We start from the raw sequence: 220,586 nt of genomic DNA, 5'->3' as shown, positions 1-220,586 counted from the left end.
CGGTGGGGTGAGTCCCGCCGGGCCAGTGCGATCTGCGCTCCGATACCGCGCCCGAGCTGGGCCGGCGGGATCCCGGCACGGGCCTGTGCCTGCCGCTGGGAAGCATCAAACGCAGCAGCCGCACGAGCCTGCACTGCGGCACAGGCAGATTTGAGTTCTTCCAAAGCACGGATGTGATCGATCAACGCGGTGTCAGAGTGCGGGAGCTCGGCATCCGCGAGCGCGGCGAGCCACTCGTACAGCCTGGCGGTACCTGCAGGATCGGCGGTGTCTTCTGCGCCGGCGGGTGAAGAAGCTTGCGGAGCGTCGAGGGTGCCGTGGGTGCCGTGGGAGCCTTGGGAACCTTGGGCGCCCTGGGCAACGTGGGCACCGTGGGAGCCGGCCGCACCGGCCGCTGATGCTGTGGTCCGCATCGGGGTACGCACAGCGGCCACCTGCGGATGCTTCGCAAGAGTCCATGCTGGGACCGTCTTATGTCCGCCCACACGGGCCATCGCCGTACCTCTACGAGGACCTTGTAGAGGCACGAGCCTGGGCTCTTGCCCAGTTAGGTCTCGCAAGAATGATTCGAACATGTGTTCGAGTATATTAGTCTCGGCGTGACCGTAACAGACGTCATTTACTGGCCTGCCTACTCGTTTTTCCCTCCCGACGGAACCCCTTTCATACAGCCTGGACCAGGTACCCGTGCCGTTCCACGCAGGACCCAAGTGTTCTCCACCCGATCAGGCCGAACCCCAGCGCCAAGACTTGTTACCAGGAGAGTGTCTGAACCAGGCATCCGTCCTACCGCCAGCACTCCACGAACCCCGGACCCGTTTCCGGCCACAGGCACGCTTCCCAGCCCGGCCCCTTCGAAGCCCTTACCGTTCTCCCCCGGACCCGTTTCCGGCCACAGGCACGCCTCCAGCTCCAGCCCAGGCCCCCTTTCAGACTCCCTTACCGTCCTTCCCCGGTCCCGGACCCGGACCCGCCCCGGTTCCAGTCACCGCCCCCGGCCCCGGAACCCGCCCCTGGCCCAGCCCCCGGACCAGCCACAGGCCCCGGCTCCTGAGCCATTCCTCCCGCTTCCAACCCCACAGCGTCCTGCCATCGCCCGGGGTTCACCTTGGAGGCCGCGATGAAGAGGGTGGCAGCCATCAGGGCCAGCACTCCGGGGCCGGACAAGTTAGAAAACAGGTCCGGCTCGTGGTCCCCCGGAACTGGAGACGACAGGAAGGACACGGCTATCCAAGCAACCAATGCCATAACCCCGGTCACCACTGTCAGGGTCTCCCGGGTACGCACGGACAGAGCCAGAAGAGACACCCCGTAAGTGGCAGCGAAGACACCGCCAAGCGGCAGAAACAGGGCAGCAAAGACCAAAACGGCGAGCGCGCCGCGCTGCTGGCGGATACCGAGCTTCGTCTCAACCCTGGCGGTCATAAGGTAGGCGCCAAGAATGAGTCCGGCCGGGACGAGCAACTGGAGGTAAGGCCCTGCCGGGATCCATGTCAGGTCCAGGGTTTCCCAGGGCGGACGGAATCCGGCATTGCCGCTCAGTTCGAGAAACAGGGAGTAAAGTGCGCCCGCTCCAGCCGCCCGCATCAGCCACATGCCTGCGGATCTATCCGCGTACCCGGCTTTCGTAATTTCCTGACCCAGCGTGTCTCCCGCTGTTCCTGTGCCCAGCATGCCCTGACCTCTCGCCGGCTGTTACCGCGTCCGGGACACTCCGCCCCAATCAGGGCAACCTAGCACAGTGTCAGAACGACGACGGCGCGCCCTCCGCCCGCAGTCGCTGGCAGTTCCCAAGGGGTAGCTGCGTCCGGTACTCCCCACCGGCCATCACCCATCAAATCCCGGCAATAACGAACACCAGGGCCAGCAGGGGCGGCACAGCCTGGATCAGGGCCGGGCGCAGCATTCGTGAGTCCTTGAGGAGGAGCACCAGACCTGCAAGCACCATGGAGGCGCCGGCAAACACAATCAGGGTTGCCCCGACAACCACGTTGTCCAGCGCCAGGAGGATGACCCCAACAACCGTACCGGTGGCGAGATACAGGTTGTAGAAGCCCTGGTTGTAGGCGAGTGGCCGGGTGTGGTTCGCCTGCTCGTCAGAAGAAATCCCGAACAGTTCCCTGGTCGAGGGCGCCATCCACCGGATCGATTCGAGCACAAAGATATAAACGTGGATGGCGGCTGCGATAAGTGCGAAAACCGAAGCTGCAACGAGCATGGGTCCTCCCTGCGTGCCATGGGCCTGGGTCCCACCGCGAGCGCCCGGAACGTTCCGGGGCCGTGGGGGCCTTCCTTGATGCTCCCACTTGCACAGGCAGACAGCTACCCCCTGTGCTCGGCGGGCCTCCGAGTCCTCCCCAGTGCGGTATCCAGCCAGCCGGCTACGGTGTCTTCCCAACGGTCGGGATCCACGTTGTACTCGCGGGTGTGCCCGCCCTGCGGGAACCGGACAAAGGTCACGAGCTCAGGATTTTTCTCGGCCAAATCCGCAGACGGACCAACGGGTACAAACTCGTCCCGTTCGCTGTGCACGATCAGCACGGGAGTCCGGATCTCCTCCGCCCGGGAAACCCAGTCCATACTCTTGAGGTCCAGCGGAGCCGCGAGCCCGGTGAGGGCACGTCCGGCCGCATTGGAAATCAGCCACTGCCCGAGCCTGCCAACCTGCGCCGGAATCCGGTTCAGCCGGGCATGATGTGCCAGCACCTCCACCCAGTTCACCACCGGACCGTCCAGCACCAGGGCACGGATATGCCGGCTCAGCGCGGACTTGTCCGCGGTCTGCAGCGCAATGGCCCCGCCCATGGACCAGCCAAAGAGCACGACGTCGCGCGCGCCATTGGCGAGCGCATAGCGGATGGCTGCCTCGACGTCGTGCCATTCCGTCAGGCCCAGGCCATACCTGCCGTCGGAGGCGTACGGGGCCTCGCCGTCGTTGCGGTAGGAGATGAGCAGGCTGGTCATCCCGGCGCGGCGGGCGGCTCCGAGGCCGCGGATCGTTTCAGTGCGCTGGGCTCCCCTGCCGTGCACCATGATTGCCCAGGTGTCCGATCCGTCCAAGGACCGCACCAGCCAGGCCGGGGCCGTTCCGTTTTCGACGTCGATCTCCACGTTTTCCTGCGGGAAGCCGGCGTCCGACGGCGTGGGATGGACCGTGCCGGACCACCAGCCGCGAACGGCCTTGGCCAGGTCCCCGGAGTAGACATGTTCGACGTCGCGCTGCACTGTTCCCTCCCGCGGCACGTAGGAACGGATCGCCCCGATCCGCGCATACCCGGCGCCGCCGTCGAAATAGAGGCCGTACGTGCCCTCAACAGTGGTGTCTTCATTTGCCGGCAGGATGACCTGCAATCCGTGCGGGGAATCGATCACGGCGAGGATTTCCAGGTTGGCGTCCCGCCCCTGGCGGGGAGTCACGATCTGCCGGGCGAAGTAGACCGCGAGTCCCGACGTCGCTGCCAGCACAGCCGTGGAAGCTGCAGCACCCACGCCCGCACCGAAGGCCGTCCATTTGACCCACGGAGCGGTCAGGGTTGCGGCGGTTTCTTCGGGCACCTCGGAAGAAGAGAGAAGCATGCCTACATTGTGACTGACGTTGGCTCCAAGCAGGGAAAATCCCATGTCACCGGCGGTTCTTTCCCCGTCCCTGAGCTGCCGTTAGGCTTGCCGCATGAACGCGACGATCGTGGTGCTGACCGAAGAAGTCCTGAACGAAGCCGACGCACGAAACCTCGGATACCTGGCGGAAAACAATCCGGTCCGTTTCCAGGTTCTGGTACCCGCCGACCCGGGCCGGAACATGCTGGTGGACGTCCTGGACAACCTGAGCCTGCTGGACTTTGCCGCCGCCTACCGGAACGTCGTAGGCCCGCATCCGTCCGCCAAGCAGGAGGTCAAAGCCGCGGAACAGGAACTCGCCGAATCCCTCGATCTGCTGCGCGGCCTGGGGTTCGACGCCGATGGCCGGGTGACCGGTGAAAATCCGGTCGAAGCGGTGGTCGAGGAGGCGCAGCGAGCTGACGCCCAGCAGGTGGTGGTCATCACCACGCCGCACGCCATCGAAGACACGTTCCGCACTGACTGGGCAAACGAGGCGCAGGACAGGCTCGGCGTGCCGGTGCTGCATCTGTACTCCGGGTCCGGTTTCATCGGCGACTCCTAGAACGGGCATTATTCACGGCCCCTGAGCGTTGGCGAAGATAAGTACTAGACGCAGATAGAGGATCAACATGGACGGCATGACCACGGGCGGAAACATCAAGGACGAGAATATTAAGGGCAGCACCGGGGCGCAGCTGCCGGTCCAGAAATCCGATGAAGAGTGGCGCACTGAACTGACGCCGATGGAATACCAGGTACTGCGCCAGGCCGGAACCGAACGGCCGTACACCGGCGAGTACTGGGATACCAAGACCGAAGGTGTCTACGAATGCCGGGCCTGCGGAGCGGAACTGTTCACCAGCAATGAGAAGTTCGATTCGCACTGCGGCTGGCCATCCTTCTTCGCTCCCCTGGCGGAGGGCACTGTCCGCTACCTGCACGACCGAAGCATGGGAATGGACCGCATTGAGGTGCGGTGTGCCAACTGCGATTCGCACATGGGGCACCTTTTCGAGGGCGAAGGCTTCAACACCCCCACGGACCAGCGGTTCTGCATCAACTCGGTGTCCATCCGGCTGGTGCCGAAGGATGACACACAGGACGACGACGGCCGCGCCCGGCAGTAAGCGGCGCCTCCCCCTGCAGGCCGGGCAGATACCCACCGGCCATTGTCTGCCCCCAAAGCCCGCCGTACGCTCGATTATCCGGTCCATTTACGTTTCCGGTTCAGCGTACGGCGGGCTTTGCCGTGCCGGCGCCGTCCCGGGCCCACCATGGGAGACCCAATGGGAACAGACCAGTATCACGAGCCGCCGTCGGAGCTCCCGCCGGAGATCCGGACCTTCGCCCGGATGTGCGCCAGCCTCAGTGAAGAAGCCGAAGCGATCGGCTGGTACGTCCAGCGCATTGCGGTGGAACCTGATGAGGAATCCCGGAGCATCATGAAGGATTCCCTGGGCGAGGAGTTCAAGCACTTTTCCATGGAACTGGAGTTCCTGCTCCGAAAAACCCCGCAGTGGCGTGCTATTGCCGGCGGCATCCTCTTCACGGAGGGGGACATCGTGGAACACGGCGAGGCCTCGGAAGCGGCAGCGGCCGGAGACGAATAACCCATCCGGGGAGCTGGGCCTCCAGCAGCGGCATCCGCTAACGGCGGCACCCAGCCCAGCGTCTAGGATCCTGGTATGCCTGACACTTCCGCTCGCCCTGCCCGCCATGCCTGGCCCGCTTCCCGCCGTGCCCTGGCGCTGGGAACCGCGGCTGCCGCCGTCGTAGCCTGCGGACTGGCTGTCCGCGGGCTGCCCGGAATGGCGGGCGACGCCGCCGGGGGCATCCTGTATGCCGTGCTGGTGTACCTGCTGTTTGCCCTTGCTTCCCTGGTGCTGTGGCCCCTCCGGGTCCGGCCGGTGCACTTGGCCGGTGCCGCCGTCGTGCTGTGCACGCTGGTGGAACTGTTCCAGCTCACCGGCTGGCCGGCCCGGCTGGGTGAAGCCTGGCCGCCGCTGCATCTGGTGCTGGGCAGCACCTTCAACGCCTGGGACCTCCCCGCGTACGCTGTGGGTGCCGCTGCCGTCTGCCTTTCGGATCGGCATTTGAGCCGGCTGGCCCGGCGGAAGGTCAGCGTCCACACCTAAGATTCCTTGCAGCAGCCTTCCTCAGTGCCATGAAAGGTTAGGTGTCAGGTGCACGAGAACCGTGAACTTGTTGAAGCCCGCATCACCCGGTTCCTGCGCGAACGGCTCGAGCCGGCGCAGTGGCGGGACCGGCGGCCGCTGGAAATCACTGCGTGGACGGCACCCGGCGAACCGGTGCCCTTCGAGGAGGCTGTGCGCGGGGAGTTCCTCCCGTTCACAGCGGGCCAGCAGTGGGGCGCACCGTGGGACACCACCTGGTTCCGGGTCAGCGGGACGGTTCCGGTGGACTGGGATGTGGGCGACGGAGTCCGGACAGAACTGGTGATCGATCTGGGTTTCGACGGCGAAGGCCCGGGGTTTCAGGCCGAGGGACTCGTGTACACGGCCGATGGGTTAATCGTGAAAGCGGTGGAACCGCGGAACCTGAGCGTTCCGCTCCCCCACCGTCCCGGCGAGGCCTTCACCTACTACATTGAGGCCGCTTCCAACCCGAACGTCATTGCAGGCTTCACTTTCGCGCCGACGCCGCTGGGCGACCGGACGACGGCGGGAGAAGCCCCCCTGTACGTCTTCCGCGCAGCGGATCTTGCCCTGCTGGATGTGCCGGCCTGGAACCTGGCCCGGGACTTCTGGACGCTGAATGGGCTGATGCACGAACTGCCGATGGACCTGCCCCGCCGGTACCAGATCCTGCGCGCCATGGAACGCGCGGTCAATGCCGTTGACCCCGTCAACATTCCCGGCACGGCCAGTGCCGGACGTGCCGCGCTCGCCGCCGTGCTGGAGAGCCCGGCGTACGCGAGCGCGCACCGGATCCACGCCGTCGGGCACGCCCATATCGACAGTGCCTGGCTGTGGCCGGTCCGGGAAACCGTACGGAAGGTGGCCCGGACCTTCGCCAACGTCCTTGAACTGATGGACAAGAACCCGGACTTTGTCTTCACAGCCTCCTCGGCCCAGCAGTACGCCTGGCTGAAGGAGCACTATCCGGAGCTGTTTTCCCGGGTCGCAGAAAAGGTGCGCAGCGGGCAGTTCGTGCCCACGGGCGGGATGTGGGTGGAATCGGACACCAATCTGCCCGGCGGAGAGGCCCTGGCCCGTCAGTTCGTGGCCGGAAAGCGCTTTTTCCAGGAAGAGTTCGACGTCGATCCGGAGGTGGTCTGGCTGCCGGACTCCTTCGGTTACTCGGCCGCGCTGCCGCAGATCGCCCGGGCCGCCGGCGCCCGCTGGTTCCTGACGCAGAAGATCTCCTGGAACGAAACCAACACCATGCCGCACTCCACGTTCCTGTGGGAGGGCATTGACGGCACCCGCCTGTTCACACACTTCCCGCCGGTGGACACGTACAACTCCGAGCTTTCCGGGCAGGAACTGGCCAGGGCACAGCGCCAGTACGCGGAGAAGGGCTTCGGGAACACCTCCCTGGTCCCGTTTGGCTGGGGCGACGGCGGCGGAGGCCCCACCCGGGAGATGCTCGCCGCGGCGGAACGCACAGCGGACCTGGAAGGTTCGCCCACGGTCCGGCTCTCCAGCCCGGAGCGCTTCTTCACCGCGGCCGAAGCGGAGCTGGCCGAGCCCCCGGTATGGTCCGGGGAACTCTACTTGGAGTTCCACCGCGGCACCTACACCAGCCAGGCCAACACCAAAAGAGGCAACCGGCGCTGCGAGCATCTGCTGCGGGAGGCGGAACTGTGGGCTGCGACGTCCGCGGTGCGGACCGGCACCCCGTACCCCTACGAGGCACTGGAGCAGGCGTGGCATACCGTCCTGCTCCAGCAGTTCCACGACATCCTGCCCGGCACCTCCATTGCCTGGGTGCATCAGGAAGCAGAGCGCAACTACGCCCGGGTGGCGGCGGAGCTGGAGGCACTGATCGACGACGCCGCCCGGGCCCTGTTGGGCAGCGGCAGCACCACGGTTGTGCTGAACGCCGGCCCGTATCCACAGCAGGGCGTGCCCGCAGGAGGTGCGGCCGCGGCGGCTGCAGCAGCCTTCTCCGCCAGCTGGAAACGCACCGAATCCGGCTGGCAGCTGACGGGCCCCAGCCTTCGGCTCACAGTGGACGAGTCCGGACTGTTTACCTCATTGCTTGCCGCCGGCCGCGAGGTGTTTCCGCCGGGCCGGCCCGGAAACCAGTTCCAGCTCTTCCGCGACACCCCAAACCAGTGGGACGCCTGGGACCTGGACGCGCATTACCGGTTCAACACCAGTGCCCTGATGCTGCCCGACTCGATGGCGCCGGAGGCCGGCGGCCGGACGCTGCGCATCGAGCGGTCCTTCGGCTCCTCGACACTGGTTCAGCGGATCTCGCTCAGCCCGGACGGCACGGCGGTGGATCTGACCGTGGACGTGGATTGGCACGAGCGGCAGAAGCTGCTGAAGCTCGCTTTTCCCCTGGACCTGCACGCCGACCGCGCGGCGTCGGAGATCCAATTCGGACACCTGTACCGTCCCACCCATGCCAACACTTCCTGGGACGCAGCGCGCTTTGAAACGGTGGCGCACCGCTGGATTCACGTCTGCGAGCCCGGATTCGGCGTCGCTCTGGCCAATGACCGTACCTACGGGCATGACACGGTCCGCAGCGAAGCGGACGGCCGGACCTGCACCACGGTCCGGCTCTCGCTGCTGCGCGCCCCGGTTTTCCCGGATCCAGGCACTGACCAGGGCGCCCACCGGTTCCGGTTCTCCCTGCGTCCGGACGCCGGGATCCCCGAGGCGGTGGCCGAGGGATACCGGCTGAACCTGCCGCTGCGCACTGTGTCCGGTGTCCAGACCGCCGAAGCCGCCCCGCTGCTGGCCGTGGACAATCCGGCGGTGGTGATCGAGGCAATCAAGCTGGCCGAGGACCGCAGCGGCGACGTCGTCGTCCGGCTCTATGAGGCCTTCGGCGGGCGGGCGGCTGCCCGGCTCACGCCCGGGTTCGGTTATGCCGCGGTAACCGCAACGGATCTGCTGGAACGCACGGTGGAGTCCGGCGCCCTGCGGGTTCCGGGAGACGAGGGCAGCAGCGACGGCACAGTTGAACTGCTCCTGCGCCCGTTGGAAATTCTTACCCTGCGGTTCCGGCGGAGTTGATAGAGCCCCAGCCCTCAGCCAAGCCGTTCGATGATGGTGACGTTGGCCTGGCCGCCGCCCTCGCACATGGTCTGCAGCCCGTAGCGCCCGCCGGTCCGCTCCAGTTCATGCAGCAGTGTGGTCATGAGCCGGGCACCGGTGGCGCCGATGGGATGGCCCAGCGCAATTCCGCCGCCGTTGACGTTGACCCGGGACAGATCGGCGTCGAGTTCGCGCTGCCAGGCCAGAACTACAGATGCAAAGGCCTCGTTGATTTCAATTCGGTCCATGTCCACCAGTGACATTCCGGTGCGTTTCAGCGCGTGCCGGGTGGCTTCGATCGGGGCACTGAGCATCATCACCGGATCGTCCCCGCGGGCGGTGATGGAGTGGATCCGCGCCCGGGGCCGCAGCCCGTACCGGCGCACCGCGTCCTCCGACGCGAGCAGCAGGACAGCGGCGGCGTCGGAAATCTGCGACGACGTCGCGGCCGTAAGTTTTCCGCCTTCCCGCAGCGGCGCCAGGGATTCGATCTTGGCCCGATCCGGGGTCCGGGGCCCTTCATCAGCACTGAGGCCGGCCACGGGAAGGATTTCCCGGTCGAAGCGGCCCTCGGCCTGGGCGGCGAGCGCCCGGGTGTGGGATTCGACGGCGAAGTCCTCCAGTTCGTTCCTGGAGAGGCCCCACCGGTCCACCATCATCTCCGCGCCAATGAACTGGGAGATTGGCTGCGTTCCGTACCGCGCTTCCCAGCCGGCAGACCCGGCGAACGGATTGGGGAACCCCAGCTCTGCGGCCGCCGTGTTGGCGTACCCGATGGGCACGGCGGACATGTTCTGCACCCCGCCAGCCACCACCAGGTCCGAGGTCCCGCTCATCACGGCCTGCGCCGCGTAGGAAATCGCCTGCTGGCCGGAGCCGCACTGGCGTTCCACGGTGGTTCCCGGCACCCGTTCGGACAGCCCGGCAGCCAGCCACGCGGTCCTGGCGATATCCATGGACTGCGGACCCACCTGGTCAATAGAGCCGAGAATGACCTCGTCGAACTCTGCCGAGTCAATGCCGGTGCGCCGAACGGTTTCGCCGATCACCGCAGCGGCCAGATCGGCCGGGTGCACTCCGGCCAGACCGCCGTTGCGCCGGCCCACCGGCGTGCGGACTGCGTCGATGATGAAGGCTTCAGCCATGCGGGAAAACCTTTCGTCTGGGGAAGACGGCCGGGTGCCGTACCTCACAGACTAGGCCAGCCCCGCCACCGGTGGTCCCGTCGCTGTCAGGTTACCGGTGGAGCCGATTCTTCACGGCGTCCGCAGGATCGAGCGGTTGAGTTCCCGGGGGTGCCAGGGAAAGGACCTGCAGGTCCACCCCTTGCGCCGCCATGAACTCGAGCCTGCCTGCGCCGAGATCTTCGAGACGGGCCTTGTTTTCGCCCATCTCGTCGAAGGCGATGCTGGGATCGGCCCGGTCCGCGGGCAACGCCTTCACGGAAAGGGCCAGATCCGGCAGGTTCCAGTGTTCTTCGATCGCAGTAAGTGCCACGGCAGGGAACTCCATCCCCGGGCAGGCTGGCTGCCCGGTCCGGTTCGTCGTTCCTCCTTTATACGCCGCGGGCCAGGCACGCACACCGGGCACGGGAGGGATTCACGGACCCCGTGGCCCGCCCGGCAATGGGATCCGCGACTGACGGTAGAATGAAAAGGCTGTGTTCAGCACAGCCGGCTGCAGGGCAACCAGCAGTCCCCCTAAGCAGTACCAACCTCAGAGTCTGAAAGCAGCGGAGTGTCCCAACAGGTTTCCACCACCGTCAGCGCCACCGCCACCAAGGAGATCGTCAAGGAAGCCGCCCGCCGGCGGACCTTCGCAGTGATCTCCCACCCTGACGCCGGCAAGTCCACGCTCACCGAGGCGCTGGCACTGCACGCCCGCGTTATCGGTACGGCCGGTGCCACCAACGGCAAGGAAAACCGCCGGGAAACGGTCTCCGACTGGATGCAGATGGAGAAGGACCGCGGCATCTCCATCAGCTCCACCGCACTGCAGTTCGCCTACCGGGACACCGTCATCAACCTGCTGGACACCCCCGGCCACGCCGACTTCTCCGAGGACACCTACCGCGTCCTGGCCGCCGTCGACTGCGCCGTGATGCTCGTTGACGCGGCCAAGGGCCTGGAAACCCAGACCATGAAGCTCTTTGAGGTCTGCCGTGCCCGGAACCTGCCGATCATCACCGTGATCAACAAATGGGACCGGCCCGGCCTTGATCCCCTGGCCCTGATGGACGAAATCACCGAACGCACGGGCCTGACCCCCATGCCGCTGACCTGGGCGGTGGGCATCGCCGGCGATTTCCGCGGCGTCTGGGACCGGACCAAGGACGAATACGTCCGCTTCACGCGGCAGAACTCCGGCGCTTCCCTGGCGCTGGAAGAGCACTTCAGCACCGAGGAGGCAGCGGCCGCCGAAGGCGATGCCTGGGACGAATCCCTCGGCGAAGCGGAGCTGGTCATCGACGGCCGCGAATTCGACCGCCAGGCCTACCTGGATGCCAAAGCCACCCCCATCCTCTTCTCCTCCGCAGCGCTGAACTTCGGCGTCAAGCAGATCCTGGACACCCTGGTGGACCTCGCTCCGCCCGCCGGCCCCCGCGTGGACGACGCCGGAAACCAGCGCCCCGTGGAGGCACCCTTCTCCGGCTTCGTCTTCAAGGTCCAGGCCGGCATGAACAAGGCCCACCGGGACCACGTGGCATTCATCCGGGTCTGCTCCGGCATCTTCGAACGCGGCATGGTGGTCACCCACTCGAACACCGGCAAAACGTTCGCCACCAAGTACGCCCAGCACCTGTTCGGCCGCGAACGTGAGGTGATTGACCAGGCGTACCCGGGCGACGTCGTCGGGCTGGTCAATGCCTCTGCCTTGCGCGTTGGTGACAGCCTCTACGTTGAGGAGCCGGTGCAGTACCCGCCGATCCCCTTCTTCAGCCCCGAGCATTTCCGGGTGGCCCGGTCCCAGGACCCCAGCCGGTACAAGCAGTTCCGCCGCGGGATCGACCAGCTCGAGCACGAGGGCATCATCCAGGTGCTGCGCTCGGACCGGCGCGGCGATCAGGCACCGGTGCTGGCCGCCGTCGGCCCGATGCAGTTCGAAGTGGTTGAGGACCGGATGACGCAGGACTTCAACGCCCCGATGCGCTACGAGCAGCTCTCCTACTCGCTGGCGCGGCTCACCGATGCCTCGGCGGCGGAAAAACTGAACAATGTGCACGGAGCTGAGGTGCTGGTCCGCACCGATGGCGCCTACGTGGCGGTGTTCAACGACATCTGGGCGCTGCGCCGGGTCGAAAAGAACCATCCGGAGGTCCCGCTGGCCGTGATCGGCACCGAGTCCCCTAACAGCCGGGGCTACTAGGCAGCCGGGGCTGCCTAGTAAGGCACCCGCCGCCGTGGATTCGACTCTGCTGAGCATTGGCCCCGCGGCGTGGCTGCTGCTGGCGGTCCTGCTCCTGACCGCGGGCCTGGTCTCGGCCCTGCTCCTGGCCCGGTCGCCGTGGGCCGTACTGGCTGCCGGCGCCCGGGCGGTGCTGCAGCTTGCGGTAGTCGCCCTGCTCATCAGCCAGCTGGCCGGGCACCCGGCAGCCGCCGCGGCATTTGTGCTGCTGATGTTTTCCGTCGCGTCCTTCACGGCCGGACGCCGCGTCACCACTGGACGCCGCGGACTGCTGATGGCCGTGCCGATTGCTGCCGGCGTACTGCCGGTCCTTGGCCTGATGCTCGCCAGCGGGGTCCTGCCGCTATCCGCCCTGGCACTGATTGCCGTGGCCGGCCAGCTGATCGGCGGCGCCATGACAGCGTCCACTCTGGCGGGCCGCCGTCTGCTGGGGGAACTCCAGCAGCGCTCCGGGGAAGTTGAGGCCGCCCTGGCACTGGGCTTTCCGGACCCGGAGGCACGCATGCTGATCCTCCGCCCGGTGGCCGGCGAGGCCCTGATTCCGGCCCTGGATCAGACCCGGACCGTGGGCCTGGTGACGCTCCCGGGCGCTTTTGTGGGCCTGATCCTCGGCGGCGCCTCCCCGGTCGACGCCGCTTTGGTGCAGCTCCTGGTCCTGGTGGCCCTCCTTGCTGTCGAAGCCCTGGCCATCGCCGTCGTGCTCTTCGGCTGCACGCACGGCTGGTGGCGGCCCCAAGCTCCTGCCGCCCGTGGATCCGGCGCGGCGGAGCGGAAGACGCACTGGTTGAAAAGACCCGCCCGGGCCAGCCGAGCATAACGGTTCCTAATCTCAAACGACTTTGAGCCTAAGTTCCGGTGACACGTGGCTACGCTGGTGAGATCAGCTTCCCGCTGGGGGATCCTGCTACCGGAAGGTCTCTGCCATGTCCTCAACAACGCTGCATTCTCCCGCCAGCCAGCTTGCACCGGCTCCGGAGGATTCCGCGGCTTGGCAGCGGCTGAAGAGCGCGGCGACAGCGTTCGCGCAGCTGCAGGAGCAGGACGGATCCGTCCCCGCAGAACACCGCGGCGCTGCCGAACCACTGCTGGAAACTGTCCGGGATGCCGTGCTGGAACTCGCTCCCGCTTTCGCGCACGACGCCGAATACCTCAACCTTGCGGTACGTGATCTGGACCGCTGGCTCGAATCAGGGCTGGGCGTTCCGGACTTCCTGGATTCCCTGCTGGCGTTCGCGCCGCAGCTGGACCGCACCGATGGGCTGCTGCACCTGGTCGTTTTCCCGATGTACACGCAGAACGGGTCCCGTTCCCGCCTGCTCGAAGCCGTGATCGTGGAGGTCATCTGGCCCGAGTTCATCGCCGGCCTGGAAGCCGGGGACTACTCCAACAAACTCTTTGTACCGATCCGCTTCCGCGCCTTCACGCCCGGCTATGACACCAACTCCGCCGTCCTGTTCCCGGAAACCGTGGCCGTCCGGGAGACGCCCGCCTTCACCTGGGGCGCCATCTTCGCCGACCGGGAAGCCGCCCGCTTCCGCCGGGTGCTGCGTGCCGCTGCGGAGATCACGTCGCTGGAGCTCCCCGACGGCGCCGCCGAGTTTTTGGACAACCAGGCCCTGACCGAGGAGACCTTCGTGATGTGGGACCTCATCCATGACCGCACCCACATGCGCGGAGACCTGCCCTTCGACCCCTTTATGATCAAGCAGCGCATGCCGTACTTCCTCTACTCCCTCGAGGAGCTGCGCTGCGACCTGACTGCGTTCCGCGAGTCGGTCAGGATCCAGCACGACGACGACGCCGACCCCCGGGCGCGCCGCACCGCGCAGCTGGTGCAGTACGCGGTGATCTTCGACCGGATCTTCCGGTTCGCCATCACCGGTTCGCGGGTGCGCAACTACGACGGCCTGGGCGGGCAGCTGCTCTTCGCCTGGATGCACCAGCACCGGGTACTGCACTGGACCGACGGAAAGCTGAGCATCGACTGGGAGGAGGCTCCCGCCGTCGTCGTCCGCCTGGGCGAGGAAATCGAGGAACTGTACTGGCGTTCCATCGACCGGCCCAAGACAGCGCACTGGCTGGCCGCCTACGATCTAGTCTCAGGAACGCTGACTCCCAACCCGGCTTCGCGCTGGGCCAAGGGGCCGGATGCCCTGCCGCTGGACGGCCCGCCGCGCGCCCTCACGGATCAAGTGCTCGACGACGAATTCCCGCTGTCCATGTTCTACGAAGCGCTGTCGAAAAAGATGGCGCCGGTGATCGAATCCACCGCCGGAATCACAGGGAGCAGCACGCTATGACCGCAGCCGGGGCAGAGGAAACAACCGCTCTCCAGGGCCTTACCGTCCTCGTCGCCGGGGCATCCTCGGCCTCCGGCACCGCCGTGAGCGAAGCGCTGGCGGCCGGCGGGGCCAAAGTGGTGGCCGTCGGCTCGAATGCCGCCAGGCTGGAGGCGGCCCTGGCCTCCGTTCCGCAGGCCGAGCTGCGCACCTGCGACCTCAGCCGGCCCGGTGACGTGGCGAACCTTGCCTCGGACCTGCAGGAAACGCACGGCGGCGTCGACGGCCTGATTCACCTGGTCGGCGGCTGGCGCGGCGGCGCATCCCTGCTGGATCAGAGAGATGCGGACTGGGACTTCCTGCAGACCAACATCCTCACCACCCTGCGCAACGTCAGCCGCAGCTTCTACGAACAGCTGGCAGCCTCCCCGCGCGGACGGCTGGCGATTGTTTCCTCCACCTCCCTCGACTCGCCCACACCCGGCAACGCCGGATATGCCGCCGCCAAAGCCGCGGCCGAAACGTGGGTCCAGTCCATCGCGGCCGGGTTCAGCGGAACCGACGCCGCCGCCGTCGTGTTCGTGGTCAAGGCCCTGGTGGACGATGCCATGCGTGCCGCCCAGCCGGAACGGAAGTTTCCGGACTTCACCGACGTTTCCGAGCTGGGCCAGGCAGCCGTCCGGCTCTTCAGCACCCCCGCTGCCCCGCTCAACGGCAGGCGGATCAGCCTGCTGCCCTCTGACTACGTCTAAGGGCCATTTCCGGCCCCGCACCTTCGTGAGGAATACTGACACCCGTGACTGAAACCACTTCCCTGCATGACCCTGCCCTCCGCGCCTTCGCTTCAGATAACTACTCCGGCGTCCATCCCGAGATCCTCGACGCCATGACCGCGGCCAACCTCGGCCACCAGGTGGCCTACGGAGAGGACGCCTACACGGAGAAACTGCGGGACGTCCTCACCGGACACTTCGGCAACCGCATGCGGGCTTTCCCGGTCTTCAACGGCACCGGCGCGAACGTCATCAGCCTGCAGTCCCTGCTGCCCCGCTGGGGTGCCGTCATCTGCGCCTCCACCGCCCACATCAACGTCGACGAAAACGGTGCTCCCGAGCGCGTCGGCGGAATGAAGCTGCTGAACGTCCCCACCCCGGACGGCAAACTCACCCCCGAACTGATCGACCGCGAAGCCTGGGGCTGGGGCGACGAGCACCGCGCCCAGCCGCTGGCTGTTTCCATCACCCAGTCCACTGAGCTGGGAACGCTCTACACGGTGGAGGAAATCCAGGCGATCTCCGAGCACATCCACGCCCGCGGCATGAAACTGCACATGGACGGCGCCCGCCTGGGCAACGCCGCGGCGGCCCTGGGCGTCCCCCTGCGTGCCATCACCGCCGACGCCGGCGTCGACATCCTCTCCCTGGGCGGAACCAAGAACGGCATGATGTACGGCGAATGCATCGTCGCCCTGAATCCGGACGCAGCGCCGGGACTGGACTACCTGCGCAAGATGAACATGCAGCTGGCCTCCAAAATGCGGTTCGTCTCCGCCCAGTTCATCGCCCTGTACGGCACCGACCTCTGGCTGCGCTCGGCCTCCACGGCCAACGCCATGGCAGCCCGGCTGCGTGCCGCAGTGGAGAAGATCGACGGCGTCACCCTGACCCAGGCCACCGAATCCAACGCCGTGTTCGCCACACTGCCGGCCGGAGTGGCGGATAAGCTCCGGGACAGCTTCCGCTTCTATGACTGGGATCTAGCCACTGGCGAGGTGCGCTGGATGTGCACGTTCGACACCACTGAGGCAGACGTGGATGCGTTCGCCGCGGCGATCGCTTCAGAGGTTTCTGCCGCCCGCTGAGCCCCTGCACTGTCGGCCGGGCAGCAGCGGTACGTAAGCTGTTTCCCGTAACGAATGGGACGCTTCGGCGAGCCTGCGCTGAAGGGTGCGGGGCCCGCCGTAACCTTCGAGGGTGAGTGCAATTGGTGACCTGTCACAGGTGCCCCCGGAATTCCTGACAGCCCTAGGGGCGCTGCGCCGAGCTAAGGGCCGGCCGGAGGTGCGGCTGGAGGAAATTCCAGCCCCGACCCGGCTGGCACCTTTCGCCGTGTCACTGGCCGCCGACGTCGTGTGTTCCGGTCCGCAGCCGGTTGACGGAACGTTCCACGGACCGGTCGGTCCGGTACTGCCCGAGAGCCAGGAGCTGGCCACCGGCCGGTTCATCCTGCTTTACGATCCCGAGGCCAGTCCGGTCTGGAACGGCAACTTCCGGATCGTCACCTACATCCGTGCAGAGCTCGAACCCGACATGGGGAACGACCAGATGCTCGGCTCGGTTGCCTGGACCTGGCTGGTGGACGCCCTGCAGGAACACGGCGCCCGGTACTCCTCCGCCGGCGGCACGGCGACCCGGATCCTTTCCGAGAGCTACGGCACCCTGGCCGGGCGCAGCGACGCCATCGACATCGAGCTGCGCGCTTCCTGGACCCCGGACGGCGCCGATGTGCAGTCACACCTGGAAGCCTGGTCCGATATGGTGTGCACTTTTGCAGGGCTTCCACCGCTTCCCGACGGCGTTTCCCCGCTTCCGCGCCGCCGCCTTAACTAGCTCCAGCGGCCCCGGAGACGGGACCACCCCGCTGCACTCGATAGACTGGAAGCCTTATGACCGCGCAAACTTCCGGCAACGCCCTTTCCGAATCGCCCGCAGACGAGCCTGAGGCAGCTGCCCCCCTTACCGTGCTCGAGACTCCGCGGGACGGTGTGCCGCTGGTCATCGACACCCCGGCAGGGCTCGAACGGGCGGCCCGGGCCCTGGCAGCGGGAACCGGTCCGGCAGGCGTAGACGCTGAACGGGCCTCCGGTTTCCGCTACGGCCAGCGTGCCTTCCTGGTGCAGATCCGCCGCGAAGGGGCCGGCACCTGGCTGATTGACCCTGAACCGCTGCGCGACCTCAGCATCATCAATGAGGCCCTGCACGGCGTGGAATGGATCCTGCACGCCGCCACCCAGGACCTGCCCTGCCTGTCAGAGCTGGGAATGTGGCCGGACAAGCTTTTCGACACCGAACTTGCCGCCCGGATCGCCGGGCTGCCGCGGGTTGGGCTCGCCGCCGTCATCGAACAGCTGCTGGGCTTCAGCCTCGCCAAGGAACACTCCGCAGCGGACTGGTCCACGCGTCCCCTGCCGGAGCCCTGGCTGCGGTACGCCGCCCTCGACGTCGAAGTCCTGGCCGAACTGCGCGAAGAGCTCGTCAAACTGCTCGAAGCCGACGGCAAGCTGGCCTTCGCCGAGGAGGAGTTTGAAGCGATCCGCACCGCGGAGCCGGCTCCGCCGCGGACCGACCCGTGGCGCCGGACCTCCGGCATGCATCAGCTGCGTGACCGCCGGCAGCTGGCGGCCGTGCGTGAGCTGTGGCTGGAACGTGAGCAGCTGGCCGAGCGCCGCGACACCGCCCCCGGCCGCCTCATCCCGGATTCCGCGATTGTCGCTGCCGCCCGGGCCATGCCCAACACGGTCCCCCAGCTGCTGGGCACCCCCGGCTTCCACGGCCGCGCCGCTCAGCGCGAAGCCCCGCGCTGGCTGCGCTGCATCGCCGCTGCCCGGGAGACCAAGGACCTGCCGGCGCTGCATGTACCCACCCATGCCCCGCCGCCCCCTCGCGTCTGGGCCCGGAACGATCCCGCCGCTGCTGCGCGCCTGCAGACGGCCAAGCCGCGGCTGGCCGCGCTGGCCGAACGGTTGAACCTGCCGGTGGAAAATCTGCTGACCCCCGACCACCTGCGCCGGGTGGCGTGGCGGCCGCCGGCCGAGATCAATCTGGACACCATCAGCGCAGCGCTGCGGGACCTGGGTGCCCGGGAATGGCAGATCGAGCAAACCGCTGCCGTGCTGACGGTTGCGTTCCTGGATCCGGACCCGCTGGTGGAGAAGGAAAAGGACTAACTGACCCGGGCGCTACTGCAGGCGCAGGAGCTTGTCCGGATTCCGCATGGCATACACACCGGAAATCCTCCCGTCCTCCGTGCTGGCCTGGAAAACGGTGGTCACGGCGCCATCCTCGCGGAAGGCGACTGCCGGCAATCCGTTGAGCTCAATGATCTCCGGAACGGCACCGGCACTGTATTTGCTGGCCAGTCCCAGCAGCAGTGCTGCCACCCGCTCCGGTCCGCGGACCGGCTTCCGGGCGGCAGTGACTTTGCCGCCGCCGTCGGACACCAGCACAACGTCCGGAGCCAGCACATCGAGCAGCGCCTGCACCTGTCCGGTCATGGCCGCTTCGAGGAAACGTGCGACGGCGGCGCGGTGCTCGTTTTTATCCGGCACCGTCCTCGGCGTGCCCGCACGGACCCGTTCCCGGGCCCGGTGCACCAGCTGGCGGGCCGCGGCCTCACTGGATTCCAGCGCAGCTGCGACCTCGGAGTAGTCGAAGCCGAACACCTCGCGCAGCAGGAAGGCCGCCCGCTCGGGACCGGACAGCTTCTGCATCAGGACCAGCATGGCGGTGGAGACCTCCGCCGCCGTGAGCGCAGCGATCTGCGGATCAAATCTCTCCCCGCTGCCTGGACCCGTGCGGAGGGGTTCCGGCAGCCAGTCGCCAACGTAGTCCTCCCGGCGCCGGGCGGCCTTCCGGACCGCGTTAAGCGCCTGGCGGGCCGCCGTCCGGGCGAGATAGGCGCGCGGGTTGTCCACCGGGCCGGGTACTGCTGCGTACCGCAGGTAGGTCTCCTGCACCACATCCTCCGCATCGGTGACGGTGCCGGTGATGTCGTACGCGACGGCGAACACCAGTCCGCGGTGCGCCAGGAAATCGCTCTCCCGGTTCAGCTCCACACTCCCTGGGCTCTCGGCTGCGGCGTCATCGTGGGACCGGCCGGCCATGTGTACGCTCCGCTCTTTTCGGCTTCCCCGCGGATCCACCGCAGTGTCATGCGGCAGATTACCTCTTTTAGCACCGCAGCGGACCGGCCGTGGAGATGGAAACTCCGCGCCGTGTAGCCCGCCGTCAGGAACTGGACCGCTCCGTCCCGCCGGCCCAGGCTGACGCACTGGCCCAGGAAACCGCTGTTGTGACGGGCCAGCGGCGTCCCGGCGGCGGACCGCAGGATGTTCCCGGCCGCCTCGGCTCCCATGGGCATCGCGGACGCACAGGTCATGGGCAGGTAGCCATACCCGGGGTCCGTGATCACCGCGGCGTCTCCGGCGCCGTAGATCCGGTCCTGTCTGTGCACACGCAGGGTGGCGTCGATCGCAAGGCGTCCAGCGGCGTCGACAGGCAGTCCGCTCCGGGCGGCCAGCTGCGGCACACCGAAACCTGCACACCAGAGAACGACGGCGGCTTCCGGGAGCCGCTCCGGATCCACCGCCCCGGTGCGGACGCTGACCCCGGCACGGCGCAGGCTCCGCAGCAGGCCCGCCCGTGCGCCGGTGGAAAAGTGCGGCACCGGTTCGCCGGCGGTGTACAGGGTGAGGGGATTCTCCGGGAAGGCCGCGGCCGTCTCGGCGGCCACCTCAACGGCAGTCAGGCCGCCGCCAACAACGGCGATCCGCTCTCCGGGACCCAGCTGGCGCAGCCGCTCCCTTGCCTCCTCTGCGCCGGAGAGCCGGTCGGGGGCCAGGGCGCCGCGCGGAACCTGGCTTTCTCCGCTGCCCACGGCATACACGAGGTACCCGTAGTCCAGCAGAACACCTGAGGCCAGACGCACGGTGCGGGCTACCGGACTGATGGCCTCCGCCCGGTCGGTGAACACCTGGACGTCCGGATTCAGCAGGGTTGCGTAATCCACCGTCGGGTCAGCGCGGGTTCCTGCGGCGTATTCGTGCAGCCGGATCCGCTGGGTGAACCTTTCGTCCGGGGTTACCAGGCGGACCGGGTGCCCCTGCCCGGCCAGCCGGTTGGCGGCCATCACGCCCGCGTATCCGCCGCCCAGGATTACTGCCGTGGTGTCCATGAGGTGTCTCCCTTGCCGCTGAGTTCCGCCGGCATTTCCGGCCTGCCCATAAGACACCGCTGCGGCAATTTTTGTGACAGGTTTGCAACAATTTCCTGCGAAGGCGTCTCCCACCTGCGCTTTTCAGGAATCTCCAAGCTGGCCCCGTTATGCTTTTTCCTACTATGGACGACCCTTCTCATAAACCCATGCCCTCCTGTGCTCCAGTTGTCTTGGATCGGGGAGGGCAGCCCCATGAATGACTCCTATGAATGGATCATGGTCGGCATCGGCCTGCTCCTGACCGTTGGCACCGGATTGTTCGTTGCTTCGGAATTCGCCCTTGTCAACCTTGACCGCAACGACCTTGAGTCGCGTCAGGCGGCCGGTGAAAAGCGGCTGGGCCCCACCATCAAGGCCCTGAAGATCACCTCGACTCATCTGTCAGGTGCACAGCTGGGCATTACTCTGACCACGCTGCTCACCGGTTATACCTTCGAACCGGCCATCAGCTCCCTGCTGCGCAGCCCAATGCTCGCTGCAGGTGTTCCCGAAGCCGCTGTCGGCGGTGTGGGCACAGTGATCGGCGTCCTGCTGGCCACCCTGTTCTCGATGATCATCGGCGAACTGGTGCCTAAGAACTTCGCGCTGGCACTCCCCCTGGCCACGGCCAAGCTGGTTGTCCCCTTCCAGGCCCTTTTCACCACCGTCTTCAAACCCATCATCCTCCTCTGCAACAACACCGCCAACGCGGTCATCCGTTCCTTCGGCATCGAGCCGAAGGAAGAGCTCTCCGGCGCGCGCAGTGCCGAGGAACTCAGCTTCCTGGTCCGCCGCTCGGCGCTGGAAGGCGTACTTGACCAGGACCACGCCGAGCTGCTGCACCGCACACTTCGGTTCTCGGACCACACCGCTGAGGACGTGATGACCCCGCGCGTGCGGATGGTCGGCATCCCCGGAACCGATTCGGCGGAAGAGGTTATCGCCACTGCCGTCTCCACCGGCTATTCACGCTTCCCGGTCATTGGCCGGGATTCGGATGACATCCTCGGTGTGCTGCACGTCAAGCAGGCGTTCGCCCTGCCGCTCTCCGAGCGGGCCACGACGACGGCCGCCGACCTCATGGTGGCGCCGCTGCGTGTCCCCGAATCAATGGGTGTGGACAGCCTGCTGGGTGTCCTGCGCGGCCAGGGACTGCAGATCGCGATCGTGACCGACGAACACGGCGGCACCGCCGGCGTCGTCACCCTCGAAGACCTTGTGGAGGAAATCGTGGGCGAACTCGAGGACGAACACGACCGCGCGAGGGTCGGCGTGGTCCGCACCGGACGCTCCGTCACCTTTGACGCGTCCCTGCGCCCGGATGAGCTCCTGGACCGCGCCGGCATTACCGTGCCGGAGGGTGAGGACTATGAGACGCTGGCCGGCTTCGTTACGCACAGCCTGGACCGTATGCCGGAGCTCGGCGACGAGGTGGAAGTCGACGACGGCGTGCTCCGTGTTGAGCGCGTCCTCGGCACGCATGTCGAGCGGCTGCGCTTCACCCCGAATCCCGGCTCCGAATCACCGCGCAGTGCGCACGACCGCCTGGTCGATACCCTGACGAAGGACATCATCCATGAGTGAGTACCTCCCCGGCATTATCTGGCTGGTGGTGCTGCTGGCCGTCAACGCGTTTTTTGTCGGCGCCGAGTTCGCTGTCATCTCTGCCCGCCGTTCCCAGATTGAGCCCAAGGCGGCACAGGGCAGCAAGGCCGCCAAGACCACGCTCTGGGCGATGGAGCATGCCACCCTGATGCTGGCCACCAGCCAGCTGGGCATCACCGTGTGCTCGCTGCTGATCCTGAACGTCTCCGAACCGGCGATCCACCACCTGCTGGAGATCCCACTCGCGAACACACCGCTAACTCCGGAGGCCATCAGCTTCACGGCGTTTATCGTGGCGCTGCTGCTGGTCACCTTCCTGCATGTGGTGGTCGGCGAGATGATCCCGAAGAACATCTCCTTCTCCGTTCCCACCCGGGCAGCACTGCTGCTCGCTCCGCCGCTGGTCATCGTGGCCCGCATCTTCAAGCCCGTGATCTGGGGCCTGAACGCCGTCGCCAACGGAGTCCTGCGCCTGTTCAAGGTGGAACCGAAGGATGAAGCCACCAGCACCTACACCCTGGACGAAGTTGCCACCATCGTGGAGCAGTCGACCAGGGAAGGCGTGCTGGAGGATTCCAGCGGAACGCTCACCGCGGCCTTCGAATTCACCTCCAAGACCGTGGCCGACGTTGAGGTGCCGATCGCGGACATGGTCCTGGTCCCGGCCGGAGCCACCCCCGCCGACATCCAGCAGGCGGTGGGCAGCCACGGCTACTCCCGCTACATCCTGGCCGACGACGACGGCGATCTCACCGGCTACCTGCACCTCAAGGACGTGATGGACCTGGTGGAACCGGAACGCTTCCACGCTCCGGTTCCGGCCAAGCGCATCCGCCGGCTGGCCAGCGCCTACCGCGGCAGCGAACTTGAGGATGCCCTCGAGACCATGCGCCGCACCGGTGCCCATGTGGCCCGTGTACTGGATGCCGACGGCAAGATCACCGGCGTCCTGTTCCTGGAGGACATCATCGAGGAACTCGTCGGCGAAGTTCAGGACGCCACCACCGTCTAGTTCGTTTGTGCTGAAGCCGGGGAGCCGGGGCTGCTGATGAGCGGTCCCGGCTTTCCCGTGTGCGGGCCGTTCCGTCCGCACCCGCCTGTTAGACTGGCGCTCATTATGAGGGCAGGTATTCGGGCCGCAGCCGGCCATGCGTTGACCATTCGGTCGACGCCGCAGCTGCTCACCACCACCCTCGGCCTCCTGGCGATCCTGGCCGGAATCCTCGGCATGCATATGCTCGCCGACCCCCATGCTGCCGCCGGTCACGCCGCGGGCAACCCGGCAGCCGCTCATTCAGCCGTCAGCCCGTCCGGTACCTCGGCGGACTCCGACGGGACAGCGCTGCGCCACAGTGCCGATCCGGCAGCCGCAGCTGCTCCGGCCTCCGACGGCGGGCACAGTTCCGAAGCGTGCCCCGAATGCGGACCGGCTGGCTGTGCAGCAGGCCTCTGCATGATGTTCCTGGTGCTGCTCAGCATTTCAGCGCTAATCGGTGCGCTGGTATCCCGCCGGCAACGGACCCCGGACCGTCCGGACCCGCCCCGGGCCGTTCCCGCCAGGCTGGCTCCCCCGGCTGCTCCTTCGCTCGTTCAACTCTGCATCAGCCGCACGTAAATTCCCGGCTCCGCCACCCTCCGGAGCCCCCTTTGCGTGCCTGCCCACCGTGGCAGCGCTGATTAGTCAACGAACGTACTGACCGAAGGAAAACACCTTGAAGAAGAAGCTTGCCCCAGTCTCTGCAACCGCCCTCGCCGCCGCCATCGCCCTGGCGGGATGCGGGGCCACCAGCAGCGCCCCGGAATCAAGCCCCGCGTCGGAGAGCACCATGCCCGGCATGGACCACCACGGCAGCGGGGAACCCTCCGATACCCTTGCTGCGGACCACAACAGCGCGGATACCATGTTCGCCCAGATGATGATCCCGCATCATGAACAGGCCGTCACCATGAGCGCGATGATGCTCGCCAAAGAGGGACTTGACCCGAAAGTCGTGGAACTCGCCGAAAACATCACGGCCGCGCAGGGACCGGAAATCGAGAAGATGGATTCCTGGCTGACAGCCTGGGACGAGCCCCGGGAAATGCTCGGACACTCCATGGAGATGGACGGCATGCTCGCCGACGAGGACCTGGCCGCGTTGGAAAGCGCCCAGGGAACCGAGGCCGCCAAACTGTTCCTGACCCAGATGATCGAGCACCACGAAGGCGCGGTGAAGATGGCCGAAGAGGAAGCTGCGTCCGGCTCCAACCCCACTGCTGTGAAGCTCGCCGAGGACATCATCGCCAGCCAGAACACGGAAATTTTCGAGATGCAGACCCTGCTGCAGGGCTTGGCATGAGGCTGGAACACGGCGTGCGCGCCGCCGCGGCTTCCGCCGTCGTCATCCTGGCGCTGACCGCCTGCTCCTCTCCCGTTGGCGGGCGGGCCCAGGAGGCAGCACCGCCCTTCCCCAGTCATGTCCATGCCCTTGCCCTCAAACCCGGCACCACGGATGTACTTGTCGCCTCGCACGAGGGCGTCTTCGAGGTTTCCGGGAACAGCTTGGTTCCCACTGGTGCCAACATCGACCTCATGGGCTTTGCCGTGGCCGGGGACGGCAGCTACCTGGCGTCCGGGCATCCCGGCCCCGGCGTTGACCTGCCCGAGCCCGCCGGACTGATCCGTTCCGCGGACGGGGAATCGTGGAGCGTGCAGTCCCTGGGCGGCGAATCCGATTTCCACGCCCTCGCGGCCACCAGCGAAGGCATCATTGGTTTCGACGGAACGCTGCAGGTGAGCCAGGATGGCAGGGAGTGGACCGATTCGCAGGTTCAGCTCACGCCCTACAACCTGGCCGGATCGCCGTCCAGCGGGCTCGCTGTGGCCACTACGGAAACGGGCCCGCACCGATCCGGCGACGCCGGCCTCAACTGGGCGCCGCTTCCGGGGGCGCCGGTGATCATGCTGGCCGCCGTCACGGAAGAGTCCCGGATCGTGGGCGTCCTGCCGGACGGCGGCATCGTGACGAGCGAGGATCAGGGGGAGATTTGGAACCCCGCCGGGAGAGTCTCCGGCTATCCGGTGGCCGTTACGGCTGCCGAGACGGCTGACGCGCTGCAGATCTGGGTCATGACTGATGCCGGCCTGGAGCATTCCACCGATGGCGGGCAGAGCTTCACCGTGATCGTCGAGCAGCCTGCCCAAACACGATGATATTCGCGTAACGCCGCTGTAGTCTCCGTGGCGGGGGCGGCGGCGGACCCACCGCTCCCGCCACGGGTCTTGCAGCCTAAGTTACTGACGAGTAACATCGAGAGCGAGCTTGTCCACATCTCAAAGAGGAGCAGTACGTGAGCCCACAAAGCCGAGCACGGCAGATCAGGGACGTTGTTTTCGTAGACGGCGTCCGCACCCCCTTTGGACGCGCCGGCGAGAAGGGCATGTACGCCGATACCCGCGCCGATGACCTGGTGGTCAAGTGCATCCGCGAGCTCCTGCGCCGCAACCCGTCGCTGCCGCCCGAGCGGGTCGATGAGGTGGCCATCGCCGCCACCACCCAGACCGGGGACCAGGGCCTGACCATCGGCCGCACCGCAGCACTGCTGGCCGGACTCCCCCGCACCGTTCCCGGTTTTGCCATTGACCGGATGTGCGCCGGCGCCATGACCGCCGTGACCACTACCGCGTCCGGCATCGGCTTCGGCGCCTACGACGTCGTCATCGCCGGCGGCGTTGAGCACATGGGCCACCACCCGATGGGCGTGGGCGCGGATCCGAACCCGCGCTTCGTCACCGAACGCCTGGTGGACCCGGCCGCCCTGAACATGGGCAACACGGCGGAGAACCTGCACGACCGCTTCCCGGACATCACCAAGGAACGCACCGACGCCTACGCCGCCGCCAGCCAGGAAAAGCTGGCCAAGGCCTACGCCGGCAACCAGATCCAGCCGGACCTGGTTCCGGTGGCCACCAAGAAGCCCGGCGCCGGCTGGACCCTCAGCAGCGTCGACGAAGGCCCCCGTCCCGGCACCACCCTTGAAGATCTGGCAGCGCTGCGCACCCCGTTCCGCCCGCACGGCCGGGTCACCGCCGGCAACGCCTCGGGACTGAACGACGGCGCCACCACCGCACTGCTGGCCTCCGCCGATGCTGCGGAGGAACTCGGCCTGCCCGTGAAGATGCGCCTGGTCGGCTACGCCTTCGCCGGCGTCGAGCCCGAGGTTATGGGCATCGGCCCGGTCCCGGCCACCGAGAAGGTGCTGAAGCAGACCGGACTGTCCATTGAGGACATCGGCCTCTTCGAAATCAACGAAGCCTTCGCCGTCCAGGTGCTCTCCTTCCTGGACCACTTCGGCATTGCCGACGACGATCCCCGCGTCAACCGCTACGGTGGGGCAATCGCCGTCGGACATCCGCTGGCCTCTTCAGGCGTCCGCCTGATGACCCAGCTGGCCCGCCAGTTCGAGGAAGACCCCTCGGTGCGCTACGGCATGACCACCATGTGCATCGGCCTGGGCATGGGCGCCACCGTCATCTGGGAAAACCCCAACCACGCTGACTACAACACCGAGTCCATGGAGGCTTCGAAGTAATGACTGCACCCGATTACCAGCGTCTCGCCGGGCTCTTCCCGAACGAGGTCATCACCCACTCCTACGTCAGTGACGTGGAACTGCCCGGCGGTGCCGGCACGTTCGCGCTCATCACGCTGGACAACGACGTCGACCACTCCCGCCCCACCACACTGGGCCCGAACACCCTGCTGGAACTGGGCAGCGTGCTGGACTCGCTCAAGGAGCGGGCCGACCGCGGCGAGATCGTGGGCGTCGGCGTCACCGGCAAGCCGCACTACCTCGTGGCCGGGGCGGACCTGTCGGCAGTGAAGACTCTGGCCGAGTACGACGACGGCGTCGCCATGGCGGCCCTGGGCCACGAGGTCTACGGCAAACTCGGCACCCTGGGCGTTCCCAGCTTCGCGTTCATCAACGGTGTGGCCCTGGGGGGCGGGCTGGAAATTGCCCTGCAGTCCGACTACCGCACGGTATCCACCGGGGCCGGTGCGCTGGCGCTGCCTGAAGCGTTCATCGGCCTGGTTCCGGGCTGGGGCGGTGTCTACCTGCTGCCACGCCTGATCGGTCCGGAGAACGCCGTGAAAGTGATGATCGAGAACCCGCTGAGTAACAACCGCACCCTCTCCGGACCGGCCGCCTACAAGCTCGGCATAGCCGATGCCCTGTTCGAACCCGCCGATTTCCTGGAGCAGTCCCTCGCCTGGGCGTCCCGCGTGATCACCGGCGCCGAGACCGTGAACCGGCCCAACGCCGTCGAGCCTTCCGAAGTCAGCGACCGCTGGGACGCCGCCGTTGCGGCCGGCCGGGCCTTCGTGGAGGCCCGCACTTCCAACGCTGCCCCGGCGCCGGCCAAGGTGCTGGACATCTTCGAAGCCGGAAAAAACTGGACGCGTGAGCAGTCCCGCGAGGCCGAGTGTGAAGCCCTGGCCGAACTGATGCAGACCCCGCAGTTCCAGGCCACGGTCTACGCGTTCCTGGACCTGGTGCAGAAGCGCGGCAAGCGTCCCGCCGGCGCGCCGGACAAGAAGCTCGCCCGCCCGGTGACCAAGGTCGGCGTCGTCGGCGCAGGCCTGATGGCCAGCCAGCTCGCGCTGCTGTTCGCGAAGAACCTGAAGGTGCCCGTGGTGATGACGGACATCGACCAGGAGCGCGTGGACAAGGGCGTGGGCTACGTTCACGCCGAGGTGGACAAGCTGCTGGGCAAGGGCCGCATCTCCTCCGATGCCGCGAACCGCACCAAGGCACTGGTTACCGGTTCGGTGTCCAAGGAAGCGTTTGCCGACGCGGACTTCGTGATTGAGGCCGTGTTCGAGGAAATGTCGGTCAAGAAGCAGGTCTTTGCCGAGGTGGAAGCCGTGGTCTCCCCCGAGTGCATCCTGGCGACCAACACGTCCTCACTGTCCGTCACCGAAATGGCCGCGGACCTGGAGCACCCTGAGCGTGTGGTGGGCTTCCACTTCTTCAACCCGGTGGCTGTGATGCCGCTGCTGGAGATTGTGCGTGCACCGAAGACCGACGACGCAGTGCTCGCCACCGCGTTTGTCCTGGCCAAGCAGCTGAAAAAGACCGCTGTGCTGGTCAAGGATGCGGCCGCGTTTGTGGTCAACCGGATCCTGGGCCGGATGTTCGGCGAGATCACCAAGGTGTTCGACGAGGGCACCGACGCCGCCACCGCGGACAATGCGCTGCGGTCGATGGGCCTGCCGATGACGCCCTTCAACCTGCTGGCCCTGGTTGGCCTGCCGGTCGGCCAGCACGTGCAGGAATCCCTGCACGCTGCCTTCGGCGACCGGTTCCACGTTTCGGAGAACTCGCAGAAGCTGATCGACGCCGGCATCAAGTCGCTCTGGCAGCAGGATTCCGACGGCAAGCCGTACGTCCCGGAGGAAACCCTGGCCCTGCTGACCTTCGGCGACTCGCCCTCGACCTCCGAGGAAGTCCTGCGCCGTACGCAGGACGCCCTGGCCGAGGAAATCGGGCTGATGCTGGATGAAGGTGTGGTGGCCGGGCCGGAGGACATCGATCTCTGCGTCATCCTCGGCGCCGGCTGGCCGATGCACCTGGGCGGCATCACGCCGTATCTGGACCGGGTGGGTGCGTCCGACCGGGTGAACGGGCGACTGTTCAATGCCGGTGCTGTGCCGGTGGCTGCTGCTTAGCTCTTCTCAGTTTCATTCGCTTGGCACGCTTGGCACGCGCCGGGCGGACCGGAACGGCGGCATTCCTGCCGCCTAACCCGGTCCGTCCGGCGCTTTCCTACGCTCGGCCGAGTTCGCGCCCAAGCTGTGTCCGCCGGCGCCCGGGTCAACGATTTGCGGAACGTCGAAGCAGGAAAAGCGAGGCCGATTGCCGGCGGCAACCAGTATGGCGGACGTGAACTGGGTCGGGATGGCGGTTTACAGCGACTTACCCGGTAATGGACCAGAAGTGGGCAGCTGCGGTGCGAGATGAATCACAAGGGTGGGTGCCGCGCTGGTGGAGATCGCTCTCATAGGGTGTAAAGGCGGCAATTTCCTGTTTGCTGCCGCAGCGAAAGGCTCCTAACCCGTGACGCAAGACCTCCGTGGCTTCTTGGCCGTCCCAGCTGGCCGGGGGCATCGGTTCCCCGCTGTGCGGGTGGCGGCAGGGATGCTCATCCCGCTGCTGGTGCTGATTCTGCTGGACCGCACCAACCTGACCATGTGCGCCATCTTCGGCTCGTTAACGGGTGTATTTGGTCGCTCGGAACCCCACTGGCGAAGGCTGCAGCATCAGACCCAGTCCGGCTTGCTGATGTGCATGACTGTGATGGCCGGAGTATCCATGTCCATCGCCGGGCGCAGTGACTGGGAATTGGTGGTCAGCGCCACCGTTGTCGCCTTGGTGATATCGCTGGTGGCAGACGTCCTGCGGATCCGGCCCGCGGGGCCCTTCACCTACATCTTCGCGTTTACCGCCACTGCTGCGGCACCGTTTTCAGGATCCATGGGAGAAGCAGCCCTAGCCGTGTCCGGAAGCGCCGCAACCGCCGTTCTGCTGGGAATTGCCGGCCGGGTCCATGCCCGCCGCCATACTCCGGTAATACTGCGCCCGCATGCTCCGCCGCCGAAAGCAGCCCGCATCTTGGCCCATTCCGGAAGGTACGCTGCCGCCGTCGCAGCCGCCGGCTCACTGGCCCTGCTCTTGGGGCCGGGCCACAGCTACTGGGCGATGCTCGCGGCCTGTGCCCCCATTTCCGCCACGGACGCCGCTCATGCTCCGGCCCGGGCCGGACATTTTATTCTGGGAACTTATGGCGGCGTGCTGCTCTCCGCACTGCTGCTGCAGCCCGATTGGAGTCCGGTGCAGCTGGCAATCCTGCTTGCAGCTCTCCAGTTTGGCGGAGAGGTATACGTCATGAGGCACTACGCTCTCGCCATGGTCTTCCTGACACCCGTGGCTCTGCTGATGACCGGATTCGTCTCGGCACAGCCGGTGTGGGAGTTGACCCTGGACCGGGCGGTAGAAACCACCATCGGCGCACTGGTCGCCGTCGTCGTGATTTTTCTGACGACGGGTCGCGGCGCGGTTGGGGCACAGAAACTCAGACTGCACAGCGAAGAATAAACCGAGAGCAATCGCGATGGCGCCCGCCCATTCGGCCCAGTTCGGTCATTCCGTGGCCCGCGGAATAAAGTTGCGATTTAGCACCTGCAGCCTCTACCGGTTTGACCTGGCTGATTAGCTCCAGGTCTCTGAGTTCGCGGGTACTCCCTATCGCGTTAACGGCGGTAAAGGGGCCGCAGCTGAATACACCGTCGCATGGGTAGTGCCCGTGGCAGCGGGCCTTCTATCGTTGTAGAGCGCCTCGACAGTGGCGTGTAGCTGCCAGAACTTTGCCGTGACCAATGGAGTGCCACTGATCACGGCTTCCAGATACGTCAGATGCGTGATCCAGCCAGGACCGTAAGAGCCGACAAGGCTGCCCAGATCTTGGTGCGTGAGCTCCAACCTGGTGCCCGGGTCCGAGGGGTGCAGTTCGAAGCGGAGCCGGGATTCGGGTTCATCGGGAAAGTTCCACGTCATGGCAAGCCTGTGCGGCGGATCTGCCTCCATGATTTCGCTGTGGGATGCGTAGCCCTCCCCATGCTCGACGACGAGCCTCCCACCCGCCCTCATGTCGCATTCGATGGGCTGGCCCAACCACTGGGACAGCAGCGTCCGGTCAGTCAGCCCGTCCCACAGATCACGCGTGGGGCTCGGGAAGGACCAGCGGATGAGAAGGCTGTCCTCGCGGGTCGAGATGGATTCCAGCGGCATGGGCACGATTGTGGCACACCGGCGCGGCCGCAGAGTCTTGGCCGGGCGCGGTCCTGGCGCCTCTGGACCGGAGTCAGACGTGCAAGGATGAGCGGATGAAAACCCTGCCTGAACTGCTCCTTGACGGTCCCCGTGGCAGGCGCCTGTGCCTTGAGCTCGCGGAGGAACTCAACCCCGACGTCAGGAACGCCGTCTTCCGGCTGGGGTACGAACTCGATCCCGGCAAAGGAACATCCACTGTCCTGTTCGCGCTGTCCAGCGACGGCCCCGGCGATTCCACAGGCCCGGGTGAATCCCCCTCGCTGGAAGACCTGGCGGCGGCACTGCGTTCCATCGATGCTTCCGGTCTCACGGCGGCGCAGCTCGCGGCGGCACTTGAGTGCTCGGTCAGGAACGCCCGCTACTGGCAGGAACCCGATGGAGATGACGTACTCGCAGCTCTCCCAGCCATCGTCGAAGCTTTCCGCCCGCTCGCCGAGCGGGTACTGGCAACCCCCACGTGGCGAGGCTGGTCCCAGCCCCGCCGGCCGGAACAATGGGCTATTGACTGGCGGTCAGCGGAGGACCCGGCACCGCTGCCACGGGATCCGCAGCAAGCGTTGAGTAGATGGGCGGAAGAGATACGGGCCGAGGAAGCACAGGCCGCACGCGACCGCCCTGAGAGCGTCTACGCCAACTACTCCGGAAGCTGGTGGTCATCCCCCCTCCGCCTTCTCCGGACAGTGGGTGCCATCCCGGCGGCCCTCACCCTGGTGGAAGATTTCCCCGGTTGGGAGGAGGCAACTGTGATTCCGGTCTACGGGACTGGCCGGACCTTCGAGATCCAAACGGCGGAGGACTGGATCTTCCTCTGCCGCGCCTATCCGCTGGACGTCACTGCCTCCCGCAGACACGATTGGTTCCACACCACCGGACGCGATGGCTCCTGGGTCATCCCCGACTGGCAACGGGTCGCCGGGGAATGGGATGCCGTGCACCTCACGATCGCCGGCTACCTGAATACTTCAGGCCGGGCGCTCAAGGTGGGTCGAGGCACGGCATCGGTCCTCGCCGGGTGGGACCCCGACAGTACGCTGTGGCTCGCGGATGCTGCCCGCGAGGCAGATGCCCCGCGGCAGCACTGGCACCGGGACCTCAGCGAGGACGTCTGGAGCCGGGTACGCCGTCCTTGGCAGTAAGGCCTATGGACGCGCCGGGCGGCGAGAAGGCGGTCGCCGCCTGTCCAGGAGCGTGATGAACACCAGCACAATCATGGCGACGGCGCTCACGAGGTAGAGCAGCTTACCCCAGGGCGTGTGGTCACCGCCGGTCGTGGCGAAGGTGTCCGCAATTCCCATACCGGCGGGGAAGGAGGCGAACCAGTGTGACGGTGCCGCTAGGACCAAAAGGAGTAAATTTATCCGGACAACCGTGCTCACCCGGAGTCCGGGATCCCGCTGTGCGGCCATGAGAACCAGCCCGGCGAGCAGCACCCCAATGACGGCCCACGCGAGAACCAGGGGAACGGCGAGAGACTCGTTGGCGCTCGCCATAGCTGTCCGGATTTCGTCGAGCGATGCCCCGGGCACAGCCGCCTGCGGATTCCAGACCAGCACTTGGAAGGCCCCGGCTGTCGCATAACAGGCAATCAGGATCAGCCCGGTACCAGCCGCCCGCCCGGTCCTCCACCTAGTTGTTGAATCCACCATGGCGGCAGCGTAGCAGTCAGGACCTGATGCGCCGCTCCAGCACTGTCCGGTGGGCCCCCGGGCATTCTTGGATCGCTGGGTGCAGCACATCGACGGAACCGGGATCCGGCCGCCGCCGTGGAGATCCTGAGGGACAGTCCTGTAGACTTCCACAGCTTTGATTGACGCGTCTCCGACTACGGAAACCGCGATGGCGGCGGGGGAATATTGATCCTGGATTGAAGCCGAATACACCGGAAAGAGGCAGGAAACGCGTGACGGAATTCTGGCATAGCCGGCAGGTGCCGCATCTGGAATCGCGCCGGTCGTGCCGGGAGAACACCTGCTACCGTCCGCACACCCATGACCGGTTCTCGATAGGTCTGGTCGACTCAGGCACCACCGTATTCAGCGGCGCGGCGGGAGACCCGATCCGGTTGGCGGCCGGCGACGTCATTCTTATTCCGGCAGGTCACGTCCACGCATGCAATCCGGATGAAGGCCATTGGGAGTACCAAATGATCCAGGCGGATCAGGACTGGATCGCGGCCCTGCTGCCCCCGCCGGCGGCACATCTCCTGGCCGGAATCAAGGTGTACCGGCAGCCGCAGATTTACCGCTGGTTCACTGCCATCAACAACACGCTGTTCACCGATGCGGCGCCAAGCGGGATCGAATCCGGGTTTCGCACTGGCCTGCATGAATGTGCTTCTGTTGAACCGGCACACCAGTTGGTTACCTGCAGTGATCAGGAGCTTCTTGCCCGTCTGGATCCGGTACTCAGGCGGCTGCGGCAGGATGAATCGAACCCGCCTCTCGCGGAGCTTGCTGAACTGGCGGGGATGGGAAGATACCAGCTCATCCGGGCCATGAAGCGCTTGACCGGGTTCGCGCCGCTGGCTTGGCGGCAGAACGAACGCGTCACTGCATCCCGGAGGATGCTCCGCGAAGGACGGGCCCTGGCAGAGACCGCCCATGCCCTGGGGTTTGTTGACCAGAGCCACTTCCACAGGGTCTTTCGCGCCCATGTAGCCACGTCCCCTGGAACCTATCGCGGCTGACCGCAATTTCGTACAAGACCGTCCCCCTGCTCAACCCGCATTCTTGACGAGGTACGTCGTCGAGATAGCTGGGGATAGATGGAGCAGTTTTTTGCTGTGGCAGCAGCACATTTTTTGGCATTGCTGATCCCCGGGGTGGATTTTTTCCTGATCGCCCGCAGCGCTGTAAGCAGCGGATGGCGGGCCGCCAGCGGAGCGTGCCTCGGGATCGCGCTGGCCAACGGCATCTTTATCGCTGCCGCGTTCTCCGGGCTGTCCCTGGTCTCGCATCCGACTCTGCTCGGAATTATCCAAACGGCCGGCGGGCTGTTTCTGACGTACATTGGCATCGCGTTCCTCCGTTCGAGTATCCGCATCAGTGTCGTCAGCGGACCTGCACCGCCTGGCAGCACCTGGGGACGGAGCCTGGGACTCGGATTCGCATCCGGCCTGCTCAACCCGAAGAACGCACTCTTCTACGTCGCCCTCGCCGCCGGGCTTTCAAACGCTGCTGCCGGGGAGCTATTGCTCTACGGTGCCTGGATGTTCGCCGTCGTCCTGGTCTGGGATCTGTTCGTCGCCGTTGCCCTGGGAACCGACCGTGCGCTCGCGGCACTCTCCCGCTTCCTGCCCTGGGTCACGAAGGCAGCCGGGGGTTTTCTCGTGCTGTTAGGTACCGGGATGATCATCACCCTCATCGTTGACCTCTTACGGTAGGGACGTCCGGTCTCCAGGCCACGGCCTGCCTTCCATGCCACCGAGGAGTGATGGCACTACGTTGGGGGCATGACAAATTCAGCCGAGGCACCGGCCAGCGGAGACACCTTGAAGATCGGGGTGGTGGGGGCCGGAGGAGTCGGTGCATATTTCGCCGCTGTGCTGGCCCGCGCCGGCCACGAAGTGCACTTAGTGGCGACCCCGCGGCATATCGAGCCCATCCGGTCCAACGGAATCCGCGTCACCAGAGGAGACGGGTCGGAGGGGTTCACCGCAAGGCCGGCCAGCATCAGCACGGATGCGGCGGAGATTGGTGCCTGTGACGCGGTAATTGTCGCCAGCAAGGCCGGCCAGGTCCGCGAAGCACTGCTGGAGGCCAAGGCCCTGGTGGGGACCGACACGGCTGTCCTCCCGCTGCAAAACGGGGTGAGCGCCACACAGCAGATTACCGACGCCGTCGGTCCCGGGCATGCACTGGGCGGAGTCTGCCTCATCATCTCCTACCTGACCGAACCGGGGATTGTGCATCACGTGGGCAGCCAACCGGGAATCACTCTGGGAGAACTGAACGGGAACGTCACCAGCCGGGTAGAGAAACTGGCAGCGGCGCTCGCGGACGCCCAGGTGCAGACCACCATCTCCCTGCACATCACTGCTGACATGTGGCGGAAGTTCATGCTCATCACCTCCTACGGCGGAGTAGGAGCCCTGTCCCGGGAACCGGTGGGCCGGACGCGTGCCAACCCGCTCAGCCGAAGCCTCGTCCGGGACGCCATGAGCGAAGTGGCCCACCTCGCCACGGCTGCCGGCACTCCCCTGGACGAAACCGACGTCGAGGCGATGATGCGGCAGTACGACACCTTCGATCCCAGCAGCACGTCCTCGATGCAGCGGGATCTGGCTGCCGGCCGGCCCTCGGAAATCGACGAGCAGACGGGGGCAGTCGTGCGCATCGCGGGGCGCTACGGAGTTCCGGTGCCGATCCATGACACGATCTACCGTGCCCTGAAGCTGCGTGACGGATAACCTTCCCTCGCGTGAAGCAACGGTGCGCGGCTCCAGCGGGGCACCGGCTCCCGCTGCTACTCCTGGCCGATAGTGATCCCTGTGATGGGTGTGCCCGCAAGTTCATAGACAAGAGAGACCGCTCCCCTGGGGAAGCCCCTGGGCGGCTAGGCGAGGGCGAAGGCCGCAGGCACCCCCATCCCGTCAGGAAACAGCCGTTTGCCGGTGCCGAAGGTCAGTGGATACAGGAAGAGGTTCAGCCGGTCTATCAGGCCGTCCTTGAGCAGCGACCGGGCCAGGTCTCCGCTGCCAATGATGTGGATATCGCTGAACCGATCCTTGAGCCGGGCAACATCCGCTGGTCCTGCCAGCACCTCGGTGCCTTCCCACGAGGGGTCGGCCAGGGACCGGGACACTACGAATTTAGGCATGGCGTTGAACTTGGCGGCGATGGGGTCATCGGCGCTTTGAACGGGCCAGAACGCAGCAAAGATGTCATAGGTTTTGCGGCCGAGGAGTAGGGCGTCCATGCTGTCGATGTTCGTCATGATGGACTGGCCTGCTTCGTCGTCGGAATAGGCAGCCTGCCAGCCGCCGTATTCGAAGCCTCCCTCCGGATCCTCTTCGGGCCCTCCGGGCGCCTGGTAAACGCCGTCGAGCGTGATGAACGAGTCCAGGGATAGAGTTCCCACGGTGTGCTCCTTCGCCTGCGCGGCTGCCTTTCGCACAGACCGGTGGATCCGGCCAGGGATCGCCGCACTTTTGGTGCCACAGTAACGGCGAAGGCCGTGGCAGGTCGAGGTTTCTACCCTGTGCAGCAGGGTCATGCGGAGGTATCGTCTGCTGGCGTGAACCGTCTTTCAAAGCCGCAGCGCTTGGTTCGGGCCGTGGGTGAGAGCCCCGCCGCCGAACGGGTGGCTGACGCCCAGGCCGCCTTTTACAAACCGGTCATTGACTGGGCCCGCCGGGGACCGCTGCACACGAGCGTGCTTGGCTACTCGATCCATCCGGTACTCACGCACCTGACGCTCGGGTGCTGGGTCAGTGCCTCCATCCTGGATGTGGCCGGAGGTGCGCAGGCACAGCGCAGTGCAGGGCTGCTCACCGGCGCCGGGGTCGTGGGAGGCCTGGTGGCGGGGTTTGCGGGCGCGGCCGACTGGGCTGATCTGACGGGAGCCGAGCGCCGCATCGGCGCAGTCCACTCGCTGGGCACCGACGTGTCCATGTTCCTGATGATCGGCTCCCTGCTCGCCCGGGGACGCGGCCGTCACGGAATAGGCATGGGCCTTGGCCTGGCCGGCAACGCCGCTGCTGCCGGAGCAGGGTTCCTGGGCGGCCATCTGGCATTCCGCCAGGGTGTGGCCCTCCGCGAAGCTACGGTGAGCTAGTTTCGGCCGGACCCGGACAGCGGGCCTTAGTTCTCCTGCCGGCGCACGATTTCCGTGATCCAGATGGGTGCGTACGGTGAGGTGCAGTTTGCCGGCGTCGGGTAGTCCTTGAGCACTTCCAGCCGTTCGCCAATGCTGATGGCCCGGGCCCGAAGCTCAGGATGGGCGATGCCGATCTGGGCCAGGCAGTTATTCATTGCCCATTGCAGGCGGTCCGGAGCATCCTTCATCTCGGCTTCAATCGTGTCCAGCAGACCGGACAGATCCAGCCCGTCAGGGCTCTTGGACACCCGCTCACTGGTCAACGCCCAGCCGGCACTGGCCACCACCGGGTCCGGGTCCGCGAACCAGAGAATCCGCAGCTCCTGTGCATGCGGACTCTTCCTCACGACATAGTTGACGAACCAGTCGTGGACCTTGGGGACGCGGGCTTCGCGCAGCATGGTGTCCAGTTCGCTGCGTTCGAACTCTTTCGGCCGGCAGATCAGCAATGCCACCAGCCGTGCCGGGGTATCACCCGTCTTCCACAGCTCCCGGGCCAACTCCTGCTGCGTCTTCAACTGCTTCGCGACAGCGCGGAGCTTGCTCAGGTTCACGCCGTGATCATCACCATGCTTTTCGTTGACGGCCCTAGCCTTCGGATCCTCCAGCGCGGCCAGCTGGGCCAGCACCTCATCCACCGTGGTGGCGGTCGTCCCTGTCGCAGCCATTCGTGTGCTCTCCGATCGGTGAAATTCCAGCCTACCTTCGGTCAGCGTGCCGGGCGCCTTCGTTGTACAAAGCCTCCACACTGCGCCGGCCCACGCCGACCTGCAGCGCCGGTGCCAGGGTGACGTGACCGTAAAGCTCGATCGAGTTTTCGCCAGGGTTCCAAAACGCCGAAAGGCTGCCGTTCGCGTCAGTGCCTTCGTCCTCAGGTGGACCGCATACGGCCCTGAGATGTTCCCGGACAGCTTCGAATCCAGCTTCAGCTATTGTCTCCGAGTCCCGCCTGCCGGAGTAGAGGAAGAAGTTTAGGGAAAACAACTGCCCGTTGAACGCCGCCCACGACCCGGTCTCCAAGGAAATACCGTCGCATGTGAAAGGGCCGCCGATGCTCCCCGGCACCGGATCGGCGTATTCCAGCGGCTCCCCCGCAGTACACCCGAGCCGGTCAAAATGGGCTGTGAAGGCGCCGGATTCCTGCGGCCAGGGCGCATCAATCACCCTGGCAAGGAACTGAACAACCGCTTCGGGGGTGGGATCGGTCAACTGCGCTAATGCGTCGCTCATGGGAGCACCCTACGCCCCTGCTTGCGCTCACAAGCACTTCGCGGCGCCTCGGGGACAAGCCGCGGGATGAGCCGCACCAAAAGCACCATTCCGGCGAGTTCAACCAAGGTTTGGGTGACGACGGCGAGCGGCACCAACGCCAGGTGCGCCGGGAGGGCGAGTGCCAGTGGAAGGACCACCAGGGAATTCCGGGTTGCTCCGCTGAAGATGACGGCCCGGGTACCAGGAACATCCAGTTTCAGAGCGCGGGCCATTCCCATCCCGATGGGAACCATGAGTATCAGGAAAGCCGCGTACAGAGGCACGACGGCGAGCAGAGCCGGGAGTTCCCCGCCGACAGCACTGATCTGGGAGCCAACCACAACGGCCAGGGTGAGCATCATAAGCGGCACCATCAGATCCTGCACGAACCTCGCGGACCTCCGCGCCGCGTCTGATCTCCGGCTGGCCGCCTGCGTCATCGCAGCCAGAGCCAGAGGAACGAGGATCAGCCACACAAGAGCGGCGATAAACGGCCCGGGGTCCAGGAGCGCGCCAATGTCCGGGCCCACAAAGACCAGCAGGTAAAGGGGCAGCAGAAGCATCTGGAGCACCATCAGGACGGGTGCGGCGGCCAGAAGCCGGTCACTGGCGCCGCCAGCCAACCCGGAGAACACGATTACGTAGTCGATGCACGGGGTCAGGAGGACCATCGACGCCCCGATCAGCAGCGCCTGCTCCCCCGCGATAAAGCGGGTCAGGATAAAAACAACAACCGGTACCAGCAGGAAGTTCAGGACCAGGACGGCGGCCATAAACCCGCGCTCACGCACCGCCTCGATCAGCCTGCCGAAGGGAATGCCCAGAAACGTCGCGTACAACAGCGCGCCGAGCGCCGGGTTAACGGTGGACTCGAACACCGGCGCGGCCACCGGAGCGAACCACCCCGTCAGCGCACCTGCGAGGAGCGCGCCGAGATAGAGCGCAATTTGGTGTCGCTCCATGCGCTCAACGACTCCGGGAAAGTTCACTCCCCCATCTTGGCACTTTCGTACTGTAGCCTCTCCCTCCACCGAACGGTGAAGCTGGCTGCACCCGCCTAGCTGAACCGAACCACTCAAGCCAGCCACGGCACCGGACGGCCGCAGGGTCCGGGTTAGACGGCTTTAATACTCCCGGCGAGCTCTGCGAGCTGGGAGTTTCGTTGCCGCCGTTCCGGGCCCTCCGACCGCACAGCAGATCAGACGAGCCGCCTCAGCGCAGCACTCAGATACGGCGCAGTCCGGCTCGCTTCGCACGCCGCCACCTCGTCCGCGGTCCCGGCACAGATGATGCGGCCGCCGTCGTCGCCTCCGGCCGGACCCATGTCGATCACCCAGTCCGCAGAGGCCACTACGTTCATCGAGTGCTCCACCACCACCACGGTGTTTCCAGCTTCCACAAGCCGGTTCAGCTGGGCCAGCAGCAGCTGCACGTCCTGCGGGTGCAGTCCTGTGGTCGGCTCGTCCAGCAGGTACAGGGTGTGGCCGCGGCGGGCGCGCTGCAGCTCGGTGGCCAGTTTGATCCGCTGGGCCTCGCCGCCGGAGAGTTCCGTGGCGGGCTGACCGAGCCGCAGGTAGCCCAGGCCGACGTCGAGCAGGGTCCGCAGGCTGCGGGCCGCGGCCGGAATATCAGCCAGGAACTCGGCAGCCGTTTCCACCCGCATGGCCAGCACGTCGGCAATGGACTTGCCGCGGTAGGTGACCTGCAGGGTTTCCTCGTTATAGCGCGCGCCGTGGCAGGCCGGGCAGGGCCCGTAGGTGCCGGGCAGGAACAAGAGTTCGACGGCGAGGAACCCCTCGCCCTGGCAGGCTTCACACCGCCCGCCGGTCACGTTGAAGGAGAAGCGTCCGGCGGTGTATCCGCGGGCGCGGGCTTCATCCGTGCCCGCGTAAAGCTTGCGGACGGCGTCGAACAGTCCCGTGTAGGTGGCCAGGTTGGAACGCGGGGTACGGCCGATGGGACGCTGATCGACCCGGACCAGCCGGTCCAGGTGTTCCAGCCCGGCGATGCTGCGCACCTGGACAGCCGGGTCCTCGTCCGGGACCCCGGTGTCGCCGGATTCATCTGCCTCCGCCGGCTCAGGCGGAGCGCCGTTGACCTGCGCGCCAATGGCCTCGGCCAGTACCTGGCTGACCAGCGTTGATTTGCCGGAACCGGACACACCGGTAACGGCCGTGAGCACGCCCAGCGGGATCTCGGCGTCGAGCTCCCGCAGGTTGTGCCGGGTGATGCCCTTCAGCGAGAGCCAGCGCTCGGCCCGGCGGCGGGCAGGAGCGGTGTCCTCGGCCTCACCGAAAAGGAAGGGCCGCGTGGCGCTCTCGGCTACAGCGGCGAGTCCGGCTACCGGCCCGCTGTAGAGCACTGTCCCACCGCCGTCGCCGGCCTGCGGGCCGACGTCGACAATCCACTCGGCGCTGCGCACCACGTCCATGTTGTGCTCGACGACGAACACCGAGTTCCCGGCGTCTTTGAGCTCCTGCAGCACGGCCAGCAGCGGCTCGGCATCTGCCGGGTGCAGACCGGCGGAGGGCTCATCCAGGACATACACAACGCCGAACAGTCCGGAGCGCAGCTGCGTGGCAATCCGCAGCCGCTGCATCTCCCCCGGCGACAGGGTGGGTGTGGCCCGGGAGAGGCTGAGATAGCCCAGGCCCAGGGATATCAGCACTTCAAGCCGGGACAGCAGGTCACGGGTAATGGTGACGGCGACTTCGGTGTCTTCGTTCGACGCCGCGGACCGGGACGCGGTGCCCGCGGCTTTCAGCTCCGCCGTCGGCCGGATAATCTCCGCCAGTTCGCCCAGCGTCGCCCCGTTCAGTTCGGCGATGTTCCGGCCCGCGAAGGTGACGGCCAACGCCTCGGGCCGCAGGCCTGCTCCCCCGCACACCGGGCACGGCCCGGAGACCATGTACTCGAGCACGCGTTCACGCATCTTGGCGCTGCCGGAATCGGCGAGGGTGTGCAGCACGTAGCTTTTAGCGCTCCAGAACCTGCCCTTGTAGGGTTTGGCAACCCGGTCCCGCTGCGGGGTAATGGTCACCACCGGCTGCTCGTCGGTGAAGAGGATCCAGTCGCGGTCCTTTTTCGGCAGCTTCCGCCAGGGCACATCGACGTCGTAGCCGAGGTGAATCAGGATGTCCCGGAGGTTCTTGCCCTGCCAGGCACCGGGCCAGGCAGCAATGGCGCCATCCCGGATACTCAGCGACGGATCCGGGACCAGGGACTGCTCGGTGACGGTATGCGCGATGCCCAGGCCGGAGCATTCACGGCACGCACCTGCAGCGGTGTTGGGCGAGAAGGCGTCCGAGTCCAGGCTGCCGGGCGCTGCATCGGCCGGGTAGGTGCCGCCGCGGGAAAACAGCATGCGCATGGAGTTGGAGAGGGTGGTCAGCGTTCCCACCGTGGAGCGCGAGCTGGCGGTCCCGCGGCGCTGCTGGAGCGCGACGGCGGGTGGCAGCCCGGTGATGGCCTCCACCTTGGGGTTGTGGCCCTGGGAGATCAACCGGCGGGCATAGGGAGCAACGGACTCGAAGTACCGCTTCTGCGCTTCGGCGTAGATCGTGCCGAAGGCGAGCGAGGACTTGCCGGATCCGGAGACCCCGGTAAAGGCGACGATCGCGTCGCGGGGGATTTCGACGTCGACACTGCGGAGGTTGTTTTCCTCCGCGCCCCGGACGCGGACCATGCCGTTGCCGGCGGTGCTGTTGGTGTTGGGAGCGGACTGGACGGCGGGTACAGGTTTGGTGCTCACCCTTCGACGCTAACAGGGGCCCCGGCTGCGTACCCGGCTTCTGTGCGGGAGTTCACCCACGGTGTTACTCCCTGGTGCCGTTCCAACCCCGTGCCGGTCCTGTCCTCGGCGCGCCACGCCGAAACGCCTTTGCCATCCATGCAGCAGAACAGCAGGATGGGGCGCGCCGGCGAACCTAGAAGAGAGCTACCTTTGGCGCCTGCGGGAAGATCCGGTCCAGTTCTTCCAGGTCCTTCTCCCCCGGCACCCAGGAAGCCGCTTCCGCGTTCTCGCGAATCTGTTCCGGCCTGGTGGCTCCGGCAATCACCGAGGACACCGACGGACGCGACGCGAGCCAGGAGAACGCCACCTGGATTTCGCTCAGTCCACGTTCTGCGGCGAACTCCCCGAATTCACGCAGCTGCTGGAAGTCGGCATCCTGCAGCAGGTTCGTCCGGGAGTGGGTCAGGCGGCTTCCCTCGGGAGCCTTCCCGGCGCTGTACTTGCCGGTGAGCAGGCCGTTGGCCAGTGGGAAGTACGGCAGCACACCCAGCCCGTAGGCTTCCGCGGCCGGAGTGACCTCAAGTTCAGCGCGGCGGTCCAGCAGGTTGTAGTGGTTCTGCGCGGAGATGAAGCGGGTGGTCCCGGCAGCCCGGGCGGTGAACTCCGCTTCGGCGATCTGCCAGCCGGCCCGGTTGGAGTGCCCGATGTAGCGGACCTTGCCGCTGGTGACGAGGTCATTCAGGGCCGCAAGTGTTTCATCAATCGGTGTCAGCGGATCGGGGGTGTGGAACTGGTACAGGTCGATCCAGTCCGTGCCGAGCCGGCGCAGGGATGCCTCCACGGCCGTCATGATGTAGCGCCGGGAGCCGCGGGCGCCGAAATCCGGGCCGTTGGCGCCGTTCATGTCCATCCCGAACTTGGTCGCCAGGACAACGTCGCCGCGCCGGGAGCCCAGGGCCTTACCGAGGCGCTCCTCGCTCAGACCAGGCACGGCCCCGTATATGTCGGCGGTATCAAAGAGCGTGATTCCCGCGTCGATCGCCGCATGCACGACGGCGTCAGTGCCCTCCTGCGATTCGGTGGCGGTGCCGGGGCGGCCCAGGTTGTTGCAGCCAAGTCCGACGGTGGAAACGGTGAGGCCGGAGTTGCCGAGCCTGTTGTAGGTGGTCATCTCCCCACGCTATCAACTCCGGATGCGGACCTGCGGCCTGGCCCTGCCCCGGAACCCGGGCGAATGAAATGATGCTGTAACGCAGACGATGGAGACCCTATGGGCAACCAGCTTTTTGACCGGAGCACCGTCGAGTTTGGGCGGGGCATATCTTTCTTCGACGCGATCTACGGCTTTGCCATCACCCTGCTCATCACCAACATCGACCTGCCGCCGGCCGCTGCCTGGGCCAGTGTGGAGGATCTGCTGAATACCGGGCTGCTGAGCCAGCTGTTCGGTTTCCTGCTGAGCTTCGCCGGCATCGGAACGGGGTTCCGGCCCCTGCTGGGGCACCTGGCCGTGCCGGTTGTTTTCCTGGCGTCGATTCCGGTCACCCTCCTGGCCGGTCCCGTCCCGGGACGGCTGGTCTGGGCTTCGCTCCTGGTTATCAGCCCGCTCGCCGGACGTCTGTCCGGCGGAAACCGGATGAAGGCGGCCTAGGTTCCGAAGGTGTTGAGCGGGCCGTTCAGGCTGGGAGGTTTATCGGTCTCCAGGATGTACTGAATGGGAATCGGCCCGGTGGGCAGGATACCGGGGTAAACGCGCTCATGGTTCCGCCGCCGCGGCTGACTGCCGGACGCCTGGACCTGCCGGGAGAACAGACCCGCCGAAACAGGCTCCTGATCCGCCTGCTCGCACCAGATCATGTACATCCCATAGAGATCCGCAGCGGGCGTAGCCTCGGTCTCATCCAGTCCGGTGATGGTGCATTCCCGCAAAAAGTCCGCGACGGGGCCAACTAGTACCTGATCCATACTTCGACCCTAGCCACGGGTTCCGTGGTTGGGAAGGGTCCTGCAGGTGAACACTAGCCTCTGCTGCGCAGATGGTCTTCAAAGCTCAGGGGGGCCGTGCCCGTCAGCCGAGCCACATCGTCGCTGACCTGGGCGAGTTCACCGGTGGCTATGGCCGCGTAGCTGGTTGCCCAGGCGACTGCCTGCCACTCGGACGCGCCGGCGGCAATGCGGGATTCGACCGCCTCGTCAAGCGATTCAGCATGGTAGGTGACCTGCTGCCCGGTGACCCGCGTAAGTATTTCCGCTACGTCATTCATGGTGATCGACTGCGGTCCCGTCAAGGTGTAAATGGCCCCGGCATGGGACTGCGGGTCCCTGAGGATCCGGACAGCGGAAGCGGCGACGTCGCTGCGGGCGACCGGCGCGAACCTGCCGTCAGCGGCGGGCCCGCGGATCACGCCGTCGCGCCCCACAAAGGAGGGCAGGATGTCCTGGTAGAAACAGTCCCGGAGGAACGTGTACTTCAGGCCGCGGGCCTTGATGTGCTGCTCGGTGTCCCAGTGGTCCCGTCCGAGCGTAAAAACATCGTCCGGGCCCGCCCCCATAAACGAGGTGTACACAATGTGCTGCACACCCGCATCCACCGCCGCGTCAACGAAGGTCCGCTGGTCCTGCGCCCGGTACGGGTTCTCCGCGGCCGAGACCATAAAGAGGGTCTGCACGCCCTCCAGCGCCCGTACGGCGTGGTCCCGGTCCGCGTAGGACAGCGCGAAAACCGGTGTTTCCGGCGGCGGGGAAACTTTGGCCGCGTGCCGCGCCAGCAGACGGTGCGGAACACCGGCATCGGCGAGCTGGCGGGCCACGGCGCCCCCAAGCGCTCCGGTGGCTCCGGTGACGGCGAGGGTGGGAAGGTTATCTGCCATGGTGGCCACTTCTTTCCTGCCCCGCCGGGCCGCGGAGCCTAGTTGATCTTCGGAATCTGTCCCGTAGGTGCCGGCTGGCCCGGCAGCGGACGGGCAAACGGCACCTTCGTGCCGAGGACCTGGGCGACGACGTCGTGGGCTACCTGGCGGGCGGTCAGTCCCACCCGTTCAAGCACCTCCGCACGTGTCCCATGGTCCAGGAATTCGGCCGGCAGCCCAACCTCATTCAGCGCAGTGTCCACGCCGGCGGCACGCATCTCCTGCCGGATCCGGGATCCAACGCCGCCGGCGCGGACGCCGTCTTCAATCACAATGACAATCCGGTGGGCGGCAGCCATGCTGATGATGGACCGCGGCACGGGAAGGACCCATCGCGGGTCAACCACGGTGGAACTGATCCCCTGGGCGCCCAGCCTGTCGGCGACGTCCAGCGCCATCTCCGCCATGGCACCCACACTGACAATCAGGACATCGTTCCGGGTATCGCCCGAAGGCCGCCGGGCCAGGACGTCCACGCCGTCTTCGGTGCGCTCTTCGGCATCGAGGTCGGGGCCCACGGTGCCCTTGGAGAAGCGCACCACGCTGGGGGCATCGGAGATCGCCACGGCCTCGCGCAGTTCCTCCTTCAGCCGGGTGGCATCGCGCGGTGCGGCCAGGTGCAGGCCCGGAACGATCTGCAGCATGGACATGTCCCACATGCCGTGGTGGCTGGGGCCGTCGGGGCCGGTCACACCGGCGCGGTCCAGGACTATGGTGACGCCGGCCTTGTGCAGCGCCACATCCATCAGCAGCTGGTCGAAGGCACGGTTCAGGAAGGTCGCATACAGGGCTACCACCGGGTGCAGTCCCCCGTAGGCCATGCCTGCGGCGGACGTCAGCGCATGCTGCTCGGCAATGCCGACGTCGAACACCCGGTCCGGATGCTTGGCCGCGAAGCGGTGCAGCCCGACGGGGATCAGCATGGCACCGGTGATACCGACGATGTCCTTGCGCTCGTCCGCGATCTCCGCGATCTCAGTGGCGAACACGGACGTCCAGGACTGCTTACCGCCCGCTGCGACGGGCGCACCGGTTTCCGGGTCGATGATGCCGACCGCGTGGAACTGGTCTTCGTCGTTCGCCCGGGCCGGAGCGTAGCCATGCCCCTTCTCGGTGATGGCGTGCACAATCACCGGACCGCCGTAGTTCTTGGCGGTAAGCAGCGCCTGCTCCACCGCTGCCAGGTCGTGGCCGTCCACCGGGCCCACGTACTTCATGCCGATGTCTTCGAACAGTCCCTGGGGTGCCCACCAGTCCTTGATGCCCTTCTTGGCGGCATGCAGGCTGTGGTAGGCGAACCGGCCCACCGGCCCGCCGCTCTGCAGGCGGCCCTTCCACCAATCCATGGTGTTCTCATACATGTGGTGCGTGCGCACGGTGTCCAGGGTCGGGCGCAGGGACGCCAGGTAGTCCGCCACACCGCCGATGGTCGGCGCGTAGGAGCGGCCGTTGTCATTGACGACGATGACCACGCGGCGCCGCTGGTCCGCAGCAATGTTGTTCAGCGCTTCCCAGGCCATGCCGCCGGTCAGCGCTCCGTCGCCCACCATGACCACGGTGTAGCGGTCGCTTTCCCCGGTCAGCTGGCGGGCCCGGGAGATGCCGTCCGCCCAGGAGAGGGAGGAGGAGGCGTGGGAGCTTTCAACGATGTCATGCACGGATTCCGCCCGGGCAGGGTACCCCGAGAGTCCACCCTGCTGCCGGAGCGTTTCAAAGTTCTGCCGGCCGGTGAGCATCTTGTGGACGTAGGACTGGTGTCCGGTGTCGAACACAATGCTGTCACGCGGGGAATCGAAGACCCGGTGGATACCCATGGTCAGTTCAACGACGCCAAGGTTCGGTCCGAGGTGTCCTCCGGTCTGGGCCACATTCGTGATGAGGAAGGACCGGATCTCTCCGGCCAGGGCCGACAGCTGGGAAGCGCTCAGTTTGCTGAGGTCCCGCGGATCACGGATGGTTTCCAGAAGTCCCAAAAGGGCGCCTCCCTTGCGTCTTAGGCAACGGGCAAACGCACCGTCACAACCACTAATTCTACCGCCTGCGTCCGGCCAGGCATTTCCCCCGGCACGCAAAACGCCCCGTTTCAGGGCTTCGATTACTCGATAGCCTAGCGAAACGGGGCGTGATGCTGGAGTTGATTAGCCTACTTTGCCGAAATCTGACGCAGAACGTACTGCAGGATTCCGCCGTTGCGGTAGTAATCGGCTTCACCGGGAGTGTCGATCCGCAGGACGGCGTCGAAGGTGATCGCTTCGCCGTTCTCCGGGACCGCGGTGACCTTGACGGTCTTGGGGGTGTTGCCGTTGTTCAGTTCGGTAACTCCCTCGACCGAGAAGGTCTCGGTGCCGGTCAGGCCCAGGGAATCGGCGTTGACGCCGGCCGGGTACTGCAGCGGCAGGACGCCCATGCCGATGAGGTTGGAGCGGTGGATACGCTCATAGCTCTCGGCGATGACGGCCTTGACGCCCAGCAGCGCGGTGCCCTTGGCTGCCCAGTCACGCGAGGAACCGGAACCGTATTCCTTGCCTGCCAGGACAACCAGCGGGATGCCGGCGGCCTGGTAGTTCACCGAGGCGTCGTACACGGCGGCCTGCGGCGCGTCTGCCTGGCTGAAGTCACGGGTGAACCCGCCCTCGACGCCGTCGAGCAGCTGGTTCTTGATCCGGATGTTGGCGAACGTACCGCGGATCATGACTTCGTGGTTGCCGCGGCGGGAGCCGTAGGAGTTGAAGTCCTTGCGGGCCACACCGTGCTCCAGCAGGTAGCGGCCTGCCGGGGTGTCGGACTTGAAGGAACCTGCCGGGGAGATGTGGTCGGTGGTGACCGAATCGCCCAGCTTCAGGAGCACGCGGGCGCCTTCGATGTCCTGGACCGGCTCCGGCTGTGCCTTCATGCCCTCGAAGTACGGGGGCTTCCGCACGTACGTGGACTCCGAATCCCATTCGAAGGTTGCGCCTTCGGGGGTCGGCAGGGACTTCCAGCGGTCGTCACCTTCGAAGATGGTGGCGTAGCTGTCGGTGAACATCTGCTGGTCGATGGAGGCATCGATGATCTGCTGGACCTCGGCCGGGTTCGGCCAGATGTCCTTCAGGAAGATGTCGTTGCCGGCTTCGTCCTGGCCCAGGGCATCGTTTTCGAAATCGAAGTCCATGGTGCCGGCCAGGGCGTAGGCGACTACCAGCGGCGGGGAGGCCAGGTAGTTCATCTTCACGTCCGGGTTGATGCGGCCTTCGAAGTTACGGTTACCCGAGAGCACAGCGGTAACGGCCAGGTCGGCGTCGTTGATCGCGGTGGAGATTTCGTCCTCGAGCGGGCCCGAGTTGCCGATGCAGGTGGCGCAGCCGTAGCCGACCACGAAGAAGCCGAGCTTCTCCAGGTAAGGAATCAGTCCGGACTTTTCGTAGTAGTCGGTGACTACCTTGGAACCCGGTGCAATGGAGGTCTTGACCCACGGCTGGGCGGTGAGGCCCTTTTCGACGGCGTTCCGGGCCAGGACGGCAGCAGCCATCATGACGGACGGGTTGGACGTGTTGGTGCAGGAGGTGATCGAGGCGATCGTCACCGCGCCGTGGTCCAGCTCGAAGCTGCGGCCGTCGGGCATCGTGACGGGCACGCTGTTCTCGACGCGGGCTGCGCTGCGGTCGGTGACGGAGACCAGGTCGTGCGGTGAATCCGCCACGTGGGTTCCGGCGTCCGTGTAGGTCGGGGAATCCGAAGCCGGGAAGGACTCTTCCAGTGCTTCGTCCACCGTTGCACCGACTGCTTCAACCTCGTGGTCGACGTAGTTGCGCAGGTCCTTGCGGAACTGGGCCTTGGCACTGGTGAGCTCCACGCGGTCCTGGGGACGCTTCGGGCCGGCAATGGAGGGAACCACGGTGGAGAGGTCCAGCTCGAGGTACTCGGAGTACTTGACCTCGTTGGCGGGATCATGCCAGAGGCCCTGTTCCTTGGCGTAGGACTCCACCAGGGCAACGCTGTCCTCGGAACGGCCGGTGAGGCGCAGGTAGTCCAGGGTGACGTCGTCGATCGGGAAGATCGCGGCCGTGGAGCCGAACTCGGGGCTCATGTTGCCGATCGTGGCGCGGTTGGCCAGCGGCACGGAGGCAACGCCTTCGCCGTAGAACTCCACGAACTTGCCGACGACGCCGTGCTTGCGCAGCATTTCGGTGATCGTCAGGACGACGTCGGTGGCGGTGGCGCCGGCCGGGATCTCGCCGGTGAGCTTGAAGCCGACGACGCGCGGGATCAGCATGGAGACGGGCTGGCCAAGCATGGCAGCCTCAGCTTCGATGCCGCCAACGCCCCAGCCGAGCACGCCCAGGCCGTTGACCATGGTGGTGTGGGAGTCGGTGCCGACGCAGGTGTCGGGGTAGGCCCGCAGGACGCCGTCAACTTCACGGGTCATGACGGTGCGTGCCAGGTACTCAATATTGACCTGGTGGACAATGCCCATTCCCGGGGGAACAACCTTGAAGTCATCGAACGCGGTCTGGCCCCAGCGCAGGAACTGGTAACGCTCGCCGTTGCGCTGGTATTCGATCTCCATGTTGCGCTCGAGGGCGCCGGCATTGCCGAAAGCATCAATCTGCACGGAGTGGTCGATGACCATTTCCGCCGGTGCCAGCGGGTTCACGCGCTTCGGGTCGCCGCCGAGGTCGGCAACGGCTTCACGCATGGTCGCCAGGTCCACGATGCAGGGGACACCGGTGAAGTCCTGCATGATCACCCGCGCAGGGGTGAACTGGATTTCGGTGCTGGGCTCTGCCTCGGCATCCCAGCTGGCCAGGGCGCGCACGTGGTCGGCTGTGATGTTGGCACCGTCTTCGGTGCGCAGCAGGTTCTCCAGCAGGACCTTGAGGCTGAACGGAAGGCTCTGGGCGCCTTCGACGGAATTCAGCCGGAAAATTTCATACTCGTTCCCGCCGACGTTCAAGACGCCTTTGGAACCGAAGCTGTCCACATTACTCATAACAGGACTCCTCTCGCCACCGCTTTATCTTTGTCCAGTGATCCGCCGCACGCTAGTTAGGATTTCCTAACCGACATAGCTGAAGGGCCGACCGGGGAATGGTGGGTGATTCCCCGGCTGGGTCGGTTTCCTTGCCGTGCAAACGCCCCAGTGGGAATCCTTCGGCACGGAGCGGGACAACTACTTCCCATCCTAGCCGGACGCGCGTTCCACGGCCCGGAACACCGCGCCGGGACGCAGCTATAACGCTCGCCACACGCGGCCTGCTACGGACGGCGGAGAACCGCGAAGGACTCCATATGGTGTGTGTGGGGGTAGAGGTCGAAGACGCGCAGGGCATCGAGCTCCCAGCCGGCTTCCCGGAACCAGCCCAGGTCGCGGGCGAAGGAAGCCGGATCGCACGAGATGTAGCCGATGACCCGCGGGGCGGCAGTGCTGATCTGTTCCACGACGGTGCGGCCCGCTCCGGTGCGCGGCGGATCCAGCAGGACGACGTCGAGGGCACCTTCGTGGCTGCGCAGCACCTTGTCCACCCGCCCCTGGACGACCTCGACCTGGGGGAAGCCGAACAGGTTCTTCCGGGCGTCGCGGCTGGCCCCGGGGGAACCTTCAACCGAGAGGACGTGCCCGGTTTCCCCGGCAGCCGCGGCCAGCGGAGCAGTGAACAGGCCCGCTCCCGCGAAGAGGTCCGCCACACGTTCACCGGGCTGCACGGCCAGCCCGTCGCGGACGGCGGATGCCAGCACCTCGGGGGCACTGCGGTGGATCTGCCAGAAGCCGGCGCCGGTCACGCGGAAATCATGTCCGAGGGCGGTCTCCCGGACCCAGGTGCGTCCGCGCAGCCGGGTCAGGACGTGCTCTTCGGGATCCCAGGCCGCAACCGACACGGTTTCCCCGGCACCGGCATCGGCAGCCGTTCCGACTTCAGCCGCGATTCGGGCCAGTGTGCGCGGATGCGTACCCGGCGACGGAATGACCAGGACCAGCGGCGCGCCGCCGGCGGCGGGCGCAGCCACCTCCACCCGGTCGGCACCGGTAAAGTCCACCTCCCACAGCTTCAGGGCGTTGATGGCACCCGAGGCCAGGGGCATCTCCTGGACAGGAAGCAGCTCCTCGGAACGGTGCGGGTGCATGGCAAGCTTTCCGCCCGGAGCCACGGAGAAGCTGGCGCGGGTGCGCCAGCCCAGCCCGTCTGCGCTTTCCTGCGGAGCAGCTTCGACGGCGACGTCCTGCTGAACCCCGCCAAGGCGCTGCAGCTGTTCAGCGAAGATTGCACCTTTGATCCGGCGCTGCTCCTCCAGGTCAATGTGTCCGAACTCGGCACCACCCACGGGCAGCCGGTCCCGGCCGGCAGCACGCAGCGCGTCCGCCGGAGCCCAGAAATGGTCAACCCGGTGCGGCGAGGCTTCAAGGACCTCCACGGTGTCCGCCCGCCAGAATTTGGCCTTCTCCCCCGCGTCGGTCAGCCGTGCCCGGACGCGTTCGCCGGGCAGTGCATGCCGGACAAAGACAACCCGCCCCTCGTGCCGGGCCACGAAGTGGCCGCCGTGCGCTGCTGCGCCAATGGTCAGTTCAAGATCGATGGGCATTTTTTCCTGGGGCATGACTGTGGGACTTCCGTGTTGGTGCCAAAACACCATCACACCACGATTTCCGCCCGTGGCCGGACTAAGCTGTCCCTTGGCCCAAAACGGGCGGCAGCAGCAGGCGGTGCATCCGCTAAGAAACCGAGGTGGAGCAAGGTGGCGCATTACGTGATCATGGGATGCGGCAGGGTCGGTGCCATGCTGGCGCATACCCTCGACAACGCCGGCCATTCCGTGGCGGTCATCGACCAGGAGCCCCGCGCCTTCCGCAGGCTGCGTCCCACTTTCGGCGGGACCCAGGTTACTGGTGTGGGTTTCGACCGGACCACGCTGACGCAGGCCGGGATCGAAGAAGCCTTCGCCTTTGCTGCGGTTTCCAGCGGTGATAACTCCAATATCCTGGCCACCCGCGTGGCCCGGGAGACGTTCCATGTGCCGCACGTCGTCGCCCGCATCTACGACCCGGGGCGGGCGGAAATCTATCAGCGCCTGGGCATTCCCACGGTCGCGGCCGTCCGCTGGAGCGCAGATCAGGTGCTGCGCCGGATCCTGCCGGAGCAAAGCATCAACGGTGACTTCCGCGAGTCCTCCGGGCGGCTGATCCTGGGCGAGCTTTCCCTGGATCCGTCCTGGCTTGGCCACCCGCTGCATACAGTTGAAGCAGCGGCGGGCGTCCGGATCGCCTACGTCACCCGCTTCGGCGAGGGCATGCTTCCACGCCCTGATACCAGTTACCAGCAGGGCGACGTGCTGCACGCAATGATGAACGTTGACCGCACGGCGGAGATCAGCCGTATCCTGTCCCATTCCCCCGCGAAGGAGAACCAGTGAAAGTCGTGATTGCCGGGGCAGGCAGCGTGGGGTCCACCATCGCCAAGGAACTGCTCTCCCACGGGCACGAGGTGCTGCTCATCGATCCAAAGCCTGAGACTGAGGGCCGAAGCGGCCTCGACGCCGCCCGCTGGCTGATCGGTGACGCCTGTGAGCTCACGACGCTCAAGGACGCGAAACTGGACGAGGCCGACGTCGTGGTCTCGGCGACCGGGGATGACAAGGTCAATCTGGTGGTTTCGCTGCTGGCCAAGACCGAGTTCGGCGTGGCACGGACGGTCGGGCGGGTGAACAACCCGAAGAACGACTGGATGTTCGACGATTCCTGGGGGGTGGACGTTGCCGTGAATACCCCGCGGCTGATGACGGCCCTGGTCGAAGAGGCTGTGGAGGTTGGCGACCTGGTGCGGCTGCTGACGCTGCAGACCGGTGTGGCGTCCATGGTCGAGTTCACGGTTCCCGCAGCCTCGCCCATGGCGGGCTCCCGTGTGGGTTCCGTGCCGTGGCCTCAGGACGCCACGCTGGTGGCGATCCTGCGCGACGACGCCCCGATCACACCCAGCAGTGACGACGTGATCGAAGGCGGGGATGAACTGTTCTTCGTGACGACGATCTCTGCGGAGGACGATCTGCGGGCCCTGCTCTCGCCCTCCGGCGGGGCCGGGTCCTAGGCGGTTTTCCCGGTTTTTTCCGGCTGCGGGCGGGAAACGACCCAGGCGAGCCACAGGCCCAGCGCATAGAGCGGAACGCCCATCGCCAGCCGCATGGTGCCCAGCGCAGCGACGTTGTCCGCAAGGAAGAGCGGCAGCTGCACGGCCAGGCGCAGGACAAAGACGGCAATAATAATCCAGGTGGCCAGCGCGTAGGCCCGCAGGCGCCTGGGTTCGGCGCGCCAGGCCACGTTCTCACCGCGGATGAAGCCGAACAGCAGCCCTGCCACCGGCCACTTCACGGCGATGGACACAGCGAAGGCCACAATGTAGGCACCGTTGGTGTAGAAGCCGGGGACGAAGAAGGTGGTTCCGCTGCCGCTGCGGAGAGCGAAGAAGGCACAGATGGCGACGCCGATGACCCCGGTCAGCGACTGCACCAGGGGGCGCTTCTGGACCAGGTTCGCGACGGCGAAGGCACCTGCGGCCACCACGGCTGCGCCGAGGGAAAGGTAGAGTCCGCCGGTTACCGTGAAGAGAAGTGTGAAGAGCAGTCCGGGAAGGATTGCTTCGGCCAGCCCGCGGACGCCGCCGATGGACTTCAGCACGTCGATCTGGCCGTCCTCGCCGCGTTCGACTCCGGAGCGGGCAGCGTACTGGCCTGCCAGCTCACTCATCGAAGGCTGGGTGCTGTCCCGGTCCTTGCCTTCGTGTTCTGGGCTGGTGTTCACTGTTCGCCTTCCGGACGTCCGATGATTTCATAGCGGGGGTTAAAGACGGTTGCGGTTCCCTGGACCGTGCTCACCATGCCCTCGAAGGCTACCTGTGTACCTGCAACTAGCCCTGGTATACGGCGCTGGCCAATCCAGACAAGCCGCACCCGGCGGCGGGCCCGGGCAGCACCGGGATCGCTGTAGACACCCTGGAGTTCGTCCAGGACGGCGCAGAAGCGCGGAGCGGCGTCCGCGGGAGCCAGGGTGACCGATTCCACGTACCCGCTGCTGTGGACCCGCCCACGGGCCGGGAGGTCCGCGATCCTGAGCAGGGACGAAGCTCCGGCGGCAGGCGGCATCCGCCTAGCCAATGGTCGTGATTTCCGGGCCGCGCTGCGGCGGCTCCGGCTTCGACGCATCTCCCGCTGAGTCCTCATTCCGTTTCGGCAGCGGTGAGGCATCGCGTGGCAGGGTCAGCTGCAGCAGATCGCGGGGCGGCAGGGGTGCGTCACCACGCACCACGACGACGTTGCGGAACACGTCTTCGAGTGGTGCGGCGGCATCCGGGTTCATGGCGGCCGGACCGCCGAAGACGCCGCGGAGGAACCACCGCGGACCATCGACGCCCACAAAGCGGGCTACCCGGTAACCCTTGGAGCCGTCCTGCGCCTGGGCGGGAACCCTGGCCAGCAGCTCGGTGCCGAGGCGGCCCTCAAGTTCATCTGCGGTGCCGCCCTGTGAGGAAACGGACTTTACGATCTGTGCGCGGATCTCATCCCAGAGGGTTTCCGAACGCGGTGCGGCGAATGCCTGCAGCTGGAGGCTGGAGCCGTCCAGGTCCAGTGTCACGGCGACGACGCGCTTTGTTTTCTCCTCGACTTCGAGCCGGAGGGCCAGTCCCTGGGTTGCCGCGATGCGCAGCGCGCCGAGGTCGACGTAGCCTTCTTCCGACGGACGGTCCGCAGCGTCGAAGGGTCCGTGCTCAGGCCCGCTGTCAGCGCTTCCGGCGGCACCGTTCTCCGTGCCGGGTGCTGCCGACGCTGTCTCTTCAGCGGATCCGGCTGACCCTACTGGTTCAGCTGTGGTCTTCTTGCGGCGCCCAAATGCCATCGCCTGGTCCTCTTTCCTCATCTGGAGCCGGACCGTTGCGGCCCGGGATGTGCCGGCCTAAGCCGGGGATGTGCCGAAACCGCCGGTGGAACCGAAGCCGCCCGCTCCGCGAACCGATTCGGAGAGCTCGGCCACCGGTTCGAAGACCGCGTGCTCCACACGCTGGATCACCATCTGGGCGATCCGGTCCCCGCGCTTCAGGCTGATCGGCTGTGACACATCTGTATTTAACAGTGTGACGGAGATTTCACCCCGGTAACCGGCGTCAACCGTTCCGGGTGCATTGACTATCGTCAGGCCGTGCTTGGTTGCCAGCCCGGAGCGTGGGTGGATCAGTGCCACGAAGCCGAAGGGCAGTGCGATCGAAACACCGGTGGGCACCAAGCGCCGCTCACCCGGCGCCAATTCGACGTCGATGCGGGACCTCAGGTCCGCTCCGGCGTCGCCGGGGTGGGCGTAGGACGGCGCTTCGAGGCCGTCGTCGAGCATCTTCAGCCCGACTTTCACGCTGGGTCCTGCTTCCTGCACAGTTGTCTCCGGGATTCTTTGAAGGGTTGATTCATGGCACAAAACAGCGCCGTACCGGCGCCACCCCCACTTTAGCGCCTGGGCCCGCCCGTGCGTCCCCGGCGCGCGGGGAGGCCGGCGGGGTAGGGCCAAGATGAAAACGGCGGGCAAAGGTGAAAAGCTAGGAGTATGTCGACCCCTGCTGACCAAAGCCCTTCCCAGACCGTGCTGTACTCCGAGCGGCTGCTGCCCGCCGTGTGGATCTGGCTGGTCATCGCCGGTATCGCAGGAACCTTCGTCCTGGCCTTCATTCCGATCAGCATCGAAGTGGGGATCGTGGTGGCCGTCGTGGCCGCTCTCATCCTCACCGTCCTGCTGCTGATGTCCACGCCGACCATCCGGGTGACTGCGGACACACTGCAGGTGGGGCGCGCACAGATCGAACGCCGCTGGATCGGCGACGTCGAGGCTTTCCACGGGGAGGCGGCCACCCAGCAGCGCGGACCGGCACTGAACGCGACGGCGTTCCTGTGCATCCGCGGCTGGATCAGCCCCGTCGTGAAAATCGAAATCACGGATCCGGCGGACCGGACACCGTACTGGCTCACCTCCACACGGCACCCGGAGAAGCTGGTCGACGCACTGCGCTCCTAGCGTTTCAGGGAAAGCCCCGGGATCAGCCTTCGCACTCAACGCAGTAGTAGAGGCCGTCTTTTTCCTTCGCTATCTGGGACCTGTGGCGGACCAGGAAACAGGACGCACAGGTAAATTCATCGGACTGCGCCGGGAGGACCCGGATCATCAGTTCTTCCCCGGACAGGTCAGCGCCCGGGAGCTCGAAGCTGTCAGCGGCCTCCGCTTCATCTTCATCCACCACGGCGGATTGGGTATTGGTCCGGCGGGTCTTCAGCTCTTCAATCGACTCTTCGCTGGCGTCCTCGTCGGGCTTGCGCGGCGCGTCATAGTCTGTCGCCATAATCTTTATCTCTCACCATCGGTGTCGGTACTGAACGGGTTATGCCGGCCGGTCCGCGGCTCCGGGACCCATCGTCCACGTGTCGCTAGAGCGGCTAGGAACTATCAACGCCGCGGACGCGCTGTTTGTGCCCGCCGAAGACAGATTTTTGCTGATGGAGAACGAAATAGCCAAGCCCGCCCATCCACAGCGCTGTCCGGATGCCTAAACCGTGGCCCTGCGAGGGTCCGGATCCGCGCCACACCGGCCCAAACGATAGGATTTTGGGTGCCCGGGTGGCATTGTTTCAAGAAGGAGTTGCTATCGATAGCGAGGATTGTTTCATGCAGGATCTACGGCTTGTGGGGATCCACGAGGGCGGCGAACATCTACTGCTGAGCGGACGGGGCGGCGAGACCTTCCGGCTGCGCATTGATGAAGCCCTGCGTGTTGCCGTGTCCCGCCCGGGACGGCGGGCAGGTACCCCTGCAGAGCCCGAAGCCGGTCCCAGCATGACCCCGCGGGACATCCAGGCACGGATCCGCGCCGGCGCCAGTGCCGAAGAGGTCGCCGAACTCTCCGGACACGACATCGCCCACATCCACCGCTACGAAGGCCCTGTACTCGCCGAACGGGAGTACATTGCCCGTCAGGCCCAGGCCGTGGAGGTCGCAGCGCCGATGTCCGCAGCCCAGGACAGCCACCGTTCGGCCTTCGGAGACTCGCCCGTCAACCTCGGCGACATGGTCAGCCACCGGCTCCGCGCGTTCGGCGTCGATCCCGAGACCGTGGAATGGGATTCCTGGCGGCGCCCGGAAGGATCCTGGGACGTCGTTGCACGCTTCAGCCTTGGGGAGCAGTCCCGGGTCTCTGTTGGCGAAGAACCCCCGGCCCGCTGGACCTACAATCCACTGCGGCGCCAGGTCACCAATGCCAACCGATGGGCGCAGCTGCTCAGCGAACTGGCGCCCGTCGACTCGCCTGTGCCGTCCCGCCGGCTTTCCGCCGTGGCAGACCGGGTGTTCGATTTCGAAGCGGAGAGCCCGGCGGAGGAACCCGCCGATGTCACCGGGGAAGAGACCGATGAGCTGCTCAACGTCCTCCGCTCCCGCCGCGGGCAGCGCCTGGGCACCGATGAAGACGGCGACGATGCCCTGGCCGCACTCCTGGCCAAGGGCAGCATTCCTGCCGCCCACCCGCGGGAAGGGCAGGCCGAGCTCGAAGACGAGTCCCCGCTCCGCCCGCGGACCGGCAGGCTGAGCCTTGCTCCGGCTGCCCTCCCTGCCATCGAGGAACCTGCTGCGGACGAAGGCAGCGAAGAGGCCGACCCGCTGCGGCTCGATGAAGGTGTCAGCACATCCACCCGCGAAATCAGCGTCCTGGCCCGTCCGCTGCGCGGCTCCCGGCCGGAAACTGCGGAACCCGGCGAGAACCGCGGGGGTACCGGGGAGGAACGTACGGGGGCAGAACGTACGGAGGCAGAAGGGGCACCCAAGGAGCCAACCGAGCGGCGCCCGATCAAGCCCAAGCGCTCCTCCGTCCCCAGCTGGGACGAGATTGTCTTTGGCCGCAAGGGCGACTAACCGGCTGCACGCTGGGCCCGCAGTTCGGGCTCAGCCAGCCCCGCCGACCCGGGCAAGGCCCCTGCGGATCCGCCGGACAGCGGTCTAGCCCCGCGGGGAAGCTACGGCGCAGATGCCGGGATCGCCGTCGAGTTCCTTGAACCTGGCAGCCTGCTGGGCACCCATCCGCCGCATATAGTGGCGCCGGCAAAGTGTTTCGTAACCAACAACAGGTGCCGCCCCGGCTTCCTCGGGCGCGAAAAGGGCTTCCGGATCCGGCTCGGAGGAACGTTTCTTCACGTCCCCCACCACTACTTGGTCCCCGGTCACCACCATGACGCCGTTCACGGTCCTTGCGTTGTGAGTGGCTCTCCGTCCGCACCAGCACAGCGCTCTGACCTGCAGCACCTCAATCCGGTCGGCGAGCTCGATGAGCCGCTGCGACCCGGGGAAGAGCTTTGTGCGGAAGTCCGTGGCGATGCCGAAGGCAAAGACATCGATCTCCAGCTCGTCTACGATCCGGGCCAGCTGTTCCACCTGCTCTTCGCTGTAGAACTGCGCTTCATCGCAGATCAGGTAGTCCACGCGGTCACCGACGCTGCGGCGGCGAACTGCTTCGTCCCAGAAGTCGGTGCTGTCCCGGACTTCCACGGCGCGCGTCCTCAGGCCCAAGCGGCTGGAGATCACCGAATCCCCGGCGCGGTCGTTCCGGCTGAAGAGGATGCCGCCCCTGCCGCGGGCGCTGTGGTTGTAGTCCATTTGCAGGGCCAGCGTGGATTTGCCGCAGTCCATGGTGCCGGAGAAGAAAACCAGTTCGGCCATAGCCTATTTCCGCCCGCCCTTGGCCGGCTGAGCCAGCGTCAGCAGTGGAACTTCGCGTTCCGCCCGTGTCAGGGACCCGTGCTGGCCCACCATCTGCAGGGCAGACGGATTGGTCCGGCGCATATCATACAGGGCAATGGGTTCCCGGGCAGCAATCAGCAGGTCCCCGATGCGCGGCAGCACCTCCGCACGGACGGGCCCAAAGAGCCCCGCTTCGATGGCCTCGGCCCGGGTCAGGATCCAGGCCTTCGCACCATAGGCGCTGCGCCACGCCGCTCTCAGTCGTTCCAGGGCACCTGCGGGGGCATCCGGTTCAAGATAAAGGTGGACCATACGCGGCTCTCCGCCGGTATGGCGCACCCCGTCCACCAGCTCCGGATCCGTGGAGAAGTCAATCCTGTCCTGCTCGGCGATGTCCACCATGCCGTGGTCTCCGGTGAGGAGTACCAGGGTGTCTGCAGGCAGCCTGCTGCTGAACCGTTTGAGCGCGGAGTCGATTTCCTCCAGCGTCCCGCCCCATTCGGAGGACTGCGCACCGTGCCGGTGCCCGGCCCGGTCCAGTTCGTTGAAGTAGAAGTACATCAGCATGCGTTTCTCGGAGGCGAGTGTCTCCGCCGCCGCCTGGACACGCGCGTGGATACCGGTCCCGGCAACGAAGGATCCGCCGCGCAGCGCTGCACGGGTCATCGCTGAGTCAGCGAACCGGGGCAGGCTGACCGATGCGACCGGAAGGTGTTCCGCAGCCTGCTCAAGCACGGTGGGGAACGGCTGCCAGAGTTTAGGGTCGACGCCGGCGTCCCAGTTGCCGAGCATGTTGACGACTTTGTCCTGGCCGGGGTCAAGGACGTCATACCCGACCATGCCGTGCTGCCCGGGCGGGAGGCCGGTGCCCAGCGAGGCCAGGGAAGCCGCCGTCGTCGTCGGGAATGCGGCACTGAGCGTGCGTCCGGTATTCATCAGGGACCGAAGATAAGGGGCGTGCCCGGCCCGCTGTTTAAGCAGGCTCCGGCCCAGGCCGTCCACCATGACCACGCAGACGCGGCGTGCGGCGGGAAGTCCCAGGGTGTTGGCATAGCCGGGAACCTGGAGGGCAGCGGCCGCGCTGGTCAGGACCTCAGCGACGGAGCTTTGGCCGTACCCTGGCGCCTTGGGCAGCGGTTCCGCGGGAGCGGATGCTGAGTCCATGCCCCTTACCGCTGGTGGTGGCCGCGGTTGAAGCGGCTGCCGATGCCGGGCATACGCTGCCTGTCGGCGGCGGAATCGAAGGTGCGCATGTTTACGGTGTCGGTGTTGACCTTGCGCAGGGCGCGGGCGAAGGCCTTGGCGTTCTGGACGGCTTGGATGCCGTCGGCCTCGGCACTGACCCGCAGGACTATGTCCTCCTGGGCGATGGTGCCGGTGTAGCCGTGGTCAGCCTCGCACTGGGGATCGGCACATCCTGCCGGCCCCATGTCCAGCCGCTGTCCGCCGGACCAGGCAATGGCAAGGGTCAGCTCGCGTGCCTGGTCGGAGGGCTTGTAGTTTTGTGGCTGGGAGTACATGTAGCCGAGCACCACCGAGCGGATCTGGGATACCGGAACCGATTCGGTGGAGACCTGGGCCATCATCTGCTCCCCCTCCTCGTCCAGCTGCTGATCATCCACGTGCGTGATCACCAGCATGTCATCGGTGAGGACAAGCACGGTGATGTGCCGGTGCACCTCGGTGCGCTCGAAGTGGGTTTCCAGATGGATGATGTGGGACAGGGGCTCACGGCCGTCGAGGGCATCGTGGACCACATCGGCCAGCAACGTGGGATAGAAGCCGGCGCGTTCCATGGAGGCGTCAAGGCTGCGGCGTTCAGCGGAAAGTAACGGCGACATATCTCCAGTTTCCCCCAGACCGGGCCTGTGCACCTAAAAAGGCGCGCGCAACCTTGCGGCCGGTTCTCCGGGTCCCCCTGGCGGGCCGCCTAATCCCGCATCGCGCGGCGGGCGCTGTCGGTGCGCTGCTGGGGGTTTCCCAGCCGGATGTCGGCACTGAGCACTGTGACGCCCTGGACGGACACCAGGACGGGGTTGATCTCGACGAGGGCGATCTCCGGGTGTTCGTCCTTCAGCAGTGCGAGCCGGGCAATGACGTCCTCCAGGGCGGCAACGTCCACCTTGGGCAGCCCCTGGTAGCCGAACAGGCGGCGCGATGCCCGGGGCGCCCGGACGAGGTCGGCAATATCGACGTCGGTCAGCGGCGGGATGCCGTGCGCCCAGTCATCGAGCAGGTTCACGGCGTCACCGGCAATGCCGAAGGAGAGGACCGGCCCCAGCAGCGGGTCTTCGATGGCGCGCAGGACGCAGCCCTGGCCGGACGGTGCCATGGACTGCACCTCAAGTTCAAACCGGCCATAGGGTTCCAGCGCCGCACGCATTTCGGAGATGTTGCTGCGCAGCGACTGCGGCGAGGAAATATTGAGCCGCACTCCACCCAGGTCCAATCTGTGGCGCAGGTGCTCGTCCATGGTCTTAACGACCACTGGCCAGCCCAGCCGGTCTGCGGCGGCCACGGCTTCGTCTTCGGTGGAGAAGGGCAGTGAGGGCAGCAGCCGCACACCGTAGTAGCCCAGCAGTTCGGTGGTTTCCTCCGGTCCCAGGCGGAGCAGCTCGGTGTTGGCCACGCGGGCCATCTGGGCATCGATGAAGGCGTGCGCACCGTCCGTGTCCACGCCCGCAGGTTCCGTGAAGTGACCGTGTTCCCGCCCTGCCCACTCGGTGTAGCGGACAATCGCGGACAGCGCGTTGACTGCGGCGCCCGGGCTGGAGAAACCCGGGAGCCCGGCAGGGAGCCGCACTGTGCGCCCTCCCCCGCCTTCATCTGCACCGTTCCCACCTGCACCGTCTCCCGCGGCGCTGCCTGCCGCAGCACCGGAACCTTCGATAGTCCGGGCGGTGCCTGCCGAAGGTTCGCGGGCTGCCAGGATGCCTTCGGCGGAGTGGCTGGGGTCCATGATGCCGGTGAAGACGGCAATGACCGGCTTGTCCGCCTCGGCTGCACATTCGAGCAGGCATTCGGCGATGCGGTCAGTGGTCAGCCCGGGTGAAGGCAGCAGGGTGACGACGGCGGAGTGAACCGCTTCATCTGCCAGCGCCTTCGCCACCGCGTCACGGAGCAGGGGCAGGGCCACGCTCATCCCCCGGTCCAGCTCCAGGTCCGTGCGCAGGTGCACCGTTTCCAGGTCCAGTGCGCCGGAGGCATCGGCCAGCACCCGGCCAAGGGCCACGGAGTTGCTCAGGACGGCCAGTCCCTTCCCGCGCGGCAGCGGCTGGCTGCAGGCAATCTGGGCCACGTCCATCAGCTCTTCATTGGTGTCGACCCGGATGACACCGGATTGGCGCAGCATCGCATCCAGGGCGCCCTTAGGAGCCTGGGTCAGGCGGACGGCGTGCCCCGGAGGCAGCTGCAGCCCGGTGACGTCGGACTTCGCCACAATGACAGGTTTGCTGGTCGCCAGGCGGCGGGCGATGCGGGAGAACTTACGCGGGTTGCCCACGGATTCCAGGTACAACCCCACCACCTGGGTGTCGGCGTCGTCTTCCCAGTACTGCATGGCGTCGTTACCGGAGACGTCGGCGCGGTTGCCGGCCGATATTTTGGAGGAAAGTCCCAACTGCCGCCGCTGGGCCGCCGCGTAGAGCAGCACCCCGATCGCCGCGGACTGGCTGAAGAGGCCAAGCCCGCCCCGCCGCGGCAGGGCCGGAGCCATCGAGGCGTTCAGCGAGACATCGGGGCGGGTATTGATCAGCCCCAGGGAGGCTGGACCGACCACGCGCATGCCGTTGGCTCTGGCCTGCCGTACCAGGGTGCGCTGGCGGGCCAGGCCCGCTTCGCCGTCGTCGAACCCGGCACTGACCACCAGCAGGTGCTTCACTCCCGCAGCGGCACATTCCTCCGCAACTCCGAGGACCTGTTCGTAAGGCACGGCGATGACGGCCAGCTGGACGGGTTCGGGGATCTCAGAGATTTTCGCGTAGGAGACCATGCCCGCCAGTTCGAAGGCCTCCGGGTTCACCGCGTAGACGGACCCCGTGAATCCGCCCTCCACGATGTGTTCCATGAGCTGGTACCCCACGGTGCCCCACTCCCGGCTGGCCCCGATCACGGCAATGGACGACGGCGCCAGGAGGTCCGCAACGCTGCGCGCCTCGGCACGGTGCTCCCGGGATTCCATCACGGCACGGGACTTGTCCGTGGGATCAATGTCGAAGTCCAGGGCGATCACCCCGTCGTCAAAGGCGCGCCGCACCTCGTAGCCGGCATCGGCGAAGACACCGAGCATCTTCCGGTTCTCCGGGAGGACCTCGGCACTGAAGCGGCTGATGCCGTTCTCGCGGGCAGCCGCGGCCAGGTGTTCCAGGAGGATGGACCCGATGCCGCGGCCCTGATGTTCATCCGAAATGTTGAAGGCAACCTCAGCCTCAGAGGGGTCATCAAGCCGGTCATAGCGGCCGATTCCGACGATTTCGGACCCAATTGTGATGACAAACGCAACGCGGTTCCGGTAGTCCACGTGAGTAAAACGCTTCAGCTCCCGGCCGCTCAGTTTAGCCTTATAGGTGAAGAACCTCAGATAGATGGAGCTCTGCGACTGCCTCATGTGGAACGCCTGCAACGCCTCGGCGTCGGCCGGTGAGACGGGCCTGAGATGGCCCGTGCCGCCGTCCCGCAACACGACATCAGCTTCCCAATATTCGGGGTATTGTCCCTGCTCCGCCATAGACTCAGCGTAGTGGGCATTTTTCAGAACCCACCACCGAACCGCCAGCGACCGGCACCCGGCTTCCCCTTGGGACCCGCACCGGATCGGATCCGCAGGCAATACACTCCAACCGACAACCGCAAGGACGCAACAACTCCATGGCCCGGCGCTCCGCCTCCGCACCCCCTCCCGGCGAACCCATCGCCGAGAACATCATCGACATCGATGTTTCCACCGAGATGGAGGAATCTTTCCTCGAGTACGCATACTCGGTGATCTATTCCCGCGCCCTTCCCGATGCGCGCGACGGCCTCAAACCGGTGCAGCGCCGCATTTTGTACATGATGGCGGAGATGGGCCTGCGTCCGGACCGCGGCCATGTTAAAAGCGCACGCGTTGTCGGTGAGGTCATGGGCAAGCTGCACCCCCATGGCGACTCCGCTATCTACGATGCGATGGTCCGCATGGCGCAGGACTGGGCACTGCGCCTGCCGCTGATTGACGGGCACGGCAACTTCGGCTCCCTGGACGATGGTCCGGCTGCTTCCCGTTACACCGAAGCCCGGCTGGCCGCGGCGGCACTGACCCTCACCGACCACCTTGATGAAGACGTGGTGGACTTTGTCCCCAACTATGACAACCAGCTGCTGCAGCCGGAAGTCCTGCCCGCCGCGTTCCCAAACCTGCTGGTCAACGGCACCACGGGCATCGCCGTCGGCATGGCCACGAACATGGCGCCGCATAACCTCGGCGAAGTCATCGCCGCCACCCAGCACCTGATCAAGCACCCGGGCGCCTCGCTCGAGGACCTGATGCGGTTTGTCCCCGGACCGGACCTTCCCACCGGCGGCCGCATCGTGGGCCTGGACGGCATCCGCGATGCGTACGCCACCGGCCGCGGTTCGTTCAAGACCCGGGCCAAGGTCGAAGTGGAGCAGCTCAGTGCGCGCCGGACCGGCCTGGTCGTCACCGAACTGCCCTACATGGTGGGGCCGGAAAAGGTCGTCGAGAAGATCAAGGACGCCGTCACGTCCAAGAAGCTGCAGGGCATTTCCGATGTGGTGGACCTGACGGACCGCATGAACGGCCTGCGCCTGGTGATCGAGCTGAAGAACGGCTTCAATCCCAAGGCCGTCCTGGCCCAGCTCTACCGCTACACCCCGATGGAAGATTCCTTCGGCATCAACAACGTGACCCTGGTGGATGGCCAGCCGCGGACACTGGGCCTGGTGGAACTGCTCCAGGTCTACGTGGCACACCGCCTGGGGGTGGTCCGCCGCCGCACCGCCTACCGGCTGGGACGCAAGAAGGACCGGCTGCACCTGGTCGAGGGCCTGCTGATCGCGATCGTCGACATTGACGAGGTCATCCAGGTCATCCGCAGCTCGGATGAGACCGCCGAAGCGCGGACCCGCCTGATGTCCATCTACGACCTCACCGAAATCCAGGCGAACCACATCCTGGAGCTGCGCCTGCGCCAGCTCACCAAGTACTCGCGGCTTGAGCTGGAAAGGGAGCAGGAAGAGCTGCAGGCAGCGATCGGGGAACTCCAGGCCATCATGGACTCGGAGGAACGGCTCCGCGGACTGGTTTCCGATGAACTCGGCGAGGTGGCTGCCAAGTACGCAACCCCGCGCCGGACGGTGCTGCTCGAATCCGAGGCGGTCGCGCCCCTGGCCTCTGAAGCTGCCGCGGTCAAGGCGGGCAAGGGGGCCAAGGCGGTCCTCCCGCTTCAAATTCCCGATGATCCCTGCTGGGTGGTCCTTTCCGCTTCCGGCCAGCTGGCGCGCACCGCCAACCAGGAGCCGCTGGCTGAGGGTGGCCAGCGCACCCGGCACGATGTGTTCCGCTCCGTGGTGGCGACGACGGCGCGCGGTGAAATCGGCGCGGTGACCTCCTCCGGCCGGATGATCCGGGTCCAGGTCATGGACATGCCTGCGCTTCCGCCGACGAACGGCCTGCCGAACCTGGCCGGCGGTGTTCCGGCAAAGGACTTCATGACCCTCGCCAAGGGCGAGAAGCTGATCGGCCTGGTGCCGCTGAACACTGTCCTGGCGCTGGGAACCCGCAACGGCGTGGTGAAGCGGCTCAATCCCGATTACCCGCTGAACCGGGATGACTGGGAAGCCATCACGCTCAAGGCCGGAGACGAAGTGGTTGGGGCTGCCGTTGCCGCTAACGACGACGACCAGCTGGTCTTTGCCACAAAGGAAGCCCAGCTGCTGCGCTTCGCTGCGTCACTGGTCCGCCCGCAGGGCAGGACCGCCGGCGGTGTTGCCGGAATGAAGCTGAGCGACGGCGACGAAGTCATCTTCTTTGGCGTCGTGGCCGACTCCGATCCGGCCGCCGTCGTGGTGACGGTCGCGTCGGGCACTGAAACGCTGCCCGGTACCCCCGGAGGGTCGGTCAAGGTCACCGACTTCGCGGAGTACCCGGCCAAGGGCCGCGCCACCGCCGGCGTGCGGGCACACCGCTTCCTCAAGGGCGAAGACTCCCTGGTGGTCGCATGGGCCGGTCACGGGCCGGCCAAGGCCGCAGCGGCGAACGGTGTAGCCCGGGCCCTGCCGACTGAACACGGGCGGCGGGACGGTTCCGGTGTTCCCCTGGCCAGCCCTGTGGACCACATCGGCCCCAGCCTCAGCCAGCCGGAATAGCCGGAGCAGACAGAAGCCACAGACCGCCTGCGCAGCTGAGTAACCCGTCGAAGCTGCGCAGGCGGTTTTTTCGTCTCATAGGCGCGGCTTTTGCGCCTCGTTCCCGGGCTTCATGCCACCTCTTTTCGGCTTTTTTTGCCCCTTCCGCCTCACCGGACCCATTTCCGCCTGCCTCCATTCCGCTCTTCCAGGCGTACCCCATAGGGGTATTTCAGGTCACGATGCCATAACTCCAGTGCTTCCCAGTCTGGGCGCGGAATGCGAGCACACCCACGAACCGTCCCGCCGCAGGAACCACCCCAAATTACGCCGGTAGCGAACTGATCATTGTTAGGGTTGCCAACGGCCTCTCCGGGTCCCTGCCACGCCGAATCCGGCCAGTGCAGGTTGCTGAGCACAGAACCAGAAACCCATGCGGGCTGGCATTTACGGTGCCGGCATGCATGGAAAGGGAACGATATTGAGTGAGAACGACACCATCCGGGACACCGTCCTGAAGGTGGAGAACGTCTACAAGGTCTTCGGCAAACGCCCCGCTGAAGCCGTCCGCAGGCTCAGGGACGGAGCCACCCGGTCCGAGGTTGCGGGCTTGGGGACGGCAGCGGTTATCAATGCCTCCTTTGAGGTCAAGGCGGGCGAAATTTTCGTGGTGATGGGGCTCTCCGGGTCTGGAAAGTCCACCCTCCTGCGCACCCTCAACGGGCTTCAGCCCGCAACGGCGGGTTCAGTCACCATCCAGGGCACGGACCTGTCAAAAATCTCCGACAGGGAGCTGCGCGCGGTACGCCAGCAGCAGGTCTCGATGGTCTTCCAGCACTTCGCGCTGTTTCCGCACCGCACCGTCCTGGAGAACGCTGCCTACGGGCTGGAAGTCCAGGGCATGGCAAAGCCCGAACGGCTCCAGGCCGCAGCCAAGGTGCTGGAACTGGTGGGCCTGGACAGCTGGGGCAGCCGCTACCCGTCGGAACTCTCCGGCGGCATGCAGCAGCGCGTCGGCCTGGCCCGGGCCCTGGCCTCCGAGACCGGGATCCTGCTGATGGATGAGGCGTTCTCCGCCCTGGATCCCCTGATCCGCCGGGAAATGCAGGAACAGCTGGTTTCCCTGCAGCAGGACCTCGGGAAGACCATCATCTTCATCACCCATGACCTGAATGAGGCCATGTTCCTCGGTGACCGGATCGCCGTGATGAAGGACGGCGAAATTGTCCAGATCGGCACCCCCGATGACATCCTGAGCCACCCGGCCAACGACTACGTGGCCCAGTTTGTGCAGGACGTTGACCGCACCCGGGTCCTGACCGCTGCCAGCGTCATGGAACCCGCCCGTTCCGTTGTGACCCTCACCGGCGGACCGCGGGGCGCGCTGCGCACCATGCGTGACCTGCAGACGTCAGCCGCGTTCGTCGTCGACCGCCGGCGCACCTTCCTCGGAACGGTCACCGACCGGGACGTGATGGCACTGGTTGAACAGCGCAGTCCGGACCTCGCTCCGGCGATCCGTCCCGGCAACCCGGTGGACGGCGAGACCGCATTGGCCCAGCTGTTCGGTATGGCCGTGGAGAGCCCGGTTCCGCTTGCCGTCATCGATGCCACGGGCAGGCTTGTTGGTGCTGTACCGCGCGTCACCCTGCTGGCCGCCCTGGGCAATGTCCCCTCCACCACCACGGACATTCCGGTGGTGGACGCCCCGCCGCCTCCGCTGCCCGAAAACCTCGTGACCGCAACCCTTGATTCCTCCGCCCGGGCAGGAGACCCCGCATGAATGGCTTCCGCATCCCCCTCGGCGAATGGATTGAGGTGGCCCTGGACTGGGTGACCGAGGTCTTCGGGCCGGTCTTTGACACCATCCGGACCGTCTTCCGCGGTGCCTACGACGGCCTCGAGTGGATTCTGCTGGCTCCTCCGTTCTGGGCGGTCCTGATCATCCTGGCCGGACTGGCCTGGCTGGCCCGCGGCTGGAAGCTGGGCATCGGAATGGCTGCCGGATTCGTGCTGATCTACGGTGTGGACCAGTGGGAAAACGCCATGGAAACGCTGGCCCTGGTGCTCGTCGCGAGTGTGGTTGCGGTGCTCATCGGCATTCCGCTGGGCATCCTGGCCGCCCGCTCCCGTGCGGCTTCCGCAGCGATCCGCCCGGTGCTCGACTTTATGCAGACCATGCCCGCAATGGTCTATCTGATTCCGGCACTGATTATCTTCCGGGTCGGCGTGGTGCCGGGCATCGTGGCGACCATCATCTTTGCCATGGCACCGGGAGTGCGCCTCACCGAACTCGGCATCCGCGGCGTCGACGCCGAAGTGGTGGAGGCCGGCGCGGCCTTCGGTTCCACACCCGGCCGGATCCTGCGCCAGATCCAGCTGCCCCTGGCCCTGCCCACCATCATGGCAGGCGTCAACCAGGTCATCATGCTCTCCCTGTCCATGGTGGTTATCGCCGGCATGGTCGGTGCCGGCGGGCTGGGACAGGACGTGGTGGCCAGCCTGACCCGGCTGGATCCGGCACTCGGCTTCGAAGCCGGCATCGCCGTCGTTCTCCTGGCCGTCTACCTGGACCGTCTGACCTCCAGCTTTGGCAGCCGCGTCGGAAAGCCCGTTCCGGCGGCCACCAGCGTCTCCTGACCTCAAACAGCCTGTGCATCCCTGCACAGCCGCGAAAGGAAAGAACCAAATGAAGAACCTCACTAAACTCGCCGCCGTCATGTCCGTGGCCGCCCTGGCCCTGGCCGGCTGCGGAGCCGACGCCGACGCCAGCTCCGGACTGGAAAACGGAGATAAGAAGGACCTCACGATCGGCGTCTTCAACGGCTGGGACGAGGGCATTGCCGCCTCGGAGCTGTGGAAGGCCGTGCTGGAGGACAAGGGCTACGACGTCGAACTCGAGTATGCCGATCCGGGGACGGTCTACGCCGGCCTGGCCAACGGTGACTATGACCTCTCCCTTGATACCTGGCTGCCGATTACCCACGCCACGTACCTGGAGCAGTACGGGGCAGACATGGTGGACCTGGGCACCTGGAACGAGGACGCCAAGCTGACGATTGCCGTCAACGAGGACGCCCCCATCGACTCGCTCGAGGAACTCGCTGCCAATGCGGATTTGTTCGGCAACCGGCTGGTGGGCATCGAGCCTGCCGCGGGCCTGACGGAAGCCACCACGAACGAAGTGATCCCCGGTTACGGCCTGGAGTCGATGGAGTACCTGACCTCCTCGACGCCGGCGATGCTGTCCGAGCTGAAGAGCGCTACGGCCAACGGTGAGAACATCGCCGTCACCCTGTGGCGTCCGCACTGGGCCTACGACGCCTTCCCGATCAAGGATCTTGAGGATCCCAAGGGCACCCTCGGCGACGCTGAGGGCATCCATTCCTTCGCGAGCAAGGACTTCGAGGCTGACTTCCCGGCCCTGGCCGGGTGGATCAGGGACTTCAGCATGGATTCCGAAACCCTGTTCTCTCTCGAGAACGCCATGTTCAACAGTGAAGACGGCGGCAAGGACTACTCAGCCGTGGTCAAGGCCTGGATGGAAGAGAACCAGGAGTTCGTGGACTCCCTCACCCAGGACTAACTGCCTCATCCACCGGCGGCGCCCGCTCCCCTTGCAATCCATGGGGGCGGGCGCCGCTGGCGTAAGGTGGGACGCGTGGGAAAGAAAGCACTGAGCACAGCCGGCGAGGATTACCTCAAAGTCATCTGGACCGCACAGGAATGGACGGATGAACCCGTCACCGTGTCCGCGCTCTCCGCCCACCTCGGTTTTTCCGCGTCCTCCGTTTCGGAAGCCGTCAAGAAGCTGGCCGCGCAGGGGTTCCTGGCCCACGCCCGCTACGGCTCAATCGCGCTGACCGCCGAGGGTGAACTGGCTGCGGTGAACATGGTCCGCAGGCACCGGCTGATCGAGACGTTTCTCGTGGAGTACCTGGGCTACGGCTGGGACGAGGTGCACGACGAAGCGGAGAACCTTGAACACGCGGTCTCCGACAAAATGGTGGAGGCCCTGGCCGTCCGGCTGGGCAACCCGGTGCGGGATCCGCACGGGGACCCGATTCCGGCCCGCGACGGAAGCCTGCCGCCCCTGGACGCAGCCCGGCTGAGTCAGAGCGAGACGGGCCGGCAGCTGCGGATTGCCCGGGTTTCGGACGACAGCCCTGAACTGCTGCGTTATCTGGGCGGTATGGGACTGGGACTCGATGCAGAGCTGAGCATCATCGAGCGCCAGGCTTACGCAGGTACCCTCACCCTGGAACGCAGCGGCGGCCGGGTGGAACTCGGCCTGCCGGCCGCTGAGGCCATCTGGGTGGTTCCCGCCTAGTCCCGGCTGCTTTTCAGCGTCACCGGCGTCACCGGCAGGTCAGGTAAGCGGCAGGTCAGGTAAGCGGCAGGTCGAAAGTGATCTGGCGGCTCACCGGCGTGTAGCCCAGCTGTTCATAGATCCGCAGTGCCCCGGAGGGGTTCTCCGTATCCACGCCAAGTCCGGCGTGTTCCATCCCGGACTCCCGGAACCGGCGCATCGCCTCGGAAAGCATGGCCGGTGCAAGCCTCATCCCGCGCCAGTCCCGCAGCACCCCCAGCAGCTCGGTATAGCCCTCGGTATAGCCGAAGATTTCCTTCGTCTCCGGGTCGAAGCTGGCCAGCTGGTACGCGGCTACGCCGCCCGAGGACTTTTCCACCACCGCAAAGCTCCAGTCAGCACGGAACTGCGGGTGGGTGACCGTGAACTTCCACGTCTGTGCGTCCCGGGGCTCACTGCCCCAGTGGTCCAGGAAAGCCTCGTTGTGCGCGAGCCGGAACCGTTCGGACAGTTCCTCCCGAAAGGTCACGAACTCCATTCCTTCCGGCAGCGGGACGGTGGGCAGATCCCCGGCCAGAGACCGGGTCATCTCCGTGAAGTACCGCACCACTTTGGCTCCAACGGAGGAAAGCAGTGCCACATGTGATGCGTTGTTCTCCTCGGCGAAACTGCGCAGCACTGCGCCCTTTTCCTTGCCGGTGATCCTATTCCGGGCGCGGGCCGCCTGCCAGCGGTAGACCGCTGTACCTATCCCGCGCCGGCGCCACTGCGGGTCAACCCCGCCAAAACCGAGGACCCGTCCGGAACCCGGATTGGCGGTCACGGAACCGAAGGCCCGGATTGTTCCTTTGCTGTCATGGCCGAGGAGCGTATCCAGTGCCGGGTCATCACTGGGACGGGCGAGGATGTGCTCCAGGTCCGCCCGGTCCTCCACCCAGCCTGGTTTGTCCGCTTCAGCCATCCGGCGGATCAGCGCGTACCAGCCGTCCAGGTCCTCCGGGGTGATGGGACGCCAGATCAAACCGGTCTGCGGCCCAGGGCGCTGCACGTTTTCCGGGACAGTCATGCGCTTTAGCGTACGGCAAGACTCCGCTGTGCTGAACCCAGTTCGAGCCGCCGGCTGCACCATGCCGCGTCAGCCGGGTTGTGCGTCACCACCACCACCGACTTGCCGCTCAGTCCGCTCCGCAGGTCTGCCATCAGCTGCTTTCCGGCAGCCGGGTCCAGGTGCGCGGTGGGTTCGTCCAGGAGCACGACGTCGGCTTCCGTCAGCAGTGCCCGCGCGACGGCAAGGCGCTGGCGCTGGCCGCCGGAGAGGAAGTGGCCTCCGTTGCCGATTCGAGTGTCCAGGCCGTCCTCCAGGCCGGCAATCAGCTGCCCGAGGCCAACGGCGTCGAGGACTTCCAGCATCTCGGCCGTGGACGGGGCCTTGCTGCGGTCCCGCGCCAGCAGGAGGTTCCCCCGCAGGGTCGAATCGAACAGGTGCGCCTCCTGCGGGCACCAGGCCATGCCGCGGCCCTCCCGCGGGAAGTCCGAGGCAGGTTCTCCGTCGATGAGGAAGGTGCCCCGCTGAGGCTCCAGGAAGCCAAGCAGCACCCCGAGCAGCGTGGATTTTCCGCTGCCGGATTCGCCGGTGACAGCCAGCCAGTCGCCGGGCTTCAGGACCAGGTCCACACCATCGAGCACATCGGCGGCGGCACCGGGATAGCGGTAGTGGATACCGTGCAGTTCAAGGCTTCCAGCCCGCCGGGGGGCTGTCCGACCGGAGTCCAACGCCGCCGCTTCTGCGGCTGATTGTCCGGCCTCCGGGGCCGTCCCCGGGTCCACCTCGCTGGAACCCAGGTCCGGAAGGACCTTGTCTCCGAGGATCCGCCAGGCACCGAGCTGCTGGATGGAACCGTTTACGGCGGCAAAGCACTCCAGCAGCGCCAGCTGCATCAGCACGATCACTGCGGCGACCGTTGCAGGCGCGTCCTGGGCAAGAGTCATGATCCACAGTGCGGATCCGGCGCAGGCCAAAGCTGTGACTGCATTGGCCAGGCCCTGGGCCCAGGCACTGCGGCGGACGGCATGCGCGGCGGCTGAATCGTAGCTTCGCTGACGCTCAAGCACCGGCCCTGAGCTGCTGTTCCCTTCCAGGTCCGGTGCGGCAGCCAGCAGCTTGGTCATTCCGGCCATGGCCCGTGACTGCAGTGTCACCGTCCGGGCACGGGCGGAGGCATCAGCCCAGTGGGCCAGCAGCGGCGAGCCCACCAGTCCGATCAGGCAGAGGCCGATCTGGACCCAGATGGCCTCGGGCACAAGGATCCAGGTCGCCGCGCACGCGGCGGCAGCGGTCACAAAGCCTGTCAGCGGCGCAAACACCACCCGGGGGGCGATATCGCGCAGTTCATCGACGTCGCCCACCAGCCGTTCCAGCGCTCCGCCGCCGCGGGACAGCCGGCGCCAGCCTTCGGGGCGGTTCAGGAGCCCGTTCCAGAGCCGGATGCGGATGGAGTTGGTGGCCCGGAACACGGCGTCGTGCAGGTGCAGGCGTTCGCGGTACCGCAGCACGGCGCGTCCGATTCCGAAGAACCTGACGCCGACGATCGCTGTCAGCAGGTAGAGGATGGGCGGCTGCTCGGAAGCCCTGACAATCAGCCATCCGGACAGGGCGCTCAAGGCAACGGCGAAGATGGTGGCGCCGGTGCCGTAGGCCAGCGCCTGCAGGAACCGGGGACTCCATGGACGAAGGATGAGCAGGTTTTTCCAGAGCGGCTGGCGCTTGATGCCCTGCGTGTCCGTGGCAGCGGGGCCGGCGGGTACCTGGGCCTCCTCCTGCCGCAGGGGGGCGGGGTCTGCTTCCCCGGCGGCCTGCCGGAGGACGCCGGCGGGGCTCACGCTGCCGGAGACGGAGATAACGGTGTCTGCAAGGGCCGCGGTTTCCGGATCGTGGGCTACGAGCAGGACTGTGCAGTGTCCCCGCAGGCGGGACAGGGCAGCACGGACTGCGGCAGCGCTGCGGGAGTCCAGGTGCGCGGTGGGCTCGTCGGCCAGCAGGACCCGGACACCGGAGCCGTTCTGGATGCGGGCGATGGCCCGGGCAACGGCAACCCGGCGCTGCTCGCCGGGGCTGAGGTCCCCGGACTGTGCCTCCAGCAGGTGCGCTGCGCCGATTTCAGCCAGCGCGCGGCGCGCGGCCCGGCGCCGCTCGCCCGGGTCGGCCAGTCCGGAGTACAGGCCAAGCTCCGCCTCGACGGTGTCCTCGACAAGTACGGGGTGCTGCGGGATCCAGGCGATGGCATCACGGTCGATTCCCTCTGCAGCTCCGGAGATTTCGGTCCCGGAACCGCTGCGGCGCAGGCCAGCCAGGATTTCCAGGACCGTGGTCTTTCCGCTGCCGCTGGGACCGGTCAGTGCGGCGATGCTTCCCTGGGGCACTGTGAACTCCAGGCCCTTGAGCACGGGTTCGGCACGACCGGGATAGCGGACGGTCAGTCCCCTGACACTTAGTCCGGGGCCGGCGGTGTGTCCGGTTCCGTTGGCTGAGCGGGAAAGCGGTTTGGCTGCGGGAGCATCCAAAACAGCATTGGTCCGCTTCAGGGCTTCCAGCCCGTCTTCGCTGGCGTGGTGCGCGGTTCCCAGGTCACGCAGCGGCTGGTAGCACTCCGGCGCCAGGATCAGTGCCAGGAGCCCCATTTCCAGCGGCATGTCTCCGTGAACCAGGCGGACGCCGATGAAGACGGCCACCACGGCCACGGAGATGGTCGCAATGAGTTCCAGCGCGAGGGAGGAGAGGAAAGCGACCCGCAGCGTTTCCAGGGTGGTCTTACGGTACCGGTCGGCGACGTCGCGGAGCGCACGGGTCTGTGCCTGGGCGCGGCCCAGACCGACCAGCACCGGAAGGCCCTTGGCCAGTTCCAGCATGTTGTCCGAGAGCCGGTTCAGCGCGTCGATGGCCTTGGCAGTCTTATCTCCGGTGTGCAGGCCGATCAGCACCATAAACACCGGTACCAGCGGAACGGTCAGCACAATCACGACGGCGCTGATCCAGTCGGCTGCCAGGATGCGCGCGCCCACCAGCAGCGGCACCACGGCACAGGTGACCAGCGCGGGCAGGTACTTGGCGTAATAGTTGTCCAGTCCGTCAAGGCCGCGGGTCAGGAGCACACTGAGCGAACCGCTGCCCATCCCGGGAACCGATCCACCGTCTTCCAATACGCGGTTGGTGAGTTGGCTGCGCAGTTCGTCCTTCACGCCCGCGGCGGCCCGCTGGGCCACAGTGTCCTGGGCCCACATGGCAAGGGAACGCAGCAGCGCGCCGGACACTCCGGTTGCTGCAACGTATCCCCAGTCCGGGCCGCCGCCGGCCAGCCCTGCAATGCCGGCGGCGATGCCGGTGGCAAGCAGGACCAGGCCTGCGGCCTTCACCGCCGCGAGCAGGCCCAGCAGGTAGAGGGCCCGGCGGCTGGTGGCGCTGACGGGAAGGACTGGTTTCACTGGGCGTTGACCTTATGGACGGCAGGGATGGAGTCAGCCGAAACGCGCTTGCGGAAAACCCAGTAGGTCCAGCCCTGGTAGAGCAGCACAATCGGCAGGCCGAACACGGACACCCAGGTCATGACCTGCAGGGTGTAGGGGCTGGAGGACGCGTTCTCGACGGTCAGGTTCCAGGCGGAATCCAGTGTGGACGGCAGCACCACGGGGTACATGGCCGCGAAAATCGAGACGGCTCCGGCCAGCAGGAACAGACCCAGGAAGGTGAAAGCCAGGCCTTCCTTGCCCAGGTGGGCCATGCGCCAGGCAATCACCACGGCAACAACAGCGATAATCAGCGGCACCAGCGAGAAGGCGTCCCCGTTGAGGACCTGCACGCCGACGGCCCAGGCAGCCAGCGGCAGGATACCCAGCGGAAGCCAGCGGACCAGGGCGCGGCGGGCGCGGGCGCGGATTTCGCCGTCGGTCTTGAGCATGAGGAAGGCGCAGGCATGGATCAGGCTGAAACCGACCACGGCGAGCCCGCCAACGACGGCCCAGGGGGTGAGCCAGGCGAAGGCTCCACCCACGCGGTCCCCGTTTTCATTCAGCGGCAGGCCCGTGGAAGTCAGGGCCAGGGCGGCGCCGACGCCGAAGGCGCTGACAAACGAACCCAGCGACATGGCCCAGTCCCAGCGGCTCCGCCAGCGGTCTGAATCGTGCTTGCCGCGGTATTCGATGGACACGGCGCGGAAAATCAGTCCCAGCAGCACCAGTACCAGCGGCACGTAGAGAGCCGAGAACAGGGCTGCGTACCAGAAGGGGAAGGCCGCGAACGTCATGGCACCGGCGGTAATCAGCCACACCTCGTTTCCGTCCCAGACGGGGCCGATGGTGTTCAGCAGCACGCGGCGGTCGCGTTCATTGCGGGCAAAGAGCTTCATGAGCATGCCCACGCCCAGGTCGAAGCCTTCCAGGAAGAGATAGCCGACCCACAGGAAGGCGATAACGATGAACCAGATTGTTGGAAGCGTCATTTTCGGTCTCCGGTGGCGCTAGTAGGCGAAATCAAGGACGTCGTCGGACTTCCGTCCGCCTGGTTTGTCCGGAGTATCCTCCGAATCCGGACCGTCGCCGGAATCGCCGGCGTGGACCAGCTCAGGCATCGCTGAGGGAACCCCGCCCCGCACGTATTTGAAGAGCAGTTTCACCTCCACGACCAGCAGGGCCAGGTAGACCACCGTGAAGGAGATGACGGAAAACAGCAGCTCGGCCCGGCTCACTCCCGGCGAGACTGCCGCGGCGGTGAACATAAAGACATTGTCGATACCCGTGAAGCTGGGGTTGGGCACAACGACGAACGGCTGTCGGCCCATTTCGGTGAAGATCCAGCCGGCGCTGTTGGCGCCGAACGGAGCCAGGATGCCGAACACGGCCAGGCGCATCAGCCACTTGGACTGCGGAACCGTGCCCTTGCGGGTGACCCAGAGGGCGACGGCGGCGGCGGCAGCAGCGATGGCGCCGAAGCCGATCATGATCCGGAAGCCCCAGTACGTCACGGACATCACGGGGAGATAGTTGATTTCGGCACCGGCCTGCTCCCCGTACATCGGATCGTCCGGCAGGTGGGTGCCGTACTTCTCCTGGTACTCCGGAATGAGGGTGTTGACGCCGTCGACCTCGGTCTCAAAGTCGCCGTTGGCCAGGAAGGACAGCAGGCCGGGGACCTCGATCAGGGTCTTGACATCCTCGCAGTTCTGCGCGCCGACATCGCCGACGGACAGGACGGAGAAGGAGGTGCCGTTGTGGCAGGCAGCTTCGGCTGCCGCCATCTTCATGGGCTGCTGTTCGAACATCAGTTTGGCCTGCAGGTCGCCGGTGATCGCTGTGCCGGCAAAGGCAACGAGGGCGACGGCGGCACCAACCCGCAGCGCCTTGATCCACACGGCGTAGTCCGTCTTGTCACGCCCGATGGCAGCGTTTTCGCCCACGACCACGCGGCCGTTTTCATCGACAGTGTCGATGCCGTCGCGGCGCCGCTTCCACAGGTGGTACCAGGAGATTCCCAGCAGGAAGCCGCCGGCGACGGCAAAGGCGCCGGTGATGGTGTGCGGGAAGGCAACCAGCAGCGTGTTGTTGGTCAGGACTGCCCAGATATCGGTCATGACGGCACGGCCGTCGACCAGTTCAACTCCGACCGGGTGCTGCATCCAGGAGTTGGCAGCCAGGATGAAGTAGGCGGACAGGGCCGAGGCCCCGGTGGCCAGCCAGATCGTGGCCAGATGCAGTTTCTTCGGGAGCCTTTGCCACCCAAAGATCCACAGCCCAAGGAACACGGACTCGGTGAAGAAGGCGAGCAGGGACTCCAGCGCCAGCGGCGCGCCAAAGACGTCGCCGACGAACCGGCTGTACTCGCTCCAGGCCATGCCGAACTGGAATTCCTGCACCAGCCCGGTGGCTACACCCATGATGAAGTTGATGAGGAAGAGCTTCCCCCAGAACTTGGTAAGGCGGAGGTATTCTTCCTTGCCGGTGCGTACCCAGGCGGTCTGCAGCGAGGCTACAACCAGCCCGAGCCCGATGGTCAGTGGAACCATCAGGAAGTGATAGACGGTTGTGATGCCGAATTGCCAGCGGGCAATCTCCAGTGCTTCCACGTGAGGAATCCTTCAGTTGAGGCAAGTTCTACAACGAGTAGAAAAGTTTCTTCTACAGATCGTAGAACACTTTGGAGACTTATTTCTACAAGACGTAGAGACTAGTCCTAAAAGCCGGTATTGTTAACCCTCTCGTCACAACTATTTGGGTCTGGCTTCGGCGGATATCCAGCCCGGGGACGCCCCCGGCGGGGACCCAACGAAAGACCGAATGAAGAAGGAACGGAATATGGCGACTCTCGGAGAGCTTGAACGGGCGATGATGGACCTGCTGTGGGAGTCCCCCGAGGCTGCCACCGCCAATGAGCTGAGGGAACAGCTCGCGCAGAACGACGCCGGGCGCGCCGAAGCCAAAGGCCTCGCTGTCACCACTGTGCTTACAGTCCTGTCCCGGCTCGAGAAGAAGGGCCTGGTGGCGCGCGAACGCGACATCCGCCCGCACCGCTACCGCGCTGTGACTTCCCGGGCGGAGCACACCGCCGAACTGATGCACGAGGTTCTGGGGTCAGCCAATGACCGCGAGGCGGTTCTCGCCCGGTTCGTTGGCTCCGTCTCTGCTACCGAAGCCGAGACCCTGCGCAAGCTGCTGGAAGGCGCCTAGTCCGGCGGGACAGCGCGCCATATGTTCTGGGCTTCCTACTTCCTTGCCGGGCTGGCGATAATCCTTGCCTGGCCTGTGCCCGTGGTGCTTTCGCGCGCCAAATGGCCGGCGCGCTCCCCCTTTACGGCGATGATGCTGTGGCAGGCAATCGCCCTTGCCGGCGGCCTGTCAATGATCGGCGCGATGCTGACGTGGGGCCTTGAACCCATAGGCGAAAATCTCGCGCAGGGCATCGCCGCCCTCTGGGACATCCTGATCCAGCGCCGGCCGGCCGAGACCCTCGGCCTGGTCCATGTTTTCGCCATCAGCGCAGCACTGCTGCTCTCGGCCCACCTGGTCTTTACGCTGCTGCTGACGTTTTACCGCATCCAGACCGCGCGGCGCCGCCACCGGGACATGCTCAACCTGCTCAGCTCGCCTTCCCAGGACGCACCCGCAACCCTGGTCATCCAGCATCCCTCGCCGGTGGCGTACTGCCTTCCGGGTGGAGCGCAGTCCGTGACAGTGCTGTCCGATGGGCTGATGGACATCCTCACCGAGTCGGAGTTGTCCGCGGTCATGACGCATGAGAAGGCTCACCTGAGCCAGCGCCACCACCTGCTGCTGTGGGCCTTTGCCGCCTGGCGGGCCGCACTTCCGTGGCTGCCGACATCCCAGCTGGCCCAGCGGTCCGTCAACGAGCTGATCGAAATGCTGGCCGACGACGAAGCACTGAAGAAGGTGGACCGCCAGACCCTCATCCGGGCCGTAGCCATCGTGGGATCGGGATCCGGGGCTGAATCCCCCGCCAGCATCCCGGCAGTCAGCACCGCCGCGGTCGCCGGCGGCGGCAGCACGGAGACCGTGGGCATGGCCGGGCGGCTGAGCCGGTTGCTCACACCGCAGCCGCCGCTCGCACAATGGGCGAGCCTGCTCATCCGGGCGTGCTCCGTGCTGCTCCTGGCGGTGCCTACCGTGCTCCTGTTCGCACCCGGCCTGATTCACTAGGCTCACATCTGCGCTGGGGCAGGCTCCAGCCCCTAGGCGTCGATCCGGTCCCGGTCCAGCATGGCAGCCCCCGCAATGATGAAGTCCTTGCGCGGAGCTACATCGCTGCCCATGAGCAGTTCGAAGGTGGCTTCGTCCACGTGCTGGTTAGCTTCGGCTGCCTCGCTAAGACGGATCCGGCGCAGCGTACGGTGGCGCGGATCCATGGTGGTCTCGGCAAGCTGATCTGCGTCCATTTCGCCCAGCCCCTTATAGCGCTGGATTGGTTCCTTGTAGCGCTTGCCTTCCTTCTCCAGCCGGGAAAGCAGCTGGTGCAGCTCCTTCTCGCTGTAGGTGTAGACCATCTCGTTGGCTTTTGAGCCATGGTTGATGACCTCTACCCGGTGCAGGGGCGGAACAGCAGCATAAACACGGCCGTCTTCAACCAGCGGGCGCATGTACCGGAAAAACAGCGTGAGGAGCAGGGTACGGATGTGGGCTCCGTCGACGTCGGCGTCGGTCATGAAAATCACCTTGCCGTAGCGGCGCGCATCGAGCTGGAAACTGCGTCCCGAGCCCGCGCCGACCACCTGGATCAAGGCCGCGCATTCGGCGTTGGAGAGCATGTCCGCCACGGAGGCCTTCTGCACGTTGAGGATCTTGCCGCGGATTGGCAGCAGCGCCTGGTAATCCGAGGAGCGGGCCATCTTGGCTGTACCCAGCGCCGAGTCACCTTCCACGATGAACAGTTCCGAACGCTCCGGGTCATCGATGCGGCAGTCGGCCAGCTTGACCGGCATGGAGGAAGTCTCCAGCGCGTTCTTGCGGCGCTGGGTCTCCTTGTGCACGCGGGCGGAGATGCGGGACTTCATTTCCGAGACGACTTTTTCCAGCAGCTGGGCTGCCTGGGCCTTGTCTCCGCGGGCCGTGGAATTCAGCCGGGCCGTGATTTCCTTTTCAACAACTTTGGACACGATGGCCCGGACGGCAGAGGTACCCAGGATCTCCTTGGTCTGGCCCTCGAACTGCGGTTCGGCCAGCCGGACGGTGAGAACTGCGGTGAGGCCCGCAAAAACGTCGTCCTTCTCGATCTTGTCGCTGCCCGCCTTGAGTTTGCGTGCGTTGGCCTCGATGACCTTACGGAAGGTTTTGAGCAGTGCCTGCTCGAAGCCGGCCTGGTGTGTACCGCCCTTCGGCGTGGCGATGATGTTGACGAAGCTGCGCACGTTGGTTTCGTAGCCAATCCCCCAGCGCAGGGCAATGTCCACCTCACAGTCGCGTTCCAGTTCGGTAATCTGGCTGTGCCCGCGCTCGTCGAGCACCGGAACCGATTCCTTGAACTTGCCGGTGCCGTGCAGCCGCCAGATGTCAGTGACCGGGGCATCCGCAGCGAGGAAGTCGACAAACTCGGAGATGCCGCCGTCGTGGTGGAAAACCTCTTCGACAGGACCGTCCGCACCCGGTGTACCGGGAAGCCGGCGTTCGTCGCGCAGGGTAATACGCAGGCCCGGCACCAGGAAGGACGTCTGGCGGGCGCGTGCCTCCAGCTCCGGGTAGGAGAATTTAGCGTCCGGGGTAAAGATCTGTCGGTCGGCCCAGTACCGGATCCGGGTGCCGGTCACTCCGCGCTTGGCCTTTCCGACCACTTCCAGTTTGGAACTCTCAAGGAAGGGCGTGAACTTCGCGTCCGGGGACGGCTTGGAGCCGGTGTCAGCGAAAACTCCCGGCTCTCCGCGGCGGAACGTCATCTGATACGTCTTGCCTGCCCGGTCCACCTGGACATCAAGCCGGGAAGAGAGGGCATTGACCACTGATGCGCCGACGCCGTGCAGGCCGCCGGAGGCGGCGTAGGAGCCGCCGCCGAATTTGCCGCCGGCATGGAGCTTGGTGAACACGACCTCGACGCCGGAGAGCCCGGTCTTGGGTTCGATGTCCACCGGGATGCCGCGGCCGTCGTCGTGGATTTCCACGGAGTTGTCCGCGTGCAGGATGATCCGGATGCTCTGGCCGTGGCCTGCCAGGGCCTCGTCCACGGAGTTGTCGATGATCTCCCAAAGGCAGTGCATCAGCCCGCGGGAGTCGGTGGAGCCGATGTACATGCCGGGCCGCTTACGCACGGCTTCCAGGCCCTCGAGCACGGAAAGGTGTCGGGCGTTGTACTCAGTATCCAGGGGAACCACTTGTGCTGAACTCCTCGGGCCGGGGTGCGGCCTGTTGTACGGCGGATAGCCTTGCGGCTGGGCAGCCGGCGGGAACCGGCCTCTATCTAGGTTAATGCCCGGCGGTGACTCCGGCTGCCAGCGACTCAGCCGCCCCGCCGTTTCCCCGCGGTCACCCCGCCCTGCCGGGTGCGTGCGGCATCCCGATTCCTACGCGCAGAGCGAAAGCCGCGGCCTGTTGGAAAGGCTTTTGGCGCAAAGGTGGTTATATGAAGTATCAACACCCTTAAGGAGGCACTCATGACAGCAGCAGTTGCTACCCGTCATCTCAATACGCTGGACCGCTGTGACCGCTGCGGTGCACAGGCATACGTTCGTGCGGTACTCGAATCCTCCGGTGGGGAACTGCTCTTCTGCGCTCATCATGCCCGGGCGGTAGAGGCCAACCTTCGGCCCCTGACGTCCGAGTGGCAGGATGAAAGCGCACGTCTGCACCAGAAGGCCGGCGCTTCGGAAGAGTAATTCCGCACCGGCATTTCCAGACTTGGCGAAGGCCCCTCCTTTGGGAGGGGCCTTCGTTTTGCCCGGATGGCCGTTCGACCCGGCTATTCATTCTGCCCGGTTCTTTGCGCTCACTACCGGGAGAGGTACCCCTGAGCCGCATCGGCGCCGGGAGCAACGTCCTGCAGAACCTGCGCGCAGGCGCTCGGCACCGGCTCGACGATACGGGCCATCCCGGTCCGGCTCAGCCGGCGTGCCGTTTCGCTGAGCGGTCCGCCGGCGATGATGACCGACTCCGCGCCGTCGTCCTGGCTGGCCTCCCGAACTGCTTCTGCGAGTTCAAGGAACTGCCGTTCGGGGTCGGCGGCCAGGACCAAGGGGGCTGATTCGGTAAGCCTGACGCCGGTAAACCACTGGCCGCAGCCATGTTCCTCCACCAGAGCTGCCAGGGAGCCTGCCAGCAGCGGAGTGCTGGTGGCCATGCCAAAACTGCGGCCTGCTCCGCAGGCTGACAGGATGGACGCCTGGCCGATTCCGATGACCGGAATCTCCAGCGCTTCCTGCAGTGCCTGCCTGCCAGGGTCGCCAATGGCAGCGACAACCACGGCCCTGACATTCTGCGCGTCAGTACCCTGCAGGTAACCGAAGACAGCATCCTGCACGTGGTGTGCCGATTCTGCCAGGGAGTCCGGATCGAGGATCATCTGCGGCCCGGCAGCGGCAGTCAGGCCTACCACTTCTAATCCCCTGGGCCGAAGGATGTCCGCGGCAATACCTGCCATCAGGTTCGTCGTCGCCTGATTCGTGTTCGGATTGACCAGGAGCACCTTGGCCCCACCGGGGGTGACAGGCCTAGTGCCCATAGATGGCTCCTTCTTCTTCATCAGTGTCCTCTTCCAGCGGCTGCCCGAACGTCTCAGGCGGGAACTGGACAACGATGGCAAGAACGATGAACAGACACGCCAGGGCCGTAAACATACCCATCAGTCCGGCAGCATCAAAAATGATGCCGGAGATGAGGGGGAACAGCCCGCCGGAGAGTGAGCCGGCTGCCAGGATGATGGACGTACCGAATCCACGCGTTCGGGTTGGGTACAGCTCCGGGGCAAACAGCCAGATTGTCGTGTTGAGGATAATAACCGCAAAGTTAAAGAGGACACCGAAGAGAACGACGAAGACGATGTCTGATGCGAGGAAGGCCATGGAGAGCCCTGCTGCGCAACCGAGAACCGCCGCACCGGTAAGGACCTTTTTGCGGGGAAGACGGCTGGCCATGAAGGCTGCGGCGCAGGCACCCACAAGCGACCCGGACTGCATGATGAGGGTGAACCAGAGGCTGGTGTTCACCTCATAGCCGCGGGAAACCAGAATGGTGGGCATGAGGGTAAGCATGGAAATCTGAGCGGCATAAGACATGCACACCGCGATGCACATAAGCACAGTCCGCCTCAGCAGGCGCCCCCTCAGTGCATCTTTCCAGTGTCCCTTGGACTCGGTGACAGCAGGGCCCGGAAGTGCGGTGATGTAGGTATCCGGATCGTCGATCCGACCGGCAAGTTTGTTCCGCGCCAGCCGGGTGATGACGAGGTTTGCTTCGTCGAGCCGCCCCTGGGAGGCAAGGAACCGGGGAGTTTCCGGAACATACCGCCGGAAGAACATCACCAGGAGGGCTGGGATGAAGAGCAGTCCGAACACCCACCGCCACTTATCGGGACCGTCGAAGAGAGTAAAGACGAGGATGCCGAAGGCTGGAGCCAGCATGTTGCCAAGCCCCGCGGCGGTCACGTTGATCAGGCCGACGGCGGTTCCGCGGTGCTTTGCTGCGAAGAACTCGGCCATCATGATCACGGCGACGGCAATTTCGCCGCCCAGGCCAAACCCGACAATGAAGCGGCCGGCAGCAAGAACGGGGTAGTTCGGCGCTATGGCACACAACAGCGATCCGCCGGCGAAGATAATCAGGTTGATCATCAGCATGTTCCGGCGGCCGTACTTATCCATGATCAGGCCGGTTGCCAGGCGCCCGAGCGCTGTGGCCGTGAAGGTCATGGTGTTCAGGAACCCAATGTCGCCCGCACCCAGCCCCCAGGACTCCCGCAGGACGGGGCCGGTGATTCCCACAGCGTTCTGTTCCAGGGCATCGAAGAACACACCCAGAAGAATCATCACCACGATCTGGCGGTGTGCCCCGGTAACGCCGATGCGCTGATACGCGCCTTCAATCTGATGGCCGAGGCTGGTCTTCGAACTCCCAGCTTCTGCGACTCTCTCTTCCAATGAATGCTCCTTTGAGCTCATCAGCCGGGCACTCACCATTGAGTACACAAAGTCGGCTTTCCACATTGTGGATATTCCTTATCACTGAGAGGAATATGTGAGCTAAGTTACATTAGAGCCGGGAGGGGTTCAATGGTTCAGGAGAATCCTTCGCCAGTAAGACGCAGCACCAATAGGACTCCACACCAGTAAGGCGCAGCACCAGTCAGACTCAGCACCATTCAGGCTCAGCACCAGTCAGACTCAGCACCGTCATGTGGTGGCCCTGACTTCGATGCCGTGAGCCTGGGACTTCCAGCAGGGCCCGGGGGGGCGTCCGGACAAAGGGCGAGGGCCTGAGCCCGGTGCAATACCGTTCTCAGACCCTCGCGGCCGTCTATTTAGCTGTGGTGCTTAGCTGTGGTGCATCCTGCTGCCCCGCATTGCGGTTGTGGCCTGGATTAGTCCAGGTAGTCGCGCAGAACCTGTGAACGCGACGGGTGGCGCAGCTTCGACATGGTCTTGGATTCGATCTGGCGGATACGCTCGCGGGTTACGCCGTAAACCTTGCCGATCTCATCCAGCGTCTTGGGCTGGCCGTCGGTGAGGCCGAAACGCATGGCCACAACACCGGCTTCACGTTCGGACAGCGTGTCCAGCACGGAGTGCAGCTGTTCCTGCAGCAGCGTAAAGCTCACTGCATCAGCCGGCACCACGGCTTCGGAGTCTTCGATCAGGTCACCGAACTCCGAGTCACCGTCCTCGCCAAGCGGGGTGTGCAGCGAAATCGGCTCACGGCCGTACTTCTGAACCTCGACGACCTTTTCAGGGGTCATATCCAGTTCCAGGGCCAGCTCCTCGGGAGCCGGTTCGCGGCCAAGGTCCTGCAGCATCTGGCGCTGCACGCGGGCAAGCTTGTTGATGACCTCGACCATGTGCACCGGAATACGGATCGTACGTGCCTGGTCAGCCATGGCACGGGTGATCGCCTGCCGGATCCACCAGGTGGCGTAGGTGGAGAACTTGAAGCCCTTGGTGTAGTCGAACTTCTCAACGGCGCGGATCAGGCCCAGGTTGCCTTCCTGGATCAGGTCCAGGAACAGCATGCCGCGGCCGGTGTAGCGCTTGGCCAGGGAAACGACGAGCCGCAGGTTTGCTTCAAGCAGGTGGTTCTTGGCGCGCTTGCCGTCGTGGATGATCTGCTGAAGATCCCGCTTCAGCTTGGGATCCATGTCCGGATCCGCTGCGATCTTCTCTTCGGCGTACAGGCCTGCCTCGATACGCAGTGCCAGATCGACTTCCTGCTCTGCATTAAGCAGTGCAACCTTGCCGATCTGCTTCAGGTAGTCCTTAACGGGGTCTGCCGTGGCGCCGGCGGACACCACCTGCTGGGCGGGAGCGTCGTCGTCGTCAGCGTCGGAGTAGACGAATCCGGATCCGGTGGGCGCAGCCTCAGGGGCATCAGCCGCGTCGGTGTCCACATCGGCGGGATCAACCTCAACCTCATCAGACTGCGCGTCGGCGTCCTCGGCTGCCTTCTTCGCTGCCGCGGTCTTGGCGGCAGCGGACTTGGCCGGGGCCTTGCGGGTGGCCGGCTTGCGGGCTGGTTTGGCGGCCGTCTTGGTGCCTGCGGCAGAGGCCGCCTCGGCAACCTCGGGTGCGGCAGTCACAGTGTCAGTCTCTTTGACAGCAGTTGTCTTTCTCGCGGACACAGAAAACCTTTCAATACGGCGGGCTGCGGCGCCACCATGGGGGCAACACCACTATGACCCTGTCAAGTCCGTGCTAAAAACCAAATGGTCGGTGCGCGGGGTGCTTTCTATGAAAACGCACCGCGCCCGGTTCCTTATTCCCTCTGTTTTGTCAACGGAAGGTGCGGAACGACACTTGATACACGAACCCAACCGGGTCTCGGTTCCCATTGTCGCATGTTTTCGGTCAACCACCAGCACAATGCCCCGGCTGGAGGACACCGTGTCTGCGGGCCTCAGCCCTCCGCCCAACGCGCGGATCCTGCCTTCCTCCTAGCCTGCACCACCGCCCCGCCACGCCGTCTGCGGAGACAGTGACCATTCGGGCAGTTCTCCCCTCATCAGGAGGGCCTGAAGCAGCTGGGCCAGCCGGTAGCCCGGAGTGACCCGCAGCGCTCCGGAAAAGCAGAGACTTGCCCGGGAACTTCGCCCGCGGGCCCATTCCAGCCAGCCGAGCAGCGTCAGCACCGCAGCGGCCGATTCGCCGGACGCGGATTGCAGCAGGGAGGTGAGGGCCTCATGCGCGCGGTCCATACTGTCCCAGTCGGGAACTCGGCTCCCCCGCCCGATCAGCATGCTGCGGAAGACCGTGCCGGCTTCCAAAGACCCGTCCCGCGGCTGGCCCGGACCTTCCCCGTCTGGGCCTTCCTCTCCCGCATCTTCCCCGCGTGCAGCCTGCCCTTCGGCACCAAGCCAATACCGGGAACCAGCTACGGCCGCGGGCAGGTCTATCGCAGCCAGTACCAGCACGGCATCCCTGATGGGTTTGGATTCCAGGCTCGCCAGGAGCAGGCCGTCGTCCCGGGGGCTGCGGTGCCCCTTAAGACAGTCGTTCCAGGCCTCCAGCGTCCGGATGAAATGCCCGGGCTGCGTCCATCTGCCGGCTAGACGCCGCCGGCTGGCCGCCTGGCTCCGGGCTGTAGCGGGATCGGGCGGGCTGCTGCCGGGCAGGCCTGCACCGGCCAGCTCCACAGCAGCCTGCAGCGATGACGAGTAGGCGCTTCCCCGGAAGACGAGTTCAGCGTTGAGCCTGCTCCCCGCGATCTCCTCAAGGGGGAAACCCGGCCAGGGACAGCATTCATGGGACGAGCAGAAGAAATCCCGCCAGTGCCCGTTTCCGGAGAGCCAGCCATCGCGCAGCTCCAGACCCTGCCCTGCCAGGCCCTGCCTGAGGCGGTTTACCAATCCGCTGCGCGGCGGAGGGCATCCGGCGGCCCAGGGCTCCTGCGTGTAGATGACCATGAGCACTCCGTCGGCCTGGACGTCGCCGCTCAGGAGGCTGCAGATCCGGGCGGAGTAGTCTGCTTCGAAGCCCTCCTCCGCCCGCTGCCCACCCTCCTCCTCGCGGGAACCGCTGCTGCGGCCGGGGAGGTCCAGCCGCAGCGTGGCCCCGAGCCTGCGGCCGTGGAGCGTCATGAGGACCAGCGATTCCTCCGGCACGAAGCCGAGGCAGTGCGGCACGAATGCCAGGATGTCCTGCGGTGATCCGGCGCTCAATCCGGCATTGCCCCCGCCCTGTTCGAAGGCCGCAGGCTCCGCGTCTGACCCGCGGGGCCTGCCAGGAACATTGTCGGGCTCAGGACAGCCGGGAGCCGGGTGGGTGCCGGTACGGTCTGGCGCATCATCCGGAGCAGGAGCAGCCGGCGTGCCTGCCGCGTGATCTGGCGCTGTGCCTGCCAAGGGGTTGCCGGGGCTGTGGGATTCGTTCATCCGGCCAGCCTGCCCGCCGGATGACAAAAGCGGGCGGCGGGCCGCCGCGGCTGTGGACACGGATGCGGCCCTGAGACCGCGGACCAGGGTGTGGAGGACTACTCCCCGGTATGTGTCTGCTGTCCCGTGCCGCCCCGGCCTTGGCGTTCATCCCGGCGGCGCCGTCGTTCGCGTGCAAGAGCTTCCCGAAGCGGCGGCAGCCGCAGCCCTTCACCGGCCATCCGGGCACGAACGATCCTGCGGCTGCGCAGGATCCCGCCGATGCCCAGGCCCATCACGGCGAACTGGACCGCAAGGGCTATCCGGAAGGACGTAAGGCTGTACAGGTCACCGTTGGAGAATCCACCCGAATAGAGCAGATCCAGCACCAGGCCGATCAGGTACATCGCTATCAGGGACGCCAGGAACCCGCCGATGTTCACGATTCCCGTTGCCGTTCCAAGCCGGCTGCTGGGATTGAAGGTCCGGGCGAAATCGAACCCGATCATGGATCCCGGCCCGCCAACGGCGAGCATTGCCACCAGCACCGCCAGCAGCCAGACCGGCGCCGGCCCCGGCCAGAGCATCACGGCCAGCCAGGCCGCGGCCATGGCCCCGGCGATTAGCAGGACCATGGTGGACCGGCGCATCGGGTGCCGGCCTACCCAGGTGCCCAGCCACGGTCCGCAGAGAATTGCGACGGCAACAAACAGTGTCATGAGGATCGAGGCGGTGGCCGGAGAAACCTCTTCGCCGCTGACCAGGTAGGGATAGCCCCACATCAGCACGAAGACCGTGCCGGGGAACTGAATGGTGAAGTGTGTCCAGAGGCCCAGCCGGGTGCCGGGATGCCGCCAGGCTGCGGCGAGCGAGGAACCGCTTTCCTGGGCGGCGGCAGCGGGTGGCCGGGAGCTGCCGGGATAATTGCGGATCAGTGCGGCCGCAAGGACCAGGGCCAGCACCGAGAGCGCCGCGGCGCTGACGAAAGCGGTGTTCCAGCCAAAACTGCGCAGCACGAAGGCGAAGGGAATGGCGCTGGCGATCTGCCCGAGCTGCCCGATAATTCCGGTCCACTGCGTCAGAATGGGAACTCTCGCTGCGGGGAACCAGGCCGGCAGCAGCCGGAGCACCGAGATAAAGGTCAATGCATCTCCGGCCCCGACCAGTGAGCGGCCGGCAATTCCGCCGGCGACGGAGTCCGCCACCGCCAGTTGGAACTGGCCGGCACACATCAGTGCAGCCCCAGCTGCAATCAGCAGCCGCGGACCAAAGCGGTCCACCAGCATGCCGACTGGAATCTGCAGTCCTGCATAGACCAGCAGCTGTACGACCGTGAAAACTGACAGCACCGATGCGGTTGCGGAGAACCGCTCAGTGGCCTCCACCCCTGCGACACCAAACGTGGTGCGCTGGGTGACGGCCACCATGTACGCGAAAACACCGGCACCCCATACCAGCCAGGCCCCCTTGTGCTTCATACTGCCCTCCCCGCAGCGTTGCGCGGGCTACCCGGCCGGGGGCGACCCCGCTCCCCCGGAACGTCCGGGATCTTCGTCCCTGCCGGGAAGCGCAGTGGGGCCATTCGGTTCAACGGTGTCCTCGTCCTTCTTTACCTGCTGCGGATCGGGCTCCTCCGCGGAATCCTGGCCCAGCGCATCCAGCAGCGCCTCTGTCTCTTCCTCAGCCTGGGGGCTGGCGAGGTACGCCTCCACTGCGGCACCGAGCTCTTCGGCGTCGGGAAGCTCATCATTGTCCTTGACCAGCAGTGAACGCCGGGACGTGCTGCCGGTGAACTCGTCGTACCGGCTTTCCAGGGTGGCGACGACGCCACGGACCTCCGCGGAGGCTTCGACCTGTTCGGCGATCTGCTTTTCAACCTCGCGGCCGGACTCCCGGAGCCGGTCAGTGGGCAGGACGAGATTTGCGGCCGCCCCAAGATATTCAAGCGCCGCGACGGCAGCGGGCGGAAACTCGGCGTCGGAGAGGTAGTGGGGCACATGGACCACGTGGCCAATGACGTCGACTCCGGCCTCGGAGAGCCGAAGCTCCAGCAGATGCCCGACGGCGGCCTGGATCTGGGCGGTCGGCTTCCAGGAGCTGATTCCCTCGATCAGGTCCGGCCGGTTGCCGTGGGCGGTGACGCCGATCGGCCGGGTGTGCGGCACCGGCATCGGAACGGAGTGCACCCAGGCCACCAGCGAAACCTCCAGGGTCTCCACGATCCGCAGAACAGCTGCCGTGAACCGTTCCCATTGGAAGTCCGGTTCAAATCCGGTGAGGAAAAGGAAAGGCTCCCCCAGTCCGTCATAGAAGCGGTGCAGCTCGATCCGTGGAGGCTCGTATCCGGTGAAATGGTCTTCCACGAAAGTCAGCTGCGGGCGGCGGGCCCGGTAATCAATGAGCTGGTCGGCGTCAAACGTCGCCACCAGCTCGTGCTCGAGGTTCTCGAACAGTTCGTCACGCACCTGGGTGACGACGTGGCCTGCCTCGCCGAAACCGGTAAACCCGGCGATCAGCCGAAGTCCCCGCAGGTCAGCGGAATCGGCCAGTTCCGGGTTCAGGTTAAACAGGGTCAGCGGATCAAGCATGTTCTTACCTTCCTGCAACTCGTCCCGTTTGGTCGGCGGGCGGCGCTGTCTAAAACAAGCGCGGTGTTGTCAATCCCTTACTACAGGGTAAACGCCAGCAGGGACCCGATTCATTCCGGACCACCGGGCGGCGTCCCGGCGGTCCCGGCCCGGAGAGACTACGATCGGTACAGCAGAGCATTACCAAACAGATATAAGACGTGAGGATGAAGCTTCGTGAGCAAAGCCAGTGAGCCGGACCTGCAGGTGGTTTCCCGGGATGCGCGCAAGGTAGCAGCGCAGGCCCTGGTAGTGGGGGTCGGGCAAAGTCCGGATGGCCCCGTGCTCGTCGACAGCCCGCTCTCACAGAAGGCTTCCTCCGCCCTCGCCGGTTCCTTTTCCCTTCTGGGGGTCACCGGCGCCCCGGACCAGGTGATCCGGATCCCCGGCCTTCCGGAGCATGATGCCCAGATGCTGGTACTGGCCGGACTTGGACCGGTTTCCGCCGGCGAATCCCTGAGCACCGAAACCCTCCGCCGGGCCGCGGGCTCCGCCGTCCGCCAGCTCGCCGGAACCTCGAGCGTGGCCCTCGCGCTCCCCGCTGCGACCGTCGACGATGCAGCGGCTGTCGCAGAAGGCGCCCTGCTTGGCGCCTATAGCTTTACGGAGTACCGCAGCGCGAAGGGTTCCAAGGTCCCCGCCCCGGTGTCCGCGGTTACCGTGGTTACCGCTGCCGCGGGTGATGCAGCCCTGAAACCCGCTGTTGAACGGGCCCGCATCCTGGGCCGGGCCGTCAACGCCACCCGCTCCCTGGTCAATCAGCCACCCAGCCACCTCTACCCGGAGAGCTTCGCCGCGGCTGCCCGTGAAGCGGCCCGGTCGCTGCCGGTCAAGGTGACGGTGTGGGACGAGAAGAAACTGGAACGTGAAGGCTTTGGCGGAATCCTCGGCGTCGGCAAGGGTTCCGCCCGTCCGCCCCGCCTGGTCAAAGTCGAATACGCCCCCGCCCGTCCGAAGGCGAAGCTGGCCCTGGTGGGCAAGGGAATCACCTTTGATACCGGCGGAATCTCCCTGAAGCCCGCCGCGGGCATGCAGGCCATGAAATCCGACATGGGCGGCGCCGCCGTCGTACTGAACGCCCTGCTGGCCGTGGCTGAACTGGGGCTGCCCGTCAAGGTGACCGCCTGGCTCTGCCTGGCCGAAAATATGCCTTCAGGGACCGCGCAGCGCCCCTCCGACGTCCTGACCACTTACGGCGGGCGCACCGTGGAGGTCCTCAACACCGATGCCGAAGGCCGGCTGGTCATGGCCGATGGCCTGGTTGCCGCCAGCGAGGAAGCACCGGACGTCCTGATCGACGTCGCCACCCTCACCGGAGCCCAGATGGTCGCCCTGGGCAACCGCGTCTCCGCGGTCATGGGTGAAGACGGCGTCCGCGACGCGGTGAAAGCCGCCGCGGACCGCGCCGGTGAGCTGTTCTGGCCCATGCCGCTCCCGGAGGAGCTGCGCGCGAGCCTGGACTCACAAACCGCGGATCTCGCGAACATCGGCGAACGGTTCGGCGGCATGATGACCGCAGCCGTCTTCCTCCGTGAGTTTGTCGGCGAAGTCGACGGAGTAAAGATCCCCTGGGCGCACCTGGATATCGCCGGACCCGCGTTCAACGAGGCGGCACCGTACGGTTATACGCCCAAGGAAGGCACCGGCGTCGCGGTCCGCACACTGGTTGCCTACGCCGAAGACGTTATATCGCGTTCGGTATAACACCCATAGCTGTAACCTGCGCAACTCATTAGACAATTGTTGCGCGTGTTTCTCCTTACAATCCTTATTCCGCCGCCGTAGCTGAGTGGCTGAGGAACAAAGGGGGAGATAGTGTGAGACCTGATCACAACCGCCCAAATCACTAACCGACGCGCCCTGAGTGCGTCAACCGATTACGCGAGGGAGCGTCCACGTGGCCGATAAGGCAACTGCGCAAGAATTCGACATCCTGATCCTCGGAGGAGGCAGCGGCGGATACGCCGCGGCACTCCGGTCCGTGGAACTGGGTTTCTCCGTTGGCCTCATTGAGAAGGGAAAGCTCGGCGGCACCTGCCTGCATAACGGCTGTATCCCGACCAAGGCCCTGCTGCATTCGGCGGAAATCGCCGAAAATGCAAAGACGGCGGAGAAGTACGGGATCAAGGCCACGTTCGACTCCGTGGACATGAATGCAGTGAACTCCTACAAGGACAACATCATTGCCGGCAAGTTCCGCGGCCTGCAGGGCCTGATCAAGTCCAAGGGCGTCACCGTGATCGAGGGCGAAGGCCGTCTCACGAGTGAAAAGACCATCGAGGTGAACGGCGAAACCTACACGGGTTCCAACATCATCCTCGCCACCGGCTCCTACTCCCGCTCACTGCCGGGCCTGGAAATCGGCGGCCGCGTACTGACGTCGGACCAGGCGCTGAACCTGGACTACGTCCCCAAGAGCGCCATCATCCTCGGCGGCGGCGTCATCGGCGTCGAATTTGCCTCGGTCTGGAACTCCTTCGGCGTGGACGTCACCATCATCGAGGGCCTTCCCTCCCTGGTCCCCAACGAAGACGCGGCCATCATCAAGAACCTGGAGCGCGCCTACAAGAAGCGCGGCATCAAGTTCAACACCGGCACCTTCTTCGACAAGGTCGAGCAGAACGACGACGGCGTCAAAGTCACCCTCGTGGACGGCAAGACCTTCGAAGCGGATCTGCTTCTGGTCGCCGTCGGCCGCGGTCCCGTCACCGCCAACCTGGGCTATGAAGAGGCCGGCCTCACCATGGACCGCGGCTTCGTTATCACCAACGACCGCCTGCACACCGGCGTGGGCAACGTCTACGCCGTCGGCGACATTGTTCCCGGCCTGCAGCTGGCACACCGCGGTTTCCAGCAGGGCATCTTCGTAGCCGAGGAAATCGCCGGCCTGAAGCCCGTTGTCGTCGAAGACGTCAACATCCCGAAGGTCACCTACTGCGAGCCGGAAATCGCTTCCGTGGGTCTCACCGAGGCCAAGGCCAAGGAAAAGCTCGGCGCCGAGAACGTGCAGGTCCAGGAATACAACCTGGCCGGCAACGGCAAGACCTCCATCCTGGGCAGCTCCGGCCTGATCAAGATGGTCCGGGAGAAGGACGGCCCCATCATCGGTGTCCACATGATCGGCGGCCGCATCGGCGAGCAGATCGGTGAAGCACAGCTGATCGTGAACTGGGAAGCGTACCCGGAGGATCTGGCCGGCCTGCTCCACGCCCACCCCACCCAGAACGAAGCCCTCGGCGAGGCTGCCATGGCCCTGGCCGGCAAGCCGCTGCACGGCTGACACAAAGCAAGTATTCCCTGGTGCACCCGGCAGCATTGCCGCCGGGTGCACTAGGCTCAAACCAACCAGCACCAGCGGCACGGCTGGTCAAAGAACTAACAAGGAGAAACGGGGACAATATGTCTGAAACCGTGAACTTACCCGCGCTTGGTGAGAGCGTCACCGAAGGCACCGTTACCCGCTGGCTGAAGCAGGTGGGCGATACCGTCGCCGTAGACGAGCCCCTGCTCGAAGTTTCCACCGACAAGGTCGACACCGAGATCCCCTCCCCCGTAGCCGGCGTCATCGAGGAAATCCTCGTCGCTGAAGACGAGACCGCCGAGGTCGGCGAGGCACTCGTCCGCATCGGCGACGGTTCCGGCTCTTCGGCCTCCTCCTCCGATGCCCCGGCAGCGGAAGAGCCGGCCAAGGAAGAAGCTCCGGCCCCGGAAGCTCCCGCAGAAGAGGCCGCCCCGGCAGCACAGGATTCCGGTTCGTCCGATACCGGATCCGGCTCCGGCGACAGCACCGAGGTCACCCTGCCCGCCCTCGGCGAGAGCGTCACCGAAGGCACCGTTACCCGGTGGCTGAAGGCTGTCGGCGACGATGTTGCCGTGGACGAGCCGCTGCTCGAGGTCTCCACCGACAAGGTAGATACCGAGATCCCCTCCCCCGTCGCCGGCAAGCTGCTGGAAATCCGGGTGAACGAAGACGATACCGCTGAGGTCGGCTCCGTTCTGGCTGTCATCGGTTCCGGCTCCGCCGCGCCGGCGAAGGCAGAACCGAAGGAAGCCGAGCCGGTTGCTGCCGCGCCGTCGACGGAACGCGAAGAGCCGGTCGCCGAGCCGAAGCAGGCAGCTGCCAAGGAAGAGGCCCCCAAGGCCGCTCCGAAGGAAGCGCCCAAGCAGGAAGCTGCGAAGGAAGAGTCCGCAGGCTCCGAAGGCACCTACGTCACGCCGCTGGTCCGCAAGCTGGCCAACGAGCACGGCATCGACCTCGCCGCCGTCAAGGGCAGCGGCGTTGCCGGACGCATCCGCAAGCAGGACGTCCTGGCTGCTGCTGAGGCCAAGAAGGCTGAAGCCCAGGCTGCTCCCGCCGCTGCCACCTCCGGAAAGCCGGCCCCGGCCGCCAAGATCAGCGAAGAAAGCGCCAAGCTGCGCGGCACCACGGTCAAGGCTCCCCGGATCCGGCAGACCATCGCCCGCCGGATGGTCGAGTCCCTGGATACGTCGGCACAGCTGACCCAGGTCCACGAAGTGGACATGACCCGCATCGCCGCTCTGCGCCAGCAGGCCAAGGCCGGGTTCAAGGCCCAGAACGGTGCCAACCTGACCTTCCTGCCGTTCATCGCCAAGGCTGTCGTTGAGGCACTGAAGCAGCACCCGGTCCTCAACGCCGCCTACGATGCCGAGAAGCAGGAGATCACCTACCACGACGCCGAGCACCTGGCGATCGCGGTGGATACCGATAAGGGTCTGCTGGTTCCGGTCATCAACGACGCCGGGGACCTGAACATCGCCGGCCTGGCCAAGCGCATCGCCGACGTCGGGGCACGCACCCGCAACAACAAGATCGGTCCGGACGAACTGTCCGGCGGCACGTTCACCATCACCAACATCGGCAGCGTCGGAGCCCTCTTTGACACGCCGATTATCAACCAGCCCCAGGTCGGCATCCTGGGCACGGGCGCGATTGTCAAGCGTCCGGTGGTCCGCACCGATGCGGACGGCAATGACACCATTGCCATCCGCTCGATGATGTACCTCTCCCTCACGTACGACCACCGCCTGGTGGACGGTGCCGACGCCGGCCGCTTCCTGCAGACCCTGCGGGCACGGCTGGAAGAAGGCAACTTCGAGGCAGACCTGGGCCTCTAAGCCAGCGAACGACGGCGGGCGGTTCCCTTTCGGGGCCGCCCGCCGTCGTCGTTAAGCCGCCTCTTTTCTACCCGTTGTAGAAGTGTTATGCAGAGAATTGCGTTCCGCTGACACAGTGTCGGTAAGATCGAGACCATGGACTTCCTTCACAATTTCCTTGTCTTCCTGCACATCCTCGGCGCCGCCATGATCGTGGGCATCTGGATTTCCCGGATCAAGAACCCGACCGTGATGCCCGGCCAGTTCCACGCTGCGCTGCTGCAGCTGCTCACCGGCATCCTTCTCGTTGGAATGAACGAGATGGGAGACGGCGACATCAACTACGCCAAAATCGCCGTTAAGCTCACCATCACGGTGGTCGTCACGGTTCTGGCGTTCATCGGCCAGCGCAAGTACAAGAAGGACCAGCCCGTTTCGCGCACCCTGGCCAACGGCGTTGGCATCCTCGCCGTGGTGAACATCGCTGTGGCCACCATGTGGTAACTGCCATCTCTTCATTGCCTTGGCAGTAATTTCCGGGTTCCTCCCCTCCGCTTTGGAGGGGAGGAACTCTTTTTAAGCCATCCCTCCCGATGCGCGCCCAAGCTGCGCGGGGTCTGGTTCCTGCACGGATGACCTGCAAGGATGGGCGGCAGCGGCCGGGACACCGCCCCGAGCCCATCCCGAATTAGGAGCATCCATGGCTACTGTCCGCGCAGCCCACACCGTCTGGCACGGCGATCTTCTCCACGGCAAGGGTGAAGTCACCCTCGATTCGTCCCATCTGGGCACCTACGACGTCACCTGGAAAGCGCGGGCGGAGGAAGCCGAGGGCCGCACCAGCCCGGAAGAGCTCATCGCCGCCGCGCACTCCGCCTGCTTCTCCATGGCCTTCAGCCTTGCGCTGGCCGACGCCGGCAAAACCGCCGACCGGATTGAAACCTCTGCAGAAGTCACCTTCGTGCCGGGAACCGGCATCACCGGCAGCCATCTGCGGGTCTCCGCGGTGGTTCCCGGGCTGACGGCGGAAGAATTCGCCGACCTTGCGGACTCCGCCAAGACGGGCTGCCCGGTATCCCAGGCGCTGGCCGGCATCAGCATCACCATGGAGGCATCGCTGGAGTCCTAGCGTCCCCGCCTGCCGCAACTGTCAGAGGACCCCTCCCCGTCAGGGAAGGGGTCCTCTGCCATGCGGAAAGCCGGGCTAGGATTTCGCTGCCGTGTCCTGCGGACGCGGCGGCAGCGGGGCCGGGCGGAGGCTGGGATAGCCCTCCCGCGCCGGCGGCTGATCCGTCGGGAGCTCGGAAAGCATCTCCTTGAGGATTCCCACGCCGTGTTCGAGCTGCGGGTCCTCCCCCGCGGCATAGGCATGCGGCGGGTAGGGAACTTCGATGTCCGGCTCTACGCCGCGGTTCTCCACACCAAAGCCAATTCCGCCGGTGAACCAGTAGGCGTAACGCGGCTGCGTCACTCCGGTGCCGTCCGCCAGCGCAAAGCGGCCGTCGATCCCGACGACGCCGCCCCACGTCCGGGTGCCAATGACCGGGCCGATCCCGCGCAGCTTCGCAACCTGGGTCACAATATCGCCGTCGGATCCGGCGAATTCGTCCGTCAGGAGAACGACGGGACCGCGCGGCGACTGGGCCGGATAAGTGCCGGGCTGCTCGCCTCGCGGAAGGCTCCAGGCCGTGACCTTGCGGCCGATCAGTTCCGCCACCAGCTGCGAGGTGTGTCCGCCCCGGTTGTGCCGGACGTCGATGATCAGCGCGTCCTTTGCCGCTTCGCTGTCCAGGTCGCGGTGCAGCTGGGCCCATCCGCTGGCGACCATGTCCGGAATGTGGAGGTACCCGAACCTGCCCTCCGAGGCGCTGCGGACCGCCCTGCGGTTCCCGTTGACCCAGTTCTGATAGCGCAAACGCTCCTCACTGCGCAGCGGGATCACCGCGATGCGGCGCTGACCGGGGGCTGAACCCTCCTCCGGCCGGAGTACCGTCAGTTCCACAACCCGGCCGGCCGCTCCCACCAGGAGTGCAGCAGGCCCCTTGTCTGCCGGTACCGGCAGTCCGTCGACAGCCGCAATAATGTCCCCCGGCCGGACGTCTGCTCCCGGTGCGCTGAGCGGCGAGATGGCCTGGGGATCCGAGGACTCAGGGTCCAGGATCCGCACGACTTCCCATCCTCCAGGGCCCGGCCGCAGATCGGCCCCCAGGAACCCCTGCGCACCGGCGCCGGCCTCGGCAACGGATGCCGGAGTGACGTAGGCATGCGAGGTGCCCAGTTCCCCGTGCAGTTCCCAGAGCAGGTCCACCAGGTCGTCATGGGAACCAAGGTTCTCCACCAGCGGCCGGTAGCGCGCATGCACCCCGTCCCAGTCCAGGCCACCCATGTCAGGAGTCCAGAAGAAGTCGCGCTGCAGCCGCCAGGCCTCATCGAAGGCCTGCCCCCAGACCTTCACCGGTTCCAAAAGGACCCGGATGCGCGACAGGTCGACGTCGGTGCTCTCGGCGGAGTCCTCGTCGGCGCGCGTGGTGGCGGGAACAGCACGCAGCCGGTGCTCATGCTGCAGCAGCACGGTGCTGCCATCCCCACTGAGTTCAAAGTCCCCGAGTGCCGGCACCAGCACGGACACTTCCTTCTTAACCAGATCAAAACGCTCAAGCCGTTTGCCCGGAGTCCGGTCGCCGGAGCTCGCCCGGCCATCACCCGTCACGCCATAGACGTCCTCGGCGAGCCACAGCAGGGCGCCGTCTGCCGCCCGCAGCTTGGAGTAGCGTCCCTGCGGAACCGGTACGGCAATAAGGCGCTCTGCCAGGCGTTCCCGGTCTACCCGGACCTCCGTTGATTCGCGGTCTGCGCCCTCAGGATCATCGGATTCCACGGCACTGTCGACCGGTTTCGGCTGCTCCACGACATGGGCAGCCGGTCCGAACGGAGAGGGAGTGGCCGCTGCCAGCGCCACCATAAAGGGCTTGGTTGAGGTGGGGAAACCAAGGTCGAAGCCATGGGTGTCGTAGACCGGGTCAAAGCTGCGCTCGGAGAGGAAGGCCAGGAAGCGGCCGTCCGGGGTGAAGGAAGGACTGTGGTCATGGAACCGTCCGTCGGTCACGTCCTGGGTCTCCGGCGCGGAGCCGGCCGTTTCCCGGAGCCGGATCCGGGAGCGGGCACCTTCGCCCACAACGGGCTCGACCCATGCCAGCCAGCGCGAGTCCGGGCTGAAAGCAAGCTCTTCGACGGCGCCGTGCCCCTCGTCCGCGATGAGGACGAGCTCACGGGTGTCCACATCCAGCAGGTGGACCTGCCCCTTCTCGGTTGCAACGGCCACCAGTTTCCCGTCCGGACTCGGAAGCAGTTCGGCGGTGCGGGTGGGAACCTCGAAGGCGATCCGGGATACACCGGTCTCCATAGCGGTGTCCTGCGACACCAGTACGGCTTCGGACGCACCGGCGCCGTCGGCGGAATCAGCGCCGGTGTCATGTACAGCCGTCTGGCGGACTTCCGGGCCCGCGGTTTCGACCACCGGCTTGCCCAGCGTGCGGCCAGCCGCGGACACAGGCCTTGGCAGCACCGGCTGCTCGGGTGCGGCGGCAGGTACAGGAGGCGCAGCCGGCGCTGAGACCTGGTGGCCGGACGGCAGGGAGGCGAAAACGTCCTTGATGAACAAGGCTTCTTCGTTTCCAGGATCGGCCACAAAGACAGCCCGTCCCCCGGGCAGCGGGCGGCCCAGACGCGCACGAACGCCCGCAGTTGCTTCGATGACGCGTGAGGGACCGTCCTTGTGCGTCAGCCAGTGAAGAGTTCCGTGGCTTTCGACAACACTGGACTTGCCTTCGGTGTCGGGCATGGCCGCCTTGAGGTGGCGTGCGGCGTTGAGCGGGTAGGGCCGGCGTCCGGTGCCCGCAGAACCCAGGCGGATATTCAGTTTTGCTGGTTCGGAGTCTAAGTCCTCCATCAGCCACAGTTCCCCGGCGGATTCGAAGATGATGCGGGTCCCGTCGCTGGATGGATGCCGCACATAGAAATCCTGGAAGTCCGTGTGCCGGCGCAGACCGGTGCCCTGGGGCGTGACCGAATAGATGTTGCCGTAGCCCTCATGGTCGGAGAAGAAGGCGATCCGGCCCTGCACCCACATCGGATACGCCAAGTTACCGTCCAGTTCAGGCACCAGGCGGGTGAACTCGCCGTTCCCGTCAGCGTCTATCCAGAGCTTTCCGGCTGTTCCGCCACGGTAGCGCTTCCAGCGGGCCGGCTCGCGGCTAAGAACCGAGCCGATGACCAGGGGGCGTTCATCGCCCAGCGCCGGCCCCTCGGCGAGAGTGTCGAGCGGACCGTAAGGCAGGCGTACGGGCGAGGAGCCGTCCAGCGGCACCTCATAAGCCCACCGCAGCCGGAAATCCTCAAATTCAAACGGGCTGGTGGCAATGACTTTCCCGGCGGGACTGAAGCCGCGCACCCGTGTGTTCTGGTTGCCCCAGAACGTCAGCTGGCGGAAATCTCCTCCCTCGGTATCGGCGGTGACCACTTCCGGGGCACCGCCCTGTACAACCGTCCACGCAATCCGTGACCCGTCAGGGGAGAACTTCGGGTTCCGGGCCGGCAGCTGCAGGGAGGAAACACGCCAGGCCCGGCCGCCGGAAAGCGGGGCAACCCAAACGTCATCCTCAGCCACAAACGCAACGCGGTCGCCGTGGAGGTCGGGATAGCGGAGGTAAGGAGTTGAACTCATACTCCCGATCCTATCTTTGTGCACCCCCGCCAGGTTCAAGCCCCGCCGCGGCAGGAAGCACCCTTGCAATCCTCCACCCCTCATCAGTCCGCACCAGTTCGAGGACAAGTTCCTGCCGTCCGGCCGTTCCCGGGGCTGCCGTCGGGACGCCGTCTGCCCCCATCTGGACGTACGCCGAATTCTCGGTGGTGACCGCCACCTGCTCCCCCGGATCCGCGCCAATGAGGAAGCCGCCAAGCCGCTTCGCCTGGACCACCTCGACCTCCAGTCCCGCAAGCCGCTCGCCCTGGCTGTGGAGCAGTTCCACGCCGGCGAGGTCGGCCGCTGCCGCGGCAGAGTCCGGCTGGTTGACCCAGGAAAGAAACGCCGGATCGCCTTCCGCGTAGGCCCGGGCGCGGAGTGCGGAGAGCATCCGCACTGCCGCCACGGGATCCTCCCCGGCCAGCACAGCCAGTTCTGCCTCCGCCGGCGAGCCGGATCTCCCCGTCTCAGCTGCGGGACTGGGGTCACCGGCGGGACTGGGGTCACCGGCGGGATTGGGCGCTTCCAAGGCACCAGGACCGGACTCCTCGAGAGCATTGGTGCCGCCGGAAGCCTCACGGGAAGCCGGTATCGGTGCCTCGTCCGAGGGGCGGAGCACTTCCGGCGCCAGGACGGCGACCCCGCCAAGACCTGCCGTCAAAGCCACGAGGACAGACGCCGCGCCAAGCCAGACCGGATTCCGGGCAGGCCGCCGCCCGGAGCGGCGCTTGGGCTCCAGCTCCGCCCGTGCCGGTGGTGCCGGTGCCCGTGGCGCCGGTGGTGCCGGTGCCCGTGGTGCCGGTGCCGCAGATCCGTAGGCTCCGCTCCCCCGAACCGGGTTCCACCCCGGCAACCGGCTCCGACGCTGGGGCCGGCCCGTTTCCTCCCATGGCGGCGTCCTGCTTCTACGCCGTTTCCGCAGCCGAAGGCGCCTTCCGGGTTCCTTCCCCTGCGCCAGGACGCTCCGGCGGGTCCGCAGTTCAGGACGCACGCTGGGATGCACCGCTGCCAGGAGATCGATTGGTTCGGCCGGCCAGGCCCGGAAAACCTCCGCGGCAAACTTCGCCGCAGCGGGACGCTGAGCCGGGTCCTCATCGAGGGCAGCGTCAAGCAGTATCCGCAGCTCCGCCGGCAGCCCGGGCAGCGCCACACGAAGCGGAGGCCGCAGGCCAGGCACCAGCGCCCGGCCGGTCAGCATGAACCAGCCCAGCGCGCCGAGGGCGTATACGTCTGCGTCCAGGGCGGCGCCCGCCGCCCGCCCGTCCGGCTTCATCCCGGGCGCCTCGAACCCCGGGGTTCCCACGCCCGCCTCCCGGCCTTCCCCGAGCATCCGGCTGGTTCCAAAGTCAGCCAGCAGCGGTTTGCCGTTCGCGGTAAACAACACGTTGCCGGGGGAAACATCGCCGTGCGCGGATCCCTCAGCATGCAGACAGGCCAGGGCGCGGGCCACGGCGACCAAAACCGTAACAGTCTCGCCTTCACTCAGTGTTTTTCGCACCGCAACCAAACGGGCAAGGCTGGCCCCTGGCGCGTACTCCAGCAGCAGTCCCGGCCCGTCGGCCGTCGCCAGGAATCCGTGAACCTCCAGCAGATTCTCATGCCGCAGCCGGGAGCGGATAGCCAGCTCCCGCCGCAGCTCAAACTCGTCAGCCGTGGCGCCGTACGGCATTTTGAGGGCAAACCGGGCGCCGTCGACCGTTCGTTCCGCAAGCCAAACCGCCGCGCTGCCGCCCTGTCCAAGGCACCTGCCGATCCGCCAGCCGGCGTCGTTCACCGAAGGACGGCGCGCTTCCCCCGGGAACTCTGCGGCTCCGCCGGCGTCCGGCAGCACGCCGGAAGACGGGTTAACCGGCCGGCCTGCATCCTGGCTCTCCTGCCCTGCTGTTTCCATGCCGACAGTTCTAGCGCGGACCGGTGAATCCTGCAGAAGTTATCCACAGCCCGGCATACACGTGATGCGACTCATAGGGACCTCGGGTGTGACAGGCGCTACGCTGACCCTATGGATTTGGAGTTTCAGCGCGTTGGTTTTGCCCCGGATTATGTCGATTATCAGGATGGCTGGGATCTTCAGCGCAGGATACACGCGGAAGTGAGCGCCGGCACCAGGCCCGGCACGGTCCTGATGCTGGAGCATCACCCGGTTTATACGGCCGGGAGGCGGACCGAGGAACACGAGCGTCCCTTCGACGGCACCCCCGTCATCAGCGTGGACCGCGGCGGCAAACTAACCTGGCACGGGCCGGGCCAGCTGGTGGGGTACCCCATTCTCCGCCTGCCCGATCCGGTCCTCGTGGTGGAATATGTTGCAGCTCTGGAAGATGCCCTGGTCACCGTGCTGGCAGGCTATGGGCTTCACGGCGAACGCGTCGACGGACGCTCGGGGGTTTGGATCCGCGGGGACGGCCTGCGCCAGGACCGCAAAATTGCCGCCGTCGGGATCCGGGTTGACCACGGGGTCACCATGCACGGATTCGCCCTGAACTGCAGCAACGACCTCAACCCCTACGGGCAGATCATTGCGTGCGGCATCACCGATGCCGGCACCACCTCCATCAGCGCGGAGACCGGGGCGCCGGTATCGCCGGCAGGCATCGCAGACCAGGTGGAAACCCAGCTCATCCGCACCCTCGGTGCCCTGTCGAACAAACAGGGAGCATCCCCCACAACCGCAGAAGAAGCCGGCGCCGTCCGGAACGAAGGAGCCCTGAAGTGACACTCGCCCCCGAAGGCCGCCGTCTCCTGCGGATCGAGCAGCGCAATGTCGCCGTTCCGGTGGAACGCAAGCCCGACTGGATCAAGGCCAAGGTCAACATCGGCCCGGAGTACGTGCAGCTCAAGAACCAGGTAAAAAAAGAAGGCCTGCACACCGTCTGCGAGGAAGCCGGCTGCCCGAACATCTTTGAGTGCTGGGAGGACAAGGAAGCCACCTTCCTCATCGGCGGTTCCGAGTGCACCAGGCGCTGCGATTTCTGCCAGATTGACACCGGCAAGCCCTCGCCCGTGGACCGTATGGAACCGCTTAAGGTCGCCCGTTCCGTCCAGTCCATGAACCTCCGCTACGCCACGGTCACCGGAGTCGCCCGCGATGACCTGGCCGATGAAGGCACGTGGCTTTACGCGGAAACCATCCGCCAGATTCATGCGATGAACCCCGGGACCGGCGTCGAAATCCTGATTCCGGACTTCTCCGGAAAACCGGAGCACATCCAGGCCATCTGCGACGCCGCGCCCGAGGTTTTCGCCCACAACGTCGAAACGGTTCCCCGGCTGTTCAAGCGGATCCGGCCGGCATTCCGCTACGAGCGGTCCCTGGACGTGATTACACAGGGGCAGGCGCTGGGCATGGTCACCAAGTCAAACCTGATCCTGGGCATGGGCGAAACCCGGGAGGAAATCTCGGGAGCGCTGCGGGACCTGCGCGACGCCGGCTGTGACCTTCTGACCATCACCCAGTACCTCCGCCCCAGCGAACGGCATCTCCCGGTGGACCGCTGGGTCAAGCCCGAAGAGTTCGTGGAGCTCAGCGACGAGGCCACGGAGCTCGGCTTCCTCGGTGTGATGAGCGGGCCGCTGGTCCGGTCCTCCTACCGGGCCGGACGGCTCTGGGCTGGGGCGATGCGCAAGAAAGGGCGGGAGCTTCCGCCGAACCTCGCCCACATCGAGGATTCCGGCACGGCAGCCCAGGAGGCATCCTCCATTTTGGCCCGGCGCTGAGCGCCGTTTCCACCAGCTAAAAGCCCGCTGCAATCCTCGCCGACTACCCGTGTCACGGGGAGAAGATGCCGCGCCTCCATCACGTAGAATTGACTTATTATGGCCAACAGCACTGATTCCGACGCATCCAAGGGCGCCCGGCGCGGCCTCTTCTCCCGCAAGCCGAAGGCGGAAAAGAAGAACAAGCAGCCCGGCCGCATGAAACAGATCGCCGATGTCTTCAAGATGACGCGGCGCAACGATCCCAGCGTGGTCTGGTGGATGGCTGGCGCCTTCTTTGGCATCATCATCCTCGCTCTGGCCATCGGCTTCCTGATTGACAACTGGGTCACGATGCTCATCATCGCTATCCCGCTGGGCCTGCTGGCCGCTGTCTTCATCCTTTCGCGGCGCGCTGAACGTGCTGCCTTCTCGCAGATTGAAGGCCAGCCGGGTGCCTCGGGCGCAGCCCTGAGCGTCCTGCGCCGCGGCTGGATCCTGGAAGAACAGCCGGTTGCCGTCAGCCCGCGCACCCAGGATGCCGTGTTCCGCGCGATCGGCCGTCCCGGCATCGTGCTGGTCACCGAGGGCCCCTCCAACCGGGTCCGGACACTCGTTGACGGCGAACGCCGGAAGATGAACCGCATCGCGCCGAACGTTCCCGTCCATGTCATCCAGACCGGACGCGGCGAAGGCCAGGTCCCCCTCCAGCAGGTGGCCAAGAAGGTCCGGAAGCTCAAGAAGTCGCTGACCAAGCAGGAAGTCCAGGCCGTCAACAAGCGCCTGTCCGCCCTGGGCCAGCGCCTGCCGATTCCCAAGGGCATCGACCCCTACAAGGCCCGGCCCGACCGCAAGGCAGCACGCGGGCGCTAGCTCCGGCAGCCGACAGTTGAACATCGAACGAGGGCCCCTTACCGGGGGCCCTTTTTCGTGTGCAGTATGCAGGGTATGGACGGGTGGGCGGGGAAGTCCGGGTGTGAGTGACGCTCAGCGGCGGGTCGCGCCGGGCGACGGCTGGCACGCCCGGCAGGTCGGGCGTCGTTGGGAGCTCGGCGACGTCGGGCGTCGTTGGGAGCTCGGCGGCGTCGGGCGCAGCCGGGCCGGTCGGGCGGCACCAGGCGCATCGGGCGCGATCGGGGCCGATGCCGGTGCCCGGACGGCATACGCGGGAATCGGCTGGGGGCGTGCCGGAAATCCTCCGTTTGGGGACTTCCCCGCCACTTTGGGACTTTCCTGCCGCGGCGCCGCGGCAGGAAAGTCCCATTCCGGCAGGCTTGTCCCAAAACGGAGGGAAACTCCGCCGCCCCTGGTCCACCGCGGCACAGACTCCCGGCCAACGTTTCTGTTGGGGCTGGTGTGACCACAGGAAGAAACACCTGTCACGCAGAGTGGGAACCTGTGCACACGGACCTGCCATCGCCGGAACTGCTGCGGGCTGATAGAGCTCGGCTTCAAAGTGTTCGCCTTCGCCCAGGCGGCAGGAAGGGTGGGCTGGCGCAGGAAGGGTGGGCTGGCTCAGGAACGGTGGCCTGACGCAGGAACGGTCGGCGGGCGCAGACGCGATCGGCCGCCGGGCAGACCGGGTTCGGCAGAGCGTGGTCGGCCGTCACGAGCCAGGAGCTAGAACTAGCAGCTACCTGAACATACAAAGAGGGCTTCTCCAGAGAAGCCCTCTTCGGGTGTGCACCTTTGACGCCAGGTGCCTATCGACTGCCGTGCTTCACGCGCACCAGGATGGTGTTCATGGCCTTGTCATGCAGGCCGCGCTGGTCGGCATCGAAAATCAGCGCGGGAATGACCAGGCAGATCAGGATGGAACGGACGGCGCCGGCCAGGGGTCCGGCGGCGGAGCCGTCCAGTTTTTGCACCTGGAGACTGAAGACCCGGTGGCCGACGCTGTAGCCGAGCAGCCCCACGAGGATGATCTGCTCCGCAGCGAACACCAGGAGATTGGCCGTTGCCGTTCCGCCGAAGAACGCGTAGGAAATCAGTGACGCTAGCGCCCAGTCGATGATGATCGCGCCGAGCCGCGGCCCTACGCGGGCGATGGATCCCGGACCTGTCCGGGGGCGGCCGAGCCGGCGCCCGGGCCAGTTTTCCTCATCGGACGGCGGGCCCTGGAGCCATGAACCTAAGCTTCTTCTGTCAACCACGGTTTAAGACTACCGGCTGGCACCGGCGCCCCCGTCCCGCCGTCATGACGGGCCACGGTGTGCTCCGGTGACCGGGCACACGCTAGGGTGGAGGAAATGGCCCGGCGTATGTAACGTCGCCGAAACATTAGCGACATGGGCGGGTAATCGGGCCCGCCTAGAGTTACTGGAGTTACCGGATCGAGCGGATTTTCCGCCCGGTGCCCGGACAGGTCCACCGCCCGGGGCCTTTCCACCCAACCTTTATAAGGAGCATAGACACGATGTTCAAGACTGCGGACGAGGTCCTCAAGTTCATCGCTGACGAAGATGTGAAGTTCGTCGACATCCGGTTCACCGATCTCCCTGGTGTGCAGCAGCACTTTAATGTGCCGGCTAAGTCCGTCGATGCAGACTTCTTCGTTCACGGCCAGCTGTTCGATGGTTCTTCCATCCGCGGTTTCCAGGGCATCGCTGAATCGGACATGCAGCTCATTCCCGATGTCACCACCGCGTTCCTGGACCCGTTCCGCATCGAGAAGACCCTCGCCCTGAACTTCTCCATCGTGAACCCGCGCACCGGAGAGCCCTACCTCCGCGATCCCCGCGGTGTCGCAGAGCGCGCCGAGGCTTACCTTGCCTCCACCGGCATCGCTGACACCGCCTTCTTTGCTCCCGAGGCGGAGTTCTTCATCTTCGACAACGTCCAGTACGAATCCGCTCCGCAGGGCAGCTTCTACAAGGTTGATTCCATCGAGGCTCCGTGGAACACCGGCCGCGAGGAAGAAGGCGGCAACCTGGGCAACAAGACCCCCTTCAAGGGCGGCTACTTCCCCGTCTCCCCCGTGGACAAGCAGGCAGACCTGCGCGACGCGATCTGCGTTGAGCTGGACAATGCCGGCCTTGAGGTCGAGCGGTCCCACCACGAGGTGGGCGGCGCAGGCCAGGCTGAAATCAACTACAAGTTCACCACGCTGACGCACGCAGCCGACGACCTGCAGAAGTTCAAGTACATCGTCAAGAACGTTGCCGATGCGTGGGGCAAGTCCGCGACCTTCATGCCGAAGCCGGTCTTCAACGACAACGGCTCGGGCATGCACTGCCACCAGTCGCTGTGGAACGGCGGCGAGCCGCTGTTCTATGACGAGAAGGGCTACGCGGGCCTGTCCGATCTGGCCCGCTGGTACATTGGCGGCCTGCTCAAGCACGCTTCCGCCGTTCTGGCCTTCACCAACCCGACGGTCAACTCCTACCGCCGCCTGGTCAAGGGCTTCGAGGCTCCGGTCAACATGGTCTACTCGCAGGGCAACCGCTCCGCCGGTATCCGCATCCCCATCACCGGTTCCAACCCGAAGGCCAAGCGCATCGAATTCCGCGCTCCGGACCCCTCCTCCAACCCGTACCTCGCCTTCGCCGCACAGCTGATGGCCGGCCTGGACGGCATCAAGAACCGCATCGAGCCGGCCGACCCGATCGACAAGGACCTCTACGAGCTCCCCGCCGAAGAAGCCAAGCACATCCAGAAGGCTCCCGGTTCCCTTGAGGAAGCTCTGCTGGCACTGGAAGCCGACAACGAGTTCCTGCAGGCAGGCGGCGTGTTCACCCAGGACATGATCGACGCCTGGATCGCATACAAGCGCGAGCAGGAAATCTTCCCGCTGTCGCTGCGCCCGAACCCCTTCGAGTTCGAGCTCTACTACGGCGTCTAAGACTCCGAACGCAGAAGGGCCCGTACACCTGCCGGAAACGGCAGGTGTACGGGCCCTTCTGCATGCCGGACTTCGACCGCGTGGACGCCCCGCAGCGGGTTGACCAGCTCTTTACGCTGGTGGAGGGTGGACGCATGCCCGAATCCTCCGCCAACCTGCGGCAGTCACTGCAGGCCCAGGTCGACGCCGGCTGGTGCCCCGGCCTGGTGGCCGGTGTACGGCTGGACGGCCGGAGGGAAATCCTGGCGCTGGGCAGCTACGGCTTCCACGACCCGCGGCCGATGGATGCCCAGACCCCGTTCCGGATCGCTTCCCTGAGCAAGCTGGTGGGCGGTGCACTGGCGCTGAGCCTGGTCGCGGACGGCACACTGGCGCTGGACGACGACGTCGCGCGCTGGCTGCCCGAACTCGCAGGGCTGCGGGTGCTGGTGTCCCCGGAGGCGCCCTTGACCGACACGGTTGATGCCCAAGGGCCGGTCACCGTCCGGCATCTCCTGACCCTCACCGCAGGTTTTGGCCTGGACTTCGGGCAGACTCCCTACGCTGCCGCGACTCAGGATTTCCTCTGGGGACCCAACCCGCCCGGAATGACCCCTGATGAGTACCTCGCCCGGCTGGGCGGGCTGCCGCTGGCAGCACAGCCGGGGATCCGCTGGATGTACCACGCCGGAGCAGACGTACTCTCCGTCCTGCTGGCACGGGCTTCGGGGCGCTCGGTGGGCGAGCTGCTGGCGGAGCGGATCACCGGTCCGCTGGGATTGACCGGTACAGGTTTCCCGGCCGGGAGCGAGCAGCTGCCAGCCATCTACGACCCCACGGAAAACGGGCTGGTGGAAGCCGCCGGTTACCGCGCTGCCTTCGCCGCTCCCCCGCTGTTCGAGTCGCTGGCCGGCGGCCTGCTCTCAACGGTTCCCGACTATCTGACGTTTCTGGCGGCTCTGGCCGACGACGTCCTGGTCCCCGCCGCGCTCCGCGAACAGATGACCACGGACCAGCTGGTGGGCAGCCAGCGCGAAGGCTTCGCCGAAATGGCCGGTTCAGAGGAGTCCTGGGGCTACCTGAGCGCCGTGCAGACCGGCCCCGGTGCCGGCTGGTCGGAACCCGGGATGTGGGGCTGGGCCGGAGGCTCCGGAACCAGCGCCGCAGTCTATCCAAACGGGGACATCGGGGTCCTTTTCACGCAGCGCTTCCTCACCGGGCCCACCGACGGCTTTGACTACTTCTGGGAGCCCTTCGGCACCATGCGCGCAGCAGCGCGGCCCTGATGCCGGGCAAGAAGACCGAGCCAGAACACCGTACAGGGACACAGGGCGGTGACAGAGCAACGACGGCGGTGCGGCACCTGGGAGGGCACCGCACCGCCGTCGTCGGCTGCTGGAGAGTGCTAGAGAACCTTGGCCAGGAAATCCTGGAGGCGCGGCGATTCCGGATTGCCGAAGAGTTCCTCGGGTGAGTTCTCCTCCACCACGTAGCCGTCGGCCATAAAGATCACCCGGTCAGCGACTTCGCGGGCGAAGCCCATCTCGTGGGTGACAACAACCATGGTCATGCCCTCCTTGGCCAGGTCGCGAATGACCTGGAGGACTTCGCCGACCATTTCCGGGTCGAGCGCGGACGTGGCTTCGTCGAAGAGCATCACGTCCGGCTTCATCGCCAGCGCACGGGCGATGGCCACGCGCTGCTTCTGGCCGCCGGAGAGCTGGGCGGGGCGGGCATCGGCCTTGTCAGCCAGGCCCACCCGCTCCAGCAGTGCCAGGGCGTTCTTCCGGACCTCAGCCTTGGAACCCTTCTTCAGTTCCACCGGGGCAAGCATGATGTTCTGCAGCACGCTCATGTGCGGGAACAGGTTGAAGTGCTGGAACACCATGCCGATCTGCTGGCGGACCTTGTTGAGATCAACCTTCGGATCGGTGAGGTCGAAGCCGTCCACCACCACTTTGCCGGCGGTGATGTCTTCGAGCTTGTTCAAGCAGCGCAGGAACGTGGACTTGCCGGAGCCCGAGGGACCGATCACGCACACGACTTCGCCTTCGGCCACGGACACGTCCAGGCCTTTGAGGACCTCGTTGGACCCGTAGGACTTGCGCAGGCCGATGGTTTGAATCTTGGTCACTTGTTGAACCTCTTATCCAGGACGTCCGCGAGCTTGGTCAGCAGCGTAATGACGATGAAGTACAGGGCAGCGACAATCAGCAGCACCTCGGCGGTGCGGAAGTTCACCGCGTAGATCTGCTGCGCCTGGTAGGTCAGTTCGGCGAAGCCGATGACGGCCAGCAGCGAGGTGTCCTTCAGGGTGATCACGAACTGGTTGATGAAGGACGGCGTCATGATCTTGATGGCCTGCGGAATGACGACCTTCTGCATGGTCTTGCCGTAACCCAGGCCGAGGCTGCGGGCAGCTTCCATCTGGCCCGGATCCACGGACTGGATGCCGCCGCGGACAATCTCCGTCATGTAGGCGCCGGCGTTCAGGCTCAGCGTCAGCACGCCTGCGGTCAGCACATCCACCGGCTGCCCGATCAGCTGCGGCAGGCCGAAGTAGAAGAAGAAGGCCTGCACCAGCACCGGGGTGCCGCGGAAGATGCTGACGTAGGTGGTGGCGATGCCGCGCAGCACCACCTTGGAGCTGACCTTGAAGAAACCGAAAATGATACCCAGGATCAACGCGAAGAACAGCGAGAGGGCCGTCGCGAGCAGGGTCAGGCCGAGGCCCTTGGCAAAGGCCGGAGCGTTGTCAGTGACCAGGGACCAGAAGCTGGAGTCGGCGGCGCCGGCGTCCAGGTAGCGGTCCATGATTTCCTCGTACTCGCCGCTTTCCTGCAGGTTGGCCAGCCCGGCGTTGAACGCCGCAAGGAGTTCCGGGTTGGCGCCGGCGTTGACGGCGAAGCCGTAGGACGAACCGGTTTCCTTCTCCGTCACGGTTTTCAGCCCGTTACCGGACTTGATGCCGTAGGCCAGCACGGGATAGTCGTCGAAGACGGCAACAGAGGAGCCGGCCTTAACGTCGTCGTACATCTGCGCAGACTGCGCGAACGCGATCACGTCGAAGCCGTACTGGTCCTTGATGGACTCTGCGAAGGCCTGGCCTTCGGTGCCGGTCTTGACGGCAACACGCTTGCCTTCGAGGTCCTCGTAACCGGCGACGTCGTTGTTGTTTTCCGCAACGGCCATCTGGATGCCGGACTCGAAGTAGGGGTCCGAGAAGTCGAAGACCTTCTGGCGTTCCTCGGTGATGGACATTCCGGCGATCACGCCGTCCACCTGGTTGGACTGCAGCGCCTGAAGCGCGGCATCGAAGCCCAGGGAACGGATTTCGACGTCGAAGCCCTGGTCTTCCGCGATGGCGTTGACGAGGTCCATGTCGATGCCGACGAGCTCGCCGTTTTCGCGGAACTCGAAGGGTGCGAACGTAGTGTCGGTGCCGATGGTGTAGGTCTTACCCTCTACGGCGCCGGGCTCCTGCGTGGCCGCGAAGGCCCCGGAAGCAGGGGTGCCCAGGAGCAGCGCCAAAGCTGCCAGCAGGCTGGTGAGGGGAACCGCGAGTGAGGCGGGGCCTTTCAGCGCCCGTTTGCCACTGTGCAAAGTAAACGTCTCCTAGCTAATGGTTCGCGGCGATGCGCAGCAAACGCCATCAAAAACCTTACTAGGAAAGCGGGCACTCAAATTACCGCCAAGGCCCCGGCTCAGCCTTCCCCGACACCGTAACCATAGAAATAGCGCTCGAAGACACCCCGTGCGCGCCGCGTCAGCCGGAGATAATCCTCTTCCAAAATCCCGCCCTGACCTGCGGCGTAGCCGCACCAGCGGGCCACAGCCTCAAGTTCGCGGCGGGAGGACGGCAGGACGTCGGCGTTTCGCCCACCCCGAATCACATTTGCACAACGGATCCTGCTGGCCAGCAGCCAGCTCTCCCTCAGAATCTGCGTATCCGTGTCCGGAAGGAACCCTGCATCGCCAATCGCGTCCAGCGCCGCGAGCGTCGCTGTGGTGCGCAGCGCCGGGTAGGACCGGGCGTGTTTCAGCTGCAGGAGCTGGACCAGCCACTCGACGTCGCTGAGTCCCCCGCGCCCCAGCTTGATGTGCCTGGAGGGATCCGCGCCGCGCGGGAGCCGCTCTGACTCGACCCGGGCCTTGATCCGGCGGATTTCACGGACGTCTGCCGTATCCAGGGACTCCGGATAGCGCAGCGGATCGATCAGCGACATAAAATCCTCTGCCAGCCGGTCGTCGCCGGCCATCGGCCGGGCCCGGAGCAGCGCCTGGGCTTCCCAGGCCTGCGACCACCGTTCGTAGTACCCCCGGTAGGAGTCGAGGGTGCGGACCAGCGGCCCCTGCCGTCCTTCGGGGCGCAGTCCGGCGTCAAGCTCCAGCACCCGCTCTGCCAGCACAGCCGGCTGGCAGGGCTGCTGCAGCAGGGACGAAATCCGGCCGACGATGCCCTCCGCCTGCCGCTGGGCTGCCTGCGCATCCGCTCCGGGAAGGGGGCGGTGGACATAAAGCACGTCGGCGTCGGAACCATAGCCGATTTCCCGGCCGCCCTGACGGCCCATAGCCACCACCAGCATGTCGGTGAGCTGTTCCTCCGTGCCGTACACCTCGTTCTCCGCCGCGTGCAGCGTTCCCAGGACGGCGGCGCGGTCATTGTCCGCCAGCGCCCTGCCCACTTCCTCCTGTGAGAGCAGCCCTGCGCTGTCGGCCAGGGCAATCCGCAGCATCTCCCGGCGGCGGATCAGCCGGATGAGCCGCACGGCTTCGCCGGGCCGGGGGTGCCGGGACATCTTGGCCCGCATCTCCTGCCACAGGGCATCGAACCCGACGGGCACCAGGTCCTTGTCCGTGCCCAGCCAGGCCGTGGATTCCGGGGAGACTTCCAGCAGGTCGCTGATGAACCGGCTCGAGGAAAGAATCTGGCAGAGGCGCTCCCCGGCCGCTGAGGAGTCCCGCAGCATGCCGAGGTACCAGTGGCTGTCTCCCAGTGACTCGCTGAGCCGGCGGAAGCCAAGCAGTCCGGCGTCCGGATCGACACCGTCCGCCAGCCAGCCCAGCAGCACCGGCAGCAGCTGCCGCTGCAGGGCCGCCCGGCGGCTGATTCCCTTGGTCAGGGCCTCGATGTGCCGCATGGCGCCCTTGGGATCCGCATACCCCAGCGCAGCGAGGCGGGCCTGGGCGGCTTCGGGGGTGAGCCGGACTTCGTCCTCGGAGAGGTTGGAGGCAGTGTTCAGCAGCGGGCGGTAAAAGATGCTTTCGTGCAGCCGGCGCACCAGCCGTTTGGTCCGCTGCCAGGTCTCCAGCAGCCGCTCCGCACTGGGCCGCACCAGCTGCAGGGAACCCGCGGAGGACTTGGACAGTGCCCGCAGCGCGGACGGATCCTCCGGCATCAGATGGGTGCGGCGCATGTGCACCAGCTGGATGCGGTGTTCCAGCACCCGGAGGTAACGGTAGGCGGCGTCGAGGTCCGCGGCGTCCCCGCGGCCAATGTATCCACCCTCGCTCAGCGCGGCGATTGCGGCGGTGGTGGTGCGCACGCGCAGAGTCTCATCCACCCGTCCGTGGACCAGCTGCAGCAGCTGCACGGTGAACTCCACGTCCCGCAGTCCGCCCGGGCCGAGCTTAATCTGCCGGGCCGCCTCGTGGGAGGGGATGTTCTCGGTCACCCGGCGCCGCATGGCCTGCACGGATTCGACGAAGTTCTCCCGCTCCGAGCTGGACCAGATCAGCGGGGCCACCGCATCCTCGTAGCGCCGTCCCAGCTGCGGATCGCCCGCGATCGCCCGGGCCTTGAGCAGTGCCTGGAACTCCCAGGTATGCGCCCAGCGCTGGTAATAGTGCAGGTGCGAATCCAGGGTCCGGACCAGCGGGCCGTCCTTTCCCTCCGGCCGCAGGTTTGCATCCACATCCCACAGCCCCGGTTCCGGTGCCGAAGCATTGATGACCCGGGAGATGCCCGCCGCCATGGCGGTGCCGATCCGGCTGGCCAGGGCTTCGTCCAGCTCCGGTGCGTCGATCACGTAGATGACGTCGACATCGGAAATGTAGTTGAGTTCACTGGCGCCGCATTTGCCCATGCCAATGACGGCCAGGTGCACGGCGGCGACGTCTGCCGGTGCGAAGGATCCGGCGAGTTCGGCCCGCGAAACCGCCAGGGCGGCTTCCAGCGCGGCGGCGGCCAGATCCGCGAGCTCCCGGCCGACGGCGGGCATGGTGTCCTCCGGAGAGGCAGCGCCAAGGTCCCGGACAGCCAGCTCCAGAAGGTGGCGGCGGTACCGGGTCCTCAGCTGCACGTAGGCGTCAGTCCCCGTCAGCCCCGCCACGGGATTCGGGCCGGTGCCGGCCTGGACAGATTCCAGCAGCGATGCCCGCAGGGTCCGGGCCGGAACTTCCGGAGGTTCCGCGGAGAGGGCGGTGTCGAGCAGGTCCGCGTTCTCCGGATGCCGCATGACGAACTCAGCCAGCGCTTCGGAGGCCCCCAGCACGCGGAACAGGGCCTCGCTGCGGTCCGGACCCGCGTTCACCAGTTCTCCCAGCGACGGGACCCGGCTCAGCAGCCGGACCAGGGACTGCAGTGCCATGTCCGGATTCGCCGCCCGGGCAAATCCGGTAAAAAGTGTCTCCTCGTCGATGCCGGCGAGTTCGGGCGCACCGAGGAACCGTTCGCTCTTCTCCAAGTCGGTGAATCCGGCTGCGATCAGGCGTCTGGTCAGGCTCATGGCGGCGCTTTCGCTAGAGGATGCTCAGGTTCTTCTTCAGCTCGAACGCGGTGACCTGCTGGCGGTACTCGTTCCAGTCCGCCTGCTTGTTGCGCAGGAAGTTCTCAAACACCTGCTCACCGAGGATGTCCGCCACCAGTTCGGAATCCTCCATCACGCGGATCGCGTCATGCAGGCTGGACGGCAGGGGCGAGTGCCCCATGGCGCGGCGTTCAGCGGCGCTCAGGGACTCGATGTCATCCTCGGCGCCCGGCGGCAGTTCGTAGCCTTCCTCGATGCCCTTCAGGCCGGCACCAAGCAGTACGGCGTAGGAAAGATACGGGTTGGCCGCGGAGTCAATGCCGCGGTATTCGATCCGTGCGGACTGTCCCTTGCCCGGCTTGTACAGCGGCACCCGCAGCAGGGCCGAGCGGTTGTTGTGTCCCCAGGACAGGTAGCTGGGAGCTTCGCCTCCGCCCCAGAGACGCTTGTAGGAGTTCACGAACTGGTTGGTCACGGCAGTGAATTCCGGTGCGTGGCGCAGGATGCCGGCCATGAACTGGCGGGCGGTGGAGGAGAGCTGGAACTCCGCTCCCGCTTCAAAGAAGGCATTGGAATCGCCCTCGAACAGGGAGAAGTGGGTGTGCATCCCGGATCCGGGGTGGGCGGTGAACGGCTTCGGCATGAACGTCGCGTAGCAGTTGGTCATCAGCGCGACTTCCTTGACCACGGTCCGGAAGGTCATGATGTTGTCCGCCGTCTGCAGCGCATCGGCGTAACGCAGGTCGATCTCGTTCTGCCCGGGGCCGGCCTCATGGTGGCTGAATTCCACGGAGATACCCACGGCTTCCAGCATGGACACGGCCGTGCGGCGGAAATCCTGGGCCACGCCGCCGGGAACGTGGTCGAAGTAGCCTGCCTGGTCCACCGGAACCGGTTCGCCGTCAGGCCCGGGCTGGTCCGACTTCAGCAGGTAGAACTCAATCTCCGGATGGGTGTAGCAGGTGAAGCCCATGTCAGCGGCCTTGGCCAGCTGCCGCTTCAGGACGTTGCGGGGGTCGGCGGCGGAAGGCTGCCCGTCCGGGGTGAGGATGTCGCAGAACATCCGGGAGGTCTGCTCCTCGTCACCGCGCCAGGGCAGGATCTGGAAGGTGGAGGGATCGGGCTGCGCCAGCATGTCCGATTCAAAAACCCGGGCCAGGCCCTCGATCGAGGAACCGTCAAACCCCAGTCCTTCCTCGAAAGCGCCCTCCACTTCGGCAGGTGCCAGCGCTACGGATTTCATGGAACCCACGACGTCGGTGAACCACAGCCGGACGAACCGCACGTCGCGCTCTTCGATCGTTCGCAGAACGAATTCCTGCTGGCGGTTCATGCCGTACCTCTTTCGCTGTGGACGCTTACGCGGATCTGAAATTACTCTACCCAGCCCGGGACGAATTTCCGGCCCGGTCGGGTGGTGTGGTGCGGACATTACGTGCCGCTTCGAGAGCGGGCGGGCCGTCCGGCGGGCCCAAGGTTTAGTAGGCTCGAAGGATGACCAGCGCTGAACAGCCCAAACCGTACGGCACAGACAAGGCCCAGACTCCTGTCCCGCCTAAGCGCGTACGGATTTCCTACCTCCAGCAGCTCAAGGACAGCGGTGGCAAGTTTGCCATGCTCACTGCCTACGACCAGTACACGGCGTCCATCTTCGACGAAGCCGGCATCGAGACCCTGCTTATTGGCGATTCCGCGGCGAACAATGTCATGGGCCATGAAACGACCCTGCCCATCACGCTGGACGAGATGATCGTGTTCGCCAAGTCCGTGTCCGCCGGCGCCAGGCGTGCCCTGATCGTCTGTGACCTGCCGTTCGGTTCCTACGAGGTCTCCCCCGCCCAGGCCATCGAGTCTTCGGTCCGGCTGATGAAGGAAGCCGGCGTCCAGGCAGTCAAGATGGAAGGCGGCGCGCACTACGCCGACCACGTCAAGGCAATGACCGCTGCCGGCATCCCCGTGATGGCGCACATCGGTTTCACGCCGCAGAGTGAGCACGCCCTGGGCGGGTACAAGATCCAGGGACGCGGCTCTGCTGCGCAGGCCGTAGTGGATGACGCCGTCGCCCTCGTGGAAGCCGGAGCGTTCTGCGTCCTGATGGAAATGGTGCCCGCCGAAGTGGCCGCCGCAGTGGAGGCCGCAGTTCCGGTCCCGACCATCGGCATCGGCGCCGGCAACGCCACGACCGGGCAGGTGCTGGTCTGGCAGGACATGGCCGGAATGGGCGGCGGCAAGACCCCGCGGTTCGTGAAGGCCTACGCCGACGTCCGCTCGGTGCTCTCAACGGCCGCCCGTGAATTCGCCGACGAGGTGCGCAGCGGCACCTTCCCCGGCCCGGAGCACAGCTTCTAGACCACCCGCAGCCGGAACAAATACAGCCGGAACACCACAGCCGGGATCAGTCTTCGTCCTTGTCCCAGGCCTCATTCCGGGCCTTGACCTTCTGCAGTGCCAGCTCGGCCTCTTCCCGTGTCGGGTAGGGGCCGATCAGCTTTGTCCAGTCCGACTGCGGGCCAACCTCGACTTCGTGGGTCTGCACGTTGAACCAGTACTCGGCCATGGGCCCTCCTCCTGTTAAGCGTCCGTGCTCCGCATGAGCTGACGGACAGTGCACATCGTCCCGCCCATGCGGCGGCACGAAGCGCTGGCGATAAGATCGATACTATGCCCCAGAATATTGCTGCAGCACCTCTTGGACGCCTCCAGCCGGGAACGGTCGGCCCCCGCCGTCCTGTACCGGCGTCGATTCCCCGCCCTGAATATGTGGGCAAGGAAGCGCCGGCGAAATTCACCGGATCCGAGGTCAAGACCGCGGAGACCATCGAAAAGATCCGCATCGCCAGCCGGATCGCGGCCCAGGCAATCGTGGAAGTCGGCAACCACATCAAGCCGGGCGTCACCACCGATGCCCTGGACGCGGTAGCCCACGAGTTCCTGCTGGACCACCGGGCATACCCCTCGACCCTGGGCTACCGGCATTTCCCCAAGTCGATCTGCACCTCCGTCAACGAGGTGATCTGCCACGGCATCCCCGACACGACGGTCCTGGAAGACGGCGACATCGTCAACGTGGACATCACCGCGTTCATCAACGGCGTCCACGGCGACACGAACTTCACTTTCCTGGTCGGAGACGTGGATGAGGAATCCCGGCTCCTGGTCGAGCGGACGGCCGAATCCCTCCGCCGCGCCATCAAGGCAGTGATGCCGGGCCGTGAAATCAACGTCATCGGCCGGACCATCGAGTCCTACGCCAAGCGCTTCGGCTACGGCGTGGTGCGCGATTTCACCGGTCACGGCGTGGGTGAAGCCTTCCACACCGGCCTGATCATCCCGCATTACGACGCCGCGCCCGCCTACAGCCGCCTCATCGAAACCGGGATGGTGTTTACCATAGAGCCTATGCTCACTCTCGGGACCGTTGAGTGGGACATGTGGGACGACAACTGGACCGTTCTGACGAAGGACCGGAAGCGCACCGCACAGTTCGAACACACGCTGCTCGTCACCGACAGCGGTGCTGAAATCCTGACCCTTCCGTAGCGTTACGCCCTAGCACTGGAGAACCATGGCCAAGAAGCATAAGACCAAGCACGACGCCGTCATCGGGATCGACATCGGCGGCACCGGGATCAAGGGCGGAATCGTTGATCTTGCCAAGGGCAAGCTGATCGGCGAACGCTTCCGGATTCCGACCCCGCAGCCGGCCACCCCCGAGGCTGTGGCGGGCGTTGTCGGCCAGATCGTTGCGGAGCTCTCCTCCCGTCCGGACGGTCCCGGGACCGAGGTGCCCGTCGGCGTGACCTTCCCGGCGATCATCCAGCACGGTGTGGCCCGTTCGGCGGCCAACGTGGATAAGAGCTGGGTGGATACCGACGTCGATGCCCTGCTCACCAAGGCGCTCAACCGCGAAGTTCAGGTCATGAACGACGCCGACGCCGCGGGCCTTGCCGAGGCACGCTACGGCGCCGGCAAGGGCGTTCAGGGAACGGTCCTGGTCATCACACTGGGCACCGGAATCGGCTCGGCCCTGATCTCCAATGGACGCCTGGTGCCCAACGCAGAACTCGGCCATCTGGAAATCGACGGCTACGACGCGGAGACCCGCGCCTCGGCCTCAGCACGCGAGCGGGACGATATTTCCTGGGAAGAGTATGCCAAGCGCCTGCAGCGCTACTTCTCCCACGTGGAGTTCCTCTTCTCCCCCGACCTCTTCATCATTGGGGGCGGCATCTCCAAGCGCAGCGAGGACTTCCTGCCGATGCTGGACCTGCGCACCCCCCTGGTCACCGCCAGCCTGAAGAACAACGCCGGCATCGTCGGAGGCGCGCTCCAGGCGGCGCTGCACTTCAACTACCTGAAGTAAGTCCTGCCCAGTGAACCCCGGCCGCTGCGCTGCAGCGGCCGGGGTTTTCTGCGCGGTTTGGCTTACTGCATTCGCCTCGTTACTGAGCCGTGAGCGGGCGCTGGGCACCGGCGGGAACACTGCCCACCCGGGCCGACTCGGCGCGCAGCGCCGCGATGGCAGCCTCAAAGTCCTCCAGTGACTCGAAGGACTGGTAGACGCTGGCGAACCGGAGGTAGGCCACCTGGTCCAGCTTCTGCAGCGGCTGCAGGATAGCCAGCCCAACCTCGTGTGCCTGGATCTCAGCGACACCGGAGGCGCGGATGGTCTCCTCCACTTCCTGGGCCAGCAGCGCCAGGTCATCCTCGCTGACGGGACGGCCCTGGCAGGCCTTGCGGGCGCCGTTGATCACCTTGCTGCGGCTGAAGGGCTCGGCCACACCGGAGCGTTTGATGACGCTGAGGCTGGTGGTTTCCACGGTGCTGAAACGCCGTCCGCATTCCGGGCATTGCCGGCGGCGGCGGATCGCGGAACCGTCATCGGCCAGGCGGCTGTCCACAACCCTGGAGTCAGCGTTCCGGCAGAACGGACAGTACATTCCTTGGTCCTTTCAGGCGCAGGCGGCGGGATACTTCGCGCACCCCGTTTATAAGCAGTCGTAGGGCTAATCTACAGCGGACGGCCGGACGGCGCGGGGCACCTTACCCCGCGAACCGGATGCTCACGGCGTCACCGTGTGCCGGGAGGTCCTCGGCACGGGAGAGGGCCACCACGTGCCCGCTGACCTCGCGCAGCGCTTCACGGCTGTAGTCGATGACCTGGATGGCGCGCATAAACGTGGTGACGTTCAGGCCGGAGGAAAACGCTGCGGTTCCGGCAGTAGGAAGAACGTGGTTGGAGCCGGAGCAGTAGTCACCCAGGCTGACCGGGCTGTAGCTGCCGACGAAGATCGCCCCGGCGCTGGTAATCCGTGCGGCGGCAGCCGGTGCGTCAGCGGTCTGGACTTCCAGGTGTTCGGCCCCGTACGCGTTGCAGACGGCAATTCCGGCTTCCAGGCCGTCCACCAGCACGACGGCGGACTGCCGTCCCGACAGTGCGGTCCGCACGCGTTCTGAGTGCTTGGTGGCCGGCACCTGGACATCCAGCTCGGCCCGGACGGCGCCGGCAAGCTCCGGCGAATCGGTGACAAGAACAGAGGCGGCGTTGGGATCGTGCTCGGCCTGGCTGATCAGGTCCGCCGCTACAAGCCGGGGATCGGCAGTGGCATCGGCCAGCACGGCGATTTCGGTGGGACCGGCCTCGGCATCGATGCCCACTACCCCCTTGACCAGCCGCTTGGCGGTCGCCACAAAGACATTGCCCGGGCCGGTGACGACGTTAACCGGTTCCAGCCCCGGTCCGCCGGCGCTGGCAGGGATGCCGTAGGCGAACGCCGCGATGGCCTGGGCACCGCCGACGGCGTAGACCTCGTCGATGCCCAGCAGCTCCGCAGCCGCGAGGATGGTGGGGTGCGGCAGTCCGCCGAATTCCTTCTGCGGAGGAGACGCCAGCGCCAGTGAGGCCACCCCGGCTGCCTGTGCCGGCACCACGTTCATCACCACGGAGGACGGGTAGACGGCCAGACCGCCCGGAACATAGAGCCCCACCCGGCGAACCGGGACCCAGCGCTGGGTGACCGTGGCACCGTCTGCAATGGCCACCCCAACATCCCCGGGACGCTGGGCCTCGGCGAAGATCCGGGCCCGGCGAATGGATTCTTCCAGGCCCGCGCGCACCTCGGGATCCAAACCGTCCAGGGCGGCACGAAGCGCCTCCCGCGGGACCAGCGGATGCACCTGCTCAACGCCGTCGAACTTCGACGCCAGGTCCGCCAGGGCGGCAAAGCCGCGGGTGCGGACGTCGTCAATGATCGCGGTAACCGCAGCAGCCGCGGTGTCTGTGCTGGTGCCGGCCCGCGGCATGGCCGCCTTCAGCTCGGCCGGGGAAAGCTCCCTGCCGCGCAGGTCGATTGTGCGCAGGGCCGAAAACGGCTGGTCGGAACGTACATCAGGGGTGGAGGAAGTCACAAATGCCATTCTACCTAGCCATCGAGGCACGCCGGTCCCAGAAGGACCTTCAGGTCACCGAAGAGGGACGGCGTCGGGTTAACCCGCATGTCCACCCCCAGTTTCATGACCTCCACGGTCCGGCTGCCGTTGAGCCGGATCTGCACCTCGGACGTTCCCGGATGGGTCCGCAGGACGTCGCCGAGCTGGGTGACCACGGTTTCCGTTGCCTTGTACGTCGCCATGGAGATGACCACCGGGCCGGAATGCCCCTCGCTGAGGTCCGGGACGGTGAGTTCCTGGGCATTCAGTGTCACGGCGCCGTCATCCCGGCGCTGCAGCCGGCCGCGGACGACGACGATCAGGTCCTCCGCGAGCACGGCCGCGATTGGCCCGTACACCTGACCAAAGAACATCACTTCCATGGACCCGGCGAGGTCCTCGATTTCACAGCGGGCATACGCGTTGCCGCTGTTCTTCGCGATCCGGCGCTGGAGGGAGGTGATCATGCCCGCGATGGTCACGATGGCACCGTCCGGCGGTCCTTCCTCCCCCACGATCGAGGTGATCGAGGAATCAGCGTGCTGGCTCAGGATTCCTTCCAGGCCCTGCAGCGGATGGTCGGAGACGTAGAGTCCAAGCATGTCCCGCTCGAAGGAAAGCTTGTCCTTCTTCTCCCACTCGGGGAGGTCAGGGATGTCGATGCTGATCGAGGCCTCGGGCTCGGCTTCGCCGATTCCGGCGAACAGATCGAACTGGCCCACGGCCTCATTCCGCTTGAGCACCACCACGGAGTCGATGGCTTCTTCGTGGATCATCGCCAGCGGCCGCCGTGCATGGCCCATGGAGTCGAAGGCGCCTGCCTTGATCAGGGATTCGATGGTCCGCTTGTTGCAGACCACCGCCGGCACCTTCATCAGGAAGTCCTTGAAGTTGGTGTAGGCGCCCTTCTCCTCGCGGGCTCCGACCATGGCATGGACCACGTTGGCGCCGACGTTGCGGATGGCACCCATGCCGAAGCGGATGTCCTTGCCCACCGGGGTGAAGTTCACCGAGGACTCGTTGACGTCCGGCGGCAGAACCGTGATCCCCATCTTCCGGCACTCGTTCAGGTACATGGCCAGCTTGTCCTTGTCATCACCGACAGAGGTGAGCAGGGCGGCCATGTACTCGGCCGGGTACACCGCCTTCAGATAGGCGGTCCAATAGGACACAACGCCGTAGGCGGCGGAGTGGGCCTTGTTGAAGGCATAGTCGGAGAAGGGAAGCAGGATGTCCCAGAGGGCCTTGATGGCGGCCTCTGAGTAGCCGCGGTCGACCATTCCCTGGTGGAATCCGGCGTACTGCTTGTCCAGCTCGGACTTCTTTTTCTTGCCCATGGCGCGGCGGAGAATATCCGCCTGGCCCAGGCTGAACCCGGCCACCTTCTGGGCAATGGCCATCACCTGCTCCTGATAGACAATCAGGCCGTAGGTGGTGTTCAGGATTTCCGCCAGCGGTTCTTCGAGCTCCGGGTGGATCGGCGTGATTTCCTGCTGGCCGGTTTTGCGCAGGGCGTAGTTCGTGTGCGAGTTCGCACCCATGGGGCCGGGGCGGTACAGGGCGATGACGGCGGAGATATCTTCGAAGTTATCCGGACGCATGCTCTTGAGCAGCGACCGCATGGGGCCGCCGTCGAGCTGGAACACACCCAGGGTGTCACCGCTGGCCAGGAGGTCGTACGCTTCCTTCAAATCCAGCGGGAGGTCCTCCAGGACCAGGTCCTCGCCGCGGTTCGCCTTGATGTTCTCCACGGCGTCGGAGACGATCGTCAGGTTCCGCAGGCCGAGGAAGTCCATCTTGATCAGGCCCAGGCCTTCGCAGGTGGGGTAATCGAACTGCGTAATCACCTGCCCGTCCTGCTCGCGGCGCATGATCGGAATGATGTCGATCAGCGGGTCCGAGGACATGATCACACCGGCGGCGTGGACGCCCCACTGGCGTTTCAGGCCCTCCAGCCCCAGCGCGGTGTCGAACACCCGCTGGGAATCGGGATCGGTGCGCAGCAGCTCACGAAGCTCCTCAGCTTCGCCGTACCGCTTGGCTTCCTTGTTATGCACATCGGCCAGGGACAGGCCCTTGCCCATCACGTCCGGCGGCATGGCCTTGGTCAGCCGCTCCCCGACGGAGAACGGGTAGCCCATCACCCGCGAGGAGTCCTTCAGGGCCTGCTTGGCCTTGATGGTGCCGTAGGTGACGATCATGGCCACGCGCTCGTCGCCGTATTTCTCGGTGACGTAGTGGATCACCTCGGAACGGCGCCGATCATCGAAGTCGACGTCGAAGTCAGGCATGGAGACGCGGTCCGGGTTCAGGAACCGCTCGAAGATCAGCCCGTGCTGCAGCGGATCGAGGTCCGTGATCCCCATGGCGTAGGCGGCCATGGAACCTGCACCGGAGCCGCGGCCCGGTCCGACACGGATGCCGTTTTTCTTGGCCCAGTTGATGAAGTCGGCAACGACCAGGAAGTAGCCCGGGAAGCCCATCTGGACGATGATCCCTGTTTCGTAGTCCGCACGCTTGCGGACGGCGTCGGAGATGCCGCCCGGGTAGCGGTGCTGAAGGCCCTTTTCGACCTCCTTGACGAACCACGACTCCTCGTTCTCGCCCTCGGGGGTCGGGAAGCGCGGCATGTAGTTGGCCTTGGTGTTGAACTCGACGTCGCAGCGCTCGGCGATGAGCAGCGTGTTGTCGCAGGCTTCCGGATAATCCCGGAACACGGCCCGCATCTCGGCCGGAGACTTGAGGTAGAACTCGTCCGCGTCGAACTTGAACCGTTTCGGGTCGGCGAGGGTGGAGCCGGACTGCACGCAGAGCAGGGCTGCGTGGGCCTTGGCATCCTCGGCGTGGGTGTAGTGGAGGTCGTTCGTGGCAACGAGCGGGAGGTTCAGTTCGCGGGCCAGCTTGATCAGGTCCGCTTGGACGCTGCGCTCAATGTCCAGGCCGTGGTCCATCAGCTCACAGAAGAAGTTCTCCGTGCCGAAAATGTCCCGGAAGTCGGAGGCTGCCTGCACCGCTTCCTTATAGAGCCCCAGCCGGAGCTTGGTCTGCACTTCACCCGACGGGCAGCCGGTCGTGGCGATCAGGCCCTTGCCATAGGTCTGCAGCAGTTCCCGGTCCATGCGCGGTTTGTAGAGCTGGCCCTCCAGGGAGGCCAGCGAGGACATGCGGAACAGGTTATGCATGCCTTCGGTGGATTCCGCCCACATGGTCATGTGGGTGTAGGCACCCGCGCCGGAGACGTCGTCGCGCCCGCCGCCGCCCCACTTCACCCGGGTCTTGTCCTGGCGGGCCGTGCCCGGTGTCAGGTACGCCTCGACGCCGATAATCGGCTTGATGCCGGAGTTGCGCGCCTTGTTCCAGAAGTCGAAGGCACCGAAAACAAACCCATGGTCCGTCGTCGCCAGCGCGCTCATACCCAGCTCATCAGCGTGGCTGAACAAGTCGGTCAGGCGCGCCGCACCGTCCAGCATGGAGTACTCGGTGTGGTTGTGAAGATGGACAAACGATTTCGACGAACTAGTTACTGAAGCCACCTAACCATTCTAGGTGTCCAGTCCGGGCGGGTTAGACGAGGCCGCTGTCCAGCGCGTCGAGGGCGTACTGCAGGTCCTGGGGATACTCGCTGACGAATTCCACCCAGTTTCCGGTTCCGGGGTGGGTAAATCCCAGCTTCCGGGCGTGCAGCCACTGCCGGGTCAGCCCAAGTTCGGCTGCCAGCCGGGGGTCCGCACCGTAGGTAAGGTCACCCGCACAGGGGTGGCGCAGAGCGGAGAAATGCACGCGGATCTGGTGGGTCCGGCCGGTTTCCAGATGCACTTCCACCAGGGAGGCCCGGCCGAAGGCTTCCAGGACCTTGTAATGGGTCACCGAGGCCCGCCCGTCGTCCAGGACGGCGAAACGCCAGTCGTGGCCGGGGTGCCGGCCGATCGGCGCGTCAATCGTTCCTTCCAGCGGGTCCGGCAGTCCCTGGACCAGGGCGTGGTATTCCTTCTCCACGGTACGGTCGCGGAACGCCTGTTTCAGCAGGGTGTAGGCGTGCTCTGTTTTGGCAACGACCATCACTCCGGAGGTGCCGACGTCGAGCCGGTGGACAATCCCCTGCCGTTCACCGGCACCGGACGTCGAGATCCGGTAGCCGGCTGCCGCGAGGGCACCCACAACGGTGGGACCGACCCAGCCCGGAGACGGATGGGCGGCAACACCGACAGGCTTGTCGATGACAACGAAGTGCTCGTCGTCGGCCAGGATTTTGAGGTCCTCAACGGGTTCGACTACGACGGCCAGCGGGTCGGGCTGCTCGGGTACGTCCGCGGCTACCTCGTCACCGGCGTGCAGCCGGTCCGACTTGGCCACGGGTTTCCCCGAACGGGTCAGCCAGCCTTCGCCGCACCAGGTGGCCGCGGTGGAGCGGGAGATGTCCAGCAGCTTGGCGAACACGGCGTCGGCCCGGCCTCCGTCGTGTTCCTCGCTGATGGTGAAACGGGAGTGGATCTCAGGCATCTGCGTTGTCCTTGCCACTGACGGTGCGGGTGCCGTCCATGTTGATGCCGCGCAGGGTGAGCAGGCAGACCAGGATCACACCGGACACCACGCACATGTCCGCGATGTTGAAGATCGCGAAATTCGGGAATGCAATGAAATCAACCACGTGTCCCTGGCCGAAGGAGGGTTCACGGAACAGCCTGTCGGTGAGGTTCCCTGTGGCACCGGCCAGGACCAGGCCGAGGGCGATGGACCAGCCCACGGACCGCAGGCGGAACATCAGGTACACCAGGAATCCGGAGACCAGCACCATGATGATGGTGAAGATCCAGGTGTAATCCGTACCGATCGAGAAGGCAGCTCCCGGGTTGCGGATGAAGTGCCAGCGGAGCAGCGGGGGCAGGACATCCGTGACCTGGCCCTCGGTCATGGTGGAAACCACCCAGATCTTGGTCAGCTGGTCCAGGATCCAGGCGGCCAGCGCGATGCAGGCCATGATCAGTGCGTAGCGGGTCAGCGCGGCTTTCGGGCGCGACGGCGGCACTGGCTGCGGTGCGTCAGAGGAGTCTGTCATGGTGCTTTCGGGGTTGGGCAGGCGGGGAGCGCCGGCACTGAGGTTCTGGAACGCAGGGGGGTGGAACTCTGTTCTGGAAAGGAACACCGTGCTGGAACAGTACGGGCCGGTGGCCGGGAGATCCCGGCCACCGGCCCGTAATTCTGTTACCAGACTAATCCTGATTCATATCCGTCCAGACGGACCGAACGAAGCGTCAAACGCTTAGGCGTCCGCGGTCTCCGAGGCTACCGAGCCGCGGGAATCGAGATCGCGCAGCTGGCCTTCGATGTATGTCTTCAGGCGTGAGCGGTAGTCACGCTCGAAGCCGCGCAGCTGCTCGACCTTGCGCTCCAGAAGGGCCTTCTGCTGTTCGAGGGAGCTGAGGATCTTCCGGCTCTTCTCCTGGGCTTCGGTCACAAGGCCGCTGGCCTCGATCTGTGCCTCGGCGATGATCTTATCCCGCTGCTCGACGCCGGCGCCGACATAGTCGTCGTGCATCTTCTGAGCCATGGCGAGGATACCGGCAGCCGATTCTGCCGGGTTGGACACGGGAGCGGACTCCTGCGGCCGGGGAGCCTCAGCCTTGGGAGCCTCAACCTTGGGCTCCGGCTTGGCTTCGGGCTCGGGCTCCGGCTTCTTCTCTTCCTTGACCGGCTGGGATACCTGCTCGGCCTTGGAAGCGGCGGACACCGGTGCCGGGACCTGGCTGCCTGCAGGCGCACCAGCAACTGCCTCGGCAAGCTGCCGGCGCAGGTCTTCGTTTTCGGCGTTCAGGCGGCGGAGTTCGACGACGATCTCGTCGAGGAAGTCATCCACCTCATCCTGGTCGTAGCCTTCACGGAACTTGGTCGGCTGGAACCGCTTGTTGACAACATCTTCTGGCGTCAGAGCCATCTGGTCACCTCATACTGGTTATAAGACTTGCCCGTGTTGACGGGCTGTCTAGGTACAGAATCTCGAACATAAAATCAGGGATCAATTCACTATATTTTTCACATTATATCTTTTGTGAACTGATGACGAACCGGGGCGTCCCCGGTGCTGCTGGGCCCTAGCTGGCCGCCACCACGATTTGCATGGCGATTCCGACCACGATAAAGAGCACAAGGAACGCAAGATCCAGAGACACGCCGCCCAGGCGGAGGGGCGGGATGATCCGGCGCAGGGCACGGACGGGCGGGTCCGTGGCGCCGTACACGGCCGTGGCCAGCACGAGGGCGGGGCCCTTGGGCCGCCACTGGCGGGCGAACATCTGCACCGCGTCGTAGACAATCCGCAGGATCAAGGCAAGCTGAAAGAGCATCAGCACCAGATACAGCAGGGCAAAAATAATACTCACGCGTGTTTTCGTTTCCGCCGTAGGAGGTCAAGCTGTCCGCATGGTCCCCGGGACCCGGGACGGCGGTCAGCTCTGGTTGAAGAAGGCCGACTGGGATTCGCTGACCTTCTTGTCGTCTCCCAGCACCTCGACATAGGACGGCGAGAGCAGGAAGACCTTGTTGGTCACCCGTTCGATGGTACCGCGCAAACCAAAGACAAGTCCCGCGGAGAAGTCTACGAGACGCTTGGCATCGGCTTCCCCCATGTCGGTGACGTTCATGATCACGGGGATTCCGTCGCGGAAGCTCTCACCGATGATCTTGGCGTCGTTGTAGGAACGGGGGTGAACAGTGGTAATCTGCCGCAATCCTGCCACGTCTTCCTTTGCCGATGAGGGGGCACGCTTGATGGGTGTTACGGGAGCGCGGTATTCCTCTACCGCGGTGGTACGGGCCGGCTGCGGGGCGGCGGCCGGTTCCCGGTCGCTCCGCTCGTCCTCAGGGGCGCGTTCCTCATCCCTGGCCGCAGCCTCCCGCACAGGCTTCTGCTCGTCCTCGTACAGCTCATCGCCGTCGGCGAGCCCAAGGTAGATCATCGTCCTGCGCATTGCGCCAGCCATGGTTGCTCCTTCAGTCCTTCAGCGTCCCGCGTTGTCCAGTGTGGGCATTGTTTTCGCCTGTTTGCGGCGGCCCGCAAAATGGGACCCGCCATGTTTGACGCTACCGCACAGCGGGGCGGGGACCGAGAATATCGGACCCAATCCGCAGGTGTGTCGCGCCGTAGGCGACGGCGGTTTCCAGGTCCTGGCTCATGCCTGCGGAGATACCACCGGCGGCAGGATAGCGGGAGGTCAATTCGCGCGAGAGTTCCTGGAGCCGGCTAAAGGCTGCAGCGGGGTCCTCCCCCAACGGTGCAACGGCCATGAGGCCCTTCAGCCGCAGGGCCGGCTCCTGCTCGACGGCGGCGGCCAGGTCCAGCATGTCCTCCGGCATCGCTCCCCCGCGCCCGGCGGCTTCCTCCGGCTGAGCCCGCAGATCCAGCTGGAGGTAGCACTCCAGGGGAACACGTGCGGCACTGCCGGCTTCCCGGCGGCGGATGTCTTCCGCGGCCATGGCTTTGGCCAGCGCGGCGATCAGTCCCGGCCGGTCAACGGAGTGCACGGCCCGGGCGTACTTCACCACCGACTTGGCCTTATTGGTCTGCAGCTGGCCGATGAAGTGCCAGTTCAGCCCGGCTCCGGGGAGCTCCGCTGCCTTCGCTTCGGCTTCCTGGGCCTTGTTCTCACCAACATCCCGCACGCCCAGCCCGGCCAGGACCGCGGCGTCGGACGCGGGGAAATACTTGGTAACCACTATCAGGCTGGGCTCGTCCCGCCCGGCGGCTGCCGCGGCGGCGGAAATCCGCCGGCGGACGGATGCCAGGCGGGCCTTGAGGTCGGCGGCCCGGTCCGGAGTTGCGCTGCTCATGTGTTCCTTGTGTTGCGTGTTCGGGGTGTTGCGTGTGTTGCCGCCGGTCCCACAGCAGTTGGTGGCTGCGATACGGCCGTGGTCCGCTATGTCGTTTGGGGAAGCCAGATTAATCCGGCGAACCGGCCGGTCGGTGCGTCCCGCCGGTGCGAAAAGAGGTCCGGTTCTTCCATAGTGCATCCGGGAAGCCGCACTGTGTCCACGCCGAGGTCTCCGAGCTGGGCTGCAGCGGCGGCCGGAAGGTCAAGCGCGGGAGTTCCCCAGCTGGTCCGTGACGCCGCACCCGGGAGATGGGCTGCGGCAGCGACCATGGTTTCGGGTACTTCGTAGCAGCGCCCGCAGACACTGGGGCCGATCCACGCGGACAGCTCCCCGGCACCGGCAGCACGCATGGCCTGGACGGTGTTCGGCAGGATCCCGTCAAGCATCCCGGCGCGTCCGGCATGGGCGGCCGCGGTCACGGGCACTCCGTCGCCGCGGATTCCTGCGAGGACGACCGGCACGCAGTCGGCCACCATCACCGCCAGGGGGGCTGAACCGTCCGGGCTGAGCAGGGCATCGGCGACCGGAGGCTGCTCCCGATCTGCCGGCGTGAGGCCCCACACTGGACTCGGCACTTCAGCGACTATGGCGGAGTGGACCTGCTCCATGAACCTGAGGGATTCCGGGCGGATTCCCATGCGGCTTTCAAGTGCGCGGCGGCGCTCCCGCACCGCACCCGGGTCATCTCCAACATGCAGCGCGAGGTTGCCTGCGGATGTGTCCGTGAAGGCGACCCTCAGGCCGCCGGGGCCCTGCCCCTCCCACCAAAACATTCGCTGAGACAACCTCGCGCCGATCTGCAGGTACTGCTTATTTCAGGTAGTTACTTCAAGAAGGTTTACTTCAGGAAGTCCGGAACATCCAGGTCGTCCTGGCGTCCTGCACTGAGGTCGGGCTCGACTACGGCCGGGAGGTCGATGTCGAAACCTGCATCCGCGGGAATGTCGCTCACCTGCGGGCGCTGGGCCCACGCGGAGGTGCCGCCGGCAACGCCCGCAGCCGCAGCGGCGGGAGGAGTCGTCGGTTCGGCGGGCTTGGCAGCGGACGGCTGCGAGGTGACATCGACCTGGTCGAAGCCGGCAGCGATGACCGTGACCCGCGCTTCATCCCCCAGGGCGTCGTCAATGACGGCACCGAAGATGATGTTGGCCTCCGGGTGGGCGACTTCCTGAACCAGGCGTGCTGCCTCGTTGATCTCGAACAGGCCGAGATCGGATCCGCCCTGAATGGAGAGCAGGACGCCGTGGGCGCCGTCGATGGAGGCCTCCAGCAGAGGAGAAGCTATTGCCAGCTCGGCAGCCTTGACGGCCCGGTCCTCCCCGCGTGCTGATCCGATGCCCATGAGCGCCGATCCGGCACCCTGCATGACGGATTTGACGTCGGCGAAGTCGAGGTTGATCAAGCCCGGAGTGGTGATCAGGTCGGTGATGCCCTGCACACCGGAAAGCAGCACCTGGTCAGCGGAGCGGAACGCATCCAGCATGGAGACGTTGCGGTCGCTGATGGAAAGCAGGCGGTCGTTCGGGATCACGATCAGCGTGTCGACTTCGTCGCGCAGCGTATCGATGCCGGACTCCGCCTGGTTGGAGCGGCGGCGGCCTTCGAAGGTGAACGGGCGCGTCACCACGCCAATGGTCAGGGCGCCCAGGGAGCGGGCGATGCGGGCAACCACGGGGGCTCCGCCGGTGCCGGTTCCACCACCCTCGCCTGCGGTCACGAAGACCATGTCGGCCCCGCGCAGCACCTCTTCGATTTCTTCGGCGTGGTCCTCGGCTGCCTTCCGGCCAACCTCGGGATCAGCGCCGGCGCCGAGGCCGCGGGTCAGTTCACGTCCAACATCGAGCTTGACGTCGGCGTCGCTCATCAGCAGAGCCTGCGCATCGGTGTTGATGGCAATGAACTCCACTCCGCGGAGTCCGACGTCGATCATTCGGTTTACGGCATTCACGCCACCGCCGCCGATGCCGACGACCTTGATGACGGCCAAGTAATTCTGCGGTGCTGCCACGTCCTGTGTCCCTTGTTCGAATCTGTGCAACTGATCAATGCGGCCGGGACTTCCCCAGCCAAAACCTTCAACCGAACAACCTTAACCCTCGACTTGAGGGTTATAGTTATGTCAAGTAATGCTCTATCCACGACGCTATGGGGCTGGGTTAGCTTCCGCAATTACCGGCCCGCGCGTGTCGGTGAGAATCTTATCCCGGTATTCCCGGCGCTGCCCGGTCACCGGGTCACCGGCCGGTTGGGGGTGCTCACGTCGAACACCTGGACCGGCGGATCCGTGGCCGGCACCAGCAGCAGGGCTTCCAGAGCCTTCGCTTTTGCCGCGTTGGCTTCCGAGCTGCCCCAAAAGACCGTCTGGCCGTTCGCAAGCTTAAGCTCCACCGAATCCAGGGTCTCTGCCGAAGCATGGTCCAGCTGCGAGAGCACGTTCTGCGGCAGCGCGGCCAGCACCGCAGTCACCGTGGAGAAAACCTCGCTGTTCACCGCATCGGCACCGCCGTCGATCAGCGGCAAAGCCACCGCTGCCCGCTCCCCCACGGCCTTAAGCTGACGCCCGTCCTCATCGATAAGGAGGAACTCGCGGCCGTTCTGCAGGACGGCCACCGGCACCCGCTCCGTGATCGTGACCAGCAGATCCGACGGCGGCACTGCCGCTACCTTGACTTTTTCCACTTCGGGGCGGCCCCCCAGGAGTTCTTCGGCATCCGCATCGGATATCAGCGTCAGCGGTGTCCCGAGCAGCGGAGCCAGTGCTGCTTCGGCCTCTTCCACGGTCAGCAGTGAATTTCCCTGCACCTGCAGGTTCTTGACCTCCAGCGCCGGCGAGAAAAACAGCACGGCAAACAGGGCCGCGAGCAGCGCTGCGGCCACTCCGGTGCCCATCAGCACGTACCGGCGCCGGCGCCGTACCGGGGGCTCGGGGAACACCAGGATGCTGGCTTCGGGGCCCGGCCCCTGTACATCGTCCGCAGGCCCGGACGGTTTACCCGGTGCCGGGGCGGCCCGGCTGGCGCCGGACCGTCCGGGAGACGCTGGCTCCCAGTCCCGGGCAGCCCGGATCTCTTCCGGAGCCCCGGGGGCACCGCCGCGGCCTCCGCCCGGCCGGAGTTCGTGGATCTGGGCACCCCCACCCGGAATCAGCTGCACCTTGGATGAGTTCGCTGCGGAACGGGGACCGGCGGGCGTACCCGCGGCACCCGGCGTATCCGGCGCGGTGCGTCCGGGAACGGTGCGTCCGGTGTGGGGGCCCGGGGCAGCCGTGCCTCCGTCCCCGCGCGATGCTGAAGGCGGCCGAAGCTCTCCGCCGGCGCCGGCAGGAGGCTGTCTGGGCTTCCTACCTGCCACCGGCACCGCTTTCCGTGCCGTCTGCGGCTGCGGCAAGTGCCTCCAGGATGACGGCCCCGTATTGGGTGACGTCACCGGCGCCCACGGTCAGGACAATGTCCCCTTCCACGGCCCGGGCTGCGACGGACCGCACAGCGGTAAGCGGGTCCGGTGCCACCTCTCCGGGGGCGCTCAGCCGGTCGGTGATGAGCCTGCTGGAGACACCGGGAATCGGGTCCTCCCGCGCAGGGTAGATCTCCAGCACCGTCACCGAGTCGGCCAGATCCAGCGCGGCTGCAAACTCTGCGGCGAAGTTCCGGGTACGGCTGAACAGATGGGGCTGGAACAGCACATGCACGGCCTTGTCCCCCGCGACCGCCCGGGCTGCCTGCATGGCAGCGGCCACCTCGGTGGGGTGGTGGGCGTAGTCGTCAAAGACCCGGACACCGCGTGCCGTTCCCTTGGCTTCGAACCTCCGGGCAGCACCGGTAAAAGCCGCCAGGCCATCCGCAGCGGCCTGCGGTTCGATGCCCAGGTCCAGTGCCACGCAGAAAGCCGCCGCGGCGTTGAGTATGTTGTGCCTGCCGGGCACCTGGAGCTGCAGCAGCTGCTGCTGTTCCCGGCCCGAAGCGGAGAACTGCAGAGTGCTGGAGCTGGTCCGGCCATCGGCCGTTGTGCCGGTGATGCGTACGTCTGCTTCCGGACCGTAGCCGTAGGTCCTGGTCCGCGGGGGTGTGTTCCGGTGCAGGAGGTCCCGGACACCGGGATCGTCGGCGCAGGCGACAAGCAGTCCGTCGGGGGGAAGCAGTTCGACGAACCTGTCGAAGGACGCGAACACAGCCTCGGCGGTCCCGTAGTGGTCCAGGTGGTCAGCTTCCACGTTGGTCACCACAGTGATCTGCGGTGAATAGTTCAGGAAGGACCCGTCGGACTCGTCGGCTTCGGCGACAAACACGCTGCCCGAACCGGCCGCGGCATTGACCCCCAGTGCTGCCACGTCCCCGCCGATGGCGAAGGAGGGGTCCAGGCCCGCTTCGCGCAGCAGGACGGTGATCATCGCCGTCGTAGTGGTCTTGCCGTGGGTCCCCGCGACAGCCACCAGGTCCTGGCCGCCCATCGCCGCGGCGAGTGCCACTGAGCGGTGGATGATCCGCAGGCCCGCCGCTTCAGCGGCGGCAAGCTCGGGGTTGTCCGGACGGATGGCCGTGGAAATCACCACGGTATCCACGTCGCGGACGTTGGCGGCGTCGTGGCCCACCGAGATCCTGGCACCGAGTGCCTCAAGGGCACGCAGCCCCGCTGAGTCCCTTGCATCGGAGCCGGAGACAGCCACTCCCCGGCCCAGCATGACCCGGGCGACGGCGGACATCCCGGCGCCGCCGAGGCCGATGAAGTGGACGCGGCCCAGTGCCGGAGTTTCGATCGTGCTCATACTGCTTTCCGTTCCGCTGCTTCCAGGATCAGGGTGGCCATCCGGGTGTCTGCGTCCCGGATACCCCTGGCTGCCGATGCGGCTGCCATGGTTTCCAGTGCCGCCGGGTCCAGCAGCAGCGGGATGAGTTTCTCCGAAATCCATTCGGGGGTGAAGAGGGAGTCGCGGACCAGCAGGGCGCCTCCGGCGTCCACCAGTCCGGCGGCATTGAGCGCCTGCTCACCGTTGCCATGCGGCAGCGGCACCAGGACGGCGGGCAGCCCTACAGCGGAGATTTCGCTGACGGTTCCGGCACCGGAGCGGGCCAGCAGGAGGTCAGCTGCCGCATAAGCCAGTTCCATGCCGTCGACGTACTCGACCTGGCGGTAGAGCGGCGCCGTCAGGGCCTTGCCTTCGGCATCGGCCGCCGCTTTGCCGCGGCCGGTCACGTGGAGGGTCTGGATCCCGGCCGCGGACAGGGCAGGCAGGGCAGCGGTCACGGCCGCGTTAATGCTGGCCGCTCCGGAGGAACCGCCGGTCACCACCAGGGTGGGCAGGTCCGGCTCCAGTCCGAGGGCGGAACGGGCTGTGCCGCGGGCTGCGGCCCGGTCCAGCTGGGAGATCTCCCGGCGCATGGGCATGCCGACCCAGCGGGCACCGGGCAGCTTGGTTTCTTCGAAGGCCACACCCACAACGTCGGCGTTCCGGGCACCGACCCGGTTGGCCAGGCCGGGGCGGGCGTTGGCTTCGTGCACGATGATGGGGATCCGCCGCTTCCGTGCCGCGAGGTAGACCGGTGTCGAGACGTAGCCCCCGACCCCCACCACGACGTCGGCCTGCGCTTCGTCGAGAATCTCCCCCGCCTGCCGGACGGCCCGGGAAAGCCTGGCCGGAAGCCGGGCCAGGTCGCCGCTGGGCCGGCGCGGCATCGGTACCCGCTCAATCACCGCCAGCTCATAGCCGGCTGCCGGGACCAGACGGGTCTCCATGCCGGAGGACGTGCCCACCACCTTAATGCGGGCGTCCGGCCGCAACTGCCTAACGGCGTCGGCAATGGCCAGGAGCGGGCTGATGTGCCCGGCTGTGCCGCCTCCGGCGAGTACTACGGAAAGTGGGGACTGCGTCATGGAGCTGCGGGTTCCCTTTCAGGGATAGTGCGGGCAAAGGACAGGAGCACGCCGACGGCGGCCAAGGTGAACGTCAGCGAAGATCCGCCGTAGGAGATGAACGGAAGCGGAACGCCGATCACGGGGAACAGGCCGGTGACCATCGCAATGTTGACGAAGGCCTGGCCGATGATCCAGACCAGGATGCAGCCGCAGACGATCCGGATGAACGGCTGGGTGTGCCGCATGGTCACCCGCACCGTGGCCACTGCAAGGATACCGAAGAGCACCAGGACCACCATCGTGCCAAGCAGTCCGAACTCCTCGCCGATAATGGCGAAGATGAAGTCGTTGTGGGCCTCGGGAATCCAGGTCCATTTCTGCCGGCTCTGGCCAATGCCGACTCCCAGCCAGCCTCCGGAAGCCAGGGCGTACATTCCGGCGTTGGCCTGGTCGCACAGCCCGCCCGAACAGTCGAGCTGGAGCCAGGCGCTGATCCGGCTGGTCCGGTTACCGCTGACTGCGGACATCAGCAGGCCCCCGGCAACGGCGCCCAGCGCCAGGAGGCCCAGGAGCTTCAAGCGCACCCCGGCGAAAAAGAGGGCGGCCAGCATGATCGCGCCCATGATGAGCACGGTGCCGAGGTCGTGTCCGGCCATCACCAAGGCGATCAGGATGCCGGCGCCGGGAACGGCCGGTATGAGTGCATGCATTGGCTGGTCGATGAGGCCTTTTTTGCGGGAGAGGACCATGGCCAGCCAGATTGCCATGGCGAGTTTGGCAGCCTCCGACGGTTGTCCGGTGACCGGTCCGAACGTCAGCCAGTTCTTGTTGCCGTTGACCTCTTCACCGATGATCAGCACCAGGACCAGCAGGAAACCTGCTCCGAGGAGTGCAAACCACGCGATAAACCGGTAGAAACGCGGACCGAACTTGGACAGCAGGAGCATGGCCGCAACACCGATGGCAGCGAAGATGAGCTGCTTAACGAACAGGTCAAAGGTGCTGGCTGCGTTGGCTCCGGAGCCTGCGGCTGCGGCAATCGCTTCGACGGAGGAGGCGGAGAGCACCATCATCAGGCCGATGACCGTGAGCGCCAGTGCCGAGCCGAGGATCATGTAGTAGCTGGAGCCGGTGGCCTGGGAGCCACTCCCCTCCAGCAGGACCATGAACCGCTCGTAGTGGTCCTTGAGCCGGCGCCTCGGGGCAGGAGTCCGGGCTGCGGATGCGGCCTTGCCGGCCGCTGATCCCGCCGGTTTGGGTGCCGGCCGGGATGCCGTCCGGACCGCTGGGGCCGCCGGGCGTTTCCGCGCCGCCGGCTTCCGGGCCTTGCCCGTGGGCGTGGTCACCATCTACGGCTCCTTGGTGGTCTGCGCCTGTCCTTCCACGTAACCGCGGACAGCTTCGATGAAGGCCTCGCCGCGGTGGGCGTAGGAACGGAACTGGTCCATGGACGCCGATGCCGGCGCCATCAGGACCGTGTCCCCGGCCTCAGCCACGGCAGCCGCGGCCGCTACTGCATTCGCCATGACCGCTTCGCCTGTGGGCGTGCCTTCCCTTCCAGTCTCCGCTGCCGCAGCTTCGATTACCGGGACATCCGGGGCGTGTCGGACCAAAGCGCCGCGCAGCTCACTCGAATCCGTGCCGATGAGCACGACGGCGCGGAGCCGGTCCCCGTGGGCCCGGACGAGGTCGTCATAGTGCACACCCTTGGACAGCCCGCCGGCGATCCAGACAACGGGGCGGAAGGCGGCCAGGGAGGCCGCGGCGGCATGCGGGTTGGTGGCCTTGGAGTCATTGACCCACAGCACGTCGTGGAGCTTTGCGACCGGCTCGATCCGGTGCCCGCCGGGAGCATAATTGCGCAGCCCGTCACGGACGGCCACGGGGTCCACACCAAAGGCGCGGACCAGTGCCGCGGCTGCCAGGGCGTTGGCTGCCAGATGGCGCGGTGCGGTATCCCCCAGGTCATCGAGGGAAGCGAGTTCGGCGGCCGAGTCGCGGCGCTGTTCAATGAACGCGCGGTCCACCAGCAGCCCTTCCACGATGCCGACCATGCTGATGGCGGGCATGCCCGTGGTGAAACCAACGGCCCGGCAGCCCTCCACAACCTCGGCGTCTTCAACCATGCGTTCGGTCTCGGCCTGCTCGGCGTTGTAGACGCACGCCACCTGGGTGTTTTCGTAGACCTTCGCCTTGTCCGCCAGGTAGGCGTCATAACCGCCGTGCCAGTCCACGTGGTCTTCGGCCACGTTCAGGCAGACGCTGGCCAGCGGAGACAAGGTGTGCGTCCAGTGCAGCTGGAAACTGGAAAGTTCGACGGCGATCGCGTCCCAGCCCTGCGGGTCACGGATGGCGTCGAGGATCGGAGTTCCGACGTTCCCGGCGGCGATGGCGCGCAGCCCGGCGGCGCGCAGCATGCTCTCGGTCATCGAGACCGTGGTCGTCTTTCCGTTTGTCCCGGTGATCGCCAGCCAGGGAGCCGTGGGACGGCCTTCGCGGATCCGAACCCGCCAGGCCAGCTCGACGTCGCCCCAAATGGGGACGCCGGCGGCAGCGGCTGCGGCCAGCACCGGATGGGACGGGCTGAACCCGGGCGAGGTCACAACCAGCTCAGCCTGTTCGCCGTCCACCAGCGGCAGCGTCAGGGCATGTTCCGGGCCAAGCAGCACATCGGCGGCGCCGACGATCCGCAGGGTGTCGGCCTTGCCGCGGTTCTCTTCCGAGTCACGGCCGTCGAACACCACCACCCGGGCGCCGAGCTCAATGAGTGTGTCGGCTGCGGAGAATCCGGACAGGCCGATGCCGGCCACCACAACCCGCAGTCCGCGCCAGTCCGCATCCCAGGTGGTCAGTGGAGCCAGGCGCGGGGTCTCAAGGTAAGGACTGCTCATTGTCCGGCCACCCAATCGGCGTAGAAGAGCCCCAGTGCCAGTGCGACGCACAGTCCGCCGATGATCCAGAAACGGACCACCACCGTGACCTCTGCCCAGCCCTTGAGCTCGAAGTGGTGCTGCAGCGGTGCCATCTTGAACACGCGTTTGCCGCCGCTGAGCTTGAAGTACCCCACCTGGATGATGACTGAGGCGGAGATGATGACGAACAGGCCGGCCAGGATCACCAGCAGCAGTTCGGTCCGGGACAGGATCGCGAAGGCAGCAATGGCGCCGCCGATCGCCAGGGAACCGGTGTCGCCCATGAAAATCTTTGCCGGTGAGGTGTTCCACCAGAGGAAGCCGATCAGCGCGCCGGCCATGGCCCCGGCGAGCAGTGCCAGGTCCAGCGGGTCACGGACTTCGTAGCAGACGCCGGAATCTGCGGGGGCGCCCAGGCAGCTCTGGTTGGACTGCCAGATACCGATCAGGAAGTAGGCGCCGAAGACCAGCACCGAGGCGCCGGCCGCGAGGCCGTCCAGCCCGTCGGCAAGGTTCACGCCGTTGGTGGCGGCCGTGATGATGATGCTTGACCAAAGGATGAAGAGGATCGCACCGATGATGGTTCCCGCGAACGCCAGGTCCAGGGCAGTGTCGCGGACGAAGGAGATATTGGTTGATGCAGGCGTGAGCCCGCCCTCATCCGGGAACTGCAGCGCCAGGACGGCGAAGACAATCCCGACGATCGCCTGCAGCGTGATCTTGGCCTTCGCATTCAGGCCAAGGGAGCGCTGCCGCGAGATCTTCGTGTAGTCGTCGATAAACCCGACCAGGCCCATCCCCACCATCAGGAACAGCACCAGGAGACCGGATGCCGACGGGCCAAAGCTGGTCGGGTTGATCGCGTGGCTAATGAGGTGGGTGACGAAGTAGGACGCCACCACGGAGGCGACAATCACGGCCCCGCCCATGGTGGGCGTGCCGCGCTTGGTGTGGTGCGACGTCGGACCGTCGTCGCGGACAAACTGTCCGTAGCCCTTGCGGACCAGGAAGCGGATAAAGAGCGGCGTGCCCGCGAAGGCCAGGACCAGCGCCAGGGAGCAGCCGATGAGGAGTGAAATCATCACAGTCCACCCCGCGTGGCGGAATCGGCGGGGGTCTCCGCGTCAGCTGGACCTTCGATTGGGGTATTCAAGGCAATCCGATCACCAAGGAACCGCAGTCCGGCTCCGTTGGAAGATTTAAAAAGAACGATGTCGCCGGGTTCCAGGGCCGCTTCGAGAACGGCCTGGGCCTCCTCGGGTGTCTGGACGAACTGGGACTCATCGCCCCAGGATCCTTCCATGACGGCGCCCGTGTGCAGAGCGCGTGCTCCGGTTCCGACGACGATGAGTTTTGAGATGTTCAGGCGCACCACATAGCGCCCGATCGCGTCGTGTTCGGTGACGGATTCCGCACCGAGTTCGAGCATTTCGCCCAGCACAGCCCAGGTGCGGCGGCCTTTGCCGAGCTCCGCAAGGGTGCGCAGGGCTGCCCGCATGGATTCGGGGTTGGCGTTGTAGGCGTCGTTGATCACGGTGACGCCGTCGGGCCGCTCGGTGAGTTCCATCCGCCAGCGGCTGGCAGCTTTCTGGCCGGAAAGGCCTGCGGCGATGTCCGCCGGGGCAATACCGGCAGCCCATGCCGCGCCCGCGGCGGCCAGCAGGTTCGCCGTGTGATGTGCGCCGATCAGCCCGGATTCGACCCGGTGCCCGCTGCCGTCCGGGAACCGGAGGGTGAAGACCGGCCGGCCCTGGGAATCGGTGCCTGCGTCGACGGCCCGGAGGACCTGATGCCCGCCGGGAAGTTCGTCGCGCGAGGACGTGAACTGCAGGACCTTCGCGGTGGTGCGCTTATCCATGGCGGCAACGCGGATATCGTCGCCGTTCAGGATGACCGTTCCCTCCGGCGCGATGGCTTCCGCCAGTTCGCCCTTGGCCCGGGCGATGTTCTCGACGCCGCCGAACTCGCCGGCGTGGGCCGTGCCGACGCAAAGGACCACGCCGATGTCCGGCCGGACCATGTCCGCCAGGTAGGTGATGTGTCCAACGCCCGTGGCGCCCATTTCCACCACGAGGTAGCGGGTGCCGTGGTCAGCGGTGAAGATGGTCAGCGGAACGCCGACCTCGCCGTTGTAGGAACCCACCGGCGCAACGGTTTGTCCGTGCTCCGCCAGGATGCCGGCCAGGAGGTCCTTGGTGGTGGTCTTGCCGGCGGAACCCGTGATCCCGATGACGGTCAGCGGGCCTTCCGCCCGGAGCCGCCGCACGATTTCGGCGGCGACCGCACCCATGGCAAGCACGGCGTCGGGCACAACGATGCCCGGGTAGACCCGGCCGCCGTCGGCAACCGGACGTTCCATGAGCGCCAGCGAGGCCCCTGACTCGAAGGCCCGGCCGACGAACAGGTGGCCGTCGGAGGCAACGCCCGGCTTGGCAATAAACAGAGTGCCTTCTTCCGCCTGGCGGGAGTCGGTCGTGGCTGAGGTCACTGTGATGGACGGGTCCGCGGCTGCTGCCCCCACCAGTGCGCCGCCCGTGATGGCCGCAATTTCGGCTGCATTAAGTTCAATCATGACGAATTAGGACTCTACCCCGTCGCCTGAAAGCACCGTGAATCCGGCCTGTGCCAGGGCGGCCCGCAATTCGACCCGGTCATCCAGGGCCAGGTTCACGCCCTTGACCTCCTGCCAGACCTCGTGCCCGCGTCCTGCCACCAGCACGGTGTCCTGCGGGCCTGCGGCCTCCACGGCACGGGCAATGGCGGCAGCACGCGGAGCAACCTCCAGGATGGTGCAGCTGCGTCCGGAGGTGGCCTGCTGGCTGTGCGCGCCGCGCAGCACGTCCGCCCGGATGGCGGCTTCGTCCTCATCGTGGGGATCGTCATCGGTGACGATTACCACGTCGGCAAGCCGGGCCGCGATGGCACCCATCAGGGGCCGCTTGGTCTGGTCACGCTCGCCGGTGGCACCGAAGACCACGATCACCCGGCCGCCGGGGCGCCGGACCGATTCCAGGGTGCGCGAAAGGGCATCGGGGTTGTGGGCAAAGTCAACAATCGCTGCGGGGGATTCGCTGATGAGCTGCATGCGTCCGGGAACTTCGACCGTGAACGGGTCGTGCTCATCGAGCGCCCGCTGGATCTCCTCCGCGGAGGCACCTGACTGCAGGACCATGGTCAGGGCCAGTGCGGCATTGGAAACGTTGAAGGTTCCGGGCAGCCCGGTCCTGACCTGCAGCGGCCTGCCCTGCAGGGGACGCAGTTCGAAGGTGTGCCCGAGTCCGTCGCGGGTGATGGCATGGACCTGCCAGTCGGCGCCGGTGGCCTCACCGCTGGTCGAAAGGGTGACGGCCCGCTCCCCTGCCACGCCGGCCATCTGCCGGCCCCAGGCATCGTCGACGGTCACGACCGCGCGCCGGCACCGGTCGGCCTTGAACAGTGCGGCTTTGGCCTCGAAATATTCCTCCATGGACCCGTGCAGGTCGAGGTGGTCCTGGGTGAGGTTGGTGAACCCGGCGACGTCGAAAACCACCCCGTCCACCCGCCGGTAGGAGATCGCGTGCGAGGAGACCTCCATGGCGGCAGCGTCCAGGCCCCGCTCGCGCATCAGGGCGAGCAGCCCATGGACCTGGGGCGATTCCGGCGTCGTCAGCACACTGGGAATGGCTTCGCCGCCGGCCAGGATTTCGATGGTGCCGATCAGCCCGGTGGATTTCCCCAGCGCCTGCAGGAGCGAGTTGATGAAATACGTGGTGGTGGTTTTACCGTTGGTTCCGGTGACCCCGTAGAGCACGGGCGCGGAGCCGTCGCGCGGCTGGCTGTTGAAGACCGCTGCCGAAAGCGGCCCGACGAGCCGCCGGATGTCCTCGGCGGTAAAGACCGGCAGCCCGGTTTCGGGAAGCTGCGGGAGCCCGGCGCTGTCCGTGAGCACTGCAACCGCCCCCGCGGCCGCGGCGTCGCCCGCGAAGACGGCCCCGTGGTGGCGGGCGCCGGGAAGGGCCAGGTAGAGATCCCCGGGAACGACCAGACGCGAGTTGATGCTGACGCCGGTCAGTTCCGTTCCCCATGCCTCCGTTCCGGTGCCGGGGGCAGCCTGGATCGCAGGTGCTCCCGGGGGCAGCGCTCCCGCGGCCTCGCCCAGCGTGACGGGACGGACCCGTTCGGGGCGCATGCCGCTTCCGGCGCGCTGATCATTGCTTTGTGGCACTGCACTGCTCCAGCTTTAGTACTCGATGGGGTAAATGTCCGGTTCCCCCGTGGAGGGGGCAACGTTATTGGTGGTCAGGACCTGTTCCATGACTTTCTGGAAGGTTTTGCCTGGTTCCACATAATAGAGGTCGCCTTTAGGGCGCTGAATGGTCACGACGACGACGTACTTGGGATCGTCCATAGGGGCAATACCAGCATAGGAGACGGTGACACCGTCGTATCCGCCGTTGGGACTGGGCGCCTCGGCCGTGCCGGTTTTTGCGCCCACGCGGTACTTCTCCAGGGCACCCGAGGAACCGGATCCTTCCACCGTCACGGTCTCCAGCATGCGCTGGACCTCCTCGGCGGTTTTCTTCGAAACCACCCGGGTCCCGGCACCGTTGTCAATAACGTGCTCTTCGCCCTCGGCATCAATCGTGGAGTCGACCAGCCGGGGCGGCAGCCGCACGCCGTCGTTGGCAATTGTCTGGTAGACCATGGCGGTATGCAGCGCCGTCTGGGTCAGGCCCTGTCCGAACAGGACTGTGTACTGCTGGCGGCTGTCCCATTCCTCCGGCTTGGCCAGCAGGCCCGAAGTTTCGCCGTTGAGGCCGGTGCCGAGCGCGGTGCCGATGCCGAACTTCCGCATCCAGTCATAGCGTTCCTGGGGGCTCAGCTGCTCTCCCACCATCACGGTTCCGGTGTTCAGCGAATTGGCAAGGATTCCCGAAGCCGTCATCTGCAGGGTGCCGTGCTCGTACGCGTCCTTGAACGTCTGCCCGTCAACGGTGTAGTTCGACTGGATCAGGAACGGGGAGGTCGGGGTAATAAGCCCCTTCTCGATCGCCGCGGCCATGGTGATGACCTTGGTCGTGGAACCGGGTTCGAAGGAATCGGTGACGGACCGCGCCTTGCGGGAGTCCGCTTCGGTGGCACCGGGGTTATTGGGATCAACGGTGGTTGACTCAGCCATGGCCAGCACGTTGCCGGTAGCCACCTCGACCACCACGACGTTGCCCCATTCGGCGTTGTATTCCCGCGTCTGGGCAGCGATGGCCTGCTGGGCGTACCACTGCAGATCCTGATCGATGGTGAGCTTGATCGAGTCGCCGTCCTTCACCGGGACGTCCTCGTTCGTGGCGTACGGAATACGGATGCCGTCGCCGCCGATTTCAAAGGTCTTGCTTCCTGCCTCGCCGGCCAGGATGCTGTCCTGTGTCAGCTCCAGCCCTTCCTGTGCTCCCTCAGTGCCGAGGAAACCGACAATAGAGCCGGCGACAGCTCCGGAGGGGTAGGTGCGAAGGGTGGTGCGGTCGGCATAGACGCCGGGGAACTTCACGGCGAGGACCTTGTCCCGGACCTCGGGGGTGACGGTCTTCGCAACGAAGTTGAATCCCTTCTCCCCCAGGATGGAGCCGCGAAGCGTGTCTGTGTCCTGTCCCAGGACCGCAGAGAGCTCTTCGAACGCCTGGTCGAAGCTGACATCCTCCCAGTCACCCTCCGGAGTGCGGCGGGGGTATTCATCCTTGTCCTGGGACAACCGCTGGTCCACCACAATGTCGAAGCGTTCCACACTTCTGGCCAGGTAATTGCCGTTGGCATCGAGGATTCCGCCGCGCAGGGCCGGAACGGTGGTGGTTACCAGCCGGTTGGCGACGGCGGCTTCCGCCTTGCCTTCCGGGTCCAAACCCTGGACCTGGAACAGACGCACTCCAAGCACGGTCAGGAGGACAAGGGCAATGACCAGTCCTGCGCGAAGCCGGCCGGACACGAGGGATACCCTGTGGTGCTCCGGGGCCGGAGTCTGTGCTGCTCTTGCCACAACGTGTCCTCGTGGGTGCTGGTTGGTTACTGTCCGCTTCTCTGGCTGGGGGCCGGAATGGTGCCGCCGTTCAGATCTGCTTCAGGGGCGGCGGGTGCCGCTGCCTCCGTGGGAGCCGCCTCCCCGGCGGCAGCCGGTGCCGGCGCACTGTCCCGGGCCTCTGCTGCCCGCGCGTTGTCCGCCGGTTCTGCCGGCTGGGCCTGCGCCGGAGTAACCGGCTGCGTCAGGACCTCGGGCAAGCCGATGAGCGGTTCTGGCTGGGCGCCTTCCTTGGCCGGCTCGGGATTACCCGTGACGGCCAGGGTCTGCAGATCGATGGTACCGAACGACGGTGACGCCACCATTCCCAGCTCAGCCGCTGCGGCCGCGAGGACCTGGGGCGCCTGATGGTTTTCCACCTGCTGGGTGAGGGCTTCGTTCTTCTGGAGGAGTTCAGTGCGCTGGTTCTGCAGCTGGACCAGCTGATACTGGCCGCTGGACACGGAAATATTCAGCAGCAGCACGGCTACCAGGCCTGCGGCGAGGACTACGAAGCACAGGGCTGCAACCGGAACCCGGCGCCTGCGGGAGGCTGCCGGCACCAGGGAGAGCGGTGTCCTGCGCCGGGGAGCCGGTGCCTGCGGCTCCGCGGTTTCCCACTGCACGCTGCGGGCCAGGTTTCCCTGCACCGCACGCACCGGTGCCGCCGGGCGGCGCCGCCGTGTCCCTTCAGTCATGACCGTGCCCCGTCCATGGTTGCCCGAATCCGTTCAACTGCCCGCAGTTTGGCCGAGGCCGCCCGCGGGTTTTCGGCTATCTCCTGCTCCGTGGGAACCTCGGTGCCCTTGGTCAGCCGTTTCAGCTGCGCCTTGTGCTCCTCGAGTTCCACAGGGAAGCCCTTGGGGGCCGAGGACCGTGAGCCCGCGGCGAAAATGTCTTTGACGATGCGGTCCTCGAGTGAGTGGTAGGACATCACTACGACCCGCCCTCCAACGCCCAGTACGGACAGTGCTGAGGGGATAGCCCGTTCCAGGACGTCCAGTTCCTCGTTGACCTCGATGCGCAGGGCCTGGAAGGTCCGCTTGGCGGGGTGTCCGCCGGTGCGCGCGGCAGCGGCAGGAACCACGGAGCGGATTGCTTCGACCAGTTCACCGGTTGTGGTGAAGGGTGCCTTGGTGCGGGCCGCCACGATTGCCGAGGCAATCCGGCCCGCGAACTTCTCTTCACCCCAGCGGCGGATGATGGAAACCAGCTCGGCCTCGTCATACGTATTGACGATGTCCGCGGCAGTGCGGCCTCGGCTGGTGTCCATACGCATGTCAAGCGGTGCATCGTAGGAGTACGCGAAGCCGCGTTCACGCTCGTCCAGCTGCATTGAAGAGACGCCGAGGTCGAACAGCGCGCCGTCGATGAAGTCGAAACCGAGATCCCGGACTACGTCTGCCACCTCGTCGTAGACCGCGTGGACCAGATCTGTCCGGTCCTGGTAGGCGGCCAGCCGTTCCCCGGCCAGGGCCAGTGCCTGCTGGTCGCGGTCAATGCCAATCACGTGGAGGGCCGGGAAGCGCTCCAGCATCGCTTCGGTGTGCCCGCCCATGCCCAGGGTTGCGTCAACGACGACGGCGGTGCGGCCGGCCGCTTCCGCAGCCTCGATGCCGGGGGCGAGCAGGTTGATGCAGCGGTCCCGCAGGACGGGAATGTGCCGGTCTTCGGTGGGACGGTCTTCGCTCATGGTCTCTCCTTCCGCTGCTGATCCGGTATGGCGGTTCTTGGACCAGATCCCCATCCGCGCCTCACGGTGCCCGCCTGGCTCCGGGGAAGGTGAGCCAGGTGAACATTCCGCGGGGCGGCTGGAGATCTCGTGCAAGATCCCGCCGGCTTCCCGGTTTCCTGTGTTTGGTGCCTGTACTATTCCTGCTTTTCCTGCTGCGTCCGGGCTAGAAGATCCCGGGGATCGCGTCTTCGTCGGTTTCCGAGAAGGCGTTTTCCTGTTCCTCCAGATACGTCTGCCATGCCGCAGCGTCCCAGATCTCAGCACGGGTGCCCGCGCCAATAACGGCGAGTTCACGGCCGAGCCCGGCATAGGTGCGCAGTGCCGGCGGGATGGTGATCCGGCCCTGCTTGTCAGGGACTTCGTCCGAGGCTCCGGACAGAAAGACGCGAATGTAGTCCCGGGCCTGGCGTGATGACAGCGGTGCCTGCCTCATCTGCTCGTGGACCTTTTCGAATTCCTTCTGGCTGAAGACGTAGATGCAGCGTTCCTGGCCCCGCGTCAAAACCAGCCCGTCGGCCAGCTCGTCACGGAATTTGGCGGGAAGGATGATTCGCCCCTTCTCATCCAGGCGCGGTGAATGTGTTCCGAGGAACATCAGCCACCGCCTGTTCGATCTGGGAGTTTTACCCCTCCTGCACCGCCCCTACCCTCTTACGTCCCCCACTTTACTCCACTTTGCTCCACAGTCAACGCAATTCGATAACGGTTTCCGGCGCGGCGCGCCCCCGCATCCCAGTAATGGCGCGGGAACCGACGGCGGCTGGAGGGGTGGAGGGAAATGGTGCCGCCAGGAGCCGGTTAAACGAAAAAACCCGCCTAGGCGGGCCTTTTCTGGTTCCAGCGGATCGCTGGGGAGGAAAGTGGTGGAGGGTGGGCCTACGGCTGATCCCGCTTGCGTTCATCCCACTTGTTTTCGAGGTTGGACATGAAGCCCCGCGGAGTGGCCTCACGTTCCTTCTTACCAGCGGGCACATGCTCCCGGCTCTGCTTACCCTTGGTAGTCGCGTAGTACATGCCGGCGCCCATGACCACAAAGCCGAGGATCCCGACAATTATGTTGAACGGGCTCTCGAGGGATATTCCCAGGATCAGGACGGCAATGCCTGCCACTGCCACGAGAGCGCCCAGGACGATGCGCCGGGTCGACATTCCACGGCCACCCGAAGACGCCATCGAATTGGCGAACTTTGGGTCTTCGGCGTGCAATTGCTGCTCCAGCTGATCAAGCAAGCGCTGCTCGTGTTCTGAGAGTGCCATCACTGCCTCCTTGCGGTCCAAATATGCCCTTGTAAACCAAGCAACGAACCCGGCGTGGCGGTTGTTCCCGCTGAGGTCTCGACGCTGATCTGCACTACTTCAAGGATAGGTGGCATTTGGGCCAGGGGAAACCCACGGTTAAGCCTGCTTACTGCTTCCGCCCCGGGTTCCGGGCTTTTCCGGCTTCAGGAGCCGGGCGGGCATGATTCCGCTGTCCCCGAACCTGCGGTTTATCCGGTCCAGAGCGTCTTCCGCGGAGCGCCAGTTATCGTCGCGCCCATCCAGGGTCAGCTGCTGGGCGGCCCCCTGTGCCGGTTCCAGATTCTCCGCCCGCAGCCCGATGAGGCGGACGCTCATGGGCCTGCGGCCCAACGCCGTAAGCAGCCCGCGGACGGCTTCGTAAAGCAGCTGCGCACTGTCAACGGGTTCCGTCAGGGTCCTGGTCCGGGTCAGGGTGGTGAAATCCTCGTAACGCAGCTTGAGGGCCACCGATCTGCACTGCAGCCCTGCTGCGCGCATCCGGGCCGCCGTGCGGTGGGCCAGGCGCAGCAGTTCCGTTTCCAGGACTTCGTCCCGGTCCACATCCTGGGAGAAAGTCTCTTCCGCACCGATGCTCTTTTCGACGCGTACGGGGGTGACCACCCGCGGATCCCGCCCCCAGGACAGTTCATACACGTGCAGGCCTGTCGCCCCCAGGAGCCGCTGCAGAACCGCGGGCGGAGTGTTCGCGACGTCGGCCACGGTGGAAATTCCCACGCGGGCCAGGGCCTCACGCGTTTTCGCCCCCACGCCCCAGAGAGCCGAAACATCAAGAGAGTGCAGGAAGCGGATCGTGTCTTCCTTCGGCACGAGCAGCAGCCCGTCCGGTTTGGAGCGGGTGGAAGCGATCTTGGCCACGAACTTGGTGGCGGCGATGCCCACGCTGGCGGTAATGCCCAGCTCCTCCGATACGCGCCTGCGGATCAGCCCGCCGATAACGCGCGGCGGCCCAAGGCGGCGCATTGAACCGGCAATATCCAGAAACGCTTCGTCGACGCTGAGGGGCTCCACCAGCGGGGTGATGGAGTCGAAGATTCCCATCAGCCGGGCGGAGACGCGGCGGTAGACCTCCTGATGGGGTTCCAGGATTTCTGCCTGCGGACAAAGCCGGCGGGCCGTGGCCATGGGCATGGCCGAACGGACCCCGAATTTCCGGGCTTCGTAGGAGGCCGACAGCACTACCGAGCGCCCGCCCAGGCCACCAACTATGACGGGAGCGCCAACGAGGTCCGGACGGCGCAGCAGTTCCACGGAGACATAGAAGGCATCCATGTCCACATGCATGATGGCGCAGTCGCGGTTCTCCTCGACGGCGTCCGGTTTGTTTCCCACCACCTCATCTTAAGCGCAGCGGGGACCGCCTTGGCCGGCCTCCCCCTCCTCTCCCGGGCGCCGCAGGGAGGTTCGGGGCGGTCGCCTAGACTGGTCCTAGGCCCTGACCCTTCGTCGATGCGGAGTCCGAATGAAGAAAAAACTACTTGTCCTTGCCTGCAGCACGGCCGTACTCGCCGCCGTGGCCGGATGCGGTTCCGGGGGAACCCCGTCCGTGTCTTCCTCCCCCACGGCCACGCAGTCCTCCCCCGCTTCTCCGGAGGCAACGGCACCGCAGTCGCAGTCGCCGTCGCCGTCTGAATCCCCGGCCATCGCGGAAGGCTTCCCGGAGAACCTCATACCGCTGTTTGCGGGCTCCACTCCGACTGCAACCAGCTTCGCAGAGGACGGCAAGCTGCTGACCGCTTCCCTGACCGCTTCCTCCGCCGCGGCGCCGGAGGAGATTGCAGCCTTCTATACCCGGCATTTCGAGGCCCTGGGCTTCGCTGCCCTCGAAGGCGATGCCGTGGACTCCACCAGCACCAAGGACTTCGCCCGGACAACGGGAGCGGAGACCGAGACCGCAAATGTTTCCATGGTGATCCGTGAGGGTCAGACCGTATATACAGTGGGGGCCAATGTGCTTCCTGAATCCGCAGAGTAGGACACCTCCATGAGCCAGGCCCAGGCACCCACAGCAGCCGGCACCGACCCGGCTGCCAGCGAACAGGACGCCTACCGGAAGAAGCTCGCCGCCGACCTGGAGGATTTCCTGGGCCGGCAGCGGGAAGTCCTCGAGGACGTCTCGGAAGAATCGGTTCCGCTGCTGGGTGCCGTGCATTCCCTGGCCAAGGGCGGAAAGCGGATGCGTGCGCTGCTGAACTACTGGGGCTGGCGCGGTGCGGGCGGAGACGTGCTGGGAGCGCCGGCCGTGCGTTCCGGCGTCGCGCTGGAGCTTTTCCAGAGTGCAGCGCTGATCCATGACGACATCATTGACCGTTCCGACACCCGCCGCGGGGCACCAAGCGTGCACCGGCACTTTGCCAACCGCCACGCGGAGGCGGCGTGGTTCCTGGACGGCTCGCACTTCGGTTCCTCCGCGGCAATCCTGGCCGGCGATCTCTGCCTGGCCCTCAGCGAAGAGGCTTTTACCTCCGTGGGCGACCGGGCCGGATACGCAACCCGGGCGCGTGCGTTGTTTAACAGAATGCGCACCGAGGTTATGGCCGGGCAGTACCTGGACATTCTGGAAGAGGTTGTTGGACCTGGCCACGAGCCGGAGCGGGCAGTGGTCCGGGCGCGGAACATCCTGCGCTACAAGTCAGCGAAGTACAGCATCGAGCATCCACTTGCCATTGGCGGCGCCCTGGCAGGAGCCAGCGATGAGCTGCTGGCAGCCTACTCGGCGTTTTCGCTGCCGCTGGGGGAAGCCTTCCAGCTTCGCGACGACGTGCTGGGCGTTTTCGGAGATCCGGAAGTCACCGGAAAGCCGGCCGGAGATGACCTGCGCGAAGGTAAGCGCACGGTCATGATCGCCTACGCCCTCAGCGCCGCTTCCGATGCAGCCCGGCGCGAGATCACCGCCGGGCTCGGACGCCCGGATCTCGGGGACGACGCCGTTGCATCGCTTCGGCAGATCATCAAGGAGAGTGGAGCCCTGGCTACGACTGAGGCGCTGATCGCAGAGCATACTGAGCAGGCGTTCAGCACCCTGGCCGAATTGGCAGTGGATGAACAAACCCGCTCGGCCCTGAAATCATTGGCACACGCAGCCGTAACCAGGACTGCCTAACCGAAGGCTGCTACCAGGCCAGGGCCTGGGCGCGGCGGCGGATTTCCGTCTTGCGTCCTTCCAGCAGCGCGTCGACGGGACGGCCGGGAAGAGTTTCGTCCGCTGTGAAAAGCCAGCGGATCATTTCCTCGTCGGTAAAGCCGGCATCGGTGAGAACCGAAATCGTCCCCTTGAGGCTGTCCAGGATGGCGCCGTCATTAATGAAGGCGGCGGGGACACTGCGGATCTTCCGTTCGCCCAGGCGCAGTGCCAGGAGCGCACGCTCCTCCAGCAGGCTGTGCACCTTGCTGATGGAAATATCTAGTTGTTCAGCCACGTCGGGCAGGGTTAGCCAGTCGGAAACCAGTTCCTCAAGTTCATTCACCCTCCCAAGATTGCCACGCCTGTGGCGGAGCGGGCCAGTCGACACCGTATTGACGCCGTCCGGGCATCAATTTATTGCTACTCGGGTATTGCGGAAGGCCCATTCTCGTGTAAATTCACATAAGTCACAGTATTCACACGTGCATCACCCGTATCACTACTTGTTTTTTGTCACACGGATTGCGGTAAAGGCCGCACCGCCAACAGATGAGGAAACAACCCCTTATGACCGTGCAGCCCAAACCCCGGCCGCGTTCCGCGACCGCGGGGATGCCCCGCAAGTTGAGCGTCGCCGTCACTACAGCAGCGATTCCTGCCGTCATGATGTCCTCTCTGGCCCTGGCGGAAACCGCTGAAGCCGTCCAGCCGCAGACGCCGGCGAAGGCCCTGTTCCCGCAGCTTCCCCTGCAGGCACAGAAGAACATCGCCGCCGGCGCCACCATCCCGGCGGCCCAGCTGGCCACCCAGATGCCCGCCACGGTCGCGGCCGAATCCGCCGTCCCCGCGACCCACCGGATCGTTCCGGGCGACACTGTCAGTTCCATCGCCGCCCAGTACGGCCTGGACATGAACGAGGTCCTCCGCGCCAACAGCCTGCAGCCGACCTCGGTGATCTACGCCGGCAAGGAACTTAAGCTGACCGGCACCGCAAAGGCGCCTGAGGCTGCGGCACCCGCAGCGTCCTACACCGTGGTTCCGGGAGACACGCTGAGCGGCATCGCAGCCAAGCACGATCTCTCCCTGGAGTCGGTCCTGGAGGCCAACGGCCTGAGCATGACTTCCGTGATCCACCCCGGCCAGGAAATCTCCCTGGGCTCCGCTGCCGCCGGAATCTCCACAGCTTCCAGCACACCGGCCGCGGCCCCCGCTGCTCCCGCCGCTGCGGGGACCTACACGGTTGCCGCAGGCGACACGCTGGGTGCCATCGCCGCCGAGCACGGGGTCGAGCTGCAGTCCATCCTGGACGCCAACGGATTGAACGCGGCATCGGTGATCCGGCCCGGCCAGGAACTTGCCCTCGGCGGTTCCTCCTCGGTCACCACCCTGGCTACCCCGGCAGCCCCGGCGGCCCCCGCCGCAGAAGCTCCGACGGATCTGGTGCCCAGCACCTTCCTGCACTACACGTACCCGCAGCACGTTGTGGCGGGCGCCAACCTTAACAAGCAGGCCTTGAACTCCGTTGAGGTTCCCTCCCGGGCCCAGATGCAGCAGCTGGTGACAGAGACTGCCCTGGCCATGGGCGTTGATCCGGCCCTGGCCCAGGCCTTCGCCTTCCAGGAATCCGGTTTCGACCAGCGGGCGGTCTCCCCCGCCAACGCCATCGGCACCATGCAGGTCATCCCCTCCTCCGGTGAATGGGCGTCCGGCCTGGTGGGCCGCCAGCTGAACCTGCTGGACCCGCAGGACAACGTTACGGCCGGCGTCGCGATCATCCGTTCCCTGATCCGCACCAGCCCCAGCCTCGAAGTCGCCATTGCGTCCTACTACCAGGGTCAGTACTCGGTCACGACCCAGGGCATGTACCCGGACACCCAGGCGTATGTAGCCTCCGTTCTGGCTCACCGGGCCACATTCTAGGCTCCAGCGAACAAGCGGGCAGGAGGCGGATCGGGTGTCGATCCGCCTCCTGCCCTTTCCCGCTTATAGGATCAAAGGGTGCATGAGCCCGTGAATGACCCACTTCTGGAGACCCTGGTAGACAACCGCTACCTGGTGCACTCCCGTATTGCCCGCGGCGGAATGTCCACGGTCTACCTCGCCACCGACACCCGGCTGGACCGGGACGTGGCCCTGAAGGTGCTCTATCCCCACCTGGCAGCGGACCGGGGGTTCCTGGACCGCTTCGAACGTGAGGCCAAATCCGCAGCCCGGCTATCCCACCCGCACGTCGTCGGCGTCCTGGATCAGGGGATTGAGGATTCGCTCGCCTATCTGGTCATGGAATACGTCCCAGGGCACACCCTGCGCGACGTGCTGAACGAACGCACCCTCCTCACTCCCCGCCTCGCGCTGGCGATGATGGATGCCGTGATCGACGGCCTCGCCGCTGCCCATGAAGCCGGCCTGGTGCACCGGGACGTCAAGCCTGAGAACGTGCTGCTGGCCAGCAGCGGTGCCATCAAGATTGCCGATTTCGGCCTTGCCCGGGCGGTGACCACCAGCACCAACACCGGAACCCTGGTCGGCACCGTGGCCTATCTGGCACCGGAGCTCGTCACCGGGTCCGGGGCCGATGAGCGCAGCGACATCTACTCCGCCGGCATCATGCTCTACGAGATGCTCACCGGTTCCCAGCCCTTCACCGGGGAGGTGCCAATACAGGTTGCCTTTGCGCATGTGCACTCCACCGTGCCGGCACCGTCCGAGGTCTGCCCCGGCCTCGCCCAGGATCTTGATGAGCTGGTGCAGTGGTGCACTGCCCAGGACCCGGAGGACCGTCCCGTGGATGGCCGGGCGCTGCTGGGCGAACTGCGCCATATCCGCACGTCCCTCACCGATGAGCAGCTGGACTTCCACGCGGCCGGTAACCCAGCGCAGCCGGCAAAACCAGGTCAGCAGGACACTGTGCCGGCCCGCACGGCTGTGGTCCGCCCCGCGGCCCCCGCCGGTGCCACCGAAGTGATCGGCCGCGCCGAGCCGCATGCCACGGAAGTCATCCGCCGGACAGACAACGCTACGACGGTCCTTCCGGGACTGCCTCCCCCGGCTGACGGGGAGGATTACGACGACGAGGCGGACGACGGCGCGTACCCCGTGGTCTCTGCCCGCGCCGGGCGGCGGCAGGCCCGCAGGGACTTCAAGGCACAGCAGAAGCAGTCCAGCAGGGATGCCCAGCGTCCCGAGGTTTCCCTGCGCTCCGGCAGTCCGCGTCGGCGCGGCGTGCTTGTGGGACTCCTGATTTTTCTCCTGGTGGCGGCGGCCGCCTTCACGGGCTGGTTCTTCGGGGCCGGGCCGGGCGCACTGGTGTCCATCCCGGAGGTTTCCAACACACCAGCCGCCGCGGCTTCCGCCCGCCTGGGCGAAGAGGGGCTGCGGTACACCACGAACGAGGTCTACGACGAGGTGGTTGCTGCGGGCCTGGCCATCGGCACGGACCCCAACGCTCCGCAGCAGGTCCGGCGGTTCCAGACGGTCACCCTGCTCGTGTCAAAGGGTCCGGAGCTGTTCACCGTTCCGAACGTTATCCAGCGCACCGTGGAATCGGCGGAAGAGGAACTCACCAAAGCGGGGCTCGCACCCGGCAGTGTCACTGAGGAATTCGATGAGACCGTCCCCGCCGGCCGGGTCATCGCCCAACTCCCGGCTGCTGACGCGGAGCTGAGGCGCGGCACTCCGGTGGACCTCACCGTCTCCAAGGGCCCGGCCCCCGTTCAAGTGCCGTCAGTTGTTGGCCAGGCGGAGGATGAGGCCGTCAAGTCCCTGGAAGACGCCGGACTGACCGCCTCGGTCGCGCCCACCCGGGTGAACAGCGCCGATGTCCCCAAGGGCGCCGTCGTTACCCAGGCACCTGTATCCGGGCTGCTGGAACGCGGCGCAGCCGTCACGCTGACCATCTCGGACGGACCGCGGATAATCCAGGTGCCCAGCTACGTCGGCAAGCAGGCCGATACAGCCCGGAAAGAACTCGAGGAACTGGGCTTCAAGGTCCAGGTGAACGAGATCCTGGGCGGGTTCTTCGGAACCGTCCGCGCCCAGGATCCCTCCAGCGGGACTGCGCCCGAAGGCTCGGTCATCACGCTGACCGTCGTCTAGCCGGACGGAGCGGGGCAGCTAGCCTTTCTCGGCCAGTGCTCCCGCCACAAGGAACGCCATTTCCAGGGACTGCATGTGGTTCAGGCGCGGATCGCAGACGGACTCGTAGCCTTCAACGAACGCGTCCTGGTCCACCGGATCGGCACCGCCGAGGCACTCGGAAACGTCGTCGCCGGTCATTTCCACATGCAGGCCGCCAGGGAACGTGCCCAGGGCGTTGTGCACCTCAAAGAAGCCGCGGACCTCGTCCATAACATCGTCGAAGTTGCGGGTCTTGTAGCCGTTGGGTGAGGTCACGGTGTTGCCGTGCATGGGATCCGTGACCCAAAGGACCTGCGCTCCAGAAGCAGTAACCTTCTCCACCAGGGTGGGCAGCTTCTCCCGGATGTTCTGTGCGCCCATCCGGGTAATGAAGGTCAGCCGTCCGGGCTCCCGGTTCGGGTCCAGCTTGTCGATCAGGGCCAGGGCGTCCTCGGGAGTGCTGTTCGGCCCAAGCTTCACGCCGATGGGGTTGCGGACGCGGGAAAGGAAGTCCACATGGGCGGAGTCCAGGTCCCTGGTACGTTCCCCGATCCACAGGAAATGTGCCGAGGTGTCGTAGGGCTGTCCGGTGCGCGAGTCGATCCTGGTCAGCGCCCGTTCGTAGTCCAGCAGCAGGGCCTCGTGGCTGGCGAAGAACTCCACCCGCTTCAGTGCTTCGAAATCTGCTCCGCAGACGTCCATGAAACGCACGGCACGGTCGATATCCCGGGCCAGCGACTCGTAGCGGGAGTGGGCAGGGTTGGCTGTGAAGCCGCGGTTCCAGTGATGGACCAGCCGCAGGTCGGCGAAACCTCCCTGCGTGAATGCCCGGATCAGGTTCAGCGTGGATGCCGAGGTGTGGTAGGCCCGGACCATCCGTGCCGGATCGTGGCGGCGGGATTCCGGTGTAAATTCGAAGCCGTTCACCATGTCGCCGCGGTAGGCGGGAAGTGTGGTTTCGCCCCGCGTCTCATCGTTCGAGGAACGCGGCTTGGCGAACTGACCGGCCATGCGGCCCATCTTGATGACGGGAAGCGAAGCACCGTAGGTCAGGACCACGGACATCTGCAGGATGGTGCGGACCCGGGCACTGATCTTATCTGCCGTTGCCGCCTCGAAGGTTTCTGCGCAGTCACCTCCCTGGAGCAGGAAGGCCTTGCCCTGGGCAGCCTGGGCCAGCCGGTCGCGGAGGATGTCCACCTCACCGGCAAACACCAGCGGCGGAACCATCGAAAGCTCCGCTACTGCTGCGGCGTACCCCGGATCGTTGTGCCAGGACGGCTGCTGCGAGATCGGCAGGGACCGCCATTCGTCCAGCCCCGGATATACGGCAGCGCCGGAGGAAGGAGGAAAACTGGGGTCGAGGTCTGCAGGTGTTTGGCTCACGCCTTAAATCCTACTGGCAGGCAGGGACGCGGGGCGATCAAATGTGTCCTGTTACGCAGCCGGGCCCGGACAAACCGTCTAGGCGCTGTGCGGCGTCTGCTCTGCTCCGCCGGATTCCTGCGGACCCTGCGGGCCGCTGTCCAGACCGGCAGGTTTGCCTGCCTCCGGTGAGCCGATCACTGTCACTTCGCCAGGTTCCTTGTGGTTCCTGCGGCGTCCGGCCGCAGGGCCGACGCCGGGCTCAGGCTCGTCCGGGGTCGCAAGCCGGACTGCTGCACTGCGTGATTCGGCCGCCTTGGACGCTTTGCGCGCGGCCGCCATCTTGTCTTTCACGGTGCTCGCGTACACATCAACGTATTCCTGCCCGGAGAGCCGCATCAGTTCATACATGATCTCGTCCGTCACGGAGCGCTGCACGAAGCGGTCGTTTTCCAGCCCCGCGTACCGGGAGAAGTCCAGCGGTTCACCGACGATGATGCCGATGCGGCGGATATTGGGAATACGGCGCCCGATCGGCTGGACCTTGTCCGTGCCGATCATGGCTACCGGGATCACCGGGACTCCCGTCTGCAGCGCCATCTTCGCGACCCCGGTCTTTCCCCGGTACAGCCGGCCATCCGGGCTTCGGGTGCCCTCGGGGTAGATGCCGAGCAGGTTGCCGCCTTCAAGAACCTTGACTCCGGCGCGCAGGGCCGCTTCGGAGGCAGCCCCTCCGGAGCGGTCGATCGGCAGCTGGTTGGTCAGCCGGAAGAACATGGCGGTCAGCTTGCCCTTGAGTCCCCTGCCCGTGAAGTACTCGGACTTGGCCAAAAAGCTCACGGGCCGCGGAACCGCCAGGGGGAGGAAGATCGAATCCGAAAAAGAGAGGTGGTTGCTGACGAGGATCGCCGGCCCCGTGGCAGGTACGTTGTCCATGCCTTTGACCCACGGCCGGAACAGGAGATTCACCACCGGTCCGATGAAAATCGTCTTCATCACCCAATAGAACACGCGGCCAGCTCTCCCGTCCGGACAAACACTTTGGGGCGCCTGTTTGGATCCCCTAGGTACTACTGTAAGGGCCGCAGCCACGGCATAGGATTTCTGCCGCGGCGCGGACCCGGAACTTTGTTATCAGCGGGGTGGAAATTCAGCATCCTAATGCAACCATAGAGCTATGACATCCCCTGGGCGCCATGCTCCGTTCTCGAGCGGCGGACACGGCCCGAACGCTGCCACCGGCGTACTGCTGAGCCACGGTTTCACGGGTTCCACCGTGAGCATGCTGGGCTGGGCGCGCTATTTGGCCGACGCCGGCTACTCCGTGAGCCTGCCGTTGCTTCCGGGTCACGGAACAACCTGGCAGGAACTGGCGCGCACCCCGTGGCAGCACTGGTACCGGGCCTACGACGACGCGTATGCCAGACTGGCCGAGAGGACCGACAGGGTTGTGGTGGCGGGCTTGTCGATGGGAGGGGCGCTGGCGCTCCGCCTTGCCGCTCACCGCCCGGTAGCCGGAGTCGCCGTCGTCAATCCCGGGCTGACGGTGGCGGATCCCCGGGCGCGGTACGCCCGGCTGCTCAAATATGTGATCCCATCCGTGCCGGCCATCGGCAACAACATCAGACTCCCCGGGCAGGATGAAATGGCCTACGCCCGCACGCCCGTGGGCGCCGTCGCCGAACTCCTGCGGCTGTTCAAGGACACTGCAGCGCATCTGCCCGCCGTTACCGCACCCGTTATCGCTTTCCGTTCCACAGTGGATCCGGTCGTCCCGGAATCGAGCATGGATCTGCTGCGGAAACTGGTCGGCAGCACCGAACTTGAGGTTATCCCTTTGGAAAACAGCTATCACGTGGCAACTATGGACCACGATGCTTCCCTGATCTTCGACCGCTCCCATGAATTTATCCAACGGGTGAGTGCAGGTGCCCCGGCATGACAGACCGCGAACCGGACCGCAACGAATCCACTGACGACGCCACCTGGCAGGACCTGGTGGCGCGGCTGCAGGAGACCCCGGACTTTGACCCCGGGGAGAATAACCCTGACCGGAGCCCGCATTCCGGCCCGGCGGCCGCCGTACAGCCGGACTCCCGCACACCGCCCGATCCGCGCTCCGCGGCCGAACGGACACGTGCCATCTTCGAGAACCAGCCGCTGCGCCGGGACCCGGGTACCGGTCCGAGTGCCGGGCCGCGCGACTACAGCCCCCAGGAGGACGAGTCCGACGGAAGCTTCGTCCCGGAGGAACCGCCGCCGCTGGGCAGCGGCGAACCCCTGGTCATCCTCGCCTGGCTCGGGGCCGCCGGCGGGCCGCTGCTGCTCCTGCTCTTCGCCATGTTCTGGCGCAGCGCTCCGCTGACCGTTGTGCTGGGCATCGTGGCTCTATTCGTCGCGTCCTCCGGCTATCTGCTTTACCGGCTCCCCCAGAACCGGGATGAGGACGACGACGGCGCTGCGGTCTAGCCGCAGCGGAAACCAGTCAGCGCCGGGCAGCCACCCGGGAAAGATCCGCCGCGCCGATCATGCCGGCGGCGGGACCGAGGGCGGCCTTCTCGATCCTCGCCTCAGGCCGGAACCCCCGGCCGGTCAGGTTCCGGGAGAAGGACCGCCGGGCCGGTTCCAGGAGCAGGTCGCCGGCGTCGCTGAGGCCGCCGCCGATGACGAACATTCCGGGGTCCAGGGCCGCCGCGAGATTCGCGAGTCCCAGGCCCAGCCACTCGCCCACTTCGCCGAGGAGCTCGATTGCGGTCCGGTCCCCTGCCAGCGCGAGGCGGGTCACCACGGCGCCGGTGATGTCGGGAATCCGGCCGTCAACGCTGCGCAGCAGTTCCTGGGCCACCGGCGAATTCGCTTCTGCAAGTTCACGGGCTTCCCGGCCCAGCGCGTTTCCCGAGGCATACTGCTCCCAGCATCCGCGGTTGCCGCATTCGCAGCGCCGGCCCTGCGGCATGATGATCTGGTGGCCGAACTCGCCGGCCACCCCGAAACGGCCCCGCTCCAGCCGCCCGTCCATGATCATGGCCCCGCCGATCCCGGTGCCCAGGGTGATGCAGACCAGCCTGCTCTCCCCCGCTCCGGCGCCGAAACGCCACTCCGCCCACGCCGCGCCGTCGGCGTCGTTGGCCAGGTAGACCCGCCGCTTGAGCAGCCGTTCCAGGTTGGCTTGGAGCGGCTCATTCCGCCAGGCCAGGTGCGGACTGAAGAGTACTGTGCTGCCGGCCAGATCCATCCAGCCGGCAGCGCCGATTCCAACGGACCAGACGTGTTTCTCGGCCGAGAGTTCGCGGACAAGTTCCACGATGACCTGTTCAACCTCCCGGGGGTTCTGTCCCGGGGTGGAACGGCGGACCTCCGCGAGGACCCGGCCGCTGGAATCGACCAGACCGGCCGCGACCTTCGTGCCGCCGATGTCGATGCCGATGGCCAGCCCCCGCCGGCGCATCGGACTGGAAAGCCGCGCGGACCGGCGCGGACGGAAGGGATCCGCACGCCGGGACCACCGGGCAGCAGGGAAGGGAGGAACAGGAGCTGGATTTACTGGAGGCATCAACAACTAATTCTAAGCGCCCTGACAGCACTCGGATCCGGCACCGTCAAGCGTTATGGATTCGAAAGTTACCAGCGAGTACGAAAATGTGATCTAAGTTATAAGGTGGGGAACACCCCGCCGTCCGAAATGATATCGAAGGAGCTATCGTGCGCGAATACAGCGTTCCTGTCCTGGTGGAGTCCTCGCCGGACACGAACACAACGGACCTGCTTCTGGAACAGGCCGCCAAGGCCTCCAACCCCGCTCTCTTCGCCGTGCGCTCATCCGGCGATTCATGGACGAACATCAGTGCCACCGAGTTCCTCGCCGATGTCACCCGGATCGCCAAGGGCCTCCTCGCCTCCGGCATAGGTGCCGGAGACCGCGTCGGCATCATGGCCCGCACCCGGTACGAATGGACGCTGGTGGACTTCGCCATCTGGTTTGCCGGCGGCATCCCCGTGCCCGTCTACGAGACCTCCTCCCCCGCACAGGTTGCCTGGATCCTGGGTGATTCCGAAGCCAGCGCCATCTTCGTCGAGGCAGCGCGGCATGAGAACGTCGTCCGCCAGGCTGCCGCCGATGAGGATCTCTCGGGGGTGAAGCATGTCTGGCAGCTGGACGGCGGCGGACTGGACCAGCTCCGCGAGGCCGGCGCTGCTGTCACCGATGAGGAGCTCGAGGCCCGGCGGTCGCTGGCGAACCTGGAAGACACCGCCACGATCATCTACACCTCCGGAACGACCGGAAAGCCCAAGGGCTGCGAGCTGACCCACAGTAACTTCGTGGAGCTCTCCCGCAATGCCATGGCGGCACTGCCGGAGGTGGCCCGGGAGGGCGCCCAGACGATTATGTTCCTGCCGCTGGCCCACGTTTTCGCCCGGTTCATCTCCGTGCTGTGCGTCGCGGCCGGAGCCACGGTGGCCCACACCCCGGACGTCAAGAGCCTGCTCCCGGACCTGCAGAGCTACCAGCCCTCCTTCCTGCTGGTGGTGCCCCGGGTCTTTGAGAAGGTTTACAACTCTTCGATGCTCAAGGCCGAAGACGGCGGCAAGGGCAAGATTTTCCATGCCGGCGCCAAAACCGCCATTGAATGGTCCAAGGCCAAGGAGCAGGGCAAGATTCCGCTCGGACTGAAGCTGCGGCACGCCCTGTTCGACAAACTGCTCTATTCCAAGATCCGCACGGCAATGGGCGGGCGGGTCCAGTACGCCGTGTCCGGCGGCGCACCCCTGGGTGAACGTCTGGGCCACTTCTTCAACGGCATCGGCGTGATGGTCCTGGAGGGCTACGGACTCACCGAGACCACCGCTCCGGTCAGCGTCAGCACGCCGAAGCTGATCAAGATCGGCACCGTCGGTGCACCGCTCCCGGGCAACGCGGTCCGGATCGCCGACGACGGCGAGATCCTGGCCAAGGGGGTCAGTGTGATGAAGGGGTACTTCAAGCGCCCGGACCTGACCGAAGAGAACTTCGTCGACGGCTGGTTCCGCACCGGGGACATCGGCCAGCTCGACTCCGACGGTTTCCTGAAAATCACCGGCCGCAAGAAGGAAATCATCGTCACAGCCAGCGGCAAGAACGTTATTCCAGCGGTGCTGGAAGACGCCATCCGGGCAGACGCGATAGTTTCGCAGTGTGTGGTGGTGGGCGACCACCGGCCGTTCATCTCCGCCCTCATCACCCTGGATGAGGAAGCGCTGCCGGGCTGGCTGGAACGGCACAGCCTGCCGGCCGGAACGACAGTAGCCGAAGCCGCGCAGACCCAGCAGCTGCAGGATGAACTGCAGGCGCTGGTGGACGGAGCGAACCAGGCCGTATCCAAGGCCGAGTCCATCAAGGTCTTCCGGGTGGTCTCCACCGACTTCACGGAGGCGAGCGGCCACCTGACGCCGTCCATGAAGATCAAGCGTGCGCAGGTGCTCAAGGACTTCTCGGACGTGGTCGACGAAATCTACTCCGGCCAGCGCGTCTAAAAAGCTGATTAACCGAACGGCGGAGGGCACCGGAGGAATCCGGTGCCCTCCGCCGTTGTCCTGGGCAGGTATCCCGCGGGAGCCGACCGCAATCCAGCTAGGGCTGCGGCTCGGCGCTCCGCGGCTTGGTGTTCAGGGACAGCAGCGCGTTCTCCACCACTTCGGTCAGGGCCGGGTGGATCCAGTACTGGCCGCGGGCCATGGTGTGCGCGTCCAGACCGAAGGCCATCGCCTGAACCAGCGGCTGCAGCAGCATGGACGCCTCGTGGCCCATGATGTGTGCCCCGAGCAGCCGACCGCTGGAGCGGTCGGCCAAGAGCTTCACAAAACCCGTGGTGTCCTCCATGGCCCAGCCGTACGCAGTGGAGCCGTAGTCCTGCACCACTGTGATTAGGTCAAGGCCTTCCGCAGCGGCATAATCCCTCGCCTGCGCCTCAGTGAGGCCCACCGAGGCAACCTGCGGATGGCTGAAGACCGCGGCCGGGACGAAGCGGTGCGAAGCTGCCTGCAGATCCCCGGGATGCAGCAGGTTGTGGCTGACCACCCGGGCTTCGTGGTTCGCGACGTGCTTGAGCTGGTGCTCACTGCTCACGTCCCCCAACGCCCAGATCCCGGAGACGGGCTGCCCGGCGCTGAGCACGCGCTGGTACTCATCGACGGCCAGCCGGCCGTCCTCCTCGAGGTCGAGGCCGGCAGCCTGAACGCCCAAGCGGTCGGTGTTTGGTGTCCGACCGGTGGCAACCAGGACCAGGTCGACGTCGATTTCGGCAGGGCCGGCGGGCCCGGACAGCACGGCACGGACCGAGCCGTCGGTGTTTTCCGCCAGCGATTCGACTGTGTGGTGCAGGCGTACGTCCCACTGGGCTGCAGCGGCGGCGGTGAAGCGTTCCGAGACGGTTTCGTCCTGCGCGCGGAGCAGCGCACCGGACCGGACGGCCATGGTGACCTGCGATCCGAACGCAGAGAAGACAAAGCCGAACTCGGCCGCGATGTAGCCGCCGCCCAGGATCAGCACCCGCCCGGGCAGCTCATCGACGCGCATCACTGTGTCCGAGGTGTGGACCTGCGGCAGATCGATGCCGGGGATGTCCGGAAGCACCGGCCGCGAGCCGGCGGCGATCACGATCTGGTCTGCGGTAATCTCCTCGCCCGATGCCGTTTCGAGGCGGCGGGGGCCGGTAAAGCGGACGTACTCGCTGTAGAGGGTGACGTTCTCCAGCTGCTCGGCACGGTAACGCCGCCCGCCGTCGGAAATAGCGTCGATCCGGCCGAAGATGCGGTCCCGGATCTCCTCCCACCGCACGCCGTCGACCCGCAGGTCCACTCCAAGGCGGCCAGCCTCCTCCGTGGAGCCGGCAAGCTGGGCGGGATAGACAAACATCTTGGTGGGGATGCAGCCGACGTTCAGGCAGGTTCCACCGAAGGTTCCACCGTCGATGACGGCCACCTTGCGGCCATCCCATTCCGGGGTGATCAGGGAGTTGCCGGAGCCGGAGCCGATAATGGCGAGGTCGTAATGAGTCACCCCGCCAGTCTATCGGCGGCCGGCTCCGGGCCCGGCAGTGTCAGCTGGGCTCCAGCACCACGAGCAGATCGCCGCCGTCCACCTGCTGCACGCCGGCGATGGCGAGCCGTTTGACCGTTCCCGCGACCGGCGCCGTGATCGAAGCCTCCATCTTCATGGCCTCGATGGTGGCGACCGTCTCCCCCGCAGCAACCTCAGCGCCTTCCTCGACGGTCAGTGTCACGGCTCCGGCGAAGGGCGCGGCTACATGCCCGGCCTGGGCCGGATCGGCACGTTCCGCGCTCTTGGCACTGCTTTCCACCCGTCGGTCCCGGACCATGACCGGGCGCATCTGCCCGTTCAAGGTCGTCATCACTGTGCGCATGCCCTTGTCATCGGGCTCGGAGACGGCTTCGAGCGTGGCGATCAGGCGGACGCCCTTTTCCAGTTCGACGACGTGCTCCACCCCCGGCCTCAGCCCGTACAGGTAATCCCGCGTGTCCAGGACCGAGACATCCCCGTAGGTTTCCCGAGTCGCGGCGAACTCGCGGGCGGGGCCGGCGAAGAGGAGCCGGTTCAGGGTTGCCCGGCGCGTCGCGGGATCTCCGGCCAGGCCCTCCTTGTCAGCGTCGGTGAGCTCCACCTGCCTCGGCTTGGCCGTGCGGCCCTGCAGCGCCTTGGTGCGGAACGGTTCCGGCCACCCGCCGGGAGGATCGCCCAGTTCGCCGCTGAGGAAACCGATGACGGAGTCAGGGATGTCGTAGTTCTGCGGGTTTTCTTCGAAGTCATCCGGGGAGACGTTGCTGCCGACGAGCTGGAGCGCGAGGTCCCCGACGACCTTGGACGACGGCGTCACCTTGACCAGCCGGCCCAGGATCCGGTCGGCGGCCGTGTACATGTCTTCGATGGCTTCAAACCGTTCCCCGAGCCCGAGGGCGATCGCCTGCTGGCGCAGGTTGGAGAGCTGGCCGCCGGGAATCTCATGCTGGTACACGCGTCCGGTGGGGCCGGCCAGGCCGGACTCGAACGGGGCGTACACGCGGCGGACCGCTTCCCAGTACGGTTCCATCGAGCTGACGGCTTCCAGGCTCAGCCCGGTATCGCGTTCGGTGTTGGCCAGGGCGGCCACAAGGGACGACGCCGAGGGCTGGCTGGTGGTGCCGGCCAGGGTGGCGCTGGCGACGTCCACCGCGTCCACGCCGGCTTCAGCGGCTGCCAGCAGGGTGGCAAGCTGCCCGCCGGCGGTGTCGTGCGTGTGGAGGTGGACCGGCAGGTCGAACCGTTCGCGGAGGGCCGCCACCAGTTTCGCTGCGGCAGCCGGACGGAGCAGGCCTGCCATATCCTTGATTGCCAGGATGTGGGCCCCGGCGTCTACCATCTTCTGCGCCAGGTCCAGGTAGTAGTCCAGCGTGTAAAGGGTTTCCTTGGGGTCCAGCATGTCGGCGGTGTAGCAAAGGGCCGCTTCGGCGACGGCGGTGCCCGTGCGGCGCACCGCTTCAATGGCGGGGGCCATCTGGCTGACGTCGTTCAGGGCGTCGAAGATGCGGAAGATGTCCACTCCGGCTGCCGCCGCCTCCTCCACAAACGCATCAGTCACCTCGGTGGGATACGGCGTGTAGCCGACCGTGTTCCGCCCGCGCAGCAGCATCTGGATGCATACGTTGGGCAGCGCCTGGCGGAGCGCGTCCAGCCGCTCCCACGGATCCTCGCCCAGGAAGCGGAGTGCGACGTCGTAGGTCGCCCCGCCCCAGGCCTCCACGGAGAGCAGTTCCGGTGTCAGCGCGGCCACGGCAGGCGCCGCCTTGATCAGGTCACGGGTACGGACCCGGGTGGCAAGCAGCGACTGGTGGGCATCCCGGAAGGTGGTGTCGGTGACGGCAAGGGCCTGCTGGGCACGAAGTGCCGCAGCGAACTTCTCCGGCCCCAGTTCCTGCAGCCGCTGGCGTGACCCGGGGCGTGGCTCCGGCAGGTCCTGGGGCAGCTTGTCCAGGGGATTGACCTGCGCCGGCAGTTCGCCGTGCGGTTTGTGCACGGTGACATCGGCCAGCCAGTTCAGCAGCTTGGTCCCGCGGTCGGCTGGTCCACGGGCGTTGAGCAGTTCCGGCCGCTCTTCGATGAAGGAGGTGGCAACGTCCCCGGCAATGAAGTCCGGGTCATCCAGGACGGCCTGGAGGAAGGAAATGTTGCTCGAAACACCACGGATCCGGAATTCCGCCAGCGCGCGGCGGGCCCGGTTCACCGCGGCGGGATAGGTCCGGCCGCGGCAGGTGAGCTTCACCAGCATGGAGTCGAAGTGCGGGCTGATCTCCGCACCCGCGTAGACCGTGCCGCCGTCGAGCCGTACGCCTGCTCCGCCCGCGGAGCGGTAGGCGCTGATCTTGCCGACGTCGGGCCGGAAGCCGTTGGCCGGATCTTCGGTGGTGATGCGGCACTGCAGGGCCGCGCCGCGGATCTGCAGTTCGTCCTGCACCAGGCCGAGGTCCGCCAGGTTCTCCCCTGCGGCGATGCGCATCTGCGCCTGCACCAGGTCCACATCGGTGATTTCCTCGGTGACGGTGTGCTCCACCTGGATACGGGGGTTCATTTCGATGAACACGTGCTGGCCCGCGCGTTCACCGATGGTGTCCACCAGGAATTCGACCGTCCCGGCGTTGACGTAGTTCAGCGACTTGGCGAAGGTCACGGCGTCCCGGTAGAGCGCCTGCCGGATCTCCTCGTCCAGGTTCGGCGCCGGAGCGATCTCAATGACCTTCTGGTGGCGGCGCTGCAGCGAGCAGTCGCGTTCGAAGAGATGGATAACGTTGCCCTCGTTGTCCGCCAGGATCTGCACCTCGATGTGGCGCGGACGCAGCACGGCCTGTTCCAGGAAAACCGTCGGGTCGCCGAAGGCGGTATCCGCCTCCCGCATGGCAGCGTTCAACGCCTCCGGGAGGTCCTTGGCAGTGTCCACCCGCCGCATGCCGCGGCCGCCGCCGCCGGCAACGGCCTTCACGAAGATAGGAAAGCCGATGTCCTCGGCCTTGGCCAGCAGCTCATCGGCATCGGCGCTGGGCTCGGTGGAGCGCAGGACCGGAATGCCGGCCGTCCGTGCCGCATTGAGGGCGTGCACCTTATGCCCGGCCAGCTCCAGCACGTCCGCGCCGGGACCAATGAAGGTGATGCCCGCTTCCTTGGCGGCCCTGGCCAGCTGCGCGTTCTCTGAAAGGAAACCGTACCCCGGGTAGATAGCGTCGCAGCCGGCCTCGCGTGCCACCCGGAGAATCTCGTCCACATCCAGGTAGGCCCGGACCGGATGGCCTTCACTGCCGATCAGGTACGCCTCATCGGCCTTCTGCCGGTGGATGGAGTTGCGGTCCTCATGGGGAAACACCGCGACTGTCTTGGCGCCAAGTTCGTAGGCTGCGCGGAAGGCGCGGATGGCGATTTCGCCGCGGTTGGCGACCAGGATCTTCGAGAACATTGCACTCCTGCACGGGTTGCGGGTGGGTGAAGCGGACCAGCCATCAGCTTTCAGTCTCCTGACGGCTGCCGCATACGGCAAGAATCAGTGAGACAGCTCACAAAGAGCATAGTTCAGCGCCGGACGCAGATGTGCAAACCCGAGCCTGCCCGGCTTGTCGGCACACGTCACATAGAATGAGTGTGGTTCCCCGGCACGGACCCGGCGCCCGTGATCCTCGACACGTTAGGTATTGGTTCAACAAGTGCAAGTAGTGAGCATCAGCAGCCTGAAGGGCGGCGTCGGCAAGACCTCTGTGACGCTGGGCCTGGCATCAGCCGCACTGGCTGCCGGAATTCCTACCCTGGTTGTGGACCTGGATCCACATGCAGATGCCACCACTGGCCTGGCTGTCTCTGCGGGTGACCACCTGGGCATCGGAGACATGCTCCGCACCGCACGTAAGGCGGATCTGGCAGCCAACGTGGTTCCCAGCGGATGGACCGAAACGGCCCGGAAGCTGAACGGGCAGGGAGCCCCCGGGCAGCCCGTCCTCGACGTCGCCATGGGCTCGGCATTCTCCGGTATTTACGACCGCCCGGACCTCGGCAAGCGGGACCTGAAACGCCTCTCCACCCTGCTCGCGAAGGTCAGCGGCTACGGCCTGGTCCTGATTGACTGCCCGCCGTCCCTTAACGGCCTTACGCGGATGGCGTGGACGGCCAGCAACCGGGTGCTCCTGGTAGCTGAACCCGGGCTCTTCTCCGTAGCGGGCACCGAACGGACCATGCGCGCCCTGGACCTGTTCCGGCAGGAGTTCGCACCGAACCTGGCACCGGCGGGCATTGTGGCAAACCGGGTCCGTTCGACGTCGAACGAGCACACCTTCCGCCTCGCTGAAATGAAGCAGATGTTCGGTGACCTGCTGCTGGAGCCGACGATTGCCGAGCAGGCCAACTGGCAGCAGATCCAGGGCGCTGCCCATTCGGTGCATCACTGGCCGGGCGAATCCGCCAAGCAGGCTGCGGGAATGTTCGATGCCCTGCTCAAGAACCTGGTGCAGTCCGGCAGCGTCCGCAACCGCGTCATGCGCCGGCCGGCCGGCTAAGAGCCACTGCCGGCTCCGGCCGGTCAAGCCACCCTGAACACGCGAAAGGCCGCTTCCCCGGAGGAAGCGGCCTTTTACGTATGTGGACTGGCTAGCTGATTTTGCGGGCGGCACGCCGCCGGCTGAGTTCATCCTCAGCATATGAATGCTCGTCGACGTGCTCGCTGGGCAGTTGGGCCAGGCTTCCTTCGACCTCGCGCCAGACCCGGCCGACGGCGATCCCAAAGACTCCCTGTCCGCCCTGCACCAGGTCGATGACCTCGTCAGCCGAGGTGCACTCATAAACGCTGGCGCCGTCACTCATCAGAGTGATCTGGGCCAGGTCTTCCACGCCGCGCTCCCGGAGGTGCTCCACGGCGGTCCGGATCTGCTGCAGGGAAACACCGGTGTCCAGAAGCCGTTTGACGACCTTCAAGACCAGGATGTCGCGGAAGCTGTAGAGGCGCTGGGTGCCGGAGCCGGAAGCGCCGCGGACGGCGGGCTCCACCAGTCCCGTTCGGGCCCAGTAGTCCAGCTGGCGGTACGTGATGCCGGCTGCCTTGCAGGCCGTGGGGCCGCGGTAGCCCGCGTCTTCATCCAGGACCGGCAGGTCTTCGGTGAACAGCAGTCCCTGGGCACTGGCCGGAAGTACCTTTCCGGGTGCAACGGCGCGGTTTTCGCCGGCATCGCCTTTCGGACTCACTGTTCCTCCTAGTAACGGTCCCCGTTAAGTCGGCGGCTGCCAGAGGCCATCGGGACTGGTCCATTCCAGTTATTCACTGGGTGGTCACTCAGACTGGATTCTAACCCTGTGCCTCAGCCGGTGTCTCAACCGTCCTTGGCGGACCTTCTGTGTGTCTGTCCAGGTTTGTCCAGGTTTGTCCTGGTTTGTCCAGAGCTGTTTAGGCCTGTCTAAGTGTCTTCCTGATAACCCATTAGCGCAATGGGAACTCTATGCTTCGACGTTAGATCCGTGGACGCCCAAGGTCAAAGATGCGGCCTATATTTTTGCAGGCGTGTCGAGCCGCTCAGCGCTCAAAATCCTCGGGTTCGACATCCGCAAGGAATTCCCGGAACTGGCGCAGTTCCTGCTCGGCATTCTCCTGCTCGTCCTCATCCTCGTCTGCGTCGGCCTCCGTGATGCGCACACCGGCTTCATCCAGCACGGTGTCGGCGCAGAAGATCGGGCAGGGAACCCGCAGGGCGACGGCGATCGCGTCGGAGGCGCGGGAAGAGACCCGGGTGCCGTCGTCGAACACCAGTTCCGCATGGAACACGGTATCTTCCACAGAGACCAGACGGACTTCGGTGACCAGGTGCTTCAGCGCCTTGATGACGCTGACCATCAGGTCATGCGTCATGGGCCGCGGGGGAACTATCCCCTGCTGCACAAAGGCAATGGCACTGGCTTCGGGGGCTCCGATCCATATGGGCAGGTGGCGCTCACCCTCAAGTTCCTTCAGCAGCACCAGGGGCTGATTTGACGGCAGCTCGATCCGTACGCCTACAACTTCGACTTCCTGCATCGGCTTCAGCTCTCCATCCGGGCTATCTGCCCGTTGACCAGGGCACTGTGCAGGTTCAGGCAAAGCTCGCTGATCTCCCGCGCTGTTTCCGCCGCCCGTGCTTTGGAGGCGACGTCCCTGCGTGAGGCAACGGGTGCGATGACCCGCTCCACCAGCCCCAGTTCCCGGTCTGCAGCGGCACGGAAGGGCCGCAAATGGCGTGGCTCGATCCCGTGGGCTTCCAGCTGCGTGCAGGCTCTGGCGACTTTCAGGGCGTGTTCATCATACTGCTGGGCCGGAGCGGTGATAAGGCCAAAACTGATGAGGCTTCGGACCAGGTCCGGCGTGGCACCGGACTCGGCAACCAGTTCATCGAAGGTGAACAGGCGGGCCCGCGTCCGGGCCGCAAGCTCCTCTGCCAGCTGGCTCGAGACTGCCCGCGGCGCCAGCGTGATGCCGCCGGGCAGCGATTCGGGGCGCTCTCCCCTGTCGATCGCGTCGAGGTAGTCCTTGATGACCTTCAGCGGCAGGTACTGGTCCCGCTGCAGCGCCAGGACGAACCTCAGCCGTTCAACGTCCTGAAGGGAGTACTTCCGGTAGCCGGCAGCAGTGCGCTGCGGTGCGACCAGTCCTTTTTCCTCCAGGAAGCGGATTTTGGACGCACTGATCCCGGGGAACTCGCCACTGAGGTCGGCGAGGACCTGGCCGATGTTGAGCACGCGCGGACGCGCACGCTCCGCGGCGGTGCCGACGGCGCGCCGCGCAGCCTCTGGTCCTGGCATCCGATTCCGCCTCTAGGCCGTGCCGGCAGCCGGACGTGCAGCGTAGAAAGTGAGCCGGAACTTGCCGATCTGGACTTCGTTGCCGGTGCGCAGCAGCAGGCTGTCCACCCGGTCGTTGTTGACGTACGTCCCATTCAGGCTCATGGAGTCAACCACGCGGAATCCTTCCGCGCTGCGGCGGAATTCAACGTGCTTTCGCGAGACGGTGACATCGTCCAGGAAGATGTCCGCGTTCGGGTGGCGTCCGGCCGTGGTGACGTCCTGATCCAGCAGGAAGCGGGCTCCGGAGTTGGGCCCGGAGTGTGCAATGAGGAGGGCGGAGCCTGCGGGAAGGGCAGCAACCGCGGCGCGCTCGTCGACACTGAGCTTGGGCTCAATCGACGTCGCATCCGACATTGGCGGAAGGCTGATCGAAGTCGTGTCCTCCGCACTGAAGCCACGCTGATCATCCGCACGTGCGGCGTTGTAGTCCTCGCCCGCCATGGTGTTTCCTCCCCAAAAAGAACCGGCCATCCCGCATAGACTGCGGCTGGCCTGATTTACCCTGATCTAAATCGTTTACCCGTTCGTGCCTTACCGGCTGTCTTAGCCTACCTGTTACGAGGCCCGGGCGGCACAGGAGATTGTCGCCCCCCGCCCCGGAGCCTTCCGCGCAGGCGGCGCACAGCCGCGCAGCCGGGTACCGGAACAGTCTCCACAGCCGCTGAAGTTACCCGGCCGACGTACCGTCGAAGAGGATGACCGGGACCGACGGGAGGATTCCCTGGCTGACATCCAGGCTCTCCATCCGTCCGCGGAAGCCGGCATCTGCCAGCAGGACGGCGGAATCCCGGTCCCAGCGGCATCCATGATCCCACCTGGCGCTGAACGGCGACGCCGCTCGCTGCAGGCCGCGCTTGAAGCTTCCTTCCGGGGCGGCGACATGCTCGGCGAAGACGGCGCGGCCACCCGGTTTCAGCACCCGCAGGACCTCCGCGAGCACTGCCTGCGGATCCGCGACCGAGCACAGCACTTTCGTTGCCAGCACAGCGTCGATGCTTCCCGCAGCCAGGCCGGTGTCCTCAGCGCCCCGGGCCAGTGCGGCGGGGTGTCCGTAAGCGGCAGCGGCCGCGTCAAGTTCCCGGCGCCGCCCGGCGTCCGGCTCAAGCCCAATCCACTCGGCATCCGCGGCCAGCAGCCCCAGGTTCTCTCCCGTGCCCGCACCGATCTCCAGCACCGTGCCCCGCAGGGTGCCGATCACAAGCGCACAGCGTCTCTCGAACTCCGCGTAGCTGACCTTCGTCATGGAGTCGAAGGTACTACTGAACCGGCCCGGCGTCCCGCGGCCGGCGCAATAAGCCACCACCCACGGTGCCAGGGTGCGCCGGCCGGGTGCGCTAGTCCGCCGCCTCGTCGATAAGGCCGAGCAGCACCTTACGTGCCCGCTCCAGCACCCGGGTGGAGACGTTCGCGTCATAGGAGTGCGCAATGGCCAGGCCCTCAGTGGCGTACCGGACCACCAGGATCCGGTCCGGGTCCAGGCCGTCCTGTTCAAACAGCTTGAACCAACTGTCATTGTCCTCGTCACTGAGGGTCTGCACACCGGGGACTTTTTCCAGCGCCGGCCAGATTCCACTGAAAGTTCCGTACTCTGCCAGCAGACTGGTATCCGATCCGCAAAGCGCCCGCACATAGGCGCGGAGCACTTTGCCCGGCCGGTTTTCGGACAGATCCACACGGTCCAGAACCCGCAGGCGGAACCGTTCCAGGTGATCCTCTGCCACCGCGTACAGCAGCGCGTCCCGGTCCGGGAAATGGTGTAGGAGCCCGCCCTTGGAAAGCCCGGCAGCCGTGGCAATGTGCTGCACGGTTGCAGCAGTCCCCCGCTCTGCCAGGACATCGACCGCCGCGTCGAGCACGGCGCGCCGGGTCCGTTCGGCATTGCGGGTCCCCTCCTGCTCTGTCACCGCTGCTCGCCGCCTTCCACGGTCTCCGGTTCGGCCATCTTTCCTTCAGCAATCTCCGGTGCGGCGGCTGCCGCCGTTCCGGCGCTGCGCTCCGGAGCTGGCCCGACGCCGTCGTTGCTCTCAAGGACCTTGGGGATCACCCGCCAGGCAATGAACCCTGCCAGCAGCAGGATACCGGCCGCGACCAATGCCGTGATCTGCATGGCGCCGGTGAAGGCGTGCTGGGCGTCCGCGACGGCTTCGGCCGGGCCGCCCTGCAGTGCCTGGAGCCCGGAGGCCAGGGAATCGGTGACAGCGGCACGGGTGTCTGCCGACAGCGCCGACAGGTCCGGCAGGCCCGTCCGGTAGAGCGCTGTCAGGATCGAACCCAGCACGGCGATCCCCAGTGCCACGCCCAGTTCATAAGCTGTCTCAGAGACGGAGGAGGCGGCACCGGCGCGCTCCCGCGGAGCCGAGGCCACCACCGCATCGGTGGACAGGGTCATGGCTACGCCGATCCCCAGGCCGGTGAGGACCAGCGCGGCCGCAATGCCCACATAACCCTCGAAGCCCTCGGTAACCGCGAGCAGCACAAGCCCCACTCCGCCGAGCATCAGCCCGCCGCCAATGGCCGGACCCACTCCCGTTCGGGCCACGAGGGAGCCGATCACGAACACTACGGCCATCATCGCCAGGGTCACCGGCAGCTCGGCAAGGCCCGCTTGAAGCGGTCCGAAGCCGCGTACCAGCTGCAGGTACTGGGAGAAGAAGAACAGCAGGCCGCTCAGCGCAAAAATCGAGAGGCCGTTGGCAATAACGGCGCCACGGAACGCCGGCAGACTGAACAGTTCGACATCGAGCATGGGATCCGGAACCCGCCGCTGCCGGCGGAGGAACACCCATCCGGACAGCAGACCAACCAGCAGCGCTGCGATGCCGACCGGTTCGATCCCGTACCCGAACGTCCGTTTAACCGCGTAAACAATTGGCACGATTGCCGCAATGGACAGTACCGCGGAGACCAGGTCCAGCTTCCCCGGGGCCGGGTTCCGGGACTCGGGCAGCAGGATGGCGCCGGAGACCAGCAGGAGGAGCATCACGGGAATATTGATGAGGAACACGGAACCCCACCAGTAGTTTTCCAGGAGGATGCCGCCAACCAGCGGTCCCAGCGCTGCGCCGCCGCCGGCTCCGACGGACCAGATGGCGATTGCACGGGTACGTTCGGCCGGCACCGGGAAGACGTGCCGGATGATCGACAGGGTCGAGGGCATGATCGTTGCGCCGCTGATACCCAGGAGTGCCCGGGCTGCAATCAGGACCTCGGGCGTGGGGGCGAACGCGGCCAGGGCCGAGGCGATGCCGAAGCCCGCCGAGCCGATCAGCAGGAGCCGTTTGCGGCCAATCCTGTCGGCGACGTTGCCCATGGTGACCAGCAGCCCGGCCAGCGCGAAGGAGTAAATATCCCCGATCCAGAGCAGCTGCGTGGAGGTCGGCGCCAAGGAAGCGCTCAGCGACGGCACCGCCAGCGCCAGGACGGTCCCGTCGACGGCCAGGAGCATCACAGCGAGCGTGAGAACGGCCAGGGAGGCCCATTCACGCGGGCCGGCGGAGAGGTGAGGGGTGGTCGGCTGGGTCATTTCCCCAGTCTAGCCGACCATATGGTCGGCAGAGACAACCCTTTGGTCGGCAAACGGGGCCGGAGCCCGGGGGCCGGGGCCCGGGGCCCGGGGCCCGGGGGCACAGTCGCCCCTGGGCGACCCGGAAGTAGACTCCAGCCGGATTAGACCGGTTCCAGCCCAGACCTAACGTGTGGGTATGCAGTCACGTCCAGCTCCACTGCCCCGTGCGGCCACCCCCTTCCACGGGCTGCTCCTCTGTGCCGTCATTTTTCTTTGGGCGCTCGCAGGCTGCGTTCCGTCCGCTCCACCCCTGGAACAGGCAACCACTGCCTTCGACCGCCCGCTGCCCATCCCTCCGCTGGCGGAATCACGGCTGATGGACGGCACCAGGACGTTTTCGCTCGACGCCCAGGAGGGCAGCAGTGAACTCGTGGCCGGTCTGCAGACACCCACCTGGGGTTTCAATGGACCGGTCCTCGGCCCGACGCTGCGGGCGCAGGCCGGCGAGCGCATCGCCGTCGAAGTGGCAAATAACCTGCCGGAGCCGACCACGGTGCACTGGCACGGCATGCATCTGCCTGCCGCGATGGACGGCGGCCCGCACCAGCCGGTGGATCCGGGCAGCACCTGGAATCCGAGCTGGCAGATTGACCAGCCGGCCGCCACTCTCTGGTACCACCCCCACCCCCATGGAAACACCGAGGAACATGTCTACCGCGGGCTGGCAGGAATGTTCATCCTGGACGACCCCCTGTCCCAGTCCCTGAGCCTCCCGCAGAACTACGGGGTGGACGACATTCCCGTGATTGTCCAGGACAAGCGCCTGGCCCAGGACGGCAGCCTCATCACTGACTCGCAAGGCAATGAGATCGGCATGCTGGGCACCACCATCCTGGCGAACGGGGTGGCCGGTGCGGTGCAGCAGGTGGAGACCACCCGGATTCGGCTGCGCCTGCTCAACGGCTCCACCGCCCGGACCTACGACTTCGGGTTCGATGACAACCGCAGCTTCGCCCAGACAGCAACCGACGGCGGCCTGCTCCGGGAACCGCACGAAACCACCCGGGTCCGGCTCTCCCCCGGCGAACGGGCGGAAATCGTCGTCGCGGTGGAACCCGGGGAGGACACCATGCTCACCTCCTTCCCGCCGGACCTTGGCGACGCCGCGGCGCCGTCGGCGTTCGGCGCGGCGGACCGCCTGGATGTCCTGAAGCTCCAGGCTGCACCCCAGCTGCAGCCCTCCGCTCCTCTGCCGGACCGGCTCGCCGAGTACGGGATTCCGGAGTCCGACGCCGGTGTCACCCGCACCTTCCAGGTCCAGGACCGGCAGATCAACGGCCGCAGCATGGATATGGACCGAATCGACGCCGAGGTGGCACTGGGAGCCACGGAAATCTGGGAGGTCACCAACACCCATGGCGTTCCGCACAACTGGCATGTGCACGACGTGCAGTTCGAAGTCCTCGATATCGACGGCGCCGAACCGCCGCCGGAGCTGCAGGGGCGCAAGGACACCATCTATCTGGAACCGGAACGTACATACCGGCTAATCATGCGGTTCGAGGACTATGCCGACCCGGACAACCCGTACATGTACCACTGCCACCTGCTGCTGCATGAGGACCAGGGACTGATGGGCCAATTCGTGGTCACGGAGACCGGCAGCGGCGGGTCCGGGCAGACCGACGGCGGCGGGGTTGGGAAACCTGAGCAGGAGCCGGACCAGCGGCGGCATGAGCACGACGCCGGCCACCAGCACTGACGGCACCGCGAAGGCGAGGTCCGTGCCACCCTTCCCCACCCACACCCGGGCGGCCCCGCGCCGAACCGGCGGTTAGTTCGCGGCGGTGAAGCGCTCCTTGCGATGGGCGGGACGGTCAATTTCGTCGAGCATGGCCACCGCGTAGTCCTGGGTGGAAATGCGGTCGCCTGCCGGAGAGTCCTTGGCAGTGACGTAGACGCCCGTTCGTTCGCCCGGAGCAATCTCCGGCGCAGCGGCGAGCATGGTCCAGTCCAGCTCTGCCGGAGCAGCCAGGATCGCTTCGTGGGCCTCAGCCAAGGTGAGAGCCTCAGCCCGGTATTCCTCCGGGAACCCGTCCGTGTCTACGAGCCGCTTACCGTCGATCTCCAAGGCTCCGGCGCCGCCCACTACGAGCAGCCGCGTGCTGCCGGCACTGGCGTAGGCCTGCTTCATCGCTTCCAGCCATTCACTGTGGTCCCCGCCTGTGCGGCTGGGTCCCGTGGCGAGGACGACGACGTCGTGCGCACCGGCAATCTCAGCGAACGTCTCAGCGTCCGCGAGGTCCGCCTGGCGGCTGAGTGCTCCGGGAACCTCCGAGACACGGCGGGAGACAGCCGTTACGTCATGTCCGCGACGCAGGGCCTCTGCGGCGATCTGACTGCCAACCATGCCCGTGGCTCCATATACGGCGATTTTCATGAGTGCTCCTCTGGATTGCTATCCGTCTTGCTGTCCTTCTGACACCATGAGAGTATCTTTTGGATACTGATAGCCTCAAAGAAACTGAGTTACCTCGTGGATACTAATGAGCCGAATATCTTTGACCCGGACTGCCCGTCGCGCGTGATTTTCCAGCGCATCGGTGACAAGTGGACTGGACTCATTGTTCAGGTTCTCGCCGACGGGCCTGTCCGGTTCACCGACCTGCGCTCCAGGGTCCGCGCGGTGAGCCCCAAGGTGCTCACCCAGACCCTGCGGGCTTTGGAGCGCGATGGCCTGATCTCCCGGACCGTTCATCCTCAGGTGCCGCCCAGAGTCGACTACGAGCTCACGGACACGGGCCGTTCACTGCTGGAGCCGTTGGCCCAGCTGAGGAACTGGGCCGAAAACCATGTTCCCACCATCCTGGAAGCACGGGACAGTTACGACGACGCCCGCGACGCGGAGGTCCTGGCCCACCAGTGACGCGGTGATGCCTGCTACATCCACTGCACCAGCTGCACTATGAGTCCGTTGGGATCGCGGTACTGGGAAAAACGTTCACCCCATGGCTCCGTTTCCGGGGCTGTCACCACCTCCACGCTCCGGGCAGACAGCTGCCGGTGGCGCTCATCGAGGTCTTCGACCACCAGCACCAACAGGAGGCCCTCGCCGGCGCTGCCCGCGATATCAGCGGGTTTGAAGGTGGGCAGGCCGGTGCGGAGGAAGATGATGTTCGAGCCGCCGTCGGGGTGCTTGAGCGAGACAAAACCCTCATCCTGCATCTCTACGCCATAGCCAAAGTTAGCGGTGAGGAACGACGCCGATGCTTCCGGGTTGGGAACGTTCAAGGACACGGCAAAAGCTGAGACTCCCGCAGACACATCCAGCTCCTAACCGTGAGGGAGTACGGCAGCGATGGCACTGATCTCCACCAGTGCGCCCGGCACACCCAGTTCGCTGACACGGGCGGCCAGCACCAGGGCTGGCTCGTCGGCGGCGAGTTCCTGCGCCACCGCCCCGTACCCCGCGGCCAGGTCCGCGCCGTCGGTGAAAAGGACGGTCCACTGCACCACGTCGGCAAGGGTCGCCCCGGCGGCCGCGAGCGCGGTCTTGGCGTTCTGCAGGGCCCGGGCCGACTGCGCGCCGGTGTCGCTGCCGCCGATCAGTGAACCGGCGGTATCAACGGCGTTCTGGCCGCCAATGTAAATGGTGGCCGCTCCGGGCGGCACAACGGCAACGTGGCTGAAGGCAGGGCTCACAACGAGCCCCTCTGGACGGAGGCGCTGGATGGAAGTCATCCCCAAACGATCACACGAAGCCGGGACGTTCGGAAGACCCGGCAGTGCGGTCCGGCGCCTGGGTATGGTGTTCCCGGCTTCCCCGTTCCCTGCCGCCAACCGGTGCCCCGAACCAGCGGGCCAGGGCGTCTGACAGTTCCGCCTGGCCCCCGCCTGCCCAGACAACGTGGCCGTCCGGGCGCAGCAGCACCGCTGGGGCACCGAGTTCGCTGGACAGATCCGGCCCTTGCTCCCCGGCGGCGCCGGACACCAGGTCCACCCGCTCCTCCCAGCCGGCGGCGGACAGCTGTCCTGCGGTGTCCAGCAGGATGCCGTGGCCGGTATGCATGTGCTCGTAGAGCCGCCCGCCGGCGAGCTGCACATCCGGCAGCCGCCGGCCCAGCAGGCTGTGCCCTTCTCCAAAGTCGTACCGGATGCCGGTGGCAGTGATCTTCTCGATCAGGTACCGGTTCACCTCCTCGAACTCCATCAGCTCGGCCAGCAGCCGGCGGACCGCCTGCGGCCCCGGCTCGGCGGAGGTCAGCTCTGACTGGGCCCTGGTGTTATCCAGCACCTGGGCGGCCACCGGACGCCGTTCGGCCTCATAACTGTCCAGCAGCCCGGGCGGTGCCCAGCCGTGGACCTGCGCCGCCAGCTTCCAGCCGAGGTTGAAGGCGTCCTGTATCCCGAGGTTCAGTCCCTGGCCGCCGAACGGCGGATGCACATGCGCCGCGTCCCCGGCCAGGAGCACCTGCCCGGACCGGTAGCTCTCAGCCAGCCGGGTGGCGTCGCCGAAGCGGGAGAGCCAGCGTGCTGAGTGCGCCCCGAAATCCGTTCCTGCCAAGCGGACCAGCTGAGCGGTGAGTTCTTCCAGGGTCGGCGGAGCGGTGCGGTCTTCGGCCACCTCCGCCGCAGGGACCAAAACGCGGTAGACACCGTCCACGGGCGGCCCGGCGCCGAAGTCCTTATGCGTTTCCCGCACATCAGCCACCACGGCAGCGACGGTCTCCGGGTCGGCGGTCAGCTCCATCTCTCCCATGAGGTGATCGCGCCGGCTGGGTTCCCCGGGGAAGCCAACGCCGAGCAGCCGCCGTACGGTGCTCCTGCCGCCGTCGCACCCCACCAGGTACTTGGAGCGCAGCCGCGTGCCGCCGCCGCCCAGTGTGACTTCCACGCCGTCGTCGTCCTGGCGGACTCCGATCACCTCCGTTCCCCGGCGGATTTCCACGCCGAGGTCCAGGGCATGCTGCGTCAACAGGTGTTCCGTGCTGGTCTGCGGGATACCGAGTACATAGGGGTACGTAGTGTCGAGCCCTGCGGGCTGGGGTTTGGTGATGCCGGCGAAAAAGCCGGCTAGCGGGTACTGCGTGCCAAGTTCCAGGAACTCGTCTGCGATGCCGCGCTGGCCCAAGATCTCGAGGCTGCGCGCATGCAGGCCAAGCCCGCGGACCACCTTGGTTGGCTCGTCTTCCCTGTCCAGCACCAGGGCCTCCACACCCTGGAGCCGCAGTTCGCTGGCCAGAAAAACCCCGGTGGGTCCGGCCCCGGCAATGATGACGTCGATCATGCTGCACCTCGGTTCGCAATCCATGGCCCGGCGGGTGGGCGGTTTGCCGTCCGCTTCCGGCCGCGGCTGACCATTCTGCCCGCAGACCCCGGTCTTGCCGCAAGCCCCCGGTCCGGGCCTAAACTGGAAAGGGCAGGGGGTTTACAGTGGGGCGATGAACGCCGATGCGCGCGTACCCCGGGAACCCGACGGCCCAAAGCAATGGAGTTTTGAGGTCCATCCGGCAACCGTGGACCGCTTCGATGACCTCACCGCCATTCTGTCGCCGCAGAATCCCGCCGCCGCGGCGTGCTGGTGCCTCAGCTACCGGATCCCGCCTCAGGAATTCCGAGCCCTCACGGGGGAAGAACGCCCCGCACGCCTGCGCCGCTACGCCGAAGACGGCGTTCCTCCGGGAGTCATCGCCTACGTTGACGGTGAGCCCGCCGGCTGGTGTTCGGTCAGCCCGCGCGCCTCCCACTCCCGGCTGGCACACTCGCAGACCATTCCCGCCGTGGACGACGTCCCGGCGTGGAGTGTTGTCTGCCTGGTCATCCGCCCTGAATTCCGCAGGCGGGGTATGGCACATCAGCTGCTCGGCGGCGCGGTCAGCTACGCGCGCTCGCAGGGCGCACCAGTCCTCGAGGCCTACCCGATAGATCCGCAAGGCGAGCGCATCAGCGCTGCGTTTGCCTACACCGGCACCACCGAGCTGTTCGAAGCAGCCGGGTTCCAGCGCATCGTCCCAACCACGTCCACCTCCGGCGGCAAAATGCGGTGGCTGATGCAGCTCAGCCTGGACTGAGCGGTCAGCCCGCCTCACCCGCGTCAAGACGGAGGACCTGGTCGTCGTCCAGCCCGGGATCGCCCCGCCCATCCGTGTTGTTCGTCAGGATCCAGAGGGTGCCGTCTGGTGCGTTAACGACGTCGCGCAGCCGCCCGTACCAGCTTGTCAGGTGTTCCGCTGATGTTCCCAGTCCATCCAGCGGCACCTGCCGGAGCCTCTCACCCCGCAGATTCGCGATGAAGAGGGACCCGCCCGCGACGGCGATGCCGCTGGGACTGGCTTGGTCCGGCGCCCATTGCTGGACGGGATCGACATAGCCGTCCACGCCGGCAATGCCCTCCACCTCCGGCCAGCCGTAGTTCCCGCCGGGCTGAATCACGTTCAGTTCATCCCAGGTGTTCTGCCCGAACTCACTGGCGTAGAGAACGCCGTCCGCGTCCCAGGCGATGCCCTGCGGGTTGCGGTGCCCGTAGCTGTAGACCAGCGATCCGGGAAGCGGATTGTCTGCCGGGACTCCGCCGTCGGGCGTCATCCGCAGGATCTTGCCGGACAGGGACCGGGTATCCTGCGCACTGTCCCGGTTCCCGGCGTCGCCCGTGGTGGCGTACAGCTGCCCGTCCGGACCGAACGCGATCCGGCCTCCGTTGTGGGTGGGACCGGCAGGGATCCCGTCCAGGACCGTGTCGGGTGAGCCGAGGGCCAGGGAGCCTGGGGATCCGGTCAATGCACGGCGCTCAATGCGGTTCTCCGCACCGGCGGTGACATAGGCGTAGAGGAATCCATCTTGCACAGCGATGCCAAGAAGGCCGCCTTCGCCCCGCCCGGCAGCGTCGGTGATGGTGCCGGCCTCACGCAGGTTTCCGTCACCGCCGAGTTCCAGGATGCGGGCGGTATCACGTTCGCTGATCAGTGCGGTCCCGTTATGGAAAGCGATCGACCAGGGCGCGTCGAGACCCGTGGCGAGGACTTCCGGTGCGCTGTCCGCCCCGGTGGCGGTTCCTCTGGTCGCTTCCTCTCCCGGGGAGGCCGGGGAGGCCGCCGGCACTTCCGGCGATTCCGGCGTGCAGCCCGCTCCAGCGCCGGCGGTGATTGCGGCGGCTGCGATCCAGGCCGTCAAACGCCGTCGTCCATTCATTGCCTGCAGCCGCCTCAGTCCGTGCTCATGCCGGCGGTCAGGTTGAGGACGGAACCGTTCAGACTTTCCGCGCCGCCCTGGGCCAGGAAGACTGCAGCCTTGGCCACGTCGCTGAGCGTGGGAAGTTTACCCGTGGTGGTCAGGGATTCCAGGAACCGGGTGAAGTCGTCCAAGGGCATGGGCAGGTCCGGGGTGCTGCCGATGGTTTCCAGGATGCGCTGGGGACGCAGGCAGACCACGCGGACACCGGCGGGCCCAACCTCGGCGGCGAGGGTGCGGGTCAGCGCCTCAACGGCAGAGCAAGCCGCAGCGAAGCCGCCCACCCCGGCGATCGCAACCCGTGCCGGTGAGGCAGAGAGCGTCAGGATGGTCCCGCTCCCCCGCGGCACCATGTGAGCTGCTGCTGCCCTCGCCGTGATGAACTGGGTCCGCAGCCAGGCCGCTGCCGGAGCAGTGACATCCTCCACCGCCATGTCAAGCAGCGGGGTCCCTTGGATCAGCGGAATGGATACGGCATTGAGCATCACGTCGACCCTGCCCGCCTCATCCACGACGGCGTTGGCATGGGCTTCCACTGCCAGCGGATCGTAGGCATCCACTTCGCTCACGTGCACGCCTTCCCCGCCGGCCGCACGGATCCTGGCCGCTGTTGCGTTCACGGAGTTCAGGTGCAGTCCGGCAAGAAACAGCTCCGCGCCCTGCCGGGCGAATTCCTCCGCCACTGCACCGCCGATCGCACCGCCGGCGCCGTGGATGATGACCTTTTGCGCGTCAGCGGCCATGGACCGGCTCCTGTCGTGAGGCAGACGCGGGAGCCCAGACCGGTTCCCGGTGGAAGAACGCTAGCAGTGCGGACGCCGGCAGTCACCCGGGTGCCGCTGCCCCGGCGGATTATGGACCGGACCGCTGTACCCCTGTCCGGCTGTCAACCCCTGCAGCTGGCTGTTCTGAGACAGGGGTTGTTCGAGTTCCCGACGCCAGATTGCCTGCGCCAGCTCCGCCTTCGGCTGTGGAATCGTCATCCTTTGTCCCTCGCCCGTTCCGCTACCCGTACTGCGTCACTGCTTGGCGGTGCTTTTGAAGCCGCGCAGCCGCAGGCTGTTACCGACCACAAAGACGCTGGACAGTGCCATGGCAGCTCCGGCGAGCATGGGATTGAGCATGCCGAGCGCGGCGACCGGTACCGCCGCGACGTTGTAGGCAAAGGCCCAGAACAGGTTGGTCTTGATGGTTCCGAGCGTCCTCCGGGAGAGCCGGATGGCATCCACCGCGCTGCGCAGGTCGCCGCGCACCAGGGTGATGTCGGAGGCTTCGATAGCGACGTCGGCACCGGTGCCCATGGCCAGGCCAAGATCGGCCTGGGCCAGGGCTGGGGCGTCGTTGACGCCGTCGCCAATCATGGCGACAACCTTGCCGTCGCCCTGCAGCCGGCGGACGACGTCAACCTTGTCCTGCGGGAGAACCTCGGCGATCACCTCGTCGATGCCTACTTCGGCGGCGATCTGCCTGGCAACGGCCTCGTTGTCGCCGGTAAGCAGGACCGGGGTGAGGCCGATCGCCTTGAACTGTGCAATGGCTTCGGCGCTGGTTGGTTTGACCGTGTCCGCCACGACCAGGATGCCGCGGGCCTGCCCGTCCCAGCCCACCGCGACCACGGTCTTGCCTTCACCTTCGGCCTGCGCCTTCGCTGCGGCTACCTCGGGGCTGAGCTTCAGGGACCATTCGGCGAGCAGTGACTCACGGCCAACCACGACGGCGTGCCCGTCGACAACGCCCTGGACGCCCTTGCCTTCAACGTTGGTGAAGTCCTCAGCGGCCGGCAGCGCGCCCACCTCCTGGGTGGCACCCCGGGCAATCGCCTGCGCGATCGGGTGCTCGGACGCATCCTCCAAGGCGCCGGCCAGCCGCAGCAGCTCTGCCCGGCCGGTACCGGGCTCAACAACGGCGTCGACCAGTGTCATCTTGCCGGTCGTGACTGTGCCGGTTTTGTCCAGGACGACCGTGTCCACCCTGCGGGTCGATTCCAGGATCTCCGGGCCCTTGATGAGCACACCCATCTGGGCCCCGCGGCCGGTTCCGACCAACAGCGCTGTCGGCGTTGCCAGCCCCAGCGCGCAGGGGCAGGCGATTACGAGGACAGCAACAGCTGCGGTGAAGGCTGCGGTGACGGGGAAGCCCGCACCAAGCCAGCCACCGAGGGCGATCACGGCGATCACGATGACGACTGGCACAAACACGCCGGAGATCCGGTCCGCCAGCCGCTGCACTTCGGCCTTGCCGGTCTGGGCGTCCTCGACCAGCTTCGCCATCTGTGCAAGCTGGGTGTCGGAGCCGACCCTGGTGGCCCGAACGACGAGCCGGCCGCCGGCGTTGGTGGTGGCACCGGTGACGGTGTCGCCTTCGGCCACTTCGACCGGCACCGATTCTCCGGTGAGCATCGAGGCGTCCACGGCGGACGTGCCGGAAACCACCACTCCGTCGGTGGCGATCTTCTCGCCCGGGCGCACGATGAACTCATCCCCGGCCTGCAGCTCCTCGACGGGGATCTTCGTCTCTACCCCGCTGCGCAGCAGGGAGACTTCCTTCGCGCCGAGTTCGAGGAGCGCGCGCAGGGCGGCACCGGCCTGTTTCTTGGACCGCTTCTCGAAGTAGCGGCCGGCCAGGATGAACATGGTGACCCCCGCCCCGACTTCGAGGTAGATGTTCGCGGCGCCGTCGGACGGTGCCAGGGCGAACTCGAAGGGGTGGGTCATGCCGGGGGTGCCGGCGGTGCCGAAGAACAGCGCGTACAGGGACCAGAGGAACGCGGCTGAGGTGCCCATGGAGATGAGCGTGTCCATGGTGGCGGCACCCTGCTTGAGGTTTGCCCAGGCCGCTTTGTGGAAGGGCCAGGCTCCCCAGACGATCACCGGGGCGGCGAGCGCCAGGGACGCCCACTGCCAGTAGGTGAACTGCAGGGCCGGGATCATGGCCATGGCGATCACCGGGACGGTGAGCACCACTGACCCGATCAGCCGGTGGCGGAGCGATATCAGCTCCGGATCTTCGTCCCCGGCGGCGGCAGCGCCGTCGTCCTTGCCGCGCCTGGGTGCGGGCATGACGGCGGTGTACCCGGTTTTTTCGACCTCGGCGATCAGCTGCGCGGGATCATAGCCTTCCGGGACGGTGACCTTCGCTTTCTCGGTCGCGTAGTTCACGGTTGCCGTGACGCCGTCGAGCTTGTTGAGCTTTTTCTCGATCCGCATGGCGCAGGAGGCACAGGTCATTCCGCCGATCTCCAGCTCGATGCCGGTACCCACGCCCGGGGATGTTGAGGTGCTCATGTAGTGTTCCTTCGTTTAGCTGGTTTGCTGGGGCGGGTTGGCAGATTAGTGGCCGGGCTCCGAATGCGGCCCACTCCCGGTGTCGGTGGATTCCGTGTTGCCGGTGGTGCTGTTGCTGCGGCTGTGCGCCGCGTCCAGCACAAACTCGGCGGTGTGGACCTGGCCGTCAACCTGGAAGTCCAGATAGAGCAGGTACCGTCCGGCGGTGGGAACCTGGGCGGCGAACCGGATATCCGGCCCGGCTGTCTGCCCCGCTTCCGGGGTCTCCCCCTCGGCGTGGACGTGCAGATAGGCGAGGTCGCCGTCGCGAAGCGCGACGAGGTGGCCAAAGGCGCCAAGATACGGTTCCAGGGTGGTTACGGGTTCGCCGTCCCGGGCAACCGAGAGGGTGAGGGGGTTCGAGGACCCGGCCACCATGTCGCCGTCGAGCGAGACGGTGAAGCCATCCACCTGGTCAACCCTTGTTGGCTGCGGCGCTGCCGGCGTGAACTCCCCGGCCACCTGCACCGTGCGTGTCAGGGTCAGTGAAGCCGCGCCGGATTCGGCAGCCGTAGGCGTGAAGTCAGCGAACACCCGGTAGCTCCCGGCTTCAGCCCACTCCCATGGTGCCGACCAGGTGCCCGTTGACTCATCCAGCACCGGGTGGACATGGCGGAACAGACTGCCGTCCGTCCGGGCCACAATCAAATGCAGGTCCCTGTCGTGCGAGGTTTCGTATTCCCTGACCGGATTGCCGGCGGCATCCTGGATCTGGAAGCTCAGCGTGCCGGGCTGCCCCGCTGTTTCGGGCGCCTGGACGGGTGAAAGCAGATAACCGCCGACGCCGGCGGCGAGTCCCTTCACAGCGTCCGGGGCGGCCGCGGCAGGCTCGGTGCCCGCGGAGCCCGGGCCTTCGGCGTGGTCCGTCATCGCATTCCCTCCGGACCGGCCTTCTTCCATCCAGCCGGTGACCGCGTTCTCAGGCGCAACGGCTCCGGCGATTCCGAACGCACCGCCGAACACCACCACCAGCCCGGCACCATAGAGCGCCAGGCGAGCGCCGGCATTCATGCTGTCCGCACCGCCGAATAGCCCGCCTCCTCCACCGCGGCCAGGACCTTGGAATCATCGAGCGGCTCAGACGCCGTCACGGCGAGCCGGCCGGTCTGGGCACTGACCTGAATGTCTTCGACGCCGGGGATCTGCTCAACCTCTTCGCGGACCGACAGTTCACAGTGCCCGCAGGTCATTCCGGTCACCTGGTATTCGTTCGTGGTCATCGCGTTTCCTCTCATCGACATATACCCCTACTGGGTATCCGTAACCGACTGTATACCCCCGCTGGGTATCACGCAACGTGTTTCCGGCACCAAGGATGCACGCCCTGGGTGGACCGGCCCTCCTAAGGAGAGTAGTACTGGCAGTCTCAGGCCGGATCAACTCCGTGGGAGAACTCATGGACTTCCTTTTTATCCACGGCGCCGGCGGCTGGCTCGACGACCAGCCGCTGGCCGAAGAGCTGCGCACCCGGCTGGGCGTTCCGGTGGCGATGGCCCGTTACCCCGAAGAGGATATGTCCGCTGCGGCCTGGTTCGCTGAGCTGGACCGCCAGCGGGATGCCCTGGGGCCGGACCTGGCGATCATCGGACACTCCTTCGGGGCGTCGATGGCGCTCCTTCGCCTGGGTGGAGGGTGGCATGGTCCCCTGCCGCGGGGGCTCGTCCTGCTGGCGACACCATTCTGGGGATCCGAGGGCTGGCAGGCCGAGTACGCTCTGCCGGCTGGCTACGAGCTGCCAGCGGGCCTTCCGCTTTACCTGCACCACTGCCGTGACGACGACACTGTGCCCGTCGACCATCTTGACCGTTTGGCAGCCCTGCTGCCCGGCGCCGTCGTACGCCGGCACGAGACCGGTGGCCATCAGTTTGCGGGACAGATGGCTGCTGTCGCTGACGACGTCGGACTTCTCATCTCATAGGCTGCCGCGAACCTGTGTCATCCGCCGCAGCAGGGGACATCGGGCTCCCCTGGCGGCTCGTCATCAGATCAGGTGCCGGGCGAAGAATCTGGCCGCATCTTCCCCCGCGTACGGCGGAACACCGGCATGTCCGCCCATGTTGGCCTGCAGCGTCTTCTCCCTTGATCCGAAAGCGTCGAACAGGTCCAGTGCCAGCTGCCGGTCGTTTCCCTCGTCATCCCACTGCAGCAGGATGTGCAGCGGAATGGTGACCTGACGGGCTTCGTCGATCATCGCGCGGGGCACAAAACTCCCGGCGAAGAGCCCTGCAGCCTTGATGCGGGGCTCTCTTAGCGCCAGCCGGATCCCAATGGCGATCACTCCGCCCGAAAACCCGACCGGCCCGCGGATTTCAGGCAGGGCCAGAAGTGCGTCCAGGGTTGCCTGCCATTCCGGGACCGCTTGCTCCACCAGCGGGAGGACCAGCCGGTCCACAATCTCAGCGGCGACCGGTTCTCCGGCGGCCAGCGCCGCCTGCAGATCGGCGCGGGCCTGCTCGGCCTCGGGCAATCGGGGCCGGCTGCCGGCTCCGGGGAGTTCGATGCTGGCTGCAGCGAAACCGCTTGCCGCTGAGCTCCGGGCCCGCCCCGCCAACCGGGGGTACATTGGGCGCAGCCCGCCGGGGTGCCCAAGCAGGATCAGCGGCGCTGGTGTGGATACGGAGGCGGGAGTCCACAGGATGCCCGGGATGCCGCCGAGGGTGAATTCGCGTTCGAGGACACCGTCATCGAGATGGCGTTCGGAAATGAAGTGCATGGTCGTGCCTTTCGGGAGTGCTTTGAATGGCGCTCCCGGACGACCTATCGTCCGGCCATGACTCCAGAGAGGAGCACCCACGTCGATGTATTCACGGGTACCACCTCCTCATTCGCTTGCACGGCCGTGGCTAGTTTACCGACGGGCGCCGCGCCGCCGCCAGAGCCCTTCGGTTTGCGATCGGCCGCCTGTGGATAGCCATAACTGAGCACGACCCCCGGGTGCAGCGGGATGTCAGCGGCCCCGCAGCCGGGCCTGGAGCGCCCGGACTTCCCCGCTCAGCTCCGCAACCGGCCCTGCGATGTCGAGCCCCGGCACCACAGCCGCGATCGGGAGCGCGGCCACCGGGCCTGCAGGAACATCCCACTCGGCCAGCCACTGGGACAGCTGCTCGCTGCTGCTGGCGTAAACGATGCGGCCGAGCCCCACCCAGCCGTGCGCAGCGGCGCACATCGGGCAGTGCTCCCCTGAGGTGAAGACCGTGCTTGCCGCCCGTTCGGCGGGAGTTTGGTGCTCCGCAGCCCAACGGGCAATCTCGAACTCGGGGTGGCGGGTGGCGTCACCGTCCTTGACCCGGTTGCGGTCTTCGAACAGCACCCGGCCTTCGGCGTCGACCAGCAGGGAGCCAAAAGGCTCGTCGCCGCCGTCCAGGGCGGTGCGCGCAAGTTCCACACAGCGGCGCAGATGGTGCAGTTCGGTGGGCGAAGGATCATAGAACGCGGTCATGAACCCAACGCTAGCAAGGGCGGCAGGAACCGCTGAGCACCCCGCGCAGACCGCCGCGCGTCGTCTTCCTGGCGTCGAGGGTGCAGCCCTGGTGGCCTCAACGGCCAAGATCGCCGCCATACCTGCACGCTCAGCACCCGGCACCTGGGCCGCACAGCGACAACCAACCCCGGAAACGACAAAAAGCCCGACAGAACTTGCGTTCCGTCAGGCTTATCGTCGGGTTGACAGGATTTGAACCTGCGACCCCTTGACCCCCAGTCAAGTGCGCTACCAAGCTGCGCCACAACCCGTTACTTCATTGACCCTCAAGCCGGAGCGTTCCCGGCCGAACCAACTCAAATACTCTACAACAGACTTGCCGATTTCCCCGCATCGGAGCGGCCCCGGAGTTCATATTGGCTCCGCGGCCGCTCCCCATGCTAGAGCAGGTTAGCGCTTGCCCGGCTTGCCGCGCTTTTCGCGCACACGCATGTTGACCTCGATCGGGGTGCCTTCGAAGCCGAAGGTCTCCCGCAGGCGGCGGGTGATGAAGCGGCGGTATCCGGGATCCAGGAACCCGGTGGTGAAGAGCACGAACTTCGGCGGCCGCGAGGAGGCCTGGGTGCCGAAGAGGATACGGGGCTGCTTGCCGCCGCGCACGGGGTGCGGGTGCGCCGCCACCAGTTCACCCAGGAAGGCGTTGAGCTTGCCGGTCGGGATGCGCTTGTCCCAGTTCTCCAGGGCCGTGTCCAGCGCGGGAACCAGGCGGTCCTTGTGCCAGCCGGTCTTAGCCGAGATGTTGACGTGCGGCGCCCACTCGACGTGCGCGAGGTCGCGCTCGATCTCGGTTTTCAGGTAGCGGCGGCGTTCGTCGTCGAGCAGGTCCCACTTGTTGAAGGCGAGGACCAGTGCGCGGCCGGAATCGATGGCCAGCTGCAGGATACGCACGTCCTGCTCGGAGAGGACTTCGTCAACGGCCAGGAGGACGACGGCGACCTCCGCCTTCTCCAGCGCGGCCTGCGTGCGCAGGGACGCGTAGAAGTCGGCGCCCTGGGCCATGTGCTGGCGGCGGCGGATGCCGGCGGTGTCGACGAAGCGCCAGGTGCGGCCGCCGAGTTCGATCATTTCATCGACGGGGTCGCGGGTGGTGCCGGCCGTGTCATCAACAACCACACGCTCGCTGCCTGCGAGCTTGTTCAGCAGGGAGGACTTGCCGACGTTCGGGCGGCCGATGAGGGCGATGCGGCGCGGGCCGCCGCTGCGGTCCAGTCCACCGTAGGCGGAGTACTCCGGCAGCACCTCCAGCACAGCGTCGAGCATGTCGGCGGTGCCGCGGCCGTGCAGTGCGGAAACGGGGTACGGCTCGCCGAAGCCCAGGCCCCAGAGAACCGAAGCGTCGGCTTCGTTCTGGATGTCGTCCACCTTGTTGGCGACGACGATGACGGGCTTGCCCTTGCTGCGGAGCATCTTCACGACGGCTTCGTCGGTGGCGGTGATACCTACGGTGGCATCGACAACCAGCATCACGGCGTCGGCAACGTCGACGGCGATCTCAGCCTGGTCGGCAACGCGGGCATGAATGCCGCGGGCGTCGTGCTCCCAGCCGCCGGTATCAACGAGCGTGAAGTTCACGCCATTCCAGGTCGCCGGGTAGGACACGCGGTCGCGGGTGACACCCGGGGTGTCCTCCACCACGGCCTCGCGGCGGCCCAGGATGCGGTTAACCAGGGTGGACTTGCCGACGTTCGGGCGTCCAACAATGGCGACCACGGGATCCAGCAGGACCGGAGCGTCTTCGTCAATCTCGTCGAAGCCGCCGGCCAGCAGCGCAGCGTCTTCCTCATCGAGTTCGTAGTCGGAGAGCCCGGCACGCAGGGTTTCCGCGCGCAGGTTGGCTTCGTCGTCGTCAAGGGCTGCAAGCCGCTCGTCGATCTGGTCCTCGCCTGCGGGCACGTACTCCTCGCCGGAGTCGCCGTCAAAGGTAGGGTTGGCGTTCATAAACTATTGCTTTCTTTCCGTTGAGGCCTCAGCGCGTGCGCGCCCGGCCGTCTCCGGACGTTCAGCCCGGGTAAGTATTTTGGGGTTAATACACGAAGAATCCCGTGCAGCCACCAGTCCATTGAAACACGGCAAGGAGCGCCGGACCCCTTGGGGTCCGGCGCAACACCAGCTCTAAAAGTCAGTGCGTGCTGCTGTAGACCACGTCCAGGACGGCCTGGACAGTTTCCTCAAAGTCCAGGTCGGAGGAATCGATGGTCACCACGCCGTCGGCCGCCTTCTGGAAGTTCACCACCGTGGAGTCCTTCACATCGCGGGTCAGGACCTGCTCGCGCAGCTGCGCGGCGGTCTGCGAACCACCCAGCTGGACCCCGCGGCGGCGCAGCCGGGCCTCTTCCGAGGCGGTGAGCAGGATCCGCACCTCTGCCGTGGGCGCCACCACCGTGGTGATGTCACGGCCCTCGGCGACGATGCGAAGCCCGGAATCCTTGATCAGCTGCTGCTGCCGGCGGACCAGATCAGCGCGGGCACCGAGGGTGGTGGCCACGGCGCTGACGTTGGCGGAGACCTCGGGTTCGCGGATGGCCTGGGTGACGTCCTCCCCTCCGACCCGCACCCATTCCTGGTCCGGGGAGGTACTGAGCTCGATGTCCGCGGCACGGGTGGCGGCCTCGACGGCGACGGCGTCGGTCAGGTCAATCCCGGCACGCATGCAGGAGATGGTGACGGCACGGTACATCGCACCCGTGTCGAGGTAGGCGGCGCGCAGGCGCCGGGCCGCTTCCCGGCTGATGCTGGACTTACCGGATCCCGACGGACCGTCAATGGCCACAACCAGGGGCTTACCCAGCCGGAACTGGGCCGGATTACGTTCTTCGCTCACTCCACTACCTTCCAGCCGCGCGAGGTCAGTTCACTGACCAGCCCGGCCACCTTGCTCGGCAGAACCGAGATTTCCGCCCGGCCCACCTGGCGTCCGGAGGCATGCTCCAGGCGCAGGTCTTCCAGGTTGACGCCGATTTCACCGATTTCGGTGAGCAGCTGCGCGATCTGGCCTGGGGTGTCATCGACCAGGACCGTAAAGCTGGCAAAGGACTGCGGCGGCGTGCCGTGTTTGCCCGGGATGCGGGCCTGTCCGGTGTTGCCTTCGGAGATCAGCTGGGCCATATCCAGCCTGGCCCCGTCCGCCTCCGGGTTTTCCAGCGTGTTGATCAGCCGGTTCAGGTCCTCGCGGACACCCTGCAGGATCGACACCAGCCGCGGGGCGTTGCCGCTGAGGATCTGCACCCACAGCTTCGGATCGCTGGCGGCGATCCGGGTCACGTCGCGCAGCCCGTTGCCGGCCAGCGCCAGCGACGACGGCGGAGTTTCCTGCAGCCGGCTGGCCACCAGCGAGGACATTACCTGCGGCAGGTGGGAAATCAGGGCAACTGACTGGTCATGGTCCTCGGCATCCATCCGCGAGACAACGGCACCCAGATCAATGGCCAGCGCCTCCGCGGTCTTCACTGCCTCGGCAGAACTGCGCTCCCCGGCGCAGATGACCCAGGGATTGGACATAAAGAGGTCGCCCAGGGCGGCCACCGGACCGGACTTTTCGCGTCCAGCCATCGGGTGCGTGCCCACATAGCGGGACAAATCGGCACCCGTGCCCTCAAGGTCCGCCAGGACGGCGGCCTTCACACTGGCAATGTCGACGACGACGGCGGCCGGCCAGTCCTTCAGCGCCTGCGCCACCAGGGACGCGGTTACGTCCGGCGGAGCCGCGACGACGACCAGCTGCGGCGCGAAACCCGGCTCGACTCCGGAAAGCAGCCGTCCGGCACCGATATCCTTGGCCACTGCCTCCGTGGAGGGGGAAATATCCGAGAGTACGACGTCGATCCCCCGGGCCCGCAGGCCCAGGCCGATGCTGGCACCGAGCAGGCCGGTACCAATCACCAGGACCGGTCCGGACAGGTGGGTGCCCCCGTTGACCAGTACCGTCACCGGCTAGAGTCCTACGGAAGCCAGCAGGTGGCCCACTTCGTGGCGGCCGAGGACGCGGATGCTGCCCTGGCGCTGATCGTTCAGGCGGATGGGACCCATCTGGGTGCGGACCAGGCGCTCGACCGGGTGTCCGACTGCGTCAAACATGCGGCGGACAATCCGGTTCCGGCCGGAGTGCAGCACAACTTCCACCAGGATGTGGCCCGGCGTGGAATCGACCAGACGGAAGGAATCGACCTTGGCGAAGCCGTCCTCGAGTTCCAGGCCTTCACGCATCTGGGCGCCGACGCCGTGGGCCATGGGCCCGCGGACCTGCACCAGGTAGGTCTTCGGAACCTCGTAGGAGGGGTGGGTCAGCCGGTTGGCCAGCTCGCCGTCGTTGGTCAGCAGCAGCAGGCCCTCGGTGTTGTTATCCAGGCGGCCGACGTGGAAGAGGCGCTCGTGCTTGTTGGTGTTCTTCAGGTAGTCGCTGATGCAGGGACGGCCTTCCGGGTCCTCCATGGTGGAGATGACGCCGCGGGGCTTGTTGAAGACGTAGTACTTCTGCGTCTCATCCAGCTGCAGGCTCATCCCGTCCACGTGGATGGAAACGGTCTTGGGGTCAACGCGGACACCGAGCTCGGTGACGACCTCACCGTCGACCTCCACCCGTCCTTCCTGGATCATTTCCTCGCACACGCGGCGGGAGGCCACGCCGGCACTGGCCATCACCTTCTGCAGGCGGATGCCCTCGGGATCGTGGTGCTCGGACACAACGGGCTTGCCCGGGCGCCGGGTGTGCGGCCGCTTGGTGACCGGGCCGAGGTTCTTGCCGAAACGTTCGTTGCGGAAGGCACGTTCGCCGCCGCCCTTTTTGGCGCCGCCGGGCTTGAAGCCGCCCGACTTGGGGCCACCGGGCTTGAAGCCGCCGGACTTGGGAGCGCCGGACCGGAATCCCTCAGCCGCGGGAGCGTCGTCCCGGGCCGGCCGGGAGCCGCCGGACTTAAATCCGCCGGACTTGGGCGCACCGGACTTGAAGCCACCTGACTGGGTGCCGCGGTCCGAAGCGGACTTCGGTCCGCCGGTACGGCCGGTGGAGGGCTTGGAGCCCTTGCCGAAGCCCCGGCTGCCGCCTGAGGCCCCTCCGCCGCGCGGATTGCTGCGGCCTGCTCCGGAACGGGGTGCCTGTGTCATTAAAAATCCTTCGGGTGTAGCGGTTAGTAAGTAGTCTCTTCAAATTCTGCAAGGTTTTCCAGCCCGGGCAGGTGGGGTGCGATCTGCGGCAGCTCCTCCAAGCTGCCGAGCCCCAGTTTCTCCAGGAAGTACGGCGTCGTGACGTAGAGCAGTGAACCGGTTTCCGGTTCGCTGCCCGCTTCCTCGATCAGCCCGCGCTGGATAAGCGTTCGGACCACGGAGTCGACGTTGACTCCCCGGATAGCCGATACCCGCCCCCGGGACACCGGTTGGCGGTAAGCAATCACGGCGAGGGTTTCCAGTGCAGCCTGGGACAGGCGGGCACTTTGGCCTTCGAGGACGAACTGCCCGACGATGTCCGCAAAGCCGGGACGCGAGTAGATGCGCCAGCCTCCGGCCACTTCGCGGAGCTCGAAGCCCCGCGGTTGAGGAGCCCGCAGCCCGCTGGATCCACCCCCAGTATAACCGTCATACTCTTCACGCAGGTCGGCCAGGACCTGGGCCATGTCGGCAGCCGGAACCTCCAGGGCGGCAGCCAGCTGGGCGGCCGTGACTGGTTCGTTGATCACCATCAGCACGGCCTCGGCCGCCGCCCGGAGCCCGCCGGGCCTGGTGTGGATGCTTTCCGGCTCAGGCGTCGGCGGGTTCTGCATGCATCTCCTCGTCGTATTCTTCGGTCAGCGCCTCCGCGGACCATGCTCCATCTGCGCCGGCCCTCCCGGTCCAGGTGATCCGCAGTTCACCCAGCGGCACGGGCTGGTCGAAGGCCAGCACGCCGTCCCGGAACATTTCCAGCAGGGCAAGGAACCGTGCCACGGTCTCCAGCGGGGTGGCTCCGCCGGTGAGCTCGGTGAAGGTCAGCGGGCTGCTCTCCGCCAACCGTGCACTGATGATCTGCGCCTGTTCCCGGACGCTGACGCGCGGAGCATGCAGGTGTGCCAGCCCAACTTCGGTGGGTGGTCCGGGCTTGGGTTCCAGTGCCTTGAGCGCCAGCTTGGCGAATTCGGCGGGTGTGGACCGCCAGACCAGTTCCGGCAGCATCGCGGCCAGATGCGGTTCCAGTGCGGTATCACGGGGGAACCGCAGGCCTTCTTCGGCCAGGCGCGTTCCCATCAGGGATGCCACTTCCTTGAACGCCCGGTACTGCAGCAGTCTGGCAAAGAGCAGGTCCCTTGCCTCGAGCAGGGCAATGTCCTCGTCGTCTTCCACGTCCCCGGCAGGCAGCAGCCGCGCTGCCTTGAGGTCCAGGAGGGTAGCCGCAATCACCAGGAACTCACTTGCTTCATCGAGCGCCCAGCCCTGCCCGGAGGCGGTGAGTGCGCGGATATAGGCAATGAACTCGTCCGTGACCTTGGCCAGGGCGATCTCGGTGATGTCCAGTTCGTGTTTGGAGATCAGGCCCAGCAGCACATCGAAGGGTCCGCGGAAGTTCTCCAGCCGGACTTCGAATCCGCCGGGCTGGTGCCCGTCTGCGTTTGCTGCCTGTTCCTGGGTCTCCCCCGCCCCGGCGTCCGCCGCCAGGCTAGGGTGCGCCGCCGCGGGCAATCAGTTCCTTGGCGAGGCGGCGGTAGGATTCAGCTCCGGCATGGTTGCCGGCGTAGGAGGTAATGGGTTCAGCTGCGACCGTGGCGTCGGCGAATTTGATGGTCCGCTTGATAACGGTCTCAAAGACCTTGTCTCCGAAGGCTTCCACCAGACGGCCGATTACTTCGCGGCTGTGCAGGGTGCGGGCGTCGTACATGGTGGCCAGGACGCCGTCGACCTGCAGGCCCGGGTTCAGCCGGTCCTGCACCTTTTCGATGGTTTCCACCAGCAGGGCCACCGCGCGCAGGGCGAAGAACTCGCAGATCAGCGGGATGATCACGCCGTGGGCGGCGGTCAGCGCGTTGACTGTCAGCAGGCCCAGGGAGGGCTGGCAGTCGATGAGGATGACGTCGTAGTCGTCCGAGACCCGGCGCAGGGCACGCTCCAGGACCTGCTCGCGGGCAACCTCATTGACCAGCTGCACCTCTGCGGCGGAGAGGTCGATGTTGGCCGGGAGCAGGTCGATGTTCTCGACGTGTGTTTCCTGGATGGCGTCGCGGATGTCCACCTTGCGGTCCATCAGGACGTTGTAGACGGTGACGTCCAGCTCGTGCGGATTGGTGCCCAGGCCCGCCGAGAGCGCGCCCTGGGGATCGAAGTCCACCAGCAGGACCTTGCGTCCGGCTTCGGCGAGGGCGGCACCCAGGTTGATGGTCGACGTCGTTTTGCCGACTCCACCCTTCTGGTTCACCATTGCGATGATGCGGGCCGGACCATGGGAAGTCAGGACCGGAGGCTCGGGGAATTCCGTCAGGGGGCGGCCGGTCGGACCCATGGCTTCATCGGTTGCGCCCTGCGTTGGCCCCTGCAGAGTTGTGGAACTCTGTTCGCTGCTCACGTATAAATCCACGCTTCCGTCTCTAGCTGTCCTGCGGCTGTCCTCTCCAAGATTACAACTGTGCAACGCCTATACCGCGAATCAGCGTCGTGGAACGCCGCGAGCCTTGACGCTCAACCTTAACTCGAACCTTGTCTCAGCTCCCCCGCCGAGACAGCGGAACCTGCCCGTACGGACGTCCATCCGGGCAGGTTCCGCTGTCTGTTTCCTGGTTACGCACGCTGGAAAAGGTTAAGGATGTTTCCCTCCGTATCCGTGAACCAGGCAGCTTTCCCCACCGGTGTGGAGGCGATGCCCTCCTCCGTCTTCAGGCCCGGGAAATCATAGTCCTCGAAGACGACGCCGCGGCTCCGAAGATCCGCCACCTCGCCATCGATGTCCGTGGTCTCCCAGCCCATCTGGGTATTTTTTGCGCTGCCGGCGTTGTCGGTTTTATACAGCAGGAAATGCGTGCCGTTCCCGCCGTGATAGAGCAGGTTTTCATCATCCATAACCTGCGGCGCGTCGAGGCCAAGCACATTCCCGTAGAAATCACTGGCCCTGGCCATGTCCACGGCGGGAAGAACCGCCATGATCTCCCGTTCTTTCAGCAAACTAACCCCTCCTTGATTGAGCCTCGAGGGTGTTCCTCCTCCTGCGGGTTCAACCCTTTCAGGCGGATTTGCGCTGACTTTTCCATTATCCCTACCGCCCGGCACCCGCCGGTAGGGGTTCCGCAATCCCTTTAAGCACACAGGGCGCCCCCGCGGAAGGCGGGGGCGCCCTGTGGCCCGGTATCCGGGCCCTGCACCGGATACCGAAGCTGTGAGCCGGCCCTAGCGGGCCGCCGTCGTTTCCAGCTCCGTTTCCGGAGCGGGAGCCGGTGCCTGGTGGTCGTCATCCATGCTGGCCTCATCGAACGGACGCTCCCGGTTCAGGACGGCGTTGACCTGTTCCTTATCGATTTCCTTGGTCCAGGTTCCGATCAGGACGGTGGCGACGGCGTTGCCGGTGAAGTTGGTCAGCGCGCGGCCCTCGGACATAAAGCGGTCGATTCCGACGATGAGCCCGACGCCTTCCACCAAATCCGGGCGGTGGGACTGCAGGCCGCCGGCCAGGGTTGCCAGGCCGGCACCGGTAACGCCGGCCGCTCCCTTGGAAGCGATGATCATAAAGACCAGCAGGGAGATCTGCTCGCCGAATTCCAGCGGTTTGTTCATGGCTGAGGCGACGAAGAGCGCCGCCATGGTCAGGTAGATGGCCGTGCCGTCCAGGTTGAATGAATAGCCGGTGGGAACAGTCACGCCGACCACAGGCTTGGAGACGCCGAGGTGTTCCATCTTGGCGATCAGGCGCGGCAGTGCAACCTCGGAGGAAGAGGTGGAGAAAATCAGCAGGTATTCACGGCCCAGGTAGCGCATCAGCTTGAAGATGTTCACGCCGGTGCAGATCTTGAGCACACCGCCCAGGACAACGGCGATGAAGAGGATGCAGGTGATGTAGAAGGCGATCATCAGCACGGCCATGCTCTTGATCGCGCCTACACCGGTTTCGCCGACGACGGCGGCAATCGCACCGAAGGCACCGATGGGCGCCAGCCACATCACCATGGCCAGAATGCGGAAGACGAGCTTCTGGAGGTGGCCGATACCGGTCAGGATGGGTGCTCCGGCGGGACCCATCTTCTGCAGGGCAAAACCAACCAGCAGGGCCACGAAGAGGGTCTGCAGGATGCTCTCACCGGTTAGCGACGCCAGGAGCGTGGCGGGAATGATGCTGAGGACGAAGCCGACCAGCCCTTCGCCGTCCTCGGGCGCTGCAGGGGCATCGGCAGCGCTGGCTTCGAGGTTCAGTCCGGTGCCGGGGTGGATCAGGTTTCCGACGATCAGTCCGATGGCAAGGGCGAAAGTGGACATCAGGATGAAGTAGCCCAACGCCAATCCACCCACCTTGCCAACCGTGGCCGCTTTGGCGATGGAGCCGATACCAAGGACAATCGTGCAGAAGATCACCGGGGCGATCATCATCTTGATGAGGGCAATAAAGGCCGTCCCCATGGGCTTCAGTCCCTTGGCGAAGTCCGGGCTCAGCAGGCCCAGGACAGCACCGAGGACCACCGCCAGGATGACGGCAATGTACAGGAAGTGCGTTTTGTCCTTGGTGCGGCGGCTCGTCGGTGAGCCGGCGCTGTTGGGAGATGTGGCAGATGCCATATGGGTACGGCTCCTAGGCTTTGGTCGTTGATCCGTGCCGGCCGGCGTTCACTCTCCGCACTGCGGAGAAGGCCTGTTCCCCGGGAACGGGATCGCTCGTAAATATCGTCGCCTCGTAATGTGATGACTGTCACGGTTGTGGTCATACTGTTCGCAGCCCGGCAGCACAGCAGCGGGGCAACTGCAAGAAATCATCGGAGTTTGTGTGGGGAAATGGAGTCTCGCCAGCCGGCTGCTCATGGGGCAGCTGGCTTTTATCGCCTGCCTTTCCGCGGGGCTGTCCTGGGTGCTCTACCACCAGGCTGAACAGCGCAGCTACGCAGAGACCGCCGCACGGATGCTCGCCATTTCCGAAACAGTGGCCGCGGATCCGTTTGTGCTCTCCGCCGCTTCCTCCCCGGATCCGAGCAGCTCACTGCAGCCCTTTGCCCGGGCGGTGATGGACGCCGCGGGGATTGATTTCCTGACCATCATGGCTCCCGACGGGACCCGTTTCACCCACCGGAGCGAGGAGCAGATCGGCAGGGTCTATCTGGGATCCGTTGACCAGGCGCTGCGCGGAGAACCCTTCACCGAGGTCTACACCGGCACCCTTGGCCCTTCGGTGCGGGCTATCACTCCGGTCCTGGGACCGGACGGAACGGTGACCGCGCTGGTGTCGGCCGGCATCACGGTGGACCGGGTGGGGATTGCCCGGGACGCCCAGCTCCCTGCCGCGTTCCTCATTTCGCTGGCCGCACTGGCCTGTGGGTCCCTCGCTGCCTACGGGCTCAGCCGGTACCTGCGCCACACCACCCGGGACCGGAAACCCGAGGAGCTGCGGGACATGTTCACGTTCTACGACTCCGCACTGCATTCCCTGCGCGAGGGCCTCCTGCTCCTGGACAATGACGGCCGCCTGGTGCTCTGGAATGAGCAGGCAGCAGCACTGCTGGGACTGGAACTCAGCACCGGCACCGAGCCCGAGGACCCGCGGGAGCTAGGGCTGCCGGCGGCCCTGGCCGATCTGCTGCACACCGGCCGGAGCGCCCAGGACGAGTTCCACTTCACCCGTGACCGGATCCTGGTCGTGAATCAGTCCCCTGCGGTGCGTCCGCCTGGAAGCAGCCGCGTGCCGGGCCGGCGGTGGATCGGCCGGACCTTGCCGGCCGGGGCACCGGCGGCCGGGGCACCGCGGCGGATGGGGACAGTGACCACACTGCGCGATCACACCGAGGTTGAAGCCCTCACGGGTGAGCTTCAGTCGATGCGCACCCTCACCGATGCACTGCAGTCCCAGGCACATGAGCATGCCAACCGTCTCCACACCGTGGTTTCCCTGATTGAGCTGGACCGCCCCAGGGAGGCGCTGGAGTTCGCGACGCGGGATTTGGCGCACTCCCAGCAGTTGGCGGACGACGTCGCCGCATCCGTTGGGGACCCCGCCCTGGCAGCGCTGCTGGCCGGCAAGAAGGCACAGGCGAGGGAGCGCGGAATCCGGGTCGCCGTCGAACTCATCGATGATGCTGCCGCAGAAACCGGCCCTGCAGTGCTGGACTCCGGTGAACTGGTTACGGTTCTGGGCAACCTGCTCGACAACGCCTTTGACGCCGTCCAGGGGCTTCCGTCGCCTTGGGTGGCCGTCCAGCTGGCCGTGGTCGGTGAAGGTGACGGACGCGGCCTCCAGATCAGTGTCCAGGACAGCGGCCCAGGGGTTCCGCGGGCGGCACGGGAGGAGATCTTCGAACAGGGATTCAGCACCAAGGACACAGGACAGCCGTTCTCCGCCGGTGCCGGACGGGGCTTCGGGCTGCCCCTGGTCCGCCAGGCTGTCCTGCGGCTCGGCGGCACCCTGGCACTGGATTCCGCGGAAGGCGGCGGGGCCCGGTTTACCGTGCGGATCCCGCTGGCCGAGGCGGTGCGGCAGTGAACCGGGAAGACCAGATCGCCGTCCTGGTGGTGGAGGATGAAACGGTGGTCGCCGAGGCCCATGCCGAATACGTGCGGCGCTGCGAGGGATTTATCCTTGCCGGCATCGCCCATACCGCGGCGGATGCCCTGGACTTCCTGACAGCGGCCGGGTCCGCCTGTGACCTGATCCTGCTGGATATGAACCTGCCGGACCTGCACGGCCTGGATCTGCTGCGGCGGATCCGGGGCCGCGGAATCCCGGCGGACGTCATCGCCATTACCGCTGTCCGGGAGTTGCCGGTGGTGCGCCAGGCGATGTCGGCCGGGATCGCGCAGTACCTGATCAAGCCGTTCACCTTTGCTTCCTTCAGCGCCAAGCTCGCTGCCTACCGCGAGTACCGTTTGCTGCTTTCCGGGCAAGGGGTGGCGGCCACTCAGTCCGAAGTGGACCAGGCATTGGCTGCCCTGCGCCCTCATCATGCCGCGGCCCTCCCGAAGGGGCTTTCGCCGGAAACGCTCGAGGCTGTGTCCTGCGCGTTGAAGAAGTCGGCGGTTCCCCTGTCCGCATCGGAGCTTTCGGCGCAGCTGGCGATGTCCCGCATCACCGTCCGGCGCTACCTGGAACATCTTGAAGGCCAGCGCGCAGTAGAACGTTCACCGCGTTACGGCTCCCCCGGCAGGCCGGAGCTGGAATACGCCTGGCGGCGGTAGCCCGCGTTTCGATCCGGACACAATCCTGAACTTCCTTTGACCCATCCCCCCGTTCAGCAATAGCGTTTGGTAAACATAAGTTGACCTAGAGGCATATCTCGAGGCACAGACCGCGGTTTCGCCCGGTGCCGCCTCCTATCGACAGGACTTGAATGGATTACCTGAATGCGGCAATCGTGGTGGCCTACCTCGTTGGCATGCTTGCCTTCGGCTGGTGGGGCAAAACCCGCACCCGTAATGAAAGCGACTACCTCGTCGCCGGCCGCCGGCTCGGCCCCCTGTTCTACACCGGCACCATGGCCGCCGTCGTTCTGGGCGGTGCCTCCACGGTTGGCGGCGTAGGACTGGGCTACCAGTACGGCGTCTCCGGCATGTGGCTGGTAGTGGCAATTGGCGCGGGAGTGCTGCTGCTGAGCCTGCTCTTCGCCTCCAAGCTGCAGAAGCTGAAGATCTACACCGTCTCGCAGATGCTCTCCCTGCGTTACGGCGCGCAGTCCACGCAGATGTCCTCGATTGTGATGCTGGCTTACACCCTGATGCTGTGCGCCACGTCCACAGGCGCCTACGCCACCATCTTCGTGGTGCTCTTCGGCTGGGAGCGCTGGCTGGCCATCGCCATCGGCGGCGCCGTGGTGCTGATCTACTCCACGATCGGCGGCATGTGGTCCATCACCCTGGCAGACATGGCCCAGTTCATCATCAAGACCATCGGCGTCTTTGCCCTGATGCTGCCCTTCACATTCAACGCGGCCGGCGGCCTCGACGGAATCCGTGAGCGGGTGGATGCGGAGTTCTTCAGCATCACCGGCATCGGCGCACAGAGCATCATCACCTACTTCGTTGTGTACACCCTCGGCCTGCTGATCGGCCAGGACATCTGGCAGCGGGTCTTTACGGCCCGTACCCCGCTGATCGCCCGCTGGGGCGGTACCGCCGCCGGCATCTACTGCATCCTCTACGGTGTAGCCGGCGCCCTGATCGGCATGGCAGCCTCCGTGGTGCTGCCGAGCATCGAGTCCAAGGACGATGTTTACGCCGACGTCGCCATGAGCCTGCTGCCGGTGGGCCTGGGCGGCCTGGTGCTGGCCGCCGCCGTGGCAGCGATGATGTCCACGGCGTCCGGCGCGCTCATTGCCGCCGCCACCGTGGCCCGCACGGACGTAGTGCCTTATGTCCGCAGCTGGTTCGGCGCAGCCAAACCGGAAGCCGGACGCCCGGCCGGCAACCCGGAACACGATATTGCCCGCAGCCAGGTCTGGGTTCTTGGCCTGGGACTGGTGGCCATCGCCCTTGCCATCGTGGTCCAGGATGTAGTCGCGGCACTGACCATCGCCTACGACATCCTGGTCGGCGGGCTCCTCGTAGCCATCCTCGGCGGGCTCTTCTGGAAGCGGGGCACCGGCCTGGGCGCTGCCGCTTCAATGGTCGCCGGAACCGTCGCCACCCTGGCAACCATGATCTTCCTGGAAGTCACCGGCGATCAGCCGTACGACGGCGTCTATGCCAATGAGCCGATCTACTTTGGACTCATTGCCTCGGCAGCCGTATACGTCGTCATTTCCCTGCTCAGCCCGCGGACCGATGACGCGGTCATGACCGCGTGGGAGGACCGGCTTGCCGGCCGGTTCCAGGATGAGCCGGAACCGGCTCAGGCCTCCAGCCCGGCTTAGGCTGACCGCACCCAACAGATCGAAGGCCGCCCCGGTTATTCCGGGGCGGCCTTCTGCCTTTGCCGGGCAAACAGCCGGGGGTGGGACGGCGCCAGCAGATCCACGAGGATGATGCCGGCCGCAAAGGGAACAACACCAAGCGCCAGCATGCTCAGCCCGTCCGCACCGGAGAAGTCCACGGCATCGTGGGTGAGGACCAGCTGTGCACCGGTCTGGAAGGCAGTATGGAATCCGACAGTGGTCCAGACTGATCCGGAAACCGTGCGCACGTAGCCCAGGCCCAGCCCCATGCCAAGAAAGAGAAGGAGGTCCGCGGTCCCGGTCCAGCCGCGCAGGACCAGGGCGAAGGCGGCGAAGAGGGCAGCCTGAACAACGTTGGCCCAGAGTCCCCGCAGCCGTTCGCCCAGCACCCGCATCATGTAGCCCCGGAACACGATTTCCTCCGGAACCGCCTCGCTGAGCAGCACGGCGGCAAAAAGAAGCAGCACTGTGGCGGCCAGCTCGGCTGGCGTGGCCACCACAGTGAGGGGGAACCCAAAAAGCGCCAGCATTCCAAAGGCAGCGGCGGCAGGCACCAGCCACACGGCTCCACCCATAGCAAAGGCCCGTACCCCGTCCAGGAAGGGCACGACGCCGTCGGCCCGGCCTGGCGTGCCCGCCCCGCGGCGGTGGGCCAGGCCGATAATCCAGCCCAGCACGCAGGCCGAAACCACCGCACCGGAGGCAATCCGCAGTACGAGGGTGGGCAGCGCAACGGGGTCGGTTCCACTCGTCAGCCGGTACAGCACCGCCAGCGCGATGCCGAGCCCGGCGGCGGGCAGCAGCACCCGCCCGGCGAACCCGGCAAGGTCCCGTGCACCTGTGTTCCAGGTGCGTGCGGCCACGGCTAAAGCCCTCTTTGTACCGCCGGGCGCAGCAGCGGCACCAGGGCGTCCAAAACCGACCGGTCCTCAATGGTGGAGGGCACGGAGAATTCCTCGCCGTCGGCGATTTGGCGCATGGTCTTGCGCAGGATCTTTCCGGACCGGGTCTTGGGGAGTCCGTCGACCACCCGGACGTCGCGGAAGTCGGCCACCGGTCCGATCTGCTGGCGGACCAGGTCCGCGAGCGCCGCCTGTATGTCCGCCTCAGTGGCTGCGGACCCTGCCTTCAGCACCACGTAGCCGCACGGCCGCTGGCCCTTAAGACTGTCCCGCACCCCGATCACGGCGCATTCCGCCACGTCGGGATGCTTCGCCACTGCCTGTTCGATCGCCCCGGTGGAGAGCCGGTGCCCGGCCACGTTGATCACGTCATCGGTCCGGCCCATCACGAACACGTACCCGTCTTCATCCACATACCCGGAGTCCCCGGTGGCGTAGCTGCCCTTGAAAGCTTCAAGGTAGGAGGCCCGGTACCGTTCGTCGCTGCCCCACAGCGTCGCCAGGGTCCCCGGCGGCAGCGGCAGGTCCAGCACGATGTTGCCCTCCGTTCCCGCGGAGACCTCCGTCCCGGTGCCGTCCACCACGCGCAGCCGGAACCCCGGCACCGGGAAGGTAGGTGATCCGGCCTTCAGCGGCTGCGGGTCCAGGCCCATGGGGTTGGCGCAGATGGCCCAGCCGGTTTCGGTCTGCCACCAGTGGTCAACCACCGGAATCCCGAGCCCGCCCGAGATCCAGCGGAAGGTTTCCGGGTCCAGCCGCTCCCCCGCCGCGAACAGCGTCCGCAGCTTGGAGAGATCGTGCCCGGCGGCGAGCGCCAGGTCCGGATCTGCCCGGCGGATGGCCCGCAGCGCCGTCGGTGCGGTGAACAGGACTTCCACGCTGTGCTCCGCTGCCACCCGCCAGAACGCGCCGGCGTCGGGGGTTCCCACGGGCTTGCCTTCATAAAGCACCGTGGTGGCCCCGGCGATCAGCGGCCCGTAGACGATGTAGGAGTGCCCCACAACCCAGCCGACGTCGGAGGCGGTCCACATCACCTGCCCGGGGCCGGCGTCGTAAATGTTGGCCATTGACCAGGCCAGCGCGACGGCGTGCGAGCCGTTGTCCCGCACCACCCCCTTGGGTGAGCCGGTGGTGCCGGAGGTGTAGAGGATGTACAGCGGGTCGGTGGCCGCCACACTGACCGGTCCGTGCGGCTGTGCGTCCGCAGCCAGGTGCGCCCAGTCCGCCCAGTGTGCTCCGCCGGCGCCCTCGAACTCGGAGACCGTGTGCGCAAACCCTTCCCGGGCAGCCACCACGACGCCGCGTACCCGGTGTTTGGCAGTCTCCAGGGCCTCGGCAACGGCGGGGAGGTACTCCACACGGCGTTTGGGTTCCAGACCGCCGCTGGCGGTGATGACGGCGTCGGGCTTGGCGTCGTCGATCCGCGCCGCCAGCTCGGCCGCGGCGAATCCACCGAAGACCACCGAGTGCACCGCGCCCAGCCGGGCGGTGGCCAGCATCGCGATGACCGCCTCCGGGATCATGGGCAGGTAGATGACCACCCGGTCCCCGGCGCGGATGCCCTGGCCATGCAGGACCCCGGCGAAGGTCTCCACCTCGGCCAGCAGCTCGGCGTAGGTGTAGGTGCGCGCCAGGCCCAGCATGGCGGAGTCATAGACCAGGGCCGCCCGGTTCCCGTGGCCGGCGAGCACGTGCCGGTCCAGCGCGTTGAAGCTGGTGTTCACCATCCCGTCCGGGAACCAGCGGTAAAAGGGCGGCCTGCTGTCGTCCAGGGCCTTGGCCGGAGCCACATCCCAGTCCACCAGCGCCGCGGCATGGAGCCAGAATTTCTCCGGATCTTCGCTCGAAGCGGCGTAGGTTTCTGCGTAGCCTTCGGTGCCCATGGAATCCTCCTTGATTCACGGCCCGCCAGGTCCCGGCGTGCCGGTGCCGTTCCGGCCATGGTAGGGCACGGAGGTATCAGGCGAGCCAGAAGGCGACGAGCAGGATCACCGGGAAGGAGAGGAAGGAGGTCAGGAACACAACGTCCCGGGCAATCACGGACTTCATGCCGAACTGGCTGGCGAAAAGGTAGACGTTCTGCGCCGTGGGCAGGGCGCTCATCACCACGGCACCGAAGAGGGCTTCCCCTTCCAGGCCAAAGATCCAGCGCGCGACGGCGTAGCCCACCAGCGGTGCAACCACGACCTTGAGCATTGTGGCAGTGATGATGTCGGCCCGGACCGACCCGTCAGCGAGTGGCCGCTGGCCGTACAGGCTCATTCCGAACACCAGCAGCAGCAGGGGAACGGAGGCGTGCCCCAGCAGGGACAGCGGCTCCCACACCACGGTGGGCAGGTTGGCGCCGGTCAGGGCGGCGGCGAGCCCGGCGACGGTGCCGATGGTCGCCGGGTTGGCGAAAGGCAGCAGGGCTGCCTTGACTGCGCCCAGCGGACTGCGGCGGCGTGCCGGCGCTGCCAGTGCGCCAGGCCCCGCTGCAAGCCGTTCCCGGGCGAGCGCCTGCCGCCGCGCGGTGAACGTGAACAGGGCGAGGTAAGCCGGCGCCACGATGAGCAGCTGCGCAACCAGCACGGACACCACTGGCGTGGCACTGCCCACCGCATAGAGCGCGATCGGCAGGCCGATGTTCCCGGCATTGACATAAGAGGCGCCCATCGCGCCCACCGCGGTATCAGCAGCGTTGCGGCGCAGGAAAACCTTCGCTACCAGGGCGTAGAGCAGCCCGCACACCGCAGTGGTCACGAGTGCGGCCGGAGCCAGCGTCCCCAGCACCTGCTGCACGGGAGCTTCGGCCAGGAGAATGAACATCAGGGCGGGGTTGGTGATGTAGTAGATCACCGCGGTCAGCGCCGGCTTCAGGTCCTTTCCGCCGCCGAGCCGGAAGGCCGCGGCAGCGTAGCCCACCACCACGATGATCAGTACGACCGCGAATCCCTCAACAACTCCCAGCACCTGTGTGGGCCCCATTCCCTTGGTCTCAGTTTCCTTATGTCCCAGCACCGCCGGGGCCCAGTCCGGCGCACGGCCTGGCCGTTCCCATCCTGTCAGACCAGGGCGCATCCAGACCGTGCAAGGCTTCACACGGGTTCTCGTTGCGCTTCGGCATTCTTCCACCTGTGTATACATAGTGGCAGCCAGAAGTCGGCAGTTGTGGAAGTTTCCCACCACTCCCTGATTGTGTGTATACACTGGTGCGCAGCGTCACATCCTGTGGAAGGGAGCACACCATGCGGGCCAGCGACCGCGCCTATGCCATGCTCCGCGAGGACATTGTCGAATGGCGGCTGCCGCCCGGAACCGTGCTGGGGGAAGTTGAACAGTCCCAGCGCCTTGGGATCTCCCGCACTCCCCTGCGCGAGGCCCTCGGCCGGCTCACCGCGGACGGACTCGCCGCAGCGCACAACGGACGCGGCGTCGTCGTCACGCCCATTTCCGCCGAAACCGTGGGCGCGCTCTTCGAACTGCGTCAGGCCCTGGAATGCCAGGCGGCCTCACTCGCGGCCAACCGCCGGGATCCCGCTGTTTTCCGGGGTCTCCGCACCGATTTCGACGCCGCAGCGGCCAGGCTGGATGCTGACCCGGAGGAAGATCCGGCCCGCCAGGGGTACTACGCCCTGGTGGCACGCCTTGATTCGGCGATCGACGCCGCCGCCGCCAACCCCTACCTGACCCAGGCACTCGGCAACGTGCGCCTGCACCTGGCCCGGGTCCGCCGCCTGGCCAAGGACAACCCGGCCCGGCTGCGCGAGACAGCGTCCGAGCACGCCACGATTGCCGGCGCGATCGCCGCCGGTGACCCGTCGATGGCGGCAGCAGCCACCGCCGTTCACCTGCACAAAAGCCTTGAACACTTCAACACTGTCCACCAGCTCTTAATCCGAGAGGACCTTTTTTCGTGAAAACCCATAACCTGCGGGTCTACCGCAGCGACGAAAACCTGCCCCGCGAAGACCAGCTGGCCTGGAAGATCGCCGAAGTCGCCGCCGACCCGGTGGAAGTGACCGCCGACGTCGCAGACATGGTGATCAACCGCATCATCGACAACGCCTCGGTCGCCGCCGCCTCACTGAACCGCGCACCCATCGTGGCGGCCCGCGCGCAGGCACTGTCCTTCGCGCCGTCGTCGGGCGGAACCGGAGCCTCCGTTTTCGGCGTCGGGCAGAAGACCTCCCCTGAGTGGGCGGCCTGGGCCAACGGGGTTGCCGTGCGGGAACTTGACTATCACGACACGTTCCTGGCCGCCGATTACTCCCACCCCGGGGACAACATTCCGCCGATCCTCGCCGCTGCCCAGCACACCGGCGCCTCCGGTGCGGATCTGCTGCGCGGCATCGCCACCGGGTACGAAATCCAGGTGAACCTGGTGAAGGCCATCTGCCTTCACCAACACAAGATCGACCACGTGGCGCACCTCGGCCCGTCCGCCGCCGCCGGCCTCGGCACCCTGCTGGGACTGGACACCGGAACCATCTTCCAGGCCGTTGGCCAGGCGCTGCACACCACCACCGCCACCCGCCAGTCCCGCAAGGGTGAAATCTCCACTTGGAAGGCCCACGCCCCGGCGTTCGCCGGCAAGATGGCCGTCGAAGCGGTGGACCGCGCGATGCGCGGCCAGACCTCCCCCACCCCGATCTACGAGGGCGAGGACGGTGTGATCGCCTGGCTCCTGGACGGACCCGACGCCGCGTACTCGGTGCCGCTTCCCGCTCCCGGTGAGGCGAAGCGCGCCATTCTGGACACCTACACCAAGGAACACTCCGCGGAGTACCAGGCCCAGGCCTGGATCGACCTGGCCCGCCGGATCCACCGCGAACATCCCGAGGCCACCAACCCGTCCAACGTGGCCTCGGTGCTCATCTCCACGTCGCACCACACCCACAACGTGATCGGCTCCGGCGCCAACGATCCACAGAAGTACGATCCCACCGCCTCGCGCGAGACCCTGGACCATTCCATTCCCTACATCTTCGCCGTGGCCCTGCAGGACGGCGCATGGCACCACGTGGACTCCTACACTCCGGAACGGGCCGGCCGCCCGGACACCGTGGCGCTCTGGCACAAGGTCACCACCGTGGAAGACCCGGAATGGACCCGCCGCTACCACTCCCTGGACATCGCGGAGAAAGCCTTCGGCGGCCGGGTGGAGATCACCCTGACCGACGGCCGCGTGATCACCGATGAGATCGCCGTGGCCGACGCCCATCCGCTGGGTGCCCGGCCCTTCGTCCGCGCCGACTACATCCACAAGTTCCGCACCCTGGCCGCCGGCCTGGTGGCGGAAGAGGAGATCGACCGTTTCATCGCCGCTGCCGAACGGCTGCCGGAGCTGGCCGCCGGAGAACTGGACCAGCTCAACATCACCGCAGCCGCCGGCGTCATCGATCCGGCAGCAGCACCGAAGGGACTGTTCTAAATGCTCTACTCCTCCACCACCCCCGAGCAGAAGCGCCTCGCCATGCGCGCAGGGCTCACCTCCGGCACGCTGCAGCAGTACCCGGGCGCTTTCAACCCGCTCTCTGCCCGGCTGATCCAGGAAAAGGGGTTCGACGGCGTCTACATCTCCGGCGCGGTCCTCGCCAATGACCTGGGCCTGCCTGACATCGGACTCACCACGCTCACAGAGGTCGCCACGCGCGCCGGGCAGATCGCCCGGATGAGCGACCTGCCCGCCATTGTCGACGCCGACACCGGCTTCGGTGAGCCGATGAACGTGGCCCGCACCATCCAGGAACTGGAAAACGCCGGCCTGGCCGGGTGCCATATCGAGGACCAGTTCAATCCGAAGCGCTGCGGGCACCTGGACGGCAAGAACGTGGTGGACCTGGACACCGCCACCAAGCGGATCCGTGCAGCGGCGGACGCCCGGCGGGATCCGAACTTCCTGATCATGGCCCGCACCGACATCCGCGCCGTTGAAGGCCTGGAAGCTGCCCAGGACCGGGCCCGCGCCCTGGTCGAGGCCGGCGCCGATGCGATTTTCCCGGAAGCCATGAAAACAGTGGACGAGTTCGCAGCCATCCGCGCCGCCGTCGACGTCCCGATCCTGGCCAACATGACCGAATTCGGCAAGAGCGAACTGTTCACCTATGACCAGCTCGCCGCCGCCGGCGTCAACATGGTCATCTATCCGGTGACCCTGCTGCGCAGTGCCATGGGGGCGGCGGAGCGGACCCTGGACGCGATCAGGGCCGACGGCACGCAGGCGGCAGAGGTTCCCAGCATGCTCACACGTGCGCGCCTGTACGATCTGGTGGATTATGAGGCGTATAACCGCTTCGATACCTCAGTGTTCAATTTCCAGGTCCCAGGCTCCCCCGGCACACCGGCCCCGGCCTGACCTGACCTGACCTGACCTGACCGTCCAGAGTCCATCACCAAGAAGAAGGCGCCGCCCCACCCTGATCTGCGCACCACGACGAAGGAGTCCAAAAGATGACAGACACAACCATTCACAAGGGCCTGGCCGGAGTGCTGGTGGACACCACCAGCATTTCCAAGGTAAATCCCGAAACGAATTCGCTGCTCTACCGGGGCTACCCGGTCCAGGAGCTCGCGGCCCGCTGCAGCTTCGAAGAAGTGGCCTATCTGCTGTGGAACGGCGAACTCCCCTCCGCGGAGGAACTTGCGGAGTTCACCAGCGGCGAGCGGTCGCAGCGCGCGCTGACCCCGGAGCTGAAGGCGGTGATCGACGCCCTGCCGTCGACGTGCCACCCGATGGATGTCTGCCGGACAGCGGCGTCCGTCCTGGGCGCCGAGCATCCAAAGGCCGAGGACTCCTCCCGGCTGGCCAACATGGAGAAGTCTGTCAGCCTGTTCGCCGCCATGCCCGCCGTCGTCGCCTACGATCAGCGCCGCCGCCGCGGCGAGGACCTGGTGGAACCGCGGGAAGACCTCGGTTACGCGGCGAACTTCCTGTGGATGACCTTCGGCGAGGAAGCCGCGCCGGAGGTGGTGGAGGCGTTCAACGTCTCGATGATCCTGTACGCCGAGCACTCCTTCAACGCCTCGACGTTCACGGCGCGGGTGATCACCTCCACCCTGTCGGACCTGCACTCCGCGGTGACCGGCGCCATCGGTGCCCTCAAGGGCCCGCTGCACGGCGGGGCCAACGAAGCAGTGATGCACACGTTCGAGGAGATTACCGCCAGCGCCCAGGACCACGACGTCGCGGCCCACGCCGCGGCCTGGCTGGACTCGGCGCTGGCGGATAAAAAGAAGATCATGGGCTTTGGCCACCGGGTCTACAAAAACGGCGACTCCCGGGTACCGACCATGAAGGCCTCCCTGGACGCCATGGTCAAGCACTACGACCGGCCGGACCTGGGCGAGCTCTACACGGCCCTGGAATCAGCGATGGCCGAGCGGAAGAACATCCTGCCGAACCTCGACTACCCTGCAGGCCCGGCCTACCACCTGATGGGCTTCGACACCGCCACCTTCACGCCGCTGTTCGTCGCGGCGCGGATCACCGGGTGGACGGCGCACATCATGGAACAGCTAGAAGCCAACGCGCTGATCCGGCCGCTGAGCGAATACAACGGCGCGGACGAGCGGCACCTGGGCTAGCTTGGCCGCTCACGCGCCTGGCTGAGGTGTTGCTGCCACTTTGGGACTTTGCTGCCAGAGCGCCGCGGAGCAAAGTTCCAAAGTGGCAGCAGAACGGCATACCGCAGCGGCGTCAGGAAAAGACGACGCTGCCCACGCACTCGTTGTCCGGTGCGAGGGTGACGGCGGCGGCGAAGTAGTCACCGGCGATGACCTTGGGCAGCCAGTACGCTGAGTCTTCCCACATCTGCGCATACGGCACGGCGTCCACGGAATACCAGGCAGGCGTGATTTCCGTGGACGGCGCCGGTTCCCCGGACCAGTTCCAGGTGCGGTAGACCACGGTGGACATGTCCCAGTCCGGCCGGGCCGGGAACATGAACTCAATGCTTCCAGCAGGTTCGAGGTCCTCCTCTGCCACGGAGACCCCGGATTCCTCGAAGACTTCCCGCACAGCGGCCTGCGCAGCGGTCTCCCCCGGCTCGACGTGCCCGCCAAGGGTGACAATCCGGCCGACGCCGAACCCCGTCTTCTTCAGGCCCAGCAGTACTTCCTGCCCGCCGTCCGGGGTTTCGCGGAACAGGAAGCACAGGACGACCGGTGAGACTTGAGGGTGTCTGAGCATCCCCCCAATCTACCGCTGTCTGTAGATCCGGGATCCGCATCCCTGGACCCTCACGAGCTCATCACGCCACCTCAATGACAATCTTGCCGAAGGCGCCCTGGGCCAGCTTCTCATAGGCGCGGGGGGCCTCCTCGAATGGGAAGACGGAATCGATGACCGGGTGAATCGCGTGCTTATCCAGGAAGCGGACGAGGTCATTGAAGGAACGCCGGTGGCCAACAGCGATGCCCTGGATCTGTGTTTGGTGCCAGATCACATCCATGAGGTCGAGAGTTGTCGTCTGGCCATCGAGGAATCCGATGACAGCAACCAGTCCGTTCCCCTTGGCTGCACGAACTGAGTTCCGCAGCCCGTCGCCGCCCACCACGTCAAGAACAACATCCACGCCTGCACCGTCCGTTAGTTCCAGGACGGCGCCGGCCCAGTCCGGGGATGTGCGGTAGTTGATGGTGTCAGTTGCACCCAGCTCCCGGGCACGGAGCAGTTTCTCGTCACTGCTCGAGGTCACAATTATCCGGGCACCCATGGCGGACGCGAGCTGGATGGCAAAGATGGACACGCCGCCGGTGCCTTGGATGAGGACCGAATCCCCCGCCTTCAGGTTCCTGTATTCACGCATGGCAAACCAAGGGGTCAGTCCCGCGATCGGCAAGGTGGCGGCTTCAACGTCGGTCATGTCCGGCGGCGTCGGGACGACACTGTCCTCACTAAGGAGCTGATACTCGGCCAGACCACCATCCAGCGGTCCACCCAACTGGAAGTCCGCGTATTCGGGCAACCAGGGCCCGTCCTGCCAAGTGGAGTAGAAATGGGAGGTTACACGGTCGCCCACGGCGACCTTTGTCACGTCCCTGCCCACCGCGGCGACCGTTCCGGCCGAATCCGCCCCGGGGATCAGTCCCTTCGGCATTTTTTCCGGAGCATAGATGCCATCCACCAGTGCCTTGTCCCGGTAGTTCAGCGATACTGCGGAGACCTTGACCAGCACTTCGTGCGGTGCCGGGGAAGGTACGTCCACCTCGCGAAGGTTCAGGTTTTCGAGTCCGAAGTTGTCGAGTGTCCAGGCGCGCATGCTGTTGATCCTTCATGTTCATGGGGGTGCTTTGCCGCCGCGGCGAGCCGTCGGCCGCCGGGCAGGAGTCAACAGTAACCATTAGTTTGATAGTTATCAAAATAGACTGGAATCAAATAATGCTGGAGCAGAGGCCGGGGCAGGCTATCCTAGTGAGGCCCGTCTGTACCGCAGCCGGGGACAGTATGGAAGGTAGGACATGGCGCCTCGACGGGACATTACCGATGAGCCTGAACTGGCTGACTTCGATTTTTCCCGGGTCCTGAACGCCATAGCGGATCCGATTCGTTTGGCGATTGTCGTCCAGCTCGCTGAGGGCTCGACCGAGCTTCGCTGTGGCTCGTTCGATCTGCCGGTCCACCCATCCACCGCTACGCATCACTTCACTGCGCTGCGTCAGGCAGGGGTAATCCACCAGTACTACTCCGGCACCGCGCGCATGAACGTGCTGCGGCGCGATGATCTTGAGGAAGCCTTCCCGGGGTTCCTTGAGTCCGTGGTCCGTGCCGCGTCCAAGGCGCCTGCAGGCTGACCTGCGGCTGGACTCAGCCCGGCGCCCAGCTCACAGTGCGCGGGGGTGGGCGGCTGCGTAGACTTCGCGCAGCGTGTCGGCGGTGACCAGGGTGTAAACCTGCGTGGTGGTCACCGATGCGTGACCCAGCAGTTCCTGGACCACGCGCACGTCGGCTCCACCTTCCAGCAGGTGGGTGGCGAAGGAATGCCGCAGGGTGTGCGGAGAAACATCCCGGTCGATTTTGGCGCGTTCAGCAGCCGCTTTCAGGATGGTCCAGGCGCTTTGCCGGCTCAGCCGTCCGCCGCGGGCATTGAGGAACAGCGCCGGAGTGCCTTTGCCTTTGGCAGCCGCACCGGGCCGGCCACGGACCAGGTATTCGTCCAGTGCGCGGGCGGCGTAGGAGCCCAGCGGCACCAGGCGTTCCTTCGACCCCTTGCCGAAAAGGCGCACGACGTCGGGGCCGTTGGCAGGGATCCGTTCGAGGGACAGGTCATCGATGTCCAGCCCCACGGCCTCGCTGATGCGGGCGCCCGTGGAGTAGAGGAATTCGAGCAGGGCGCGGTCGCGCAGGCCGGTAGGCGTATCGAGTGGAATGGCCTCGAGCATGCGGGTGACTTCGTTGACGCTGATCGCCTTGGGCAGGCGTTTGCCCGGCATCGGCGGATGGACGTCGCTCGCCGGATCCACCGGGGTTAGGCCTTCGAGCGCCCAGAACTTGTGCAGGCCGCGGACCGCCACAATGGTCCGGGCAGCCGACCGGATGCTCAGCGCTGCGGAGCCGTCCGAGCCTTCAACGATCGACCGGGCGAACGCGGTGACGTCATGACGGGTTATGGCTGTGACGTCGGTGCGGCCGCCGGCGGCTAGGAACCGGGCGTACCGGAGCAGGTCGCGGCGGTAGGCGTCAACGGTATTCCTGGCCAGCCCGCGTTCAACGGCCATGTGCTGGAGGTAGCTGCCGATCGCCCGTCCCACGGCGGTGGAGCGCAGCTCCTCCTCGGCTGACCGGGAGCTGCGCGCGGCGGTGCGTGCGGCGCCTGCGGGCTCCGGAGGCGCGGCACTCTCCCCAGTGGGTTCCTCAGCCGGCCCCCTGGCTCCCCCGGTGGCGGGGGTCGAAGCGGCAACGGCCCCGGCCGTCAGCTCCGAGGTCTCCAGGATGAGGGTGGGATTGAGCTGGGACTGCAGGACCAGGTCGATCGTGTCGTTGATGGAAGTCCGGTCCTGCGCGGACCGGCTACCGGGGCCGCTGCCTGCGGCGGGGACGGCGGTGGGCACCCATTCCCCTAGCGGACAGAACCGTTGGGCCAGGCGTGGTGCTCCGAGTGATGCTCCGGCCACGGCGCGTCGGCTGGCCGGAGGTTCTTATAGCCGGACGGGCGCGCAGCAGCTGCGGCCAGGACGGCGGCGGCCGCCGAAGGGCTGTGCAGGCGGCCTTCGAGGACGGCCGTGACGGCGTCATCCAGGTCGACCCAGAGCATCTTGATTTCGGCTTCCTCGTGGAAACGTTCGTGGCGTTCCGCTTCGGGAATCTCGTGCAGCCCCCGGGCAAGGTAAATGCGCAGCTCTTCGCGCGACGACCCGGGCGAGAGGAACAGATCCGTGAGGACGTTCCAGTCCTCGGCCACCAGGTCGGCCTCCTCGGCCAGCTCGCGCACGGCGGCGGCCAGGTAGTCTTCACCCTCCACATCCAGCAGGCCGGCCGGGATTTCCCAGAGCGTCATGCGCACCGGATGCCGGTACTGGTTAATCAGCAGCACCTGGCCGGCGTCGTTCATGACCAAAATGGCCACGGCACCGGGGTGCGCGATGAAGTCGCGGACCAGGGGCTCGCCGTCGTCAGTCAGGGTGAATTTTTCCTTCACCACGTCCCAGATGGGACCGCTGTAGGCAACTGTGGATTCCAGCAGCCGTCGCGGACTTTGTTCGTCGGCGAACCCCCGGTCTTCGCTCATGTTGCTTACGCCTCCGCGCCCTGGTGTGCCAGGGCGGCCCTGACCAGTCCGGCGAAGAGCGGGTGCGGCCGGGTGGGACGCGAGCTCAGTTCCGGGTGCGCCTGAGTGGAGACGTAGTACGGGTGGACATCCTCCGGCAGTTCAACGAACTCCACGAGGGCACCGTCCGGGGAAGTGCCGGAGAAGACCAGGCCGGCTTCGGCGATCTGCTCACGGTAGGCGTTATTGACCTCGTAGCGGTGGCGGTGGCGTTCGGCGACGGCGGTCTTGCCGTACGTCTTGGCCACAACAGAGCCTTCGTCGAGCTTCGCGTCCCAAAGGCCCAGGCGCATGGTGCCGCCCATGTCGCCCTGGCCAGCCACGATTTCCTTCTGCTCCGCCATGGTTGCGATCACCGGGTACTTGGTGTCCGGTTCGAATTCGCTGGAGGAAGCACCTTCGAGGCCGACCACGTTGCGGGCGTACTCGATGACCATGCTCTGCAGACCAAGGCACAGGCCCAGGGTCGGCAGCTTGTTTTCGCGGGCGAACTTCAGGGCACCGAGTTTGCCTTCGAGGCCGCGGATGCCGAAGCCGCCGGGAACGCAGATGGCGTCGACGCCGGCGAGGGCCTTGCGGGCGCCTTCTTCGGTGGCGCAGTCATCGGAGGGGACCCAGCGGATCTTAACCTTGGTGTTGTTGGCGAATCCGCCGGCACGCAGGGCCTCGGTAACGGAAAGGTAGGCATCGGGCAGGTCGATGTACTTGCCGACCAGCGCCACCTCCACATGGTGCTTGGGGTTATGCACGGCCTCAAGCAGACGGTCCCACTTGGTCCAGTCGACGTCCTTGAACTTCAGGCCCAGGTGCTGGACGATGTACGCGTCCAGGTTCTGCGAGTGCAGGGTCTTGGGGATGTCGTAGATGCTCGGGGCATCCGGGCAGCCAATCACGGCATCGACGTCGACGTCGCACATGCGGCCGATCTTGTCCCGCATGGCGTCCGGCACCGGGCGGTCCGAGCGGATGACGATCGCGTCCGGCTGGATGCCGATGGAGCGCAGGGCTGCCACGGAGTGCTGGGTCGGCTTGGTCTTCAGTTCCTGCGACGGGCCGATGTACGGAACCAGGGAGACGTGCAGGAAGAAGACGTTGTTCCGGCCGATGTCCTGGCGCACCTGGCGTGCCGCTTCGAGGAACGGCTGGGACTCGATGTCCCCGACCGTGCCGCCGATTTCGGTGATGATGACGTCAGGGTGCTTCCTAGCCTCGGAGGGCAGGCGCATCCGGCGCTTGATCTCGTCGGTGATGTGCGGAATGACCTGGACAGTGTCACCGAGGTATTCGCCGCGTCGTTCCTTGGCAATGACGGTGGAGTACACCTGGCCGGTGGTCACGTTGGCCGACCCGTCGAGGCTCTCGTCGAGGAAGCGCTCGTAGTGGCCGATGTCGAGGTCCGTTTCGGCGCCGTCATCGGTCACGAAGACTTCACCGTGCTGGAAGGGGTTCATTGTGCCCGGATCCACGTTGAGATAGGGATCGAGCTTTTGCATGGTCACGGAGAGGCCGCGTGCCCGAAGCAGGTGACCGAGGCTGGAAGCCGTCAGTCCCTTACCAAGGGAGGACGCCACGCCACCGGTGACGAAGATGTGTTTGGTCGTAGAAGACGACTTGGGAAACCTGGGATTTGATCGCTGCACCACGGAATTCGAGCCTATCACCTTTTGTTGGTCTGTGTCGTTGCTTCAGCGGGGACGGCAGCCGTCGCCAGCAGTTCCTCGGCGTGGGCACGGGCCGACTCCGAGTCCTCGTGGCCTGCGAGCATCCGGGCCAGTTCCCTGATCCGGGCCTCGCGGTCCAGCACGACGACGTCACTGGCGGTTACGCCGGATCCGTCACCTGCCGAGGTTGAGGTTTTAATCACGCGGATGTGGTGGCCGGCGAAGGCCGCCACCTGCGGGAGGTGCGTCACCACGATGACCTGAACGTGCCGGGCCAGCATAGCCAGCCGCCGGCCGATTTCGATGGCCGCCTTGCCGCCGACGCCGGCGTCAACCTCGTCGAAGACAAACGTCGGGACAGGGTCCACTTCGGCCAGCACCACTTCGATCGCGAGCATCACCCGGGAGAGTTCACCACCGGATGCACCCTTGCCCAGCGGACGCGGCGGCGCTCCGGGATGCGGGGCGAGGAGAAATTCGATGGTGTCCGCGCCGTGCGGTCCCATCTCGCCGGTGTTCTCCACGTTGATGACCAGGCGGGCGTCCGGCATGGCCAGGGCGGCGAGTTCGGCGCTTACCCGGCTGGAGAGTTCCCCCGCGGCCTCGGTGCGCAGTTTCGTCAGTCCGGCAGCCTGGTCGCGGAGCCTGGCCTCGAGTTCGGTGAGCTCGGCTTCCAGGGATTCAATCCGGTTGCCGTCGTCACCCAGGTCCGCCAGCCGAACCCGGCTGGTTTCGGCCCATTCCAGGACCTCGTCGATGGACGGCGCATACTTGCGCACCAGCGTTGCCAGCTCAGCCCGCCGGGACTCCACTTCAGCCAGCCGGCCCGGCCCCTCGCCGTCGAGCGAGGCACTGTAACTGGAGAGTTCCGCAGCGATGTCCGTCAGAATGTAGCCGACCTCGGCCAGCCGCTGGCCGGCCTGCGCCAGGGCGGGGTCATGCTCTCCGGCCTGCTCAAGCTGGCGCTTGGCGGCGTCCACCAGGGACGTCGCGTCGGAACCGTCGGCGAAGTCCCCGGCCACCAGGGCCTCGTGCGCTTTGACGGACGCGGTCCGGAGCTCTTCGATGTTGCCCAGGCGCATGGCCTCGGTCTTCAGCGTTTCGTCTTCCGCCGGCTCGGGTGCCACCGCGTCGATTTCTTCCAGCGAGGCTGCCAGGAACTCCGCCTCCCGGAGCCGTTCCCGTGCGGTCTCCCGCAGCTCGGAGAGCTCCGCGGCAGCTGCCCGCCAGCGGGCGTACCCGGTGCGGTATTCCTCCAGCGCAGTGCGCAGGGACTCCCCCGCGTACTTGTCCAGTGCCTCGCGCTGGGCCGCGGCACTCTTCAGCCGCAGCTGGTCGGTCTGCCCGTGCACGGCAACGAGGTGGCTGCCCACTTCCCCCAGGACACCGACGGGGGCCGCCCTGCCGCCCAGGTGGGCGCGGCTGCGGCCGTCGGCATTGACGGTGCGGGCCACCAGGAGTTCGACACCGCCGTCGCAGGCTTCGATCTCGGCTCCGGCTTCCACGGAACGCAGCACGGCCGGGCTTTGCTCCGGGAGCCGGACCACGGCTTCGGCCAGCGCGGATTTGGCACCGGTGCGCACGGCCCCGGCGTCCGACCTGGCTCCCAGCAGGAGCCCCAGGGCGGTGATCACCATGGTCTTGCCGGCACCGGTTTCGCCGGTGACCACGGTAAACCCGCTCCCCAGCGTCAGCGTGGCATCGGTGATGACACCAAGGTCCCGAATGCGTATTTCCTCAATCACGGAATTACTCCTCCGCCTGCGTCTGCGTCTGCGTCTGCGTCTGCAGGATGGTTCATGGGTCCGCGCCAGCCCTGCGTGGGCAGCTGGAACTTGCGGACCAGCCGTTCCGAGAACGGAGTTTCATGGGTTCGTGCCAGGCGCACCGGCACGGCCGACCGGGTGACTTCAACCCGGGCTCCGGGCGGAAGATCGTAACTGCGCCGTCCGTCGCACCAGAGCACACCGTTAGCTGCGTTCCGGGCAAGGATCTCCACCGCAAGAATCGATTCCGGTGCCACAACCAGGGGCCGGGAGAACACGGCGTGGGCGCTGATCGGGGTGATGAGCAGGGCTTCCACCTCCGGCCAGACCACAGGGCCGCCGGCCGAAAAGGCGTAAGCAGTGGAGCCTGTCGGGGTGGCCATGACCACGCCGTCGCAGCCGAAGGAAGAAATGGGGCGCGCGTCCACCTCCATCACGATCTCCAGCATGCGCTGGCGGTCGGCTTTCTCCACAGCTGCTTCGTTCAGGGCCCAGGTATGGGCCAGCAGCTTGCTGTCCAGCCAGACCTTGACGTCGATCGTCATGCGCTCTTCGACGGTGTAGGACCGGTCCACGACCCACCGCACGGTCTTTTCCAGGTCTTCGCGTTCGCTTTCGGCCAGGAAACCCACGTGCCCCAGGTTCACGCCGAGCAGCGGAACCCCGGTCCCCCGCACCAGCTCCGCGGCGCGCAGGATGGTGCCATCGCCGCCGAGCACCATGCCCAGGTCCACCCCATCGAGCGGGACGTCGTCGTGCAGGATCTCGGTTGGCGCCGTGAGCTGCCCGTATTCGGCCTGGATGTCCTCCAGGTCCTGGGAGCGCATTACCGGGGTCAGCCCGGCGGCGTGCAGCTGGGTGCAGACTTCCTGGGCCGCAGCCATGGCGGCCTTCCGGCCGGTGTGCGCGAGCACCAGTATTCGTCTGCTCATATCTTTCCAGTCCTGTTCTGCCCACGGGGGAGCAAGTGTGTTGCCGTCCGGTCAGTCTTCTATGCCTTCCGGCACCTCCGCAAACGCCGGAACTTCCTGGGAAGGTTCGTGGAAGACGGAACTGACCAGCGCTGATGCTGCCGCTGAACGATCAGCGGCAGCCCGGACGGAACTCTCTGGGACCGTCATCCACATAAAGAATTCCACATTCCCGTTCTGCCCGGGCAACGGACTGCGGGCGATTCCGGCAATTTCCAGACCCGCGCCGACGGCGGCCTCCGCCACGCGCTCCACTGCCAGGCGGTGCCGGGCCGGGTCGGTAACCACGCCGGTGCGGCCCAGCAGTTCGCGGCCAACCTCGAACTGCGGCTTGACCATCAGCAGCAGGCTGCCACCGGGGGCCGTGGCCGCGGCCAACGGTCCGACAACCATGGTCAGCGAAATAAAACTCAGGTCTGCGACCGTGAGCTCCACGGTGCCGCCGATCTGGTCCGGGGTGAAGTACCGGACGTTCATCCCTTCGAAAACACGGACCCGGGGATCAGCACGAAGCGAGTCCACCAGCTGGCCATGGCCGACGTCCACGGCCGCGACTTCCTTTGCCCCGGAACGCAGCAGCACATCCGTGAATCCGCCCGTGGAGGCACCGGCGTCGAGGCACCGAAGCCCGGCGGGCGACACCCCGGGAAAGGCGGCCAGCGCGCCGGCAAGTTTGTGCCCTGCCCTGCTGACGTAATCCGGACCGCCGTCGTCCGCGACGCTCAGCTGGTCATCCGGCTGGATGGACGCCGAGGGTTTGGTCAGGACAGTGCCGCCGCGGGCGACGCGGCCGGCTGCGATGAGTTTTGCGGCATGGGTACGGGAGCGGGCAAACCCCCGGGTCACGAGTTCCTGGTCAAGCCTGGCCACGGCTACCCGGCTCCCGGACCGGGAACGGGGCTCCCCTTGATGCCCGGCGGCTCCTCGTTCAAGGCCGCGAGCAGCCCGTCATGGAGTCCGGCATAGAGGGCAGCGTGTTCTGCCACCGGGAGATCGGGCACCCGGTCCAGCCCGGCCAGGACAGCGTCCACTCGGGGATCGCCGGTCAGGACCGGACCGCCCGGGATGCGCCCGGGAGTGCCTTCCCGGGCGGCGGGGCCGGTTTCGGTGTCCGGAGCCGCGTCCGTGCCCGGTTCCTCATCGTTTTTGTCCACGGACAAAGCCTAACTGCCGCTGCCGACAGTCCAGCGGACTTCAGGGCTGGTCGCCACCGGAGCGTCGGGGTGGGCTTCCCACCACGCGGCGCAGGCAGCCCGCCATCCGTCAAGAGACTCTTCAGGCGCGGTAATTTCCACCGCGCCGCCCGTGACGCGGGCCAGGGCATCCCCGCAGCGGAATCCTTCCCCGGCCCGGACCACCTGAGGGTAGGGCTCATAGAGGGCAGCCAGATTCGGGATCAGGTGGACCGGCCGTTCCGCGGTGCGGGCTGCCAGCGCGGTGGCGGGGCTGTCCACCCCGGTGAGCACCAGTGCTGACGCATAACCCGCAGTGTTGCCGCCGAGGATGTCGGTATCCAGGCGGTCGCCGACGACGAGCGGCCGCGAGACACCGAGGTGACGGGCCGCCGTCGTGAACAAGGGCGCCTCAGGCTTCCCCGCGACCAGCGGCGTCCTGCCCGTGGCAGCCGCTACCGCCGCAACCAGGGTGCCATTGCCCGGTGCGATGCCGCGGGCCTGCGGGATGGAGAGATCCGTGTTCGTTGCGACCCAGACGGCGCCGGCGGCGACGGCGAAGGCCGTCTCCGCCAGGTCTTTCCAGCCCAGCCCCGGATCGAAGCCCTGGATAACAGCCACCGGCTCATCATCCGCGGAACTCACCGGTTCCAGGTCCTGAGCGCGGACCTGGTCGGCCAGCGTGGCGCTGCCGGTCACCAGGACCCGGCTTCGGGCAGGGATCAGGCCGGCGAGCAGCTCGGCTCCAGCCTGTGCGGAGCCGAACACGGTCTCCGCAGTGGCCGGCGCCCCCAGCTCCCGCAGATGCTCCGCAACGGTCTCCGAGGAGCGGGAAGCGTTATTCGTAACGTAGGCCAGCTTGATACCGGCAGCTTCGAGCCCCTGCAGCGCCTCCGGTGCACCCGGAATGGCATGCGGTCCGGCATAAACAACGCCGTCGAGGTCCGCAAAGACCGCGTCGAAGTTCTCTACCAGCGCCTTAGTCATGACGACCCGCGGTGTCCTCGGTCCTCACATCGTGTTCAGTATCCGCGGTGTCCTCGGATTCCTCGGCTTCTTCCGCACCGAGGAGGGCTTCACGCTCGTCGCCGGGAAGGGCGTCGTCGGACTCGTCCTCTTCAGATTCCGGAACGGCAGCCTCAGGAGCCTGCGCATAGTTGCCGGAGCGGTCCTCAGCGGAGGCACCGGTGTCCCCTTCGGCGGAGTTCCCTTCGCTGTCCCGGCGGAACCGCGGCTTGGCGGGCGCTTCGTCGTCGTCGCCCAGGTCCATAATCTCGGGCTCAGCGAACTCTCCCATGCCCAGCACACTTTCGGCCAGCAGCGCCTGCCGGCGCCAAGGCTCAGCTTCGCCGCCGCGGCCTGCGAGCTCCAGGGCATCAGCGTAGGCGCGGAACAGCCGGGGGCTGTAGGAGAACGCACGGTTCTTATCCAGCTGCGGAATTTCCAGGGCGTGGACGGCGGCGTCGTACTGTTCCATATCCATCCGGGCACCGGAGGCTGCGATCGCCATATCCACCTTGCCGGCAGGATCCATTTCCGCCGCTTCTTCTGAGCGGGCCAGGTCCAGCGCACGGTCAGGACGGCCCAGGCCGCGTTCGCAGTCAGCCATCATGGCCAGGTATTCGTTGGAACCGCTGATCCGCCGGTGGGTGCGGAACTCGCGCAGCGCGTCGCCAAACTCCCCCGCGGCGTAAGCCGTCAGGGCCACCGCTTCACGGACTGCCGCCATGCGTCCGCCGCGGCGGCTGGCAGCGAGAGCGTGCTGGAAAGCCAGCTCCGGATCGGTGTCGATCAGCCGTCCGGCCATCACCAGGTGCTTGGAAACCCATTCACCATTGACCTCTTCGAGGTTGCGCAGCTGGGCTCGGGTGACCTTGTCCAGCTCCTGACCTGTGACGTCATCATCAATTTCCGGTGACCGTTCCCGATCTGCGCGGTTTGCGCTGCGCAGGTCGCGGGCGTTGTGCTTGCGCTCGGTAACCGGTGCTTCCTCGGCGCCTCGGGCCCGGTCATTGCTCCGGGAATCATTGCTCCGGAACGGACGGCCAGACGACGGACGTCGATCTGAGTCCTTGCGGAACGGCTTACGGGCTCCACGGTCATCGCCACCAGCGAACGGCTTGCGGTCGCCACGATCGCTGCTGAACGGCTTACGCTCACCATCACGAGCCGGACGATCACCGTACGACTTACGCTCATCCCGACCGGCATAAGGCTTGCGGTCGCCACGGTCACTGTTGAACGGCTTACGCTCATCCCGACCACCGCCGAACGAACGACGCTCACCACGATCGTCACGACCAGCGAACGGCTTACGCTCACCACGATCGCTGCTGAACGGCTTACGCTCACCATCACGAGCCGGACGATCACCGTACGACTTACGCTCATCCCGACC

Annotated in this window: 191 protein-coding genes, 1 tRNA gene and 2 pseudogenes; 71 read left to right on the top strand and 123 right to left on the bottom strand. The window is 66.1% G+C overall.

Features of this window, described 5'->3' with window-relative positions; genetic code table 11:
* From H9638_RS14835 to H9638_RS14820, 4 genes and pseudogenes are all read right to left on the bottom strand, one after another.
* Nucleotides 1–434: pseudogene (locus H9638_RS14835) on the bottom strand (hypothetical protein); the annotation flags it as partial.
* Between the two features lie 505 nt (nt 435–939).
* Nucleotides 940–1,674 (bottom strand): hypothetical protein, encoded by a 735-nt coding sequence (locus tag H9638_RS14830; protein WP_191748646.1) that lies wholly within the window; start codon nt 1,672–1,674, stop codon nt 940–942.
* A 160-nt stretch (nt 1,675–1,834) separates the two neighbouring features.
* Nucleotides 1,835–2,218 (bottom strand): DUF1304 domain-containing protein, encoded by a 384-nt coding sequence (locus H9638_RS14825; RefSeq protein WP_191748644.1) that lies wholly within the window; start codon nt 2,216–2,218, stop codon nt 1,835–1,837.
* A gap of 104 nt (nt 2,219–2,322) precedes the next feature.
* Nucleotides 2,323–3,576 carry an alpha/beta hydrolase gene (locus H9638_RS14820; protein ID WP_191748642.1) on the bottom strand — a complete coding sequence of 418 codons (1,254 nt, stop codon included), beginning with the start codon at nt 3,574–3,576 and terminating at the stop codon, nt 2,323–2,325.
* Between the two features lie 94 nt (nt 3,577–3,670).
* Here H9638_RS14820 and H9638_RS14815 point away from each other — a divergent pair, with 94 nt between their 5' ends.
* From H9638_RS14815 to H9638_RS14795, 5 genes are all read left to right on the top strand, one after another.
* The gene (locus H9638_RS14815; protein WP_191748640.1) at nt 3,671–4,162 is read left to right on the top strand and encodes a hypothetical protein; all 492 of its coding nucleotides are present in this window, start codon (nt 3,671–3,673) and stop codon (nt 4,160–4,162) included.
* A gap of 76 nt (nt 4,163–4,238) precedes the next feature.
* A complete protein-coding gene (gene msrB, locus H9638_RS14810) occupies nt 4,239–4,727 on the top strand; it encodes a peptide-methionine (R)-S-oxide reductase MsrB (protein WP_191748696.1) in 489 nt (162 codons plus the stop codon).
* A 159-nt stretch (nt 4,728–4,886) separates the two neighbouring features.
* Nucleotides 4,887–5,210, top strand: a complete 324-nt coding sequence (locus H9638_RS14805; RefSeq protein WP_191748638.1) for a ferritin family protein — start codon at nt 4,887–4,889, stop codon at nt 5,208–5,210.
* Nucleotides 5,211–5,285: 75 nt separating this feature from the next.
* Nucleotides 5,286–5,735, top strand: a complete 450-nt coding sequence (locus H9638_RS14800; protein ID WP_191748636.1) for a ribosomal maturation YjgA family protein — start codon at nt 5,286–5,288, stop codon at nt 5,733–5,735.
* A 48-nt stretch (nt 5,736–5,783) separates the two neighbouring features.
* Nucleotides 5,784–8,813 carry an alpha-mannosidase gene (locus H9638_RS14795; protein WP_191748634.1) on the top strand — a complete coding sequence of 1,010 codons (3,030 nt, stop codon included), beginning with the start codon at nt 5,784–5,786 and terminating at the stop codon, nt 8,811–8,813.
* A 14-nt stretch (nt 8,814–8,827) separates the two neighbouring features.
* Here the strand turns inward: H9638_RS14795 and H9638_RS14790 are convergent, their stop codons facing one another.
* Both H9638_RS14790 and H9638_RS14785 read right to left on the bottom strand, forming a co-directional pair.
* A complete protein-coding gene (locus tag H9638_RS14790) occupies nt 8,828–9,979 on the bottom strand; it encodes an acetyl-CoA C-acetyltransferase (RefSeq protein WP_191748632.1) in 1,152 nt (383 codons plus the stop codon).
* 91 nt (nt 9,980–10,070) lie between these two features.
* Nucleotides 10,071–10,331, bottom strand: coding sequence for a hypothetical protein (locus H9638_RS14785; protein WP_191748630.1), 261 nt, complete (start codon nt 10,329–10,331; stop codon nt 10,071–10,073).
* Nucleotides 10,332–10,571: 240 nt separating this feature from the next.
* Here H9638_RS14785 and H9638_RS14780 point away from each other — a divergent pair, with 240 nt between their 5' ends.
* The 7 genes from H9638_RS14780 to H9638_RS14750 all read left to right on the top strand — a co-directional run bounded on the left by H9638_RS14780 (nt 10,572) and on the right by H9638_RS14750 (nt 18,464).
* A complete protein-coding gene (locus tag H9638_RS14780) occupies nt 10,572–12,200 on the top strand; it encodes a peptide chain release factor 3 (RefSeq protein WP_191748628.1) in 1,629 nt (542 codons plus the stop codon).
* Between the two features lie 34 nt (nt 12,201–12,234).
* Nucleotides 12,235–13,056 (top strand): ABC transporter permease, encoded by an 822-nt coding sequence (locus H9638_RS14775; RefSeq protein ID WP_191748626.1) that lies wholly within the window; start codon nt 12,235–12,237, stop codon nt 13,054–13,056.
* 106 nt (nt 13,057–13,162) lie between these two features.
* Nucleotides 13,163–14,539, top strand: a complete 1,377-nt coding sequence (locus H9638_RS14770) for a DUF6421 family protein (protein WP_191748624.1) — start codon at nt 13,163–13,165, stop codon at nt 14,537–14,539.
* Nucleotides 14,536–15,270: an SDR family NAD(P)-dependent oxidoreductase gene (locus H9638_RS14765; protein WP_191748622.1), complete on the top strand. Its 735-nt coding sequence runs from the start codon at nt 14,536–14,538 to the stop codon at nt 15,268–15,270. The genes H9638_RS14770 and H9638_RS14765 overlap by 4 nt, the downstream gene beginning before the upstream one ends.
* Nucleotides 15,271–15,314: 44 nt before the next feature.
* Nucleotides 15,315–16,379 (top strand): threonine aldolase family protein, encoded by a 1,065-nt coding sequence (locus tag H9638_RS14760; protein ID WP_318241898.1) that lies wholly within the window; start codon nt 15,315–15,317, stop codon nt 16,377–16,379.
* Nucleotides 16,380–16,500: 121 nt separating this feature from the next.
* Nucleotides 16,501–17,127: a DUF3000 domain-containing protein gene (locus tag H9638_RS14755; RefSeq protein ID WP_191748692.1), complete on the top strand. Its 627-nt coding sequence runs from the start codon at nt 16,501–16,503 to the stop codon at nt 17,125–17,127.
* Between the two features lie 56 nt (nt 17,128–17,183).
* On the top strand, nt 17,184–18,464 hold the full coding sequence (locus H9638_RS14750) for an HRDC domain-containing protein (RefSeq protein WP_191748621.1): 1,281 nt from the start codon (nt 17,184–17,186) through the stop codon (nt 18,462–18,464).
* Nucleotides 18,465–18,476: 12 nt separating this feature from the next.
* Here H9638_RS14750 and sigJ read toward each other — a convergent pair whose 3' ends face one another.
* Together sigJ and H9638_RS14740 are read right to left on the bottom strand one after the other, a co-directional pair.
* Nucleotides 18,477–19,352, bottom strand: coding sequence for an RNA polymerase sigma factor SigJ (gene sigJ, locus H9638_RS14745; protein ID WP_318241897.1), 876 nt, complete (start codon nt 19,350–19,352; stop codon nt 18,477–18,479).
* Complete coding sequence (locus tag H9638_RS14740) at nt 19,343–20,470, bottom strand: NAD(P)/FAD-dependent oxidoreductase (protein ID WP_191748617.1); 1,128 nt, start codon at nt 20,468–20,470, stop codon at nt 19,343–19,345. The genes sigJ and H9638_RS14740 overlap by 10 nt, the downstream gene beginning before the upstream one ends.
* 234 nt (nt 20,471–20,704) lie before the next feature.
* Here H9638_RS14740 and H9638_RS14735 point away from each other — a divergent pair, with 234 nt between their 5' ends.
* The 8 genes from H9638_RS14735 (at nt 20,705) to H9638_RS14700 (ending at nt 30,232) form a co-directional block, all read left to right on the top strand.
* Nucleotides 20,705–22,075, top strand: coding sequence for a hemolysin family protein (locus H9638_RS14735; protein ID WP_191748615.1), 1,371 nt, complete (start codon nt 20,705–20,707; stop codon nt 22,073–22,075).
* Entirely contained in the window at nt 22,068–23,108 is a 1,041-nt protein-coding gene (locus tag H9638_RS14730; RefSeq protein WP_191748613.1) for a hemolysin family protein, read from the top strand. The genes H9638_RS14735 and H9638_RS14730 overlap by 8 nt, the downstream gene beginning before the upstream one ends.
* Before the next feature lie 105 nt (nt 23,109–23,213).
* Complete coding sequence (locus H9638_RS14725; protein ID WP_191748611.1) at nt 23,214–23,711, top strand: DUF6153 family protein; 498 nt, start codon at nt 23,214–23,216, stop codon at nt 23,709–23,711.
* A gap of 97 nt (nt 23,712–23,808) precedes the next feature.
* Complete coding sequence (locus tag H9638_RS14720) at nt 23,809–24,435, top strand: DUF305 domain-containing protein (RefSeq protein WP_191748609.1); 627 nt, start codon at nt 23,809–23,811, stop codon at nt 24,433–24,435.
* Nucleotides 24,432–25,289 (top strand): F510_1955 family glycosylhydrolase, encoded by an 858-nt coding sequence (locus H9638_RS14715; RefSeq protein WP_191748607.1) that lies wholly within the window; start codon nt 24,432–24,434, stop codon nt 25,287–25,289. Before H9638_RS14720 ends, H9638_RS14715 begins: the two co-directional genes overlap by 4 nt.
* A 137-nt stretch (nt 25,290–25,426) precedes the next feature.
* Complete coding sequence (locus tag H9638_RS14710; RefSeq protein WP_191748605.1) at nt 25,427–26,668, top strand: thiolase family protein; 1,242 nt, start codon at nt 25,427–25,429, stop codon at nt 26,666–26,668.
* Nucleotides 26,668–28,806 (top strand): 3-hydroxyacyl-CoA dehydrogenase NAD-binding domain-containing protein, encoded by a 2,139-nt coding sequence (locus H9638_RS14705; RefSeq protein WP_191748603.1) that lies wholly within the window; start codon nt 26,668–26,670, stop codon nt 28,804–28,806. The genes H9638_RS14710 and H9638_RS14705 overlap by 1 nt, the downstream gene beginning before the upstream one ends.
* Before the next feature lie 469 nt (nt 28,807–29,275).
* A complete protein-coding gene (locus tag H9638_RS14700) occupies nt 29,276–30,232 on the top strand; it encodes an FUSC family protein (protein ID WP_191748602.1) in 957 nt (318 codons plus the stop codon).
* Between the two features lie 147 nt (nt 30,233–30,379).
* Here the strand turns inward: H9638_RS14700 and H9638_RS14695 are convergent, their stop codons facing one another.
* Entirely contained in the window at nt 30,380–30,925 is a 546-nt protein-coding gene (locus H9638_RS14695) for an SRPBCC domain-containing protein (protein ID WP_191748600.1), read from the bottom strand.
* A gap of 95 nt (nt 30,926–31,020) precedes the next feature.
* On the opposite strand from H9638_RS14695, the gene H9638_RS14690 reads away from it, so the two are divergent.
* Nucleotides 31,021–32,103 carry a hypothetical protein gene (locus H9638_RS14690; RefSeq protein ID WP_191748598.1) on the top strand — a complete coding sequence of 361 codons (1,083 nt, stop codon included), beginning with the start codon at nt 31,021–31,023 and terminating at the stop codon, nt 32,101–32,103.
* A 3-nt stretch (nt 32,104–32,106) separates the two neighbouring features.
* Here the strand turns inward: H9638_RS14690 and H9638_RS14685 are convergent, their stop codons facing one another.
* Nucleotides 32,107–32,613: a hypothetical protein gene (locus H9638_RS14685; protein WP_225217456.1), complete on the bottom strand. Its 507-nt coding sequence runs from the start codon at nt 32,611–32,613 to the stop codon at nt 32,107–32,109.
* Between the two features lie 254 nt (nt 32,614–32,867).
* Here H9638_RS14685 and H9638_RS14680 point away from each other — a divergent pair, with 254 nt between their 5' ends.
* From H9638_RS14680 to H9638_RS14670, 3 genes are all read left to right on the top strand, one after another.
* Complete coding sequence (locus tag H9638_RS14680; protein WP_191748596.1) at nt 32,868–33,653, top strand: AraC family transcriptional regulator; 786 nt, start codon at nt 32,868–32,870, stop codon at nt 33,651–33,653.
* 96 nt (nt 33,654–33,749) lie between these two features.
* Nucleotides 33,750–34,349, top strand: coding sequence for a LysE family translocator (locus tag H9638_RS14675; protein WP_318241896.1), 600 nt, complete (start codon nt 33,750–33,752; stop codon nt 34,347–34,349).
* 69 nt (nt 34,350–34,418) lie between these two features.
* Nucleotides 34,419–35,375, top strand: a complete 957-nt coding sequence (locus tag H9638_RS14670; protein ID WP_191748592.1) for a ketopantoate reductase family protein — start codon at nt 34,419–34,421, stop codon at nt 35,373–35,375.
* 146 nt (nt 35,376–35,521) lie between these two features.
* Here the strand turns inward: H9638_RS14670 and H9638_RS14665 are convergent, their stop codons facing one another.
* On the bottom strand, nt 35,522–36,046 hold the full coding sequence (locus H9638_RS14665) for a dihydrofolate reductase family protein (protein ID WP_191748590.1): 525 nt from the start codon (nt 36,044–36,046) through the stop codon (nt 35,522–35,524).
* A 195-nt stretch (nt 36,047–36,241) separates the two neighbouring features.
* Here H9638_RS14665 and H9638_RS14660 point away from each other — a divergent pair, with 195 nt between their 5' ends.
* Nucleotides 36,242–36,742, top strand: coding sequence for a DUF2231 domain-containing protein (locus tag H9638_RS14660; protein WP_191748588.1), 501 nt, complete (start codon nt 36,242–36,244; stop codon nt 36,740–36,742).
* A 26-nt stretch (nt 36,743–36,768) separates the two neighbouring features.
* On the opposite strand, the gene H9638_RS14655 is transcribed toward H9638_RS14660, so the two are convergent.
* From H9638_RS14655 to H9638_RS14635, 5 genes are all read right to left on the bottom strand, one after another.
* Nucleotides 36,769–37,452: a DNA alkylation repair protein gene (locus H9638_RS14655; protein ID WP_191748586.1), complete on the bottom strand. Its 684-nt coding sequence runs from the start codon at nt 37,450–37,452 to the stop codon at nt 36,769–36,771.
* Between the two features lie 31 nt (nt 37,453–37,483).
* A complete protein-coding gene (locus tag H9638_RS14650) occupies nt 37,484–38,014 on the bottom strand; it encodes a hypothetical protein (protein ID WP_191748584.1) in 531 nt (176 codons plus the stop codon).
* Nucleotides 38,011–38,997, bottom strand: a complete 987-nt coding sequence (locus tag H9638_RS14645) for an arsenic resistance protein (protein ID WP_191748582.1) — start codon at nt 38,995–38,997, stop codon at nt 38,011–38,013. The genes H9638_RS14650 and H9638_RS14645 overlap by 4 nt, the downstream gene beginning before the upstream one ends.
* 236 nt (nt 38,998–39,233) lie before the next feature.
* The gene (gene uvrA, locus H9638_RS14640; RefSeq protein WP_191748689.1) at nt 39,234–41,720 is read right to left on the bottom strand and encodes an excinuclease ABC subunit UvrA; all 2,487 of its coding nucleotides are present in this window, start codon (nt 41,718–41,720) and stop codon (nt 39,234–39,236) included.
* 241 nt (nt 41,721–41,961) lie between these two features.
* Nucleotides 41,962–42,939 (bottom strand): aldo/keto reductase, encoded by a 978-nt coding sequence (locus tag H9638_RS14635; protein WP_191748580.1) that lies wholly within the window; start codon nt 42,937–42,939, stop codon nt 41,962–41,964.
* Between the two features lie 99 nt (nt 42,940–43,038).
* Here H9638_RS14635 and H9638_RS14630 point away from each other — a divergent pair, with 99 nt between their 5' ends.
* Nucleotides 43,039–43,419, top strand: a complete 381-nt coding sequence (locus H9638_RS14630) for a TMEM175 family protein (RefSeq protein ID WP_191748578.1) — start codon at nt 43,039–43,041, stop codon at nt 43,417–43,419.
* Here the strand turns inward: H9638_RS14630 and H9638_RS14625 are convergent.
* From H9638_RS14625 to H9638_RS14605, 5 genes are all read right to left on the bottom strand, one after another.
* Nucleotides 43,416–43,733, bottom strand: coding sequence for a primase-like DNA-binding domain-containing protein (locus tag H9638_RS14625; RefSeq protein WP_191748576.1), 318 nt, complete (start codon nt 43,731–43,733; stop codon nt 43,416–43,418). The genes H9638_RS14630 and H9638_RS14625 overlap by 4 nt on opposite strands.
* 53 nt (nt 43,734–43,786) lie before the next feature.
* Nucleotides 43,787–44,638 (bottom strand): SDR family oxidoreductase, encoded by an 852-nt coding sequence (locus H9638_RS14620; protein WP_191748574.1) that lies wholly within the window; start codon nt 44,636–44,638, stop codon nt 43,787–43,789.
* Between the two features lie 38 nt (nt 44,639–44,676).
* Entirely contained in the window at nt 44,677–46,650 is a 1,974-nt protein-coding gene (gene dxs / locus H9638_RS14615) for a 1-deoxy-D-xylulose-5-phosphate synthase (RefSeq protein WP_191748573.1), read from the bottom strand.
* Nucleotides 46,651–46,820: 170 nt separating this feature from the next.
* Complete coding sequence (gene acnA / locus H9638_RS14610) at nt 46,821–49,646, bottom strand: aconitate hydratase AcnA (RefSeq protein ID WP_191748571.1); 2,826 nt, start codon at nt 49,644–49,646, stop codon at nt 46,821–46,823.
* 266 nt (nt 49,647–49,912) lie between these two features.
* Complete coding sequence (locus tag H9638_RS14605) at nt 49,913–51,235, bottom strand: class I SAM-dependent RNA methyltransferase (RefSeq protein WP_225217455.1); 1,323 nt, start codon at nt 51,233–51,235, stop codon at nt 49,913–49,915.
* Between the two features lie 153 nt (nt 51,236–51,388).
* Here H9638_RS14605 and H9638_RS14600 point away from each other — a divergent pair, with 153 nt between their 5' ends.
* Both H9638_RS14600 and H9638_RS14595 read left to right on the top strand, forming a co-directional pair.
* Complete coding sequence (locus H9638_RS14600; protein ID WP_191748567.1) at nt 51,389–52,063, top strand: potassium channel family protein; 675 nt, start codon at nt 51,389–51,391, stop codon at nt 52,061–52,063.
* Nucleotides 52,060–52,734 carry a potassium channel family protein gene (locus H9638_RS14595; protein ID WP_191748565.1) on the top strand — a complete coding sequence of 225 codons (675 nt, stop codon included), beginning with the start codon at nt 52,060–52,062 and terminating at the stop codon, nt 52,732–52,734. Before H9638_RS14600 ends, H9638_RS14595 begins: the two co-directional genes overlap by 4 nt.
* Here H9638_RS14595 and H9638_RS14590 read toward each other — a convergent pair.
* The 4 genes from H9638_RS14590 to dut form a co-directional block, all read right to left on the bottom strand.
* Entirely contained in the window at nt 52,731–53,444 is a 714-nt protein-coding gene (locus tag H9638_RS14590; protein ID WP_318241895.1) for a DUF3159 domain-containing protein, read from the bottom strand. The two genes, H9638_RS14595 and H9638_RS14590, sit on opposite strands and share 4 nt — an antisense overlap.
* Nucleotides 53,441–53,704 carry a hypothetical protein gene (locus H9638_RS14585; RefSeq protein ID WP_225217454.1) on the bottom strand — a complete coding sequence of 88 codons (264 nt, stop codon included), beginning with the start codon at nt 53,702–53,704 and terminating at the stop codon, nt 53,441–53,443. The genes H9638_RS14590 and H9638_RS14585 overlap by 4 nt, the downstream gene beginning before the upstream one ends.
* Nucleotides 53,705–53,789: 85 nt before the next feature.
* Nucleotides 53,790–54,536 (bottom strand): DUF3710 domain-containing protein, encoded by a 747-nt coding sequence (locus H9638_RS14580; protein WP_191748685.1) that lies wholly within the window; start codon nt 54,534–54,536, stop codon nt 53,790–53,792.
* Between the two features lie 57 nt (nt 54,537–54,593).
* Nucleotides 54,594–55,079, bottom strand: coding sequence for a dUTP diphosphatase (gene dut / locus H9638_RS14575; RefSeq protein ID WP_404799671.1), 486 nt, complete (start codon nt 55,077–55,079; stop codon nt 54,594–54,596).
* A gap of 153 nt (nt 55,080–55,232) precedes the next feature.
* Here dut and H9638_RS14570 point away from each other — a divergent pair, with 153 nt between their 5' ends.
* On the top strand, nt 55,233–55,697 hold the full coding sequence (locus H9638_RS14570) for a DUF3093 domain-containing protein (protein WP_191748561.1): 465 nt from the start codon (nt 55,233–55,235) through the stop codon (nt 55,695–55,697).
* A gap of 22 nt (nt 55,698–55,719) precedes the next feature.
* Here the strand turns inward: H9638_RS14570 and H9638_RS14565 are convergent, their stop codons facing one another.
* The gene (locus H9638_RS14565) at nt 55,720–56,019 is read right to left on the bottom strand and encodes a DUF4193 domain-containing protein (protein WP_191748560.1); all 300 of its coding nucleotides are present in this window, start codon (nt 56,017–56,019) and stop codon (nt 55,720–55,722) included.
* 323 nt (nt 56,020–56,342) lie between these two features.
* On the opposite strand from H9638_RS14565, the gene sepH reads away from it, so the two are divergent.
* The gene (sepH, locus tag H9638_RS14560) at nt 56,343–57,581 is read left to right on the top strand and encodes a septation protein SepH (protein WP_191748558.1); all 1,239 of its coding nucleotides are present in this window, start codon (nt 56,343–56,345) and stop codon (nt 57,579–57,581) included.
* A gap of 84 nt (nt 57,582–57,665) precedes the next feature.
* Here the strand turns inward: sepH and H9638_RS14555 are convergent, their stop codons facing one another.
* The 4 genes from H9638_RS14555 to H9638_RS14540 form a co-directional block, all read right to left on the bottom strand.
* Nucleotides 57,666–58,382, bottom strand: coding sequence for a thymidine kinase (locus H9638_RS14555; RefSeq protein WP_191748557.1), 717 nt, complete (start codon nt 58,380–58,382; stop codon nt 57,666–57,668).
* Nucleotides 58,383–58,385: 3 nt separating this feature from the next.
* Nucleotides 58,386–59,567 carry an alkaline phosphatase family protein gene (locus H9638_RS14550; protein WP_191748556.1) on the bottom strand — a complete coding sequence of 394 codons (1,182 nt, stop codon included), beginning with the start codon at nt 59,565–59,567 and terminating at the stop codon, nt 58,386–58,388.
* A 5-nt stretch (nt 59,568–59,572) separates the two neighbouring features.
* The gene (locus H9638_RS14545) at nt 59,573–60,244 is read right to left on the bottom strand and encodes a DUF5998 family protein (protein WP_191748555.1); all 672 of its coding nucleotides are present in this window, start codon (nt 60,242–60,244) and stop codon (nt 59,573–59,575) included.
* Between the two features lie 89 nt (nt 60,245–60,333).
* Nucleotides 60,334–63,129, bottom strand: a complete 2,796-nt coding sequence (locus H9638_RS14540) for a bifunctional acetate--CoA ligase family protein/GNAT family N-acetyltransferase (protein ID WP_191748554.1) — start codon at nt 63,127–63,129, stop codon at nt 60,334–60,336.
* Nucleotides 63,130–63,269: 140 nt separating this feature from the next.
* Here H9638_RS14540 and H9638_RS14535 point away from each other — a divergent pair, with 140 nt between their 5' ends.
* The 5 genes from H9638_RS14535 (at nt 63,270) to H9638_RS14515 (ending at nt 70,074) form a co-directional block, all read left to right on the top strand.
* Nucleotides 63,270–65,765 (top strand): DNA gyrase/topoisomerase IV subunit A, encoded by a 2,496-nt coding sequence (locus H9638_RS14535; protein WP_191748553.1) that lies wholly within the window; start codon nt 63,270–63,272, stop codon nt 65,763–65,765.
* Nucleotides 65,766–66,225: 460 nt separating this feature from the next.
* Nucleotides 66,226–67,527: a quaternary amine ABC transporter ATP-binding protein gene (locus tag H9638_RS14530; RefSeq protein WP_225217452.1), complete on the top strand. Its 1,302-nt coding sequence runs from the start codon at nt 66,226–66,228 to the stop codon at nt 67,525–67,527.
* Nucleotides 67,524–68,384 carry an ABC transporter permease gene (locus tag H9638_RS14525; RefSeq protein ID WP_191748550.1) on the top strand — a complete coding sequence of 287 codons (861 nt, stop codon included), beginning with the start codon at nt 67,524–67,526 and terminating at the stop codon, nt 68,382–68,384. The genes H9638_RS14530 and H9638_RS14525 overlap by 4 nt, the downstream gene beginning before the upstream one ends.
* A 49-nt stretch (nt 68,385–68,433) precedes the next feature.
* Nucleotides 68,434–69,330 (top strand): glycine betaine ABC transporter substrate-binding protein, encoded by an 897-nt coding sequence (locus tag H9638_RS14520; RefSeq protein ID WP_191748548.1) that lies wholly within the window; start codon nt 68,434–68,436, stop codon nt 69,328–69,330.
* Nucleotides 69,331–69,405: 75 nt separating this feature from the next.
* Nucleotides 69,406–70,074 (top strand): metal-dependent transcriptional regulator, encoded by a 669-nt coding sequence (locus H9638_RS14515; RefSeq protein WP_318241894.1) that lies wholly within the window; start codon nt 69,406–69,408, stop codon nt 70,072–70,074.
* Between the two features lie 55 nt (nt 70,075–70,129).
* Here H9638_RS14515 and H9638_RS14510 read toward each other — a convergent pair whose 3' ends face one another.
* Genes H9638_RS14510 through H9638_RS14495 form a run of 4 tightly spaced genes read right to left on the bottom strand, consistent with a single transcriptional unit; the run spans nt 70,130 to nt 77,165 of the window.
* Nucleotides 70,130–71,119 (bottom strand): GNAT family N-acetyltransferase, encoded by a 990-nt coding sequence (locus H9638_RS14510; protein WP_225217451.1) that lies wholly within the window; start codon nt 71,117–71,119, stop codon nt 70,130–70,132.
* 5 nt (nt 71,120–71,124) lie between these two features.
* On the bottom strand, nt 71,125–74,532 hold the full coding sequence (gene cydD, locus H9638_RS17110; RefSeq protein WP_191748544.1) for a thiol reductant ABC exporter subunit CydD: 3,408 nt from the start codon (nt 74,530–74,532) through the stop codon (nt 71,125–71,127).
* Complete coding sequence (cydB, locus tag H9638_RS14500; protein WP_191748542.1) at nt 74,529–75,545, bottom strand: cytochrome d ubiquinol oxidase subunit II; 1,017 nt, start codon at nt 75,543–75,545, stop codon at nt 74,529–74,531. The genes cydD and cydB overlap by 4 nt, the downstream gene beginning before the upstream one ends.
* Nucleotides 75,546–75,563: 18 nt before the next feature.
* Nucleotides 75,564–77,165, bottom strand: coding sequence for a cytochrome ubiquinol oxidase subunit I (locus H9638_RS14495; protein WP_191748540.1), 1,602 nt, complete (start codon nt 77,163–77,165; stop codon nt 75,564–75,566).
* Nucleotides 77,166–77,394: 229 nt separating this feature from the next.
* On the opposite strand from H9638_RS14495, the gene H9638_RS14490 reads away from it, so the two are divergent.
* Nucleotides 77,395–77,766: a BlaI/MecI/CopY family transcriptional regulator gene (locus H9638_RS14490; RefSeq protein WP_191748538.1), complete on the top strand. Its 372-nt coding sequence runs from the start codon at nt 77,395–77,397 to the stop codon at nt 77,764–77,766.
* Nucleotides 77,767–77,787: 21 nt separating this feature from the next.
* Entirely contained in the window at nt 77,788–78,753 is a 966-nt protein-coding gene (locus H9638_RS14485) for a M56 family metallopeptidase (RefSeq protein WP_191748536.1), read from the top strand.
* A 32-nt stretch (nt 78,754–78,785) separates the two neighbouring features.
* Here H9638_RS14485 and H9638_RS14480 read toward each other — a convergent pair whose 3' ends face one another.
* The gene (locus tag H9638_RS14480; protein ID WP_191748534.1) at nt 78,786–80,912 is read right to left on the bottom strand and encodes a DNA gyrase/topoisomerase IV subunit B; all 2,127 of its coding nucleotides are present in this window, start codon (nt 80,910–80,912) and stop codon (nt 78,786–78,788) included.
* Nucleotides 80,913–81,191: 279 nt separating this feature from the next.
* On the opposite strand from H9638_RS14480, the gene H9638_RS14475 reads away from it, so the two are divergent.
* Nucleotides 81,192–81,413, top strand: a complete 222-nt coding sequence (locus H9638_RS14475) for a DUF7455 domain-containing protein (RefSeq protein ID WP_191748532.1) — start codon at nt 81,192–81,194, stop codon at nt 81,411–81,413.
* Between the two features lie 113 nt (nt 81,414–81,526).
* On the opposite strand, the gene H9638_RS14470 is transcribed toward H9638_RS14475, so the two are convergent.
* From H9638_RS14470 to H9638_RS14445, 6 genes and pseudogenes are all read right to left on the bottom strand, one after another.
* Nucleotides 81,527–82,255, bottom strand: a complete 729-nt coding sequence (locus H9638_RS14470; protein ID WP_191748530.1) for an aspartate/glutamate racemase family protein — start codon at nt 82,253–82,255, stop codon at nt 81,527–81,529.
* The gene (locus H9638_RS14465; protein ID WP_191748528.1) at nt 82,245–83,669 is read right to left on the bottom strand and encodes an MFS transporter; all 1,425 of its coding nucleotides are present in this window, start codon (nt 83,667–83,669) and stop codon (nt 82,245–82,247) included. The genes H9638_RS14470 and H9638_RS14465 overlap by 11 nt, the downstream gene beginning before the upstream one ends.
* Before the next feature lie 440 nt (nt 83,670–84,109).
* Entirely contained in the window at nt 84,110–85,360 is a 1,251-nt protein-coding gene (locus H9638_RS14460) for an RNA polymerase sigma factor (protein WP_318241893.1), read from the bottom strand.
* A 312-nt stretch (nt 85,361–85,672) separates the two neighbouring features.
* Nucleotides 85,673–86,896 carry a DUF4192 domain-containing protein gene (locus H9638_RS14455; protein WP_191748526.1) on the bottom strand — a complete coding sequence of 408 codons (1,224 nt, stop codon included), beginning with the start codon at nt 86,894–86,896 and terminating at the stop codon, nt 85,673–85,675.
* Between the two features lie 311 nt (nt 86,897–87,207).
* Nucleotides 87,208–88,566 (bottom strand): MFS transporter, encoded by a 1,359-nt coding sequence (locus H9638_RS14450; protein WP_191748524.1) that lies wholly within the window; start codon nt 88,564–88,566, stop codon nt 87,208–87,210.
* Nucleotides 88,567–88,782: 216 nt separating this feature from the next.
* Nucleotides 88,783–89,676 (bottom strand): annotated as a pseudogene (locus tag H9638_RS14445) (proteasome assembly chaperone family protein); the annotation flags it as partial.
* A 216-nt stretch (nt 89,677–89,892) separates the two neighbouring features.
* Here H9638_RS14445 and H9638_RS14440 point away from each other — a divergent pair.
* The 5 genes from H9638_RS14440 to H9638_RS14420 all read left to right on the top strand — a co-directional run bounded on the left by H9638_RS14440 (nt 89,893) and on the right by H9638_RS14420 (nt 95,959).
* On the top strand, nt 89,893–91,419 hold the full coding sequence (locus H9638_RS14440; RefSeq protein ID WP_191748521.1) for a leucyl aminopeptidase: 1,527 nt from the start codon (nt 89,893–89,895) through the stop codon (nt 91,417–91,419).
* Nucleotides 91,420–91,612: 193 nt separating this feature from the next.
* Nucleotides 91,613–92,995, top strand: a complete 1,383-nt coding sequence (lpdA, locus tag H9638_RS14435) for a dihydrolipoyl dehydrogenase (protein WP_066301204.1) — start codon at nt 91,613–91,615, stop codon at nt 92,993–92,995.
* Between the two features lie 119 nt (nt 92,996–93,114).
* Nucleotides 93,115–94,851 (top strand): 2-oxoglutarate dehydrogenase, E2 component, dihydrolipoamide succinyltransferase, encoded by a 1,737-nt coding sequence (gene sucB, locus H9638_RS14430; protein WP_191748519.1) that lies wholly within the window; start codon nt 93,115–93,117, stop codon nt 94,849–94,851.
* A gap of 135 nt (nt 94,852–94,986) precedes the next feature.
* On the top strand, nt 94,987–95,334 hold the full coding sequence (locus H9638_RS14425; protein ID WP_191748517.1) for a hypothetical protein: 348 nt from the start codon (nt 94,987–94,989) through the stop codon (nt 95,332–95,334).
* A 196-nt stretch (nt 95,335–95,530) separates the two neighbouring features.
* Nucleotides 95,531–95,959 carry an OsmC family peroxiredoxin gene (locus tag H9638_RS14420; protein ID WP_191748515.1) on the top strand — a complete coding sequence of 143 codons (429 nt, stop codon included), beginning with the start codon at nt 95,531–95,533 and terminating at the stop codon, nt 95,957–95,959.
* A gap of 75 nt (nt 95,960–96,034) precedes the next feature.
* Here H9638_RS14420 and H9638_RS14415 read toward each other — a convergent pair whose 3' ends face one another.
* Nucleotides 96,035–99,553, bottom strand: coding sequence for a S41 family peptidase (locus tag H9638_RS14415; protein WP_191748513.1), 3,519 nt, complete (start codon nt 99,551–99,553; stop codon nt 96,035–96,037).
* Between the two features lie 10 nt (nt 99,554–99,563).
* Nucleotides 99,564–101,465 (bottom strand): serine/threonine-protein kinase, encoded by a 1,902-nt coding sequence (locus tag H9638_RS14410; RefSeq protein WP_191748511.1) that lies wholly within the window; start codon nt 101,463–101,465, stop codon nt 99,564–99,566.
* Between the two features lie 111 nt (nt 101,466–101,576).
* Between H9638_RS14410 and lipB the strand changes: the two genes are divergently transcribed.
* From lipB to H9638_RS14395, 3 genes are all read left to right on the top strand, one after another.
* Nucleotides 101,577–102,290, top strand: coding sequence for a lipoyl(octanoyl) transferase LipB (lipB, locus tag H9638_RS14405; protein WP_191748509.1), 714 nt, complete (start codon nt 101,577–101,579; stop codon nt 102,288–102,290).
* The gene (gene lipA / locus H9638_RS14400; protein ID WP_191748507.1) at nt 102,287–103,291 is read left to right on the top strand and encodes a lipoyl synthase; all 1,005 of its coding nucleotides are present in this window, start codon (nt 102,287–102,289) and stop codon (nt 103,289–103,291) included. The genes lipB and lipA overlap by 4 nt, the downstream gene beginning before the upstream one ends.
* 99 nt (nt 103,292–103,390) lie before the next feature.
* Nucleotides 103,391–104,143, top strand: coding sequence for a DUF4191 domain-containing protein (locus H9638_RS14395; protein WP_191748505.1), 753 nt, complete (start codon nt 103,391–103,393; stop codon nt 104,141–104,143).
* 830 nt (nt 104,144–104,973) lie between these two features.
* Here H9638_RS14395 and H9638_RS14390 read toward each other — a convergent pair.
* Nucleotides 104,974–105,423, bottom strand: coding sequence for an RDD family protein (locus tag H9638_RS14390; protein WP_191748503.1), 450 nt, complete (start codon nt 105,421–105,423; stop codon nt 104,974–104,976).
* A gap of 263 nt (nt 105,424–105,686) precedes the next feature.
* On the opposite strand from H9638_RS14390, the gene glnA reads away from it, so the two are divergent.
* Both glnA and H9638_RS14380 read left to right on the top strand, forming a co-directional pair.
* Nucleotides 105,687–107,111, top strand: a complete 1,425-nt coding sequence (gene glnA, locus H9638_RS14385; protein ID WP_191748501.1) for a type I glutamate--ammonia ligase — start codon at nt 105,687–105,689, stop codon at nt 107,109–107,111.
* 62 nt (nt 107,112–107,173) lie between these two features.
* Nucleotides 107,174–108,376, top strand: coding sequence for a serine hydrolase domain-containing protein (locus H9638_RS14380; protein ID WP_225217450.1), 1,203 nt, complete (start codon nt 107,174–107,176; stop codon nt 108,374–108,376).
* Nucleotides 108,377–108,495: 119 nt separating this feature from the next.
* Here the strand turns inward: H9638_RS14380 and H9638_RS14375 are convergent, their stop codons facing one another.
* The 4 genes from H9638_RS14375 to H9638_RS14360 all read right to left on the bottom strand — a co-directional run bounded on the left by H9638_RS14375 (nt 108,496) and on the right by H9638_RS14360 (nt 115,172).
* The gene (locus tag H9638_RS14375; protein WP_318241892.1) at nt 108,496–109,224 is read right to left on the bottom strand and encodes an amino acid ABC transporter ATP-binding protein; all 729 of its coding nucleotides are present in this window, start codon (nt 109,222–109,224) and stop codon (nt 108,496–108,498) included.
* Complete coding sequence (locus H9638_RS14370; protein WP_191748499.1) at nt 109,221–110,693, bottom strand: amino acid ABC transporter substrate-binding protein/permease; 1,473 nt, start codon at nt 110,691–110,693, stop codon at nt 109,221–109,223. Before H9638_RS14370 ends, H9638_RS14375 begins: the two co-directional genes overlap by 4 nt.
* 101 nt (nt 110,694–110,794) lie before the next feature.
* Entirely contained in the window at nt 110,795–113,818 is a 3,024-nt protein-coding gene (locus H9638_RS14365; RefSeq protein ID WP_191748497.1) for a bifunctional [glutamine synthetase] adenylyltransferase/[glutamine synthetase]-adenylyl-L-tyrosine phosphorylase, read from the bottom strand.
* A gap of 13 nt (nt 113,819–113,831) precedes the next feature.
* Entirely contained in the window at nt 113,832–115,172 is a 1,341-nt protein-coding gene (locus H9638_RS14360; RefSeq protein ID WP_191748495.1) for a glutamine synthetase family protein, read from the bottom strand.
* Nucleotides 115,173–115,333: 161 nt separating this feature from the next.
* Between H9638_RS14360 and panB the strand changes: the two genes are divergently transcribed.
* A complete protein-coding gene (gene panB, locus H9638_RS14355; protein ID WP_191748493.1) occupies nt 115,334–116,188 on the top strand; it encodes a 3-methyl-2-oxobutanoate hydroxymethyltransferase in 855 nt (284 codons plus the stop codon).
* 46 nt (nt 116,189–116,234) lie between these two features.
* Here the strand turns inward: panB and H9638_RS14350 are convergent, their stop codons facing one another.
* Nucleotides 116,235–116,396 (bottom strand): SPOR domain-containing protein, encoded by a 162-nt coding sequence (locus H9638_RS14350; RefSeq protein WP_151723923.1) that lies wholly within the window; start codon nt 116,394–116,396, stop codon nt 116,235–116,237.
* Between the two features lie 104 nt (nt 116,397–116,500).
* Here H9638_RS14350 and map point away from each other — a divergent pair, with 104 nt between their 5' ends.
* A complete protein-coding gene (map, locus tag H9638_RS14345) occupies nt 116,501–117,379 on the top strand; it encodes a type I methionyl aminopeptidase (protein WP_191748491.1) in 879 nt (292 codons plus the stop codon).
* A 25-nt stretch (nt 117,380–117,404) separates the two neighbouring features.
* A complete protein-coding gene (gene ppgK / locus H9638_RS14340; RefSeq protein WP_191748490.1) occupies nt 117,405–118,202 on the top strand; it encodes a polyphosphate--glucose phosphotransferase in 798 nt (265 codons plus the stop codon).
* Between the two features lie 79 nt (nt 118,203–118,281).
* On the opposite strand, the gene nrdR is transcribed toward ppgK, so the two are convergent.
* The 25 genes from nrdR to dinB form a co-directional block, all read right to left on the bottom strand.
* Nucleotides 118,282–118,779: a transcriptional regulator NrdR gene (gene nrdR / locus H9638_RS14335; protein ID WP_191748488.1), complete on the bottom strand. Its 498-nt coding sequence runs from the start codon at nt 118,777–118,779 to the stop codon at nt 118,282–118,284.
* Between the two features lie 103 nt (nt 118,780–118,882).
* Complete coding sequence (gene hisD / locus H9638_RS14330; RefSeq protein WP_318241891.1) at nt 118,883–120,247, bottom strand: histidinol dehydrogenase; 1,365 nt, start codon at nt 120,245–120,247, stop codon at nt 118,883–118,885.
* Between the two features lie 14 nt (nt 120,248–120,261).
* A complete protein-coding gene (gene dnaE, locus H9638_RS14325; protein ID WP_318241890.1) occupies nt 120,262–123,801 on the bottom strand; it encodes a DNA polymerase III subunit alpha in 3,540 nt (1,179 codons plus the stop codon).
* A 31-nt stretch (nt 123,802–123,832) separates the two neighbouring features.
* Nucleotides 123,833–124,768 (bottom strand): RluA family pseudouridine synthase, encoded by a 936-nt coding sequence (locus H9638_RS14320; RefSeq protein ID WP_191748484.1) that lies wholly within the window; start codon nt 124,766–124,768, stop codon nt 123,833–123,835.
* A complete protein-coding gene (lspA, locus tag H9638_RS14315; RefSeq protein ID WP_191748482.1) occupies nt 124,761–125,324 on the bottom strand; it encodes a signal peptidase II in 564 nt (187 codons plus the stop codon). The genes H9638_RS14320 and lspA overlap by 8 nt, the downstream gene beginning before the upstream one ends.
* Before the next feature lie 204 nt (nt 125,325–125,528).
* Nucleotides 125,529–126,200 carry a DivIVA domain-containing protein gene (locus H9638_RS14310; RefSeq protein WP_191748480.1) on the bottom strand — a complete coding sequence of 224 codons (672 nt, stop codon included), beginning with the start codon at nt 126,198–126,200 and terminating at the stop codon, nt 125,529–125,531.
* 157 nt (nt 126,201–126,357) lie between these two features.
* Nucleotides 126,358–126,645 carry a YggT family protein gene (locus H9638_RS14305; protein ID WP_066301271.1) on the bottom strand — a complete coding sequence of 96 codons (288 nt, stop codon included), beginning with the start codon at nt 126,643–126,645 and terminating at the stop codon, nt 126,358–126,360.
* A 66-nt stretch (nt 126,646–126,711) separates the two neighbouring features.
* Nucleotides 126,712–127,245: a cell division protein SepF gene (locus H9638_RS14300; RefSeq protein ID WP_191748478.1), complete on the bottom strand. Its 534-nt coding sequence runs from the start codon at nt 127,243–127,245 to the stop codon at nt 126,712–126,714.
* Nucleotides 127,246–127,345: 100 nt separating this feature from the next.
* Nucleotides 127,346–128,092: a YggS family pyridoxal phosphate-dependent enzyme gene (locus H9638_RS14295; protein ID WP_191748476.1), complete on the bottom strand. Its 747-nt coding sequence runs from the start codon at nt 128,090–128,092 to the stop codon at nt 127,346–127,348.
* A gap of 86 nt (nt 128,093–128,178) precedes the next feature.
* Nucleotides 128,179–128,907: a polyphenol oxidase family protein gene (locus H9638_RS14290; protein WP_191748474.1), complete on the bottom strand. Its 729-nt coding sequence runs from the start codon at nt 128,905–128,907 to the stop codon at nt 128,179–128,181.
* Nucleotides 128,908–128,972: 65 nt separating this feature from the next.
* On the bottom strand, nt 128,973–130,142 hold the full coding sequence (ftsZ, locus tag H9638_RS14285) for a cell division protein FtsZ (protein WP_191748472.1): 1,170 nt from the start codon (nt 130,140–130,142) through the stop codon (nt 128,973–128,975).
* A 218-nt stretch (nt 130,143–130,360) separates the two neighbouring features.
* Complete coding sequence (locus tag H9638_RS14280) at nt 130,361–131,287, bottom strand: cell division protein FtsQ/DivIB (RefSeq protein WP_318241889.1); 927 nt, start codon at nt 131,285–131,287, stop codon at nt 130,361–130,363.
* A gap of 187 nt (nt 131,288–131,474) precedes the next feature.
* Nucleotides 131,475–132,896 carry a UDP-N-acetylmuramate--L-alanine ligase gene (gene murC, locus H9638_RS14275; RefSeq protein WP_191748470.1) on the bottom strand — a complete coding sequence of 474 codons (1,422 nt, stop codon included), beginning with the start codon at nt 132,894–132,896 and terminating at the stop codon, nt 131,475–131,477.
* Nucleotides 132,893–134,002, bottom strand: coding sequence for an undecaprenyldiphospho-muramoylpentapeptide beta-N-acetylglucosaminyltransferase (gene murG, locus H9638_RS14270; protein WP_191748468.1), 1,110 nt, complete (start codon nt 134,000–134,002; stop codon nt 132,893–132,895). Before murG ends, murC begins: the two co-directional genes overlap by 4 nt.
* Nucleotides 133,999–135,333: an FtsW/RodA/SpoVE family cell cycle protein gene (locus H9638_RS14265; protein ID WP_191748465.1), complete on the bottom strand. Its 1,335-nt coding sequence runs from the start codon at nt 135,331–135,333 to the stop codon at nt 133,999–134,001. Before H9638_RS14265 ends, murG begins: the two co-directional genes overlap by 4 nt.
* Nucleotides 135,334–136,875, bottom strand: a complete 1,542-nt coding sequence (murD, locus tag H9638_RS14260) for a UDP-N-acetylmuramoyl-L-alanine--D-glutamate ligase (RefSeq protein ID WP_191748463.1) — start codon at nt 136,873–136,875, stop codon at nt 135,334–135,336.
* Nucleotides 136,872–137,978: a phospho-N-acetylmuramoyl-pentapeptide-transferase gene (gene mraY / locus H9638_RS14255; protein WP_191748461.1), complete on the bottom strand. Its 1,107-nt coding sequence runs from the start codon at nt 137,976–137,978 to the stop codon at nt 136,872–136,874. Before mraY ends, murD begins: the two co-directional genes overlap by 4 nt.
* Complete coding sequence (locus H9638_RS14250) at nt 137,978–139,468, bottom strand: UDP-N-acetylmuramoyl-tripeptide--D-alanyl-D-alanine ligase (RefSeq protein WP_191748459.1); 1,491 nt, start codon at nt 139,466–139,468, stop codon at nt 137,978–137,980. Before H9638_RS14250 ends, mraY begins: the two co-directional genes overlap by 1 nt.
* A 6-nt stretch (nt 139,469–139,474) precedes the next feature.
* Complete coding sequence (locus tag H9638_RS14245) at nt 139,475–141,064, bottom strand: UDP-N-acetylmuramoyl-L-alanyl-D-glutamate--2,6-diaminopimelate ligase (protein WP_191748668.1); 1,590 nt, start codon at nt 141,062–141,064, stop codon at nt 139,475–139,477.
* Nucleotides 141,065–141,115: 51 nt separating this feature from the next.
* Nucleotides 141,116–142,903 (bottom strand): peptidoglycan D,D-transpeptidase FtsI family protein, encoded by a 1,788-nt coding sequence (locus tag H9638_RS14240; protein WP_318241888.1) that lies wholly within the window; start codon nt 142,901–142,903, stop codon nt 141,116–141,118.
* A 26-nt stretch (nt 142,904–142,929) separates the two neighbouring features.
* Nucleotides 142,930–143,619 (bottom strand): hypothetical protein, encoded by a 690-nt coding sequence (locus H9638_RS14235; RefSeq protein WP_191748458.1) that lies wholly within the window; start codon nt 143,617–143,619, stop codon nt 142,930–142,932.
* Complete coding sequence (gene rsmH, locus H9638_RS14230) at nt 143,616–144,614, bottom strand: 16S rRNA (cytosine(1402)-N(4))-methyltransferase RsmH (protein WP_191748456.1); 999 nt, start codon at nt 144,612–144,614, stop codon at nt 143,616–143,618. The genes H9638_RS14235 and rsmH overlap by 4 nt, the downstream gene beginning before the upstream one ends.
* Before the next feature lie 205 nt (nt 144,615–144,819).
* Nucleotides 144,820–145,251: a division/cell wall cluster transcriptional repressor MraZ gene (gene mraZ / locus H9638_RS14225; RefSeq protein ID WP_191748454.1), complete on the bottom strand. Its 432-nt coding sequence runs from the start codon at nt 145,249–145,251 to the stop codon at nt 144,820–144,822.
* 281 nt (nt 145,252–145,532) lie between these two features.
* Nucleotides 145,533–145,913: a DUF3040 domain-containing protein gene (locus H9638_RS14220; protein ID WP_191748452.1), complete on the bottom strand. Its 381-nt coding sequence runs from the start codon at nt 145,911–145,913 to the stop codon at nt 145,533–145,535.
* A 138-nt stretch (nt 145,914–146,051) separates the two neighbouring features.
* Nucleotides 146,052–147,284 carry a DNA polymerase IV gene (gene dinB / locus H9638_RS14215; RefSeq protein ID WP_318241887.1) on the bottom strand — a complete coding sequence of 411 codons (1,233 nt, stop codon included), beginning with the start codon at nt 147,282–147,284 and terminating at the stop codon, nt 146,052–146,054.
* A gap of 130 nt (nt 147,285–147,414) precedes the next feature.
* Between dinB and H9638_RS14210 the strand changes: the two genes are divergently transcribed.
* Complete coding sequence (locus tag H9638_RS14210) at nt 147,415–147,927, top strand: hypothetical protein (protein WP_191748450.1); 513 nt, start codon at nt 147,415–147,417, stop codon at nt 147,925–147,927.
* A gap of 9 nt (nt 147,928–147,936) precedes the next feature.
* Nucleotides 147,937–149,055, top strand: a complete 1,119-nt coding sequence (locus H9638_RS14205) for a polyprenyl synthetase family protein (protein ID WP_191748448.1) — start codon at nt 147,937–147,939, stop codon at nt 149,053–149,055.
* Between the two features lie 10 nt (nt 149,056–149,065).
* Here H9638_RS14205 and H9638_RS14200 read toward each other — a convergent pair whose 3' ends face one another.
* Nucleotides 149,066–149,419, bottom strand: a complete 354-nt coding sequence (locus H9638_RS14200) for an Rv2175c family DNA-binding protein (RefSeq protein ID WP_066301324.1) — start codon at nt 149,417–149,419, stop codon at nt 149,066–149,068.
* Nucleotides 149,420–149,643: 224 nt separating this feature from the next.
* On the opposite strand from H9638_RS14200, the gene H9638_RS14195 reads away from it, so the two are divergent.
* The gene (locus H9638_RS14195) at nt 149,644–150,996 is read left to right on the top strand and encodes a lytic transglycosylase (protein ID WP_225217448.1); all 1,353 of its coding nucleotides are present in this window, start codon (nt 149,644–149,646) and stop codon (nt 150,994–150,996) included.
* Between the two features lie 90 nt (nt 150,997–151,086).
* Complete coding sequence (gene pknB / locus H9638_RS14190; RefSeq protein ID WP_318241886.1) at nt 151,087–153,171, top strand: Stk1 family PASTA domain-containing Ser/Thr kinase; 2,085 nt, start codon at nt 151,087–151,089, stop codon at nt 153,169–153,171.
* An 18-nt stretch (nt 153,172–153,189) separates the two neighbouring features.
* Here the strand turns inward: pknB and H9638_RS14185 are convergent, their stop codons facing one another.
* Together H9638_RS14185 and H9638_RS14180 are read right to left on the bottom strand one after the other, a co-directional pair.
* Nucleotides 153,190–154,578 carry a class II 3-deoxy-7-phosphoheptulonate synthase gene (locus H9638_RS14185; protein ID WP_191748444.1) on the bottom strand — a complete coding sequence of 463 codons (1,389 nt, stop codon included), beginning with the start codon at nt 154,576–154,578 and terminating at the stop codon, nt 153,190–153,192.
* Between the two features lie 78 nt (nt 154,579–154,656).
* Nucleotides 154,657–155,568: a lysophospholipid acyltransferase family protein gene (locus tag H9638_RS14180; RefSeq protein ID WP_191748442.1), complete on the bottom strand. Its 912-nt coding sequence runs from the start codon at nt 155,566–155,568 to the stop codon at nt 154,657–154,659.
* Between the two features lie 166 nt (nt 155,569–155,734).
* On the opposite strand from H9638_RS14180, the gene H9638_RS14175 reads away from it, so the two are divergent.
* Together H9638_RS14175 and H9638_RS14170 are read left to right on the top strand one after the other, a co-directional pair.
* Nucleotides 155,735–156,499 carry an alpha/beta hydrolase gene (locus tag H9638_RS14175; protein ID WP_191748440.1) on the top strand — a complete coding sequence of 255 codons (765 nt, stop codon included), beginning with the start codon at nt 155,735–155,737 and terminating at the stop codon, nt 156,497–156,499.
* Nucleotides 156,496–157,026: a hypothetical protein gene (locus H9638_RS14170; protein ID WP_191748438.1), complete on the top strand. Its 531-nt coding sequence runs from the start codon at nt 156,496–156,498 to the stop codon at nt 157,024–157,026. The genes H9638_RS14175 and H9638_RS14170 overlap by 4 nt, the downstream gene beginning before the upstream one ends.
* A 16-nt stretch (nt 157,027–157,042) precedes the next feature.
* Here the strand turns inward: H9638_RS14170 and H9638_RS14165 are convergent, their stop codons facing one another.
* Complete coding sequence (locus H9638_RS14165) at nt 157,043–158,110, bottom strand: ROK family glucokinase (protein WP_191748436.1); 1,068 nt, start codon at nt 158,108–158,110, stop codon at nt 157,043–157,045.
* 149 nt (nt 158,111–158,259) lie between these two features.
* On the opposite strand from H9638_RS14165, the gene H9638_RS14160 reads away from it, so the two are divergent.
* Complete coding sequence (locus H9638_RS14160) at nt 158,260–160,068, top strand: AMP-dependent synthetase/ligase (RefSeq protein ID WP_191748434.1); 1,809 nt, start codon at nt 158,260–158,262, stop codon at nt 160,066–160,068.
* A gap of 97 nt (nt 160,069–160,165) precedes the next feature.
* Here the strand turns inward: H9638_RS14160 and H9638_RS14155 are convergent, their stop codons facing one another.
* Together H9638_RS14155 and H9638_RS14150 are read right to left on the bottom strand one after the other, a co-directional pair.
* Nucleotides 160,166–161,593 (bottom strand): mycothione reductase, encoded by a 1,428-nt coding sequence (locus tag H9638_RS14155; protein WP_191748432.1) that lies wholly within the window; start codon nt 161,591–161,593, stop codon nt 160,166–160,168.
* A gap of 40 nt (nt 161,594–161,633) precedes the next feature.
* On the bottom strand, nt 161,634–165,032 hold the full coding sequence (locus H9638_RS14150) for a pyruvate carboxylase (protein WP_191748430.1): 3,399 nt from the start codon (nt 165,030–165,032) through the stop codon (nt 161,634–161,636).
* 244 nt (nt 165,033–165,276) lie between these two features.
* Here H9638_RS14150 and H9638_RS14145 point away from each other — a divergent pair, with 244 nt between their 5' ends.
* The gene (locus H9638_RS14145) at nt 165,277–166,119 is read left to right on the top strand and encodes a ParA family protein (RefSeq protein WP_191748428.1); all 843 of its coding nucleotides are present in this window, start codon (nt 165,277–165,279) and stop codon (nt 166,117–166,119) included.
* 91 nt (nt 166,120–166,210) lie between these two features.
* On the opposite strand, the gene H9638_RS14140 is transcribed toward H9638_RS14145, so the two are convergent.
* The 7 genes from H9638_RS14140 to H9638_RS14110 form a co-directional block, all read right to left on the bottom strand.
* A complete protein-coding gene (locus H9638_RS14140; protein WP_191748426.1) occupies nt 166,211–166,801 on the bottom strand; it encodes a MerR family transcriptional regulator in 591 nt (196 codons plus the stop codon).
* A 325-nt stretch (nt 166,802–167,126) separates the two neighbouring features.
* The gene (locus H9638_RS14135) at nt 167,127–167,624 is read right to left on the bottom strand and encodes a bifunctional nuclease family protein (RefSeq protein WP_191748424.1); all 498 of its coding nucleotides are present in this window, start codon (nt 167,622–167,624) and stop codon (nt 167,127–167,129) included.
* A gap of 5 nt (nt 167,625–167,629) precedes the next feature.
* Nucleotides 167,630–168,385, bottom strand: a complete 756-nt coding sequence (gene ftsR, locus H9638_RS14130; protein ID WP_191748422.1) for a transcriptional regulator FtsR — start codon at nt 168,383–168,385, stop codon at nt 167,630–167,632.
* A 12-nt stretch (nt 168,386–168,397) separates the two neighbouring features.
* Nucleotides 168,398–168,868 (bottom strand): FHA domain-containing protein, encoded by a 471-nt coding sequence (locus H9638_RS14125; RefSeq protein WP_191748421.1) that lies wholly within the window; start codon nt 168,866–168,868, stop codon nt 168,398–168,400.
* 226 nt (nt 168,869–169,094) lie between these two features.
* A complete protein-coding gene (locus H9638_RS14120; RefSeq protein ID WP_191748419.1) occupies nt 169,095–169,670 on the bottom strand; it encodes a class I SAM-dependent methyltransferase in 576 nt (191 codons plus the stop codon).
* A 91-nt stretch (nt 169,671–169,761) separates the two neighbouring features.
* Nucleotides 169,762–170,331 (bottom strand): TetR/AcrR family transcriptional regulator, encoded by a 570-nt coding sequence (locus H9638_RS17105; RefSeq protein ID WP_191748417.1) that lies wholly within the window; start codon nt 170,329–170,331, stop codon nt 169,762–169,764.
* Nucleotides 170,328–171,950: an MFS transporter gene (locus H9638_RS14110; RefSeq protein ID WP_191748415.1), complete on the bottom strand. Its 1,623-nt coding sequence runs from the start codon at nt 171,948–171,950 to the stop codon at nt 170,328–170,330. Before H9638_RS14110 ends, H9638_RS17105 begins: the two co-directional genes overlap by 4 nt.
* 178 nt (nt 171,951–172,128) lie before the next feature.
* On the opposite strand from H9638_RS14110, the gene H9638_RS14105 reads away from it, so the two are divergent.
* A complete protein-coding gene (locus H9638_RS14105) occupies nt 172,129–173,694 on the top strand; it encodes a multicopper oxidase family protein (RefSeq protein ID WP_191748414.1) in 1,566 nt (521 codons plus the stop codon).
* Between the two features lie 72 nt (nt 173,695–173,766).
* Here H9638_RS14105 and H9638_RS14100 read toward each other — a convergent pair whose 3' ends face one another.
* On the bottom strand, nt 173,767–174,372 hold the full coding sequence (locus H9638_RS14100; protein WP_191748412.1) for an NAD(P)-dependent oxidoreductase: 606 nt from the start codon (nt 174,370–174,372) through the stop codon (nt 173,767–173,769).
* Between the two features lie 96 nt (nt 174,373–174,468).
* Between H9638_RS14100 and H9638_RS14095 the strand changes: the two genes are divergently transcribed.
* Entirely contained in the window at nt 174,469–174,858 is a 390-nt protein-coding gene (locus H9638_RS14095) for a winged helix-turn-helix transcriptional regulator (RefSeq protein WP_191748410.1), read from the top strand.
* Between the two features lie 14 nt (nt 174,859–174,872).
* On the opposite strand, the gene H9638_RS14090 is transcribed toward H9638_RS14095, so the two are convergent.
* The 3 genes from H9638_RS14090 to rox are packed head-to-tail and all read right to left on the bottom strand — an operon-like array spanning nt 174,873 to nt 177,219.
* Nucleotides 174,873–175,256 (bottom strand): VOC family protein, encoded by a 384-nt coding sequence (locus H9638_RS14090; RefSeq protein ID WP_318241885.1) that lies wholly within the window; start codon nt 175,254–175,256, stop codon nt 174,873–174,875.
* A gap of 9 nt (nt 175,257–175,265) precedes the next feature.
* Nucleotides 175,266–175,673 carry a RidA family protein gene (locus H9638_RS14085; protein WP_191748408.1) on the bottom strand — a complete coding sequence of 136 codons (408 nt, stop codon included), beginning with the start codon at nt 175,671–175,673 and terminating at the stop codon, nt 175,266–175,268.
* A gap of 10 nt (nt 175,674–175,683) precedes the next feature.
* Nucleotides 175,684–177,219: a rifampin monooxygenase gene (gene rox, locus H9638_RS14080; protein ID WP_191748407.1), complete on the bottom strand. Its 1,536-nt coding sequence runs from the start codon at nt 177,217–177,219 to the stop codon at nt 175,684–175,686.
* Between the two features lie 154 nt (nt 177,220–177,373).
* Here rox and H9638_RS14075 point away from each other — a divergent pair, with 154 nt between their 5' ends.
* Nucleotides 177,374–178,003: a GNAT family N-acetyltransferase gene (locus tag H9638_RS14075; protein WP_191748405.1), complete on the top strand. Its 630-nt coding sequence runs from the start codon at nt 177,374–177,376 to the stop codon at nt 178,001–178,003.
* Between the two features lie 4 nt (nt 178,004–178,007).
* On the opposite strand, the gene H9638_RS14070 is transcribed toward H9638_RS14075, so the two are convergent.
* The 5 genes from H9638_RS14070 to H9638_RS14050 all read right to left on the bottom strand — a co-directional run bounded on the left by H9638_RS14070 (nt 178,008) and on the right by H9638_RS14050 (nt 183,702).
* Nucleotides 178,008–179,120 (bottom strand): PQQ-dependent sugar dehydrogenase, encoded by a 1,113-nt coding sequence (locus tag H9638_RS14070; RefSeq protein WP_191748403.1) that lies wholly within the window; start codon nt 179,118–179,120, stop codon nt 178,008–178,010.
* 14 nt (nt 179,121–179,134) lie between these two features.
* Entirely contained in the window at nt 179,135–179,902 is a 768-nt protein-coding gene (locus tag H9638_RS14065; RefSeq protein ID WP_191748401.1) for an SDR family NAD(P)-dependent oxidoreductase, read from the bottom strand.
* 276 nt (nt 179,903–180,178) lie between these two features.
* Nucleotides 180,179–182,443, bottom strand: a complete 2,265-nt coding sequence (locus tag H9638_RS14060) for a heavy metal translocating P-type ATPase (protein WP_191748399.1) — start codon at nt 182,441–182,443, stop codon at nt 180,179–180,181.
* 45 nt (nt 182,444–182,488) lie between these two features.
* Nucleotides 182,489–183,493 (bottom strand): heavy-metal-associated domain-containing protein, encoded by a 1,005-nt coding sequence (locus H9638_RS14055; protein WP_191748397.1) that lies wholly within the window; start codon nt 183,491–183,493, stop codon nt 182,489–182,491.
* On the bottom strand, nt 183,490–183,702 hold the full coding sequence (locus tag H9638_RS14050; RefSeq protein WP_191748395.1) for a heavy-metal-associated domain-containing protein: 213 nt from the start codon (nt 183,700–183,702) through the stop codon (nt 183,490–183,492). The genes H9638_RS14055 and H9638_RS14050 overlap by 4 nt, the downstream gene beginning before the upstream one ends.
* 176 nt (nt 183,703–183,878) lie before the next feature.
* On the opposite strand from H9638_RS14050, the gene H9638_RS14045 reads away from it, so the two are divergent.
* The gene (locus H9638_RS14045) at nt 183,879–184,400 is read left to right on the top strand and encodes an alpha/beta fold hydrolase (protein WP_191748393.1); all 522 of its coding nucleotides are present in this window, start codon (nt 183,879–183,881) and stop codon (nt 184,398–184,400) included.
* Between the two features lie 63 nt (nt 184,401–184,463).
* On the opposite strand, the gene H9638_RS14040 is transcribed toward H9638_RS14045, so the two are convergent.
* The 12 genes from H9638_RS14040 to H9638_RS13985 form a co-directional block, all read right to left on the bottom strand.
* Nucleotides 184,464–185,195, bottom strand: coding sequence for a dienelactone hydrolase family protein (locus H9638_RS14040; protein ID WP_191748391.1), 732 nt, complete (start codon nt 185,193–185,195; stop codon nt 184,464–184,466).
* A 234-nt stretch (nt 185,196–185,429) separates the two neighbouring features.
* Complete coding sequence (locus H9638_RS14035; RefSeq protein ID WP_191748389.1) at nt 185,430–185,921, bottom strand: nucleoside deaminase; 492 nt, start codon at nt 185,919–185,921, stop codon at nt 185,430–185,432.
* A 219-nt stretch (nt 185,922–186,140) separates the two neighbouring features.
* Nucleotides 186,141–186,214: transfer RNA gene (locus H9638_RS14030), tRNA-Pro, on the bottom strand.
* A gap of 139 nt (nt 186,215–186,353) precedes the next feature.
* Nucleotides 186,354–187,901, bottom strand: a complete 1,548-nt coding sequence (gene der / locus H9638_RS14025; protein WP_191748387.1) for a ribosome biogenesis GTPase Der — start codon at nt 187,899–187,901, stop codon at nt 186,354–186,356.
* 181 nt (nt 187,902–188,082) lie between these two features.
* Complete coding sequence (cmk, locus tag H9638_RS14020; protein ID WP_191748385.1) at nt 188,083–188,784, bottom strand: (d)CMP kinase; 702 nt, start codon at nt 188,782–188,784, stop codon at nt 188,083–188,085.
* Entirely contained in the window at nt 188,781–189,890 is a 1,110-nt protein-coding gene (locus tag H9638_RS14015; RefSeq protein WP_191748383.1) for a prephenate dehydrogenase, read from the bottom strand. Before H9638_RS14015 ends, cmk begins: the two co-directional genes overlap by 4 nt.
* A gap of 3 nt (nt 189,891–189,893) precedes the next feature.
* A complete protein-coding gene (locus tag H9638_RS14010; RefSeq protein ID WP_191748381.1) occupies nt 189,894–191,063 on the bottom strand; it encodes a pseudouridine synthase in 1,170 nt (389 codons plus the stop codon).
* A gap of 23 nt (nt 191,064–191,086) precedes the next feature.
* Entirely contained in the window at nt 191,087–191,716 is a 630-nt protein-coding gene (gene scpB / locus H9638_RS14005) for an SMC-Scp complex subunit ScpB (RefSeq protein WP_191748379.1), read from the bottom strand.
* The gene (locus tag H9638_RS14000; protein WP_404799669.1) at nt 191,694–192,608 is read right to left on the bottom strand and encodes a segregation and condensation protein A; all 915 of its coding nucleotides are present in this window, start codon (nt 192,606–192,608) and stop codon (nt 191,694–191,696) included. Before H9638_RS14000 ends, scpB begins: the two co-directional genes overlap by 23 nt.
* Nucleotides 192,586–193,485, bottom strand: coding sequence for a ParA family protein (locus tag H9638_RS13995; protein ID WP_191748377.1), 900 nt, complete (start codon nt 193,483–193,485; stop codon nt 192,586–192,588). Before H9638_RS13995 ends, H9638_RS14000 begins: the two co-directional genes overlap by 23 nt.
* Before the next feature lie 212 nt (nt 193,486–193,697).
* Nucleotides 193,698–194,078: a VOC family protein gene (locus H9638_RS13990; RefSeq protein WP_191748375.1), complete on the bottom strand. Its 381-nt coding sequence runs from the start codon at nt 194,076–194,078 to the stop codon at nt 193,698–193,700.
* Nucleotides 194,079–194,300: 222 nt separating this feature from the next.
* A complete protein-coding gene (locus H9638_RS13985; RefSeq protein ID WP_191748372.1) occupies nt 194,301–195,677 on the bottom strand; it encodes a cation:dicarboxylate symporter family transporter in 1,377 nt (458 codons plus the stop codon).
* A gap of 205 nt (nt 195,678–195,882) precedes the next feature.
* Here H9638_RS13985 and H9638_RS13980 point away from each other — a divergent pair, with 205 nt between their 5' ends.
* The 3 genes from H9638_RS13980 to H9638_RS13970 all read left to right on the top strand — a co-directional run bounded on the left by H9638_RS13980 (nt 195,883) and on the right by H9638_RS13970 (nt 199,948).
* Nucleotides 195,883–197,586: a sensor histidine kinase gene (locus tag H9638_RS13980; RefSeq protein ID WP_191748371.1), complete on the top strand. Its 1,704-nt coding sequence runs from the start codon at nt 195,883–195,885 to the stop codon at nt 197,584–197,586.
* The gene (locus tag H9638_RS13975; protein WP_191748369.1) at nt 197,583–198,278 is read left to right on the top strand and encodes a response regulator; all 696 of its coding nucleotides are present in this window, start codon (nt 197,583–197,585) and stop codon (nt 198,276–198,278) included. Before H9638_RS13980 ends, H9638_RS13975 begins: the two co-directional genes overlap by 4 nt.
* Before the next feature lie 152 nt (nt 198,279–198,430).
* The gene (locus H9638_RS13970) at nt 198,431–199,948 is read left to right on the top strand and encodes a sodium:solute symporter (RefSeq protein ID WP_191748367.1); all 1,518 of its coding nucleotides are present in this window, start codon (nt 198,431–198,433) and stop codon (nt 199,946–199,948) included.
* 35 nt (nt 199,949–199,983) lie between these two features.
* Here the strand turns inward: H9638_RS13970 and H9638_RS17100 are convergent, their stop codons facing one another.
* The 3 genes from H9638_RS17100 to H9638_RS13955 all read right to left on the bottom strand — a co-directional run bounded on the left by H9638_RS17100 (nt 199,984) and on the right by H9638_RS13955 (nt 203,838).
* Entirely contained in the window at nt 199,984–200,832 is an 849-nt protein-coding gene (locus H9638_RS17100; protein WP_191748365.1) for a CPBP family glutamic-type intramembrane protease, read from the bottom strand.
* Between the two features lie 2 nt (nt 200,833–200,834).
* A complete protein-coding gene (locus tag H9638_RS13960; protein ID WP_191748363.1) occupies nt 200,835–202,754 on the bottom strand; it encodes an AMP-binding protein in 1,920 nt (639 codons plus the stop codon).
* A 76-nt stretch (nt 202,755–202,830) separates the two neighbouring features.
* Nucleotides 202,831–203,838: an AEC family transporter gene (locus H9638_RS13955; RefSeq protein WP_225217445.1), complete on the bottom strand. Its 1,008-nt coding sequence runs from the start codon at nt 203,836–203,838 to the stop codon at nt 202,831–202,833.
* A gap of 260 nt (nt 203,839–204,098) precedes the next feature.
* On the opposite strand from H9638_RS13955, the gene H9638_RS13950 reads away from it, so the two are divergent.
* From H9638_RS13950 to H9638_RS13935, 4 genes are all read left to right on the top strand, one after another.
* Complete coding sequence (locus H9638_RS13950) at nt 204,099–204,770, top strand: GntR family transcriptional regulator (RefSeq protein ID WP_191748361.1); 672 nt, start codon at nt 204,099–204,101, stop codon at nt 204,768–204,770.
* Nucleotides 204,767–206,284: an MmgE/PrpD family protein gene (locus tag H9638_RS13945; protein ID WP_191748358.1), complete on the top strand. Its 1,518-nt coding sequence runs from the start codon at nt 204,767–204,769 to the stop codon at nt 206,282–206,284. The genes H9638_RS13950 and H9638_RS13945 overlap by 4 nt, the downstream gene beginning before the upstream one ends.
* Entirely contained in the window at nt 206,285–207,208 is a 924-nt protein-coding gene (gene prpB / locus H9638_RS13940; RefSeq protein WP_191748356.1) for a methylisocitrate lyase, read from the top strand. It begins immediately after the preceding gene.
* Nucleotides 207,209–207,303: 95 nt separating this feature from the next.
* On the top strand, nt 207,304–208,437 hold the full coding sequence (locus H9638_RS13935) for a bifunctional 2-methylcitrate synthase/citrate synthase (RefSeq protein WP_191748354.1): 1,134 nt from the start codon (nt 207,304–207,306) through the stop codon (nt 208,435–208,437).
* Between the two features lie 112 nt (nt 208,438–208,549).
* Here H9638_RS13935 and H9638_RS13930 read toward each other — a convergent pair whose 3' ends face one another.
* A complete protein-coding gene (locus tag H9638_RS13930) occupies nt 208,550–209,041 on the bottom strand; it encodes an 8-oxo-dGTP diphosphatase (RefSeq protein ID WP_191748352.1) in 492 nt (163 codons plus the stop codon).
* A gap of 61 nt (nt 209,042–209,102) precedes the next feature.
* Nucleotides 209,103–210,113, bottom strand: coding sequence for a zinc-dependent alcohol dehydrogenase family protein (locus H9638_RS13925; RefSeq protein WP_191748350.1), 1,011 nt, complete (start codon nt 210,111–210,113; stop codon nt 209,103–209,105).
* A gap of 199 nt (nt 210,114–210,312) precedes the next feature.
* Between H9638_RS13925 and H9638_RS13920 the strand changes: the two genes are divergently transcribed.
* Nucleotides 210,313–210,645, top strand: a complete 333-nt coding sequence (locus H9638_RS13920) for an ArsR/SmtB family transcription factor (protein ID WP_191748348.1) — start codon at nt 210,313–210,315, stop codon at nt 210,643–210,645.
* 30 nt (nt 210,646–210,675) lie between these two features.
* Here H9638_RS13920 and xerD read toward each other — a convergent pair whose 3' ends face one another.
* From xerD to H9638_RS16900, 10 genes are all read right to left on the bottom strand, one after another.
* Nucleotides 210,676–211,617, bottom strand: coding sequence for a site-specific tyrosine recombinase XerD (xerD, locus tag H9638_RS13915; RefSeq protein ID WP_191748648.1), 942 nt, complete (start codon nt 211,615–211,617; stop codon nt 210,676–210,678).
* 293 nt (nt 211,618–211,910) lie between these two features.
* Nucleotides 211,911–212,579 (bottom strand): NUDIX domain-containing protein, encoded by a 669-nt coding sequence (locus H9638_RS13910; protein ID WP_191748346.1) that lies wholly within the window; start codon nt 212,577–212,579, stop codon nt 211,911–211,913.
* A gap of 5 nt (nt 212,580–212,584) precedes the next feature.
* Nucleotides 212,585–214,279, bottom strand: coding sequence for a CTP synthase (locus H9638_RS13905; protein ID WP_191748344.1), 1,695 nt, complete (start codon nt 214,277–214,279; stop codon nt 212,585–212,587).
* Complete coding sequence (gene recN, locus H9638_RS13900; protein ID WP_191748341.1) at nt 214,276–216,024, bottom strand: DNA repair protein RecN; 1,749 nt, start codon at nt 216,022–216,024, stop codon at nt 214,276–214,278. The genes H9638_RS13905 and recN overlap by 4 nt, the downstream gene beginning before the upstream one ends.
* Entirely contained in the window at nt 216,021–216,977 is a 957-nt protein-coding gene (locus H9638_RS13895; RefSeq protein WP_191748339.1) for an NAD kinase, read from the bottom strand. Before H9638_RS13895 ends, recN begins: the two co-directional genes overlap by 4 nt.
* Nucleotides 216,978–217,028: 51 nt before the next feature.
* On the bottom strand, nt 217,029–217,886 hold the full coding sequence (locus H9638_RS13890) for a TlyA family RNA methyltransferase (RefSeq protein WP_191748337.1): 858 nt from the start codon (nt 217,884–217,886) through the stop codon (nt 217,029–217,031).
* Between the two features lie 2 nt (nt 217,887–217,888).
* The gene (locus H9638_RS13885) at nt 217,889–218,170 is read right to left on the bottom strand and encodes a hypothetical protein (protein WP_191748335.1); all 282 of its coding nucleotides are present in this window, start codon (nt 218,168–218,170) and stop codon (nt 217,889–217,891) included.
* A 9-nt stretch (nt 218,171–218,179) separates the two neighbouring features.
* Nucleotides 218,180–219,175, bottom strand: a complete 996-nt coding sequence (locus tag H9638_RS13880) for an HAD-IIA family hydrolase (protein WP_191748333.1) — start codon at nt 219,173–219,175, stop codon at nt 218,180–218,182.
* Nucleotides 219,168–219,995, bottom strand: a complete 828-nt coding sequence (locus H9638_RS13875; protein ID WP_191748331.1) for a tetratricopeptide repeat protein — start codon at nt 219,993–219,995, stop codon at nt 219,168–219,170. The genes H9638_RS13880 and H9638_RS13875 overlap by 8 nt, the downstream gene beginning before the upstream one ends.
* On the bottom strand, nt 219,995–220,586 hold a 592-nt coding region (locus H9638_RS16900; RefSeq protein ID WP_225217444.1), incomplete at its 5' end, for a hypothetical protein. The genes H9638_RS13875 and H9638_RS16900, both read right to left, overlap by 1 nt.

This window comes from Arthrobacter pullicola (assembly GCF_014836875.1).
Classification (GTDB): domain Bacteria; phylum Actinomycetota; class Actinomycetes; order Actinomycetales; family Micrococcaceae; genus Arthrobacter_B; species Arthrobacter_B pullicola.
The sequence above is the reverse complement of the archived record's forward strand: the minus strand, read 5'-3'. Positions and strand labels throughout refer to the sequence as shown.

Bases quoted from the DNA above. Each gene is read 5' to 3' on its own strand.
- H9638_RS14220 (WP_191748452.1), bottom strand. From the start codon at position 145,913: ATGGCACTCTCAGAACACGAGCAGCGCTTGCTTGATCAGCTGGAGCAG.
- H9638_RS14250 (WP_191748459.1), bottom strand. From the start codon at position 139,468: ATGATTGAACTTAATGCAGCCGAAATTGCGGCCATCACGGGCGGCGCA.
- H9638_RS14825 (WP_191748644.1), bottom strand. From the start codon at position 2,218: ATGCTCGTTGCAGCTTCGGTTTTCGCACTTATCGCAGCCGCCATCCAC.
- H9638_RS14580 (WP_191748685.1), bottom strand. From the start codon at position 54,536: ATGGCATTTGGGCGCCGCAAGAAGACCACAGCTGAACCAGTAGGGTCA.
- H9638_RS14105 (WP_191748414.1), top strand. From the start codon at position 172,129: ATGCAGTCACGTCCAGCTCCACTGCCCCGTGCGGCCACCCCCTTCCAC.
- H9638_RS14650 (WP_191748584.1), bottom strand. From the start codon at position 38,014: ATGAGCGACGCATTAGCGCAGTTGACCGATCCCACCCCCGAAGCGGTT.
- H9638_RS14740 (WP_191748617.1), bottom strand. From the start codon at position 20,470: ATGGACACCACGGCAGTAATCCTGGGCGGCGGATACGCGGGCGTGATG.
- H9638_RS14545 (WP_191748555.1), bottom strand. From the start codon at position 60,244: ATGTCGCCGTTACTTTCCGCTGAACGCCGCAGCCTTGACGCCTCCATG.
- H9638_RS13935 (WP_191748354.1), top strand. From the start codon at position 207,304: ATGACAGACACAACCATTCACAAGGGCCTGGCCGGAGTGCTGGTGGAC.
- H9638_RS14175 (WP_191748440.1), top strand. From the start codon at position 155,735: ATGACATCCCCTGGGCGCCATGCTCCGTTCTCGAGCGGCGGACACGGC.
- H9638_RS14635 (WP_191748580.1), bottom strand. From the start codon at position 42,939: ATGACCACCTACAACAGGCTCGGCAACTCCGGCCTCACCGTTTCCACC.
- H9638_RS13960 (WP_191748363.1), bottom strand. From the start codon at position 202,754: ATGGGCACCGAAGGCTACGCAGAAACCTACGCCGCTTCGAGCGAAGAT.
- panB (WP_191748493.1), top strand. From the start codon at position 115,334: ATGACCAGCGCTGAACAGCCCAAACCGTACGGCACAGACAAGGCCCAG.
- H9638_RS14290 (WP_191748474.1), bottom strand. From the start codon at position 128,907: ATGTTTTGGTGGGAGGGGCAGGGCCCCGGCGGCCTGAGGGTCGCCTTC.
- nrdR (WP_191748488.1), bottom strand. From the start codon at position 118,779: ATGTACTGTCCGTTCTGCCGGAACGCTGACTCCAGGGTTGTGGACAGC.
- H9638_RS14010 (WP_191748381.1), bottom strand. From the start codon at position 191,063: ATGACACAGGCACCCCGTTCCGGAGCAGGCCGCAGCAATCCGCGCGGC.
- H9638_RS14570 (WP_191748561.1), top strand. From the start codon at position 55,233: ATGTCGACCCCTGCTGACCAAAGCCCTTCCCAGACCGTGCTGTACTCC.
- H9638_RS14410 (WP_191748511.1), bottom strand. From the start codon at position 101,465: ATGGAAACAGCAGGGCAGGAGAGCCAGGATGCAGGCCGGCCGGTTAAC.
- scpB (WP_191748379.1), bottom strand. From the start codon at position 191,716: ATGCAGAACCCGCCGACGCCTGAGCCGGAAAGCATCCACACCAGGCCC.
- H9638_RS14295 (WP_191748476.1), bottom strand. From the start codon at position 128,092: ATGAGCAGCGCAACTCCGGACCGGGCCGCCGACCTCAAGGCCCGCCTG.
- H9638_RS14715 (WP_191748607.1), top strand. From the start codon at position 24,432: ATGAGGCTGGAACACGGCGTGCGCGCCGCCGCGGCTTCCGCCGTCGTC.
- H9638_RS14475 (WP_191748532.1), top strand. From the start codon at position 81,192: ATGACAGCAGCAGTTGCTACCCGTCATCTCAATACGCTGGACCGCTGT.
- H9638_RS14690 (WP_191748598.1), top strand. From the start codon at position 31,021: ATGAAAACCCTGCCTGAACTGCTCCTTGACGGTCCCCGTGGCAGGCGC.
- H9638_RS14050 (WP_191748395.1), bottom strand. From the start codon at position 183,702: ATGACCACGAACGAATACCAGGTGACCGGAATGACCTGCGGGCACTGT.
- H9638_RS14815 (WP_191748640.1), top strand. From the start codon at position 3,671: ATGAACGCGACGATCGTGGTGCTGACCGAAGAAGTCCTGAACGAAGCC.
- H9638_RS14380 (WP_225217450.1), top strand. From the start codon at position 107,174: ATGCCGGACTTCGACCGCGTGGACGCCCCGCAGCGGGTTGACCAGCTC.
- H9638_RS14510 (WP_225217451.1), bottom strand. From the start codon at position 71,119: ATGACTGTCCCGGAAAACGTGCAGCGCCCTGGGCCGCAGACCGGTTTG.
- H9638_RS14075 (WP_191748405.1), top strand. From the start codon at position 177,374: ATGAACGCCGATGCGCGCGTACCCCGGGAACCCGACGGCCCAAAGCAA.
- H9638_RS13920 (WP_191748348.1), top strand. From the start codon at position 210,313: ATGGCGCCTCGACGGGACATTACCGATGAGCCTGAACTGGCTGACTTC.
- H9638_RS13910 (WP_191748346.1), bottom strand. From the start codon at position 212,579: ATGAGCGAAGACCGGGGGTTCGCCGACGAACAAAGTCCGCGACGGCTG.
- H9638_RS14350 (WP_151723923.1), bottom strand. From the start codon at position 116,396: ATGGCCGAGTACTGGTTCAACGTGCAGACCCACGAAGTCGAGGTTGGC.
- H9638_RS14830 (WP_191748646.1), bottom strand. From the start codon at position 1,674: ATGCTGGGCACAGGAACAGCGGGAGACACGCTGGGTCAGGAAATTACG.
- H9638_RS14620 (WP_191748574.1), bottom strand. From the start codon at position 44,638: ATGGCAGATAACCTTCCCACCCTCGCCGTCACCGGAGCCACCGGAGCG.
- H9638_RS14705 (WP_191748603.1), top strand. From the start codon at position 26,668: ATGACTGCACCCGATTACCAGCGTCTCGCCGGGCTCTTCCCGAACGAG.
- map (WP_191748491.1), top strand. From the start codon at position 116,501: ATGCCCCAGAATATTGCTGCAGCACCTCTTGGACGCCTCCAGCCGGGA.
- H9638_RS14685 (WP_225217456.1), bottom strand. From the start codon at position 32,613: ATGGTGGATTCAACAACTAGGTGGAGGACCGGGCGGGCGGCTGGTACC.
- H9638_RS13985 (WP_191748372.1), bottom strand. From the start codon at position 195,677: ATGGCATCTGCCACATCTCCCAACAGCGCCGGCTCACCGACGAGCCGC.
- H9638_RS14070 (WP_191748403.1), bottom strand. From the start codon at position 179,120: ATGAATGGACGACGGCGTTTGACGGCCTGGATCGCAGCCGCCGCAATC.
- H9638_RS14125 (WP_191748421.1), bottom strand. From the start codon at position 168,868: ATGGCGGGCGAGGACTACAACGCCGCACGTGCGGATGATCAGCGTGGC.
- H9638_RS14605 (WP_225217455.1), bottom strand. From the start codon at position 51,235: ATGCCCATCGATCTTGAACTGACCATTGGCGCAGCAGCGCACGGCGGC.
- H9638_RS14535 (WP_191748553.1), top strand. From the start codon at position 63,270: ATGGCCCGGCGCTCCGCCTCCGCACCCCCTCCCGGCGAACCCATCGCC.
- H9638_RS14470 (WP_191748530.1), bottom strand. From the start codon at position 82,255: ATGGGCACTAGGCCTGTCACCCCCGGTGGGGCCAAGGTGCTCCTGGTC.
- cydB (WP_191748542.1), bottom strand. From the start codon at position 75,545: ATGACGCTTCCAACAATCTGGTTCATCGTTATCGCCTTCCTGTGGGTC.
- H9638_RS14245 (WP_191748668.1), bottom strand. From the start codon at position 141,064: ATGCGCCCCGAACGGGTCCGTCCCGTCACGCTGGGCGAGGCCGCGGGA.
- H9638_RS14450 (WP_191748524.1), bottom strand. From the start codon at position 88,566: ATGAAGCACAAGGGGGCCTGGCTGGTATGGGGTGCCGGTGTTTTCGCG.
- murG (WP_191748468.1), bottom strand. From the start codon at position 134,002: ATGACGCAGTCCCCACTTTCCGTAGTACTCGCCGGAGGCGGCACAGCC.
- uvrA (WP_191748689.1), bottom strand. From the start codon at position 41,720: ATGGTCCGCGTCCGGGGCGCGGAGGAAAACAACCTCCGCAGTGTCGAC.
- sepH (WP_191748558.1), top strand. From the start codon at position 56,343: ATGCAGGATCTACGGCTTGTGGGGATCCACGAGGGCGGCGAACATCTA.
- H9638_RS14695 (WP_191748600.1), bottom strand. From the start codon at position 30,925: ATGCCGCTGGAATCCATCTCGACCCGCGAGGACAGCCTTCTCATCCGC.
- H9638_RS14485 (WP_191748536.1), top strand. From the start codon at position 77,788: ATGTTCTGGGCTTCCTACTTCCTTGCCGGGCTGGCGATAATCCTTGCC.
- murC (WP_191748470.1), bottom strand. From the start codon at position 132,896: ATGAGCACGATCGAAACTCCGGCACTGGGCCGCGTCCACTTCATCGGC.
- H9638_RS14555 (WP_191748557.1), bottom strand. From the start codon at position 58,382: ATGGCCGAACTGGTTTTCTTCTCCGGCACCATGGACTGCGGCAAATCC.
- prpB (WP_191748356.1), top strand. From the start codon at position 206,285: ATGCTCTACTCCTCCACCACCCCCGAGCAGAAGCGCCTCGCCATGCGC.
- H9638_RS14265 (WP_191748465.1), bottom strand. From the start codon at position 135,333: ATGGTGACCACGCCCACGGGCAAGGCCCGGAAGCCGGCGGCGCGGAAA.
- H9638_RS14100 (WP_191748412.1), bottom strand. From the start codon at position 174,372: ATGAAAATCGCCGTATATGGAGCCACGGGCATGGTTGGCAGTCAGATC.
- H9638_RS14770 (WP_191748624.1), top strand. From the start codon at position 13,163: ATGTCCTCAACAACGCTGCATTCTCCCGCCAGCCAGCTTGCACCGGCT.
- H9638_RS14750 (WP_191748621.1), top strand. From the start codon at position 17,184: ATGACCGCGCAAACTTCCGGCAACGCCCTTTCCGAATCGCCCGCAGAC.
- rsmH (WP_191748456.1), bottom strand. From the start codon at position 144,614: ATGAGCGAAGACCGTCCCACCGAAGACCGGCACATTCCCGTCCTGCGG.
- H9638_RS14420 (WP_191748515.1), top strand. From the start codon at position 95,531: ATGGCTACTGTCCGCGCAGCCCACACCGTCTGGCACGGCGATCTTCTC.
- rox (WP_191748407.1), bottom strand. From the start codon at position 177,219: ATGATCGACGTCATCATTGCCGGGGCCGGACCCACCGGGGTTTTTCTG.
- H9638_RS14085 (WP_191748408.1), bottom strand. From the start codon at position 175,673: ATGACTTCCATCCAGCGCCTCCGTCCAGAGGGGCTCGTTGTGAGCCCT.
- H9638_RS14035 (WP_191748389.1), bottom strand. From the start codon at position 185,921: ATGACCGCGTTCTATGATCCTTCGCCCACCGAACTGCACCATCTGCGC.
- H9638_RS13880 (WP_191748333.1), bottom strand. From the start codon at position 219,175: ATGACTAAGGCGCTGGTAGAGAACTTCGACGCGGTCTTTGCGGACCTC.
- H9638_RS13895 (WP_191748339.1), bottom strand. From the start codon at position 216,977: ATGAGCAGACGAATACTGGTGCTCGCGCACACCGGCCGGAAGGCCGCC.
- H9638_RS14425 (WP_191748517.1), top strand. From the start codon at position 94,987: ATGGACTTCCTTCACAATTTCCTTGTCTTCCTGCACATCCTCGGCGCC.
- ppgK (WP_191748490.1), top strand. From the start codon at position 117,405: ATGGCCAAGAAGCATAAGACCAAGCACGACGCCGTCATCGGGATCGAC.
- H9638_RS14150 (WP_191748430.1), bottom strand. From the start codon at position 165,032: ATGTTCTCGAAGATCCTGGTCGCCAACCGCGGCGAAATCGCCATCCGC.
- H9638_RS13955 (WP_225217445.1), bottom strand. From the start codon at position 203,838: ATGGGGCCCACACAGGTGCTGGGAGTTGTTGAGGGATTCGCGGTCGTA.
- H9638_RS14790 (WP_191748632.1), bottom strand. From the start codon at position 9,979: ATGGCTGAAGCCTTCATCATCGACGCAGTCCGCACGCCGGTGGGCCGG.
- H9638_RS13875 (WP_191748331.1), bottom strand. From the start codon at position 219,995: ATGGCCGGACGGCTGATCGACACCGATCCGGAGCTGGCTTTCCAGCAC.
- H9638_RS14415 (WP_191748513.1), bottom strand. From the start codon at position 99,553: ATGAGTTCAACTCCTTACCTCCGCTATCCCGACCTCCACGGCGACCGC.
- H9638_RS14135 (WP_191748424.1), bottom strand. From the start codon at position 167,624: ATGCAGGAAGTCGAAGTTGTAGGCGTACGGATCGAGCTGCCGTCAAAT.
- mraZ (WP_191748454.1), bottom strand. From the start codon at position 145,251: ATGTTCCTCGGAACACATTCACCGCGCCTGGATGAGAAGGGGCGAATC.
- H9638_RS14120 (WP_191748419.1), bottom strand. From the start codon at position 169,670: ATGACGAAGGTCAGCTACGCGGAGTTCGAGAGACGCTGTGCGCTTGTG.
- H9638_RS14310 (WP_191748480.1), bottom strand. From the start codon at position 126,200: ATGGCTCTGACGCCAGAAGATGTTGTCAACAAGCGGTTCCAGCCGACC.
- H9638_RS14060 (WP_191748399.1), bottom strand. From the start codon at position 182,443: ATGAGCACCTCAACATCCCCGGGCGTGGGTACCGGCATCGAGCTGGAG.
- lspA (WP_191748482.1), bottom strand. From the start codon at position 125,324: ATGACAGACTCCTCTGACGCACCGCAGCCAGTGCCGCCGTCGCGCCCG.
- H9638_RS14550 (WP_191748556.1), bottom strand. From the start codon at position 59,567: ATGGACTCAGCATCCGCTCCCGCGGAACCGCTGCCCAAGGCGCCAGGG.
- H9638_RS14205 (WP_191748448.1), top strand. From the start codon at position 147,937: ATGAGCCAGGCCCAGGCACCCACAGCAGCCGGCACCGACCCGGCTGCC.
- H9638_RS14235 (WP_191748458.1), bottom strand. From the start codon at position 143,619: ATGACTGAAGGGACACGGCGGCGCCGCCCGGCGGCACCGGTGCGTGCG.
- H9638_RS13925 (WP_191748350.1), bottom strand. From the start codon at position 210,113: ATGCGCGCCTGGACACTCGACAACTTCGGACTCGAAAACCTGAACCTT.
- H9638_RS14365 (WP_191748497.1), bottom strand. From the start codon at position 113,818: ATGAGCCTGACCAGACGCCTGATCGCAGCCGGATTCACCGACTTGGAG.
- H9638_RS14300 (WP_191748478.1), bottom strand. From the start codon at position 127,245: ATGGCTGGCGCAATGCGCAGGACGATGATCTACCTTGGGCTCGCCGAC.
- msrB (WP_191748696.1), top strand. From the start codon at position 4,239: ATGACCACGGGCGGAAACATCAAGGACGAGAATATTAAGGGCAGCACC.
- H9638_RS14360 (WP_191748495.1), bottom strand. From the start codon at position 115,172: ATGAACCGCCAGCAGGAATTCGTTCTGCGAACGATCGAAGAGCGCGAC.
- H9638_RS14700 (WP_191748602.1), top strand. From the start codon at position 29,276: ATGCTCATCCCGCTGCTGGTGCTGATTCTGCTGGACCGCACCAACCTG.
- H9638_RS14565 (WP_191748560.1), bottom strand. From the start codon at position 56,019: ATGGCGACAGACTATGACGCGCCGCGCAAGCCCGACGAGGACGCCAGC.
- ftsR (WP_191748422.1), bottom strand. From the start codon at position 168,385: ATGCCAGGACCAGAGGCTGCGCGGCGCGCCGTCGGCACCGCCGCGGAG.
- H9638_RS14040 (WP_191748391.1), bottom strand. From the start codon at position 185,195: ATGCACTTCATTTCCGAACGCCATCTCGATGACGGTGTCCTCGAACGC.
- H9638_RS14765 (WP_191748622.1), top strand. From the start codon at position 14,536: ATGACCGCAGCCGGGGCAGAGGAAACAACCGCTCTCCAGGGCCTTACC.
- H9638_RS13930 (WP_191748352.1), bottom strand. From the start codon at position 209,041: ATGCTCAGACACCCTCAAGTCTCACCGGTCGTCCTGTGCTTCCTGTTC.
- H9638_RS14525 (WP_191748550.1), top strand. From the start codon at position 67,524: ATGAATGGCTTCCGCATCCCCCTCGGCGAATGGATTGAGGTGGCCCTG.
- H9638_RS14730 (WP_191748613.1), top strand. From the start codon at position 22,068: ATGAGTGAGTACCTCCCCGGCATTATCTGGCTGGTGGTGCTGCTGGCC.
- H9638_RS14800 (WP_191748636.1), top strand. From the start codon at position 5,286: ATGCCTGACACTTCCGCTCGCCCTGCCCGCCATGCCTGGCCCGCTTCC.
- H9638_RS14645 (WP_191748582.1), bottom strand. From the start codon at position 38,997: ATGGAGCGACACCAAATTGCGCTCTATCTCGGCGCGCTCCTCGCAGGT.
- H9638_RS14045 (WP_191748393.1), top strand. From the start codon at position 183,879: ATGGACTTCCTTTTTATCCACGGCGCCGGCGGCTGGCTCGACGACCAG.
- H9638_RS14520 (WP_191748548.1), top strand. From the start codon at position 68,434: ATGAAGAACCTCACTAAACTCGCCGCCGTCATGTCCGTGGCCGCCCTG.
- H9638_RS14805 (WP_191748638.1), top strand. From the start codon at position 4,887: ATGGGAACAGACCAGTATCACGAGCCGCCGTCGGAGCTCCCGCCGGAG.
- H9638_RS14395 (WP_191748505.1), top strand. From the start codon at position 103,391: ATGGCCAACAGCACTGATTCCGACGCATCCAAGGGCGCCCGGCGCGGC.
- glnA (WP_191748501.1), top strand. From the start codon at position 105,687: ATGTTCAAGACTGCGGACGAGGTCCTCAAGTTCATCGCTGACGAAGAT.
- H9638_RS14055 (WP_191748397.1), bottom strand. From the start codon at position 183,493: ATGAATGCCGGCGCTCGCCTGGCGCTCTATGGTGCCGGGCTGGTGGTG.
- H9638_RS14170 (WP_191748438.1), top strand. From the start codon at position 156,496: ATGACAGACCGCGAACCGGACCGCAACGAATCCACTGACGACGCCACC.
- H9638_RS13970 (WP_191748367.1), top strand. From the start codon at position 198,431: ATGGATTACCTGAATGCGGCAATCGTGGTGGCCTACCTCGTTGGCATG.
- H9638_RS14110 (WP_191748415.1), bottom strand. From the start codon at position 171,950: ATGACCCAGCCGACCACCCCTCACCTCTCCGCCGGCCCGCGTGAATGG.
- H9638_RS14065 (WP_191748401.1), bottom strand. From the start codon at position 179,902: ATGGCCGCTGACGCGCAAAAGGTCATCATCCACGGCGCCGGCGGTGCG.
- H9638_RS14820 (WP_191748642.1), bottom strand. From the start codon at position 3,576: ATGCTTCTCTCTTCTTCCGAGGTGCCCGAAGAAACCGCCGCAACCCTG.
- acnA (WP_191748571.1), bottom strand. From the start codon at position 49,646: ATGAGTAATGTGGACAGCTTCGGTTCCAAAGGCGTCTTGAACGTCGGC.
- lipB (WP_191748509.1), top strand. From the start codon at position 101,577: ATGGATTTGGAGTTTCAGCGCGTTGGTTTTGCCCCGGATTATGTCGAT.
- H9638_RS14625 (WP_191748576.1), bottom strand. From the start codon at position 43,733: ATGGATCAGGTACTAGTTGGCCCCGTCGCGGACTTTTTGCGGGAATGC.
- H9638_RS14195 (WP_225217448.1), top strand. From the start codon at position 149,644: ATGACCGTGCAGCCCAAACCCCGGCCGCGTTCCGCGACCGCGGGGATG.
- H9638_RS14630 (WP_191748578.1), top strand. From the start codon at position 43,039: ATGGGCAACCAGCTTTTTGACCGGAGCACCGTCGAGTTTGGGCGGGGC.
- H9638_RS14210 (WP_191748450.1), top strand. From the start codon at position 147,415: ATGAAGAAAAAACTACTTGTCCTTGCCTGCAGCACGGCCGTACTCGCC.
- H9638_RS13950 (WP_191748361.1), top strand. From the start codon at position 204,099: ATGCGGGCCAGCGACCGCGCCTATGCCATGCTCCGCGAGGACATTGTC.
- mraY (WP_191748461.1), bottom strand. From the start codon at position 137,978: ATGATTTCACTCCTCATCGGCTGCTCCCTGGCGCTGGTCCTGGCCTTC.
- H9638_RS14165 (WP_191748436.1), bottom strand. From the start codon at position 158,110: ATGCCTCCAGTAAATCCAGCTCCTGTTCCTCCCTTCCCTGCTGCCCGG.
- H9638_RS14670 (WP_191748592.1), top strand. From the start codon at position 34,419: ATGACAAATTCAGCCGAGGCACCGGCCAGCGGAGACACCTTGAAGATC.
- der (WP_191748387.1), bottom strand. From the start codon at position 187,901: ATGAACGCCAACCCTACCTTTGACGGCGACTCCGGCGAGGAGTACGTG.
- H9638_RS14655 (WP_191748586.1), bottom strand. From the start codon at position 37,452: ATGGCTGCGACAGGGACGACCGCCACCACGGTGGATGAGGTGCTGGCC.
- H9638_RS14320 (WP_191748484.1), bottom strand. From the start codon at position 124,768: ATGCCTGAGATCCACTCCCGTTTCACCATCAGCGAGGAACACGACGGA.
- H9638_RS14540 (WP_191748554.1), bottom strand. From the start codon at position 63,129: ATGGCGGAGCAGGGACAATACCCCGAATATTGGGAAGCTGATGTCGTG.
- H9638_RS14490 (WP_191748538.1), top strand. From the start codon at position 77,395: ATGGCGACTCTCGGAGAGCTTGAACGGGCGATGATGGACCTGCTGTGG.
- H9638_RS14735 (WP_191748615.1), top strand. From the start codon at position 20,705: ATGAATGACTCCTATGAATGGATCATGGTCGGCATCGGCCTGCTCCTG.
- H9638_RS14725 (WP_191748611.1), top strand. From the start codon at position 23,214: ATGAGGGCAGGTATTCGGGCCGCAGCCGGCCATGCGTTGACCATTCGG.
- sucB (WP_191748519.1), top strand. From the start codon at position 93,115: ATGTCTGAAACCGTGAACTTACCCGCGCTTGGTGAGAGCGTCACCGAA.
- murD (WP_191748463.1), bottom strand. From the start codon at position 136,875: ATGAGCAGTCCTTACCTTGAGACCCCGCGCCTGGCTCCACTGACCACC.